Here is a 184920-nt window from a genome sequence, read left to right on the forward strand (position 1 = left end):
GCCCACGAGGTCAGTACCAGGGGGAAGTAGTTGATCTTCTCCATGCTGCGTACCAGTTGTGCAATGGGGGTTCCTTGCGCCCAGACCACCACCGTGTCCACGCCCGCAGACTTCATCTTGCTCAGCTGGGAAGTCATGTCCGTATCGCCAACGCCGAATCGCTCCGTCGCCGCGATCTTGATGCCCTGGGATTTGGCAATCTCTTCCATGTCCTTCAGGCCGCCCTGGCCGTAGCCTGTCGTCTCGGCCATGAAGCCGACGACCTTTGACTTGTCCGTGTTCTTCTTGACGTACGCCATCAGCGCTGCGACCTGCTCGCGGTCCACCATCGAAACGCGGAACATGTAGTTGTCGGCCCCCGGGCTCGTCGGCTTCGTGATGTCAGTGCCCGAGCCCACGTTCCCGATGACTGGAATCTTCTTCTGGTTGGCGATGTGCTTCCAGGCCATGGCATTGCCGGAGTTGGTCGGGCCGAACACGGCGGCGACCTTTTCGTTGTCGACCAGCTCGCTCATGTTCTGAATCGACTTCGGGGGTGCCGAAGTGTCGTCGCGAGTGACGAGAGTCAACTTCTTGCCAATGACACCGCCCGCAGCATTGATGTCGGCGATCGCCGCTTCCATGCCCAACACTGCTGCTTGGCCGCTTTGCGCGGAGGGAGAGGCCGACAAATCGCCGTTGTAGCCCAATTTGATGTCTTGAGCCATTGCGGCCGTTGCAGCAACAAGACTCGCGGCAAGTACGGCCCGCTTCAGGAACTTAGGAATGCTCATAGCTGTCTCCGGATTTATCGAACTCAGTGAGTTCAGGGTTGCGAACAAGGAAGGAATAAGCCTGCGAATCAGGAAGCAAGGAAGCCGCCGTCAACGGGAAGAGTCACGCCTGTCACGTAGGAGGCCATGCGCGATGCCAGGAACACCACGGGGCCGACCAGTTCCTCGGGCTGCCCCACCCGACCCATCGGCGTGCGCAGCATGAACTTTTCGAGGCGATCTGGCGCTTCCCGCGTGAACGATGTCATCGGCGTCTCGATGACACCTGGCGCAATCGCGTTCACACGGACACCGTCTTTCGCCAGTTCGACCGCGAGCGCTTGCGTCATGAGCTTGACCGCGCCCTTGGAGGGGGAGTACCCCACGACGTTCGGAATTCCGGTGCTCGAAGCGATGGACCCGACGTTGATGATCACGCCCTTGGTTTCCTTCAGCGAATCCAACCACGCATGCGTTGGAAGGAAGGTGCCCATCACATTCACAGTCAGCGTGCGCTCGAGGTTCGAAGCCACTCTCGGACTGTCCAGTCCTTCGCGGATGATGATGCCGGCGTTGTTCACCAGGATGTCGATGTTTCCGACTTCGCTTGCCACTGTGATCGCCAGTGCTTGGCAAGCATCTCTCGACGTCACGTCCAGCTTGTATGCGACTGCCTTGCCGCCTGCAGCATCGATCTCGGCAGCAACTGCTGTGGCGGTTTCTTCGTTCAGGTCGGTCACAACGACTTTGGCGCCCGCTTTCGCGAGACCCTTTGCGATCGCCTTGCCATTGCCTTGGCCTGCGCCAGTCACAAGAGCGATGCGCCCGTTCAAAACCTGTGGTGCCATGAGTTCGGAGATTTCCATTTGTGTGTCGTACTTCGTTGGTGGGGATCAGGCAGCGCGGGCACGCTGGCGCGGAGTGGCCAACTGGACGACATCACCGGCCGCAGGTCGCTTCGCTTGGTTGGCAAGCGCGTTACCGACGACGTAGCCAAAGGTCAGTGCCGGGCCCAACGTGATGCCGGCCCCGGGATAGTTGCCACCCATGATGCTGGCGGCGTCATTGCCGACGGCATAGAGACCGTTGACTGGTTCCCGGGCCTGCGTGAGGACTTGGCAAAACTCATTCGTCAGGAGACCGGCGAATGTGCCGATCTCGCCGACAACAATCTTGATCGCGTAGTACGGGCCCTGGCGGATTGGAGCCATGCACGGATTCGGCGTCACCAAAGAGTCGCCCTGGAAGCGGTTGTAGGCTGTGCTGCCCTTGCCAAACTCCGTATCGACACCCTTGGCGGCATCACGGTTGAAGGATTCGACCTCCTCCTGCAGCGCCACATTGGGCACGCCGATCACCTTGGCCAGCTCCTGCAGACTATTGCCCTTCTTGAGATACCCGCTCTTCAGATGCTTGCCGATGGGCAGTGGAAACGGAGCCACCGCGCCCAATCCATATTCCCGCAGGTGCTTGTGATCGCAGATGAGCCAGCAAGTGACCTCGGGCATCCCCTTGCAGGCCTTTACCAGGTCTTGAATGAAATCGTGATAGGACAGCGCCTCGTTCGTGAAGCGCCGCCCATCGGGAGTGACCGCAATCGCGCCTGGTTTGGCGCGGTCGATGAAATGAGGCATGACGCCTTCGGAACCATCCTTGCGCCTGGTCACCGAAGTTGGGCACCATGCAGCAGCATTCGGAATCGTGGGGTCGACCCAGCCTCCAACGGATTCACCCAGGCGCAAGCCGTCGCCGGTATTCAGTGCGGGCGACGGGGTGAAGTGCTCGCGGCCGGTCGGCGCATGCGGGAACAGTTGCTTGCGACGCTCCACGTCATACGGGAAGCCACCGCACGCGAGGACCACGCCACGGCGCACTCGGATCCCGAGCGGCTTGCCGTCCTGAACGACGTTCGCTCCGACGACGGCACCACCTTCCACGATGAGCGACTTCACTGTCGAGTTCAGCCAGACCGGGACGTTGAGGTCCATTGCGGCCTTGGCGAGTCGGCCAGCCAAGGCGTTGCCATTGGTCAGCGTCATCCCGCGGCCATACCTCACGACGTCCAGCAAATGGCCGCCGAAGCGCTTGACGACGTACCAGAAGGACTCGAACGATTTGAAGGCACGCAGGAAATGCCACAGCTCCTTCCCGGAGCCAAGCATCATCCCGAACACCGTCAGTTCGGGCACCGGCGGCGCCAGCTTGTCGATGCGGCTGCCCAGTTCTCGCCCGTCGAACGGGCGGGTCACCATGGACCGGCCGCCCGGCTGGCCGCCGGGTGCTTCGGCGTGGTAGTCCGGAAACACCGGCGGCATGTCGAACTGCACGCATGTGTTCTCGGTGAAGAAATCGAAGGCCTTGGGCCCGTTTTCGATAAAGGCGTCAACGCGCGCCGCGTCGAAATGGGTGGTGGCCTCGTGCTGCAGATAAGCACGCGCCGCCCCCGCGGGCTCGTCGATGCCCTGTTCCTTCGCGAGCTTGGTGCCGGGAATCCACAGCCATCCGCCTGAGCGCGCGGTGGTGCCGCCGTAGACCGCCGCCTTGTCGACGACCAGAACCTTGAGGCCTTGGTGAGCCGCGGTGACCGCTGCCGACATGCCAGATGCGCCAGTGCCGACCACCAGTACGTCGTACTCAGTTTCCTGCTTGCTCATTGAGCATCACTCCTTGAGGTAAGGGGCCTCATCTGTCGACCCGAGGGCGTTAGTATTGTGCTAACGCATATTACCTGTGCTAATCGTTTACCCTGATCTAATCCAGTAGGTAGAATCAGATTGTTAGGAGACGCTATGGCCACCAGCGAAAACGAAGGCGGTTCCGAGAAGGAACGTAGAGGCATCCAATCCATCGAGGCTGGAGGCCAATTGCTGCTTGCACTCGGCGCCCAGGGTCGCCCGATGCCTTTGAGGGAACTCGCGAAGGCTGCAGACATGGCCCCTGGAAAAGCTCACCCCTATCTGGTGAGCTTTGCCAAGCTGGGGTTGGTCACCCAAGAGGCTTCCACGGGCTACTACTGGTTAGGTCCGACTGCCATGCAACTTGGCCTGGTCACTCTTCGAATGCTCAATCCTGTCCGCGAGGCCACGCCGTTCGCGGAGAATTTGGCACGGGAGACGGGGCACAGCGTGGCTCTTTCGGTCTGGGGCAATCAAGGTCCGACCATCGTGTATCTCTTCGACGCGATCTATCCGCTTCACACGAACATTCGCACCGGAACCGTCATGTCGCTGGCGGGCACCGCTACAGGCCGTCTGTTCGCTGCCTATCTGCCCCCCAAGCTCATCGAGGAATCGCTGCTCGAGGATGAGCGGCGGCTCGGGCCGGACATTGCAAAGCCTGTAGACGCGGAAGATTTGCAAGGCATGCTGAACGATGTGCGCAAACACGGTGTGTCTCGCTCCATCAACAACCCCACGCCCGGCGTCTGCTCCTTTGCGGCACCCGTCTTCGACTACTCCGGAAACATCGTGCTGGGGATCACGCTCATGGGACGCTCGCGATCTTTCGATACGGAGTGGACCGGTACCCAGGCGAAAGCGGTGAGAGCTTGCGGCGTCGAAGTTTCTAAACGCCTCGGTCGTTGAGCTACGCCTTGGCGGCCCTCATCCGCTGCCTCGCAACTCCCCAGCGAGCAAAGGGCGTCACGCCACTAGCCTTTCTGTGATTCGACTTGGTGTCGAGGCTGAGTCCGCTTGCCACTGCAAAGCCAACGTTTGGGGGCGAAGTTGAAAGTCGCTGAAGAGCCCGTTGCAGTCTTTCAGTTCTCTAGGAAGCCGTCGGTCGATTCGACCGCCCACCATCTACCTCGAGAGCCTGACCAAGAGACCGGGTGCGGGCTTGGGCAGTACGCCTTCGGCGTCCGTGCTCCTAGAGCGCATCGCAGCGCGATGGCCGCCGGTATATTGTTCGCGCGCGAACTCGAAGCTCATCGTGATGAAAGCCAACTCCGTACCGCCAGACAGGCGCAGCCGTTGCCGGGTTGCTGGACTCATCTCAGAACTCCTTGACTGGTTGGATCACCCGCAGGATTCACACCATTTCTAGTGCCTCTGCAGGATCACCTCAGGCCTTCTCGAAAGCCGGCCTGAAGACCGTGGCCGCGAAATCCTCGAGCGTCGTCGGGTTGATCTCGGTCGGGCCCTTGTCGTACTCGCCATCGAGGCGTCCCGTGGAGAAGGCCGCGCTCATTTCCGCGAGCTGCGCGGCGGCGTTCGCGGAGAAGCCCTGCTGCATCAGCGCTGCCCTGCCCTGTTCCGGATCGGCTTGGACATACGCGAGATCCGGCTTGCCGATGGCCGCGCCGAGGAGCGCCGTGGCTTTCTTCATCGTGTAGAGGCTTGGCGCGCGCAGATGGAGCACGCGCTTGTCCTTGCCTGAAGGCGCACGCAACTCGCGCGCCACGACTTGCGCGATGTCGGCAGTTGCCACCATCGGTAGCAGTGAATCGGGCGCCGTCATGTCCGCATATGAGCCAGGGCGCAGGCATCTCCTTCTTTCCCAGCACGGCAGATCTGCGCGCCAAGGTGGAAGCCGGGCGCCTCGTCCGTCTTTTTCCTGGCTGGGCGTCGGGGCGCATGTTTCTCTACGCGCCGTATCCGGGCAACATCGCTCCTCCTGCGAAGACGCGCGCGTTCATCGACCTCGCGAAGGAAGCCGTGCGATCTGCGGGTTCCTAGGATTCACCCGATCGAATCCGTTGGCTCGCACATCAGAATGCTGTCACATTCCATTCGTAGTCCATCGCGACTTCACTGAGCAGGCGTAAGCGGCCTGCCGGCTCGCATGCCAGTGCGGACAGAATCTTCTCGTTCATGCGACGCATCGTAGCCTTGGCTTCGTCAATGAATTCGGGGGAAAGTCCCTGGTCCTCATATCGCATCACAAATGCGCGTGCGGCGGTGCCGACGACGAAGTAGAGGCTTGCGTTTTCTGCATCCGCCTTCATGAGATCGATCGCTGACCTGTGGAGCGCCTTGAAGGCGTCGGTGCCCAGACTGGAGTCGTTGAATTGATCGCTGATTTGCCTGAAGTTCATGACATTTCCTTTATGAGTGGCTCATTGGCGCCCACCCCACCGCGCGCTTGTGACCACGCCGAAGGGCCCGATAGAAATTCATCCAGTTCGCCCAATGCGGCGGCGCCGAAGTCGTTGCGCGTCCGAGCAACGGCCAGGATGTCGCGCCAAGTGGCCAGCGCATGCACCTCGACGCCCAGCGTTGCAAGAAGCGCCCTGGCACCGAAGGTGCCGTAGTCGAAGATGACGAAGGCGTCCTGCACCTTGGCACCGGCGCTGCGCAATGCGCCGATGAACGCGACTTTCGATGCGCCCGCGGCCATCATGTCGTCCACCAGCAGCACCTTGGCGCCTCTGCGGATCACGCCCTCGACCTGGTTCGTTCCAGCCGCCCGCTTGCGGACATACTGCAAAGGCAGCTCGCGCGCCTGCGCAATCCAGGCGGCGAAGGCAATACCGCTGGCCTCGCAGCCCGCAATCGACGCAACGTCCCGCATGGCCTCGCTGGTCTGCAGTCGGTCGATGGCGCGGGCGACGAGGTCTGTGCGAACAACCGGAAATGAAATGAGCCGCCGGCAATCCATGTAGACAGGGCTGACCCAGCCGGACGGCAGGCGAAAAGGCTCGTCGGCACGAACCGTCACGCAGCCCGAGTCGATCAAGCAGGCAGCAACCGCCTGTGCTGGGTCTGGGGAAGCATGCGATGAGCTCATCCGTGGATTCCGATCTATTGAAGACGTTCGAGCAGCTTTCGCAGGTGCTGCGCACCCGCTTTGCCCTTGTAGGCAGACTTCCAGAGCTTGGCGATCATGGCCTCGTACATGCGCACCGCCTCGGGAGATGCGGTGACGGTGGCGATTCCATTCCTGACATTGGGCAATTCGCCGAGGCGGAACGGGCTGACAGCGAGCACGCTGCTTTCACGGCCAGAAAACACCTGGAAGGTCGATGCCGGCATGGCATCGTCGATCAGTCCGATCTGCACGTCGATGGGCTCGCTTTCCATCAGGTCGGCGATTCGATCTACCTCACGCCTTGCCGCGAGCCTGCGCACGGCCCGGGTCTTTTCTGGCAAGTCGACCCTGCCCACCAGGCCGGTCTGCACAAAGCGTTCGAGTTCGCGCAAACCGATCAGGCTGACGATGTGGGGCCTGCGCTTCTGGAAGAACGCGCGCCGCTCCGCCATGATCTGCAGCATCTTGTCGATGTCTGCCGCGCTGGGCGCCTTGGCTTGGCTCCCGGGGGAAGCTTCGACCAGCATCTCGCGCAAGAGCGGCAAGTAGCCGTCAGAGGTGAGCAGCAAGGAGATTGGCTCGAAGTGCGCCAGGATGCGATCGGCGGACTCTTCCAGCTGGCGCATTCGTTCGAACAGGCCAAGAGCGGTCGGGTAGTACTCGACTTCGACGCCGAGCAGGGACGCCATGGAGGTGTTCAGCAGCGCGGCCAGACGCTCCAGGGTTTCGATCTTGACGATCTCGCCCTTCTCCAGCCGATAGACCACCGCCCTGGAAATGCCCAGTTGTTCCGCGACATCCTCGGCAAGCAAGGACGCACCCACGCGATACGCCCTCAACCTGTTGCCCAGGGCCGCATAGTCGATGGACGACTTGTAGTCTCGGTCGGCAGCTTTCATCTCGTTTTTCACTCCCGGAGTCGAAAAAGAGACTATAGAGGATTGCGCACCGAAGGTCATCAGGAGGCGCTCCATGCGAGCTTGGTGCCGCCCAGGAACGGATGAATCGTGGCACCGCCTGGCACCGGGATGTCTTCAGGCACCAGGTAATCGGTGCAGGTCCACGTCACCCTGTCTTCATTCGGTGGCAAGCCGTAGAAGCGCGGACCATTGAGGCTGGAGAAGGCTTCGAGACGGTCGAGCGCCTTCTCCTCGTCGAACACGGTGCAATAGCTGTGCATTGCAGCGGGCGCGTTGAAGATGCCAGCGCAGCCGCATCCCGCTTCCTTGAGCGCGCGAAAGTGAGGCGCCGAATCCGTGCCAAGAAAGAACCTCGGATCTCCCGAGGTGGCGGCCTTCCGCAGCGCCAGGCGATGGCGCTCCCGCTTGAGGACGGGAAGGCAATAGAAATGCGGCCGCAGCCCGCCAGTGAACATCGCGTTGCGGTTGAACATCAGGTGCTGCGGGGTGATCGTCGCGCCCAGGCGGCCGCTCGTATCGGCCAGCACGAAATCGGTGGCCGACTCGGTCGTGATGTGCTCCAGCACGACCTTGAGGGCAGGGAAGTCTTTCAGCAAGGGGCGAAGGACGGTCTCGATGAACACAGCCTCGCGGTCGAACACGTCGACCGCAGGATCGGTGCTTTCCCCGTGCACGAGAAGCGGCATTCCGATTTCCTGCATCGCCTCGAGAGACCCGGCAATCTTGGCGATCGAGCTGACGCCGAACTCCGAATGCGTTGTCGCGCCCGCAGGATAGAGCTTGGCCGCGGTGAAGACCTGCTCCTCGAAACCACATCGAAGCTCCTCGGCGGGCGTGTTGTCGCACAGGTACGCCGTCATGAGGGGCGAGAACTGCACGCCGGGGTCCAGCGCCGCGAGAATCCGCTCGCGGTAGTCCCGTGCCAGCGCAACCGTAGTGATCGGCGGCTTCAGGTTGGGCATGACGATGGCGCGAGCGAACTGCTTCGTCGTGTGCCGCAGCACGGCTTTCAGGACCTCGCCATCGCGCAGGTGCAGGTGCCAGTCGTCGGGTCGGCGCAAGGTGATGGATCGCGTCATCGGGCGCCTCATGCAAGCTGGGCGAATGCACTGTGCATGGCCCGCATGCCGAGCATGAAGTCGCCCATGTCCATGGCCTCATGCGGGTTGTGCGACCCGTTCTGGTTGCGCACAAATAGCATGCCGCTTGGAATGCCGGCATTGGCAAACAGCGATGCGTCGTGCCCTGCGCCGCTGGGAATCACCTCAAAGCGTGTGCCCTGCGCCGAGCAGGCTTTCGAAAGAACGTCGCAGATGGACGTGTCCATGGTGGCGGGATCGCTCAGAAGGCGACGGTCGAACTCGAAGCGAACGCCGCGCTCGCGCTCGATGGCCGTGCATTCGGTGCGCATCAGCTGGTAGAAGGCCTCCAGCGTGTCGATGTTCTTGCTGCGTGCCTCCAGGCTGAAGCTGACGTGCCCCGGGATGCGCGAGACCGAGTGCTCAGCCGGATCGGTGGTCACGATGCCCGTCGTCACGACCAGGTCGGTCCCACGTTCGAGGAGGACGCGCCAATGTTCGTCAATGCGCATGATCAGGTCGGCCACTGCAAACATGGCGTCGTGGCGTAGCCAGCGCGGCACCACGCCGGAATGCTGCGCGTCACCGTGGCACACGACCCGGTTGTGGCGCACGTTGCCCCGGATGCCGGATACGACGGCCAGTGGCAACTGGCGCGCGACCATCACCGGCCCCTGCTCGATGTGCAGTTCGAGATAGGCCTTGACCCTGGATTTGTCGATGAGGACCTGCTGCGTGCGGATCGCCTCGATGTCGGCCCCGCAGGCCAGCATGCAGTCGGCCATCGTCTGGCCGGTCGTGCGCTGCTTGAGATCGAGGTCGGCCGTACTGATCTTGCCGAACAGCGCGCCCGATCCCATGTAGGCCTTGCCGAACCATGCACTTTCCTCGCCACGGAATGCAACCACCTCGAGCGGCCGCCGATAGCGCGTGCCACTGCGCTTCTGCTCCAGCAAGCACAGCAGTCCGGCGACAACGCCGGCATAGCCATCGAAATTCCCGCCTTGCGGCACAGAGTCGATGTGGGATCCGGTCCACGAGACCGCCGGCGAGGCGCCGGACCCGGGCAAGCGAAACACCAGATTGGCCGCCCGATCGGCATGCACGTCGAGCCCCTGCTGCTTCGCGAACTCGCGCAGGTACTCGGCTGTTGCCGATTCGCCGCGTCCGTAGCTCTCGCGTGTGACGCCGATGCCATCGAAGGACAGATCGCGCACGTCCGAAAAAAGCGTTTCAGCAATGGACTGGAGGCATGGAACATTCATGGACGCGGCCTTCAACCCGATTGCTGCGCAAAGCGCAGCCAGCGATCCGACAACTGCCGGTCAAGCTCGACCTGGCCGGTCAGCTCGCGAATGTTCTCGACGCCGACCTCCTGGCAAAGGGACTCGAGCCCGTCGATGATCTTCTGCATGGCGCCGGGATCGATGAACGAAGCGGTGCCGACCTGGACCGCGCTCGCGCCGGCCAGCATGAACTCGAACGCATCCTCCGCGGACGAGATGCCGCCACAACCGATGATCGGTATGCGCACACTGCGGTAGCACTGGTGCACCATCCGCAGCGCGATCGGTTTGATCGCCGGTCCCGACAAGCCCCCCATGACGTTGCCGAGCTTGGGCTTGCGCGTGCGGACATCGATCGACATGCCAAGCACCGTGTTACCCATCACCAGGGCGTCGGCGCCGGCCTCCTCGGCCGCCTTGGCGACGGCAGCGATGTGCGAGGCGTTCGGCGTGAGTTTGGCCCAGAACGGGTGGCTGGTGCGCCGGCGGATCGCGCCGACCACCTTGTAGGTGGTCTCGGGCGTCATGGCGAAGGCCATGCCATCGGCCTCCAGGTTCGGGCAGGAGATGTTGGCTTCGATCACCGCGACCTCCGGCAACGACATCTCGGCCACCGCATCTGCAAATGCGTCGACCGTATCAGCGGAGATCGAGACGACGACCGGCGTGTCGTAGCGTGTGTAGGCGGGGAGCACCGACTCGCGGTAGTAGGCCAGCCCTTTGCTCGGGATGCCGATCGAGTTGAGCATGCCGCTGCAGGTCTCGGCCACGCGCGGCGTCGGGTTTCCCGCGCGGCATTTCGGGGACACGCTCTTGATCACGAGCGCGCCAAGATTGTTGAGATCGAGCGCTTCGGCGTATTCGATGGCGAAGCAGCCCGAAGCGGGCATCACCGGGTTGCGAAGGCCAAGCTCTCCGACCCTGACAGACAGATCAGCCAAACTCCACCTCCCCGACGACGTCGCTGATGGGAAACACGGGGCCTTCGCGGCAGACACGAAGGAATTGCTTGTCGCCGTCCTTGTCAAACAAGCGCACGCACGATAGGCACACGCCCATTCCGCACGCCATTCGTTGCTCCATGGCGACCTCGCCGCGCGTACCTGGAAAGTCTTTCAGCAGCTGCTGCAGGCATATGAGGATGCGATGCGAGCCGCACGTGTAGACCACGTCGTGGTGCTCGGCGCCCAGCAGGCGCCGCACCAGTTGTTCCATGGCCTCGACCGAGGAGCTTCCGTCGCTGTCGAATACGCAGTGGACATCGGCATCGACGCCGCGCAGGAACTCGTCGCGCATCAGGTCCTTCGGTGCGCGGGCCGACATGACGGCGGTGATCCGGATGCCTGCCCTTGCCGCATGCTGCAGCAGCGGCGCCATCGTTGCCAGGCCTACGCCGCGCGCCACGACCATGATCCGCTGGAAACCCGGCTCCAGCCCAAAGGTGTTGCCGAGCGGCCCCACGATGTCCATCTGGCCGCCGACTTCGAGATGCGACAGCGCATGGGTGCCCGCACCGGTGACGTTGTAGAGAAACTCGACGGTTCCGGCCTCGGGTCCAACGCCGTAGACGCTCATGGGCCGCAGCAGGAACGGACTCAGGTCATTGGTGCTCGGGCACTTCAACTGGTAGAACTGGCCAGGCTTGGTGGCGGCGGCGAGGTCCGCTTTCGCGGTCAGCTTGAGGTATTTGTAGCGGTCGTTGACCCAGCGGTGTTCGCGGACTTCGCAGCGATGCGAGGCGACGCTGTCTGCATTGCGCTGGAAGCAGGCCTGTGCCGTTGAAGAGCATTTCAACGCGACCGGCGCAAAGGCCGGCGATTGTTTTTCAATGGAGGCTTGCATCACTCGAGCTCCTTGCCTTTGAGCTCCGGAATGAGGAAGAGCGTTGCAACCATGTCCAGCACGTAGATGGCGGCAAGCAGGGCAATCGCCATCTGGAAGGAGTACGCCGACGCCAGTGCCCCGACGACTACCGGGCCGAATCCACCGACGCCGCGCCCGATGTTGAAGAGCACGTTCTGGGCCGTGGCACGCGCCTCGGTCGGGTAGGCCTCGGACATCAGCGCACCGTAGCCGCCCAGCATCCCGTTCACGAACATGCCCAGCACCGCGCCCGCCCACAGCATCGTGATTGGATCGCTCAGTTGCGAGTAGGTCAGCACCATCGCGACGGCGCCAGCCTGGAACAAGAGGAAACTGGGTTTGCGGCCGATGCGGTCTGCGATCTGGCCGAACACGAAGATGCCAGCCATCATCCCGAGGATGGTCACCGAGGTCCACATCGCCGACTTGGTGAGATTGAAGCCGAGCTTGTTGGCCAGGAAGCTGGGCATCCAGATCATGATGCCGTAGTAGCCGAAGTTCTGGACGGCGCAAAGGATCACGATGCCGAGGCTGGTACGCATCGTGCGCCTGTCCTTGACCAGCAGCTGGAACGCCTTCAGCTTGGCGTCCTTGACCTTCGCCTTGCGAACGAAGACCTCGGGTTCGTGCAGGCGATTGCGAATGACCCAGGCCACGACGGCCGGAAGGATGCCAACCATGAACATGCCGCGCCATCCGATGTGCGGAAGCAGGAGCGGCGTCAGCAAGGCGGCTCCAAGCACGCCGAGTTGCCATCCCAATGCCACGTACGAGGACACCCGCGCCCGCTTGTTGGCCGGCCACGCTTCGGCAGCCAGCGCCATGCCGATGCCGAACTCGCCTCCGAGGCCAATTCCAGCGATCGTGCGATACGCGAGCAGATCCCAGTAGCCCTGTGCGAAGGCGCACAGGCCGGTGAAGACGGCAAACAGCATGATGGTCCAAGTCATCACGCGAATGCGGCCGAAATGGTCGCTCAGCGAGCCGAACACGATGCCGCCGACGACAGCACCGATGAGCGTCCAGGTCACCAACGAGCCGGCCTGGCCGGCGCTCAGGTGCAGGTCGGCAGAGATGGCCGGGAGCATGAAGCCCAGGATGAGCAGGTCGAACCCATCCATCGCATAGCCGATCGCCGAGCCTGCAAGCGCCTTCCATGCATAGCCACTGACCTTGTCGCAGTCCTGCGGGATTGCCGCTGATTTGAGAGTCGTATCCACGTACATCGCTCCAGCAAAGGCGCCATTCGCACCCAGAGGTTGTTCGGCCGACGGATGACTCCCATTGGTTGGGGCCTGAGCCGGTTCGTATTTCGATATTAGTATCAAAAATGAGATTTGCAAAGGGTTTGGCACTGGGGTAAACCCCCCGGCGGCTCCTTGCACACTCTTGCGCGGCTACCGTGAACTTGAGGACCTCCAGTGCATCGGCTTTTTGGCGAGTGCCGCGGCATCGTCGCGCCAGCGCGTGGATAGCCACCCATGACAAAGCGCCTAGGCAGAAATAGGACAAAGCGCCCATGCGCGGTTCAGAACCGATCGCTACCGTGGTGCCATGTCTACTTCGACATGAACGCCAAGCCTGGGAGCCAGCCAATGAAGAATCGCATGAGTCCACATGCTGCTCCGACGGCTCACCTGATTCGCCGCGTCGCGCGCACCAGCGCCATGTTGGCCCTCCTCCTGTCCTCAGCCTTGGCTGGGGCGCAAACAGGCAGCAGCCAGAAGGCGAGCAAGGGCGAGATCCAGCGTGGCCGCTACCTGGTGATGATCGCGGGCTGCAATGATTGCCACACGCCCGGCTACGCCGCAAAGAACGGTGAGGTCGATGAAAAGCTGTGGTTGACGGGCGACGCCCTGGGCTGGTCCGGCCCTTGGGGCACGACGTATCCGGTCAACCTGCGCTTGTTCATGGCCGACATGAGCAAGCAGCAGTGGGTGAAGCATGCCCGCACCATGACACCCCGCCCGCCCATGCCATGGTTCAACGTGCGCCCGATGACCGACGCGGACTTGAAGGCCATCTACGTCTACACCCGCTCGCTGGGTCGCGGCGGCGACCCGGCACCCGCCTTTGTACCGCCGGGTACCAAGCCTGGCGGCCCGGTGGTGCAGTTCCCCGGCTGATCATGCAACGCGGTTCGCAGTGGCGTGCGCAGGACCCCCTCAGGTCTTCTCGAAAGCCGGCCTGAAGACCGTGGCCGCGAAATCCTCGAGCGTCGTCGAGGTGATCTCGGTCGGGCCTTTGTCGTACTCGCCATCGAGGCGTCCCGTGGAGAAGGCCACGCTCATTTCCGCGAGCTGCGCGGCGGCGTTCGCGGAGAAGCCCTGCTGCATCAGCGCTGCCCTGCCCTGTTCCGGATCGGCTTGGACATACGCGAGATCCGGCTTGCCGATGGCCGCGCCGAGGAGCGCCGTGGCTTCCTTCATCGTGTAGAGGCTTGGCGCGCGCAGATGGAGCACGCGCTTGCCCTTGCCTGAAGGCGCACGCAACTCGCGCGCCACGACTTTCGCGATGTCGGCGGTTGCCACCATCGGCAGCGGTGCATCGGGCGCAGTCATGTCCGCATACGCGCCGATGGTCCGGATCATCTCGATCGCGATCAGGTGGTTCTCGAAGAAGTAACCGGGCCGCAGGTGCAGCACGTCCACACCGGCGAGTTCATCCAGGCGCCGCTCCTGCCGATGCAGGCCCGCGATCGGGCCGTTCCCCGAGCCCAGGTGCGCGCCGACGCTGCTCAGATTCACGACGCGTTTCAGGCCAGCCGCAGCGATGGCGCGCGTGATTGCATTGCCCAGCCGATCCTGCTCGGCCGCCATGTCGTGCGCTGCGTAGTCGGTAGGGATCATCGTGTAGGCAGCCGTGGCGCCGGCGAATGCCTGGGCCAGGAAGCCCGCATCGCCGATGTCGCCAGCCGCGATGTCCGCACCCGCAGTCTTGACGGAGGCGAGCGATCCCGCATTGCGACCGACAACGCGTACCGGTGTCCCTTGTCCGAGCAGCAGTGCCGCGGCTTTGGATGTGACGTTGCCGTTGGAGCCGAGGAGCACGTACATGGCAGTTCCCTTCAAGGGTGATGTTGCGATGGGTGCCATGGTGCGCGTCGCGGTTGTTTTCAGAAAGCGCCTGCGGGAGAATTCATTGTCCAGTTCTGGAGAACAATCGCATGAAGGCTCCTGCCATCTCCTTTGCCCGCCTGGAGGCCTTCGTTGCAGTCGCCGAGGCTGGAACCTTCACTGCGGCTGCCGAACGCCTGAACACGACCAAGTCCGCAGTCAGCCAGGCGGTAGCGGTGCTCGAGCGGGAGTTGGGCACGCAGCTGCTGCAGCGATCCACGCGCAAGCTCGCGATCACCGAAGTCGGCGAGGCATTTCTCTCCGACTGCCGTCAGCTGCTGGCCGGCGCCGAGGCTGCGATGGAGCGGGCGCGCACCGGGCATGCGCAGCCTTCGGGGACGTTGCGGCTCACCAGCCCCCAGGGATCGGCCGGCATGGTCGCCAGCTGGATCGCGACCTACAGCGAACGCTATCCCGCAATGCGCGTGGACTATGTGCCCACGGACCGCAAGCTCGACCTGATCGCCGAGCACTTCGATCTTGCGATCCGCGTCGGACCAATGGCTGATTCGGGCCTTCGTGCGGTCGTGCTCGAGGAACTCGGGCTTTGGACTGTCGCGGCGGCCAGCTACCTTGCCCGGCACGGCACGCCGCGCAAGCCCGCGGAGCTTGCGAACCACGAGTGGATCGCGCTGTCGCTGCTGCCCGCCCCGTGGTCCATCGATTTCGAGCGCGGCGGCCGCAAGGTGCGCGTGAAGCTGCGCGGCTCGATATCGGCGGCGAGCACGGACGCCGTGCTGCAACTGGTGAGCCAGGGCGCAGGCATCTCCTTTTTCCCCAGTACGGCAGATCTGCGCGCCGAGGTGGAAGCCGGACGCCTCGTTCGTCTTTTTCCCGGCTGGGCGTCGGGACGCATGTTTCTCTACGCGGCGTATCCGGGCAACATCGCTCCTCCCGCGAAGACGCGCGCGTTCATCGATCTTGCGAAGGAAGCGGTGCGATCTGCGGGTTCGTAAGGTGCGGCAGGCCGAAGACGACTGGCTTCGCAGCACAATGGCCCCGATGAACACGCACCATCGAGCTCATCACTGGCCGCAACCGACTGGAGCTGACGCTTGGCGTCCTATCCACAACAAGAGGCATGCATGGATTCACCACTAGGAACCGTCGTCATCTACGCCAGAGACATGCAGAAGTCTGCTGCTTTCTATGCCCGGCATTTCGGCTTCCTTACCAATGGCGAGGTCATCGAGGGCCTGATCGAGTTGAAGCATCCGGGTGGCGGTGCTGGCATGCTCATCCATCAGGCAGCCAAGTCCGTGAAGCTTGGACAAGTAGGCGTGAAGCTGAGCTTTCATGTGAGCGACGTGGCAGCCTTTGCCGCACAAGCCAAGCTTCAAGGTCTCGTATTCGGTACAGTGCACGAAGCCAACGGGTATGCGTTCGCGAATGCCAAGGACCTCGACAAGAACTCCATCAGCATCTCGAGCCGAGCGCATCGTGCTATCGGGGCTTGATGGCAATTGGCGGCCAGGAGCGTTCCTTCGAGAGTGGCCATGAACATCGAACACTTGAACCTTGAGTTGCCCTCTTGGGCCCTGCCTCCCTCGCTCTCGCTCGTCGAGGAGTACGAAAGAGAGTTTGATCTCAATCTCCCCGCGGACTATCGCGGCTTTCTTGCAGCCCATGGAGGCGCACTGGTGAATGCAACCTGTCCATTCATGGAGCCTACACCGCTTGGAGATCTGACCCCTGTTGATCAGTTCTACGGATTCATGCAACCAGGTCGGTCCGATGATGTCCGACAAGCTACGAGGATGATTGATGGAGCACCAGATGTTGTTGCGGTTGCTTCTGATCTGATGGGTGGCATGCTGTGGATGAAATGCACAGGGGACGATACCGGCTGCATCTATTTTCATGACCCACAGCAGCGCTGGACTTGGCCCGATGAACAATTTCGTCGGACTTTCCAGCTGGCGCCGTCCATTGAGCGTTATCTGGAGTTGCGTGCGGCGGGCTCCTTGCCGAAGAAGAGGCGTGGCTACGAGAACGTTTACCTTGTTGCCAGGTCATTTAGCGACCTCATCGAAAAATTGGTGCAAGTCGAAGACGTCGACTAACCAGCTTCGGGGCACCAGACCAACGAGCAAGGTTTCTTGGTTCTAGCAAGGGAGCTTCTATGGATTTCGAGTCGCTGCTGGGGCGGCAGTTGAAGGATGACGCGGTTGTTGAAGTCCTGGATGCACACGACATGCAGGTCGTCTACGATTTCGACCGGTCGCACGAGAACCTTGAGGATGTTTATTGGGCTGCAGCACAAGCCTCCGGTTTTCAGTTCCGATTCGATCAAGACCAGAAGCTGGACGTCGTGTATGAATCACCAATTTGACGAGTTGAAGATTGCTCTGCTGTCAGCGACGGAGGCGCACTACAGCCGGCTCCATGCGCAGTGCAACAGTCAGGATCTGTATGGATACAGCCTCTACACTGATGATTCAGTGACGAGCATCGGTCCGGTGGCAAATTCCAACGAGAAGATTCCCGTCAGAGTTGACGATCCACTGCACAACTACTACCGGTATGGACCACAGGAGTGGTTGATATGGGATGACTTCGGCCTGTTCGGGGAAGTAAATCGGATCATTGCGAGCATCCATGATCGCGGAGGCTTGTCGTTCGACGCCAAACGCGATGGAATCCTCGAGGCCGCATTTGAGGCGCTTGTCATTCTTGAGGGGCGCAATGTTTTTGGCCCCAGAACGGATCGTCGGTTTGTAGTGCTTTGGCTCGCCGATTCGGCGGATCCAGTGATGAACAGGTCGGCCAGAGAACTAAACAGCGACGCGGTCTTTTTGGCCTACTCGTCCGAGTACGCAGAATGAGGCCTTGTTGATCGATTCAACTGCCTTGCCTTCACAATGCGCTGATGTCCTCGGAAGCCGACCTCCATCTTGCCGAAATTCCCTACGAGTCGGGGAGCCTGCAGTTCCGCTACACGCGCTACATGGCACCTGACGGCTCCCGCTGGATTCGACATGGCCTGTTCGTGGCCTACCACGAGAACGGCGTCATGAGTTCCGAAGGCAGCTACTTCGAAGGAAAGGAACATGGCGCCTGGCGCGACTTCCATGCGAACGGCCAGCTGGCGTCCGAAGGCAACTACCACCACGGCCAGGAGGTCGGGACGTGGCGCTTCTGGGGCTCCGACGGAAGTGAACAGCCTCCGACGAAGCACGACGACGGTCCCAGTTTCTGACATCGCTCGGTAAGACACCGCCGGGAACCAGTCATTCGCCCAAGCAAGGAGGACAGTTGTGTATTTCGAACTCGATGATGGGGAGGCCCTGCACAAGGAAGCGCCAGAGACCTTCTACATCCCTCCTCGGGAGCAGCGAGCCAGCCTCCAGCCTGGTCAGCTCGTCAAGCTGGTGTTTCGCATCGAGCATGACGAGACAGTTGACGTTGAACGGATGTGGGTGATCGTCGAGGAAGTCACCGCTACCGGCTACGTCGGTTCGCTGAATAATCAGCCGGTGTCCACGGACGAACTGCAGATCGGCGCTTTGGTCCCATTCGGCCCAGAGCACATCATTCAGATCTACGAAGACGAGTGACGGGTGTTGCTGCTGCCGGCCAGCATCGTCATTTGAACGGATGTCGATCTCAGGTTTCTCCCGGCTTCCAGTCTGGGCTGAAGCCACCCAGTGTGGGGTGGTACATCTCGTCGCCATCGTGCTGAGTGAACTCGACGTTCAATCGGTCCTCACGCAGGCCCATCAGTTCGATGCAATGAGCGCACAACGCTTTGGCTAGCGCCATCCGAAGCTCGGCTGGCCGGCCCCGGCGGATGTCCAGCATCAGCAAGGAAACGGGAACAGGAACCGTGCCCACTTCGGCGATGCGCCAGATACCGCCTGTGCCCAATTCGCGAATCGCTACGGATATCCGCCGAATATCGACGCTCATCATCGAAGCATAGGTCTCGCACATCCGAGCCGCGAGCTGTTGCTTCAAGTCCTCTGGATAGCTGTCGTTGACGTCGAGTTGCAGGTAAGGCACAGGATTTCCTTGAAAAATCTGACGCTCGCATTCCGCCAGGGACCATCAAAAATGATGATAGCCCTCGCGCATTTCACCCGCCTGGTTCGCGAGAATGGCAGCCTCATGCCTCAGCCGATTCAACACGCGCCCTCCGGAAACTCACGCCAATCCCTCGACAAGAAGTCCGCAAAGCGAGCCTGCTCCGGGCCGGCATGGCAACTGTGCCGCGCATGTGTCGTCACGCTGTTTCTGCCCTTCGGATGCGCCACCGCAACGCCTGCTGCGCCAGCGGTCTTCCCGGGCGCATCTTGGTTGGCAGAGTCCGAGGCTGAACCAGGCAGCGCCTGCCGCCGTGACCTTGACGCCGCCCGCAACTACGTGCGCACGCTGGATACGACCGCTCTCATGGCGGTGCAGGACGGCCGCGTGCTGTTCAGCGAGGGCCCGGTCCAGGCCGTCAGCATCGTGTTCTCCGTGCGCAAGAGCGTGCTCTCGATGATGTACGGCAAGTACGTGGCCAACGGCACCATCGACCTCGACCGCACGCTGGCCGACCTGGGCATCGACGATGTGGACGGCCTGCTGCCCATCGAGCGGCAGGCCAGGCTGCGCGACCTGCTCGCGGCGCGTTCGGGCGTCTATCACGCGGCCGCCAACGGCGGCGACGACGCGGCGGCAGCGCCCCCACGTGGCTCGCACATGCCTGGCAGCTACTTTCTGTACAACAACTGGGACTTCAACGCCGCGGGCACCATCTTCGAACGCCTGACCGGGCGAGACATCTACCAGGCGTTCGCGGACGATCTGGCCACGCCTCTACAGCTGGAAGATTTCGACCTGGCCCGCCACGCACGCAGTGGCGACGCGCGGCGCTCGCAGCATCTGGCCTACCCCTTCTACTTGTCCGCGCGCGACATGGCTCGTCTTGGCTATCTGATGCTGCGCCAGGGCAACTGGCGCGGCCAGCAACTGGTGCCGGCCGACTGGATCAAACAAATGACGAGCCAGACAACCCCCGCTGCACAGATGCATCCGCCGCACACGGCACGGCGCGGCTTCGGATATGGCTATCTGTGGTGGCTGCTCGAAGAGCCAGAAGGTTCGCCGCTGAGCGGCGCGTACATGGCGTGGGGTGTGCATGGCCAGTACATCCTCGTGGTGCCAAAACGGGAGATGGTTATCGCGCACAAGCGCCAAGTGCCGGTCGCGGGCAACTGGAATGTCAGCTGGGTTGGTCCGGCGGCATTCCTGCGCGCAGCGCGGATGTTGGCCGCAGCACCCTGTCGGACGGGGGAGCGGTGAGCTTGCTGCGCATAGCCAGGCAACGGCAGATCCCTTTTTCGGCGGCAAGCCATGCGCCTGCGGCCGGTCATGACCGGCCGTTCAGCCGTGCGACAGAATTCGTGCACCTGCACCTCCCCTTGAATGCACCGATGACCCACGAGGAACAATTTCCAATGCTGACGCAGACACTGCAAGACGGGGATGATTCATTCGAGGTCTCAGTCGTCGAATTACTTCGACGTTGAGACAGGCGAGCACTACTGGATCTCCGGCCCCCGAAGAGACGGCAAGGATGCTCTGTACGCCACGTACAGTACATCTGCATGAAGGCCAGGCGGCTGTGGTCGCCCAACCGTAGAGCCTCACCACTTCACCCGAACACCCAGCGATCCATTGATCGAGCTCTTCATCCTGGCGTTGCCGCCGCTCGCCCAGAGCTTGCCGACTTCGCCGTAGAAGCTGGTCGACTGGCCCAGTGCGAGCGTGAAACCGCCCGCGAGTTCGGTGCTCGTGCCGCCGGTCGGCGCGGAGATGTCGGTGGTGGTCGCGCCGTTCACGAAGCGGGCGATGTCCGCGCCGCTGGACGTCCGGTAGACGTTGAAGCGGCCGTAGGGCTGCAGCATGCCGACGCCCGTGGCGATCTCGCCCTTGACCCGCACGCCCGCGCGGGCGATCCAGCCGCTGTCGGCCTGAGGCTGGACGACGGCGCCGACGATGGCGGAGTTGTTCAGATCCATGTGCTGATGGATCAGCTGCAGCTGCGGCTCGATGCGCCAGCCGCTGCCGCCCAGCGCGAAGGACTGCCCCACCTCAATGGAGCCCAGCAGGCTGTTGCCCTTGCCGCTCACGCCCAGGCTCGCCAGAGGCTCGACCGTGTAGCGATGGCGGCCCGACTGCACCACGACATCGGCGTAGAAACCGCTGTCGCTGGTGTAGGTGCCGTAGACGCCCAGGTACTGGCTGCGCAGGTCGTTGCGGCCCACGGCCAGGTTCAGGATGCCGCTGGCGAAGCCGCGCACGCTGGCGTCGCCATCGAGCTGGCCGACGTAGAGGCCCGCGCGCCAGTTGGGCATGGCCAGCAGGTCGGTGCCGGCCTGGAAGCCGGTGAGGCGGCCCTTGCTGGTGGGCGATACCGCACCGCCTTGCTGGATGTCGACGTCGGTGGACAGAACGCGGCCCCAGGCGCGGCGATCGGAGCCGGCCGGGGTGGTCGTGGTGCCCTTCACATCGTCGTCGCCCACGCGCTTGCGCAGGTCGCCGAGCATCGCGAGGCTGCCCTGGCGCAGCTGGCCGGGGAGCGCGGAATAGAGCGAGGCTTCGGCGCGGTAGGTGATCACCGGCGTGGGAGCCGCGGGTGATGCGATCGCGCTCGACCGCAGGTACCAGTTCTCGCCGGCACCGTTCGCGTCGGCCGCGTAGAGGCGGTATTCGTAGGCGCCGGCATCCACGTGGCCGTTGGCCAGGCTGAACGCGTCCTTGGTGGTCTGGGCCGTGGTGGTGGCACCGTTGCTCGCGGTGACCACCTCGATGCCGTTGCCGCTGGTGAGCGCCCCCAGGCCGCCGAGGTTGGCGATCTGCACCGTGGTCCGGCCGCTTGCGGATGCCGTAGCGCCGTCGAGCACCAGGCGGTCGGACGGTCCCGTGCCGTTGAGCACGGTGCCGAGCCTGAGCACGCCGTTGTTGCCGACGTACGCGCCCGTGACCGTGAGCGTGGTGCCCGCGGTTGCGCCCACGAGCGAGACGGTACCGCTGTTGGCCAGCGAGGCCACTGTCTGGCTGAAGCCTGCGAGGTCCAGCGTGGCGCCCGAGGCCACGCTGTGGGCGGAGGCCGCGCTGAAGGTGTTGGCGGCGCCCGCCCTGAGCGTGCCCTGCGCGACGTTGGTGGCGCCGGTGTAGTTGTTGGCGCCGGACAGCGTCAGCGTGCCCGTGCCTTCCTTGGTGATGAAGCCGCCGCCGCTGATCGCCCCGCTCAGGGTCGCGTTGAAGGCGCCGGTGTCGATGACCGGATCGTTGTTGCCCGTGAGCTGGATCGCGTTGGCGATCGTCAGCCCGTCGGCGCTGAAGCCCAGGGTGGTGCCGTCGTCCATCGCGAGCGCGCCGGTGCCCAGCGCCTGGCTATGGCCGAGGTTGAGCCGGCCCTGCTTGAGCGCGGTGCCGCCCGTGTAGGTGTTCGCGCCCGAGAGCGTGAGCGTGCCTGTGCCCACCTTCACCAGCGAGCCGCCGGTGCCCGAGATCACGCCCGAGACTTCGGTGTCGCCGTTGAGTCCGCCCGTGCTCAGCGTCTTGGCGCCGAGGATCACATCCCCCGCGCCGGACAGCGAGCCGATGGAGATTCCCGCCGCCGTCAGCGAACGGATGCGCAGGCGTCCGCCCGCGGTGTTGACCACGGTGGCCTGGTCGGCGGTCGCGCGGTCGAAGATGTCGATCAGGCCGCCGCTTTCGTTGATGAATGTCGCCTGGCCCGCACTGGCGTCGTCCAGCAGATTGATCTGACCGCCGGAGAAGTTGGTGATGCGCGCGCTGCCGGCCGTGGCGTTGGACACGATGTTCGTCAGTCCGCCGCGGTTCTCGATGACGGCGTTGCCGGCGGAGGCGTTGTCCCTGAACTCGGCCGACGCATCCCTGTTCATCACGAGGCGGGCATTCCCCGCCGAGCTGCTGCCGCCGAACTGCACGAAGCCGGCGTTGTCCGTCGGCAGGGGGCCGCGCTCGGCGGCAGTGATCGTCAATCCGCCCGCGTCGGCATTGCCGCCGAAAAGCAGCGAGGCGTTGCCGGCCACCGACACCGGCCCGGTACCGAGCGCGCCGGTCGCCAGCGCCTGCAGGCTGCCCGCTGCCACCGAGGTGCCGCCCGTGTACGAATTGGCCGCGCCCAGCACCAGCGTGCCTCGGCCGGTCTTCAGGAGCGCTCCGTCGCCCGAGACTTCGCCGTTCAGCATCAGCGTGCGAACCAGGTTCACATCGAAGGTGCCGCCTCCCGGGCCCAGTGCAACCGTGCGGGTGGCGGTGGTGTCGCCAGTGACGTTCAGCGCGCCGCCGTCGAGCGTGAGCCCACCGCTCGAATTGCCGAGCGCGCCATCGTCGGCGATGGAGAGCGCGCCGCCCCGAACGAACCAGGGCGTCAGGCCGGTGTTGATGCCGGTCAGCGTCCAGGTGCTGGCACCGGTCTTTTCGTAGCGCGCGAAGCCGCTGTAGGTGGCGGCGTCGAGCGAAGTGGTCCCGTCGGTCGTGTCGCCCGCCAGCCCCAGCACGTTGCCGGTGCCGGAAACCACCCTCAGCAGCCCGGTGATCGAGGAGCCGGCACGCAGTTCGAGCCGGTTGTCGTTGCCGGTGATCCGTACCGCGTCGCCGCGCGTGGCACCGTCGCCGCCCATGCCGGCCATCAGCGTCCCCGTGTTGACGATGGTGTTCGAGTCGCCCCGAACGCGCAGCGCCGCACCACCCACGCCGAAACGCACGGCGATGCCGCCGGCACCGCCCGCGCCCCCCGTCAGCGAGCCGGTGTTGGAAACCGAGTTGTTGCTGGACTCCAGCGCGAGGCCCGCGCCGCCCTCGCCGCCGAATGACGACGTCCCGGTGAACCCGCCGCTGACGGTGCCGATGCCTCCGGCACCGCCGACGGACGCGCCGCTGTTGGCGACGGTCGCGCCGCCGCCTTGCAGCACGATGCCGTCGCCGCCACCACCGCCGCCGCCGGCCCATTGGCCAACACCACCCGCGCCGCCGTTGCCGCCGATCGTCTGCCCCACATTGTTCAGGTTGACGCCGGCCGCCGTGGACTGCAGGCCCGCGCCGCCACCGCCACCGCCGCCGGCCAGCCGCGCGACGCTGCCGGCACCGCCATTGCCGCCCCGCAGGGTGGTGCTGCCCGACACGGTGATGCCCGTGTCGGATGTGTACACGGCCGCACCGCCGCCACCGCCGGCGCCACCGCCGTAGACCGGATCCCCATCGGGCGTGCCGCCGGTTCCCGAGCCCCCCGTGACCGAGCCGGCCACGCTGGTCGCCCCCACGGCACCGCCCGTTCCGCCAAGCCCGCCGCCGCCGATGCCGCCAGCGCCCCCCGTGCCGCCCGACGGAGCCAGGCCGTTGGTCTCGGGGAACTCACCGAGGCGGCCGCCGCCGCCGCCGCTGCCGTTGCCCGCGCCGCCCCGGCCGCCTGTGCCGCCAAGGCCGACGAAGGTCTCGCCGCCCGCAGCCTGAGCCCAGGCACCGCCGGACACGGCGACCAGCGTGAGCAGGCACGCGGCCGCCGCGAGCCGCTTCGCTTTGCGGCTTCCTTCGACTGTCGAGCGCCGCGCAGGCGATGCAGCAAGCTCCGACACGGCCTGCCAGACACCCAGCACGCCGTTCCACACAACGCGATAAGTACGGTTCATTCCGACGATCCTCAACAAAAGGGCAAAAACGGGCGCAATGTAACATTTGCAACAGACGATTCAACTACCCGAAAGTAGTAATGGACATCGCCACCGCTTCTGCTGAGGGAGATCGTTCGCCCCTAAGACGCCAAGGCCAACCTGCTGACCCTGCCGAAACTCCTCTTCAAAGCAAGGGCGTCGCCTGCCCGGCGGACTTCGACGTGGTCGGCGCTGCCAGCTATACCTGCGCCTGATGCCTTGTCGCAGCGTGCACTTCCGCGCTCGGCACCAGCAGGTACCGAGCGGCTGCTATCCGCCGATGTCTATGTCTGCAAAGGGCCCAACTGCTGCCTTACGGGGCCTCCGCGACGGACGTCCGCAATGCAGCACAAAGAGGTCTACATCGTGGATTCGTCCAACTGCCCGCGATCACACTCCAATCGCGGCATTCCAGAACGCGTTCGCAGCCTTTCCCAAAAGCTCGCTGTCGCGATAGAGCCGTATTTCCAAGGGAACTTCCCAATCGTTGCTCGCCGCGGCGACAAGCCGGCCCTGGTCGATATCGTCCTGCACCAGTGTCAGGGGCAACCACGCGATCCCCCTGCCGTCCAGCACCATTGTTCTGAGGACAGAGGCGAGATGGGCGGTGAAGACGGCCTGCGCCGGAACCGACTCCAGCCTGCGACCGATCACGGCGCGCATGATGCGTCCCAGTCCTGATTCTTCCGTGTACTGGAGCATGGGTACTGCAGGTCCGCCTTGGCGCGCGAGCTGATAGCGCGCGTTGCCCTCCTCGTCCGGCGCCGACACCGCGATCAGCAGATCCTCACCGATCCGGGCCGACCTGTACGGCTCTGCATCCAGCGCCCCTTGCGCCTTGCTGTGCGCGTGGCTCAACACAAACTGGACCTTGCTTTGCAGCATCAGTGCTTCGCAACGCTGGAGCACGTCGGACATCAGTTGCACCGGCCCAAGCGTCGTATTCGATTCGAGGCCTCGCAACCATCGCGGCAGAAAAGTGAACGACAGCGCATGCGTGGACGCGATGCGCAAGGTGACCGAACTGGCCTCGGCGACCTTCTTGGCGTCGCCCGGCACCCGCGCGACTCTGGCGATCAATTCCTGTGCCACACCGATGAACCATTCGCCGACTTCGGTCAGCTTGGCGGGTTGCGAACTCCTGTCGAAAAGCTCGGCGCCGATCCACTCTTCCAGCGCGCGAATGCGCCGGCTGAACGCGGGTTGGGAGCTGTGGCGGTCCTCCGCGGCGCGCGAAAAATTTCCCGTGGCAGCCAGGGCCACGAAGTCTTCAAGCCAGATCAGATTCATGTGCGGTTCGTCCAGTGCATGGAAGCAGCGAAAAGGAGCATTGGCCCAAAAATCCCGTGCGGCGGACCATGGAGGCTCTCAGCCAAACACCCCCTGGAGCCAACCATGAAGATCGTCGAAATCCGCGAGAAAACCATTCCCATCAGCTCGCCCATCCGCAACGCCTACATCGACTTTAGCAAGATGACACTGAGTCTTGTCGCGGTGATCACCGACGTGATCCAGGGCGGCAAGCCGGTCGTCGGCTACGGTTTCAATTCGAACGGCCGCTATGGCCAGGGCAAGCTGATGCGCGAGCGGTTCATCCCGCGCATCCTCGAAGCGGATCCGGCTTCGCTCGTCGACGACACGGGCGACAACCTCGACCCGCACAAGATCTGGAACACGATGTTCACCAACGAGAAGCCGGGCGGCCATGGTGAACGTTCCGTGGCGATCGGCACGATCGACATGGCGGTGTGGGACGCCGTGGCCAAGATCGAAGGCAAGCCCCTTTTCCAGTTGCTGGCGGACCGCTACGGAGACGGCAAGCCCAACCGCAAGATCTTCGTCTACGCGGCGGGCGGCTACTACTACCCTGGACAGGATCACAGGAAGCTCCAGGACGAGATGCGCAGCTACATCGACCGCGGCTACACAGTCGTCAAGAAAAAAATCGGCGGCGCCTCGCTCGACGAAGACCTTCGCCGCATCGATTCGATCATGGAAGTGCTGCAGGACGGCCAGAAGCTCTGCGTCGACGCGAACGGGCGCTTCGACCTCGAGACCGCCATCGCCTATGCCAAGGCGCTGTCTCAATACGACCTCTTCTGGTACGAGGAGCCGGGCGACCCGCTGGACTTCGAATTGCAAGCAGCCTTGCGCAACTTCTACAAGAACCCGATGGCCACGGGCGAAGATCTCTTCTCGATGCAGGATGCGCGCAACCTGATCCGCTACGGCGGCATGCGCCCCGACCGCGACTGGCTGCAGTTCGACTGCGCGCTGAGCTACGGCCTGGTGGAGTACCTGCGCACGCTCGAGATGCTCAAGGAGCATGGCTGGTCGGCGAGCCGCTGCATCCCGCACGGCGGGCACCAGATGTCGCTGAATATCGCGGCCGGGCTCGGCCTCGGCGGCAACGAGTCGTACCCCGACCTGTTCCAGCCGTTCGGCGGATTCCCGGATGGCGTGAAGGTCGAGAACAGCTTCGTGACCCTGCCCGATCTGCCGGGGATCGGCTTCGAGGGCAAGGCCGATCTGTACCGCGAGATGCAGGCGCTTTCAGCCTGAAGCAGATGGCCCACCAAGGAGACAACACCATGAAAAGCATTTGGCGCTACAGCGCTGGCATCGTCCTTCTCGCTTCGGCCACGCTGGCCTCTGCAGACTTCCCGGACAAGCCCGTCACGCTGGTTGTCCCGTTCACGGCCGGCGGCCCGAGCGACAAGATCGCCCGGGACCTGGCCGAGGCGCTTCGCAAGCCTCTCGGCCAGACCGTCGTCGTCGACAACGCCGCCGGCGCGGGCGGCACGATCGGCTCGGCCAAGGTGGCCCGTGCCGCGCCGGACGGCTACACGCTGCTGGTGCACCACATCGGCATGGCCACCGCACCGGCCCTGTACCGCAAGCTCAGCTACAAGGTGCCGGAAGATTTTGAAACCCTGGGTCTTGTCAACGAAGCGCCCTCGGTACTGATAGGCAAGCCGAGCCTCGCTGCCGGCAGCTTCGCGGAATTGCGCCAGTGGATCGCGTCGAATGGCGGCAAGGTGAACCTCGCCAATGCGGGGATCGGTTCCGCATCGCACCTGTGCGGCCTGATGCTCCAGGGCGCGCTGAAGACGAGCATGACGCCCGTGCCTTACAAGGGGACCGCGCCGGCGATGACGGACCTCATCGCCGGCCAGGTCGATGTGATGTGCGAACAGGCGACCAACGCGGTGCCGCAGATCGAGGGCAAGAAGGTCAAGGTCTACGGCATCACCAGCTTGCAGCGGCTGCCGCTCGCGGCGCTGAAGGACACGCCGACCCTGTCTGAAGCCGGACTGAAGGACTTCAACGTCCAGGTCTGGCACGGCTTGTACGCACCGCGCGGCACGCCCCCCGCAGTGCTCGCCAAGCTCAACGCCGCACTGCGCACCGCGTTGAAGGATCCTGACCTGATCAAGCGGGAGGAAGCGCTCGGCCTCACGGTCGTCAATGACGACCGCCTCGACCCTGCCGGCCACAGGAAATACCTTGAGGCCGAAAAAGCGCGGTGGTCGAAGGTGATCAAGGACGCCGGCGAATACGCCGACTGATGCGGCGAGGGCAGCAGGCCGACCGACCGCTCAGGGCTGGAAGCCCGAGCGCCGCACCACCGGCTCCCACTGCTGGCGGAAGGCCTTGAGCATCTGCACGGTCTCGGCCTGCGTGCTCACGATGGGCGTGATGTAGGCGGCATTGGCGGCCTTCTGCAGCGCCGGGTCCTGCATGACCTCGCGGATCCTGGTGGACAGCAGCTGCACCTTGGCCGGGGGCATCGAGGCGGGCGCGAAGAAGGTGTTCCAGCCGTCGGCATCGATCTTCATGCCGGCCTCGCGGAAGGTGGGAATGTTCGGTGCGAAGCTCACGCGCTTCTTGCCCGACACGGCCAGGATGCGGATCTTGCCGGCCACGTGCTGTCCGTAGAGCGAGTCGAGCGTGTCGATGGCGATCGGCAGGCTGCCGCCGCTCAGGTCGGCCGACAGCGGCGCCGAGCCGCCGTAGCCCTTGATCTGCGGCTGCACGCTCAGCGCGTCGCCCACCATCAAGCCGAAGAAGTGCGGCAGGCTGCCGGTGGCCGGCACGCCGAAGACGGCCTCTTCCGGATGCGCCCAGAGCCGGCCGACCAGGAACATCGCGCGGTCGAGCTGCAGCTTGTTGCCGACGGCCAGCGCGAAGTCGTAGCTGCTGACCTGCGACACCGGCACGAAGTCTTTCTCGGCGTCGTAGCCCGCGTCCTTGAAGACGAGCGGCGCCACCACCATCACCGCGGGGTTGCCGAGCATCAGCACGTTCTGCGTCGCGGGCGCGCGCCTGACCTCCTTGGCCGCGAGCCGGCCGCCTTCGCCGGGGCGGTTCTCCACCGTGACGGCCACGCCGAGCTTGGGGCCCAGTCGCTCGGCGACCAGGCGCGCGATGCGGTCGGTGCTGCCGCCGGCGGTGTAGCCGACCACGAGCGTGAGCGCGCCATCGAGCGCGGGCGCCTGGGCATGGGCCAGGGGAGCGGCGGCACCGGCGGCGAGCGCCAGGCACCATGCCGTGAGCTTGCGCCGGGAAAGGAATGCGGTCATCGGATCTTCCTGCTTGCAGTGGTGGCGACCGGGCGCGCGCAGGACTTCACGGCGACAATCGCCGGCCCACATTCGTTTCTTCCCGTGTCATTTGTTACATGGTTATACGCACGCAACAAACAGTTGATCTAATCCATCATTTCCGCGCGCGGCGCGCGAACGACACCGCCTTGACGGGCCCGACCTGATGCACGACACGCAAGGCATGCAAGCCTTTCCCGACGCCAGCGCCCTGTGCGCGCCCCGCTCCCTGGACGAGCTGCTGCTGTACCGGCTTTCGCGCGCGGTGCGCACCGCCAGCGGCATGGCCACGCGCCTGGTCGAGGGCGGCTTCGGCATCACGCGGCGCGAGTGGGGAATGATCGGCACGCTCGCGCAGCACGGCGAGATGACGTCCTCGGCGCTGGCCGCGCACCTGCAGCTGGACCGCGTGCGCACCTCGCGCGGCCTGCGCAGCCTGGTCGAGAAGAAGCTGGTGTCGCGCCGGCAGGACGAGGAAGACCGCCGCGGCGTGCACGTGCGGCTGAGCCCCTCGGGCCGGGAGCTCTTCGAGCGCGTGTTCCCGCGCATCGCGGCGCTCAACACCGATCTGCTCGCGGGCATCGCGCCCGCGCAGCTCGACGTGTTCCTGCAGTGCCTGCAGCACCTCGAACAGCGCGCCGGCGCGCTGAGCGCACAGGGCGTGGTGGCGGAGAAGGCCGACCGGCGCGCGGGCGGCACCCGGCACCGCTGGCCGGAGGCGGGCTGAACCTGCAGATGCGGCCGCAGCACAGGCCGCGCGCTGGCACGCATCGTGCAAAACGATGGCAATGCCTTTTCTTTTCTCCCTCGATCTTTTCCACCAGCGCCTTCGCTGGATGGCGGGCCGCGCCCAGCCGCTGCGGGTGTTGCTCACGCTCGGCAGCCTGATGGCGATCGGCAGCCTCAGCGGGCATGCCGAAGCCATGACGCCGCTGTTCCTGGGTGCCATTGCAAGCGCACTGGCCGAGACCGACGACAGCGGCCGGGGCCGGCTGCGCGCGCAGGCCGTCACGCTGCTGTGCTTCGCGGCGGCGGCGTTCGCGGTCGTAGCGTGGATCGACCACCCCGTGCTCTTCGTCCCGGGGCTGGCGCTGGCCGCGTTCTCGCTGACGATGCTGGGTGCGATCGAGCCGCGCTACAAGGCCGTCGGCTTCGCCACGCTCATTCTGGCGGTCTACGCCATGCTGGGTATCGACGGCAGCGTGGCCGCGCCCGGCGGCGCCGGCCGGCTCCACGAGGCCCTGCTGCTGCTGGCGGGCGCCGCATGGTATGGCGTGTTCTCGGTGGCGTGGTGCACGCTCTTCCCGGCGCAGCCGGTGCAGGCGCAGCTGGCGGGGCTGTTCCGCGTGCTGGGCGACTACGTGTGTTTCAAGGCTTCGCTCTTCGAGCCGCTGCGCGGCATCGACATGGAGCGAAAGCGACTGTCGCTCGCGCAGCTCAACACGCAGGTGGTGGCCGGGCTCAATGCCGCCAAGGAAGGCATCTTCCGGCGCATCGGCAGCACGCGCGCGCCCACGGGCCGCATCGCGCGCTACCGCGGCCTCTACCTGATAGCGCAGGACGTGCACGAGCGCGCCACCTCTTCGCACGACGACTACAACGCGCTGGCCGATGCCTTCTTCCACAGCGACCTGCTCTACCGCTGCCAGCGCGTGCTGACGCTGCAGGGCGAGGCCTGCCGGCGGCTCGCCCTGTCGATCGAGCGGCGCGAACCCTTTGCCGCCGATCCCGCCACCGGCCATGCGCTCGCGGAGCTGCACAGCGCCATCGACCACGAGCGCGCACAGCAGTTGCGCGAACCGCGCCGGGCGGCGCTGCTCGCGTCCGTCGAGGCCATGGCGTGGAACCTGGCGCAGCTCGAGCGGCAGCTCGCCGGCGCCACCGAGCCCTCGGCCCGCGCCGGGCGCGCCGACATGGGGTTGTTCGACCGCTCGCCGCGTTCAGCGCGCGAGATGGTGGAACGCGTACGGCGCCAGTTCACGCCGCGCTCGGCGCTGTTCCGCCATGCGCTGCGGCTGGCGGTGGCGCTGGTGGCCGGCTACGGCGTGATGCTGCTGATTCATCCGGTGCGCGGCTACTGGATCCTGCTGACCACGCTGTTCGTCTGCCAGCAGGCCTGGGGCGACACGGTGTCGCGCGTCGGCCAGCGCATCGCGGGCACGGCGATCGGCGTGGTGGCGGGCTGGGCGCTGCTGGTGCTTTTTCCGCAGCCCTGGGCGCAGTCGCTGCTGGCGGTGGCCGCGGGCGTGTTCTTCTTCGCCACGCGCGCGACCCGCTACCTGCTGGCGACCGCGGCCGTCACGGTGCTGGTGCTGATGTGCTTCAACCAGGTGGGCGACAGCGACATGCTGATGGTGCCGCGGCTGATCGACACCGCCATCGGCAGCCTGATTGCCGCGCTCGCGATGGTGCTGGTGCTGCCGCACTGGCAGGCGCGGCGTTTCAGCGACCTGGCAGCGGCGGCGCTGCGCAACCATGCGCACTACCTGCGGCAGATCGCTGGCCAGTACCGCTCGGGCGCGCGCGACGACCTGGCCTACCGGCTCGCCCGGCGCAACGCCCACAACGCCGATGCGACGCTGTCCACCGCCGTGTTCGAGATGTTCCGCGAACCCGGCTTCGTGCGGCCGCGCGCGGGCACGGCGCTGCGCTTCCTGATCCAGTCGCACACGCTGCTGAGCTACCTCTCGGCGCTCGGCGCGCACCGCGTGGCGCTGCCTGCGCCGCAGCAGTTGGAGACGCTGCGCGCGGAAGCCGAGGGCGCCGCGGCGGCGCTCGATGCGCTGGCGTCGTACATGGAAGGTGGCCCACCGGAAGCCGTAGCTGAGCCCGTGGATCTTGCGCCGCCGGAAGCAGCGCCCCAGTGGAGCGATGCCGGCGATCATGCAGCGAAGCTTTTCCGGACCGAGCTCGCGCTGGTCCGCCAGCAGATCGAGACGCTGCGCGAGCAGGCCGCCCAATGGCTGCAGCCGCTGCCCGAAGGCACCGCCGGCAACTGAGCGGCCGAACGCTCAGCGCAGGTCGAACAGCGCGGCCGCGTTGCTCCAGGCAATGCGCCGCGCCACGTCGGGCGGCAGGTCGCCGAGCCAGGTGCGGTAGCCGCGCATGATCTCGTCGTAGGCGCTCCAGCGCTGGTTCACCCAGGTGTCGGAGCCGACCATGAAGCGCTCCGGGTACTTGAGGATCAACGCGCGCCACTCGGGGCAGAGCCTGCCGCCCTCGCAGGTCAGGCCCGGCCGGTACGAGAGTTCGCCCATCAGCAGCGGATAGCGCTCCAGCAGCGCCTGCACCCGCTCGATGGGCGCGCCGCCGATGCCCGTGTGGGCCCAGATCAGCCGAAGGTCCCGGCCCTTCGACGGCGCGTTGGCCATCAACAGGTCGATCGCCACGTCGTCGACGTGCGCGAGCACCGCGAGCTTCTGCCGCTCCGCCAGCGCGATCAGCTTTTTGGCCACCGGACCGTTGGCATTGGCGCTGTCGTACAGGTGGAACTCGCCGATCCCGCGGTAGGGCCCGCTCGCGGTGCCGCGCGCGAGCTCGGCCTGCACCATGTCGTGGATCGTCTCGTCGCGGAACCAGTTGCTGTAGTCGTCGCGGTTGCGGTACAGCCGCACGAAAGGCACCACGGTCACGCCCGCGGCGCGGGTTTCGCGCGCGGCGGCCAGCGTTTGCGTACCGGCGTTGGGCCGCGAGTTGGCAATGATGGCCGTCACGTTGTTGCGCTGCATGCGCGCGAGCGCCTCGGCGGGCGGATAGGGCCCTGTGTTGCCGTCCCAGGCTTCCTGGTTGTAGTGCAGGTGCGTGTCGAACAGCGGACCGGCGTAGGGCGGGCTCTGGGCGGCCTGGCCGTAGGCCTGGGGCGCCACGGCAAGGCAGGTGGACAGGACAAGGGCCGCGAGGGGCGGGATGGCTCTCATGTGTGTCGTGAGGGTGGAACCCTGCCTATTCTGAAGCTGCCGAGCCGTGCGGCGAGAGGAAGCCGAACAGCCCGGATGTCAATTCCGAATCGCCACGTGAGTTGCCTACATGGTCCGCCCGAGAGGAGCAACAACAGGCGTTTGCGCTGCGAGATTTAGGAAGGCGTGCGACCTTACAGTTGGACTAGTGTTGCAGTGATCCGCTGCCCGATAGCTATATGCGGCTAGTCGAAACCGGAAGCTCAGACGGCTCTTCAACAGTCTTCTGGGTCCGTCGGCCCATTGAGAAGCCAAGGCACGCCCCGAATGATCCGCAAGTCGGTGCGAAGGGCCCAACCAAAGCCGAACATCACTATCGTATTAGCGCCCAAAAGGCAGGCCTCAAAAAGAGTCGCGTGATTCGCCCAGCCAGGAAGCACGAAGTATGCAAGTAGACAGCCATACCAGATGCTGGCCGTCGACCAAAGGATCACTCGGTAGAGCCTTCGCTCCCGGCGGGTTAGTGGCGCGGACATTCTGGTCAGCACTGACGAGGGGGCGCGCACGATTGCGATTGCATTACCAACGGCTTAACGAAATCGATTGAGTAAATCAGCATGGCATCAAAGTACGGAAGTCGCGAAGGGGGCGCGAGGGCAGTGACCGAATCGTAAATGATCTCCTTGTTGATTGCCGCCGAAAATTGACCCTCTAAACGCAGTAATTTCCGTCTAAGACTGACCCACGTAAAACTCTACCCTGCTCATTTTTAAAGCAGGGGATCCTAGGAGTGATAGACGTGGCGACATTGAGTGTCATCAGACGTTGGGCCCTGCGCGAGCAGATGTCCATCCGCGAGATAGCCAGGCGTACAGGCCTGTCTCGCAACACCGTCAAGAAGTACCTGCGAGCGGGCGAAGAAGCGCCGCGCTACGCCAAGCGGGCGAGCTCGAGCAAGCTCGATCCCTATGCCGAGAAGCTCGCGACCTGGCTCGCGATCGAGGCCACCAAATCGCGGAAACAGCGGCGCAATCTGCGGCAGATCCACACACCCAACCTAAAAAGGAGAACACCAAGCACTTATCCACATCGTGAGGCCTTCGGGCTCACAAAGCGGGTGGGTCAGTATTAAATGGAAATCTAGGGTCAGAGATCGGCGGAATCAAACAATCGAGGGATCACGTAATTCACCCGGGTCAAATGAGCCTCGCAAGATTGAGTTGGCCCAAGTTTCAAGTTAACGAGACCGCCCTCGATTCTGGTTCGCTCTCCGCAGGGCAAATCCCGAGAAGCCGGCGGGCTACGCCTTCCGCGGGCAATGCTAGTATGTGTTTTCAAATGTATATCGGGGCAAGAAGGGTGACTTTTTGCTCGGCGCGGAGAGACGAGAAGACACCATGAAGCAATCTCAAGACGTCATGTTTGCAAAGCTGGCCGACTTCAAGATCGACGCCGAAGCACTGCGGGCCCATTTCCTGGAGCACGTCAAGAAACTGCCGTCCACGCCCTACCGTGACAACCGGGTCGATTACATCGGCTGGGCCGTCACAAGCCGCGACGGCACCCTGGAAGACGGGATCCGGCGAATTTCGGGCGCCCAGCCGAATGTGCGCGGCGTGCAGCCGACGGATGCCTGTTCAGGCTACCTGGCCGAAGTGATGGATGCATTGCGCACCTCGGGACTCAAACCCTATCGTGTCCGCATCATGCAACTCGAAAGCGAGGGCGCGGAGATGCCGCTGCACAACGACGCCGCCAAGGAAACCTGGCGCCTTCATATTCCCATCATCACCAATCCCAACTGCTTCTTCGAGTGGCAGCGCGCCGATGGCAGCATGGAAAGCGTGCATCTCCCCGCCGATGGCTCGGCCTGGCTGGTACGCGTGGACGTGAACCACAGGGCAGTCAATCGCAGCGATGAGCCGTCCAATCGGGTTCATCTTCTGATGGGGCTGGGCACCAATCCGGCCTTCGAGAGACTCACGCAGCCGTGGCTGCCGGTAATCCGGCCAGATACCTCCTCCGAATTCGAAGCCTTTCCTGCGGCAAGCCGACAGCCGTCCGGACAGCCGACGGACGTCCAATGAGCGCGAATGCGCAACCGGCCCCGGGGAGCTCCGCCCCCGATGCCGGATGGACGGCGGCAGAACTTGCCGATGTGACGGACGGCAGCTGGCTCGTTGCGCCCGCAGACCATGCCTGGCGTGCCCTGGGCATATGTGCCGAGTCGTCGCAATTCAAGCCAGGCCAGATGGTTTTGGCGCAGGCCGGCGCTGCCGGGCTGGATCCTGCCGTAGTGGGGCGCCTCCTTCCATATGCGGCCGGCGTCATCGCCCAGTCGGAAAAGGCGCAGTCGTACGCCCACCAAGGCCGGCCGGTGCTGGCGGTGAAGGATCTGCGCGAGACCGTGGCGGCACTGGGAGCCGATGCACGCCGCCGTTTCGCCGGTACGGTGGTCGCGGTGACGGGTAGCGTTGGAAAGACTTCGACCGTCGCGATGGCAGCGCATACATTGGCCAGCGCGGGCGAGAGCGACCGCAGCCGTACCAGCGCCAATTCGCCCTATGGCATTGCCTGGAACTTCGCATCCATGAACCGCGAGGCCGCCTTCTGGGTACAGGAGGTGGCTGCCACGCGCATGGAAATCTGCAGCGAGCTGATGCAAGCACACGCTGCCATCGTGACGGCCATCGCGCCAGCCCACGTCGCGCGCTTCGGCAGCGTCGAAGCTATCGCCAGGCAGAAGGCGAAGATCTACGGGAGCATGACACCGGGTGGTATCGCCGTCATCAACGCCGACATGCCGGAGTTCGCGATTTTCGAAGCCGCAGCGCTGGCGGCCCGATTGCGGGTGGTGCGGTTTGGCAGTCTTCCCGGGGTCGACGCACGGCTGCTGGACGTGGAAGGATCGATGGTTCGCGTGGATATCCTGGGTCTGGAGCTCGCGTTCGAGCTGGGTGCCGCGGGACGCCACATGGCGATGAATGCCACCGCAGTTCTGGCCGCGGTCGCTGCATTGGGGCTGCCCGTGCACGCGGCGGCTCAGCGGCTCGGGAGCTTCGAGCCACTGCGCGGTCGGGGGCAACGAAGCGACGTGGTCCACGCGGGCAAGCGGATACAGGTCTGGGACGAGTCCTACAACGCCAATCCGGCGTCGATGCGCGCCGCGCTGCATGTGATGCGCGATGCCGGCAATGCAGTGCCGAATGCATCGCGCCTGCTGGTGCTGGGCGACATGCTCGAACTGGGCGAAGACGCGCAGACCATGCACCTCGAACTCGAGAGCGAGATCCGGTCCCTCCATCCGGACCGGGTGCTGCTGTGCGGTCCGCAGATGCGCGCCTTGTGGGAGCGACTGAGCGCGGACGTGCCGGGCGCCTGGTACGCGGACATCAAGGCACTGTTGCCGGCCGTCGGGACATGGCTGCGCGACGGAGATGTGGTGCTGGTCAAGAGCTCCAATGGCACCGGGCTGACCAACGTCGTGAGGCTGCTGTCGGGACAGTTGCCCCAACCTCCCGTTCACCGGGACCAAGTGTCGGTATGAAACCGTCAGTGGCCGTGAGAACCGCATGATCGCGGCTCGAGGCGCACGGAGGCTGGCGGCCTGCGCCCTGGCACTCGCAATCTCAGTTTCCGTTGCGGCGCAGGAGGCTGCGCTTGCCGCTTGCCGTATCGAGCGCAACGCGACGCTTTCCAGCCTGGGGCACAGTTACGTACGCGGCGAGTTCCGCGTCGTCTATACGCTCGACGGCCCCCATGCACTGCCGGATGCCCGAGACCTCAACGGCAACGGAGTGCCCGACAAGGTGGAGGACGTGGCGACACAACTGGTGGTGGGGCGGCGCTTGTTCTCCGAGGTGATGGGAATGACTCATCCGCTGCGCCAGCCGCGCTATGCGCGCGCGGCCTCGATCGATGTGTTCCTGCTGAAGATGGAGAAGGGCAACGGGCTCTCCTATGACGAGGTGATGAACTATCGGCTGGACAGCAGCGAGCCCGCTGGTCACTGCGCAACGCGGATCGATCTGCTGAACAGCCACTCGAACCAGAACGTGACACCGCTCCACGAGCTTTTTCATCAGTACCAGTACGGGTACACCATGTTCAAGCCGCGTTGGTTGCTGGAAGGTACCGCCCGTTGGGCTGAGTACGCGCTGCGTAGCGGAGAGCCGCCGCAGCAATCGCTGCCCGCCACCTTGCCGGCCTTGCAGGCGCAGGTGTTTTCGCAGACCTATGCGACCAGCACCTTGTGGAACCGGCTGGCAGACATCCTGGACCCCAAAGGCCGGCTCGAACTGCCGGCCGATCTGGCGCAAACCAGGTATGTGGACGGCAGCCTCGTCATTCACGGCGACCAACTGCACGGTACTGCTTTCGTCAAGGCGCTGTTCGAAGCGCTCGGGCCGCTCGACCACGACGTGGCGGCGCGCAATGGCTGGCGCGTCTTTGGCTGGAAGGAAGGCGACCAACGCTCATCCATGCACGATGGCGAGATTTTCCAGCGCGTGATTCAGGTGGTGCGCCAGCAGGCCGAGCGTTCGAGGACTCCGGCGTCCGTGGAATTGGAAACCTTTCTCGCACTGGAAACCTCTTTGCGGCAGGAGGGCGTGGTGCCTGGAGTTGTCGTCAAAAGGAACGCGCAATGACCCTGGGTGAACTTCTGGCCTCGGCCAAGCCGGCGCTTGCCGCCACATGGGCCGAGTGCATGGAGGCTTCCGCTGCGGGCGTGCTCTTCATGTCGGTGTGCCATGGAAAAGAGCGCGCCCATGTCGTGACGGCCCGCGGCAAGAACTTCGAAGAGGTGTGGCGCCGTGGTGCGCAGCTGCTGCAGGCGTGGCTGCGCAAGCAGGGCAGTGCGCCCATCTGGCTGCGCGTGGACGTGGTGCATACCGTGCACGCCATGACCTGGCAGGCGCTGAAGCAGGCGTTCGCAACAACCAAGCGCAACTACTTTCGCCACGGCATCGCATTCGACCCCGAGCTGTCGGTGGCCATGCTCGAGGAAGAGATCGGCGCGCATGCCGTGCTCTACGACGGCAATTTTTCCGAAGCGACGCCGAACGCCGCCAACCTCGCGCTGTTTGGCAAGCAGCGCCACGGGCGGGAACTGCATTGGCCCACGGAGGCGCAGCAGCCGGTCTGGATCTTCGACACGCGGGCCGTGTTCATCGACGGCAAGGGTCTTCACGCCATCGAACACCAGGGACGCAACCGCGGCTACCGGCGCCTGCCGGCGTGGGATGCGGACCGGGTCCGCGACATCGCCGCAACCAGCACCGCCTACCTGGCGCGCCAGGTCAAACCGTCCGGGGCGTATCACTACGGCTGGTTTCCCTGCTTCGATCGCGCCATTCCCACCTATAACGCGCTGCGCCACGCCAGTTCGACCTATGCGCTGCTCGAAGGCTGGGAGCTCACGCGCCAGCCCGAACACAAGGCCGCGATCGAGCGGGCGCTGGACCACCTGACCGGCAAGCTGATCCAGCGCATCACCCTGCCGGGCGGCGAGCAAGCCGCCTTCCTCGTCGACATCGACGACGAGATCAAGCTGGGCGGCAATGCCGTGTGCCTGCTGGCCATGGTCAAGTACACCGAACTCACCGGCGACACGCAGTACCTGCCGCTGCTCGAGCAGCTGGCGCTCGGCATCGTCCACATGCAGGACCCGGCAACGGGCCGCTTCGTCCATGTGCTCAACCACCCCGACCTCAGCGTGAAGGAAGAGAACCGCATCATCTACTACGACGGCGAAGCCGCCTTCGGCCTGATGCGGCTGTACGGGCTGACGCGCGACCCGCGCTGGCTGCGGACGGTCGAGAAGGCCTTCGAGCATTTCATTGCGGCCCGGCATTGGGAAGCGCATGACCACTGGCTGAGCTACTGCGTCAACGAGCTCACGCTCTACCGGCCCGAGGAGCGCTACCTGCGCTTCGGCCTGGACAACGTGCGCGGCCACCTCGACTTCGTGCTCGACCGCATCACCACCTTTCCGACGCTGCTCGAACTGATGATGGCCGCGCAGAAGATGATCGCCCGCCTGCAGGCCGATGCCGCACATGCGCACCTGCTGGAAGGCTTCGACATCGAGAAGTTCTACCGTGCGCTGGAGCAGCGTGCGCGCTACCTGCTGACGGGGCACTTCTGGCCGGAGCTCGCGATGTTCTTCAGGAACCCGTCACGCATCGCCGGCAGCTCGTTCATCCGCCACCACAGCTTCCGCGTGCGCATCGACGACGTGGAGCATTACCTGTCGGGCTACGTGGCGTACTGGAAGTACCTCGAAGGCGGCGGCCGGCTTGCGCCCCTTACGACGCGGCAACCGCTTCCTTGACGAAGTCGGCGTACCTGCGCAGAGGACGGCCGAGCATGGCCTGCAGGCGATCCGCTGCGCCCTCCGCACCGTGCATGCCGAACTTCTGGATCCCGGCCATCATCAGGCGCATGTCGTAGGCCAGCCAGGACGGCCCCTGCGCGGCCATCTGGCCTTCGAAGGCCGCCACGTCGTCGCCGCCATAAGCCACTTCGCGGCCAAGCGCGGCACTCCAGGCCTTGGCCACCGACGCGCCGGTCAACAGCTCGGGCCCGACCAGTTCCAGCGTGAGGCGCGGTGAGGGCGCAGGCGCGCGGTCGCGGCGCAGCAGTTCGGCGACGGCGGCGTCCGCGATGTCCCGCGCATCGATCATCGCGACGCCGGTGGAGCCGATCGGCATCGGGTAGACGCCGTAGCCCTGGATCACCTGCTGCACCATGCGCTCGTTCTGCATGAAGTAGGCCGGCCGAAGAATGGTCGCCGGAATGTCGAGGCTCTCGATCATTCGCTCGACCGTGTGCTTGCCGGTGAAGTGCGGCACATCGGTGAACTTGTCGGCATGAATGACCGACAGGTAGACGATGCGCTCGATGCCCGCCTCGCGCGCCAGGTTCAGCGCGACGAGGGCTTGCGTCACTTCGTCGGGCGTGACGGCGTTCAGCAAGAACAGCGTGCGCACCGGCGACAGCGCCGCGCGCAGCGAGGGCACGTCGGTCAGGTCGCCGACGACCTCCTTGACGCCCGCCGGAAAGGCTTGCTTTCCGGGTGTGCGAACGAAGGCGCTGACTTCGGCGCCGGCAGCGGCCAGGCCTTGGACGACGAGGGAACCGATGGTGCCGGTGGCACCGGTGACGAGAATGCTCATGAAAATCTCCTGAGAAGTTGAAGAGGGATAAAAAAGATCGATCAGCGCGAGAAGTCCGCGACCACCTTGCCGATGCGCGGGTCGGTGCGATTGCGTTCGATGGCCGCGGGGATGTCGCCAAAGCCCACGACCTCGCCGAGCTTCGAAACCAGCGTGCCTTGGGCGATCTCTGCCACCAGCCGTTCCAGCAGGGCGGCGTCCGGCCTGTTCATGAACCACAGTCCGCGGCGGCCGGACGGCGTGCGTGCCAGGATGTCGGGCGACGACGTGCCGACGATCGCGCCGTCCTTCGACAGCACCTGCCACGAGCGATCGAGCACTTCGCCGCCGACGTAGTCGAGCACCAGGTCGATGTCCTGTGCGACCGATTCGAAGCGCTGGGTCCGGTAGTCGATGACGTGGTCTGCGCCCAGGCTGCGCACGTATGCGAGGTGCGCGGTCGACGCCGTCGCGAAGACTTCGGCGCCTGCCCGCTTGGCGTACTGCACGGCATAGCCGCCCAGGCCTCCCGCGGCGCCGTGGATCAGGATCCGCTGGCCTGCGGCGACCGGACCCGCGTGGTGCAGGCTTTGCCAGGCGGCCACGGCCGCCACCGGGACGCCGGCCGCAAGGACGTCGTCCAGGCCTTGCGGCGTGCGCACCAGGTTCGCCTCGTCGACGGCCACGAAATCCGCATAGGCGCCGAGCCCGCCCAGCGGCCCCATGACCCGATCGCCCACGCGAAAGCGCGAAGCGCCGGGGCCGAGCGCCTCGACGGTGCCCGCAAGCTCGATCCCCAGCACGGCGGGCAGTTGCAGCGGGAAAGCCTTCTGGACAAAGCCTTCGCGAACCTTCCAGTCGATGCCGTTCACGCCGGCGGCCCGAACGCGGACCAGGACCTGGCCCTCTGCGGCTGCGGGCCGCGCGATCTCGGCGATCTCGGCGGCGGCAGCACCGCCATAGGCCCGGATCAGCACGGCGCGTTGCGTAGTGGTGTTGGTCATTTCAATTTCCTCATCTCGAAGTTGCGATGAGGAGAAGATAGGCCGTTGCATTCGTAAAACGAAGACCCGAAAATGAAGACACCTCGTCTCAAATCCGGAACACATGGACCTGAACGCATTGACCGACTTCGCGCTCGTCGCGGCGAATGGAGGCCTCGGAAAGGCAAGCCGCGCGAGCGGAAGATCGAAGGCCACCCTGTCCCGGCGCATCGCGGACCTGGAAGAGCAGCTCGGCGTGCGGCTCATCGAGCGCAGCGCCCGCGGGCTCAAGCTCACGGAGGCCGGCCAGATGCTGATGGACCGCACCGAAGGGCCGATGCACGAGGTAGCCGATGCCATGACCTCCGCGCGCGAGGGCCTGTCGCTACCGCGCGGGCGCTTGCGCATCGCCTCGCCGGTGCTGTTCTCACAGCTGGCGATGGGCCGCATCGGCGCCGAGTTCTGTGCGGCCTACCCCGAAGTCAGCTGCGAGGTGGTGGCGGACGATCGCCTGGTCGACCTTGTCGAGGAGCAGTTCGACGCCGCGATCCGGATCAATCCGAGCCCTGACAGCAGCCTCGTGGGCCGGTGCTTCGCCAAGGACCGGCTGGTGGTCGTGGCAGCGCCCTCGGTGCCCATGCCAAAGCCGGGCAAGGGCAAGGTCAGCGCTGTTCCAGGCGTCGTTGCAACAACTTTTCAAGGCGGCAACTGGACGCTCGACGACGGACGCCTGGTCGTGGAGCCGGTCCCGCGGCTCAGGCTTTCATCGTTCCTGATGATTCGCGACGCCGCGGTCGCCGGTGCCGGCGCCGCCTTGATACCGCAGTCCATCGCGTGGAACCAGCTGACGCGCGGAGAACTGGTTCAGTGGGGCATGGTTTCGGGCGTGGAGGTTGCGCTCTGGGTCCTGCATACCTCCAGGCGACTTCCTGCGCCGAAAGTCCGGGCGTTCGTCGAGTTCATGTGCGAGCAATATCCGCAGGGGTCGCTCGTGCTGAACGGCTAGAAGACCTTGCCGTCCGCCACCCCGAAGGCAGCGGTGCCCGCCAGCTAATCCAGCGGCTCGAACCCCGGCGCCTGCTCCATCTCGGAAGGCTTGTAGATCTTGTGCTGCGCCGCGCTGCCGATGGCATCGGCAACCACCAGCAGCCGCCAGAGCGGCTCGCGTGCCGAGCATGCGTGTTCTTCGCTCGTGAGCCGGAAACTGGGCACTCCCGTGGACGTGCCCTTCACCACCACCCTCAGAAGCTTGGCCCCTTTTGCGTTCGACACCTCGAGGTCGTAGCCGAGCTTCTGGCTGCTGACGTCCTCGGCGTTGTAGCCGTAGCCCTTGAAGTGGCGCATCACGTAGTCCAAGGCGGCGGCCTGGACCTCCTCCCGCGAGGCCGACCGCTCGGCAGCCGCCGCGGCCGGATCGCCGGCAGCAGCGACCGGCACGCTGCCTCGCGCCTTGGCTGCCTGCATCTCCGCTTCGCTGGGCACCCAGCCGCGCGCACCGCGCACCAGGATCGCGAGCTGCTGGTCGGAGTCCCAGCTTGCAACATGCCATTCGGCGTCGTCGCGCACCCGCGTGGAGACCTTCGCGCTTTTGTTGCTCTCGAGTTCGGCAATGGCAACGCGGTTGGTCTGCAGCACGGCGCGAAAGCCCTGGCCCGCATCGACGGTGCGCTTGAGCAGCGCACGGCGGTCCTTGGCGCGCTGGATCTGCTGGGGGCTGCGCACGCCGCCGCCGACCCGGTGCTGCGTGTCGAGCGACTCGAGGCAGAACCAGTGTCCGCCGTCGCCGATGTTCACGAATTCGGCCCAGATGGTGGCAATGACGTTGTCGCCCGTTGCGAGCCAGGCGTGATCGAACGGCTTTTCCCGCGCGTCGAAGACACCCATCTTCGCGACGATCTCGACCGGCGTGAGCCGTGGTCCGGAAAGCCGCATCTCATCGATGACGGCGAGCACTTTGGGGTCGACTTCCTTGTCCATTCAGCGGGGTCTCTGGCGAGTTGGGGGGTGGGAGTATGCCGCATCCGGCGCGGGCCGGTGCTGCGGCATCTGCCCACTCAGCGCACCACGTAGCCCACGAAGCGCCAGACCTTGTCCTCGTCCTGCCGCAGCGAGACGAGTTCGCGCTGCGTCTTGCCTTCGGCGAAGGTGGTCACGAAATCGATGTTGATGTAGGCGCCGGGCGGCAGCTTGTCGCCGGCGCCGACGAACTGGCGCGACAGGCCGAGCCAGGTGCGCGAGGCCACCGCGCCGAGCGCCGCGCGGCTTCGCTGCAGGCTTGCGACAAAGGCTTCGCGCGTCACCACCCTCTTGGCCGCCGGCGAAGCACCGTCCCACAGCACCGCGGCCTGGTTGCGGTCCACGGCCTGCGCGATCTGCACGCCGGCCGCCTGCAGGGCGTTGAGGTCCAGCTGTTCCTGGGCGGGCTGGGCCGAAGCCAGCGCGAGCCAGCCCGAGAAAGCCGCGGCCGCGATGATGCGAGAGATGTGTTTCATGGTGTTCCTGTGTATTGAAGTTGTTCAGTCCTTTCGCCGCACCGCGCCGGGCGGAACGCCGTAGCGGGCGCGAAAGCGCCTGGAGAAATGAGCCGGGGAGCTGAAGCCGCAGCGCGCCGAAATCTCGATGACCGTCGCGGTGCCGTGCGGCCCGCCGCGCAGCATCGCGTGGGCGCGCTGGAGCCTGCGCGCCATCAGCTCGGCGCCAAAGCTCGTTCCGTCCTGCGCAAGCCGCGCGTGCAAGGTGCGCACCGAGATCCCCATCTGATGCGCCACGCTGGCGGGGCACAGGGCGGGGTCGGCGTACTGCTGGTCGATGATCTGCTGCACCCTGCGCCGGAAGAAACACCTGTGCTTCGTGGCGGCCAGCGACTCGTCGCCGGTGCCCTGCAGCACGGCCTGCAATGTGCCCACGAGTACGTCCGCCACATGGCTGGCTTCGTCGGGCTCCAGGTCATGGGGCCATGCGCTGAGCGTGCGCATCTGGCCGGCCAGCAGCTGAAGCGATGCCCGGTGGGGAAGATGCTGCGCAATCAAACCCTCCACCGCCGGCGCACGGCTGCCCAGCGCCGTATAGGGCACGGCCAGGGCAAGCATGCTCACCGGATCCGGATGGTCGAGCCGATAGTTCCGGCGCCCGTCGATCAGGAACGGTTCGCCCGGCCTGGCGATGATCTCGCGGCCCTGCTGCGATGCCTGAACATGGCCCGACAGGTACAGGTCCACGAACACGAAGGGCATCTCGCTGCGCGACAGGTCGAGGTCGGTGCACTCCACGTCGTGGCTGGTTGCCACCTGCACCTGGTTGAGTATCAGGTTGTCCATGCTGCGGGTCGTCAGCGTGGCGTCGAAGCTCTCGACCTTGGGAATGCGCGGCGTGATCGGCGTCAGCGCATCCTGGCTCGCCGCGCGCCAGAACTCGGCGCGCTGGGGCGCGGCAATATGGGAAGTGGACCAGCGGTTGTACATCGGCGTTCAGCCCGTCGCGCATGCCACGTGCTCAGGCCAGGAAGCGCTGCGCCAGCAGGGCCCAGTAGGCCGCCCCGATCGGCAGGTTGCGATCGTTGAAGTCGTAGCCGGGGTTGTGCACCATGCAGGCGCCGTGGCCGTCGTTGATGCCATCGGCTGTGCCGTCGCCATTGCCGATCAGCACGTAGCTGCCCGGCACCTGCTCCAGCATGAAGGCGAAATCCTCGCTGCCGGTGAGCGCGCGCGCCTGCGGCTCGACACGGTCCGCGCCCACCAGTTCCAGTGCCACCTGCCGCGCAAATTCCGTTTCCGCGGGCGTGTTGACCAGCACCGGATAGCTGCGCTGGTAGTCGACGTTCGCCGCGACGCCGTAGCTCTGCGCCTGTCCGTGCGCCAGTTCGGTGATGCGGCGCTCCAGCGTGTCGCGCACGCCGCGGTCCAGCGCCCGCACGCTCAGCTTGAGCGTGGCGCTCTGCGGAATCACGTTGTTGGCCGCGCCGGCGTTGAATGCGCCGACCGTGATCACCGCCATGTGCAGCGGATCGATGTTGCGCGCCACGATGCTTTGCAGCCCCATGACGATGGCCGATCCGGCCACCACCGGGTCCGCCGCGCGGTGCGGCATGGCGCCGTGGCCGCCCGTGCCTTCGAGCCTGATCGTCACGTGGTCCGACGAGGCCATGGCCGCGCCCTCGCGCAGCAGCAGCTTGCCTTGCGGATGGCCGGGCATGTTGTGCATGGCAAAGATCGCGTCGCACGGGTACTTGGCGAACAGACCGTCTTCCATCATCTTCCTGGCGCCGCCCTGCCCCTCCTCGGCGGGCTGGAAGATCAGGTTGAGGGTGCCGTCGAACTGCCCCTGCGTGGCCAGGTGGTGCGCCGCCGCGAGCAGCATGGCCGTGTGGCCGTCGTGGCCGCAGGCGTGCATCACGCCGTGGCGGGTGCTGGCATGCGCCAGGCCCGTGGCCTCGACGATCGGCAGCGCATCCATGTCGGCGCGCAGGCCCAGGCGCTTGCCGCCCGTGCCGCGCCTGAGCTGGCCCACCACACCGGTGCCGCCAAGGCCGCGCTCCACGGCGTAGCCCCATTGGGCGAGACGCTCGGCCACCAGGTCGCTGGTACGGAATTCCTCGAATGCGAGTTCAGGGTGGCGATGGATGTCGCGCCGCATGGCGACGAATTCATCGGCATGGGCCTGCAGGGCCTCCAACATGGCGCTCATGGATCAGCCCCTCGCCTACTGCGGCTGCAGGTTGATCGCCTTGGCGATCGCCCGGAAGCGGGCGGTCTCGGCCGCAAAGGCCTTGTTGGCCTCCGCGAGGCTCATCGGCTGGGCCAGCAGCATGTTCTGCGCTTCCAACTGGGTGCGCACCGCCGGCTCCGACAGCACCGCGCCCAGTGCCTTGTTCAGCTGCAGCACCACCTCGTCGGGCGTGTCCTTGCGGACGAAATAGCCGGTCCAGGTCGAGAAGTTGAAGCCCTTGAGCAGGGTGCCTTCGTTGACCGTGGGAATGTTCTTGAGCGCGGGCAGCTCGGCGCGCGTTGCGCTGATGCTGGCAATGATCTTGATGCGCCCCTGCTCGGCCAGCGCGATCTGCTGCAGGGACACCGGCAGCATGACGAAGTCGAGCTGGCCGCCGCCCAGGTCCTGCAGCAGCGGTGCGCCGCCCTTGTAGGGCACGTGGACCATCGTCGCGCCAAGGGTCTGCGCCATGTGCTCGCCCAGCACGTGGTAGAGCGAGCCGATGCCCACGCTGCCATAGGTCAGCGGCCGGGTCCTGGAGACGCTGCGCGCGAGCGTGGCCAGTTCATCGGCCGTGTTGGCGGGAAGGTCCTTGCGGGCCAGGATCACCATTGGCGCCACGCCGATCATCTGCACCAGGCGGAACTCCTCGCTCTTGAACCGCACGGCGGCATTGGCCAGCGGCGAAAGAATCAGCTCGTTGGGCGAGCCCTGGAACAGGTAGTGGCCGTCCGCCGGCGCCCCCGCCACCTTCTGCGCCGCGATGGCGCCGCTCACGCCGCCCAGGTTTTCGACCGGCACCGGCTGGCCCAGGTGCTTCGAAAGCGGGTTGTTCACCAGGCGCGCGATGGTGTCGGAGAGGCCGCCCGCCGGGTAGGGCACCATCATCACGACCGGCTTCGCGGGAAAGGGGTCCGCCGCAACGGCGGCACCCGCCAGCAGCAGCAACAGGCCGGCCAGCAGAGCTTTCTTCAGCAATTCAGAGAGGAGGATCACGGCGTTCTTGTGGGACAGTGGATGGGACGGAAGGCAGGGCGCAAATGTAGGAATGCGCCTACTATTTGTCTAATGCATAATTTTTCTTGATATAAGAAAAAAGACTCATGCATGGGAGACGGGGCCATGAACCTCAGACAGCTGGAACACTTGCTGGCCGTTGCCGAAACCGGCTCGTTCAGCCGCGCCGCGGAGCAACTGCATCTCACGCAGTCGGCCCTGAGCCGCAGCATCCGCATGCTCGAAGACGATCTGGACGCCCGCCTGATCGATCGCATGGGCAAGCGCAACGAGCTCACACCCCTGGGCGAGGCCGTGGCCACGCGCGCCAGGCGCCTGGTGTTCGAGGCCGCGGAACTGCGCCGCAACGCGGAGCTGCTCAAGAAGGGCAACGCCGGCGACATCCGCGTCGGCCTGGGTTCGGGCCCGGGCGTCATGCTCATGACGCCGTTCCTCATTCACATCGCGCAGCGGCACCCCGAGGTCCGCGTGCACCTCGCGCGCGGCTCCATCGAAGTGCAGCTGCTCCAGCTGCGCCAGCGCACGCTCGACGCGCTGGTGATCGACACGCGCGGCCTGGTGCCCGCGCCCGACCTGCGCATCGAGCGCGTGAGCGAAATGCGGGCGGGCTTTGTCTGCAGGCGCGGCCATCCGCTGCTTGCCATGGCAAGGAAGAATTCGAAAAAAGGCGTGTCGTTCGACGACGTGCTTCGCTACCCGCTGGCTTCGACGCCGCTGGCCGAGGAAGTCACGCAGATCCTGATCGAGCATTTCGGCCCGCGGGCCAATCCGCAGCAGGCGGTCAGCCTGCGCTGCGAAGAAATCGCGAGCCTGATCGAGACCGTGCGGGTATCCGACGCCATTTTTCTCGGCATCGTGACGGCTGCGCGCAGCGGCATCGAGGCCGGCGAACTGGTCGAACTGGTGACCACGCCGCCGCTGCTGAGCGGCACGCGCTTTGCCATCGTGACCCTCGTCGGCCGCACCGAGGCGCCTTCGATGGCCTTGCTGCGCGAGTTTGTGGCGGAGCGGTTGCACGATTGAGGCGCTTTCTTCCTACTGGCCGGGGCAGCTTGCCGGCTGCCAGTGGAACGACTGCGCCTTGTGCCTGCTGTCGAAGATCACCTTGTACTGGCAAGTGATGAACGCGGGCCCCTGGCCGGTACGCAGGTTGAAGACGTAGTCCCACTCGCGCACATCCACCAGGCCTTCATTGAAGTGCGGCTTGCCGAGCAGGTCCTGCAGCTGGTCCTTGCTCATGCCGGATGCCACCTGATGCAGGTTGGACACGTTGGGAAAGGTGCCGTCCTTCAGCCAGGCGTCCTTCTGGATATCCGGAAAGACCGGCTCGCTCACGCGGCCGTCGTCCGTCAAACCCTTGCTCACCCAGGCGGTGCCGCAGCCCTGCAGCCCCACCAGCGCCGCGCCGGCAAGTGCAAGAGCCGCTATCCGTTTTTGTATTTTGTTCATGGATCTCTTTGGCTTGTTGCGGCTTACCAATGGAACCCTGCGCCCACCGCCATGCCGACCTTGCCGCGCGAATTGGCCGAACCATTGAACTTGACCACCCAGCGGCCGTTGTCCGACAGCTTGGAGACGCCGATGGCAATGGCCGTCTGCCCCTGGTAGCTCGCGACGCCAGCGGACATCATGCTTTTGCCGGGAATCGACGCCTGCGGCATGCTGGCCATGGCCATCGCGCCCGCGGAGCCTGCATTCGCATCCTTCTCGACGTTGTCGACGCGCTGGTTCACTGCGTTGAACGCCTTGTTGACGTTGGCCATCGCGCCGTTCAGTTGGTTGACGTTGACCGCATCCGTGCCGGCACTGCCCGCTGCCACGTTGGTGAGTTGGCGTTCGCTGCCTTCGCTGCCCACGGACACTTCACCCGCGGAGTTCTGCGGCACGCTCAGGCCGGCGGCGGCGTAGCCCGTCTGGGGACCGCGCACCGCCACCGAGCCCGCGCCCAGCGCCACGCTGTTGGAAGCGCTCACGGTGGCCCCCTGTCCCAGCGCCGTGGCCGAGAGGCCAGTGGACACTGCACCGTTGCCCACCGCAACCGCATTGGCACCGCTGGCAATGGCCTCGTTGCCGCTGGCCATCGAGTTCGCGCCCGATGCACTGGCACCCGAGCCGGTGGCCAGCGACTCGCTGCCCGAGGCCTGCGGCGCCACATAGTGGGCGGTGTTGCCCGTGCTCCACCTGTTCGACGCAGCCGACGCAACCCCCTGGAGCTGCGCCACGTTGACGGCGTCGCTGTCCTGGGTACCGGCGGCCACGCCCGTGATCTGGCGGAACTGGCCGTTGGCCGCATCGCCCACACTCACCGCGCCGCTGGTGCTGGTGGTCGCCTCGATCGCCCGCGCCTGCTCGGTGGTGGCCGAACCCGGCACATAGCCCTTGATCCCCGCCGCGGTGGAGGCCACCGAGCCCTCGCCCAGCGCGACACCGCCCTCGACCCTGACGCTGGTGTTGGAACCCAGCGCCGTGCCGTTGGCGGCCGCCACTTCGGCGTTGATGCCCATGGCGACGCCCTGAGTGGCGGCCGCTGTCGTCCTGGCACCTGACCCCACCGCGAGGGAAGCCTTGCCGTCGGCCGTGGCGTCCGGCATGGACGCGTCGCCCACGTTGTGGCGGAAGTAGCGGATGCCGCCGCCGTTGTTGATGGTGTTGACCGTGTTCTCGACGTTGGCCACCCGGCCATCGAGCGCCGACACGTCGTCCCTGATCGTCGTGATGTCGCCTTGCATCGCCGTCACGCTGTCCGCGATATTGTTCACGCGGCCGTCCAGGTTGGCCACGTTCTGGTTGGTCGCGTTCAACTGGCTCCTGTTCACCGCGTCTCCAGGGTTCGTGCCCGCGCCCACGTTGGTGATGACGTTGCCGCCCATGTTCACCGTCGTGTTGGCGGTGAGGGTCAGGCCGCCGCTGATGGTGGTGCCGCCGCTGAGCACGGTCGGCCCCATCACGTTCAGGCTGCCGCCGATCGTGGCGTTGTTGTTCACCGTCAGGTCGTTGGTGGTCACGCTGCTGAAAGTGGGGGCCTCCACCACGCCCACCTTGAGCCGGTTGGTCGTCGGGTCGTACTCGACCGTGGTGTTGCTGCCGTTGACCACATTCATCGTGTCGCCGGGTGCGATGTTGTCGACCGCACCGCCGTTGGCCTGCATGTTCCAGCCCTTGCCTGCCACCGTGCCCACCTGGTTGAGCTGGTTCAGGTTCACGGCATCGGTGCCCGTGACCGCATTGCCGACGTTGGTGATGGTGTTGCCGCCCATGTTGACCGTGGTGCCGCCTGCCACCGTCAGGCTGTTGCTGATGGTGGTGCCACCGCTCAAGGCGGTGGGGCCGCCGAGGGCCGTGGCGCCAGAGACGTTGAGCGTGTTCAGCGTGGTCGCACCCGCCACGTTCAGATCGCCGCCGATGGTGGCGCCGCCGGTGGTGCTCAGGCTCGCGAACACCGGCGCTTCGGCCATCTGCAGGTTGATCGCACCCGTTGCCGGGTCGGTCACCGTCTTGAGGTTGGCGCCCGAGTAGCTGCCTGGCGTCGTCGCTGCGCCATTAATGGCCAGTGTCTGGCCCAGGTCGCGATGAACGTTGCCGGCGCTGTTGTCGTTGCCGGTGAAGTTCAGGCCGCTCGTGTTCAGGCCAGACACGGCAGTGTTCACCTGGTTCAGGTTCACGGCATCGGTGCCGTTGACCGCATTGCCCACATTGGTGATGGTGTTGCCCGCCATGCTCAGGCCGCCGCTGAGGGTGGTCTGCCCGCTCACGGCCAGCGTGTTCAGGGTCGTTGCACCCGTGGCCGTCAGGTTGTTGGTGGTGGTCGTTCCCGCCACACTCAGGTTGCCGCCGATGCTGGCGCCGCCGGTGGTGCTGATGCTGCTGAAAGTGGGCGCCTCCACTACGCCGACCTTGAGCCGGTTGGTCGTGGGGTCGTACTCGACCGTGGTGTTGCTGCCGTTGACCACGTTCATCGTGTCGCCGGGTGCGATGTTGTCGACCGCACCGCCGTTGGCCTGCATGTTCCAACCCCTGCCTGCCACCGTGCCCACCTGGTTGAGCTGGTTCAGGTTCACAGCGTCGGTGCCGCTGACCGCATTGCCGATGTTGGTGATGGTGTTGCCGCCCATGTTGACCGTGGTGCCGCCTGCCACCGTCAGGCTGTTGCCGATGACGGTTCCACCGCTCAGGTTGGTGGGGCCGGAGACATCGAGCGTGTTCAGGCTGGTGGCGCCCGCCACGTTCAGATTGCCGCCGATGGCGGCGCCACCCGTTGTGCTCAAGCTCGAGAACACCGGCGCGTCGGCCATCTGCAGGTTGATCGCGCCCGTTGTGGGGTCGGTCACGGTCTTGAGGTTGGCGCCCGAGTAGCTACCCGCCGTGGTCGCTGCGCCGTTGATCGCCAACGTCTCGCCCAGGTTGCGGTGGACATTACCGGCCGTGGCGTCGTTGCCGGTAAAGTTCAAGCCGCTGGCGGCCACACCGGACACCGCGGTGTTCACCTGGCCCACATTGGCTGCATCGGTGGCCGCGGTACCTGTGCCCACATTGGTGATGGTGTTGCCGCCCATGTTCACCGTGGTGCCCGGATTCAGCGTCAGGCTGTGGCCGATGGTGGTGCCGCCGCTGAGCGTCGTCGTGCCAGTGGCCGTGAGATTGTTCGTGGTGGTCGTACCCGCCACGCTCAGGTTGCCGCCAATGGTGGCACCGCCGGTGGTGCTGATGCTGCTGAACGTCGGCGCCTCCACCACGCCCACTTTGAGCTGGTTGGTCGTGGGGTCGTATTCGACCGTGGTGTTGCTGCCGTTGACCACGTTCATCGTGTCACCAGGCGCGATGTTGTCGCTCGTCCCACCGTTGGCCTGCATGTTCCAGCCCTTGCCTGCCACGGTGCTCACCTGATTGAGCTGGTTCAGGTTCACAGCGTCGGTGCCGCTGACCGCATTTCCGACGTTGGTGATCGCGTTGCCGCCCATGTTCACGGTGGTGCCACTGCCTACGTTCAAGCTGTTGCTGATGGTGGTGCCGCCGCTGAGCACGGTCGGGCCATTGAGGGTGGTCGTACCCACCACGTTCAGATCACCGCCGATGCTGGCGCCGCCTGTCGTGCTCAGGCTCGAGAACACCGGAGCGTCAGCCATCTGCAGGTTGATCGCACCCGTTGCCGGGTCGGTCACGGTCTTGAGGTTGGCGCCGGAGTAGCTGCCCGCCGTGGTCGCAGTGCCGTTGATCGCTAGCGTCTGGCCCAAATCGCGATGGACGTTGCCGGCCGTGGCGTCGTTGCCCGTGAAGTTCAGGCCACTCGTGCTCACACCGGATACGGCCGTGTTCACCTGATTCAGGTTCACGGCATCGGTGCCGTTGACGGCGGTGCCCACATTGGTGATGGTGCTGCCGGCCATGCTCAAGCCGCCGCTGAGGGTGGTCTGGCCCGCCACGCTCAGGTTGCCGCCGATGGTGGCGCCACCTGTCGTGCTCAGGCTGTTGAACACCGGCGCTTCGGCCATCTGCAGCTTGATCGCGCCTGTTGCAGGATCGGTCACCGTCTTGAGATTGGCACCCGAATAGCTGCCAGTCGTGGTCGCGGTGCCATTGATGGCCAGCGTCTCACCGAGGTTGCGGTGCACATTGCCGGCTGTGGCGTCGTTGCCGGTGAAATTCAGGCCGCTGGCGGTCGCACCGGCCACAGCGGTGTTCATCTGGCCCACGTTGGCCGCGTCGGTGTCGGCCGTGCCGGTCGCGACGTTGGTGAGAACGTTGCTGCCCATGTTCACCGTGGTGCCCGGATTCACCGTCAGGCTGCTGCTGATGGTGGTGCCGCCGCTCAAGACGGTGGGACCGCTGAGTGTTGCCGTCCCGGTGGCGGTGAGATTGTTGGTAGTGGTCGTGCCCGCCACGTTCAGATTGCCGCCAATGCTGGCGCCACCTGTGGTGCTCAGGCTTGCGAACACCGGTGCGTCGGCCATCTTGATCTGCACCTCGTTGCCCACGATCTCGGTCTTGAGGTTGGCACCCGAGTAGCTGCCCGCAGTCCCGGCCGCGCCGGTGATCTGCAGCGTCTCGCCCAGCTTGCGGTCCACCGTGCCCGCGTTGCCGGTGAAGGTCAGGGGCGTGTCTCCCAGCGTTCCGATGGCCTGATTGGTAGCGTACAGCTGGCTGCCGTTGATGGCATCGGTACTGGTACCGCTAACGCGGCCCGCAGCTACATTGGTGATGGTGCGTTCGGCACCCACCGCGCCCACGCTGACTGTAGAGACCGGGGCCGCTCCAGCGTATTCGTAAGGTTTGCCGTTGATGACGCCACCGGGCGTGGCGACCACAGCCGCCGTGATCGAACCGGAACCGAGCGCCACGTCGCCCTCCTGCGCGCCGGCGTTCGCCCTGGCGCCGATGGCAATACCACCATTGACGGCCACTTTCGCCTCGGCTCCCATCGCGATGAAATTGGCGATGCCGTCCTGCAGGCTGATATCGGAACCGATCGCAATGCCACGGCTGAGTGCCTCGCCGCCGATGTTGCGTCCCATGGCCACCACATCGAAGGAGTCACCCTCGATCTCCATATTGCGGCCGATACCTACGACGTCATGAATATTTCCATCGTCGACCTCCACGTTGGAGCCGATCGCGATCGTTCCGAGGCCGCTTGCCGTCGTACCGCTGCCGAGGGCAACCGCGGCACCATCTCTCGCGGTTGAAGATGCTCCTATCGCCACGGACCTGTCGCTGGTTGCATTGCTATTCCAACCCAGCGCAACAGCACCCGTGTCGGCTGCCTTCGCTCCCACGCCGCCCGCCAAGGCGTTCAGTCCCGTAGCACCGTCATTGCTGTAGTTGCCGCCGCTCACTCCGCCGTCGTTGACGCTGTAGTAATGCGTAGTTGCTGCAGCCTGTGCATCCTGCAACTGCAAGTAGTTCACCGCATCGGTCGGGGCACTGCCGGCTGCGACATTGGTGATTGTGTTGCCGCTGGCATCGAAGCCGTTGGCCTTCACCGCGCCACCAAACACCGGCGCATCAGCCACCTGCAGCCTGATTGCGCCGGAGATTGGATCGGTCACTGTCTTGAGGTTGGCACCCGAGTAGCTGCCCAACGTGGTCGCACCGCCATTGATCGCCAGCGTCTGGCCCAGGTTGCGATGGACGTTGCCCGCCGTGGCGTCATTGCCGGTGAAGTTCAAGCCGCTCGCGGTCGCGCCCGCCACGGCGGTGTTCATTTGGCCCACGTTGGCCGCGTCAGTGTCGGCAGTACCAGTCGCAACGTTGGTGAGGACGTTATTGCCCATGTTCACCGTCTGCCCCGCACCCACAGTCAGGCCGCCGTTCGCTGTGACCGTGCCGGCGAAAGTCGGATTGGCCACCACGCCGTACGTGATGGTGTTGCCGCTTCGACTCACTGTGGAGTTGCTGCCGGCAGCGAAGTTGGCTGTGTCGCCCGGGCCGATGTTTTCGCTGGACGCACCGCCATCGGCACTCATGTTCCAGCCTCCACCGGCTGCCGTGATGGCGCTGCCGACGTTGTTGTACGTGTTGCCGTTGACCGTATAGCTCGGCGCGCTGACCGCCCCGGTCACCGGGTCGTAGACCGAACTCCCACCCAGGTTGGTCGCGGTGCTGGCACCCAGCGTATCCACGCGCCCATCCAATGCCGTCAATGCCTGGTTGGTTCCATAGAGTTGGCTGCCGTTGATCGCATCGGTGCTGGTGCCGCTGATGCGGCCCGCAGCCACGTTCTGGATCTGGCGCGGCGCCGTAGCAGAGCCCACGCTCACCACGTCTCCATCGGCCGGTGCACCGCCGGCAAAGTTGTAGGTGGTGCCGTTGATGGCTGTATTGGACGTATCCGCGGCTGCCGCTACCGTTGAGGCGTTGCCCAGCACGACGGCACCGTCCAGGCCCGTGCCCACCGTGACGTTGTTGCCCACCACGAAGGCGTTGTTGGCGCTGATGGTGTTGTTGTTTCCCAGCGCGTACGAACCGCTGCCGCTGATGGTATTGGGATCGCCAATGGCGCCCGAACGATCGCCGCTGACCACGTTGCCGGTGCCAATGCTGATGGACTGCAGGCCCGTTGCCCGCGCGCCAGTACCGATGGCGATAGCGTCGGTCTTGCCTACGGCGCCAGCCAGCGCGCCCTTGCCCAGTGCGATCGACCTATCGGCATCCGTGATGGCCTGGTTGCCAATGGCAACGGTGTCGTTCAAGGCAACGGAGGGCATGCTCGAAGGCGAGGAAACATCGACCGCGTTTCCGTTCCGGTCAATCACGGTTTCTGCGATGACGTCCACGAAATATCCGGTACCCGCCGATGCACCGAACGCAATGTTGTTGTTGCCCGTCGTAAAAGTGCCTGCCGACGATCCCGAGAGAATGTTGTTGTTCCCGGTTACGGCGAAGCCACTACCAGTACCCTGGGCGATGTTGGCATTCCCCGAACCCCAAAAGCCTGCGCCAGTTCCGCTCGCTATGTTGTCGTTACCCTGTCTCCCCATGCCAGCGCGGTCTCCGAGCGCTGTATTTCGATCACCCATCACGGATTGCCCAGCGCCGGAACCGACTGCGAGATTGCTGCCTCCCTGGACCCCCGAACCCGCCTCGGTTCCAAGCGCGGTGTTTAGCTCACCCCTCGTGAAATCTCCCGCTCCCGCGCCAAACGCGCTGTTGTGGCTTCCAGTTACGAAAGAGCCGGCCCCCGCGCCGAACGCCGAATTCGAGCTCCCCGCCGACAAGACGCCCGCGCCATCGCCCACCATGGCGTTCGAATCACCGGTGGCCTGTTGGCCTGCCGCAGTTCCTACGTAGACACTCCTGTCGCCGGACGATCTCCCGCCGGCCTGAATGCCGACAGCAACGTTCGCATGGCCGGAGGAACTCTCTCCGGCACTCACGCCGACGAATGTGCTTGATATGGATGTTGAACCGGTTCCCGCACGATCGCCAATGGCAATCGTGTAATCGCCAGCAGCGCTTGCCTGGTAACCGATTGCCACGCCAGCTATCCCCCCGGCGCTGGCCTGATTGCCCTGGGCAATCGCCCACCATTCGCTGGCGTTTGCACCATCACCTACAGCCACACTGCTTCCGCCTGCGGCCGAGGCGCCTACCCCCGCTGCCAGCGCATTCACGCCCGTGGCGCCGTCGTTGTTGTAATTGCTGCCGGCCGCCGTATTCGTCGAATTGACGCTGTAGTAGTGCGTCGTGCTGGCCGCCAGCGCGCTGCCGACATTGTTGTAGGTCGCGCCGTTGACGGTGTAGCTCGGCGCGCTGACCGCTCCGGTCACGGGATCGTAGACCGAGCTACCGCCCAGATTGGTCGCAGTGCTGGCGCCCAGCGTGTCCACGCGGCCATCCAATGCCGTCACCGCTTGGTTAGTGCCATGAAGTTGGCTGCCGTTGATGGCATCGGTGCTGGTGCCGCTGATGCGGCCAGCGGCCACATTGGTGATGGTGCGCTCTGCACCCGCGGCACCTACACTGACTGTGCTGGTCGGCGTCGTACCAGCAAAGTTGTAGGTCGTGCCGTTGACGGTGGTGCTGGCAGTACCCACCGCAGCCGCCGTCACCGAACGCGAACCCAGCGCCACATCGTCATCGTTGTTGGCGTAGGCCTCCATGCCGAGTGCGGTCGAATTGGCGCCAGTGGCTACCGAGGACGCTCCAACCGCAGTACCGTGGGTACCGTAGGCGACGGCAAAGTCACCAAGCACCGTGCTGTAGTTGCCGAGCGCTCGGGCACGGAAGCCAAACGAATTGCTATGTGCGCCATCGGCCGTGGCATTGTTGCCGAATGCGCCGGAATAGTCGCCGTTGGCCTGCGCACTGGCGCCAATGGCGACGGCGCCGTCCATGGATGCCAGCGCTGCATTGCCAATGGCGACAGTGTCGCTGGCAACGATGCCACCGGAAGCGGAAATGATGTTGCCGAAGGCATCGGTCTGCACGGCGAACGTGCCGGCCGTGCCAGCGCCATTGCCGATGGACACGTTGTTGCTGCCGATGATGCCGTTGCCGGCCTTCACGCCGGAAGCGACGTTGCCGTCGCCTTCCACCCAGTAGCCGGCGGTCGCACCCGTGGCCACGTTGTTGCTGCCGTTGGCATGCGCGCCAGCGTAGAAGCCGTTGTAGGCGTTGTAGCTGCCGGTGCTGTTGTTGCCGGCGTAGCTGCCGGTGCCGGTGTTCCAACTGCCCTGCGTGCGGTAGTTGGCCGCTTGGCCGAGCGAGACGTTGCCGTTGCCCACGACCTGTGCACCTGCATTTTGCGGACCTATCGCCACGTTCCAGTGCCCGTTGGCATTGCTGCCCGCACCACTGCCAATCGAAACGCTGCTGCCCCCATCGATCGCTGCCCGGCCCGCGTTGCTGCCGATGGATACGCCATCGTTGCCGATGGCTTCGGCCGCATTGCCGGCTGCCAGCGCGTTGTCTCCGGTGGCCCACGCATTGCTGCCAATGGCCACGCCACGGGCTCCGACGGCTCTCGCATTCACGCCTGCCGCAAGCGCCCTGTTGCCGGTGGCGCCGTCGTTCTGGTAGTTGCCGGAAGTCGCGCCACCGTCGTTGACGCTGTAGTAGTGCGTGGTGGCTGCAGCGAGTGCGGAACCGACGTTGTTGTAGGTACTGCCATTGACCGTGTAGCTCGGCGCGCTGACCGCCCCGGTCACCGGATCGTAGGCCGAGCTGCCACCCAGGTTGGTCGCGGTACTGGCACCCAGCGTGTCCACGCGGCCATCCAGCGCTGTCACCGCCTGGTTGGTGCGATAAAGCTGGCTGCCGTTTATGGCATCGGTGCTGGCGTCGCTGATGCGGCCGGCAGCCACATTCTGAATCTGGCGAGGTGCAGCAGTTGAACCTACGCTCACCACGTCGCCATCGGCCGGAGCGCCGCCAGCAAAGGTGTAGGTGGTGCCGTTGATCGTGGTTCCGGGCGTATCGACCGCTGCAGAAACAGTGCTGTTGTTGCCGAGCGCGACGGCACCATCCAACCCCGTGCCCACGGTCACGTTGTTGCCCACCACGAAGGTGTTATTGGCGCTGATGGTGTTGTTGTTGCCTACCGCATACGAGCCCGAGCCGTTGACGGTATTCGGGTCGCCGAAGGCGCCGGAGTTCGCGCCGTTGACGATGTTGCCGGTGCCGACGCTGATCGACTGCACGCCGTTGGCCTGCGCGCCGGTGCCGATGGCGATGGCATCGGCCGCGTTCGCCTTGGCCGCGTTGCCGATCGACACCGTATTGGACGCCGTGACCGTCCTGCCTGCGTCCGTACCTATGGCGACGTTGTTGCTGCCGATCACGCTGCCGCCGGCATTGGCGCCAATGGCCGTATTGCTGTCGCCCTCGACATCGCGACCTGTTCTGTATCCAAGGGCCGCATTGCGGGAGCCGGTGACGTTCGAACCGGCACCATCCGCCATTCCGATGTTACTGTCGCCCTGGATGTTGCGGCCCGCGACGATTCCGCTGGTTACATTGCGGGAGCCGGTGACGTTCTGGCCGGCACTCGTTCCGCTGGCGAGGTTGTAGTTGCCGGCCACGCTTCTGCCAGCGCCCGATCCACTCGCATTGTTGTAGTCGCCGGTCACGCTGTTGCCAGAATCGTAGCCCGTGGCTATGTTGCCGATGCCCGTGACGATGCGGCCCGCCCAGTGTCCAATGGCTACCTGCGAGGTACTGAAGGCGGCAGTGCCGGTGCCCGCCTCGTGGCCGATGATCACGTCGGACGCCGCGGCCGCATAGGCGCCGGTGCCCATGGCGATGGCGTTGTTGCCCGTCGAGGCGACCCTGGCGTTTCTGCCGAAGGCGATGGCGTTCTGGGCGTTGACCACCTGGCTCAAGCTACCGATGGCGATGGAATAGGCGGAGGTGTTGTCCACTGCCACCCACTGCGCGCCCGAGGCGAGACCCGCCGCCACAAGGTCGGCGTTCGAGTTGTTCTGAAAGACGAGCGACTGCGCGCCCCGGGCCTGGACCTGTCCGCCGATGGCGGCAGAATTGACGCCGGACGCCGTCGATGACTGACCGATCGCGATCGCGTTGGTGTTGCTGGCGGTTGCACCCACGCCTGCTGCCAGCGCCTTCGCACCGGTGGCGCCGTTGTTGTTGTAGTTGCCGCCTTGCGTGCCGCCATCGTTGACGCTGTAGTAGTGCGTGGTGGCTGCCGAAAGCGCAGAACCGACGTTGTAGTAGTTGGCGCCGTTGACGCTGTAGCTCGGCGCGCTGACCGCCCCGGTCGCCGGATCGTAGACCGAGCCGCCGCCCAGGTTGGTCGCGGTGCTGGCGCCCAGCGTATCGGCGCGCCCATCCAATGCCGTCACCGCCTGGTTGGTCGCAAACAACTGCGAACCGTTGATCGCATCGGTGCTGCTGCCGCTGATGCGGCCGGCGGCCACATTCTGGATCTGGCGCGGCGCCGTAGCTGAGCCAACACTCAGTACGTCACCATCGGCCGGCGCGCCGCCCGCAAAGTTGTAGGTGGTGCCATTGATGGCAGTGCTCGGCGTATCGACCGCCGCAGACACGGTGCTGTTGTTGCCCAGCACCACCGCGCCATCCAGCCCCGTGCCGATGGTCACGTTGTTGCCCACGATCATCGTGTTGGCCGAACCGGTGCTGTTGCCGTTGCCGACGATGCGGCTGTTGTCTGCCGCCGCGCTCATCAGGTTGCTGTTGCCGAACGCGCCCGCGTTGTCCGCCGCAATCGGATTGGCGAGCGTGCCGTTGTCGTTGCCGATGGTGTAGGTGCCCGCGCCGGTCACGTAGCTCGGATCGCCCAAGGCACCCGAGTTGTTGCCGGACACGACGTTGCCGGTGCCGATGGAGATCGACTGCACGCCGCTGGCTTGCGCGTTGTTGCCAATGGCGATCGTTGAGGATCCCAGTGCCTTTGCATTGGTACCTTGCGCAACCGCATCGCTTTCCGCTGTCGCGCCGTTGCCAGCCGCAAAGCCATTGGCGCCGTTGACCGTCGCACCCCGGCCAACAGCAATGCCCGAAGTAGCGGTGGCCACCACAGTCGACTGCCCGCCAACGGCGATGCTGTCGTCCGCCAGCGCCTGGGCACCTCGAATGTCGTTGCTGCCTACGGCGATCGCGCCTTTACCGGAAGCCGTGGTGGAGTTGGCAACCGTCAGCGGCGTCGTGCCATCACCGCCGGCTCCACCAATGGCGACTGCGTTGCGATTCGTCGCGTTACTACCAAAACCGAGCGCCGTCGCCGCAATTCCGGTCGCTTTGGACTCGAGCCCCAAGGCTGAGCCCCACTTGCCCGCCAGACTCAGGAAGCCGATGGCCGTTCCACCGGTGCCCGTCACCTGAGAGAAAGCGCCATACACGGTGGCCGCAGTCTGAAGATTTCCGCTGGATTGACAGCCGGCAATCACCGAGTAAGTGCCACTTCCATCGCCCGGATTGCTGTTGGTCGTGCCAGGATTGGTGCGCCCGACCGTACCGCTGCTACCTGTAACGCAGGTCTGAGCGGTGATCAACGTATTGGCGAACGCCCCCGGTGCCGCAACAGCGCCGAGCAGAGAAAAGAGCGCCGCGGCCACCTTGCGGCTGCTCGACTTCTTGCCCCGCGCCTTGGTGGTTTCAGACGCCGCCACCCAGGCGCCGAGAGATTCGTTCCAGATTGACCGGTATGACTTGTTCATAAAAAGAGGACCTGAGCGGTGGCTACTGGCGCGACAGCAGCCAGGATGAAAATTGGGGAAAGCGGCTCGCGCCGGCGATGCGGATCGCTGCCTGGAGCAATCGGCGGAATTCGATCTAGGAGATCGAAGGAGGCAAGTGCGGCGTGAAGAACGCTGTGGACTGGCGCCTGTTGCCGCGCTCCGAGTCAGCGGCACTTTCCAGTGCCGTGCTGCTCGCGATTGCTGTGGTCATGGTCATGAAATCCCTGTTGATCTCTTTGTTCTCAAGCACAAGAAAATCGAGGCCGTGCCGGCGTGTGACAGAACGCATTGGCAGGGCCTCGCGGATCGAGATGGACACAGGGAGCGGCGCGACATGCGCCAAAGAAGAAATACGGTTCTGCGCGCCTGACCATGAGCCACTCTCTTGAAGTGACGGTGCGACGAGGCGGATTTCCGAAACACTCACCGGCCGGCTTTGCCAGCCCTCCCTGCATAGACACGAATCCTGTTACGAGCGTATTCAGATGTGTGCAGCGTTCCTAGGCAACAGAAGCCTCACAGCGCAGCCAAATTGACCACTAGCGCAAGTGCGCTTGCTGATTGGCTCGGAATGGTTCTCAACAACGCTTTTCACAATCGAGCACGCGCCTTTAGTCACGGCCCATGCGCTATCGGGCATCAGCCTTCCGTGAATGGGCTGCATGCATGGTTAGTCTTCTTACCTGACCTTCCGAACTGGAGTTTCAGCCTGGGACGTTCCTGTTTTGCGAACGGGACTCGCGCACGTTGTGCGGCGCTCTTGCCGATATAAAACCGCATTCTGGCCACGTGCCATGAGGGCCGAATTGCACGATCTCTCTCGCTTGCACACACTCAGGAGCCGACAGAAGGTGATGCAAGCGGCCACGATCCTTCGGATGTACCGCAAGGATCCGAAGGCCAACGACTTCCTTCAGCACGAAGCGGAGCGAGTGCTGCGCAAGGTGATTTATCACATGCGCCAGGCAGCCATCATCAAGCGCATGGCCGAGAAAGAAGCCTCGCATTTCTGTCCGAGCAAACATCGTCAGAAATGAGCATCTGCTTTGCTTACAAACGCCACAAGATTGCACTAACCATCATTTACACCGCGCTGCCAGTCATCTTTTGGTCACCACAGAGTCGATTCGTGCGTTTGTGCCTTTGCTACCTTGTATTTGTTGAATAGCCTTTGTGTCCATCCTTAATAGTTAGAGCCACTGCTCTAAGAGAAATAGTGAACAAGCCAGTGAGAGTGGAGCGGCGATGACGACCCAAGATGCAGGCCCTTTGTCAGTCGCGCTCCTGGGCACAACGAATGAACGCATCGATGCCCTGCATGACGAATTGGTCGTGCTGGGATACCAACCTATCCTGTTCACCAACGCTGCCGATTTCTTGATTGCGTTCTGCATGGGGCAGCGATTCAACTTGCTGCTCCTTACGCTGCATGACCCGTCGCAGTACAAGGGCCTTCCCGAGGTATGCAGAAAATTCCGCATACCCACGCTCCTGGTCGTGGAAGAGGAACAGTGGAAGCTTCTCGCGCCCCAGATCCGCGAAGCCTCGTGGGACGACGTCATGGATTTCAACGTGCTGCAGACAAGGATCCAGGAACTGGAATGGCGCATCCAGGTGCTCCTGAAAAGGCAGGATGCTCCGGGCCAGCTCGGCTGGCTCGAGGGCGAGATGACCTGGGAGGACTACAAGTTCTGCCCTGAATCGATCTCGGTCGAGTTCCGCGGCCGCAAGATCCATCTCACGCAGCTCGAATGGACCTTTGCGCTGGAACTGTTCCGCAATGCCGGGCGCGTGCTCTCGCGCGAGTGGCTGCTGACGAGGGTATGGAAAAGCAAGCCCCGGCTCGGCACGCGAACCGTGGACGTGTGCGCGACCAAGGTGCGAAAGAAGCTGGACTTGCGCGACGAGAACGGATTCGTGCTGCGCGGCATCTACCGGCAGGGCTATCAGCTCGCCTACATATCAGGCGAGGCGAGGGCCGCAAAGATCGTGCGGTGAGGATCGGGCTATCCTTCCGGTCCGACCCACTTCGCAGAGAGAAAGAGTCCACCCATGTTCCGCACCCTGCTCAAGTCCAAGATCCACCGCGTTGCCGTCACCGATTGCGAACTGCACTACGAGGGCTCCTGCGCCATCGACGAAGACCTGCTCGATGCCGCCAACCTGGCGGAGAACGAGCAGGTGCACATCTGGAACATCAACAACGGCGAGCGCTTCGTCACCTACGCAATCCGGGGCGAGCGCGGCACCGGCATCATCTCGGTCAACGGCTCGGCCGCACGCCGGGCCTCGGTGGGCGACCTGATCATCATCGCGGCCTTCGGCCTGGTGCCCGAAGACCAGGTGGCAGGCTACAAGCCCAAGCTGGTGTTCGTGGACGGAGCGAACCGCATCAAGGAAGAGCGCGCGCACATTCCGGTGCAGGCGGCTTCTGGCGAGACTGCAATGGCCTGAGCGAGCGATCGACTTACAGTGCATCCAGCGGGTAGATCGGACGCCGCACGCGCTCGAAGCGCAACTTCGAATAGTCCGACGTCGTCACGCCGACGCTGTCGCATTCGATCACGCCTTCCGCCAGGCTGCCGAAGCCGGCTCGCCAATGCACCCGGCTCTTCAGGACCAGGTACCTGACTCGATCAAGATCGATGCCGAGCGACAGCAGATACGCCAGGTCATGCGGCTCGGTCGCCACCGAAGTCACTACGACCTGGACGCCGCCGGCCTGAAGCACGACGGTCTTGCCTGCGCTGATCGCAACCCCGGCCATCATGGGACCGCGCAGCCGGAACGTGCCATCGCTGATGGTGCGCACGCGCGCCGAAAGGGTGAGCGGCGGGTTGGCATCACCGGTGGCGGTCAGCTCGCTCAGGCCGCCGAGTGACAGCGTGACTTCGTTGCCGATGCCTGCGGCAATGGCCTGCTCCACCGCCTGCGGATCGCGAATGGCATAGAACACCGCGTCCTGAAGGTCCTGGCGCAGCACCTCGGCCAGCACGCCCGTGGTGTCCATCGTGCCACCGGACGCGCTGTTGTCGCAGTGATCGAGCAGGACGACCAACCGCCCGGTGGCGGACTTGGCCTGTGCGACCGATTTCTCCAGCGGCTGCCCCTCGTACAGGAAGGCCGAGCGGTTTTCCCATGCCTGATCCAGCAACTCATCGCGCACTCGCCTGGCCTGTTCTTCATTCGCGTCCGTGCACACCACGGCCGAAAGGCCGGCGTTGCGGATGTCCGCATGCGGAAAGCCGGTGAACACGGAGGCGGCGAGCACTGTCCCGGTTTGCTCGAACTCGACGCAACGCGCCTGCAGCGACCGGTTGGGCTGCGCATGCGTGCCCTGGCGCATGACGTGCGGCAGCATGGGCCGGTTGTCCCATGCGAGCACGGGACGGATTTCTCCACGAATCGTGCGCACCAGGAGTTCCGCGGCTCGTCGGCCCGCGGCGGCCATGTCGACGTGCGGATAGGTGTGGTATCCGCTGAGAACCGTCAGGCGCGCGACCATGTCGGGATAGAGATTGGCGTGCATATCGAACGCCGCGCCAATCGGAACTGTCGGCTGCAGTTCGCGAAGCCGGCGCAGGAGTTCGCCTTCGCCATCTTCATGCGCGGGCGTGACCATCGCCCCATGCAGATCGAGCAGGATCCCGTCGAAGACCTTGCCCCGGGCCGCGTCGAGGATCAGTCCCACGATCCGCTCGTAAGCCTCGGTGTCGACCAGCCCGCTCGGGCTCGCCTCGGCGACCACGGCCACCGTGATCTCGCAGCCTTCGCGATCGGTCACTTCAAGGAAGCCGCCCATTCCCGTGCCCGTGCCACGCCGGGCTGTTGCCGCGGCATCGCCGACGAGCGGGATGTCGCCGTCGCGGAAAAACCGCCGCAGCGGCGTCGGCGCGGGCGAGAAGGTGTTCGTTTCATGCTTGAAGCAAGCCAGGAGCAGGCGAAGGGGAGCTTTGTGGTTCATTGATTTCCTCGGAGTCGTCGATGGATGATTCGCAGCGGTCAGGCGTCCACCGCCTGAAGAACCGCATCCCACGCAAGGTCCGATGCGGCTTCGGCAAGAACGAAAGGGTCGACCGTTGCAGTTCCTGTTCCCGTGGAGAGAGCGAAGAGGATGTCGCCGTCGTGCGGCGTGTGGAACGGCTGGATGGCGCGAGCCATCGAGGAGTGGACCTGCCTGCCGAGTTGCCGCAGCAGCAATGAGGGCATGGGCTGATCGGTCACGAGCACGGTGAGCGTGGTGTTCTCGGTGGTGGCAACGGTGCTCATCGGTGCGGCGGGCACGTCGGCAGCGGCCGGGGCGGTGGGCACAAGCACCTCGCGCGGGTGATGGCGCACACCCGTGCGCCGATGACGCAGGCCGCGCACCACTCGGCCTTGGCGGTCGACGATCACGCCCAGCGCATTGACCACGGTGGCAATGAAGACGCGCGTCCCGCCGACCATCGCGAATGCGGCGCCCTGTCCGCCGGGCTCGCGCTCGTAGTCCGGATAGGCCGCGAACTTGCCCACCGCGGCCGAGCGCCCCGCGCCGCGCGCGCCCTGCGGAAAGGCCCCTGCCTGCGCCGACCGGTAGGCTGCCGCGCCGAGCGCCTTGTCCGGATAGATCGAATTGGTGCGCCCGCCGAAGTCGTAGATGATGGCGCCGGAGACCAGCGCGATCTTTCCCCAGCCCACTGCGCCGCCGCGCTCGGCCAGCATGCTCGATGTCACGCCGGTGGCCGCCTCCAGTCCGTACAGGGAGCCGCCCGCAAGGCTGACCGCATCCACGCGCGGGTAACCGCCAAGAAGGCCCGGCGCGCCGCCGCGCACGTCGACTTCGCAGTCGGCGCCTCCCTCGACATGGAGGACCGTGCAACCAGTGGGCCCCTCCTCGTACTCCGCAATGCCGATCCTCAGTTGGGGAAAGTCAAAGGACAGCGTTCGGCCATCCGACGGACCGTGCCACAGCCGCGGGACCAGGTCTTGCGCGGCACTCACATCGTTCTTCATCATTTCTCGACTCTTTCTTGTTCAGGCTGCAGCCTGCCAAAGGGCCTGGCTGTATACGTGGTGCGGTTTCTCGTAGAAGCGCGCGGCGTCGCCGATCTCGACCACTTCTCCCGAGCGCATCACGGCGATCCGGCTGCATACGTAGCGCGTGGCTGCCAGGTCGTGGGAGATGAAGAGGGCAGCAAAACCATGGCGCTGCTGCAGGTCGCGAATCAGATTGAGGATCTGCACCTGCACAGAGACGTCGAGTGCACTGACCGCTTCATCGAACACCAGGAACCGGGGCTGCGTGATCAACGCCCGCGCGATCGCCACCCGCTGGCGCTGGCCACCGGAGAGCTCGTGCGGGAAGCGCTCGGCGAACCCCGGGTCGAGGCCCACCAGCGCAAGCGTCTGCGCGACGCGGTCGCGGCGCTCCTGGAGCGTTCCCGCACCGGCCACCGCAAGCGGCTCCGCCACCGAAACGCCGAGGCGAAGCCGGGGATTGAGCGCCCATTCCGGCTGCTGCAACACCACCGACATGCGCCCTGCGAGCAGGAGTTGCCGGGCTCGACGCGAGGCGGGAACGACATCGCCGAGGAAACGCACCGCGCCCTGCGTGGGAGCCTGCAGCCCGAGCAGAAGCCGGCCCATCGTCGTTTTTCCGGAGCCACTTTCTCCGACCAGGCCGAGCGTTTCACCGGCTCGGATGCACAGGCTCACATCGCGCACCGCATCGACGCGGCGCCGGTTCCAGACCGGGCCGGCCGTGAACGTCACGCCCACGCTCTCGAGCGACACCACAGGCTCCGTCATGCGGCCTCCTTGAATTGAACCAGCTCGCCGGCGTGGTGGCATGCGACCGAACGTCCCTCGATCTCGCGCAGCTCGGGCCGCAGGGAGCGGCAGTCGGAGTTGGCATGGCCGCAGCGGTCGGCAAAGGCGCAATGCTCGCTGCGGCCGCCGAGCGCCGGCGGCGCGCCGGGAATCGATGCCAGGACCTCGCCGAGTCTTTCCCTGCCGGGCGCCACGGCAAGCAGCGCCTGCGTGTAGGGATGCGCAGGCCGTGCGAACACCACCGATGCCGGGCCGTACTCGACCACGCGGCCCGCATACATGACGGCCACGGTGTCGCAATGGCGGGCCACCGCGCGCAGCTCATGGCTCAGCAGCACGACGCCGGTTTTCATTGAATTGCGCAACGACACGAGCAACGCAAAGATCTGCTCGCGCAGGGTGGCGTCCAGGGAGGCCGTGGGCTCGTCGGCCACCAGCAGCATCGGCCCGCGCGCGATGGCCATCGCAATCACGACGCGCTGCGCCATGCCGCCCGACAGCTGGTGCGGAAAACTGCGCTCGACACGCTCGATGTCGCGCAGCCCGACGCGCGCCAGCAGGTCGCGCACCGCCGCCTTGCTGCCAGCCGCCAGCGCGACCTGCTTGCCGACGCGCATGGTCGGATCCAGCGCGACCATCGGGTTCTGGAAAACGAAGCCGAGCGTGCGGCGCCGCAGCTCGCGCATCGCCGCATCATCCAGCTCGAAGACCGGCTGCCCGTTCACCTTCAGTTCGCCGCCGGGCCGGCGGGCGTTGTCCGCCAGCAGCCGCCCCACCGCCAGGCCCAGGGTGCTCTTTCCCGAGCCGCTTTCCCCGACCAGTCCCAATACTTCGCCGGCGCGCACCGAGAGCGTTGCCCCGTCCAGCGCGCGGTGCGTGGCACCGGGTGCATCGCCGAACTCGATGACAAGGTCCGTCACCTCCAGCAACGGGGGTGTTGTTGCTTCATTCATCAAAGCCGCCTTCCGCGCAAAGGTTCAAGAGCGTCGCGCAGGCCATCGCCCAGAAGGTTCACAGCCACGATCGACAGGGCCAGCACCACGCCGGCCGAAAGAGCCAGCCAGGGCGCGATCGTCAGGTACACCGAACCCAGGCGCAGCAAGGCGCCGAGCGAGGATTCCGGCGGCTGGGAGCCGAGCCCCAGAAAACTCAGCCCGCTCTCGATCAGGATGCCGATCGACACCGCGTAGGTGAACTGCACCAGCACCGCGCCCAGCACATTGGGCAGCAGATGGACCAGCATCACGCGCAGGCGCGAGGCGCCCGCCACCTCGGCCGCCGTCACGAAGCCGCGGCCCACCATGCCGAGCGTGACCGAGCGCACCACGCGTACGAAGAGAGGCAGCGTGGCGAACAGGATCACGGCGAGCGCGGAAATGCTCCCGGGACCGACCACGGCGGCAACCAGCAGCCCCAGCATCAGCGCCGGAAAGGCGAACATGATGTCCATGGCCCGGGCGATGACCGTGTCGATCCAGCGCCCCACATAAGCGGCGTACAGCCCGATCAGCGTGCCGAGAATCGCGGTCCCGCAGACCGATGCCAGCGCAAGAACGAAGGTCGCACGGATTCCGCGCACGACGCGCGGCAGCAGGTCGCGGCCCAGTTCATCCGTGCCGAAGGGCATCGCCCACGAGGGCGCGGCGAAGCGCGGGCCGGCGCCGATCTGGTCCGGGTCGCCCAGCGGCAGCCAGGGGCCGAGGGCTCCCAACAACAGCAGCGCGAGCAGGACCAGCCCGCCGGCTGCGGCCAGATGATCGCGGCGCGCGAAGCGCAGGATGGTTTTGGTGAATTGCATCATTCGAAACCTCACCCGTGGCGCCTGGCGTCGATGCGGGGATCGAGCACGGCATAGCCCAGGTCGGCCACCGTATTCACGGCAATGAAAACAGCGGCGGCGAGCAGCACACCGGCCTGCACGACCGCATAGTCGCGGTTGCCCAGCGCGCTGTAGACGTAGAGCCCGATCCCGGGCACGGAGAACAGGATCTCGGCAATCAATGCCCCGCCGAGCAGGTATCCGATGTAGGTGGCCGTCACGGTCAGCACAGGGATCGACGCATTGCGCAGCACATGGTGGCGCACGATCTGCCAACGACTCCGTCCCTGCGAGATGGCGGTGAGCACATGGCCATCGGTCAGCACGCGCTGGACCGAATCCCGCGTGGTGCGAACCAGCAGCGCGATGCCGAAGATGCCGAGGCTCATGCCCGGCAACAGCGTGGCGCGCAGGCTGACGCCCGGGTCTTCGGTGAGCGGCACATAGCCGCCGACCGTCGCACCGAGGCTCCACCTGGAGAATGCGTACACCAGCACACTGCCGAGCACGACCTCGGGCACGCTGGCCCCCAGTGCGCCCACCACGCGGCCGACGGACCGCCATCCGCCGACGCCCAGCCCAGCCAGCAGGCCCAGCGGCAGCCCGACGGCCAGTGCCGTGGCTGTCGCGATCACAGCGACCTGGACCGTCGCGGGCGCGCGGCGCGCCATTTCGTCGGCCACCGGCTTGCTGGTCGCCATCGAAACCCCGAGGTCGCCGATCGCAGCCGCACCCAGCCATTTCACGTACTGCGCCGGACCCGACTGATCGAGCCCGAACTTCGCGACCAGTTCGGCACGCGCCTCCACCGAGGCATCCGGGCCCAGCACCATCTGCTCGAAGCCTCCCGGGAGCAGGCGCAAGCCGGCGAAGACCAGGATCGACACCCCCACGAGGGTCAGCGCAGCGATCGCGAGGCGCAAGGCAAGGTAATAGACGATTCGCATCTTTGGGCCCTGTGACTCAGCGGCGCTTGAAATCGGCCACGTACTTGAAGACGTCGAAGTTGCCTTCGAGCGGGCCGAAGCGCGCATCGAGCTGGTCGCGCCGGAATCCGATGTAGTCCGGCTTGCCGACCAGCGGAATCATGTTGGCCGAGCTCTCGATCAATCCGCATGCACGCGTCATCAGCTTGTCGCGCTCGGGCCCGTTGGGTGTCTGCCGGACCTGCGCCATCAGGTCGCCGTATTCGGCCAGCGGCTCCAGGAACGTCGTGAACACCGGCGAGAAGCCGGAGGTCCACCAGTTCAGGACGATGCCCGGATCCGAGAAGCCCGCGAACCAGGTCAGCGACGCATCGAAGTTCGAGTCCTTCGGATTCGTCGTCAGGACGCGCTTGTACCACTCGGCCACGGGCACTTGCTGCACCTGAACGCTGAAACCGGCTTCCTGCAGCTGAGGCTGCAGCACCTGGGCGATCAACGGATAGGTCACCAGCACCGACGAGGCAATGAGGTTGATGCGCGGATTGGGATGGCCCGCCTCCTTCAGCAGCGCCTTGGCCCTGGCCACCCGCTCCTTGCGCGGCAGCGTGTAGCTCGGCAGCCCGTCGCAGAGCTTCTTGCCGAAAGCGCTGGGCACGGCGTACTCGACCGCCGATTCACCGCCGAAAACCGCGTTCGCAATCGCGGGCCGATCCACGACCAGCGCCGCCGCCTGGCGCACGCGGCGATCCTTGAAAACCGAGTTGCCGTTCAGGCCGCTCAGGTCCAGGTGGAAGTAGTTGGGCGTTTTCTGAACCACCGACTGCACGCTCGGGATGGCACCCAGCAGGCGCGGCGTGTCCGGGTTCTCGAAGGTCGCCACGTCGATGCTGCCGTCGCGCAATCCTGCGAGGCGCGCCGCATCGTCGGGCATGACCCGGATCGTCATCTTGTCCATGAGCGGCTTGCCGCTTTGCCAATAGTGCGGGTTGCGCTCCAGCAGCCAGGCTTCGTCCTGTCGGTGCTGCGCCACCTTGTAGGGACCCGAGCCGAGCATTCCCTTGGCGGGGTCGAAGCTGCCGGCTTCAATCTCCTTCATCGGCAGGATCGAGGTGGTCGCCACCGAAAGGATGGAAAGCAGCGAGGTGTTCGGCTTGGCCAGGTCGATGCGCACGGTGTGCGCATCGATCGCGACCACATCGTTCACGCCGCCGATCTGCTTGCCCCAGCCGCGCGCCTTCTGCGGATCCGTCAGGCGCTTGAGGCTGCCCACCACGTCGGCGGAGGTCAGCGGCCGGCCATTGGAGAACGCCGCGTTCTTGCGCAGCCTGAAGACATAGGACGTGGGCGAGACCTGCTCCCAGGATTCGGCCAGCTTGGGCGTGATGTTGAGCTTGTCATCCGTACTCAGCAACTGGTCGTAAATCAGATAGAAGACCGTCCACGACGAGCCATCGCCCGACGAATGCGGATCGGTGGAAAGCACCTCCGACGGCTTGCCCCAGATGACGGGCTTCTGGCCCTGCGCGAGCGCAAGGCCGGGCAGGACAAGAAGAGATGCAGCCGCAATTGCTGCGGGCAGCCAGGCCCGGCCACGTCTGAACGCACACGAGATTCCAGTCATTTGAACTATCCGTCCTTCCGATTGATGACACACAAATGTTATTTGACTACCATTCAATAGGTCAATGCAATATTAATACCAACACATAGGAGTAATCCCTTGCCCCCTTTCACCGCACAGACGAGAGCGAGAGATCTGGGCTTGCGCTTCCCCGGCAAGACCGGCCCTGCCAACGCCATCACGGACATCCCGGGCGTCGAAGTCGGGCAGACGACGCTCATCCATGGGGACGGCGCGCTGCATGTTGGTGCGGGGCCCGTGCGCACCGGCGTGACGATCGTCCTGCCGCGAGGCCGGTCAGGCGTGCTGCAGCCGGTCAAGGCCGGTGTGCATGCGCTCAACGGCAACGGCGAGATGACCGGGACGCATTGGATCGAAGAGGCCGGCATCTTTCGCGGCCCTATCGGCCTCACGAACACGCACAGCATCGGAATGGTCCATCACGCGCTGGTGCGATGGCTCTGCCGAGTCGATGGCGACCGCGGCGCCTACCCCTGGCTAATGCCGGTGGTCGCGGAGACCTGCGATGCCGTGCTCAACGACATGGATGGGTTGCACATCGAGGAATCCCACGTCCTGGAAGCCATCGCCGCTGCAGCGCCCGGTGCCGTCGCGGAAGGCAACGTCGGCGGCGGCACGGGCATGGTCTGCTATGGCTTCAAGGGCGGCACAGGCACCGCATCGCGCATCGTGAGCGTGGCGGGCCAGGACTACCGCGTGGGCGTGCTGGTCCAGGCCAACATGGGCATCCGCCCATGGCTGAACGTGCTGGGTGTGCCGATCGGCGAATGCATACCGGGTCCGGGCGGCCCACACAACGAGCCGGCCGCGCGCGAGCAAGGCTCGATCATCGTCGTCGTGGGGACCGATGCGCCGCTTCTGTCCAGCCAGCTCAAGCGGCTTGCAAGGCGTGCCGCGCTTGGCGTGGGCAGAACCGGCACGCCGGGAGGGGACGGCTCAGGCGACATCATGCTGGCATTCACCACCCACTCGGACCAAACGCCCGGTGATCATGGCGTCTGCCGGACCGAGTATCTGGCCCAGCACACGCTTGATCCGCTCTTCCTGGGCGTGGTGGAAGCCGTGGAGGAGAGCATCCTGAACGCGCTGGTTGCCGCCCGGACCATGGTGGGCCGGAACAACACGCGCGTGGAGGCGCTGGATCACAGTATGCTGGTCGGCCTGATGCGGCGCCATGGCCGCCTCGCCGAGATCCGATGAAATCCTCTCCATCCCTTTTTGAACGCATCGAAGCGGCGTCCTCCGAGATGACACGCTCGGAGCGGCTTCTGGCCGCCTACCTGACCGCGAACGCGCGCGAGCTGACTCTGGAAAACGCCGCGTCGGTGGCGCGAAAATCCGGCGTGAGCCCGATGACCGTCGGGCGCTTCCTGCGCACGCTCGGCTACGAAAGCTTCGACGAGGTCAGGCGCGAAGCCAGTCGCCTGAGTGCGCCCGCGGAGCTTCGCATCGCCGGCCGCTTCGAGCAGTTCAGTCGCGACCACAGTTCCGTGTCCGGCGTGCGCAGTGCGCAGCTCACCCAGGAAATCGAAGCGATGCTGGGGGCCTACGATCTGGCTGCCGGCGAGCACTGGGAAGCGATGGTGCGGCAGGTCGCGACATCCCAACATGTTTTTGTTGCCGGCTACCAGACCGTGCGCGGCATCGCCTCCGACTTCGCGGCGCGGCTCGAATATGTGCGCGAGGGCGTGAAATTCCTCGATGGCGCCGACGGCACCTACTCCGAACTGCTCGGCTCGTTGAAGAGCCAGACACGCTGCCTGATCCTGGTCGACATTCGCCGCTATGCGAAGCAGGCCGAAGCACTGGCTTCGGCTGCCGCCGAAGCCGGCGTTCCCGTGTTTGTCATCACGGATGCCTACTGCCACTGGGCCCGAATCTGCACCCCGCATGTTTTTCATGTACAGACGGATGTCGGATTTTTCTGGGACTCCACCGTTGCGATCGTGGGCTTCTTCAACCTCCTGATGAACAGCGTGATCCAGCAACTTGGAAAGAAGGTCGGCGAACGCGTCAGCCGGCTCGAGAAGCTGCAGGACCGATTTGGCGCGTTCCTTGATTGACACCTGTTCGAGGCCCATTCCAGCGCGCAATCCGGCAAGAACCCTGAGGACATTGCTTGCCCCACGGCGGGGCGCTGAATAGACTACGTGACATGTCGACCCCCCTCGTCTTCACCCACACCGCCGCAGCGCTGCTTGCTGCCGCAGAGTGCGCGCGTGCACGCGTGGCGTTGAAGTCGGGTCGCAGGCAACCGCCCGCACATTTCTAGGCCCGGCGGTCGCTCTCTTTCTTCCTCTTCAGCGCAACCATCCACCGCCGGGCACAAGTCCCGCGCGTCCGCGGCCATCGTCATCCATCGACGGGGTTGCACGAATGGAGTGCGTCAATGCATGCAACGATCCACGGCGAGCGCACGCTCACCGAACTTGATTTCGCCCGCCTGAACAAGCTGCCCAGGCTCAACCTGCCGCCCAGCCTTGCGGACCTTCTGGACTGCGCCGAGGTGACCAGCTCGAGGGCCGTGCCCGGCAACATCGTGACGATGTGCTCGCGCGTCGAGATCGTCGACACGCACACGCGTCGGCGGCAGACGCTGACCATCTGCTATCCCGAAGAGGCCAAGCCCGCGGCCGGCCTCATCTCGGTGCTGTCGCCGGTGGGAACCGGCCTGCTCGGCCTGAAGGTCGGAGACACCGCCAGGTGGCAAGCCCCGAACGGAGAGACATGCGCCGCGGAAGTCGCGGCGATCCTCTTCCAGCCCGAGGCGACCGGCGACTACACCACGTAGGCGGCTCAGGAGGACGGACGCGACAGCGTCGCCAACTTCTTCTTCGCGCTTTGCAGGAGCCCGACCCGCTCGATGGGCGGCTGGGCCTTGGTGTCTCCGAGCGCGATGATCTCGAGCGCCGAAGCCGCTGCCAGCTTGGACGCGAGCGGGTCGCGCACCGCCAGGCTGTCGAACCTGGTGTTCGAGATGACATGCACCTTCAGATGGCGGTGGATGGTCTTCGACAGCTTCTGGCAGGCGGCTGCCATGGCGGCTTCATCGGGTATCGACTGGCCGTGCACGACCAGGAGCTCCACGGTGCCGTCCTTGTCCTCACCCAGCAGGAAGGCGCGCAGGACCGAGTCCTTGAACTTGCTGCGCAGCATGGAGCGAAGCGGTTCCGCGGCAGCGAACGACTTCAGAGCGATGCTGCGCAGCTCGTCGTGGAAGACAAACGAACGGTCGAGCGTGACGGTGTCGGACTCGTCCGCCTTCGGCTTTTGCCTCTTCAGGATGCCGCTGCCGACGAGGTGCTCCAGCGTGCGCGCCACATCGGCGAGGTCGAGCTTCGAGCGCTGGGCCAGTTCGCCTGGCGTAAACGGTTGGTCGGGAGCCGCGTAGACGACCTTCAAGAGCTTTTGCACCTCAGGGGCGAAAAGAAAATCTGCGGCACTCATTTTTTTCTGGATCCGGATAAGAGGAGCGCATTATCGGGTTGAGACCTTTCCGGGCCCCATCTTTGGCTCCGCCGAAGGTTGCACCTGACAGAATCACCGGCAGCCTCACTCCCTCCACGAATATGCTGCGCTTCGTCCTCATGACTGCGTTGAGCCTCGCCATCGTGAATGGGGCGGCTGCTCAACGCGCTGAACCGCGGCCCGCGGAAGCCGCTGCCGACGCGGCGCCGGTGACCACGTATGCGCGTCTCGCCTCCGTCGGGGAGGAGGCCGACGGCAAGCTGTATGTCCGGCTGAAGCTGCTTCCGAGGGCCAAGCTTCCTTTCACGGTCCAGAGGTTCAGGGTGAGGGACCGGGCGCTGCTGGCCGGCATTGCGGAGGGTTCGTGGGTGAGGTTCACCGCGAAGCACATCGACGGGGAGAACACCCTGACGTCCATCCGCGTCACCGCCGAATGCAAGCGCTTTCAGGAATGCCGCTGAGGCTCCGGCCTGCCGGAAGGTGCATCATTGCGGGCGCGATCCCTCGCACGAAGGAAACCCATGCCCTCTTCCACCGACTACGAATCGATGTTCGAGTTTGCGCCGATGTCGCTCTGGCTGGAGGACTACAGCGGACTGCGCCAGCTGTTTGACGCATGGCGCAGCGCCGGTGTGGTGGACTTGGTAGCGCACCTGAATGCCGAGCCGCAGCATGTGCGCGATTGCATGGCGCAGCTGAAGGTGCTGAGCGTCAACCGGAGCACGCTCACCCTCTTCGGTGCCCAGAGCCAGGCCGAGCTGCTGTCGCGCCTTGACAGCGTCTTTCGTGACGACATGACCGCGCCCGTGATCTACGAGCTGGACCAGCTCTGGCGCGGGAATCTCTCTTTCGGCAACCAGACGGTCAACTATGCGCTCGACGGCCGCAGGCTCGACGTGCATGTGCGCGTGCAGGTGCTGCCCGGACACGAGGCGACATGGGACCGCGTGCTGGTGTCGCTGGACGACATCACCGAACGCGTGCGGGCCGAGCGGCTGCGCCTGGAAAGCGAGCGCTATGCGCGCGAGCTGTTCGAACGTTCGCCGGTGTCGCTCTGGGTGGAAGACTTCAGCGCGGTGAAGATCCTGCTCGACGACATACGCAATCGGGGCATCAGCGACTTCACGACCTTCATCAAGGTGCATCCCGAATTCATCACGCGCTGCATGCGCGAGATCCGCGTGATCGACGTCAACCGCGAGACCCTGCGCATGTTCGGTGCGGCCGACAAGAACGAGCTGCTGGAGAACATCTCGGACATCTTTCGCGACGAGATGCATGACTCCTTCGCCGAGCAGCTGCAGGACCTCTGGAGCGGCAAGATGCTGCAGCAGCGGGAGGTCGTCAACTACGCGCTGACGGGCGACCTGCTGAACATCCACATGCAGTTCGCGGTGCTCGAAGACCGGCTCGCCACCTGGGACCTGGTGCTGGTGTCGCTGATCGACATCACGGCCCGGAAGAAGGCCGAGGCCTACCTCGAATACCTGGGCAAGCACGACGTGCTGACGCAGCTGCGCAACCGCGCCTTCTTCTCGGAAGAACTGAACCGGCTGTCGCGCAAGGGCCCCTGGCCGGTGTCGGTGCTGGTGATCGACATGAACGGCCTGAAGCCCGTCAACGACGAGGAAGGCCACGCCGCCGGCGACGCACTGCTGCGGCGCGTCGGCGAGGTGCTGAGCAAGGCGGTCGACGAGCCCGGCTGGCCCGCGCGCATCGGCGGCGACGAGTTTGCCGTGGTGCTGCCGAAGACGGACGAGCGTGGGGCCGAGGCCATGCGCGACCGCATCGCTTCCATGCTCGAGCTGAACAACCAGTTCTATGCGGGCCAGAGCGGACGTTTGCTGAGCCTGGCGGTCGGCGTGGCGACCTGCGAGGCCGGCGACCTGCTGGACGCGGCGCTGCAGCGCGCAGACCGTGCGATGTACGAGGAAAAGGCCCGCCACTACCGCGACAGCGGCGCCGAGCGCCGGCGCGAGTAAGGCGCGGCTACGCATCCCACGTTCGAGCGCCCTCTCGCTGAAAGCGGCGCCTGTAGGCTGAAGGCGTCGAGCCCGTCACCTGCCGAAAGCGACGCGCAAAGTGCGTCGGCTCGCCGAAGCCGGTGCTTTCCCCGATTTCAGCGGCCGAGGCAGAGGTAAAGGCCAGCAGCGTCTTGGCCCGCTCGATCCGCCGTTCGGTCACCAGCTCCAGGAAAGTCTTGCCGGTTTCGCTCTTCAGGAGATGGGACAGGTGGGTTGCCGACACATGGCTGGCCTGCGCCGCATCGGCCAGGGTCAGTTCCTGCGCGAGGTGCTGGGTGATGTGGCGGATGCAGCGCAGCACGGCCTGCTTGTACGACTGCAGCACCATCCCCTGGGCTTCGCAGAGCCGAAACTCTTCCCCGTAGCGCCGCCACACCATGCCGATCAAGTTGAGAAGATGGCTGCGGATCAGCAGGTGGCTTGCGGTTGCTTCGCCGGGGGGCCGCTGCGCTTCCTGCGCCATGCGTTCGCACAGGTCTTGCAGATGCTGGGTATCGGCGGCGTCAAAACGGAAATCCAGGCAATGCTGGAAGCGGAATGGCGCGAGTTCGGGCGCACGCGAAAGCGGCACCTCCGACAGTTCGAAGACGTCGAGGTCCAGCGACGGCAGCAGATAGTCCTTGCTGATGTTGATGACGTGGAACACGCCATCGGCCGCGTTGGGGATGTAGTGGGCCAGGAACGGCAGCACGAAGCTCACCGTGCCGGGTCCGATGGGCCGCTGGCTGCCGCCGATGTAGTGCCGGGTCTCGCCCCGGGTGTTCACGTAGATCTGGAAGTACTCATGCCGGTGCGGAACCGGGTTCGGCAGGCAGTTGCTCTGGTCGTGGATGCCGAAATAGGCACGCTGTGCCCGCGCTGCCATTGTGTAGTTGCGGATGGCAGCGGCACGGCGAGTGGGCAGCGGATCGTCGGAAAGGGTGGCTGTTTGCATGAGAGGGCCGGATGCAAGATCGCAAGGATTGCACATCTTTGCGCAAGCCTGTGCATTGAGGCTGGTGAACGTAGTTTCTAGACTCTAGTTCCTCCCTTCCCAACCTTCCATAGAGAAGAACCTCATGCCACTCAACACCACGATCGACGTCGCGCAAGCGGCCGAAGCCCTGCAGGTCTCCCCCATCTCCCTCGGCATCGTCGGCAGCGATCGGCGCTTTCCCGTGCGGCGCGTGTATTGCGTGGGACGCAACTACCTGGCCCACATCCGGGAGATGAAGGAGGGCGACGAGCGCGACCCGCCGTTCTTCTTCCAGAAGCCGGCCGACGCCGTGGTGACGGACGGGCGCGTGCCCTACCCGACGCTCACGGACGACTTCCAGTTCGAATTCGAGCTCGTCGTCGCCATTGGCAGCGAGGCTTCGAACGTGGCGCCCGAGACCGCGCTGGACCATGTCTTCGGCTATGCCGCCGGGCTCGACATGACCCGGCGCGACCGCCAGCGCGAGTGCAACAAGCGCGGCCTGCCGTGGGAGCAGGGCAAGTCGTTCGACCATTCGGCGCCCTGCGGCCCCATCCATCCCGTGGCGCAGGTCGGCCACGTCCGTTCGGGGGCTCTGAGCCTCGCGGTGAACGGCGCCGTGCGGCAGGACTCCGTGCTCGAGAAGATGATCTGGAACGTTCACGAGATCGTCAGCGAGCTGTCGAAGCAGTACCGGCTGCTGCCCGGCGACCTGATCTTCACGGGCACCCCCGAAGGCGTCGGCCCGGTTCAGCGCGGCGACCGGCTCACCGGCCGCATCGAAGGACTCGACGCCTTGCAGGTCGAGATTGTCTGAACACCCGAAACCCGCAGGAGCCACCATGAAGCCACTCGAACGCATCTCGTACTCGCCCATTTCGGAGCGTCCCGCGCTCAAGCTGCCGGACGGCAAGCGACTGGCCGTCTGGCTCATCGTCAACGTCGAGGAATGGGACATCAACGAGGCCATGCCCCGCACGGTGCTCACGCCCCCGGCCGGCGGCTCGCCGATGCCCGACATTCCGAACTGGGCCTGGCACGAGTACGGCAACCGCGTCGGCTTCTGGCGCATGCTGGAGGTGATCGACGGGCTGGGGATCGGCGCGACGCTCGCCATCAACGGTTCGGCGATCGCGGCCTACGAGCCCATCGCCAAGGCGGCAATGGCGCGCCAGTGGGAATTCATCGGCCACGGCTTCGGGCAGCGCAACATGCAGAAGGTGCCCGACGAGGTCGAGGACATCGCGAAGACGACCGAAGCCATCCGCGCATACACCGGCAAGCGGCCGCGCGGCTGGCTGGGCCCGGGGCTGACCGAGACGTGGAACACGCCCGACATCCTGGCGGAGCAGGGCTACGAATACGTGTGCGACTGGGTGCTGGACGACCAGCCCGTGCAGCTGAAGACACGCAATGGCGGCGCCATCGTGAACGTGCCCTACACGCAGGAGTGCAACGACGTGGCGATGATGCTGATCCAGCATCACAAGGCCAGCGAGTATCGCGACCGCGCCATCGACCAGTTCGAGCAGCTCCATGCCGACGCCAAGGACTCGGCCCGCGTGATGGCACTGGTGGTGCACCCGTACATCATGGGCGCGCCGCACCGCCTGCGCTACTTCCGCGAGGCGCTGGCACACATCCGGGCGCACGACGACGTCGCTTTCCTCACGGGCGAGCAGATCCTCGACTGGTACCGCGCGGCACGCGCTGCAGCGTAAGTCACCCGCCGCACCGCCGGCGCACCCGAACAAATTTCTCGCCCGACGAGAAGGAGACAAATCGTGCATACCTCAACCTCGGCCATCCCGCTGGCCGGCGATGTGCGCAGCGAAGCGCCCATCACCGCACTGGAGATCGGCATGTTCCTGCTGCTGCTCGCCTCGTATGCGCTCAACGCGATGGACCGGCAGATCTTTCCGCTCATTGCCGCGGACGTTCGCAAGGAGTTCGGATTCGGCCTGGCCGACACCGGCCTGCTGTCGACCATCTTCACGCTCGGCATGGCCGTGGCCGGCGTGCCGACCGGCTACCTGCTGGCCCGCCTGTCGCGCAAGACGGTGCTGCAGATCGGCATCGCGATCTTCTCGCTCGGCACCTTGCTGACCGCCTACTCGCACGGCTTCGCCGACATGATCATCTACCGGGCCACCACCGGCATCGGCGAGGCGATGCAGCTGACGGTGGTGATCGCCATCGCGGCGAGCTATTTCGCGCGGTTCCGCTCGACCGCAGTGGGGGCGATCAACTTCTCCTTCGGCATCGGGGCGATCGTGGGGCCGCTGCTCGGCGGCCACCTGATCGGCATCGAGCGCGATTGGCGCCTGCCGCTCGTGGTGTTCGGCGTGGCGGGTTTCGGTGCCATGGCGCTGATCGCGGTGGCCGTGAGCAAGCGGATGACCGAGAACGCCTCCGCCGCGGATGCGCGCAGCGACCTGAGCGGCGCTGCGACGATGTGGAACCGCAACACGATCCTGCTGACCGCCATGAGTGTCATCGGCGGGCTGTGCATCTATGGCTATCTCGGCATGTACCCGACCTTCCTGCGGGAACATCTGCACTACACGCCCTCGGACACCGGCCGCGTGATGAGCACCTTCGGGTTCGGCGTGTTCGCTTCGATCTTCGGCGGCTGGCTCGGAGACCGCTTCCATCCCAAGCTCGTGCTGTCGCTGAGTTTCGCGGGCACCGGCCTGCTGGGTTTCCTGCTGTTCTCCGGACCGACAAGCATGGTGGTCCAGTCGGCGCTGTCCTTCGCATGGGGCTTCGTGGTGAGCGGCGTGCTGTATGTGAACCTGGCGGGCTACCACATCAAGTCCGTTCGCGCCTCGCTCACGAACCGTGCCACCGGGGTGTTCGTCACCACGCTGTACGGCGCGGGTGCTTTCGCGGGCTTCATCATCGGTGGCATTGCCGCGCGATTCGGCTGGAGCGTTGCCGGGCTGGTGCAGATCACGCTGCTGGCGGCCGTTGGAATGGTGCTCTCGGCGCTGCTGCGCACCGATCGCATGTCGCTGCCCGTGCGCAAGCCGTGACGGCGCTGGACTGGGTGCTGCTCGGCGGCGCGGCGACGTTGGCCGGCGCGCTCAACGCCGTGGCGGGCGGCGGCAGCTTCCTGACCTTGCCTGCGCTGGCGATGGTGGGTGTGCCGCTGGTGTCGGCCAACGCAACCGGGACCGCGGCGCTGCTGCCCGGCTACCTGGCCGGCGCCTGGGCCCTGCGCAAGGAGCTGTCGGGCCCGATGTCGCCTTCGCTCCTGCGGCTGGTCGTGCTGTCGGTGCTCGGTGGCGCGGCCGGTGCGGCGCTGCTGCTGTCGACCTCGAATCATGCATTTGCCCGCATCGTGCCATGGCTGCTGCTGGCCGCGACGCTGCTCTTCGCCATCGGACCCGGCCTGGTGCGCCGCAGGTCCGCGGCCGCCAGGCCCCGGGGCCCGTGGGCCGCCGACCTGTGCATCGTCGCGGTCGCCGTCTATGGCGCCTACTTCAACGGTGGGCTCGGCATCCTGTTGCTCGCCGCACTCGGCGCGCTGGGGCTCACGGACATGGGGCGCATGAACGGCATCAAGAACTTCGTCTCCGCGATCCTGACGCTGATCGCCGTCGCCATCTACGCGGCCAGCGGCGCGATCGTCTGGACGCACGCACTGTGGATGGCCCTTGGCGCCACGGTCGGCGGCTATGCCGGCGGCATGGCGGCGCGGCGGCTGAAGCCCGATGTCGTGCGCGGTTTTGTCGTGTTGACGGGGCTGGCGATGACCGCGGCATTCCTTCTCAAGGCGTATTGACCGGACACCCGCTTCTTCTTTCCATCACTTCAATCACTGGGTCGAAACATGAAAACAACCAAGAGAGACTTCACCCGCCTTGTCGGCGCGCTAATGGTCGCCGCCACCGGCGCGCCGGCGCTCGTCGGCTCGGCGCCGGTGTCGGCCCGGACGACGCCTGCACCGGGATCGCCCGGCATCCGCCGCGGCAGCTACCTGATCCGCAACGGCGCGGTCATCACGGTCGACCGAGCGAAGGGCGTGTTGCTGCGCACCGACGTGCTGGTCCGCGGCGGTGTGATCGAAAAGATCGGGCGAGGCCTGAGCGCACCGGGCGCGGAGATCATCGATGCGACCGACATGATCGTCATGCCGGGCTTCGTCAATTCCCACTATCACATGTGGAGCGCCATCGGCCGCAGCTTCACCGCAAGCGATGGCGGCTTCTCCTACTATCCCGCCAAGAACGCGACCTCGATCCTGTATACGCCCGACGATTTCTACAACAGCGTGATGCTGGGCTGCGCCGAGCTGGCGAACGGCGGCACGACCACCGTGCACAACTGGTCGCACAACACGCGCTCCCCGGCCCATGCCGATGCCGAACTGCGTGCGCACCAGCACGCGCTGCTGCGCGCCCGCTACGCCTACGGCCACGTCGACAAGATGCCCGCCGACGAACTCAACCGCTACGACGACCTGGCGCGCGTGCGGCGCGAATGGTTCGGCGAGCGCTCGCCTTTCGACGGGCTGGTGCACCTGGGGCTGAACCTGCGCGGCCCGCAGCAGAGCACCGACGCCGTGTTCCATGAAGAGATGAAGTTCGCCAAGGCCAGCAGACTGCCCGTCGCGATCCACGCGCCGCAGGAGGCACCGAACAACGTCGATGCAGTCGACTACGAGCGGCGCGGCTACCTGGGGCCGGATTTCATGATCGCCCACTACGTGCCCGCCACCGCGGCCGACCTGGCCGCGATGGCGCGCACGAAGACGCCGCTGTCCTTCGCGACGCACTCGGAGCTTCGGCTCAGCAGCACCGGCGATGCGCGCGCCGCACTGTTCGCGATGCGCGAAGCGGGCCTGACGCTTTCGCTGTCGAGCGACGCCACTTCCATCGCGCCGCCGGACATGTTCGAAATGATGCGCTTCACCTGGAACCTTGGGGTGCCATGGACCGGGACGCCGAGCGAAAAGGCGAAGGCCGTCGGCGTGCAGGAGGTGATCGAGATGGCGACGATCAACGGAGCCATTGCCATGGGGCTTGGCGACGTCACCGGGTCGATCACCGAAGGCAAGCGTGCCGACATCATCCTGGTGCGGACCAGGGATCTGAACATGTGGCCGATCGGCAATATCGAGACCGCGATCGTGCAAGGCGGCAGCGCCAGCAATGTCGATACCGTGCTGGTCGACGGGCGCATCCTGAAAAGGAACGGCCGCCTCCTCGCCTATGACGTCCCGGATATCCTTCGGCGCGCCCATCGATCGGCAACCCGGATTCGCAACGTGGCGGGCGAGGCCTTGACGTTCTGAATTCCGGGCCAGGCGGCGCGCGAGGCAGCGGGTGCGCACGCCGGGACTGCCGTGCACAATCTGCCGCAGCATGCGAATCCACGAACTGAAACAACGACTGCGGGAAGCCGGTGCAGGCCCCAGCCACGAGCAGCGCATCCTGCGGCTGTGGTCCCATGCGCTGCCGCGAAACAGCGGCAGGCGCCTGCCGGCGAGCTTCTTTCCGTCGTCGCTGCTGGCGGCCCTGCCCGCCATCGAAGCCGAGCTTGCGGGGCTGGCGCGCATCCACGCGGTGCATCCCGGCGCCGATGGGTCCGAGCGGCTGCTCGTCGCGCTTGCCGATGGCCAGACGGTGGAGAGCGTGCTGCTGCCGCGCGACGGGCTGTGCGTCTCGTCGCAGGTGGGCTGCGCGGTCGGATGCCAGTTCTGCATGACGGGGCGCGACGGGTTGCTGCGCCAGGTGGGAAGCGCCGAGATCATTGCCCAGGTCGCTCTCGCGCGCACGCGCCGGCCGGTGCGCAAGGTGGTGTTCATGGGCATGGGCGAGCCGGCCCACAACCTGGACAACGTGATGGAGGCGATCGAGCTGCTCGGCACGGTGGGCAACATCGGCCACAAGAACCTGGTGTTCTCCACGGTGGGCGATCCACGTGCGTTCGAGCGGCTGCAGCAGGCACGTGTCAGGCCCGCGCTGGCGCTCTCCTTGCACACCACGAAGGCCGACCTGCGCAAGAAGCTCCTGCCGCGCGCGCCGAACATGACACCCGAGGAGCTGGTCGGCGCCGGCGAGCGCTACGCCCGGGCCACCGGCTATCCGATCCAGTACCAGTGGACGTTGCTGGAAGGCGTCAACGACGGGCCGGAGGAGATCGAAGGCATCGTGAGGCTGCTCTCCGGCAAGTTCGGCGTGCTGAACATGATTCCCTTCAACGCCGTGGAGGGCGTGGCCTTCAGCCGCCCTTCGCTGGAGCGCTGCGAGCAGATGGCGCGCACGCTGCACCAGCGGGGCATCCTGACGAAGCTGCGCTATTCGGCCGGCCAGGATGTCGACGGCGGCTGCGGCCAGCTGCGGGCACGCGCGGCCGAAGCAAGGGTGGTGCCGATTCGCTCGCTCACGTGAGCGAGGCCACCCAATCCCAGACCTGGGCGGGCGCTTCGACCATCACGTTGTGGCCGTGCGGCCCGAGCTCGCGCGCATCGGGGTCGATGCCGCGGGTCTGCTCCATCGTGACCAGCGCGTCGTGGCGCCCGCGGGCGAGATGGACCGGGCAGCGCGCCAGCGCCGCCAGTTCGGACAGCGGCGGCTTGCCCACGGCATGGGCCCGGGGATCCATCGCAAGATGCCAGCCGTCGGCGCCGCGCGCGATGCCCCGCGCAGCGACGGGGGCCGCGGCATCGGCGACTCCGGCAAGGCCGCAGACCTTCAGGTACCTGTCCCACGCCTCTTCTTCCGTGGCGAATGTCCTGCCCGGCTGTGACGCCAGCGTCTCCATGCGGCGCAGCTCTTCGTCGCTCCACGCGATCTTGATGCCGGCCGCGAACACCCGGTGCGGCACGACACCGAACCAGCCCGTGGCCAGCGCGAGGGCGATCACCCCGCCAAGCGAATGCCCGAGCACCACGAGGCGGCCGTCGGGATGGATGTGCGGCAGCGCAGCGCGCGCCACGCTGGCGGCGTACTGGCCAATGGCGTAGGAGTCCTGCCGGTCGGACCGGCCGTGGCCTGGCAGGTCGAGCACGACCCAGCGGCCGCTCCAGCGAGCGCCGGCTTCGGCGCACATGGGCGACCACACCGCGCCCGTTGCGCCCATTCCGTGCAGCATGAGGAGCAGGTCCGGGCCTTCGCCGCCTTGTTCGATGTACATGTCCGTTGCCTCCGTCGCATCTGCGACGGCGCAAGAATACTTGCCTCTGCAGGTTTTGCGTGCGGCTGCGGATACCTTCGGCTACTCGAACGCGATCTCTGCAACAAGTGGCGAGTCGGGTTCCTTGCCCAGCGCATTGGCGAGCGTGCCGCCCTGGCGGAACCAATAGCGGCAGCCGGTTCGGGTGAGCATCGTGACGCACATCAAGCCGTCGGTCCGAACCACCCATGTTCCCGAGGCGCTGCCCGGCCCGCTCTTGTTGACGAACTCGACACGGCCATCGGTCCGAAAGATCCAATGCGACACCATGCCCGTCGACAGGTTCCTCGACTCGATGCCCTTGTCGATGAGCACGCTCTCGATCTCGGCCTTGCCCAGATAGACGCGCTCTTCGGCCGCGATCACGTGGGCGGCCGGCGGGAAGAGCGCGATCGCGCCGAAGAACATCGAGCAGAAGATTCGGACTTGCATGATTTCGCTCCCATCCAGCACATGGGTACCCACGCGATGAACTCCCCGAACCCGTGGCGAATGCCACCCATCCACGATAGGCGAGGCGGGCAGGTTCTTCATGATCGAACTGCGAAGATGTGGCGATGATTTCGTGAAGAGAAAAGTCCTCATGTCCTTCCGGAGCGAAGCAAACAGGAAGAAAATCTCCGGTCGGTTCGCTGCATTCAATGCCACTGCCGGCAATCATCGAGAGATGCGTCCATGTCCGAACGGCAACCACCAGTCAATGAGCGAAATCAGCCCGCACCCGCAAGCTCGCGGGGCCGAGCTGGAATCGCGGCAACGGTCCAGTTCGCGGGCTTCCAGTTCGACTTCGAGCGCGGCCAGTTGCGGCAGGGTGGCACGCTGATACCGCTCAGTCCCAAGCCCGACGCGCTGCTGCGATTCTTCCTCGCCAATCCCCAGCGCCTCATCAGCAAGACGGAGTTGATGGACAGCCTGTGGCCGGACGTGGTGGTCACGCACGACTCGCTCGTGCATTGCATCGGCGAACTGCGCAGCCGCCTGGGCGATCACGGCGCGGCACTGATTGCGACATCACCGCGGCGCGGCTATATGTTCGACGCTGAGGTCCGGCCTGTGCAGCCCGATCGCGCGGATCCACCCGCGCGCCGGCCGGAAACAGCGGCGGCGCCGGTGCAGCGCAACCGGTGGCTCGCAGTCGCCGCGCCGCTCTGCGTCAGTGCGATCGGCATTGCCCTCGCGATCTACATGGCTTCGGGGCGCAGGTCGCCTGGCAGGCTTCCATTGCGCTGATGCCGACGGCCCGACCGGGCGCATAGACTCGGCCCATGCGTTCCGCCTTCACCGCCGACCTCCCTCCAGTTGCCTTCCAGGAGAAGCCAGCTGAAAGCGGCCTCCAAGGCGCAAGCGTTCCATGAAGGCGGGCTGCAAGGGCCAGCGGCGGGCGGGCCGGTGGATCGCAACGCTGTGGCTGGCGCTGCCCCTCGCCTTCCTGCCTTGTGCGGGCGCCGCCGAACCGCCGGCAATGGATGCGGCCGCGCCGCACGGCGATGGCGCTGTCCACATCACGCGGGCCGAACTGCTGTCCATTCCCGGCACCGGCTACTCCGCCCCGCCGCGGCGCATCGAGGACGCCGGGCTGCCGAGCGAGGGCTGGCAGACGGTCAGCCTGCCGCATACGGCCGGCCGAGAGCTGGTGCCCACATCCGGGGGCGGCGTGCACACGGTCACCGACTGGTACCGCATCGATCTGGCCGGGCTCGCGCCGTCGGCAGAGCCGCGCCTTCTCTACCTCCCGCGCTGGAAGACCCTGGGCCACATCGCGGTGTACGGCGATGGCGTGCTGCTCCATCAGTCGCAAGGCAGCGCCGTGCACAACGGCTACAACCATCCGCTGCTGCTGCCGCTGAACGCAGCGGCCCGCACGCCTTCTCCGGCGTCGGTGCTGATTCGCGTCGACCGGCTGCGCAGCAGCGGGAGCGGATTTTCGACGGTGTGGGTGGGCAGCCAGGATGCGCTGGGCTGGCGCTACCATGCCCGCCAACTGCTGCAGGTGCAGCTGCCGTTCATGGGCAGCGCGGCGTTCCTGGCGGTGGGGGCCTTTGCATTCGCGGTATGGCTGGGCAAGCGGCGCGAATCGCTCTACCTGCTGTTCTTTGCCATCTCGGCGATGGCCTTCCTGCGCACGCTGCACTACTTCGTGAGCGGCGACTACCTGCCGATTTCGGACGAGTGGTTCGAATGGATCACGGTGGCCTCGCTGCTCTGGCTGATCATCCTCATCCACCTGTTCCTGCAGCGGCTGCACCAGCAGCCCTCGCGCTGGCTCACGCGCTTGTCGGTAGGGCTGGCGCTGGCCTGCAGCGTTGCGACGCTGCCCCACGTGTCCGAGGCAATACCCAGCCTCTACCTCTTCACCCCGCTGCTCAACCTGGCGGTGCTGCCCGTCACGGTGCTGATCTTCGCGGTGAACCTGCGCAAGGCGCTGCGCTCCAAGTTTCCCGAGGGGCGGCTGGTGGCGGGCTGGGCCGTGCTGGCGCTGGCCTTCACTTCCTATGACGGGCTGCTGCAGAACAACCTGGTGAGCCCGGAGAGCGTGTACACCTCGCCCTACGCCATCATCAGCCTGTTCTTCATCTTCTCGTACATCATGTTCCAGCGCTACACGGGCGCCTTCGCCGAGGTGGCCCGGCTGAACAAGGGCCTGGCCCAGCGGCTGCAGGCGCGCGAGGCCGAGCTGGAGCAAAGCTACCAGCGGCTGCGCGTGATCGAGAACGAGCAGATGCTCGGTGCCGAGCGCCGGCGCCTGATGCAGGACATGCACGACGGGCTCGGCTCGTCGCTGATCAGCGCCATCCGCTCGGTGGAGCAAGGCGCCATGACCGGCACCGAGATCTCGGGCGTGCTCAAGGGCTGCATGGACGACCTGAAGCTGGCCATCGATTCGATGGAGAGCGTGGACGCCGACCTGCTGCTGTTGCTGGCCACCCTGCGCTTTCGCCTAGCGCCGCGCATCGAGAGCGCCGGGCTCGCGCTGCACTGGCAAGTGCAGTCGGTGCCCGCGCTGGCCTGGCTGGACCCGGGCAGCGCGCTGCATATCCTGCGCATCATGCAGGAGTGCGTGGCCAACGTGCTGCGCCACACGCGGGCCACCATCATCCGCTTCAGCACCGCGACCGAGGGACAGGGCGTCTGCGTGGTGATCGAGGACAACGGCGCGGGCTTTGCCGTGGAAGAGGCCCTGCGCCGAAGCGGCCGCGGGCTGCGAAACCAGCAGCGGCGCGCGCTGGCCATCGGCGGCACGGTGCGCTGGGAATCGGGCAGCGGCGGGACGCGCTTCACGCTCTGGCTGCCCCTTCGCCATGGAGAGAGTGCCGACAAGACCATGAGCGCCGCCTGAGATTTCCTGTTGCTAGGATGCCGCCATGTCCGCGATCCCTGCCAGCTACACGGTTCAGCAGCTCTCGGCCGACGACGGGCCGCTGATGACTGCGCTTCTCGGTGTTTTCGGCGAAGCCTTCGACGAGCCGGCCGCCTATGCTGCCAGCCGCCCTCGGCCTGCCTATCTGCGGCAGTTGCTGGGCAGCGGCTATTTCATTGCACTGGCGGCGCGCGAGGAATCGCAGGTCATCGGCGGCCTTGCGGCCTACGAACTGAAAAAGTTCGAGCAGGAGCGCAGCGAGATCTACATCTACGACCTGGCCGTTGCCGCCCACCACAGGCGCAGGGGCGTGGCGACCGCGTTGATCCGCGAGCTCCAGCGCATCGGCGCCGAACGCGGGGCCTACGTGATCTTCGTCCAGGCCGATCCGCCCGATGCGCCGGCCGTGGCCTTGTACTCGAAGCTGGGCGTGCGCGAGGACGTGCTGCATTTCGACATCCCGGTGCCGCCGGTGAAACCGCCGCAGACGTCCTGAAACTCAATGGCGCTCACGCGCGACAACTGGCCGAGCCGCACAGCCGTCCAAGCCTCGCGGGCGCAAGCCTGCTGAACCTCAAGCATCAGCTGGCGTTGCAGCTGCTGGACGACAGCGTCAGCGTTGCCCTGAAGTACGAGCTTGTCCACCGCTTCGAGGCGCTGGGCGCTCGAGTGAAGGTGGTCGAAAGGGTTTGCCAGGACGCTGACGGAGATACATAGCGCTCGCACCGAAGGCCCCCGCGACCTCGCGGAGTCCGAAGACGAACCGAAGCACTTCCGTCTGGAGCCGGAACAGCATCGCCGGGACGCGCCGGTGGATCGGAAACTTGAATCGCTTCAGATGCATCCTGTCCCCGATGGTCGAGGTCATTCCGGTGTCTGCCGGACACGGTGCCGGGGTCACGATGCGCGGCTTCAGCCCGTGAAGCCATGCGCGCTCCAGCGCATGATCGAAAGGCAAGGTCATCGGCCGCAGGCGCTGGCTCAGAATCCTTGCGGCCCGCCTCGAGTAGAGGATGCAGTTGGCATTCATGTGCCGCGACAAGGGAACGGCCAAGGCATAGGGCCCGACCAGCTGCTCGACGTGGATCGGCGTTCCCGAATGGAAACCCGACAACTTGACGACATCCCACAGGTGATCGACCTGGATCAATCGCGCCAACAGGCCAGCGAAATCGGCGGGAAATGCCGCATCGTCCTCCAGCAGCAATCCGTACTCGGCATCGCTGCGGAGAAACTGATCGAGCGCTCGAAGGTGCGACAGGTAGCAGCCCACTTCGGCCGGGTTGAGAGACTTTCCGTGGCGCCATCTGTACCCAGCAGCGTCGACATCCTCGACCGAGGAGCGCTCCAGCCGATGGCCATCGATCGCAGGCACACGATGCCACTGGATCGGCTGGCAACCCAGCCGCCGTTCCATATTGGCCATCCGCTCGGGCGATCGGTCGAGGTTGATGACGAACGCCTGGACGGCCAGGGACATCGTCTTCCTGCCTGGGCGGGCGCCCATGGGCGCAGTGGGGTACTTGATCACGGCTTCCTTGAAGGACGGGGGGACGCGTCCGATGATCAAGCGGCAAGACTTTCTGAACTCTTACCGGCGCCCCCCGCATCCGGAAATCGAGGGATTCGACAGACTGAACCGCAGTCCAGGCTCCGCCCGCTCGGCCGTGAGGCGCCAGCCATGCGCCACGGCAATCTCGTGGCAGATGGCCAGGCCCAGTCCTGCCCCGTGGTCCCGCCGGTGCGCTCCGCGCCAGAAGCGCTCGAACAGCAAGGGAAGCTGCGCGGCATCGACGCCCGGCCCGAGGTCCCTGACGGTCAGTGCGTCGCGCTGGAGCTCGATGTGCACGGACGTCTTCGCGGGCGCATGCTGGATGGCGTTTTCCAACAGGTTCTTCAGCAAGGTGAACAAGGCGCCGCGATCGGCTTCCCACTCCACGCCTTCGACCGCAGCAGACACCATCAGCTGCACGCCGGCCGCTTCGGCCATGCGCTGCAGGTAGGCAGCGGCTTCGTCGGCAATCCCCTGCACGCCGACGATGGCGAGCTTGTAGTTGCGCACCTCGCTGGCTTCGGCCAGCAGCAGGAGCTGCTGCACCTGCCGGGTCATGTATTCGACGTCGCTCAGCAGCGAGTCTTCATCGCCCGCGTCCTCCTCCTTCAGTTCGATCTGCGCGCGGATCAATGCGAGCGGCGTCTTCAGCTCGTGCGCCGCGTTGCCGAGAAACTCCTGCTGCACGCGATAGCCCTGCTCGAGGCGCTCGAGTACCCGATTGAAGCTTTCGACAAGAGGAGCGATCTCGACCGGGATCGCTTCCGTGTTCAGCCGTGCATGCATGGAGCGCGGAGAGATCGCCGCGGCAGACTCCGAGACGTCCCGCAGCGGCTTGAGCGTGTAGCGCAAGGTGATGTACGCACACAGGCCGAAGGCAAGAAGCAGCACCAGGCCGAACACCGTGACGCCCACGCCCACCAGCGGAAGGGCCACACGATGAAGAAGCGCCATGAGCCGCGTGCTGGCCGCGACCTGGAAATACCAGGTCCTGCCCCCATGCTTCACGGGCGCGGTGACGCCGTACAGGGTCACGCCCTCGTGCTCGAATTCGAAGCGTTCGCGCACCAGGTGGGGAAGGCCTTCGCCGGCTGGCCAGATCTTCTCGCCGGCTGGCGACAGGAGTGCCGCGTTGCCGGCATCGTCGAGAACGCGGTAGGCCGCCTCGCGCCGCAGGCTGTCGAACACCCACGCCAGGTCGTCCTCGTCCGCTTCCAGTCCGACGGGCTTGCCGCTGCTGTCGAATCGGAGCATTTCCGCCATGTCCTCGGCACCGCCCGCCAGGTCCATCCGGGCCAGGTCCCGGCTCTGAACCATCACGATGGCGGCGACCACGAGCAGTGCGATGCTGAGCATCGTTCCGGCCAGGTAGGCCAGCAGCACCTTGAAGCTCAGGCTATTGAGGCGGATCGCCTTCACGAAGCGCATACCCCAGGCCTCTCTCGTTGATGATCCGCTGGCGCGACCCGATGGCCAGCAGCTTGCGGCGGATGCGGTGCAGGGCTACGTCCAGCGCGCTCGGCGTGACCGCCTCGCTCAATCCCCAAGCCGCCGCCTCCAGCGCGCTGCGGCGCACGACCTCCTCGTGCTTGCGCAAGAGCAGCACCATGATCTGCACTTCCGCCGGCGCGAGCGTGATCTTCTCGTCCCCGCAGTGCAGGATGCTGGCGCCGGAGTGCAGCGTCAGGTCGCCATGGCTGAGATCGAGCGTCCGGAACTCCACCGGGCGGCGCAGCAGGGCGCGCGCACGGGCCACCAGTTCGTCCATGGCGAATGGCTTGGGAAGATAGTCGTCGGCGCCTGCCTCGAGGCCCTCGACTCGGTCGTGCAGCGCATCGCGCGCCGTCAATACCAGGCAAGGCACGCGAATGCCGGCGCTGCGCAGCCTCTGCAACAAGGCAAGGCCATCGCCGTCCGGCAATCCTCGATCGAGGATCAGGGCCTGGTAGGGCATCTGCCTGATGGCGGCCCAGGCCGAGTCGGCGCGGCCCACCACGTCGACACCGATGCTGGCGGCCAGCAAGCCCTTGCGTATCAACCGAGCCAAGCGGTCATGATCTTCGATCAGCAGTATTCGGCTCATCAGAAGCGGTATGTGTATCCCAGCAGCATGCGGCTCTCGGTCGACCGGTTCACCAGCGGGCTGTCCTTGATGGACTTCGGCAGGCTCGACACGGACACATCGAGGAACACGGAGTTTCGCTGATCGATCATGTAGACACTGCGCAATCCCAGCTCGGCACTGGTGCCCGCTTTCCCGGCATAGGCCGGTCGGCCCGCACGGGCCTCGCTGGCGCGCACGCCGTAATAGTAGTCGACGTACTTCTTGTCGTGCCAGACCGCTTCCACGCGGGGCATGAGCATCACGCTCTGGCCGACACGCCAAGCCTTCTGCAGGCCGATGCTGAACTTCTGGCCCTTGCTCTTGTTCGATGCGTCGGTCATCCATGACACCTGGAGATCGGCGAAGTCGTTCTTCCACTCCATCTCGGCGCCCGCCCAGAAACCGCCCTTGCGTTCGCTCATGCCGGTGAAGATGGGGGCATCCTTGGCCTTGTAGCCGCTCCCGTCGAACTTGCCGATCAGGCTGAAGTTGAGCTTCTGCGAATCGCCGATGTCGACACCTGGCAGCTTGAGCCCGATCTGGGGCCCGAAGATCCGGACGTACCTGTTCTCGAACCGGAGCATGGGCAACACCTTGGTCTCCCGGTCCATGCCGATGTAGGGCTTCTGCATGCTCACGACGGCGGCGCCGAGCGACCAGGACGTCGACTCCGGATCGCCGGGCGGTTGCTGGGCATGGGCCAGGATTCCGTGGGCCAGTGCCGCGGCAAGGATGGAAGTTCGGGCCAGGTCGACGGCGGTGGCCTGGAGGCGAAGCGGGAAGCGTTGGAAAGGGGGCACGAAGAGGGTCCTCGGTGGATGTTGAAGCCCGCATGCTCCAAGCCCCGGACTTACCCAACACTTACCAGGCTTGCATCCTGCACCCCGGCCGCATCCGCGTTTCCCGGTAAGTGTCGGGAAAGCCTCGCGACCGGACAGTCCCGTTCATTGCAGATGAAAGCGACGGCACTCCTGCCTTCGACAGCCCGGTCAATGAACGTCCACTCCAGATTCCAACACGCACCTCTACAGGTTCTTGTGCAGCAGCTGCACAGGAAGATCCGCGGCCTCGCGTGGTGCGCAACCGCCGGCGTGCCGCTCGTGCTCGCGGGCTGTGCTTCGACCGCACCGGCCTGCGCGCCGGACCATGCCGGCGCGCAGGTGGCCGATCAATGGCACGCACTGCTTCCGCACGGCGGACGGGTCGACGAGCTCGGGCACTGGTGGTCGCAGTTCGACGATCCGCTCGTGCCCCGCCTGATCGAGGCGGCCCAGCGCGCGAGCCCCACGCTGGCGCAGGCCGCCGCGGCCATGGCCGATGCGCGGGCGGTGCAGGTGGGCAGCGGCGCGGCCTTGCTGCCCTCGCTGGGCATCTCGGCGAGTGCGTCGAAGGGGCGGCAGGAGCTGTCCGCCCCCGTGGGCAAGCTTTCGTCGGTGGGACTGGAAGCCGCGTGGGAGCTCGATCTCTTCGGCGCCCACCGCGCCGGCCTCGCAGCCGCCAAGGCGCGGTGGTCATCGAGCCAGGCCGGCTGGCACGATGCACGTGTTTCCGTCGCTGCCGAGGTGGTGCGGAACTATGTCGAGCTCAGGGCCTGCGAGGCGCAGGTCGACCAGGCCAGGATCGATGCGGTCTCCCGCGCGCAGACGTCCCGCCTCACCGAGACGGCCGTGGCGGGCGGCATCCGCTCGCCTGCAACCGCGGACCTGGCACGCGCCAGCGCGGCGCAGGGTGACGTGGCACTCGAGGAGCGCAAGGCGCGATGCCAACTGCTGGTCAAGGCGCTGGTGGCGATGGCCGCCCTGGATGAACCGGCCTTGCGCAGCGCGCTTGCCGCGAAGACCGCGCAGCTGCCGGCTCCGGCCGAATTCGGCGTGGCCGCGGTGCCCGCCGAGCTGCTCGCGCAGCGACCCGACATCCATGCGGCCGCGCAGGACGTCATTGCCGCCGGCGCTGCGTCGGCGCAGGCCCGTGCGCAGCGTTGGCCGCGCATCACGCTGGCGGGCAATATCGGCGCCATGCGCACGTCGAGCATCGGCGCCAGCGCAGACGGCACGGTCTGGAGCGTCGGGCCCATTGCCATCACTTTTCCGCTCTTCGACGGCGGCATGCGGCAAGCCAACGCACAGGCCGCCAAGGTCCGCTACGAGGTTGCCACCACGGTCTACGCCGCGCGCCTGCGCACGGCGATCCAGGAAGTGGAAGGCGCGCTCGTCACGCTGGCGGGCACGGCAAATCGCAGCGAAAGCGCCGGCATTGCCGCCGATGGCTTCGAGCGCTCGTACCGGGCCACGGCGGCGGGCTACGGCGCGGGCACGGCGAGCCTGTTCGACCTGGAAGACGCACGCCGCAGCATGGCCGCCGCGCAGAGCGCGCTGGTCGACCTGCGCCGCGAGCGCCTGCTGGCCTGGGTCTCCCTGTACCGGGCGATGGGCGGCGGATGGTCGGCCCCGGCGGCGCAGCAGCTCGCCGGATCGCGGCACCCGGGGCATGAAAGATGAGCCCGCCATTTCGATGGATGCTGACCGCCGCCCGGTCCTCGATCGTCTGGATTGCCCTGGTGCTCTGGGCGGACGCCGTGATCGTCAGGGGCATCCACTGCGGCTTGACGCCGGCGCTCGACGAGTTCTTCGACAGGGTGAGCGAGCTCGCCAACGCGACGGTCCTCGCCGGCATCGCGTTGGCTGCCTGGGGTGCGAGCCACGTCGCATTGGCATGGCCCGCGGCCGGGCGCTGCAGCCGGTTCTGGGAGCAGACAAGGCGCGCAAGCCTGCTCATGCTGCTCACGCTGCTGACAGGCGGCCTGGCCACGCTGGCGCTCAAGCACATCGTCGCGCGGGCGCGGCCTTTCATGTTGCTGGAGCACGGCCGGTATGGCCTCGCCGCACCGTTCTCTGGCGCGCCCTTCAACTCCTTTCCTTCCAGCCACGCCTTTGCGGCTTTTGCCGCGGCGGGCGTGCTGGCGTGCCTACGTCCCGCATGGCGCGTGCCGCTGCTGGCGCTTGCCGTCGCCGCCGCTCTCTGCCGCGTGCTGACGCTCGAGCACTTCCCAAGCGATGTCCTGGCCTCCGCATGCATCGCCGCCTGGTGCGTGCGCTTCTGGGCACCGCGCGTTCAAGGCGCCATCTCCAACAGCCGATCATGAAGACACCGCACCATCTTGCACTTGCCACCCTGGGCCTCGCGCTCGCCGGCGCGGCCCTCACGGTCGCGCTCGCCAGGACCCATCCGGACGCGCGTCCAAAGGAAGCGGCTGCGGCCGACCCGGGGCAGTCGGCCCTGACCGTGGTGGTGTCGCGCCTGCAGCCCGCATTGCTGTCACTTCGCGTGCCCGCCAACGGCAATATCGCGGCGTGGCAGGAGGCCATCATCGGCACCGAGGCCAACGGCCTGCGCCTGGCCGAAGTCAAGGTGAATGTGGGAGACAGGGTGCGCCGCGGGCAACTGCTGGCCACCTTCACCGCCCAGACGGTCGAGGCCGAGCTGGCGCAAAGCCGTGCCGCGGTCGCCGAGGCGGATGCGGCGCTCGCCGAAGCGGCAGCCAATGCCCAACGGGGGCGCGTGCTTCAGGACAGCGGCGCACTGTCGGGCCAGCAGATCCACCAGTACGCAACCGCGGAACGCGCGGCAAAGGCGCGGCTGGATGCGGCCAGGGCCGTCGAAAGAACGAGCTCGTTGCGCCTCGCACAGGCCCGCGTCGTCGCGCCGGACGACGGCATCATTTCCGCGCGGACGGCCACGGTTGGTGCCGTGGTGCCGGCCGGCCAGGAACTGTTCCGCCTGATCCGGGGCGGCCGGCTCGAATGGCGCGCCGAGGTGGCGGCCGCCGACCTGGCCCGGCTCCAGCCCGGGCAGAAGGTCCGGATCGCACCGGCCGGCGGGGAGGCCGTCGAGGGCCGGCTGCGGATGCTGGCACCGTCCATCGACATCCTGTCGCGCAACGGTCTGGCCTACGTGGACCTGCCGCCCGGCGACACGCTGCGCGCCGGGATGTTCGCACGCGGCGAATTCGAACTCGGCGCGAGCGAGGCGATGACGCTGCCGCAAGGCGCGGTGCTGCTGCGCGAAGGCTTCAGCCATGTGATGCGCGTGGGGCCGGATTCACGGATCGTCCAGGCCAGGGTCACGACGGGCCGCCGCGCGGGCGACCGCATCGAGATCACCGGCGGCCTCGATGCAAGGGACCGGGTCGTTGCCGCGGGTGCCGCCTTCCTGGGCGACGGCGATCTGGTGCGCGTGGCCGAAGAGCCGGGGACCTGAGGCATGCCCATGAATCTCTCCGCCTGGTCCATCCGCAATCCGATTCCGGTCGTGCTGCTCTTCGTGCTGCTGACGTTCAGCGGCCTGATGGGCTTCTCGGCGATGAAGATCCAGAACTTTCCCGACATGGACGTGCCCACCGTCACGGTGACGGCCGCTCTGCCCGGTGCATCGCCTTCGCAGCTCGAGACCGAGGTCGCGCGCAGGATCGAGAACGCGCTCGGCACCGTGCAAGGCATCAAGCACATCAAGAGCACGTTGACCGACGGCGCGGCCGACATCACCGTCGAGTTCCACCTCGACAAGAAGACACAGGAGGCACTCGACGATGTGCGCGACGCCGTCTCGCGCGTGCGGGCCGAGCTGCCCGCCGATCTGCGCGACCCGGTGATCAAGAAGGCCGAGCTGACCGGATCGCCGATCCTGACCTACACCGTCGCCTCGGCACGCATGGACGACGAGGCGCTGTCGTGGTTCGTCGATCACAGGGTCGCCAAGGCCCTGCTCGCGGTGCGCGGGGTCGGCGCCGTCACGCGCGTGGGCGGCGCGAGCCGCGAAGTGCGCGTGGACCTCGATCCCGAGCGCCTGCTCGCCTTGCGCGCCACAGCGGCGGACATCTCGCGCCAGTTGCGCGAAGTGCAGCAGGAAGCGCCGGGCGGCCGCGTCGGCTTCGGCGGCACCGAGCAGACGGTGCGCGTGATCGGCACGGTGCAGACCGCGCAGGAGATGGGCGCCGTCGAACTCACGCTCGGCGACGGACGCCGCATCCGGCTCGACCAGGTCGCAACTGTGAGCGACTCGGTCGCCGAACCGCGCTCGGCGGCCTTCCTCGACGGCGCGCCGGTGGTTGGATTCGAGATCGTGCGCGCGCGCGGCTTCGGCGAGATCGACGTGGCCGAAGGCGTGCGACGCGCCTTGGCCGGCCTGAAGGCCAGGCACCCCGAGATCACGGTCACGGAGGCCTTCGACCTGATCGAGCCGGTGGTCGAGAACTACGACGGCTCCATGCGCCTGCTCTACGAAGGCGCCGCGCTCGCGGTGCTGGTGGTCTTTCTGTTCCTGCGCGACGGGCGTGCCACCTTCGTGGCGGCGGTCGCGCTGCCGTTGTCCGTGATCCCGACCTTCGCGCTGATGCATGCGATGGGCTTCACGCTCAACACGGTGACGCTGCTGTCGCTGTCGCTGGTGGTCGGGGTGCTGGTGGACGACGCCATCGTGGAGATCGAGAACATCGAGCGCCACCTGCTGATGGGCAAGACGCCTTTCCAGGCGGCCATGGATGCTACCGGCGAGATCGGGCTGGCGGTGATCGCGACCACGTTCACGCTGGTCGCGGTGTTCCTGCCGACCGCGTTCATGAGCGGCATGGCCGGAAAGTTCTTCGTCCAGTTCGGCTGGACCGCCGCGGTCGCGGTCTTCTTCTCGCTGGTCGTGGCCCGCATGCTGACGCCCATGATGGCGGCCAACATGCTGCGGGCGCCTGACCGGCGCCGAAGCCACGAGCCGGCCTGGATGCGAGGCTATCTGGGCCTGGTGGGCTGGTGCCTGCGCCACCGTGCACTGACGCTGGCCACCACGGCCGCCCTGTTCGCCGGCGGGCTGGGGCTGGCGATGCTGCTGCCGACCGCGTTCGTTCCGCCCGACGACGATGCGCAGACGCAGGTGACCCTCACGCTGGCGCCGGGCAGCGAACTGCGAGACACGGTGGCGCTGGCCGAGCGTGCGCGCCTGCTGCTCAAGCAGAACGCGCATGTGCGCAGCGTCTACACGGCCATCGGCGGCGGCAGCACGGGCGGCAACCCGGCCGAAGCGAAAGGCCCAGCGGCCTCGGACGTGCGCACCGCCATGCTCACGTTGCGCCTCACGCCGCGCGGCGAACGCAAGGGCCTGCGCAAGCAGGAGGTCGAGCAGCAGCTGCGCATCGCGCTGGGGGCGCTGCCCAGCGCGCGGGTTTCGGTCGGCATGGGCGGCTCGGGCGAGAAGTACGCGCTGGTGCTGGCCGGCGAGGACAGCCGCGCCCTCGAGCGGCACGCGCAACAGGTCCAGCGCGAGTTGCGCACCCTCCCGGGCATCGGCGCGGTGACGTCCACCGCCAGCCTGGTGCGGCCGGAACTGACGGTCAGGCCCGACTTCGCGCGCGCCGCGGACCTGGGCGTCACCTCCTCGGCGATCGCCGAGACGCTGCGCGTGGCGACCATCGGCGACCATGAACAGGACCTCGCGAAGCTGAACCTCGGCGAACGGCAGGTGCCGGTGATGGTGCGGCTCAGCGATGTCGGGCGCGACGACCTCCAGACGCTCAGCCGCCTGCCGGTGCCCGGTGCGCGCGGGCCGGTCGCGCTCGGCAACGTCGCCGCGCTCGAGTTCGGCAGCGGCCCCGCGGAGATCACGCGCCATGACCGCCTGCGCAACATCGGCATCGAGGTCGAACTCAACGGCCGCCCGCTGGGCGATGTCGAACAGGCGGTGCTGGCGCTGCCGAGCCTGCGGCAGCTGCCCCCGGGCGTCGTGCGCAGCGCACTCGGCGAGGCCGAGGAGATGAAGGAGCTCGTCGCCGGCTTCGGCCTGGCGATGCTGACCGGCGTGCTGTGCATCTACATGGTCCTGGTGCTGCTGTTCAAGGACTTCGTGCAGCCGGCAACGATCCTGGCCGCGCTCGTGCTGTCGGTGCCGGGCGCCGTGCTGGCGCTGTTCGTGACCGGCTCCGCGCTGTCGATGCCTTCGATGATCGGCCTGATCATGCTGATGGGGATCGCGACGAAGAACTCGATCCTGCTGGTCGACTACATCATCCTCGCGCGCCGCGATCACGGCCTGGGGACCACCGAGGCCATCCTCGACGCCTGCCGCAAGCGGTCGCGGCCCATCGTCATGACCACGATCGCCATGGGCTGCGGCATGCTGCCTGTGGCCCTGGGCCTGGGCGGCGACCCGAGCTTCCGCGTGCCCATGGCCATCGTCGTGATCGGCGGGCTCATCACCTCGACTTTCCTGAGCCTGCTGGTGATACCGGCCGTCTTCAGCTGTGTCGACGATGGCGTGCAGTGGTCCAGGCGGCGCGCAGCATTTCTCCACGCTTGTACATACGAACGGATATTCAAATGAAGGCGATTCCGACCACCTTGCTCATGGCGATGGTGCTGACCCACGGCGCCTGGGCCCACGACGCCGCAGCCCCCACCGCGCCCCCGGTCGAGGGACCATTGCAGATCGAGCCGGATGCGGATTCGATCAACGCCAGGGCGCCGGTGCGCGACCCCTGGGAAAACTTCAACCGGAAGATCCACAGCTTCAACAATGCCGCGGACAGATTCGTTTTGCGTCCTCTGGCCGTCGGCTATGACAAGGCCGTGCCGGACGCGGCAAAGGCGGGCGTCTCGCGCTTCTTCTCCAATCTGGGTACGCCGGTCACGGCAATGAACCAGGCCCTGCAGGGGCGCCCCGGCGACGCGGCACAGTCGGTGGGACGCTTCGTCGCAAACACCACTGTCGGCATCGGCGGCATCTTCGATCCGGCTTCCGGCTTCGGCATGCCCAGGCGCGGCGGCGAAGACTTCGGCCAGACACTCGCGACCTGGGGCTGGAGCGATTCGAATTATCTGGTCGTTCCGCTCCTGGGGCCCCGCACCGTGCGCGATACGCTCGCCATGCTGGGTGACCAGCCGCTGTCGCCCATCAGCCAGATCCAGGACAGCGGCGTCGCCGCGGGGCTGCAGATGCTGGAGATCGTCGATGGGCGAACGCAGATGCTGCCCATCGACAGGTTTCGCCGCGACGCGATCGACGACTACATCTTCGTGCGCGATGCATGGGCCCAGAGACGCAACCGGCAGATCCGGGAGGATCTGCGAGGCGACAGCGATTGAGTGGGCGAGGCTGCGCAAGAAAACGCGCAGGCTATGGCTTCGGTGTGTCGGGCACGGCGATCCTGAATGGCACCTCGAGCACAACGAAGTTCTCGACCGACCTCCCCATGCGCCGCGCCGCGCGGCAGCGCGCCTGCACAACCGCAGCCTTGGCGGCCTTGTCGAACATGCGCGCATTGGCGGGTTCGCGACCGACCACTGTCATGGAGGCGCTGTCAACCCACCCTGTCTCGTCGACCTTGACCAACAGGCCGACCACAGCTTCGGCACCCAATGCGCGCGCCTCGGTGGGATAGTGTGCAGCGGTGTCCACATCGCAGGCGGGGGCATGGTCACCTTCGAAGCCTTGCAGCCTGAAGGCGATCGGCTGCCGCATCGAAGCAGCCATTGGCTTGCCTTCCGCGTCGAGCGCCGGATCGAAGCTTGCGCGCATCACGGCAGCTTGGGCTGGCGCATCGAACAGATCGACGAAACGCGGCGAACGCGACCTGATGATCGTTCTTTGTGGTTTGCCTTGTGCATCGACGAGAACCTCCACGACGACACGACCTTCGAGCCCCGCTCGGCTCGCGATCTGGGGATATTCCACCTCGATGGGTTCACGAAGGTGGGGCAACCCTGGCACCAGGCCAAGCCTGGATGCCTCATGTGCCTGGGCTTCTTCCTGCGGTGCAGCTTCGATCTCCGCGGCAAATGCAGGCGCGTGCAGCATCAGTGCCAACGCCAAACATCCCCATCTCATTTGCGGCCCTTGCATCCATTCCTCCGAAAGAGGATTGATCGTAGCCGACCGCTGACGAACCATGACTCGGGCTCGGCGTGTACCGCAGAATCAAGCGCGTAGCGTCACTTCAGCAGACCATGAATGCGGCCCGGATGCGGTCGAGCCTATCCTTCATCATGAACATCCAGCAAGCGCACACCTCGGATGCGCACGAGATCGCCTCCGTCCTGCAGGAAGCCGCGCAATGGCTCTCCGATGGCGGCAGAGCGCTGTGGTCCGGTGCGGAGATCGGCCACGAGCGCGTTCTGCGTGACACGAACGCCGGGCTTTTCCATGTTGCACGGGAAGGGGAGCAGTTGGCCGGCGTGATGAAATTCGAGCTGGAGGATCCCATCTTCTGGCCCGAGATCGCATCCGGCACCTCGGCCTTCGTTCACAAGCTGGCCGTTCGCCGGGCGTGGGCGAAGAAGGGGGTTTCGACCGAGCTGCTGTCGTTTGCCCGAGCACACGCACGGGCTCTCGGTCGGCCATACCTTCGCCTGGACTGCGTCGCGGACCGACCCGGGCTTCGAGATCTCTATGAGCACTTCGGCTTCGCGCTGCACAGCATCATTCAGAAGGGCGCCGTCTCGTTCGCGCGATACGAACTCCCGACGACACAATAGCCGCCGCGCCACCTCCTGGAGTTTTCGTGTACGTATCAAAGCACCACGCGCTGCCCGAGCCCGCCGAAGCCCAGGCACTGATCGAAGCCCACCCGCTGGGCGCATGGGTCGTGCCCGGCAGCGAAGGCCTGGTCGCCAACCATGTTCCCTTTTTGCTGGACAGGTCGCGCGGCCCGTTCGGAACGCTGATGGGCCACGTGTCGCGTGCCAATCCGGTGTGGAAGCTGCTGCCTGCCTCCGGGCATTCGGTGGTCATGTTCCAGGGCCCGCAGTCCTACATCACGCCCGGCTGGTATCCGGGCAAGCAGGCGCACGGAAAGGTCGTGCCAACCTGGAACTACGCCGTCGCGCATGCACACGGCGTGGCGCGAGCCATCGACGACGAACACTGGCTGCGCGGCATGCTGACGCGCCTCACGGCGGCCCACGAATCCTCGAAGCCGTTGCCTTGGCAGATGACGGACGCGCCGGCGGATTTCATCGACAGGATGTTGCGCGCCGTGGTGGGCATCGAGATTCCGATCGAGCGGCTGGTCGGCAAGCTCAAGGCAAGCCAGGACGAGGACCTGCAGGACCGGTGGGGCACCGTGAGCGGGCTTGCCGCCGAAGGCAGCGAGAACGCGGCGGCGATGGCGCTCCTCGTCGAACGTGCCGCCCGGCAGCAGCGCTGACGGGATTGCCATGCTGCTGTATGTGCTCGATCTCGCCGGCATCGCGGTGTTTGCCGTCAGCGGCGTGCTGGCGGCGGGCCATGCAGGCCTCGACTGGCTGGGCGTGGTGGTGATCGCCTCCGTCACGGCCGTGGGCGGCGGCACGCTGCGCGACCTGCTGCTGGACCGCCATCCGGTGTTCTGGATCCGCGAAGTGCGCTATGTGTACGCGATCCTGGCGGCGACCGCGGCCGCCATCGCGTGGGTCCATTTCTTCCCGCTGCCCGAGCACGCGCTGGCATTGGCCGATGCGCTGGGCCTCGCGCTCTTTGCGATGACCGGCGCGCAGGTGGCCGAAGAGCGGCGCCTGCCGGCGCTCGTCGTGATCCTGATCGGCACCATGACCGGCGCCGCCGGCGGCCTGTTGCGCGATGTGCTCACCGACCGCATTCCGCTGCTGCTGAGCAGCGGCATCTACGGCTCTGCCGCCATCGCGGGCATTGCCGCCTACCTGCTCCTGCAGGCCGCCGGAACGCCGCGCCGCTGGGCCTTTCACGCGGGCCTGCTGCTGGTCGTGGCGCTCCGCCTCGGCGGGATCTACGGCGGCTGGCACCTGCCGGTGCTGCGGCTTTCGGCTTGAGCGTGCGCCGCGCGGCGCAGCCACCCGCCGCGGCTCATCGCTTCGCGTTCTGGCTCTGCTCGCGGAACGCCGCCTCGCCGGCGGTGGAGATCTCGACCCACTTCTTGTCGGGCACGGCCTCTTCGGCGTAGTTGTCGTGCCAGTTCCACCACTTGTAGGTGGGCGTCTGGGGATAGCCCTCGGGCGAGTCTTCCCACACCTCCTGCCGGCCGAGCGGCGTGATGTCGAGGTAGTTCCAGGTGTTGCCCATCTGCTCGTCGCCGCGGTTGTTGATGAAGTAGGTGCGGAACACGCGGTCGCCTGCATCGCGGTAGAACACGTTGGTGCCGTGCCATTCGTCGACGCCGAAGTCGGCGTCGAAGCTGTCGGTGAGCGTGAACCACGGAATCTCCCAGCCCATGCGCGCCTGCAGCCGCGCGATCTCCGCCTGCGGCGCGCGCGAGACGAAGACAAGGGTGGTGTCGCGGGCGTTCAGATGGGCAACGTGGGCAACCTGGTCGGCCACCATGGAGCAGCCGCGGCAGGCGTGGTCGGGCCAGCCGAACACGCCGGGCTCGAAGAAGGCGCGGTAGACGATCAGCTGGCGCCGGCCGTCGAACAGCTCGGGCAGGCTGACCTTGCCCGCGGGCCCTTCGAACGCGTAGGTTTTTTCCACGGCCATCCACGGCATGCGCCGGCGCTCGGCGGCCAGCGCGTCGCGGGCGCGGGTCTGGGCCTTTTCCTTCACCAGCAGCTGCTCGCGGGCCGCCTCCCACGCCTTGGGCGAAACGACCGGTGGCGTGTGCATGGCGGGCGGGCCGCCTTTCTTTCCGTTCTCGATGGAAGTCGTCATGGCTTGGATCTCCTGGTTGGGCGAGAAGAAAAGTTTGGCACCGGGCATCGCGCAGCGGGAGTAACAAGTTTGGCGGGATTGCTGCTTTCCGCGTCGGGCCCGGTTCCTGCTACCCGGTGGTTTCCCCCATCGCCCGCAGAGAACAACGCCATGACCACCACCGACTTCCGCCCCACCCGCCGCACAGCGCTGCACGTCCTGGCGGCAGGCGCCGCCTCGCTCGCCCTCCCCGCCTTCGCGCAATGGCCCGACAAGCCGATCAAGATCATCGTGACCTTTCCGCCGGGTGGCTCCAGCGACGTGCTCGCGCGCCTGCTCGCGGAACAGCTGTCGAAGAAGCTGGGGCAGCCCGTGGTCGTGGACAACAAGCCCGGCGCGGGCGGCACCATCGGCGGCGCGCAGGTGGCCGCGGCCGCGCCCGACGGCTACACGCTGATGCTCTCAAACACCACGCCGATCGCGCTCGGCCCCTTCACGCTCGACAAGCAGCCCTACGATCCGGTGGCGGGCTTCAGCCACATCGCCTACCTGGGCGCCGCGCCGCTGGTCATCATGGCCAGCAAGCCGTCGGGCTTCAGGAGCTATGCGGACTTCGAGGCGGCCGGGCGCAAGGACGGCCGCATGGACTTCGGCTCGGGCGGCCCCGGTTCGATCGGCCACATCCACGGCGAGCTGCTCAGGAAGATCACCGGGATCAACATGGTGCACGTGCCCTACCGCGGTGGCGCACCGATGACCACCGACCTGATCGCCAACACCATTCCGGTGGGCATCGACGTCATCACCGCCTACGTTCCCTTCTTCAAGAGCGGACAGCTGGTGCCCCTGGCCGTGACCGGCGCCCAGCGCTCGCCGCTGATGCCGGACGTACCGAGCATCGCCGAGCTCAAGCAGCCGAAGCTGGTGCTCGAGAACTTCTTCGGCCTGTCCGGCCCGGCCAGGTTGCCGGAAGACGTGGTGGCGCGGCTCAACGCGGCCTGCAACGAGGTGCTGGTGATGCCCGAGATCCAGAAGAAGCTCACCGATCTGGGCATCGTGGCCAAGCCCGAGACCGTCGCCGCGTTCAATGGCTTCGTGAAGGAGCAGGTGAACGTGCTGGGCCCGACGGTCAAGGGCGCGGGGATCAAGCTCTAGCCAGGCACACCCTCAGCGCTTGCGCGGCGCTGCCCAGGCGGCCAGCACCGCGGTGGCTTCATCGGCCAGGTGCTGCTGCGCCGGCATCTTGCGCAGGGCCAGGGGCGCGCCCGCCTCCACGCGGAGATCGTCCACATCGATCGGGTGGCGAGCGGCAGCCGGCAGCCCGTCGAAGGCCTGGCCTGCCTGTTCCATGGAGGCTGCGTAGAAGAGCGCGCGGATGCCGGCGATGCGCATTGCCGCGACGCACAGGGCGCATGGCTCGCACGAGGTGTACAGGTCGCATCCGGCAAGGTCGACGCTGCGCAGCCGCCTGCAGGCATCGCGGATCGCCTCCACCTCCCCGTGCGAGGTCGGATCGAAATTCGCCACCGAGTGGTTGAGCCCCTCGCCGACGACCTGGCCGTCCTTCACGACCACGGCACCGAAGGGCTCGGTGCCGGGCGTTTCGAGGGCCTTGGCCGAAAGCGCCAGCGCCCGCTTCATGAAAGTCTCTTGGTACATCGCTTCTTTCTCCTTGCTCTTGAGAACGTTCCGCCGCAGCAGCCCTGCTGGCGCCATGGCCAGATAAAATGTATGATACGCATCATGCGAAACACAAAGCACAGCGTCAGGGCAGCGGCCAAGGAAGCCTCGCACGAGCGCATCCTGTCCGTGGCTGCCCGGGCGATCCGCCGCAGCGGCTACGACGGCACCGGCGTGGCCGACATCATGAAGGAAGCCGGCCTGACCCATGGCGCCTTCTACGCCCATTTCCCGTCGCGCGAAGCCATGCTGGCCGAAGCCGCGGGCCGGGCCTGCACCGAATCGGCCGCGGCGGCGGCCAAGGTCGCTTCCGAAGAGCCCTCCGGGCAGGCCCTGGCCTCCATGCTGCGCGCCTACCTCTCGCCGGAGCATGTGGCGCACGCGGAGGTGGGATGCCCGCTGGCCGCGCTGGGCTCGGAAACACCGCGCCAGGCCGCCGAAGTGCGGCGCGTGACCACCCGCCACCTCAAGGAAATGATCGATCTCGTCGCCCGCCAGTTGCCCGACTGGGGCCAGCCCGCTGCGCATGAACGCGCCCTCGTGACCGTCGCCACCATGGTCGGCACCCTGCTGCTGGCGCGCGCGGTCGACGAACCGGCGCTGTCGGACAGCCTGCGCGAGGCGGCGCTGAAGCACCTGGCGCCGGCCTGAATCGACCGCAGAACGAATCCCATTTTTTTCGCCTTCAAATATGATGATTATCATGCGAAATAAGCAAAACCTTGCCGGCAAAGCGCGCGCGCTTCCGCTCCTTTTCGCGCTCGCGTTCCAGGGCTTCACCGCGGCCGCAGCGCTCACGGCGTTGCCGGCCCGGGCGGACGAGACATCGCCCGTCGGCCTGTGGAAGAACGTCGACGACGTCAGCGGCAAGCCGCGGGCGCTGATCCGCCTCACCGAATCGAATGGCGTCCTCCAGGGAAAGATCGAGAAGGTGTTCCCGGCCCCGAACGAAGACCCGAATCCGACCTGCGAGAAGTGCGAAGGCGCCAACAAGAATGCACCGGTCGTCGGGCTGGTGATCCTGAATGGCCTGAAGAAGGACGGTGACGAATACGCCGGCGGCCAGATCCTCGATCCCGACAACGGCAAGGTCTACCGCAGCACTGTGCGCCTGACCGACAACGGCAAGAAGCTCAGCGTGCGCGGCTACATCGGTGTGCCCATGCTGGGCCGCTCACAGACCTGGATACGCCAGTAACAAGGAAGACCATGAAAGCATTTGTTCTCGATCGATACGGCAAGAAGGCCGCACTGCGGCCGGCCGACATGCCGACGCCCGAGCTGCGCGATGACGAGGTCCTGGTCGAGGTGCATGCCGCGGGCCTGAACCTGCTGGACGCCAAGATCAGGAATGGCGAGTTCAAGCTCATCCTGCCGTACCGCCTGCCCCTTGTGCTGGGGCACGACGTGGCCGGTGTCGTGGTCAAGGCCGGGGCGCGCGTGCGGCAGTTCAAGCCGGGCGACGAGGTCTATGCGCGGGCGGACGATTTCCGGATCGGCACCTTCGCCGAGTTCGTTGCGGTCAAGGAGGCGTCGCTCGCGTTGAAGCCGCAGGGCCTCACGATGGAAGAAGCCGCTTCCATTCCGCTGGTGGCCCTGACGGCGTGGCAGGCACTGGTCGAGAAGGCCGGGCTCAAGAAGGGGCAGAAGGTCTTCATCCAGGCGGGCTCCGGCGGCGTGGGCACCTTTGCCATCCAACTGGCCAAACAGCTGGGCGCCACCGTTGCCACCACGACGAGCGCGGCCAATGCCGCGCTCGTGAAGAGCCTGGGCGCGGACGTCGTCATCGACTACAGGACGCAGGACTTCGAGGATGTGCTGCGCGACTACGACGTGGTCCTGAACAGCCAGGACGGCAAGACGCTCGAGAAATCCCTGCACGTGCTCAAGCGCGGCGGCAAGCTCATCACCATCTCCGGACCGCCCGACCCCGAGTTCGGCAAGCAAAGCGGCGCGCCCGGCTTCGTGAAGCTGGTCATGCGGCTGCTGAGTTCGGGCATCCGGCGCAGGGCCAAAGGCCGCGGCGTCGGCTTCTCATTCCTCTTCATGAGGGCGAACGGGAGCCAGCTGCGCGAGATCACGCGCCTCATCGAGGCCGGTGCCATCCGGCCCGTGATGGACCGGGTGTTCCCGTTCGAGTCCACCAACGAAGCCCTGGCCTATGTCGAAGCAGGCCGCGCCAAGGGCAAGGTCGTCGTCAAGCTCAAGTGAGCCTTGTTCATTCTTGTTCCCCTCATTTTTTGGAGATTCCCATGAAGATCGAAAATTCCGTTGCCCTTGTCACTGGCGCCAATCGCGGCATCGGCCTGGCGTTCGCGCGCGAGCTGCTGGCCCGCGGCGCCCGCAAGGTTTATGTGGGCGCACGCGACCCTGCGGTGGTCACCCTGGCTGGCGTCCAGGCGCTGCGTCTGGATGTCAACAATCCGCAAGACGTGGCGGCCGCCGCGGCGGCGGCGTCCGACGTGACGCTGGTGGTCAACAACGCCGGCATTGCCCAACCCGGGGGCTTTCTCGCTGCCGACAGCGAAGAGGTCGCCCGGCGCATTTTCGAAACCAACTTCTTTGCCGTGCTGCGCATGAGCAAGGCCTTCGCGCCCATTCTCAAGGCCAACGGCGGCGGCGCGCTGCTCAACGTCCTGTCGATCGCATCGTGGGTGAATGGCGGCGAACTGGCCGCCTATTCGGCGAGCAAGTCGGCTGCGTGGTCGCTCACCAATGCCCTGCGCAGCGAGCTGTCGGCGCAGAAGACGCAGGTGCTGGCGCTGCACATGGGCTATGTCGACACCGACCTCACGCGCGGATTCGATGTGCTGAAGACGAGCCCTGAAGACATCGTGAAGCGTGCGCTCGACGGGCTCGAGTCGGGCCTCGACGAGGTGCTGGCCGACGAGCTCACCCAGCAGGTCAAGCAAGGGATGACGGCGCCCAGGCCCAGCTACCTTCCGCAGGTGGCCTGAGTGCACCGCTGGACGGACGCTCCAACGAAATCCATCTTCGCCGGTGGCGTGGATTTTGCGTACCGGGAACTGGGAACGCACCATGGCGGAACACCGGTGGTGTTTCTGGTTCACCTGGCCGCCGTCCTGGACAACTGGGACCCGCGCATCATGGACGGCATCGCGGCGAAGCACCACGTGGTCGCCTTCGACAACCGCGGCGTCGGCGCATCCAGCGGTTCGCCGTCCGATTCGGTGGAGCAGATGGCGGGCGACGCCATCGCCTTCATCCAGGCGATGGGCTTCGGGCAGGTCGACCTCTTCGGCCTTTCGATGGGCGGAATGATCGCCCAGGAAATCGTGCTGAAGGCGCCGCAACTCGTGCGCAGGATGATCCTCGCAGCCACCGGCCCCGCGGGCGGCGAGGGCATCAGCACGGTGGCGAGGGTCGCGCACTGGGACCTGCTGCGGGGTCTTCTCACCGGCCAGGACCCCAAGCAGTTCCTGTTCTTCACGCGCACGCCGGGCGGCATCGAGGCCGGCAAGGCTTTTCTCGCGCGATTGAAGGAACGCTCGGAGAACCGCGACAAGGAGATCACGATCGCCGCGTACCTGGCGCAGCTGCGGGCGGTGAAGGCCTGGGGCCGCAAACATCCGGCCGATCTTTCGGCGGTCAGGCAGCCCGTGCTCATCGTCAACGGGGACGACGACCGGATGGTCCCGACGGCGAACTCGCGCGAGCTGGCGCGGCGGCTTCCGAACAGCACGCTGATCATCTACCCCGATGCAGGCCACGGCGGCGTGTTCCAGTTCCATGCGGACTTCGTGCCCAGGGCGGTCGAGTTCCTGGGTCGCTAGAGTTTCGAGGACGCTGCCCTGCAAGTCCGTGCGGGACGACCGCGCTTGCAGCCGATTACCCATCTCATGGGTATTCACATAATTACCCATGTGATGAGTTTTTTGACAAATACCCATGTCATAGGTAATATTTGGATACCAACCTCATTGGTATTCATATGCAGCAAGTCCTTTCGGTCCCCTCCCAGCTCGGCGCGCTGCTCAAGGCCGCGCGCAAGGAAGCGGGCATCTCGCAGGTCAGGCTGGCCGAGCGGCTCGGCATCAGCCAGAGCCGGATGTCCCACATGGAGCTCAACCCGGGCTCGCTGAGCCTGGAGCAGCTGCTGGCCATCTTCGGCGTGCTGGGCCTCGAGATGGTGGTGGGCTCCAAGAAGCCTGCGCCCGCCGGCAGCAAGGCCCCTTCCCAGGAGTGGTGAGCGTGGCACGCACACGTGGCCTCCAGGCCCTTTCCATCTGGGCCAACGGTGAACGGGTCGGCAGCTGGCGCATCCCCGTGCACGGGGCGGACGAACTGCGCTATGACGATGCCTGGGCCGATTCGCCCGCGGGGCGCCCGCTCTCGCTTTCATTGCCGCTGGTGCGCGGCTTCACCCACAAGGGCGCTGTCGTCAGTAACTACTTCGACAACCTGCTGCCGGACAGCCTGCCCATCCGCCAGCGCATTGCGAGCCGCTTCGGCACGCAGACGACGCAGGCCTTCGACCTGCTGCAGGCGATCGGCAGGGATTGCGTGGGAGCCATCCAGCTGCTGGGAGAGAACGCCAGCCCGGCCGATGTGGAACGCATCGAAGGCGAGCCGATGAGCGAAGCCGGCGTCGAACGGCTGCTGCAGCAGACGGTCGATCCGGGCAGTTTCGCCACGCAGGCGCTGCCTGGCGACGAGCTGCGCATCTCCCTGGCGGGCGCCCAGGAGAAAACCGCGCTTCTGTGGCACGAGGGCCAGTGGGTGCGTCCGCAGGGCTCGACCCCCACCACGCATATCCTGAAGCTGCCGTTGGGCCTGGTCGGCCATCGCAAGGCCGACTTCACCACCTCGGTGGAGAACGAGTGGCTCTGCCTGAACATCCTCCAGGCGTACGGCGTTCCCGTTCCCCGGACCGCGATGCTCCGGTTCGGTTCGCAGAAGGTGCTGGCGGTCGAGCGTTTCGACCGCCGGCTGCACTCCTCCGGAAACTGGTGGCTGCGCCTGCCGCAGGAAGACTTCTGCCAGGCCCTCGGCAGGCCGTCGCACCTGAAATACGAAGCGGACGGCGGACCGGGAATGACCGACCTCGCCGATGTGCTGCGCAATTCGGTCAACGCGCAGGAAGACCTGGCAACGCTCCTCACCGCACAGCTGCTCTTCTGGATGCTGGGCGCGCCCGACGGGCATGCCAAGAACTTCAGCATTGCCTGGCTCCCGATGGGCCGCTACAGGCTGACGCCCCTCTACGACGTGATGTCCATCTGGCCGCTGGAAGGCAACGGCCCGAACCGGTTCTCCAGGCACGAGGCCAAGCTCGCGATGGCCTTGTCCGGCAAGAACAGGTACTACCACTTCAAGACCATCGAGCGGTGCCACTTCAACGCCATGGCGCAGAAGTGCCACTATGGTCCGGATGCCGAGAACATCATCCAGCGCGTGCTCGCGGCAACGCCAGGCGTGATCGATCGGATCGCTGCGCGCTTGCCCGCGCAGTTTCCGGCGGCGGTGTCGGGCCGGATTCTCGAAGGGCTCGCCCGCTCCGCGAGGGCGCTGGAGGGGATGCCGCCTGTCTAGGGAGGCGGCGCCCGCGCATGCCGGAATGTCCTGCAAAAAAGTTCATCGGAAATTCGCCGCAGCCTTACCGGCCCTTCACATTGCGCCCTCAGCATGGGAACTCCTGAATACAACGACTCGAAGGAGTTGCAATGAAGAAGTTGTCCCTCGCATTGGCTACGGCCGCCCTGCTCTCCCTGGCCGCCCTGAGCGCTCCTGCGCAGGCGCAGCCGCACCATGGAGACCACGGCTATCGCCCGCATGTGGTCGTTGTTCCGCCGCCTCCGCCGCGGCACGTGGTGCGGCACGGCTATGACCACCGCCACGACCGCCATGCCGACTATCGTCATGGCCGCCGCGCCGACTACCGCCATGCGCGCCGGGACAGCGACCGCGACGGCGTGCCTGACCGCTACGACCGCCGTCCCCACAATCCTTATCGGCGCTGAGCGCGAGCGCTTGCCGTTGGCACATACTTTCGCAGCAGCCGCACCTCGTCAAGGAGAACGCCATGTCCATTCGAGCCACCGCAGCACTCCTGCTGCTTTCCGCCATCGCCGCCCCCAGTGCCTTCGCCGACGACGACGATTCGAAGAAGCGCTGGCGACGCGGCGACTGGCAAAGCAACTGGCGCGACGACCGCTGGGCCAAGCCCTGCGAGGTCAAGCAGGAGTCGAAGCGAGGCGAGTTCAAGCGCGAGGTCAAGTGCAAGGACGGCATCGGCGCCACGTGGCAAGGGGAATGGAAGGACGAGTTCCGGGACGGCCCCTGCAAGGTCAAGCTCGAGGCCAGCCGCGAAGTGTTCAAGGAAGAGGTCAAGTGCGAGGGCCGCTGACGGCGGATCGCAACCCGGGAGTCAGCGAAGCGGCAACTCGATGCACCCGGCGAGCGGAACCCGCGGAACGTGGTCGAGGCGCGCGCTGCTCGCAATGACGATCGCATGGCCCGCGCGCCCGGCCCGTGACTCGACGGCCTTCCACAGGCAGCCGATCGACCGCGCGTCGAGCGCACCTTCGGGTTCGTCGAGCAGCACCAGCGCACGGCCCGAAGCCAGTGCGGCCGCCAGCCCCACCTTGCGCTTCGATCCGGTGGAAAGCATGTACATCGGCTTGTCGATGTGCGGCACCAGCGAAAAACCCTCGACCAGCACCTGCCACAACGCCGCATCGAAGCCCGCGTCGCCCTCGCTCAGGGTGGCCGTGCACGCACGCGCGGTGAGCTGGTCGAAAGCTTCGGCGGCCGGGTCGCAGAAGAATACGTTGCGCCTGTAGGCCTCGGGCTCGGCGTCGAGCCGTATTCCCGCGAGCGTCAGCGTTCCGGAGGCAGGCAGCGCGCCCGCGATCACGCGCAGCAGGGTCGACTTTCCGCTGCCCGTATCGCCATGCAGCAGCGTGACGCCCTCGCCCACCGATGCGGACCAGCCGGATGCGAGCGCGGGCTGGCCCGGATAGGAAAAGCTCAGGTCGTGGAGCTGGAGGATGGCGGGTGATGTTGTCGGGGCGTTCATGTGCGCGAGGAAGTCCTTGCCGGATTCTGCCTCGGCCCCAGGGCCTCCACCGCGCCTTCAGCTCAGCTCAGATCAGGAACTTGCGGATGCGCGCCGACGCCAGGTCGATGGCGCTCACGCTCACCACGATGATCAGCATCACCGCGCAGGTCTCGGCGTACTGGAAGCCGCGGATGATTTCCCACAGCACCACGCCGATGCCGCCCGCGCCCACCATGCCTACCACCGAGGCCGAGCGCACGTTCGACTCGAAGCGGTACAGCGCATACGAAATCCACAGCGGCATCACCTGCGGCAGCACGCCGTAGACGATCTCGTGCAGCGCGCTGGCGCCCGTGGAGCGGATGCCTTCCACCGGCTGCGGGTCGATGGCTTCCACGGCTTCGGCGAACAGCTTGGCCAGCACGCCGGTGGTGTGCACCCACAGCGCCAGCACGCCGGCGAAGGGGCCCAGGCCCACGGCCACCACGAACAGCATCGCGAACACCATCTCGTTGATGGCGCGGCAGCTGTCCATGAGGCGGCGCATCGGCTGGTAGATCCACCAGGGCACGATGTTGGCGGAAGCCAGCAGCGCGAGCGGCACGGCGGTGACCACGGCCAGCGCCGTGCCCCACAGCGCGATCTGCAAGGTGACGACCATCTCCTGCAGGTACATGCGCCACTGCGTGAAGTTCGGCGGAAAGAACTCGGCCGCATAGGTGGCCATGTTGCCGGAATCGCGCCAGAGTTCGAACGGGCGCATGTCGGCGCCCTTCCAGGACGCGGCCAGCAAGATCAGCAGGCCCGCCCACGAGAGCTGCCAGGCGAGGCTGCGCTTCGGGGCGGCGGACGCCGCAGGCGCCAGGCTCGGGCGGACGATATGGACCGTGGGTTGCATGGCGGACACAGCAGTGCAGCAGCAAAAAAGTAGCGGGCGCTCAGTTCAGCGCGGCCAGCTTCTTGTCGATGTCGGCCAGCTTGGCCTTCTTGTCGGCGTCGCCGAGCACGGCGTCGGCCTCGATCTTGGTGCGCTGGCCGAACAGGTCGAGCTGGCGGATCGGCAGCAGCTGCTTGTCGCTCGATTCCTTGAAGCCCGAGAGCTTCGAGATCTTCATGACGATCTCCTTCTCGCGCGGATCGGTCTTGGCGTAGTTGTAGAAGAAGTTGCGCAGCTTGGCCTTGGTGGCCTCGGGCAGGTCCTTGCGCATGACGAGCGGGTCGAGCGGAATCAGCGGCGAGGTCCAGACGATCTTGATGTCCTTGAACTTCTCGGGGAAGCGCTCCTTCACCTTCTCGAGGTTCTCGCTGTTGTTGGTGGCCACGTCGACCTGCTTGTTGGCCACGGCCAGCGCGTTGGTCTCGTGGTTGGCGCTGCGCGTCACCTTGAAGATCGACTTGGCATCGAGCTTGTTCTGCGCAAAGACGTAGAAGCCCGGCACCAGGTAGCCCGAAGTCGAGTTGGGATCGCCGTTGCCGAAGCTCAGGTTCTTCGCGTTCTTGAGCACGTCGTCGAGCGTGTTGAGCGGGCTCTCGCGGTTGACGATCAGGTGCGAGTAGTAGCCCTGCGTGCCGTCGGCGTTGACCATCTGCGCGAACACCTCGCCGCTCGCGCGGTCGACCGCTTCCATCGCCGACTTGTTGCCGAACCAGCCGATGTGCACTTTGTTGAAGCGCATGCCTTCGATGATGCCGGCGTAGTCGGGCGCGAAGAAGGCCGTGACCTTGAGGCCCGTCTGCTTGCTCATGTCGTCGATCAGCGGCTGCCAGTCGCCCTTGAGGTTCTGCGTCGCTTCGGTCGAGATGATGCCGAAGTTGATGTCCTGCGCGAGGGATGCGCCGGCCAGGCCGAGGCCCAGCACGGTGGCGGCAATGAGTTTCTTGATCATGGATGGCTCCAGCGAAATTTTTGAATGAAGAGAGAAAGAAAAGGCGCGTTCTTCGCGGCCTATGCGGCTTGCGCAGCCCACGACACGGGAGCAGCAGGGTTCAGCACGTGCACGTTGGCGCCCTCGGGTGCCGCGGCCGGCGCGGCGGGCCGCAGCAGCTCCTCGGCCTGCACGCCGTACAGGTCGCGCAGCAGCGCGGGCGTCAGCGCCGAGGAAGGCCCGTCGAAGACCACCTGGCCCTGGTTCAGCGCCACCACGCGCGGGCAGTACTTCATGGCGATGTCGACCTGGTGCAGCGAGACGATCACGGTGCAGCCGTCTTCGCGGTTGATGCGCGCCAAGATCTCCATCACCTTGCGTGACGACTCGGGGTCGAGCGAAGCAATGGGTTCGTCGGCCAGCACCACCTTGGCGCCCTGCACCAGCGTGCGCGCAATGGCCGCGCGCTGCTGCTGGCCGCCCGACAGGGTGGAGGCGCGCTGCGCATGGCAGTCGGCAATGCCCACGCGCCCGAGGGCCTCGAGCGCCAGCGCGCGCTCCTGCGCCGTGAACATGCGCAGCCAGCTGCGCCACCAGGGCATGCGGTGCAGCGAGCCGACGAGCACGTTCACCAGCACCGGCAGCCGCGCCACCAGGTTGAACTGCTGGAACACGAAGCCGACCTGCGAGCGCACCTTGCGGATGTCGCGGTGGATGCGGCCGCCCTTCTGCACGCAGCAGCCGTCGATCTCGACCAGCGAATCGGTGCCGCCATCGGCGGCCACCAGGCCCGCCACGTGCCGCAGCAGCGTGGACTTGCCGGAGCCCGAGGCACCGATCAACGCCACCATCTCGCCGCGGTTCACGGCCAGGTTGACGTCGCGCAGCGCATGCCGGCCGTTGGCGAAGTGCTTGTTCAATTGATGGATGCGCAGGACACCGGTCATCTTGGATTCCAAAGTCGTCTAGACAAGTGAAGTCTCGCGAGGCGTCGTGACATGCGCGCGACAGCTGCGCGACATTGCGGCGACAGCCGCGGCAACGCCCCCGAAGACGGCCTCAGATCACGCGCCGTCCCTGGCGCCACACGCCGCGCACCACCGGGTGCCTGGCGCCGTCGGCCATCTGGGTGATGCGCACCTGCACCAGGTCGGCGCGCAGCCCCGGCTCCAGGCTGCCGCGGTCGTGCAGGCCGGCCGCGCGCGCGGGTGCGCGGCTCACCATCGCCACCGCTTCGGGCAGCGTGCAGATGCCCTCGTCCACCAGCCGCATCACGGCGCTCATGAGGCTGCCGGGCACGTAGTCGGAAGAAAGGATGTCGAGCAGCCCCTGGCGCGCCAGCTCGGCCGCGGCCACGTTGCCCGAATGCGAGCCGCCCCGCACCACGTTCGGCCCGCCCATGATGTTGGCGAGCCCGCGCTCTCGCGCCGCGCGCGCGGCCGCCAGCGTGGTCGGGAATTCCGACATGCTGGCGCCCTCCGCATGCGCCTGCTCCACATGCGCCACGGTGGTGTCGTCATGGCTCGCCAGGGCAATGCCGTGCAGGCGGCAATGTTCGACGAAGTGCGCGCGGTGCGGCTGCGCGTAGCGCGTCTGCAGCAGCACGGCCTCGGAAACGCGGCGGTCGAACTTGTCGTCGCTCCAGCCCTTCTTGCCGGTGTAGTAGACGCGCGCAACCTCGATGTTCTCCCACTGGCGCTGGCCCGGCGTGTGGTCCATGAGCGAGATCATCGACAGGCGCGGATGCTTGCGGAACGGTTCGAACAGCTCGATGGTGTTGGGCGCCGGCAGCTCGCAGCGCACGTGCAGGTGGTGGTCGGCGCGCAGCAGGTCGCTCTCGATGCAGCCGTCGAGCACGTCGAGCAGCGTGTCCCAGGTGCTGCCGCGCAGGCTCTCGGGGTCGGCCTCGCCGACGCCCAGCGCATCGAACACCGTGGTGATGCCGGCGGCGGCCACCTCGGCGTCGTGCGCGAGCAGTGCGGGCATCTCGGCCCACTGCACCTTGGGACGCGGCATCAGGTGGCGCTCCAGGTTGTCGGTGTGCACCTCGACCAGGCCCGGGAACAGGTAGTCGCCCTCGAGGTCGAGCGTGCCCGCAGCGGTGGCGCCGCTGTCCAGCGCCTCGATGCGCCCGGAGGCCACCGAGAGCGCGCCATGCACCACCTCGCCGGCCAGCACCATGCGCGCGTTGGAAAAGACGATGGGTGCTGCGCTCATGGCCGGGTGCTCCTGAAGTCGCCCACGTTGACGCGGCGGGTGGCCACGGCCGCGCCCACCTCGGCATCGTGGAAGATGCCGACGATGGCCGCGCCGCGTGCCGTGGCCTCGCGGATCAGTTCGATCACGGTGGCGGTGTTGGCGGCATCGAGCGAGGCGGTGGGCTCGTCCAGCAGCAGCAGCGGCTTGGGCTTGATCATGTTGCGCGCGATGTTGATGCGCTGCTGCTCGCCGCCCGAGAAGGTGGCCGGCGGCAGGTGCCACAGGCGCTCGGGAATGCGCAGCCGCGCGAGCCAGCAGCGCGCCTCGGCGCGCGCGGCCTCGATGCCCGCGGGGTCGTCGCCGGCGTCCTCGGCCAGCGGCTCGGCCACCACGTCGAGCGCGGGCACGCGCGGAATCACGCGCAGGAACTGGCTCACGTAGCCGATGGTGTCGCGCCGCAGACGCACCAGCTCGCGCGGCGCCACCTCGGTCAGGTCCACCGGGCCGGCCGGCGCCTGCACCGTGATGCGGCCCGCGCTGGCGCGGTAGTTGGCGTAGATGAGCTTGAGCAGCGTGCTCTTGCCCAGGCCCGAGGCGCCGTCGAGCACCACGCATTCGCCTGCGCTCACGCTGAGGTCGACCGCGTCGAACACCGGCAACTCCAGCTGGTTCTGGTGGTGCAGCGTGAAGCGCTTGGCCACGCCCTGGAGAAGAAGCAAGGGGGTCGTCATGGTTGTAGCACCGAGGAAACGAGAAGCTGTGTGTAGGCGTGCTGCGGGTCGTCCAGCACCTGGTCCGTGAGGCCGGTCTCGACCACGCGGCCCTGCTGCATCACGACCATGCGGTGCGCGAGCAGGCGCGCCACCGCCAGATCGTGCGTGACGACGATGGCCGCAAGCTGCATCTGCCGCGTGAGCTGGCGCAGCAGGTCGAGCAGGCGGGCCTGCACCGACACGTCGAGGCCCGAGGTCGGCTCGTCCATGAACACCAGCCGCGGCTGCGTGACCAGGTTGCGTGCGATCTGCAGGCGCTGGCGCATGCCGCCCGAAAAAGTGCGCGGCGTGTCGTCGATGCGCGCCGGATCGATCTCCACGCGCTGCAGCCAGTCGGCCGCGGTGGCGCGCACGCGGCCGTAATGCCGCTCGCCCAGCCCCATGAGCCGCTCGCCCACGTTGGCGCCGGCCGAGACATCCATGCGCAGGCCGTCGGCCGCGTTCTGGTGCACGAAGCCCCAGTCGGTGCGCGAGAGCAGGCGCTGCTGAGCCTCGGTCATCGCGAACACGTCCTGCAGGCCGCCGCCGCGCACATGGAACTGCACGCTGCCGGCATCGGGGCGGCTGCGCGCGGCAATGGCGTCGAGCAGGGTCGACTTGCCCGAGCCCGATTCGCCGACCACCGCCAGCACCTCGCCGGGCCAGAGGTCGAAGGAGGCGTCGTGCAGCGCCACGCGGTCGCCATAGCGCTTGCTGACGCCGCGCACGCGCAGCAGCGGCAACGAGGAAGCTTGCACGGCGCTCATGCGAGGGCTCCGTCCACGGTGGCCGAATCGGTCGCCGGGTCGGGTACAGCGGCGCTGTCCGACTGCTGGCGCGACTGGCAGTAGTCGGAGTCGGAGCACACGTGCATGCGCGCGCCCTGGTCGTCGGTGATCACTTCGTCGAGGAAGCTGTCGGTCGCGCCGCACAGCGCGCAGGGTGTGTCCCAGCGCTGGATCTCGAAGGGATGGTCCTCGAAGCTCAGGCTTTCGACCGGCGTGTAGGGCGGCACGGCGTAGATGCGCTTCTCGCGGCCGGCGCCGAACAGCTGCAGCGCAGGGTTCATGTGCATCTTGGGGTTGTCGAACTTGGGGATCGGCGAGGGTGACATCACGTAGCGGCCGTTCACCAGCACCGGATAGTCGTAGGTGGTGGCGATATGGCCGTAGCGCGCGATGTCCTCGTAGAGCTTCACGTGCATCAGCCCGTATTCGGCCAGCGCGTGCAATGTGCGCGTGGTGGTCTCGCGCGGCTCCAGCCGCTGCATCGGCTCGGGCACCGGCACCTGGTAGACCAGCACCTGCCCTTCAGCGAGCGCCGCCTCGGGGATGCGGTGGCGCGTCTGGATCAGCGTGGCCTCGGCCGTGCGCGTGGTGGTGTCCACGCCCGTGGTGCGCTCGAAGAAACGGCGGATGTTGACGGCGTTGACGGTGTCATCGGAGCCCTGGTCGATCACCTTGAGCACATCGCGCGGGCCGATGACCGCGGCCGTCACCTGGATGCCGCCGGTGCCCCAGCCGTAGGGCAGCGGCATCTCGCGCGAGCCGAAGGGCACCTGGTAGCCCGGAATGGCCACGGCCTTGAGGATGGCGCGGCGGATCATGCGCTTGGTGCGCTCGTCGAGGTAGGCGAAGTTGTATTCGGTGGTGGTCGTCATTCGTGGTCTCCCGCGCCGGCGGCGGCGCGCATCTTCCGCACGAGCTCGAGCTCGGACTGGAAGTCGACGTAGTGCGGCAGCTTCAGGTGCTGCACGAAACCCGAGGCTTCGAGGCTGTCGCTGTGCGAGAGCACGAACTCCTGCATCTGCGCGGGCGCCTCCACGGGCTCGCCGAGCTCGTCGGCGCGCAGCGCGCGGTCGACCAGGCTCATCGCCATGGCCTTGCGCTCGCAGTGGCCGAAGGCCAGGCCGTAGCCGCGCGTGAACTGCGGCGGCTCGCTCTTGCTGCCCGCGAACTGGTTGACCATCTCGCATTCGGTGATCTCCAGGTCGCCGATGGAGATGGTGAAGTCGAGCTCCTCGGGCGCGAGCTCGAGCTCCACGCTGCCGAAGCGGATCTCGCCCACGAAGGGGTGGCTGTGAGAGTAGCCGCGCTGCGTGGAATAGGCCATGGCCAGCAGAAAGCCCTCGTCGCCGCGCGCAAGGTTCTGCAGCCGCGTGGCGCGGTCGGCCGGAAAGCGCAGCGGCGCGCGCGTGAGGTCGACCGGTGCCGGGTCGCCGGGCGGCACCGGGCGGGTTTCGATCAGCCCCTCCTGGTTCAGCAGATCGACCACGCGCGGCGTGACCGCGGCGGGCGGCTCGGCCGCATCGACCGTGGGCGCCGGCGCGGCCTGCTGCCGTCCCTCGGCCAGCAGCGTGAAGTCGATCAGGCGCTGCGTGTAGTCGTGCGTCGCACCCAGCACCTGGCCGCCGGGCAGGTCCTTGAAGGTGGCGGAGATGCGGCGGTCCAGCGCCATGCGCGAGGTGTCGAGCGCCACGCTGTGGCCGAGGCGCGGCAGCGTCGCTCGATAGGCGCGCAGCAGGAAGATGGCCTCCACCATGTCGCCCGAAGCCTGCTTGATGGCGAGCGCAGCCAGCTCGGGGTCGTAGACCGAGCCCTCGGTCATCACCCGGTCGACCGCGAGCTTCAGCTGCTCGCGGATCTGGCGCACCGACAGCTCCGGCGTGCCGGTGTCGCCGCGGCGCTGTTCGGCCAGCAGCCGGTAGCTTGCGAGGATGGCGGCTTCCCCGCCCTTGACGGCAACGTACATCTCAAGCCTCCTGTTCGATGCGGGTGGTGCGCGGCAGACCGACGACGCGTTGCGGCGCGGCCAGGAACACGTCCACGCCGCGCGGAAACAGCGCGTGGTTCGCGGACCATTGGGCGGTGAAGGCCGGTGCCAAGCCTTCCACTGCGATGGCGCTGCGGTCCTGGATGCCGGGGCCGCGCAGCGTCCAGCGCGCTGCGTTTCCTTCGGCCGGTGCGGACACGTCCATCACGTCGATCACGCAGGTGGCCGACTGGTCCGGATAGGCGTCGCTGCCCTGCGCGAAGGCATCGAGCGGCGGGCATGCATCGCCTTCGCCGATCCACGCGAACTGCGCCTGCGCAGGCTCGTCGACCAGCACGCAGCCGGTGTGAAAGCGCAGCCATGCGGCTGCGTCGCTGCCCGCGAGCGACGGCGACAGCCAGAGGCGGCAGTCCGGGTCGAGCAGCGCCAGCAGCAGCGCGGCCGAGGCGCCGTGCCCCTGCGACGGCACCTGCGCATCGTGCGACAGCTCGACGATCCGGCCCGGATGCGCGAGCGCCTGCAGCGCCGAGCGGAACACCGCCTGGCTGCCGAGCGCGGCATCGGTGAATCCCGCGCCCAGGGTGGAAAGCATGTTCGCGTTCATTCGGAATCGTCCTCGTCCATGTCGGCGCCGCCGGCTTCGCGCGCCACCGTGAAGAACTCGACCTTGCTGGCCTGGGCGCGTGCATGGCGCTGTGCGCGCAGCGCCGAGAGATGCGCACGCACGGGGGCCAGCAGCCGCGCATCGAGCGCGGCCTGCTGCGCCGGGTCTTGCAGCAGCGCGTCGGCCACGGCCGCGAGTTGCGCATGGCGGTGCGAGCGGCCGAGCACATAGGCCACGCCCACCGCGGCGCCCGGCTGCGGCACGGTGCCGCCCAGGCGCAGCGCGCAGCGCGTGACCGTCACCTCGCCCAGGTTGAAGCGCTCGCCGGTGCCGCCGGCGCGGCCCTGCACCATCACCAGGCCGGTCTCCGGTGCACGCAGCCACTGCGGCGGGGTTTCGGCGTGCTGTGCGAGCGCCGGCTCGAGCAGCGAGACGGGTGCGCGCGCCAGCATCGCGAGCCACTGCGCGCGGCGCAGCGGGCGGGCCGCGGGTTCTGTGTCAAAGGCATGAAACATGAGAGTGATACGCTTGAAGTTGTATAGACAAATTCGGCAACTGACGCGAGCTTAGAGAGCGCGCAAGTAGGTTTAATGACAAGCACGACGACGACCCCTTCCTCCGCGCTGGCTCCGCGCCCCGCCACCACCAACACCGAACGCACCGCACGCGACAGCTTCTGGATCCGCATCGCGGCCGACCTGGCCGAGGCCATTGCGCGCGGCGTGTATTCGCCGGGCCAGCGCCTGCCCTCCGAGCACGCGCTGGCCGAGCAGTTCGGCGTCAACCGCCACACCATCCGCCGCTCGCTCGCCAACCTCTGCAGCCAGGGGCTGTTGCGCGTGACGCAGGGCAGCGGCACCTATGTGGAAGAGTTCGCGGTCGACCTCGCGCTGGTCAAGCGCCCGCGCTTCCAGCGCAGCATGGCGCTGGCGGGGCTGCGCGGCGCGCTGCGCGTGACCGGCGCAAGCACCGTGCGCGCCACCGCGGCGCAGGCGCGTTCGCTCGCGGTGCCGGCGCGCAGTTCGCTGCTCTGCCTGCAGGTGATCGGCGAAGCCGAGGGCCAGCCGCTGCATTGCAGCGAACGCTTCTTTCCCCTGCCGCGCTTCGCGGGACTGGAAGCCGTGGTGCGCGAGACCGGCTCCATCACCGCCGGCTTCGAGGCCCACGGCGTGGCCGACTACACGCGCCATCACAGCCGCATCACGGCGCAGATGCCCGAGGCCGCGATTGCCGCGCAGTTGCGCCAGCCGGTCAGCCGGCCGGTGCTGTTCGTGGAGAGCGTGAACGTCGACACCGCGGGCGTGCCGATCGAATACGCGAGGGCCTGGTTCCCGGGCGACCGCACCTCGCTGACGGTGGCGCACGATGACTGAGGCCGCATCCCGCAGGCGCGGCGCGGCGCACCGCTACGCCGCCTATTTCGCGCCGGCCATCGGCACCGCGTGGTGGGAGGCCGGCAGCCACTGGCTCGGACGCTGCGCGGCGCGCGGGCTGCCGCTGCCGCAACCCGCCATCGACGGCCTGCCGCCCGCGCGGCAGCAGGCACTGACCGCCGCGCCGCGGCGCTACGGCTGGCATGCCACGCTGAAGGCGCCCTTCGCCCTGCCGGCGCACCTGGACGCGGCGTCGCTGCGCACGGGCATCCGCCACATCTGCAAGGCCTGGGAGCCGTTCGACATGCCGGCGCTGCAGGTGGTGCGGCTCGACGATTTCCTGGCGCTCGTGCCCGTGGTGCCGAGCCGCGCGCTGAACGCCATGGCCAGCGCCTGCGTGACCGGCCTGCACGCCTTCGCCGCGCCGCTGCCGCCGGCCGAACTGCAGCGCCGCCGCGCGAGCGGGCTCACACCCGAGGAAGACACGCTGCTGCAGCGCTGGGGCTACCCGTTCGTGCTCGACCGCTTCCGCTTTCATTTCTCGCTGACCGGCTCGCTGCGCGAGGCCGACGAGGCCGAAGTGCAGGCGCTGCAGGCTGAAGCGCAACGGCACTTCGGCGCGCTGCCCGCGCAACGCTTCGATGCGATCAGCCTGTTCGCGGAGCCCGAGCCGCGCGCGGACTTCGTGTGCATCGAACAGATGGTGCTGGGTGCATGAGCGCAGCGCCAAGCCGTGCACCAGTGAACGCAGCGCAGACCGGCCGCCTGGTCTACGTGGTCGGCCCCTCGGGCGCGGGCAAGGACAGCGTCATCGACTGGCTCAGGCAGCAGCTGCCGCAGGACGCCCGCGTGCACTTCGCGCGTCGCACCATCACGCGCGCGCTGCAGCCGGGAGGCGAGCAGCACGACAGCGTCGACATGGCCGCCTTCATGCGGCTGCGCGAGTCCGGTGCGTTCGCCATGCACTGGGAAGCCAATACGCTGCACTACGGCATCGCACGCGAAGAACTCGCCCCGCGCTGCGACGGCAATACCGTGATCGTGAACGGCTCGCGCGCTTACCTGCCCCAGGCCGCGCGGCTCTTTCCCGAACTGGTCGTCGCCCACATCACGGCCGACGCCGAGACGCTGCGTCGCCGGCTGCTCGCACGTGAGCGGGAAACGCCGCAAATGGTCGATGCGCGCGTGCGGCGGGCGCTCGACTTCCAGCTGCCGCCGGGCATGGCGGCCATCGAGGTCCGCAACGATGCGGCGCTCGCGGACGCGGGTGTGCAGCTGCAGCAGGCGCTGAAGGCATGGCAGTGCCTGTGAGCGGTCGCGGTAAAACCCGCAGGCAGTAATTCGATCGGCGTAGGTTGCGCATTCGGCACGTCGACTTAGAACTTTCCATTTAAGCAACTCGCGAAAGTAGCGAAAGATCGCGGTCTGCGGCAGGGATGTCCCGCATGGAATCGGTCGACTGCGGCGATTCTTCCAGCGTCTAATGGGCTCACCACGCAAGGAGTCGCCCCATGAAGGACACGGACTACATACGCAAAGCCCACTCCTGCACGGCGGATCCTCGCAAGGCCGCGCAGGAATTCCATGCCATGGTGGCGCAGCCCGACATGGCGCTGGTGATCTTCTACTGCTCCAGCGACTACGACCTCGAAGCGCTGGCCGGCGAGATGAAGCGCCTGTTCGGCGACGTGCCGGTGGTCGGCTGCACCACGGCGGGCGAAATCGGCCCCGCCGGCTTCCGCGACCACAGCCTGGCGGGTGCGAGTTTTCCGGCCAGCCACTTCAGGGTCGCGGCGGGCCAGGTCGAGCAGCTGCAGCAGTTCAAGGTGGAGGCCGGCCAGGACTTCGCCCAGGCGCTGCTGCACAAGCTGCTGGCCGAGGGCCCGGCCGGCGACGCGGACCACAGCTTCGCGCTGCTGCTGATCGACGGCCTGTCGCTGCGCGAGGAGCCCGTCACGCGCGCCTTCCAGACTGCGCTGGGCAGGCTTCCGCTGCTCGGCGGTTCGGCCGGCGACGGCATGAAGTTCGACCGGACCCAGGTCTACTGGGACGGCCGCTTCGGCTCCGACTGCGCGGTGCTGGTGCTCGTGGCATCTCGCATGCCGTTTCGCATCTTCAAGACGCAGCACGTTGTCGCCACCGACGACAGGCTGGTCGTGACCGATGCAGATGCCGCCTCGCGCACCGTCAAGGAGATCAACGGCCTGCCGGCGAGCCAGGAGTACGCGAGGATGCTCGGCATCGACGCCTCCGACCTGGACCCCTCGCGCTTCGCGGCCTGGCCGGTGGTGCTGACGATCGGCGGCACCACCTACGTGCGCTCGATCCAGAAGGCCAACGCGGACGGCAGCCTCACTTTCTTCTGCGCGATCGAGAACGGGCTGGTGCTGCGCGTGGCCAGGGGCGTGGACCTGCTGGAGAACCTCGAGCAGGCCTTTGCCGGCATACGCGCCGAGATCGGGCCGCCGCAGCTGGTGCTGGGCTACGACTGCATCCTGCGCAAGCTGGAGATCGCGCAAAGCAGCGCGAAGGACCGCATCGGCGAACTCCTGCAGCAGAACAACACGGTCGGCTTCCATACCTACGGGGAGCAGTTCCGCGGCGTGCACGTCAACCAGACGCTGGTCGGCATTGCATTCGGCACTAACGGCGTGGAGGCCAGTCATGTCTGAGACGGCAACACTGCAGCGCCCCGCCGCACAGGAGCCGAACCCGAAGGACGAGATCGCGCGGCTCAACAAGATCATCCAGGCCCTGATGGACCGGGCCGAGCGCAGCGCCAATGCACAGGGCTCCGACTTCAACCTCTTCCAGACCACGATCATGCTGGAGGAGCAGGTGCTCAGCCGCACCGCCGAGTTGGAAGCGGCGCTGCGCGAGAACGAGGAGGTCAACCGGGTGCTGCGCAAGACGCAGGCCGACCTGGTGGCTGCGGCGCGCTCGGCCGGCATGGCCGAGATCGCCACCAACGTGCTGCACAACGTGGGCAATGTGCTCAACAGCGTCAATGTGTCGGCCGGGCTGATTCTTTCCAGGGTTCGCGCGTCCAAGGTGGAAGGGCTCGCACGCGCGGTGCAATTGATGAACGAACATGCGGACGACCTGGGCACCTTCCTCGCGTCCGACCCCAAGGGCAAGATGCTCCCGGGCTATCTGGTGCAGCTGGCGCCGCTGCTGGTGGCGGAGCAGCGCGCCGTCGTCGACGAGCTGGTGGCGCTGGGCAAGAGCGTCGACCACATCAAGGAGATCATCGCCGCGCAGCAGGCCCATGCCGGCGCCTCCGGCCTCATCGAAGCGATACGCATCCACGAAGTTGTCGAGGACGCGCTGCGCATGAACGCGGGTGGCCTGGCGCACCACCAGGTGGTGATGCAGGGCGACATGGCCCGCATTCCCGAGTTGCCGCTGGACCGGGGCCGCGTGCTGCAGGTGCTGATGAACCTGGTGCGCAATGCCAGGCAGGCGATGGAAACGGTGGCAGACGACCGCGCGAAGCTCATGCTCGATGCGGAAATCGTCGGGGACCAGATGCTGCGCATCCGCGTGGCGGACACGGGCGTCGGCATCGCCCCGGAAAACCTCACGCGCGTGTTCGTGCACGGGTTCACCACCAAGAAGGACGGCCACGGCTTCGGCCTGCACAGCGCGGCGAACGCGGCGCGCGAGATGGGCGGCACGCTGGCAGTCCACAGCGACGGACCCGGCACCGGCGCCACCTTCACGCTCGAACTTCCGATCCGAAAGGCGGCAGAAACGCCATGAGCAAACCGCAGAACCGCCGCATCCTGCTGGCGGACGACACGCCGGCCATCCACGAGGACTTCCGCAAGATCCTTCTTCCGGTGGCCGCGGACGCGAACCTGGACGACCTGGAGTCGGCGTTGTTCGGAACCTCGGCCAGGAAAAGCGAAGTGGATTTCGTGCTGGACAGCGCCTACCAGGGGCAGGAGGCGCTCGCCAAGCTGCGCGAGGCATTGGCGGCCGAGGCACCCTACGCCCTGGCGTTCATCGACATGCGCATGCCCCCGGGGTGGGACGGCGTCGAGACCATCGAGCAGCTGTGGCTCGAAGACCCGCGCCTGCAGATCGTGATCTGCACGGCCTATGCAGACCAGTCGTGGGTCGAGGTGTTCGAGCGGCTGGACGCGCGCGATCGCCTGCTGGTGCTCAAGAAGCCCTTCGATCCGATCGAGGTGCGCCAGCTGGCCAGCGCGCTCACCATGAAGTGGCAGATGACGGAGGACGCCGCCTTCAAGATGAACCAGCTCGAGCAGGCCGTGGAGGAACGCACGCGCGAGCTGTCGGACGCCAACATCATCGTGCAGAACAGCCCGACCATCCTCTACCGCCTGCGCGGCGAGCCCGCGTTCCCGCTGATCTACATCTCGCACAACATCACCAAGTTCGGCCACGAACCGGCGGCCCTGCTGGCCAACCCGGACTGGGCGGACGTGCTGATCGACCCGGCCGACCAGCCCGGCGTGGCCGCCGCGATGGCGCGCGTGCTCGAGAAGGACGCCGAAGGCGCCTCCATCGAATACCGCCTGTGCACCGGCGACGGCGCGCGGCGCTGGGTCGAGAACCGCTACGTACCGGTGCGCGACAAGGACGGCCGGCTCATCGAGGTCGAGGGCATCGTCATCGACGTCACCGAACGCAAGGCGGCGGAGGAACAGCTGGCGAAGCTGGCGCGCACCGACGGCCTCACGGGCCTGGCCAACCGCGCCACCCTCGTCGAGCGCCTGCACCAGGCCCATGCCGCGGCACGGCGCGGTTCGGTGCCGTTTGCACTCCATTGCCTCGACCTGGACCACTTCAAGCCGGTCAACGACATGTTCGGCCATCCGGGCGGCGACCTGCTGCTGCACGAGGTGGCCTTGCGCCTGAAGAACTGCACGCGCGAGACCGACGTGGTGGCGCGCCTGGGCGGCGACGAGTTTGCCGTGCTGCAAAGCGAAATGGCCGACCCGGCCGCCGCAGGCGCCCTGGCCGCGAAGATCCAGGCCGAGCTGGCGCGCCCGTACATGATCGACGGCAACCAGGTGCATGCCTCGGCCAGCATCGGCATCTGCCCCTACACCCAGGGCAGCGAAAGCCCCGAGGAAATGCTCGCGCAGGCCGACGTGGCGCTCTACCGCTCGAAGGAACAGGGGCGCAACCAGTACCACTTCCACTCGGAGGAACTCGACCGGGAAGTCCGCGACCGGGTGGCGCTCGGTGAAGACCTGAAGAAGGCGATCGAACGCGAGGAGCTGGAGCTCTACTACCAGCCGCAGGTCGAGCTGTCCTCCGGGAAGATCGTTGGCGTGGAAGCGCTGCTGCGCTGGAACCATCCCAGGCGCGGCCTGCTCGACGCGGCCGCGTTCGTACCGATTGCCGAGCGCACCGGCGGCATCGTCGCGCTCGGCCGCTGGGTGCTGGACCAGGCCTGCCGCCAGCTGAGCGCGTGGCGCGAACAGGGGGTGGCGCCGCCGGTGGTGGCCATCAACCTGTCGCTCGGGCAGCTCAGGCAGGGCAGCGAGTTGATCCGCGACGTGACCGAGGGCCTCGCCAAATGGCAGCTCGATCCGTCCGTGCTGGAGTTCGACGTGACGGAGTCGACGCTGGCCCAGATGACATGGACCCACAACGACGTGCTGCCGAAGCTGCGCGCGCTCGGCGTGCGCATTGCGATCGACGACTTCGGCACCGAATACTCGTCGTTCGAATACCTGCGCACCTACCGCGTGAACCACCTGAAGATCGCGCAGTCGATGCTCAAGCGGGCGATCGACGACCCGGACAGCGCGGCCACGGTTCGCGCCATCATGAATCTCGCGCGCGAAGCGCGCATCGGCATCATCGTCGAGGGACTGGAGACGCAGACGCAGCTCGCCTTTCTTCAATCGACCGGCGCCACCACGCTGGCGCAGGGCTACTACTTCAGCGAGGCCGTGATGGCGACCGAGGCCGGCGACCTGCTGCGCTCGGGCACCATGGAGCAGAGCGAGCGCAGCAAGGGCGGAGAGCACGGGGCCGCCGCATGAAAAAGGCACTCCTGATGTTCGCCGCGACGTGGGGCTTCGCTGCTGCCCTGCCACCGGCGGCGCATGCCGATCCCGTGGTGCTGTCGCTGGTGCACGCCGCCACCACCTCGCACCCGGCCCATCTGGCGGCGCTCCAGTTCGCCAAGCGGGTCGAGGAGCGCACCCACGGGCAGGTTCGCACGGAGATCTTTCCCGCGTCCCAGCTCGGCAGCGAGAACGAACTGCTGCAGAAGGTCCGGCTGGGCGCGGTCGACATGGACGTGACCTCGATGAACTACCTCATCAAGTACGAGAAGACGTTCTCCGTCGTCGTCATGCCCTATCTCTTCGACAACTATGCGCATGCCCACCGCGTGCTCGACGGCCCGGCAATGAACTGGCTCGCGCCGCTGGCCGAGAAGCAGGGCTTCGTCATCCTGTCCAACTGGGAATGGGGATTCCGCAACATCACCAACAACCAGCGCCCAATCAACGTGCCCGAAGACGTGCGGGGCCTCAGGATGCGCGTTCCGCCCGTCGCCGAACTCGAGGCCACCATGCAGGCGCTGGGCGCGCAGGTCAGCAAGGTCGGCTTCAAGGAGCTTCCCCAGGCGCTGTCGCAGGGCCTGGTCGACGGCCAGGAGAACCCACTCAACGTCATCTACTACAACAAGCTGTACGAAGTGCAAAAGCACCTCGCCCTGACCCGCCACGTGTACTACAACACGCTCCACCTCATGAGCACCAGGACCTGGGCGAAGCTCACGCCGGCCGAGCAGGCGATCGTGCGTGAAGAGAGCATGGCGGCAGGCGACGGCATGCGCAAGAAGATCATTGCCGAAGAGGAGGAGCTGATCGCAAAGATGGTTGCCGCCGGCGTGAAGGTCACGCGCCCCGACCCGGCGCCGTTCCGCGCGGCCACGCAGGGCGCCCGCGAGGAGATCAGGCGCTTCGCGGGCGACGAGAGCGTGCGCACGTTCCTGAAAATGGTCGACGCCGAGCGAAGGCAGTGACGCATCTCTCCAACAGTGACCTGGGAGCGAGCCGCAATTGATCAAATTCCCGATCGAGCTCTCGTGGGGGAGAAGAATGCGCAGCCTGCGGGTGGAGATCGCGCTTGGATTCGGCGTCGTCATTGTGCTGATGCTCGCATTGGGCGCGTCCTTCTATCTCAGCGAACAGCGTTCCGCGGCCGCGATCGACAAGCTGCTCAGCAGCGACCACCGGATGGCGGACCTGAGCCTGCGCAGTTCGCTGGCGATGTACAAGGCCCGCGACGCCGAGAACGAACTCCTGCTGTCCGCGGACCGGCTCGGCGTGGCCGAGGCGAGCGAGCGCTCCCTGCCGGCCATGCAGAACCATTTGCTGGACATGCGGGAGTACCTTGCCAGCCTTCGGATCCTCTCGACCGATCCGAAATTCAGGGCGCAGGTCGACCGGATCGAGGCCCAGACCCGGCAGTACGAGGACGGCTTCCTCGCGTTCATCGCGCGGCATGGCAAGGAAGGCCTTCCGGAATCGGCCGATGCGCTGCGCCAAAGCTACCTGGCCACGGCCGTGGCCATCGAGTCCTCGATGGAGGCGCTGCACACCGAGGCGACCAAACGCGCGCTCCAGACGCGCAGCGATGTCGAGCGCGCGGCGAAGTTCTCGCGCTGGGCGGTCATCGCGCTGGTCGCCATGGCCATCCTGCTGAGCGTGGCGGCCGCGACGGTCGTCTCACGGCGCATCACCGGCTCCATCGCCCGGCTCGTCGCCTTTTCCGGGCGCGTCGCCGCGGGGGACTTCAGCGCCAGGACGCCGCAGGGCCGCGCGGATGAATTCGGCATCCTTGCGAACGCCATGAACCAGATGGCCGAGTCGATCGAGAATTCCAATGCGCTGCTGGAGAGCAGCGCCGACACCCTGAAGCACCAGGCCACCCACGATCCGCTGACCGGGCTTCCGAACCGCGCACTGCTGGAAGATCGGCTCAGGCAGGCCATCTCGTACGCCGATCGCTACGGCCGGCTGATGACCGTGGTGTTCATCAACCTCGACGGCTTCAAGCGGATCAACGACAGCCTGGGCCGCAGGGCCGGGGACGAATTGCTGAAGGTCATGGCCGAACGCATGCGCCAATGCCTGCGCAGCGTGGACACGGTGGTGCGAACGGGCGGCGACGAATTCGTGATCATCCTGTACGACCAGCCCGGGGACGGGACCGAGATCGCGCCGGCGCTGCAACGGCTGCTCGAGGCCATTGCGCAGCCCGCCCGGATCGATGGCCGGGAGGGCGTCCAGGTCACGGGCAGCCTGGGCGTGGCCACCTATCCCGCGGACGGGGCCGATGCCGACGCCCTGCTCATGAACGCCGATGCCGCGATGTCCCACGCCAAGGTGTCCGGGCGCAACAACTTCCAGCACTATGCGGCCGCGATGAGCGGCACGATGCGCAACGAGCTCGCGCTGCGCGAGGGGCTGCGCCATGCCATCGCGCGCAGCGAGTTCCACCTCCTGTACCAGCCCCAGGTGGAAATGGGATCGGGCCAGGTGACGGGCGCGGAGGCGCTGATCCGCTGGCAGCATTCCGAGCGCGGCCTCATATCTCCGGTGGAGTTCATTCCCCTGGCGGAGGAGACCGGCCTGATCGTTCCCATCGGAGAATGGGTGCTGCGCACCGCCTGCTTCCAGAACAAGGCCTGGCAGGACGCGGGCCTGCCGGCCTTCAGCATTTCGGTCAATGTGTCGGCGCGGCAGTTCCGCGAGCGGACCCTGATCGAGCAGGTCGCGCAGGCGCTCGAGGACAGCGGGCTCGAAGCCCGGTTCCTCGAACTGGAGCTGACCGAGAGCATGGTCATGGAAGACCTCGAGAAAGCCCTGCAGTCGATGAGGGCCCTGCAGGCGATGGGCGTGCAGTTTTCCATCGACGATTTCGGCACCGGCTATTCGAGCCTGAGCGCGCTCAAGCGCTTTCCCATCGCCCGGCTGAAGATCGACCGCGCCTTCGTGCGCGACATTCCCGGCGACGAAGACGACAAGACCATCGCCAAGGCCATCATTTCTCTCGGGCACGAGCTCAATCTCAAGGTCATCGCCGAAGGCGTCGAGACCGAGCAGCAGCTGGAATTCCTGCGCGCCCATGGTTGCGACGAAATGCAGGGCTATCTCTTCAGCCGCCCCGTGCCGCCCGCCGAGCTTGCGGCCCTGGTCAGGACGCGCTCGGGCATCGCGGCTGCAGGCAGCACCTCCGATCTGCGCCCGCGGCGCGTGGCGTCACGCTGAGGCCTACAGCGCCGGATGCCGCCGGTGCCAGTCGGTCGCCTGCTGGAAGGCCCAGCCGGCGCGCACCAGCAGCTCTTCCTCGAAGTGGCGCGCAACGAACTGGAACGCGACCGGCGTGCCCGCATCGGTGAAGCCGCCGGGCAGCGTGATCGTCGGGCTGCCGCTCATGTCCAGCGGACAGGTGTAGCGCAGCATCGCGGACATCAGCTCGGCGTCCTCGCCGAAGCTCAGCATGCGCGCGAGCGTGGGCGAGGCGACGCCCTGCGAGGGCATCAGCAGCAGGTCGATGCCCTCGAACATCTCGCGCACCCTGCCGCTGAAGGCATGGCGGCGCAGCACGATCTTCTGGTAGTCGATGCCGCTTTGCGCACGGCCCAGGTCGAGCAGGCCCGACAGCGCCGGGCCGTACATCTGCTTGCGCGCGGGATAGGTCGGCTCGTGCACCACGGCCGCCTCGATGCCGCACAGCGGGAACCAGTCGGCGATGACCTGCGCCGGGTCGGGGAATGTCACGTGGCGCACTTCGGCGCCGAGTTCGCGCACCGCCGCGAGCGCGCCTTCCATCACCTTCGCGGTGGCCGCATCGACGCCCTCCCCGTTCCAGCGCGCGTCGATGCCCACGCGCAGGCCGCGCAAGCCGCGCTCCATGCCCGCGAGGTAGTTGGGCACGGCTGCGAGGCTCGCGGTCGGGTCCTTCGGATCGGCCCCCGCGATGGCGCCGAGCATCGCACCCGCATCGGCCGCGCTGCGCGTCATCGGGCCGATGTGATCGAGCGTGGCGGCCAGTTCGAAGGCGCCGTGGCGGCTCACGCGGCCCCAGGTCGGCTTCAGGCCGGTCAGGCCGTTGGCGGAGGAAGGAAAGCGGATCGAGCCGCCCGTGTCGGTGCCGAGCGAGCCGTAGCAAAGCCCTGCGGCCGTGGCCACGCCCGAGCCGCTCGACGAGGCACCCGACCAGTGCGCCGCGTTCCACGGATTGACCGGCGGCGTGACGGTGGGGTGGTGGTCGGCATAGGCGCTCTCGGTGAGCTGCAGCTTGCCGAGGATCACGGCACCGGCTTCGCGCAGCTTGCGCACGGCCGTGCCGTCCTCGGTGGGCACGAAGTCCTGGTAGAGCGTCATGCCGGCGGCAGTGGCCACGCCTTTTGTCCAGCACAAGTCCTTCACCGCCACGGGCACGCCGTGCAGCGGCCCGCGGATCTCGCCCCGGGCGATCTCGGCCTCGGCGCGGCGCGCGTCGGCCAGCGCCTGTTCGGCCATCACGATCACATAGCTCTTGAGCGCGCCGTCGACCTGCTCGATGCGCGCGAGCTGCGCTTGCGCGACCTCGACCGGCGAGAGCTCCCTGCGCTGGATGCGCCGGCCGACGTCGACCAGCTCGAGGTAATGCAGTTCGTTGCTCATCCGTGGACTCCTGTGTATTGGCTCATGATTTCGAAATCGCCGAGGTGCTCGCGCGGAATCTCGCCGCCGATCTGGCCGCGCTTGATGACCAGCACGCGCTGCGACACGGCCGCGATGAATTCGAGGTTCTGTTCCACCAGCACGATCGTGAGCTTCATGCGGTCGCGCAGCGCGGCCAGCGTCTCGGCGATCTCCTCGATGATCGAAGGCTGGATGCCTTCGGTCGGCTCGTCGAGCAGCAGCAGCGTGGGCTTGCCGGCCAGCGCGCGCGCCAGCGCCAGCAGCTGCTGCTCGCCGCCCGAGAGCGAACCGCCGGGCCGCTCGAGCAGCGGCTTCAGCCGCGGAAAGTCTTCCAGCAACGCCTCGATGGTGTCCATCGTGCGCTCGCCGGTCTTCACCAGGCCCATGCGCAGGTTGTCCATCGCGCTGAGCGCCGGAAAGATCTCGCGCCCCTGCGGCACATAGGCCATGCCCAGGCGCGCCCGCGCGTGCGGTGCATGGCGCGTGATGTCGGCGCCGTCCAAGCGCACCATGCCTGCGGTGGCGCGCAGCGCGCCGACCAGCGTGCGCAGCAGCGTGGTCTTGCCCATGCCGTTGTGGCCCAGGATGCCCACCGACTCGCCCCGGGCGATGGTGAGCGAAACATCGTGCAGCACCGGAATGGCGCCGTAGCCGGCATGGAGACCCCTGACTTCGAGCATGCGCGCCTTCCGGGTTCAGTGCGGCTTCTTGCCGAGGTAGATCTGCTGGATCAGCGGGTCGCTCATGATGCGGTCCGGCGTGTCCTCCTTGATCACGGCGCCCTGGTGCAGCACCGTCACCTTCTTGGCGATCATGCGGATGAAGTTCATGTCGTGCTCCACCACCACCAGCGCATGCTGGCGGTTGATCTCCAGGATGAGTTCGGCCGTGCGCGCCACCTCGCCATCGCTCATGCCGGCGGCCGGCTCGTCGAGCAGGATCAGCGGCGGGTCGGCCGCGATCACCACGCCGATCTCCACCCACTGCCGCATGCCGTGCGCCAGCAGGCCCGCCGTGACGTCTCGGTACGCGTGCATGCCCACGCGCTCGAGCGTCTCGCGCGTGATGCGGTCGGCCTGCGCGGTGCTGTTCAGGCGCCGCGCCGAGAGCCACACGTTCTCCCACACGCTCAGGCCATTGAACAGGCTCGGCACCTGGGTCTTGATGCCGATGCCCAGGCGGCCCGGGTCGTGCGGCTGCATCTTCGAGATGTCCTGGCTGCGGAACAGGATCTGGCCCGAGGTCGGCTTGACCTGGCCGGTCAGCAGCTTGAAGAAGGTGCTCTTGCCGGCGCCGTTGGGGCCGATCACGCAGCGCAGCTCGGCCTCGGCCAGGGTGAAGTTGACGTCGCGCGTGGCATGCACGCCGCCGAAGCGCACGTTGAGGTTGCGCGTCTCGATCAGGGGCGTGCTCATGGCGCCGTCTCCGTCGCGGCCGCCACGGGTACGACCACTTTCGGGGCGTGGGCCGGCGCCTTGCGCCAGCGCCGCCACGCCATGTCGATCAGGTCGCCGACGGTCGGCACGATGCCGCGCGGCACCAGCAGCACGAAGACCACCAGGATGGCGCCGAGCACCAGGTTCGCGTTGAAGGCCTGCTGCGTGCCGATCTGCGAGGTGAGCCACTGGATGGCGACGCAGCCGATGATCGGCCCGACCAGCGTGCCCAGGCCGCCGACAATGACCCAGATGATGATCTGCGCCGACTGCGCGAGGCCGAAGATGGTCGGGCTCGTGAATGCGCCCCAGTTCGCGAACAGGCAGCCCGCAAGGCCCGCGATCGCGCCGCCCAGCGTGAAGCACAGGAGCTTGTAGGCGCGCGCGTCGTAGCCCAGCAGCAGCACGCGCTGCTCGTTCTCCTTGGCCGCCACGATCACGCGGCCGATCTTGGAGGCGATCAGCACGCGCAGCCCGAGGTACACCAGCAGCAGGCAGGTGAAGGTGACGTAGAACAGGTCCTTCGGCGTCAGCACCTCGTCCTGCTGGCCGGGCCAGTTGAGCGTCGGTATCGCCGGGATGCCGTTGAAGCCGCCCAGCGGCGCGCTGCCGATGCGCCACTCGGGCCCGGCGGTGGAGTTGATCAGGTTGAACAGGATCAGCGTGACCGTGAGCGTGATCACGCCCATGTACACGTCCGACAGCCGGCCGTAGAAGATCACGTAGCCCAGCAGCGCGGCGAACAGCGCGGGCACCACGATCGCGAGCACGAAGGGCACGGTGCTGTCGCCCATGTTCATCACCGCGATCGCGTAGGTGTACGAGCCGAGGCCGAAGAAGGCCGCCTGGCCGAAGCACAGGATGCCGCCGAAGCCCCAGATGAAGGCCAGGCTCACGCCGAGGATCGACATCACCGCGTAGATCGTGACCTCGATCAGCGTGTAGTCGTCCATCACGCCCGGCAGGCCGACGAGCAGCGCGATGCCCACGGCCAGGCTGAGCGCCGCGCTGGCCCAGGACTTGGCAAAACGGTTCACAGGGACCCCTTGAAGAAACGTCCGGTGATGCCCTGCGGCAGCAGCCGCAGCATCACGATGGCGGCGACGAGCAGCGCCACCTCGCCGAGCACCGGCGTGGTCACGAAGGTCGCGAGCTGGTTGATGGCACCGAACAGGCCGGAGGCGCCGAGCAGGCCCGCGAGGATGGCCGGACCGCCGCCGATCACGGTGATGAAGGCCTTGGCCACGAAGGCCGCGCCCATGGTCGGCACCACCCCGGTCAGCGGCGCGAGCAGCCCGCCGGCCAGGCCGGAGAGCGCGGCGCCGACCGCGAAGGTGACCGAGTACACGCGGCTCGGGCTGATGCCCAGCGCATTGGCCATGTCGGGCTTCTGCATGGTGCCGCGCGCGATGAGGCCGAGCTGCGTGCGCGTGAGCACGAAGCGGATCGCGAGCGCGAGCGCCACGGCCACCGCGATGATCACCAGCGTGTAGCCGCTGACCGAGTAGGCACCGATCGAAAAGCTGCCGAGCGGCGCCGAGACGCCCGCCGTGGTGTTGCCCGCCACCGAGGTGACGATGCCCACCAGCAGCAGCGACAGCCCCCAGGTGGCCAGCATGGTGTCGACCATGCGCCCATAGAGGCGCCGGATGACCAGCCGCTCCAAAACCACGCCGACGATGCCCACCGCGATGGGCGCGACGATGAAGATCGCGATCCACAGGTTGATGCCGAGCCCGAGCGCCGCGATGACGGCATAGGCGCCGAGCATCATGAACTCGCCGTGCGCGAGGTTGATGACCTTCATCATCCCGAAGATGACGGCCAGCCCGGCCGAGACGATGACCAGGCTCGCCACGGCGTAGAGCACCTGGATGAGAACGACGAACGCGAGATCCATGCCGGCGCCCTGCCCTCAGGCCTTGATCACGTACTGCTGGTTGTCCTTCGGATTCTTCACGAGGTTGCACACCGCGCTGGTGTCCACCGGCGGCTGCTGCTGGAAGGTCTCGACGATGTTGAGTTGCTTGTTGCGCACCTCCGCGATGCTCACGTTCAGCACGCAGTGGTGGGTGGCCGCGTCGAGCGTGACCTTGCCGCTCGGGCCGTCGATGGCGATGCCGGTCTCCAGCGCCGCGATCATCTTCTCGCGGTCCAGCGAGCCGGCCTTCTTCACGCCCTCGGCCCAGAGCTTGAAGCCCTGGTAGGTGCCCATCGCGAGCTCGGTGATGTTGGGATAGTCGGCGCCGAAGCGCTTGTAGAAGCGCTCCTTGAAGGCCTTGTTCTGCGGCGTGTCGAGGTTCTGGAAGTAGTTGTACGAAATGAGGAAACCGTCGGTCTCGGCCGGTGACAGCACGATGTGCTCGTTGCCGCCCGCGAAGGTGGTGGACGCGAGCGGGATCTTCTTGGTCAGGCCCGCGGCCGCCCACTGGCGGTAGAACGAGATGTGCGCACCGCCGACCAGCGCCGAGACGATCATGTCGGGCTTGGCCGCCTCGATCTTCGAGATGGTCGGGCCGAAGTTGGTCACGTCGAGCGGGAAGAAGTCGATCGAAGCCACCGAGCCGCCGTTGTCCTGCACGAACTTCTTCACCCACTGCGAAGTGATCTGGCCGTAGTTGTAGTCGGCCGCCACCACGTAGACCTTCTTGCCCCACTTCTTCATGGCGTAGGGAATGAGCTTGGCAACGGTCTGCCCGGGCGTGACGCCGGTGCAGAAGGTGTTGCGGTCGCACACGCCGCCCTCGTACTGCGTGTTGTAGAAGTACAGCGTCTTGTTGCGCGTGAGCACCGGCCGGATCACCTCGCGCGAGGCCGAGGTGATGCCGCCCATCACCACCGTCGACTTGTCCTTGAGCGCCGACTGCTGCGCGAACTGCGCGTAGAGCTGCATGTTCGACTGCGGGTCGTAGGTGGCGAGCTTGAGCTTCTTGCCCAAGAGGCCGCCGGCCGCGTTCTGCTCTTCCACCGCGAGCGTCATGCAGTCGGCCATCGGCTTGCCGTAGATGTCCAGCCCGCCCGACATGTCGATGATGCTGCCGACGACGATCTCGTCGGCCGCCATGGCGGCCATCGGGAACAGCGGCACCGCGGTGCCGGCCAGCGCGGCGGCCGACGACTGGATGAAGGAACGACGATCCATGGAACTAACCCCTCGTTGTTCGGCGGACGCAGCCGCCGCTGTGTTCATGAAGAAAAAAACGCCTCAGATGGCTTTCCAGTCGCCGGCCTGCTCGAAGGCATAGGCGGCGCGGTAGATGGTGGCTTCGTCGTGGTGGCGGCCGGTGAGCATCATTCCCACCGGCAGGCCGTCGACGAGCCCGCAGGGCACGCTCATCGACGGGTGGCCCGTGACGTCGAAGGGGCAGGTGTTGGGCAGCACCTCGAAGGCGCGCGTGATCACTTCCTCGATGCTCGCGCCGGGCGGCGGCAGCGGCGTGGCCGTGATCGGCAGCGTGGGCATCAGCAGCAGGTCGAAGTCGGCCAGCGTGCTGTCGTAGGCCGCGGTCAGCTGGCGCGCGAGGTTCTGCGCCTTGGCGTAGTAGTGGCCGCGGTAGTGCTTGATGAAGTACTCGCCCAGCACCATCGTGAGCTTGAGCGTTTCCGAGAGTTCGTCGGCGCGCTGCTTCCAGCCGGCATGGAAGTCGACCATGCTCGTGACGTAGAGGCCCTTCCAGTTGAAGCCGTGGCCGTTGTCCTTCATCATCTGCTGGGTCGCGCCCTCGGCCGCGATCGGCAGCCAGATGGCCGGCCCGACGGCGTGCATCGGCACCGACACCTCGCTGACGATGGCGCCCAGTTTGGTGAACACCTCGGCCGCCTTGCGCACCTTGGCGCCGACGGCGGCATCCGACTGCGGCCAGCCGAAGCCCTCCTTGACGATGCCGATGCGCAGGCCGCGCACGCCGTCCTTCATGAGCTCGCTGTAGGGCTTGGCGGCCTGGCCTGCATGCTGGCGCGGGTCGAGCCCGTCGGGGCCGGCCAGCACCTCGAGCATCAGCGCGTTGTCGGTCACGTTGGCCGTCATCGGGCCCGTGTGGTCGAGGGTGAGCTCGATCGGCATCACGCCGGTGTAGGGCACCAGGCCATGCGTGGCCTTCATGCCGTAGATGCCGCAGTAGGACGCCGGCATGCGGATGGAGCCGCCCTGGTCGCCGCCGATGGCAAGGTCGACCTCGCCCGCCGCCACCAGCGCCGCGCTGCCCGACGAGGAGCCGCCGGCCGAGTAGCCCATGCGGTGCGGGTTGTGCACGGGGCCCGAGGCGCTGGTGTGCGAGCCGCCCGAGAAGCAGAAGTACTCGCAGACCGACTTGCCCACCACCGTGGCGCCGGCGTCGAGCAGCCGCGTGACGACCGTGGCGTCGACGTTCGGCACATAGCCTTCGAGCGTGGAGGCGCCGTTCATCATCGGCACGCCGGCCAGGCAGACGTTGTCCTTGAGCACCACCGTCTTGCCGGCGAGCTTGCCTTCCGGCTTGCCCTTGATGGTGGTCTTGACGTACCAGGCGCCGTACTTGTTCTCCTCGCCCAGCGGGCGGTAGCCGGGCGTGCGCGCGTAGCTCACCACGGGCAGGTAGTCGGGCATCGCGTCGACCGCGTCGTAGGCATCGAAGTTGGGCTGCAGCAGCGCGTGGTAGCTGCTTGCCTGCGCTTCGGACAGGTGGATGCCCAGGCTCAGCGCGACGTCTTGCAGCTGGTCCAGGGTGGGACGCTTGATGGCCATGAACGACTCCGTGTTTCGGGTGGAAGGGCTCGCCTGCTGCCCATCGGGCAGGGGCGCGGCACGGAGGGATTCTGGAATCTGATATTTTCCAAGTCAAGTATTTTATTTTCTTTGGAAAATAAAATGCGTCGTTCCACCACTCACAGCCGCGTGATCACGCGGAACGCATTGCCCTCGGCGCGGGCCAGGTAGATGGGGGTGTGGGTGATGCCGTCGGCGCCGTAGGCCGCGTCGCGCGCGCTGCGGTAGCGCAGCGGCGACCCGCCCAGCCCCTCGTGGCCGGCCGCCGGGCGCCGCTGGCGCTCGAGCAGCGCCGCGAGGAAGTGCATGCCTTCATAGGTCGACTGGCCGAAGGTGTTGAGCGTGGGCGCGCGCTCGCCGAAGTGAGAGCGGTAGCGCTCCTTGAAGGCCAGGTTGGCCTCGGTGTCGAGCGTGGCGAAGTAGCCGCAGGCGACGTAGAGGTCCTCGGCGTTGTCGGCGCCGATGCCCAGCAGCTCGTTCTCACCGATCGCGCACGACAGCCTGAACATCGCGCGCGACAGGCCGGCGGCACCGAAGGCGCGGTTGAACTCGATCGCGTCCTGCCCGACCAGCGACAGCACGACCGCGTCGGCGCGGCCGCGACGCAGCGCGTCGAGCGCCTCGGAAAAGTCGGTGGTGCCGAAGGGCACGTACATCTCGCCGACCAGCTCGCCGCCGGCCTCGGCGATGTAGCCGCGCGCCATGCGGTGCGACACGTGCGGCCACACGTAGTCGTTGCCGATGGCAAACCAGCGCCGCGGGCGCTTGCGCGCACCGAGCCAGCGGATCGCCGGCCCGAGCTGGCGCGCCGTCGTCTCGCCGATGGCAAAGACGCCCGGCGTCGACTCCCCGCCTTCGTAGAGCGGGGTGTAGACGAACGGGATCTGCCCGCCCACGGCCCGCAGGATGCGCTGGCGCACGGCGCTGGTGTGCATGCCGATGATGGCGTCGATGTCGCCCGCCTGCACCAGCTCGATCAGCGTGGCCTCGATGTCGGGCGCATCGTCCGCGGCGTTGACGGTCAGGAGCCGGCAGCCGCGCCCGCCGATGCCGGCCTCGCGGTTGAGCTCGGCGACGGCCAGCTTGGCTGACGACATCGCGGACGGCCCCCAGATGCCGGCCGTGCCGCCCAGCGGCACGCACAGCGCGATCTGCAGTTCCTGCCGCGCGAGCGCCGGCCGCTCGGCCCGTGCGAAGGGCGCGAAGGCAGGCGGGCGAGGCATGACCGGTCCAGGGGATGAAAACATCGGGAGCTCCCGGGCAACGCACCAAGACGGCAACAGGGGCAGACGCTATCGCAAAAATCGCGCCAATACTTTCCTGGGAAAAGGATCGTTGCTAAACTGGCGGCTTCCAACCACGCGACAAAGACCGTTGCCTCGCCCCATGCCCGAGCAAGACATTTCGCAATACCTGGCGTACCTGCTGGCCTCCGCCAACCGGCGCATGCGCATCGGCCTGGCCCAGTCGATCGCGGCGGAAGAGGTCACCGAGGAGCACTGGCGCATCCTCCAGGTGCTGGGCGACGAGCAGGGCCGCTCGATGGGCGAGCTGGCCGAGCTGGTGCTGCTCAACCACCCCGCGCTCACCAAGAACATCGACAAGCTCGTGAGCCGCGGCCTGGTGCAGCGCGCGGCCGACGCGGCCGACAGCCGGCGCGTGCTGGTCTACATCACCGACCTCGGGCTGGAGACCGTGTCTCGGCTCAAGAAGAGCGTGGACGCGCACCACCACCTGATCGAGGAGGCGCTCGGCCCGCGCAAGACCAGCCAGCTCAAGAAGCTGCTGGAGACCTTCATCGACGAGTGCGAGGCCGGCTGAAGCATTCGCTGTCATGCACCTCAATCGATGAGTGTGCGCTCACATAACAGACACCGTCAGAGGCCGGCCACGCCGCGCTGAAGCGCGAAATCCAGCAGCACGCGGTCGGAGGGCTCTTCGGGCCAGGTGTCCTCGGCCAGCCAGCGGAAGAAGGTGGTCGCGGCCACGCGGCTGGCCGGGCCGTCGCGGCGCCAGGCGCGCGCGATGGGGGCCGCCACCTGGTCGAGCCGTTCGGCCTCGAAGCGCGCGCGCACCTCGGCCTGCATGGGCTGCGGCATCTCGGCGAACACGGCGCGCGCCTGCCCCATGCGGTCGTTCTCCCAGAGCTCGCGGATGCGCCGCAGCCGGTCGGCCTCCGACAGCACCGGCGCGGGCGGCGCCAGCGCCGGTGCGGGGCCGCTGCTGGGTGCCGGCTCCATCGCGGTCACGCCGGCATAGCCCTTCTTCAGCGCATCCTTGAAATACGCCGCCGGCGACTTGAGCACCGGCATCGAGGCATTGCGCAGCCGCTGGTCCACATGGTCGAGCGTGGCGCGGATCTGTCCTTCGTCGGTGGTGGCATAGAGATCCTGCGCCTCGTCCTGTTTCAGGCCCAGCGCGATCAGGCGCCCGACCAGCGCCAGGTCGAAAACGTTGCGGTTCGACGCGCTGATGTCGCCCAGGCGCTGCTGGACCTTGGGAACGACCCGGAACTGGATCTCCTCGATCTTGCGGCCGCGCTTGTGCTCGATCAGCTCGAGCCCGAAGTCCTCGCACAGCGCATCGATCTCGGCCAGCGCCTTGCTGATGACGTCGCGCTTGAGGAAGCGGTAGTCGACCTCCTTGATGTCGCTGCGGCCCGTGAGCACCGCGGCCCACCAGACCACGTCCTCGCGCATCGACAGCCGCCCCGGCGAGGTGAGATAGCGCGCGCCGATCTCGTACAGCACCGCGGCGGAATAGCTGCGCATCTGGCTGCTCATCTCGAGCAGCACGCGCGTGTACTGGTGCGGCTTGACCAGCCGCTCCTTGATCTCGTCCGGATAGCGCCAGGTCACCATGCAGGGCCGCCCCCTGCCCTGCTCCTCGATCGTGACCGTGCCGAGCAGCTGCGAGGACACCCAGCGCTTCAGGGAGCTGCTGCTGGTCGACCACTCGATGGTCGTGGCCTGCATGTCGCGCAGGTGCGACTTGAGCAGCTCGGTGTTGTTGGAGTTGAAACGGGCGTCGCCGATCAGTTCGCTCAAGGTCAGCCGGTAGACCGGCTCGTCCACGCCCTGGCGCTGCGAGTGGTAGAGCAGCGCGTTGTAGATGCGCCGCGACAGCAGGGTGAGCCGGCCGCGCTTGGGACGGATGGCGATGGCTTCGTTGGCCTTGGCAACGCTTTGCTCCTCCGCCGTGGGCGGCTGCCGCGGCGGAGACCGGGATTGTGAATTGTCTTCTTCGACCATGGTCCGCTGCGGCAATCAGATGGTTTCACATCATGCCTTCGCATTGTGATTCAGTCAATTCACATTACACCGGCAATGGTGCCTTGGTATGTTTGCAGATAAACACTTGGGGAATTGAAGAATTGGGATTCCGCTTTCCTCCATCGTGACAATCACTTAGCTCCTCTCGTGTGAGATCGGTTGGGATTGAATGTGAGAACGGATGGGATTTGGCGTGAGCCTTGTTGGGAGACAAGCGCCACTTCTGTGAGTCCGGATGGGTTCCAATGTGAGTGGATATGGGTTCCAGCCCCGGGCGGCGCCCCTGTTTGGGGCCGGCGGCGGCAGCGAGGCGCGCAAAAGACCTGCGCAGAGCGCCTTGCCCCCGGTTTTGGGGTCCTGCAGCGGCCGGCATGCGAGGGGCCGGGGTTGGGGTCCCCAATCTTCCTCACAATACTTCGCGGCGCTGCAGCTGAGTTCTCCGCGAAACTTGTTCATTCGACAGATTCTCATAGAATTGCCGTATTCTGTCGAATAAGGTCAAACAAAATGTCCGTTCCCGTCCCTCCTATCGTTGGAAACCTGGTTTCCAACGATGTCCAGGTGCCTCCCCGCCAAACCATCAACATGCAGAAGATCGCGGCGCTGGCGACCCGGGCCGGGTCGATGGTCGAGCAGATCCGGGGCATGCTGCTGGCGCCGGAAGCCCGCAAGATTCCGCCCACCTACTCCACCGCCCAGCTGGCTTCCCTGTGCGGCGTCGACAAGGCGCACGTGGCCTACCGCATCACCAAGGAAGACTTGCCGGCCGGCCGGCTGACCCCCTCGGGCGGCAAGCGCACCTTCGAGCTCGATGAACTGCGCCGCTGGACCCGCACCTACCGTGCGGAAAAGATGCGGCCGGCCGGCCGCAAGGCCATCACCATCGCCGTAGGCAATTTCAAGGGCGGCGTGGCCAAGACGACCACGGCCATGGTGCTGGCGCAGGGGCTCAGCCTGCGCGGGCACCGCGTGCTCGCGATCGACACCGATCCGCAGGGTTCGCTCACCACGCTGCACGGCCTGCTGCCCGAAGCCGAGGTCACCGAGGACATGACCATCGGGCCGCTGTGCGACGGCTCCGAGAACGACATCCGCTACGCCATTCGCTCGACCTACTGGGATGGCATCGACCTGGTCGCCGCCGCGCCCTTCCTGTTCTCGGCCGAGTTCGCCCTCCCCGCGCGCCAGATGCAGCAGCCCGGCGCCAAGTTCTGGGACGTGCTGAACGAAGGCCTGGAATCGGTGCGCGACCTGTACGACGTGATCGTGATCGACACGCCCCCTTCTCTTTCGTATGTCACGATCAATGCGCTGTGGGCGGCCAACGGCATCGTCGTTCCGGTGCCGCCCTCGGGCCTGGACTTCGCCTCGTCGGCGCAGTTCTGGTCGCTGCTCGCCGACCTGGGCGGCAACCTGGACGGCCAGAGCAAGGACCGCGAGGGCAAGGCCTTCGACTTCCTGCACGTGCTGCTGAGCCGCGTCGACGCGGCCGACCCGGCCATGCCCGCGGTGCGGCAGTGGATCCAGGCCACCTATGGCGAATACACGCTGCCGGTCGAAATTCCGAAGACCAGCGTGACCAGCAACAAGGCCGCGGAATTCGCCACGGTCTACGATGTGCAGAAATATGAAGGCGCCGCCAAGACCTACAAGCGCGCAGTGGACGCCTACGATTCGTTCGTCGAGCTCGTCGAGCAGTCGGTGATCGGCGCCTGGACGGCGCAAGGAAAGGCCAAGCAATGAGAAAGCTGGCGATGTTTGGGGAAAGCGCCTCGGGTGGAAACCAGGTTTCCACCGGCGTGCTTTTCTTGTCTGTACCCGCCGCATCACAAGCCGTGGAAACCAGGTTTCCACCGCTGCGGCTTCCCCAGGCCCGATGCGGCGCGGCAGTGTCGCGGTACCTGCCGAAGGTTGCGGGCCGCATCGGCAGGCGGCCCCGTTTCACGGGTTTCACGGCATCGAGCGCGGCGCAAGCCGCGCCAAGGAGTGTCCATCATGGCTAGCACCCGCAAGCGGCTGGAGGCGTTGACCGCCGGCCTGATGCTTCCCGAGGCGGCAAGGGATCCGGTCGATGCGCCGGCCCCGGCGGCGGCTCCCGCAGTGCCCCCGTCGGCATCGAACGCCGTGGAAACCAGGTTTCCACCTGCCGTCGGCGGCTCGCTCGCGCCGCGCACCGGCCCTGGCCAGATGATGGCTTTCCGCGGCCAGATCCAGCAGGTCGAAGGCGAGATGGCGGCGCTGCGCGAAAAGCTCAGCCAGTACGAGGGCTCGCTGCCGACGCGCAAGATGGACCCCAAGACCATCCATCCCAGCCGCTGGGCGAACCGCCACGACGCCTCGTTCACGAGCAGCGCCTTTGCGGGCCTGAAGGCGGACATCGAGCATGCCGGCGGCAACGTCCAGCCGATCCTGGTGCGGCCGCTCAAGGACGAACCCGGCCAGTTCGAGATTGTCTTCGGCCATCGCCGGCATCGGGCCGCGCTGGAACTCGGCATTCCGGTGCTGGCGTCCATCTGGGTCGACGAACTCGGCGACGCGGCGCTCTTCGCCGCCATGGACCGGGAGAACCGCGAGCGCGCGGACCTGTCCAACTACGAGCAGGGCCTGATGTACCAGCGTGCGCTCGAAGAGCAGCTGTTCCCGACGCAGCGCCAGCTGGCCGAAGCGCTGGGCGTGAGCCATACCTGGGTGCGCAAGGCGCTCATGGTGGCGCAGCTGCCGACGGCCGTGGTGGAGTGCTTCCGCAGCCCCCTGGAGATCAGCTTCCGCCATGCCGAGCAGATCAATGCCGCCATGGAAAAGGACCGCCGCGGCGTGCTGAAGCGGGTGGAACGGCTGCGGGGCCACAGTCTCGCGCCGGCCATGGTCGTCGCCAGGCTGCTCGACGCCAAGCCCGGTTTCGAACGCTCGGAAAAGCTCGACATCCTGTCGGCGGGGCAGAAGATCGGCACGCTGGTGCGCGCCAAGAGCGGAGAGATCACGATCACACTCGTTCCGGACGCTGCCACCGAGGCGAGCCAGGACGCGCTCGAAGCCGGCATCGCCGAAGCCCTGCGCAAGGCCCGCACGCTGTAATTCGCCTGCCCGGGGAGGAGGGCAGGGCTAATGTGAGAACCGTTGGGATTTGCTGGGGCGGCTACTTCGGGGCATGCGGCGGCCGCAACGGCCCCGGCCTTGGGGGTCATGGCGACGCCGGGGCAGGGCAGGGCAGGAATCAAAAACCGGCCTGGCCCGCCTCGTGGGACCCGGCCTGGCCAGGGCTTGCGCGCCTAGGGCCGAACCACAATGGCCGGAGGCTGAATGACGATCGCAGGGGGCTGGACCACAACGCCCGGCTGCGGGCCTGCATAGACCGGCGCTTCGTACACGGGGGCGCGCGAGGCGTGGTCCTTGCACTTGCGCTTTTCCTTGTACTCGCCGTTCTTCTCCCATTTGCGCTCGACCTTGCACCGGCCGTCCCAGAACTCTTCCTTGTACTCGCGGCCGCCGTGCCCGCCTTTGCCGCGACCGTGGCCGCTCTCGTCCTTGTACGGGTCCGCGGCGGCGGGTGCAATGGCACCGGCGGCGAGCAGGGCAACCAGGGCCAGGGGGCGCAGAAGCGGATTCATGAAAGACCTCGAATGTGATTTGTTCCCATGGCCGGGCATCGTACTAGAGGCAACGCGGTCAGCGCCCCATGGGCCGAGGGGGACAAGCCACAGATGCTGCCGGACAGGGGTGCCTTGGGAGGATGGATCTCGGGGATCAGCGGCTGTTGCATGGTTCCCACGGCTTCCGGTGGCGACCACCGACACTGAACAACCCGGATAAAATCCAATCAAATCAACAACTTAGGCGAAGGTGCTCGCGGAGATGCTTGGTTGCAACACAAAATGTGTATTGATGATTACTTCAGTTATCATCAGCCAATTCATGACAACGACCACCGTACCAGACGGCCGGCCGGCATCCGCCAAGGCCGTGTTGCATCCCGCCATACCGGCGAGATGCAGCGCCGCATGAGTGCGACAGACATGCCTGCCGTTCCCACACCCTCCCAACTGTCCCACATCGATGACGACGAGCTCGCGCGCCTGGCGTCGAACTGGCGGGCCCTTGCGGGCCGCGGCGACCGCGAGGCCTTCGGCATCGCGCATGCGCTCGAGGTCGAGCAGCGCCGGCGCACGCGGATAAGCCAGCTGCAGCAGTTGCCGGAGGATCCCGGGCCGGCGCCGCGCCCATGGTGGAAGTTCTGGCAGTCGACGGCCGGCGAGCGGAACCCGACATCGGCCTCATGAAGGCCCTGATTCCGCGCAAGCTGCACCGCGGACACTTCGCGTTCATGCGGGCGCTGGCCCAGGGGCTCGACGAACGGGCCAGTTGGGACCGCTACCTGCGGCTCGAAGGCGAACACACCGACCTGCGGACCGTGCGCCGCACCATCGCCTGGATCCGCGACGAATTCGCGGCGGCGGCGCGGCGCGAGCACAAGCCGGGCACCGCCCGGCTGATCCTGCTCGATGCCGACCGCTTTTCCGCGGCGCCGGCGCTGCCGAGCCTGGCCGAGTTCGCCGTGGCGAACGGCCTGGAAGATTTCTCCGAATTCGAACAGGTCGAGGCCTACGAGGCAGCCTACCCGGCCGCGGGCAAGGCAGGGCAGGGCGCCCGGCCCTCGCGGCGGGCGCGCGTGGTCGAGCGCCAGCTCGAAGCGCTGCGCTGGCTCGAGAACCTGGTCGCCCAGGACCCGCGGCCGCTCGACAGCGTGTCGGCATGGCTCAATCCCTCGGTGGCGAGCCGCCTGGAACGCGCCGGCTTGCGCACGCTTCACGCGCTGGTCGAGCACATCAACGGCATCGGCTCGCGCTGGTGGGTGCATGTGCCGGGCGTGGGCGAGCTCAAGGCGGCGCGCATCCTCGACTGGCTGCGCGCCAACGAACAGGTGCTGGGACTGCGCATCGGCGCCCACGCAATGACGCCCCGGGCGCAGCTCGGCCCGCTGGCGCTGGCCGCGGTGGTGCCGGGCGGCACCGCGCTCGTGCCTTATGAAAAGTTCGTGCTCCCCGCCGAGCTCGACGGCAGCGCAGGCACCAACCGCGCGCCGCGCGGGCAGTGCCTCCTGATGGCAACCAACGACCACGAGGCCGTGGGCGCCTGGCTCAGCGCCAAGCGCGCGGGCGATGCCACCGCCGACCTGTCGGCCACCCAGCGCGCCTACCGCAAGGAGGCCGAGCGCCTGTTGCTCTGGGCGGTGCTGGAGCGCGGAAAGGCGCTGTCGTCGCTCACCGTCGAGGACGCGATCGACTACCGCGACTTCCTGCTCGATCCGCCTGCCCACTGGTGCGGCGCGCGCCATCACCAGCGCTGGTCGCCGCTGTGGCGGCCGATGGAAGGGCCGCTGGCGCCCTCGGCGCTGCGCCAGGCCATCGCGATCCTGCGCAGCCTGCATGCCTTCCTGGTGAACCGGAACTACCTGGTGGGCAACCCCTTTGCCACCCTGGCGCCGCCCGCGAGCCTGCAGCAGCCGCTGGACTCCAGCCGCGCGCTGAGCTTCGCGCAGTGGGACCATGTCGATGCGCTGCTTCAGGCGCATGCCGATACCGAAGCCAGGCGCCGGCTGCGGCGCGGCATGCGCTGGCTCTATGCGACCGGCCTGCGGCTGGCCGAGATCACCAGCGCCAAGTGCGAAGACCTCGAGCAGATCGAGTACCGCACGGCCGACGGCGCGCCGGCCACCGGCTGGCAGCTGGTGGTGGCCGGCAAGGGCGGGCGCTGCCGCCGGGTGCCGGTGCCGCCGGCGCTGGTGGCCGAGCTCGAAGACGAACTCGCCCGCCACGGCTTCGAGCGGCAGGTCGGCGCCGTGAGCAACCGCGGCATCCACGTGCTGGCGCGCTTCGATGCTGAACTGCGCCGCCCGGCCGCATGGTCGGCCTCGGGCCTGTACCAGGCGATCAAGGCCTTTGTCGCGCAGGCCGCGGTCGGCCTGCGCGGCGTCGAAGCGCAGCAGCTCAAGAAAGCGAGCACTCACTGGCTGCGACACTCGCATGGATCCCATGCGCTGCGGGGCAGGGAAGGGCAGGTGCCGGTGCCGATCCAGGTCGTGCAGAACAACCTCGGACACGCCTCGGTGGGAACCACGGCCATGTACCTGGCCACCGCGCACGCGCAGAGCCATACCGAATTGCGCTAGCTGCTAGCGCGCCTGGGCGCTCGCTCGCAGGCCGCAATCTGCGCAAGATGCGAGCCATGCAAACACCGGTTCCCCGCCTTTCGGTTCCTGCCGCCACGGAGGCGCGCCATGCCAGCTAGCACCATGGACAAGGACTGGCTGTGCTTTCACCCGAACCCGTCGAAGCCGCGCTTCACGCCGCCGCCCGGCGCGGTGGACGCGCACTGCCACGTCTTCGGCCCGGCGGCCACCTTTCCCTATGCGCCCGAACGCAAGTACACGCCCTGCGACGCATCGAAGGATCAGCTCTTCGCCTTGCGCGACCTGCTGGGCTTCGAGCGCAACGTGATCGTGCAGGCCACCTGCCACGGCAGCGACAACCGCGCGTTGCTCGATGCCCTTGCGCATTCGAACGGGCGCGCGCGCGGCGTGGCCTCGGTCGCGCCGGACGTGAGCGATGCCGAACTGCACCGACTGCACGAGGCCGGCATCCGCGGCGTGCGCTTCAACTTCCTCAAGCGCCTGGCGGACTTCACGCCGCGCGAGGTGCTGATGAACATCGCCGAGCGCATCGCGCCGCTCGGATGGCACGTGGTCGTGTACTTCGAGGCGCAGGACCTGCCCGAGCTCTGGGATTTCTTCACCCGCCTGCCGACGACCGTGGTGGTCGATCACATGGGCCGGCCCGATGTGGCCCAGCCGGTCGACGGGCCGCAGTTCGAGCGCTTCGTGCGGCTGATGCGCGAGCATCCGAACGTGTGGTCGAAGGTGAGCTGCCCCGAGCGCATGTCGGTCTCCGGGCCGCCGGCCTACGATGACGTCGTGCCGTTCGCGCAGCGCCTGGTCGAGACCTTCCCGGACCGCGTGCTGTGGGGCACCGACTGGCCGCATCCCAATCTCAAGACGCACATGCCCGACGACGGCACGCTGGTCGACATGGTTCCGCGCATCGCGCGCACCGCGCAGCTGCAGCAGCAGCTGCTCGTGGACAACCCGATGCGGCTGTACTGGGCCTGAGAGGCGGCAAGCGCTTGCTTCGTGTGGACGGACCCCTAGACTCCAGCCCCATGGACCTCAAGCAGCTGGAGTACTTCGTTCGCGTGGCCGAGCTGGGGAGCTTCACGCGCGCGTCGATCGTGATCGACGTGGCCCAGCCCGCGCTCAGCCGGCAGGTGCGCCAGCTCGAAGTGGAGCTGCGACAGAACCTGCTGACGCGCAACGGCCGCGGCGTCACGCTGACCGATGCGGGCACGCTGCTGCTGGCGCATGCCAGGGGCATCCTGCACCAGATCGAGCGCGCCAAGGAAGACCTTGGCCGCATGCGCGGCGCGCTGGCCGGCCGCGTCACGGTGGGCCTGCCGCCGAGCATCGCCAAGCGCATTGCCGTGCCGCTGACCCGCGCCTTCCGCCAGCAGTTGCCCGATGCGCGCCTTGCCATCACCGAGGCGCTGTCGAGCGCGCTGCAGGAATCGGTGACCGCGGGCCGCATCGACCTCGCGCTGCTCTACAACCCCGCGCCCTCGGCCGACATCGACAGCGTGGTCATCCTCGAAGAAGACCTGTACCTGGTCGGACCCGCCACGCAATTCGGTGGGGAGATCTCGCTGCGCGAGGTGGCGTTGCAGCCGCTCGTGATCCCGACCCAGCCCAACTCCATCCGCATGCTGGTCGAGGCGGAAATGGCCAACATCGGATGCCGCCCATCCATCGCGATGGAGATCGACGGCGTGGCCGCGATCCTCGATCTTGTCATCGATGGCGTGGGCTCGGCGGTGCTGTCCTCGAACGCGGTGCTCACCGCGCCTCGGCCGGAGGCTTTCGGCACTCGGCGGATCGTGGATCCTCCGCTGCGCAGCCGGCTGGCATTGGCCGTCAGTTCGCAGCGGCCGGCCACGCTGACCCAGCAGGCCGTTCTCAAGCTGGTGCGCGAGGTGGTGGACCAGACGATGAACGCTTCGCCGGCACCGGCGCTCACTGCTTCGGAATGCCGGCCAGGCGGATGACTTCCGACCAGCGCTGAATCTCGTCCCGGAGGAGGTCCGCCTGCTGCTGCGGCGTGCTGCCCTGCGCCTCCACGCCGAGCTGGCGCAGGCGCTCCTTGACGTCCGGTGCGGCGAGCGCCGCATTGGCTTCCTTGTTGAGCCTCGCGATGACCGCGGCCGGCGTCTTCGCGGGCACGGCAAGGGCGTTCCATGACGAGACCTTGAAACCGGGCGCGCCGCTCTCCGCCACCGTCGGCGTGTCCGGCAGCGCGAACGAGCGCTCCGCGCCCATGACCGCGATGGCGCGCAGCGACTTGCCGCTGATCTGCCCGAGGATCGGCGCGAGGATCTCGACGCCGGCGTCGACCTGCCCGCCGCGCAGTGCCGTGATCAGCGCGGGCGAGCCGTTGAACGGAATCACCTGCGCGTCGATGCCGGTGCTGCGCTTGAAGAGCTCGGCCGCCAGATGCTGAGTGCTGCCCACGTTGATCGTGCCGATGTTGACGGTGCCGGGATGCGCCTTCGCATGCGCCAGCAGCTCCTGCATCGTCTTGAACCTGGCATCGGCGGCCGTCACCACGGCCATGTCGAAATAGCCGAGCGTCGACACCGGCGCGAAGTCGCGGACCGTGTCGAACGGCAGGCGCTTGAAGAGCCCCGCGCTCACGGCATTGCCGTTGGACATCAGCAGCACCGTGAGCCCGTCCGGCGCCGCCTTGGCCACCGCGTCCGAAGCGACCACGCCGCCGGCGCCCGGCTTGTTGTCCACGATGATGCTCTGGCCCATGGCCTCCGACATCTTCTGCGCGACGGTGCGCGCCGTGAGATCGGCCACGCCGCCGGGGCCGAAGGGCACGACGAGGCGGATGGGCTTGGTCGACGAGGGTGGCTGCTGCTGCGCGTTCGCGCCTGCGCAGAGCAGGGAGAGTGCGGCCAGCGCGAGCGCCGAGCGCCGGGTGGTTTTCAGCAGGATGTTCATCGGGTTCGACTCCAGTGTGGGACAAGCATGCACGGCATCTCAGAAGCGGTGCCGCACGCCGAGCGCGAGGCTGGCCCGCCGCGCATATCCCGTGAGACGGTCCGAGAGATAGACCGCGTAGAGATCGGTGCGCTTCGAAAGGAAGTGGTCGTAGCCGAGCGCCGCCGTGGTCCGGCGCGTGTCGGCCAGCGGCGTGTCGCGCTGCGTGCGGGCGACCGACGCCATCACGCGGCCCGCGCCCACGGGCGCCGCGGCACCGAGCTGGGTGGTGCGGGTCCGGGTGCGGATGTCGGGCGTGTCGGTATGAAAGTGCTGGCCGTAGACCTTCACCATGCCGAAGTCGTACGAGAGCCCGGCCATCTGCGCCTTCTGGCTTGCGATGGGCGCGGCAAGGCCCGGGCCCACCTTGACCTGCTGGGCGGAGACCACCGCGGCGAACGGGCCCTTCGCGTAGTTGACGGTCAGGTTGAGGTTGTGCCGGCCGGGGCGGTCCGCCACCTCGCCCAGCCCATACGCCGCGGACACCCGGAACCCCGCCAGGTCGGGCGAGGCGTACTGGATGGTGTTGTCCCAGACGCTGTCGCCCAGCACCGCGCGGTTGTAGCCGGTGTTCCAGACCTGCAGCATGACCGGGCTCAGGTTGGCGGAGGCAAGGAAGGGATTGAAGTTGCCCGTGGCCGCGTAGAGCGCATTGGTCTGCCGGCCCAGGCTCAGCTGTCCGTAGGCGCCGCCGAGGCCGACATAGGAATTGCGCGAGAAATAGGGATCGGCCGACGTCCTTCCGAACGTGCCGCTGTCGGCCTGGATGAAACTCTCCAGCGCAAAGAACGCCCGCAGGCCGCCGCCCAGGTCCTCGGTGCCCCGCACGCCCCAGAAGGAGGTCGTCATGCCGCCGCTGTTCAGCACCCTGGTGTGGCCGGGCTGGTCGCTGCGGCGCAGCGAACCCACGTATTGGTCGAGCACGCCGTAGATGCTTGCGCCTTCCGCGAACGCGTCCTGTGCAAAGGCCGGGCAGGCGCCGAGCGAAGCTGTCGTGAGGCCCGCCGCGAGGCAGGCGCGAGCGCGCATATCCATTCGTTTGTCTCCGTCTTTTTTGAAGCGCCGGTGGCTGTCCTGGGTCGGGCTCCGGCGTGATGGACTATCGCCACTCGGGCGGCGGCTCGCTATCCGGCGCGGCCACTTTTAGATATGTCGCGGCGGCATGGCTGGCTCGCGCGCCTTCCTCGCTAAGATGCGCGCGGGACCGCATCGCCTTGCCACCGAGGACATCTCTTTGACCATCAACCTGCAAACGCTCAAGTGCGGTGAATGCGGCAGCGGCATGCTCCAGCGCTCGGGGCTCAACCAGTACGCCTGCGCGCATTGCGGCTCGGTGTCGATCGTCGAGGACAACGTCTCCGACCGGCTGGAGCGCGTGCTCGAGCAGGTCAAGGACGAGGCCGGACGCAGGCTGGCGGTCGAGCAGTCGGCGCGCGGCCGCAGCGCGGCCCGGTCGATGGGCCTCGCGGTTGCGGCGGTCGTGGTGTTGATCGCCGGTGTTTTCGGCGTCATGGCCTATGTCGTGGACCGCAACCAGCCGGAGCGCGCCTCGATGGCGCCGCGCACGATCCCGAGCGAGGGCCTCCGGCTCGAGGCACGCCAGGTGCTGGCGGGCAGCGGCAGTCCGGCGCAGCCCTGGCTGCTGGTGACGGCGCGCAACGAGAGCGGTAGCGCGATCGAGCGGCCGAAGGTCCATGCGATCTTCTACGACCGCGACAGCCGCGTCGGCGAGCACAGCGAATCGCTGCCGATCGGCACGCTGATGCCCGGCGAGACGGCGCCGGTGCTGATCAAGCTGCCGAGCGATCAGGCCGTCACGCGCTACGAGCTGCAGGCCGACGCGCTGTCGACGCCCTTCTGGACGACCGAGGGTCCGCCGCTGCAATTCACGCGCGTGCGCCTGGTGCAGCAGGCGGACGAGGTGTGGCTGTTCGGCCGTCTTGCCAATGCGCGCAAGGACGCCCTGGCGCTGACCATCGTCGAAGTGCTGGTCACGCTGTACGACGATGCCGGTGCGGTCATCGGCGTCGGGCGGGGCTTCTCGCAGGCCACCGAACTCAGGCCCGGCGAACGCAGCGCCGCGGAAGTGCGCATCGAGCGCCTGGGCAACCGCAAGGTGCCGATCGCGGCATGGGACTACCGCATCGACTACAGCCTGACCGAAGGCGCGCAGCAGGCCAAGAAGCGGGTGCTGACGAGCAGCAGCCGCGTGATCCGCACGGCCGGCGCGCCCGAAATATTGCGCGCGTCGCAGCGCATGAGCAGCGCGGACCTGCTGGCCGACAGCGGCGCCGAGCAGGTCGACAAGGCGCGCTGAGGTCGCTGCGGGCCGGGCTACTTTCTCCTGCGGCCCGATGAGACCGGCTGCGCCGAGGTCTGCGAAGGCGCCGCGCCGCCATCCACGCCGAGCCGGCCGCCGCCGCCCAGGCCCTGGCCGCGCACCGTCTGCGCCTTGTAGCTGCGAAGCGAACGCACCATCTGGTTGAAGGCGTCCATGAAGGCCGCGGCAATCAGCTTGCCTTGCGGCGTGCGGGTGTAGCCGCCGATGTTGCCGCCACCGCGCAGGCCGCTCAGCTCGCCGAGGCCCGCGAAGTCGGTCTTGGAAGCGCTGCCTTCCGATGCCGCGACCTGCACGCCCGAACGGTTGTCGATGAGCGTCAGCAGGGCTGCGGCTTCCTTGGTCTGGAGACTGGCGCCCAGGCTCGCGATCGCGCGGCCGCGGCCACCGCCGATCAGCCCGCCGATGGTGCCGCCAAGCCCGCCCGCGTCGTTGTTGCTGAACACGATCTCGGGCGACAGGCCGTAGTCGGAAGCCACCATCTGGCCGCGGCCGAAGTTGCTGCCGCCGCGCATTTCACCCGACTGCATCAGTGCGCGCTCGCGCGTCATCGCGTTCATGCCCGAGGCGCCGCGCTCCACCACCACGAAGCAGTTCGACTGCTGTACCAGCAGGCGCAGCAAGTTGGCCGTGGGCGGCAGCTTGTATTCACCGGTGAGCACGGTGTACCAGCCGGCATCGACGTTCTCGATCAGCGAGACGGTGCCCAGCGGCGAATCGCAGCGCTCGAGCGCGCTGCTCTCACCGGAGGTGGCCGAGCCCGCGGCGCTGCCCGTCGCGACGGTCTTGGCCGACTGGCTGCCCATCTGCATGTCGAGCGCGGGCATGTTCTGGCAGCCGGCAAGCGCCAGGAGCATTGCCGCTGCTGCCGCGGCCATGGCCGGTCTCGAAAGCGCGCGCTGCTGGCGTGGCTTGCCTGTGGACTTCTTCATGCGATCCTCCCCCCGTTGGTTGCGAAAGGGCCGGAATGCGGCCCTGCGCAAATTTAGTGGGAAGGCAAGATTGCCCACAGTGTCTAAAGTCACTTCTTGCGCCGCTGCGGGTTGTCCGGCTCGCAGCAGCCGCAGGACCTCACTTGATGTCGAAGACGCTGATCTTGGTGGTCTGTACCACTTGATGGATCGTGGGTGCATTCGGGTACTGGCTCATAGCCTCCGTGCGCAGCGCAAACCCCCGATACGGGCCCTCCGCGGCAACCCAGTAGACCAGGTCGAAGGTCTGTGTCATGGGCGTAGGAGTGGTGACAGTGGTCACCCCATGCGAGGTGAACTTGCAGGCCGCGAAGGTTCCCACAGCACTCTGGAGGGTCTCGCGGCCCACGTAGGTGTAGGACTTCGTCGTCGTGTTTTCTTCGACGTGGTCGGCGTATTCGTTCTTGGCGGTGTAGGTGAACTCGTAGGTCTGTCCGGGCTCCATGGCGATCGGCTGCCGACTCGGCGGGCTCATCGTCTGGCGGACGTTGCTGCTGGTCATGCCGTAGAACAGCAGGAAGCCGTCCTGAATGGCGTTGTAGTCCATGTTGGTCCCTGCATGGCTGCCGTCGTCCCCGTAGAAATCGTACTTCGTCTCCACGGTCGCCGCGCCATTGAACTCCTTGGGTCCCGTGACGGTCCTCACCGTGCGCCGAGGCGGCGTCGCGCCATCCCCGCTGACGGTGTGTTCGAGATCCATGATCGTTCCCGTCCGGAAGAACCCCTCGTTAAAGCAGGCTGCCGAACTGGTGGCCGATGCCACCGCGACGGTGACCGTGATCGTCGCGGCCGAGGACGTGAGCCCGGTGGCATCGGACACGGTGTAGCTGACCACCGTCGGGCTGCCGGTGAAGCCGCTCGCGGGAGCGAAGACTACCGCCCCGTCGCTGCCGACCTGCCAGCTTCCTTCGTTGGGCACCTGCAGGCTGCGCCCGTCGGCGGACAAGGTGGCGCCGGCCGGCGGCTGCACGAAGCGCACCGAATTGCGGTCGAGGTTGCCGTCGGCATCCTGGTCGTTGTCGAGCACGTTGATGGTGACGCTGGCACCGGCCTGGCCGCTGGCGCTGTCATTGGCTGCCACGGGTGCGGTACCGGCGGGGCTGCCCGTGCCGCCACCGGGGGTGCCTGCGCCTGGAGTACCCGCGCCGGGCGTACCCGCACCGGCAGGAAGACCGCCTGCAAAGCCGCCGCCGCCCGAACCGCCCCCGCCGCATGCCACCACCACCGCTGCGACGGCCACGGCCACCGCACCCATTGCCCATGGATTCTTCTTCATACGATTCTCCCTGTTGAGTGTCAAAGGCCGGGATCCGGCCCCGCGTCAATTTAGGAGAAGCGAAGAAGACCCCATAGTGCCTAAAGTCACTTGTCGCGCCGATGCGCGCGCCGGTCGCTTGCAGGCGCGAGTTCGGCCATGGCTTGCAGGAGCGTTGCAGCGCTCACGGGCTTGAACAGCACCGGCACGCCCGAGGCGCGTACGCGCTGCAGCCGCTCGGGCGCAGTCTCGCCGGTGATCAGAAGCAGCGGCGCATCGAGCCGAAAGCGTTCGCGCAGGCGCTGCCCGACATCGAGTCCGTCCACACCGTCGGCCAACCGGTAGTCGCACAGCAGCAGTGCGAAGGGCCTGGCTTGCGCATCAGGGTGCGCCAATGCTTCGACCGCGGCGGCTTCGTTGGCCACGGCCACCACGTCGAGCGAATAGCCTTGCAGCAGCGCCGTCATGGCTTCACGGATCTCGGACTCGTCGTCGATCAGCAGGACGGGCCCGCGCAGATCGGGCATCGTGAAGCGATGCCGCACGGGCGACTCGAGATCCTGAAGCAGAAGATCCGCGGGCGCATCGAGCGATGCCTTGGCCGCCGGAACCACCAGGCGAAAGCAGGTGCCGCGGCCCGGACGCGAGCGCACCTGCACCGGATGCGCGAGAAGACGCGACAAGCGCTGCACGATCGACAACCCGATGCCCAGGCCGCGTGAGCGGTCGCGCCCCGGATTGCCGATCTGGTAGAACTCCTCGAAGATGCGTTCCAGCTGCGCGGGCGCAATGCCGAGGCCGGTGTCGCGCACTTCGATCCACACAAGATCGCCGCGCGCAAGTGCCGTCACGGTCACGCCGCCTTGCTGCGTGTACTTCAACGCGTTGTCGACCAGGTTGGAGAGCATGCGGTACAGGAGCTGCGGGTCGCTGCGCACCCACAGCCCACTGGCACGAATGCGCAGCTGCAGGTTCTTCTGGTCGGCCTGCGCCGAGAAGGTGTGGTTGAGCGGACGGAACAGCGCATCGAGTTCCAGTGCGCATGGATCGGGAACCACCACCCCCGCGTCGAGGCGCGAGATATCGAGCATGGTGTTGAGCGAGGCGCCCAGGGTGTCGACCGCGCGCATCAGGCGCTCGGCATTCTTCACCTCGGGGCGGCCTTCCAGTGCGTTCTCCAGCGCGGCACCGAACAATGCGATGGCGTGCATCGGCTGGCGCAGGTCGTGGCTGGCGGTGGCCAGGAAGCGGGTCTTCTCGGCGCTGGCGCGCTCGGTGGCCGCGATCTGCTCGCTCAGGCGAGCGGCCAGGGCCTCGTTCTCGAAGCGCAGGAGCAGCGATTCGGTCAGGCGCCGGTTCTCCTGCAACCCGGCGCGGAAGGTGAGCACCAGGTTGACGGTTCCGAAGGCGGCGAGAAACCAGTTCAGCGCACTGCCATGCCAGACCAGCGCGGCAATGAGGCCCGTCATCATGGGAATGCCGTATCCGAACATGGCCGGCTTCAGAGGCCATCGCGCCTGCACCGCGCGTGTCCAGCTGCCGATGATGACCACCGTGAAGACGGTGGTCATGACCAGGTCCGTCGTCGACACGAGGAACAGGGGCGCCGGCGCCGTGGCGACGCTGACCATGGTGACCAGGCGAGCGTACTTGCGCGCCCAATAGGGGCTGTCGGCCATCGGCGTGGCCGGGGTCCAGCGCGGTGCGAGCAAGGCGTACAGGTCCACGGCCGCAAGGACGAGCAGCCACAACATCAACCATGGATAGTCGAGACGCGCGTAGCTGAAGATGGCCAGCGCGACGGCAAAGCCGAAATGGGCCAGGATCGCCGTGCTGTGGCCGGCGTAGACCGACGCCACATGCTCGCGCAGTATGCGCAGGCCCAGCGCGGCATCGACGGCCAGATGCTTCGACACGATGTCGCTCATCGAATTGCCTCCCTGCAGGGTGGAATCCCCGCCTGTGTGTTCGCTCCGTACGGGCGGAGCTTAGCGAAAGCTGCTGATCAGCTGCGCACGGGAGCGCACGCCGAACAGCAGGAGGATGGTCGACACGTAGTTCTTCACGGTGCCTTCGCCCAGGCTTGCGGCCTCTGCGATCTCCTTGTTGGTCTTGCCTTCCAATATCCACTGGAGCACCTGCGCCTGCCGCGGTGCAAGCGCCTGCCAGGCCCGGTCGTGAGAGGACTTGATGGGCCGGATCGAGGTGGTTGCCGGACGGGGCGAGCCGTCGATGGCGTGGCTTCCGAGCAGTCCGCAGGCGCGGATGAAGCTCACCACCTCCTTGAGGTTGGCCGACTTCGGGAGGAAGGCGCTGGCGCCCAAGCCGAGCGCCCCCTGCGCGATCGTGCTCTGGGCGAGCGAGGTGGTGCCGGAACCGGAGAGCGCCACGATGCGCGCGGCCGGATAGCGCGCGCGAAATTCCACCAGGCCGCTGAGGCCCTGGGTGTCGGGCAAGGCCAGGTCCAGCAGCACCAGGTCGACGGCATCGCGGACTCTTTCGTACAGGGCCAGGGCGTCGGCGAGGTTGCCGGCCTCGAAGACCTCGACGGTTTCGCCGCCCGAGGGGGAGGACTGTGCTTCCAGCAGCGCACGCACACCCAGGCGCACCAGGTCGTGATCGTCCACCACCAGGATGGCCCGCGGCCGCCGTGCATCGGCAGGAGCACCGTGTCTGGGCGGGCGGTTCGTTTCGTCGGTACTCACGCCACCGAATCTAGCGATTCCGGGCGCCGGGGTAAGTGAAGAAAGTCACGGTGTTCTTCGCGCACCTGTTCGGCGCTTCAAAACTGCCGTGCTGCCGAGTGCGTTTCGTGTTGATTCGACAACGTTGTTGTACAGCATCTACTTGTTTCCGGGTATTTCCGTGCTGCATGGCGCTGACTAAGCTCGCCGCCTGATCCATGTGCGCTGCACCGGCGCGATCGGCACGGAAAAATGAACGATCTCCCCAACATCATGTTTGCCGCTTTCCCGGCCTTTGCGCTGCTGGTGGTGGTCGAGCTCGTGTACTCCCTCAAGGTGCGCGGCGAGCTCTACGACGCCCGCGACACCGCCGCCAACGTGCTGCTGGCGATGGGCAACCTGGCCATCGCGCTGGCCAGCGCGGGCCTCATGCTGGTGTTCCTGAGCTGGCTCTATGCGCACCGCTTCTTCACGATGCCGTCCGCGGCGTGGTGGGCCTGGGTGCTGTGCTTCCTGGCGGACGACTTCAGCTACTACTGGTTCCACCGCTTCAGCCACGAGGTGCGCTGGTTCTGGGCTTCGCATTCGGTGCATCACTCTTCCGAGAAATACAACTTCTCGGTGGCCTTGCGCCAGACCTGGACCGGCACGATCAGCGGCTCGTTCCTGTTCTGGGCCTGGATGCCGCTCTTGGGCTTTCATCCCAAGATGATCCTGTTCATGCAGTCGGCGAGCCTGATCTACCAGTTCTGGATCCACACGCAGGCGATCCAGAAGATGCCCGCCGGCTTCGAGGCCGTGTTCAACACGCCGTCGCACCACCGCGTGCATCACGGCAGCGACTTCGACTACCTCGACAAGAACTACGCCGGCACCTTGATGATCTGGGACCGCCTGTTCGGCTCGTTTGCGCTGGAAACCTTCACGCCGCGGTTCGGGCTGACGAAGAACATCGAGACCTTCAACCCGCTGCGGATCGCCTTCCATGAGTGGGCCGGCATTGCCAGGGACCTGCGCAAGGCCCGCAGCCTGTCCGAGGTTGCCGGCTATCTGCTGCAGCCGCCGGGCTGGAGCCCCGACGGCAGTTCCCAGACCACGCGCCAGGCACGCAAGGCGATGGAATGACCGCTGGCCCACACGCAGATCGCAGTGCCGCGGGCGGTCGTGCGGGCGTGGCGAAGCCGAGGGCTAGCGCCTTCGCATGGGCCGTGTGGACGGGTGCGGCCTGCTGGGGACTTTGCCAACCGGCCTTCGGGCAGACGGGAGCGATCTTCTGGGACCGGCGGGGTGCGGATGGCGGTTGCTGCGAGGCCAGCAACGGCCGTGACGGCGGCGCTGCGACGGACAATTTCATCCTCACGCAGCCGGACTTGAATGTCAGGGCCACCGGTACGGCCATCACGGTCGACGTGAGCGGCGGCAATGGCGGCAACGGCGAGGAGTCCAGCACCAGCCAGAACCATTGGGGCGGCAATGGCGGCTACAGCCGCCTCATCGCCTACACGATCGAAAACAGCACCATCGTGAGCACCGCCGGTGCGGGCATCGTCGCCCTTTCGAAGGGCGGCGATGGCGGCAAGTGGGCGGATGGCGCCAAATATGGAAATGGCGCGGACGGCCACACCGTCTCGCTGAACCTCTCGGGCACGGCCGTCTTCGGCATCGGCTATGGCGTCCTGGCGCAATCCATCGGCGGCAACGGACAGGAGAGCGCGGTGCCGACGCTCGACGGCAGGCGGAATGCCGGAGTCGGCGGCCAGAGCGACGGGGCCAACGTCACGCTGACGAGCGGTGCCACAATTTCGGTGCAAGCCTCGGGCACCGGCGGCTCCCCGAGCGAACTGGGCGCCGGCATCGCCGCTCAATCGCGCGGCGGCCAGGGCGGAACCGGCCTGCACACCGGTAGCTTGGGCGGCCACAGCAATGCGGGCCGGGGCGGGGCCGCAGGCAATGTTTCCGTCACGGCGGACGGCGGGACGATCATCGCCGCCAGCGGCGACAGAACGGCCGGCATCCTCGCGCGAGCGATCGGCGGCGACGCGCACAACTCTCCTCCGGCCGACGACGGCATCGGTCCGATCGACGTGGCGGCTGCGGCCGGCGGCGCGGCCGGCCATGTCACGGTCAGGAGCGGCGCACAGATCTCGACCAGCGGGGCGATGTCGCCGGGCATTCTGGCGGCTAGCATCGGCGGCAACGGCTCGAACGGCGGCAACGGCTCCTGGCGCGATGGCCATCCGGGCGGCGCCGGCGGCACGCCGGATGGGATCACCATCGGCAACTCGGGCGCCATCTCGACCACCGGTGCCGGCTCGAATGGCATCACCGCAACGGTCATCGGCGGCAGCGGTGGCGTCGGTGGCTCCGCCGGCGCCTCGGGGCATGGCGGCAACGGCGGTTCCGGCGGAGGCACCGGCGCGCTCGCCGTGCAGGTCAACCACAGCGGATCGATCGCGACCTGGGGACTGAATTCAACGGGTATCTTTGCCCACGCGGTCGGCGGCGGCGGCGGGGCAGCCGCCACCAGCGGCGGCATCTTCTACGTCGGGGGCGGCAACGGCGGCAATGCCGGCCAAGGCGGCGTGCTGCGCGTCGACAGCAGCGGCAGCATCACGACCGGTGCCGACCACAGCGCCGCGATCCTGCTGCAAAGCATCGGCGGGGGCGGCGGCTCCGGCGGCGAGGCCGACAGCACGGGCGTGATCGGCGCCATGGCGGTTGGCGGCCGCGGCGGCGCGGGCGGCGACGGCGGCAACATCACGCTGACGGTATCCGGCCCGATCGCGACAAGCGGCGCTGCCTCGTCCGGCCTGGTGCTGCAGAGCATCGGCGGCGGCGGCGGCCAGGGCGGCCTGGCCCATGCGGTGTCCGCCGGCGCGCTGTTCGACCTTGCAGTGAGCATGGGCGGCAATGGCGGCAACGGCGGCTCGGCGGGTGGCCTGGGGCTCACGCTGGGCCAGAACGCCAGCGTCAGCACGGCGGGCTCGCTCAGCCACGCGGTGACCGCGCAGGCGATCGGGGGCGGTGGCGGCAATGGCGCCTTCGCCGATTCGACGCAAGCCACGATCGCGCCGGTACTGGGCGATCTGCCGAGCGGCACGGTCAGCATCCAGCACACCGTCGGCGGCGCAGGCGGAACGGGCGGCAACGGCGGCGCGATCACGCTGGACACCAGCGGCCAGCTGACGACGACGGGCGCCAGGGCCTACGGCATCCTGGCGCAGAGCATCGCCGGCGGTGGCGGCAACGGCGGCACCGCGGCGGCGCCGCTGCGTCCGACGACGATCGGGGCCTCCGATTTCTCGCTCAGCTTCGGCCTGACGGTCGGAGGCCGCGGCGCGGGAGCCGGTGCCGGGGCAACGGTCCAACACACGAACCAGGCCATGGCCCGGATCACCACCAGCGGGGACCAGGCGATCGGCGTGCTCGCGCAGAGCATCGGCGGGGGCGGCGGCAGCGGCGGCGCGGTGCGGCAGGAGACTGCGCATTCCTTCTCTCCGGCACTGGGCTCGCCGAGCGCCTTCCTCGAGGCCGTGACGCAGGTGGCGCAATGGCTCGAGAAAGGGCCCACCGGATTCAAGCCGGGCTCCTTCACGATGGCCGTGGATGCGCGGGTCGGCGGCAGCGGCGGTTTCGGCGGCAACGGCGGCGACGTGAGGATCGACAACCACGGCCTCGTCAGCACCGGCGGCGGCAGCGCACCGGCGCTGGTGGCGCAGAGCATCGCCGGTGGCGGCGGCCAGGGCGGCGCGATCCACTCCGCAGGCGTCTCGAGCCTGCTGGCGAGCATCGACAGCATGCTGGCGGCCGCCGCCAGCGGGGTGAGCGGGGCCTTCTCGCTGTCGCCCGACATCGGGGTGAACGTCGCGGTCGGCGGCAGTGGCGGCGGCGGCGGCGATGGCGGGCGCGTGAGCATCGCCAACACGGGCAGGATTGCCACCAGCGGCTTCGCTTCGCCGGGCGTGCTGGCACAGAGCATCGCCGGCGGCGGCGGCGCCGGCACGGTCGCGGACCAGAGCCTGGACGCCGTCGTCCGGCAGCAGGGCGGGGCGGACGCGCCGCAGATCCTCGACAGGATCGCGGCCATCCTCGACCTGTTGGCGAGCCACGGCCTGTCCCTGGGCAAGAACATTTCCGTCAGCGTGGGCCGCGCCGATGGCCCGAGCGGCAAGGGCGGCGGCGTCACGGTCGATGCCTCGGCCGCCAGCAGCAGCATCTCGACCCAGGGCAACAGCTCGCCCGGCATCCTGGCGCAAAGCATCGGCGGAGGCGGCGGCACGGCCGATGTCTCGACCTACTTCGTCGGCGCGGGCGGTTTTTCCGGCGGCCCGCCATCGATCGGACTGGGCGCGACAAAGACCTTCTCGAACGATTTTTCCCAACCCACCGCGGCGATGAGCGGCGGGACGGTCAGCGTCACCACCGGCGGCACCATCGACACGCAAGGCAGCAACTCGATCGGCGTTCTCGCGCAAAGCATCAGCGGCGGCGGCGGGGTGGCTTCGGTCAGCATCGAGAGCAGCGCCGCGACGCGCCTGGGCACCGGCCATCAGGCGCAATCGCCCGGCATTGCGCTCGGCGGGAACCTGAGCATGGGCAGCACGGGCTTCTTCGGATCGACGCCCGACGTCCAGGCCGGCGACGTCACGGTGACCGCGAACGGCGCCCTCACGACCTCGGGCACGCTGTCGCACGGGATCATGGCGCAGAGCGTGGGCGGCGGTGGCGGCATCGCGAGCCTTGCGTTCAGCCCGCAGGTGCAGGCCCTGATCGACACGCCGAGCCTGAGCCTGGGCGCCACCAGCGGGCCGTTCGGCACGCCGGCCAACGGCGGCAACGTCAGCGTCGCGGTGGCTGCCGGCGGCGCGGTCGCGACCGGCGGGAGCCTGGCGTTCGGCGTGCTGGCGCAAAGCGTGGGCAATGGCGGCGGCTACGCGGTGCTGACCAGTGCCGACCAGGCCTACGCCGGAGCGACGGCGCTGACCTTCGGCGGCCGCGGCATGTCCATCGGCGCCGGCGGCGCGGTCGCGGTCAGGCTCGACGGCACGCTGCGAACATCCGGGCAGGATGCACATGGCATCGTGGCGCAAAGCGTGGGCGGCGGCGGCGGCATCGCCGGGCTGGCGACGCGGCCCGGCACGGTCGCCCTGCATGGTGCCCAGTCGGGCGGCACCTCCCAGGTCTATCCGCTCGACACGAGCAATGGGGGCGCCGTCGATGTGCTGGCCAATGGCGTGCTGAAGACAACGGGCGACGGCGCGATCGGTGTGCTGGCGCAGAGCGTTGGCGGTGGCGGCGGCATCGCAGGCGATGCCGCTGCGGCCGACTACGCGTTTGGCATGGTGCAGCGTTCCGGCGCCGCTGCCAGCGTGGGCGCGGGCGGCCAGGTGACGGTGAATGCCGGCTGTGCGCCGGGCGCTTCCTGCGTTCATCGGCCGAGCGCCGTGGTGGCCACCACGGGCGCGAATGCGCCTGCCATCCTTGCCATGAGCCTGGGCGGCGGCGCCGTGTTCAAGGATGGCGGCGTTTTCCTGGGCACCCCGGCGCGCTCGAATACCTCGGCACCCGTCAATGCCGGCGGGCCCGTGGCGGTCAACCTCCACGCCGGCGCGGCAGTGTCGGCAATGGGCGCCAACTCGCCGGCCATCGCGGCGATCAGCATGGGCAGCACGGCCGCAGGCGATGCGCTGCAGGGAAGTGCCGTCGCCATCTCGATCGACAAGGGCGCGAGCGTGGCCGCGAATGCCGATTCAGGCATCGGCATCCTGGCCATCACGACGGATGTCGCCACCATCCGCAACGCCGGCATCGTCGCTGCCAGAACGGCGATCGCGTCCGACCGGCAAACGGTGGTCGACAACGACGGATCGATCGCCGGCAATATCGATATCGGACGAGGATCGGGCCTTGCCAGTACCTTCAACAATCATGCGGGCGCCACCTTCCAGAGCGGCGACAACCTCTACATCAACTGGGGCGTGCTGAACAATGCCGGCACCATCAGCCCCGGCGGTCCCGGCGTTTTCACGACGACCCGGCTGACTTACGGCAAGTTCAACCAGACCTCGACGGGCACCTACGCTGCCGATCTCGACTTCGCCAACAAGAGGAGCGACGTTCTTTCGAGCAGGGAGGCCTCCTACTTCGGCGGGACCGTCACGCCGCTCACCCACAACCCGGTGCGCGGCACCTGGCTGACGGTCATCCATTCGGATCCGGTGTTCCCTGACGGCTCGGTCGCACTGGCCGTGGCCGACCGCTCGCCGGTCTTCTCCTATCCGCTGCGGATGAGCGAAGGCAGGCACGATGTGCAGGTCTCGGTCGACGCCAATTTCACGCCGGCGGGCATCGCGCTGAACGGTGACCAGGCCGCCGTGGCCGGCCACCTGCAAACCTTGTGGAACACGGGCAGCGTCAAGGCGGCGCCGCTGTTCGGCACCTTCACCAGCATTGCCGATGCGCCCTCGTACCTGCGCGCCCTCGGCACCGTGGCTTCCGACGTCTCCCTGGCACGCGCGAGCGGCCGCAGCCAGGAGAACTACGCGTTTCTCAACCGGCTGATGAGCTGCCCTTATTTCAGCGAGACGAGCGGCACCCGGCTGGCCGAAGGCGAGTGCACCTGGGGGCGGGTGCTCGGCGCCCACACCGACCGCGCGACCACGGGCGAGGACGTCGGCTATCGCAGCCGCCAGGTCACCTACCAGGTCGGCACGCAAAAGCGGATCGCGCCCGATTGGTTTTTGGGCGGCTCGCTGAACCATGCGCACACCAACACCACGTCGAGCGACCAGAGCGTGACGGCCGCCAGCGACAGCCTGCAAGGCGGCATCACCTTGAAACGGCAGCTCGGCAACTGGCAATTTGCCGGGGCGCTGTTCGGCGGTGCCGAGCACTCGACGCTGAAGCGCCGCATCGTCCTGCCCGGATACTCCGGCACCGCCACGGGCAAGCCGGACGCCTGGTTCCTGGGAGGCCGTGTCCGCGCCTCCCACCAGATCGCCTTCGGCGACTGGTACATCAAGCCCTTTGCCGACCTCGACGTGGTCTACGACCGCAGCAGGGCCTACCGCGAGACCGGCGCCGGCCTTTTCGACCTGGCCTACAGATCGAGTGGACGCAGCTCGGTGATGGCCACGCTGAGCGCCGAGGTCGGCGGCCGTATCGATCTGGCCGGAGGCGGCAGCTTGCGCCCCTACCTGGCATTGGGCGTCAGCTCCGTGATGAATGGCGATGCCAAGGCACGCATCAGCCTGGCGGAGTTTCCGATGGAGCCGTTCCAGGTCACGACGTCTCTCCCGAAGACCTACGGCGATGCGACCTTCGGCCTCGAGCTTCTGACGCGGGCCGGCTGGGAACTGCGTGCCGAATACCGCCGGCGCGGCGCCAGGGGCTATGTTGATCAAAGCGGGACGCTCCGGCTGGCCCGGCATTTCTGACAACGCGATGGTGCAACGACGTCTGGAGATTCGATGATTGCAAGAGACACGGTCCGCAAGGGATGGTGGACCGCCGCCCTGGGTGCCGTCCTGGCACTGGGCGGCTGCGCCGGCGGCAGCGATGGCCCGGCGGTGTTCGTGCCGGTGGTTGCCGGTTCCGTGCCGGTTGCTGCCGCGTCGCCTTCGGAAACCTACGCAGTGGCCATACCACCGGCGCAGATCGATGCCGCCGTGGCCAAGCTCGACCAGTTGGCGGCCGACATCATGCGCCGCTCCAACATTCCGGGCATGGCCGTGGCCGTGGTGAAGGACGGCCGGACGGTGTACGCCAAGGGCTTCGGGCTGCGAACGGTCGGCGCGCCCGAGCCGGTCGATGCGGACACCGTGTTCCAGCTCGCATCGCTGTCGAAGTCCGTCGGCGCGACCGTGGTGGCGGGGCTCGTGGGCAGGGAGGTGCTGTCCTGGGACACGCCCGTCGCCACGCACTTGCCCGGCTTCAGGCTGTCGGACGACTGGATCACGCAGCAGGTGACGGTGGGCGATTTCTTCGCGCATCGCTCGGGGCTTTCGGCGCACGTCGGCGATCAGCTCGAAGACCTGGGCTACGGACGCCAGGACATGCTGGAGCGCCTGCGCTACGTGCCGCTCGATGGCTTCAGGACCCGCTACGCCTACACGAACTTCGGCCTCACGGCCGGGGCCGAAGCGGCGGCCAGGGCGGCCGGGCTCGACTGGGCGACGCTGTCCGAGCGCACGCTCTACCAGCCGCTGGGCATGGCGTCGACGAGCTCCCGCTTCGCCGATTTCATGCAGCGCGGCAACCGCGCCTCGCCGCATGTGAAGACCGATGCAGGCTACCAGGCACAGTACCAGCGGGACCCCGATGCGCAGTCGCCGGCCGGTGGCGTGAGCGCCAGCGCCAACGACATGGCGCGCTGGATGTCGATGGTCCTGCAGCAGGGCAGCTTCCAGGGCCGCCCGGTGGTCAAGGCCGAGGCCTTGCTGCCCGCGACCAGCGCGCAGATCGTCTCGTCGCCTTCGCGCAACCCGAACGAGCGCGCGGGCTTCTACGGCTATGGCTTCAATGTCGGGACCTCGCCGTCGGGGCGGGTCAAGCTCTCGCATTCGGGGGCCTTCCTGCTGGGAGCGGGCACGGCCTTCTCGATGATTCCGTCGGCCGGTGTCGGCATCGTCACGCTCACCAACGCGGCGCCGGTGGGCGCCGCCGAGGCCATGAACGCCGCCTTCGACGACCTGGTCGAGTTCGGTGCGCTCACGCGGGATTGGTACGAGGCCTATGCGCCGCTGATGCAGGGCCTGTACGCGCCAGAGGGCACGCTGGCCGGGCAGCCGCCGCCAGCGCAACCCGTCGCGCCCCTGGGCAGCAACGCCTACACCGGCATCTACGCCAACAACTACTACGGCAATGCCGTGGTGGAAACCGCCGGCAGCGGCCTGGTCCTGAAGATGGGGCCGGGCGGCGCCAGGCGCTTTGCGCTGCGCCACTGGAGCGGCAACACCTTCGTCATCGACCTGTCGGGCGAGAGCGCCACGCCGGGGTCCATTTCGAGAATCGATTTCAAGCCCGGCGTCTCGGGCCTGTCGGACAGCGTGCAGATGGAGTTCTACGCCGAGGACACCACGCACGGCGTGTTCACGCGGACGGCTCTGCAGCCATGACCTGGTGCGGTGCCGGCGGCTCGAACGCCCGGATCGGCGGCAGCGCGCCGTCGTAGCGTTCGACCTGCACCGTGCTGAGCTGACCCGCGCAGCCTTGCGCAAGCGACGAGGTGCCGATGTCGCGCGTCAGCACGTTGGGGTTGCCGTGCGCGCACATCGGGCGGCCCTGGTCGTCCACTGCCCGGTCGTACCAGGCGCCGGTCGGCAGTTGCACCACGTCTTCGCGCATGTCGGCACTCAGGTGCGCGCTGGCCAGGCAGGCGCCGATCTCGTTGAAGAGCCGCACGATGTCGCCTTCCGCGATGCCGCGCGCCGCGGCGGCCACCGGGTGCAGCGTGCAGACCTCGCGGCCCCGGCGCTTGCTGGCCTGGCTGTGGGCACCGAAGTCGAGCTGGCTGTGCAGCTTGGTGTGCGGCTGGTTGGCGACCAGCCACAGCGGATGCTCGGCGCTGGGCGCGAACTTCGGCGCGAGCCAGGCCGGGTGGCCGGGGCAGTCGGCATAGCCGAAGGCGGCGACCGTCGGCGAACTGACCTGCACCTTGCCGCTCGGCGTGGGCAGCGGCGCGCCGACGGGGTCGTTGCGGAAGGCGCGCAGCATGCCGCCGTCGTCGTCGCGCTGCGGCAGCATGAGTTCGCCGCGCTGCCAGAAGGTCTCGAAGTCCGGTGCTTCCAGGCCCAGCGCCTCGAGCCCGGTGCGGGTGCGTTCGTACAGGTGGGCCAGCCATTCGCGCGTCGTGCGGCCCTCGCTGAAGGCCTCGAGCGCGCCGAGCCGTTCGGCCAGCGCGCAGAAGATGTCGTAGTCGTCGCGCGCCAGGCCGTGCGGCTCGGCGATGCGGTGCATCGCCACCACCATCGGATCGGTGGGCGTGGCGCCGATGTCCTCGCGCTCCAGCGTCATGGTGCTGGGCAGCACGATGTCGGCATGGCGCGCGGTCGCGGTCCAGGCGATCTCGTGCACGACGAAGGTGTCGAGGGTGCGGAAGGCCTCGGCCAGCCGCGCGAGGTCCTGGTGGTGGTGGAACGGGTTGCCGCCTGCCCAGTAGGCCAGGCGGACGTGCGGATAGCTCAGGCGCTGGCCGTTGTAGTCGAAGGGCTGGCCCGGGTTGAGCAGCATGTCGCTGATGCGCGCGACCGGAATGAACTCCTTCACGCCGTTGCTGCCCTGCGGCAGCGCGGCCGCCGGCACCGCGTTGTTGCGCTTGCCGTAGTGCGCGAGCGTGCCCAGCGCGTAGTTGTAGCCGCCGCCGGGCAAGCCCAGCTGGCCCAGCGCCGCGGCCAGCACCGCGCCCATCCAGACCGGCTGCTCGCCGTGCTCGGCGCGCTGCAGCGAGTGCGACACGACCACCAGCGTGCGCCTGCCGACGAGCGAGCGGGCGAGGTCGACGAGCTGCTGCGCGGGCAGGTCGCAGATCGGCGCGGCCCAGGCGCAGCTCTTGGGCACGCCGTCGCTGCGGCCCATCAGGTACTCCTCGAACGCGGCCCAGCCGTCGCAGCAGCGGGCGATGAATTCGCGGTCGTGCGCACCGTCGCTGACGATCTGGTGCACCAGGGCCAGCATCAGCGCCGTGTCGGTGTTGGGCCTGGCGGCGAGCCATTCGAACTGCGCCTCCTCGGGCAGGTCGCTCCTGAGCGGGCTGATGCAGACGAAGCGGCAGCCGCGCGCCGCCGCTTCGCGCATGGCACTGCGCTCGACGTGGCGGCTGATGCCGCCCGAGGCCACGCGCGAGTTCTTCAGCGCCATGCCGCCGAAGGCCAGCACCACGTCGGTGTGCGCGACGATCTGCTCCCAGGTCACGTTGCGGCGCGCCACCTCTTCCATCGAGCCGAGGATGTGCGGCAGCATCGGGCCCGAGGCGCCGGCGCTGTAGCTGTTGACCGAGCGCACGTAGCCGCCGAGCGTGGTGTTGAGGAAGCGGTGCACCTGGCTCTGCGCATGGTGGAAGCGCCCCGCGCTCGACCAGCCGTAGGAGCCGCCGAAGACCGCGCCGGCGCCGTGCCGCTCCTTCACGCGCCGCAGTTCCGCGGCCAGCCGGTCGAGCACCTCGTTCCAGGGCAGGGCCACGTACGCGTCCCGGCCGCGCATCGGATCGGGCCCGGGGCCGCGCTCCAGCCAGCCCTTGCGCACCATGGGCGTGGTCACGCGCGCCCGGTGGCGCAGCGCATCGGGAAAATTGTCGATCAGCGGGTTCGGGTCCGGATCGCCCGGATGCGGCTGCACCGCGAGCGTGCGGCCGTCCCAGGCGGCGCGGAACACGCCCCAGTGGGCGCTGTGCGGATGGAAGATGGGCGTGTCGGTCGGCATGGTGCGGATGCGTGTCCGTAGCCTGTCGTCAGGCCGCGGGGCCGGTGGCGATCGGCGCGCCGGGCTGCGCGCTCCACTCGCTCCAAGATCCGGGGTAGAGCGCCGCGCCCTTCAGGCCCGCGACTTCCATCGCCAGCAGGTTGTGGCAGGCGGTCACGCCCGAGCCGCACTGGTTCACCAGTTCCGCGGCGGGCCGGCCGCCGGTGATGGCATCGAACTCGGCGCGCAGCTGGCGGGCGGGCTTGAAGCGGCCGTCGGCGTCCAGGTTGTCCTTGAACAGGCGGTTCCTCGCGCCGGGAATGTGGCCGCCGACCGGGTCCATCGTTTCGTTCTCGCCGCGGAAGCGGTCGGGCGCGCGGGCGTCGAGCACGAGCCTGTGCCGGCTCTCGATGTTGGCGCGCACCTCTTCGTAGGACAGCGTCGTGACCAGCGGTTCGCGCAGTGAGAAGTTGCCGGTCGGCCGTGCGGGCGACGCCTCGGTCGACACCGCATACCCGGCGGCTTTCCAGGCCGCGATGCCGCCGTCGAGCACGGCCACCGCGCGGTGCCCGGCCCAGCGCAGCATCCACCACAGGCGCGCCGCGTACATGCCTGCTGCGTTGTCGCAGGCCACCACCTGGGTGTCGTTGCTCACGCCGATCGCGGCCATGGTGCGGGCGAAGGCTTCGCGCGTGGGCAGCGGATGACGGCCGTTGCGGCCGGTCTTCTCGGCCGAGAGCGCATGCTCCAGGTGCAGGTAGAACGCACCGGGAATGTGGCCTGCGTTGTAGGCCTGCTGGCCGGCATCGAGATTCGTCAGCTCGAAGCTGCAGTCCAGCACCAATGGTGGATGCGCACTGCGCAGCGCCTCGGCCAGTTGCGCGGCGGAAATCAGGGTGTCGTGGGTCATGGGGTTCATTGGGCGATTTCCTTCATCAGCGCAGGCGTGATCGCCGCCTTGTAGCGCGCGATGTCGTCGACGACGAAGCTGCGAAAGCGCTCCATCGGCTGATCGTGTTCGGTGGCGGCGTCCTTGCGGATGGCCTCGCGCACCTCCGGCGTCGCCAGCGCGCGGCTGAGGTGGTCGGACAGCAGCTTGACCACCGCCTGCGGCGTGCCGGCGGGCGCCACCAGGCCGTACCACTGCGTCACCGGCACGTTCACGCCCAGCTCCTTGAAGGTCGGCACCTCGGGGATCGCCGGGTTGCGCTTTTCACCCGTGATCGCGAGCAGCCGCAGCTGGCCCTGGCGCACCTGGCCGACCAGCGGCGATGCGGTGGCAAAGAAGCTGTCGACCTGGCCGCCCATCATGTCGGTGATGGCCGGGCCAGAGCCCTTGTAGGGCACGTGCAGCATCTCCACGCCGGCCTTCTGCTTGACCATTTCCATGCCGATGTGCGCGGCGCCGCCGGTGCCGGTGGAGGCGAAGCTCAGCTTCTGCGTCTTCGCGGCATCGAGCAGCTCGCGTGCGGTCTTGAAGCGCGAAGCCTGGCTGACGAACAGGCCGTGCGGCGCCTCCAGGATCAGGCCGATGGCGGCGAAGTCCTCGGGCACCTTGTAGGGAAGGCTCTGCGGCTTCATGGCAGGCGAGACCGCCAGGTTGCCGCTCATGGCCAGCAGGATCGTGTAGCCGTCGGGCTTGGACTTGGCCACGATGTCGGCGGCGATGTTGCCGCCGGCGCCGGCGCGGTTGTCGACCACCACGGTCTGCCCGAGCGTCTTGCCCATGGCGTTGGCGATGAGGCGCCCGTACAGGTCGCCGCCACCGCCGGGCGGAAAACCGACCACGAGCTTGACGGGCTGCTCGGGGTAGGCGGCGTGCGCGGCGGGTGCGGCCAGGATCAGCAGGCCGGCGGCCGCTGATGCGAGTGCGGCAAGGGCACGCAGATGGCGACGGATCGGGGCGATGGTGTGCTGCATGTCATGTCTCCTGTCTGTATTTGTTCGTGAAGCGGGAGCTGCCGTGCGGCGCACTCCCGCGGGGCGCAGTTCAGCCGAGCCAGGCCGCCTGTGCGGCCACGACGCGGTCCACCGAAGCGCCGCACTGGCCCAGGTAGGCCGCGGGGTCCGTCATGTCGCGGATCTCGTCGTCGGCGAGCAGCTGGCCGAGGCCCGCGTGCTGGCGCATCGCATCGGCGAAGCTCAGCTTCTGCGTGATGCCGTGCATCGAGGCCTCGTAGATCCATTCGTGCGCGGTCTGCTTGCCGACGCGCTCCGACAGTTCCAGCATCACGCGTTCCGACAGCAGGTAGCCGCGCATGCGGTCGAGGTTGGCGGCCATCACGTCGGCATTCACCTTCAGGCCCGCGAGCAGGTTCCTGGCCTGGAACAGCATGGCACCGGCGATCAGGCAGCACTCGGGCAGGGCCTTCCATTCCATCTTCCAGGCGATGCCGTCGCGCTCGCCCTCCTGCACCATGCCCTCGACCATCATCGCGGCGTTGTAGCGCAGCGGACGCGAGAGGCCGGCCAGGTTCTCGGCCGAGGTCGGGTTGCGCTTGTGCGGCATGGTGGACGAGCCCAGCTTGCCTTCGGAGAAACCTTCCTCGACCTCGCCGAACTCGTTGCGCTGCATGTTGAACAGCTCGTTGCCGATCTTCGACAGTGTGCCGCCCAGCATGGCGAGCAGGCCCGTGTATTCGGTGAAGCGGTCGCGCGCCGGTGCCCAGCTGATCGTGGGCACACCCAGGCCGAGCTTCTTCAGCATCAGCGCCTCGAGCTCGATCGCCTTCGGGCCCAGCGAAGCCTGGCTGCCCACCGCGCCGGCCAGCATGCCGACCAGCACGCGCGGTGCGGCCTGCACCAGGCGTTCGTGGTGGCGGCCGAGCTCGTCGAGCCACACGGCGCACTTGTGGCCGAAGGTGATCGGCAGCGCCTGCACGCCGTGCGTGCGGCCCGCCATGGGCGTGTCGCGGTGGGCCACGGCCAGGCGGGCGAGTTCCTTGGCCACGGCCTGCAGGTCGCGCATTGCCACGGCATGGAATTCCTTGAGCTGCAGCGCCACGCCGGTGTCGACCACGTCCTGCGTGGTGGCGCCGTAGTGCACCCATTCGCCGTTTTCCTTGGAGCAAGCGGCCTGCAATTGCTTCAATGCCGGCACCAGCGAATGCTTGATGCGGCGGATCTCGGCCGACATCGCGGCGATGTCGATGTGCTCGACCTTGGCCTTGCTCGCGATCTCTTTCGCGGCCGCGGCCGGAATGAGGCCCAGCTCGGCCTGCGCGGAAGCCAGTGCGGCTTCGAAGTCGAGCCACTTCTGGATGCGGTTCTCCTCGCCGAAGATGGTGCGCAGTTCATCGGTGCCCCAGAGGTGCTGGAGCGATTGCATGTCGAAGACGGAAACGGGCATGGAGGTCCTGGTGGTGTTAGCGGGAGGGGAGGGCGTCCAGGAACGCGCGCGGCAGCATGCGGCCCGGGTTGAAGGTGTTGGCCGGGTCCAGCGCGTGCTTGATCCGCGCCATGGTGGCCAGCGCGGCCGGGTTCTTGTAGTGCATGAAGGCTGCCTGCTTCTGCCGGCCGATGCCGTGCTCCGCGGAGATGGAGCCGCCCAGCCGCGCGGCGGTGGCATGCACGACGCCGTGCACCGCCTCCTCGCGCGAACGGAAATCGGCATCGGACATGCCGGCGGGCTTGCCCTGGTTGTAGTGCAGGTTGCCGTCGCCCACGTGGCCGAAGCAGACGATGCGGATGCCGGGCATCAGCTGCTGCAGCGCCGCGCCGGCCTCGTCGATGAAGTCGGGAATGCGCGAAATGGCGACGGCGATGTCGTGCTTGATCGACGGGCCTTCGAGCCGCTGGGCCTCGGGGATGTGCTCGCGCAGTGCCCAGAAGGCGTGGGCCTGGCTGTCGGAAGCGGCGAGTGCGGCATCCGGCACCAGGCCGTTTTCCATTGCGACGCCCAGCACCTCTTCCACCGCGGGCCGCAGGTCCAGGCTCGTGGAAACCTCCGACACATCGAGCAGCACCGACCAGGGGCTCGCGCTACCGAGCGGCGCGCGCATGCCGGGCGTGCCATGCCGCAGCACCAGGCCCAGCGGCTCCTCGCCGATCAGCTCGAAGGCGGTCACGCGCTCGCCCACCGCATCGGTCAGGCGCGACAGCAGCGCCACGGCGGCCTGCGGGTCGCGCACCGCGGCCCAGGCCGTGACCACCTGGCGCGGCCTTGAAAAGAGCTTGAAGGTGACGGCCGTCACGATGCCCAGCGTGCCCTCGCCGCCGATGAAGAGCTGCTTCAGGTCGTAGCCGGTGTTGTCCTTGCGCAGCGCGCCCAGCAGGTCGAGCACGCGGCCGTCGGCCAGCACCACCTCCAGGCCCAGCACCAGCTCGCGCGTGTTGCCGTAGCGTAGCACCTGCTCGCCGCCCGCGTTGGTCGAGACCACGCCGCCCACCGTCGCGCTGCCTTCGGAGGCCAGCGAGAGCGGGAACAGGCGGCCCGCCACCTCGGCCGCGGCCTGCGCCTCCAGCACGGTGCAGCCGGCCTCGAGCGTGAGCGTGTTGTCCAGCGGATCCGCGCGGCGCACGGCGCGCATGCGGTCGAGGCTCAGCACCACCTCGGTCCCCGAGTCGTCGGGCGTTGAGCCGCCGACCAGGCCGGTGTTGCCGCCCTGCGGCACGACGGACACGCCTGCGGCCGCACAGGCTGCGACCACGCGCGACACCTCGCCGGTGTTGGCCGGGCGCACCACCGCGCGTGCGCTGCCGGGATAGGTGCGGCGCCACTCGGCCTCGTAGCGGGCCATGTCGGCGGCGGCCGTCAGCACGTGGGCAGCGCCCACGATGCCGGACAGCGTCTGGGCGAGCGCGTCGGTGGCCGGGGCGGCGGGAATGTCGATGGTCACGGTCATGCAGAAGGCGGATGGGCTTCTCGGCAAGCTGGCACGAGGGCAGGAATGTCTCTTTATCGATTTGCAGTATTTCATTCATTGAAATACAGTTCAATAAACAAAATTCTAGGTGGGCGCACACCGCACTGTCAACCGGGCTCGTCCCGATGCGGCAATCGCACACAATCTGCACCCATGAGATCTACCCCAGCTTCGAAGAAGACATCGGACGCGGCCCCGGTTCGCAAGACGGCACGGCGTGCATCGGACGTCGCCTCGCCCGTCAAGGCGGCTGTCCCCGAGGCGCAGGCCAGCGCGCCGCAGCCGCCCTCCGGCGTGCTCGAGCGCGGCCTGTCGATCCTCGAATGCTTCACCGAAGACCGGCTGCGCCTGAAGTTGCGCGAGCTGGCCGACTGCACGGGCCTGGACAAGGCCACGTTGCTGCGGCTGCTCGGCGTGCTGGTGCGCGCCCGCATGGTCCACCGCTTCGACGACGGCGCCTACGCGCCCGGCCCGGCGCTGCTGCACATGGGCATGCTCTACCGGCGCACCTTCGACATCGGCACGCGGCTGCAGCCGGTGCTGCAGGAGGTGATGCGGCAGACCGGCGAGACGGTGGCCTTCTACGTGCGCGACGGCGACGAACGCGTCTGCCTCTACAGGGAGAACAGCAGCAACGAGGTGCGCCACCATGTGGAGGTGGGCGCGCGGCTCAAGCTCTCGGCCGGCGGCTCGTCGGCGCACGTGCTGCGCTATTTCACGGGTGGCAGCACGCCGCATGCGGAGGCCATTGCGCGCGACGGCTTCGCCATCACGCGCGAGGAGCGGGTGCCGCAGATCGCGTCGGTGGCGGTGCCCGTGTTCGACAGCGACGGCGCTTTCCAGGGCGCGCTGGTGGTGATCGGCCTGGCGCAGCGGCAGAGCGCAACGGCCCAGCGCAAGGCCGTGCAGGTGGCCCAGAAGGCGCTGGTGCAGCAGGGCTTCAGCAGCCGTCCGCCGCGGGACTGGCGCCGGTAGCAAGCGCCGGCCGGGTGCAGCTCACAGCCGGTCGATGGGAATCTTCAGGTAGGCGGTGCCGTTGGCATCGGGCGGCGGCATGCGGCCCGCGCGCATGTTGACCTGCACCGCCGGCAGCATCAGCGCCGGCAGCGCCAGCGTGGCGTCGCGCGCTTGGCGGCGCGCGACGAAGTCGGCCTCGGGCACGCCGTCGCGCACGTGGATGTTGCCCGTGCGCTGCGCGGCGACCGTGGTGCTGCAGGCGGCCTCTCGTCCGGCGGGCGGGTAGTCGTGGCACAGATAGAGCAGGGTCTGCGGCGGCAGCGCGAGCAGGCGGCGGATCGAACGGAACAGCGTGGGTGCATCGCCGCCTGGGAAGTCGCAGCGTGCGGTGCCCAGGTCGGGCATGAACAGCGTGTCGCCGACGAACACCGCGTCGGGGCCGTCGGCCGGATCGGCGATGCGGTAGGCCAGGTCCGCCGGCGTGTGGCCGGGCACATGCAGCGCCTGCGCCTGCAACCGGCCGATGGCGAATGACTCGCCATCGGCGAACAGCCGGTTGAACTGCGAACCGTCCACCGCCATGTCGCCCGCATTGAAGATGCCGCGGAATTCACGCTGCACGTCGGTGATGCCCGCACCGATCGCCAGCGTGCCGCCGAAGCGCTGCTGCAGCCAGGGCGCGCCGGACAGGTGGTCCGCATGCGCATGCGTCTCCAGCAGCCATTGCACCCGCAGGCCCTCGGCCTCGATGTGCGCGGCCACGGCCTCGGCCGGGCGCGCATCGGTGCGGCCGGAACGCGCGTCGAAGCCCAGCACCGGGTCGACCACCGCGCAGGCACCGGCGCCGTCGTCGATCACATGGGAGAACGTGGCCGTGGCTGCATCGAAGAAGGAACGGATGGAAAGGCTCATCGGGCAAACTCCTCGCAAGTCGCGCCATTTTATATAATGATATAAATTTCATTCAATAAAATGAGACTGCAGTGAACCCGACGCCCACTTCCACGACCCTGCCCGAATCCGCGCTGGTGGCGCATCTGTTCCATCAGGCGTCGCAGCCACTGGCGGCCGCCACGCGCGCACGGCTCGCGCAGGCGCTGCTGGACTGGTTCACGGCCGGCTGGTCGGCGCAGGACATGCCCGCGGCTACGGTGCTGCGCGATCTGGGGCAGGCGTTGATGCCCGGTGCGGGCGAGGCGGCGATGTTCGGCGGCAACTCTTCGCGCGCGACGCCGCTGGCGGCCGGCTTCGTCAACGCCGGCATCGCGCATCTGCGCGAGATCGACGACGCGCACCGCGCGGCGATGCTGCATCCGGGCGTGGTCGCCATCACGCCGGTGCTCGCACTGGCATCCTCATGCGGGCTGACGCGCGAACGCGCCGCGCGCGCCATCGTGGCCGGCTACGAGGTCGCGCTGCGCCTGGGCGAAGCGCTGGGCGCGCGCCATGCGGGCCTGTTCCACGCCACCGCCACGGCCGGGGCCGTGGGCGCGGCCGCCGCGGCCGGCATGGCGATGGGGCTCGATGCGCCGCGGCTGCACCATGCGCTGGGCATCGCCGCGACGCAGGCGGCCGGGCTCTGGCAGCTGGTGGACGACGGCGCGCACGAATCCAAGTCGCTGCATCCTGCCTTCGCGGTGCGCAACGGCATGACGGCGGCCTATGCGGCACGTGCCGGCCTGCCGGGTGCGCGCGCCTTCTTCACCGGCCGCCGCGGCCTGTACGCCGCGCTGGCCGGCGAAGGACCATTGGCCGCGGTCGATGGTGCGCTGGAGGCGCCCGAGCGGCTGCACACCACCACCATCAAGGCCTGGCCGGCCTGCGCGATGCTGTTCACTCCGCTCGATGCGACGCGGGCATTGATCGAGGAACACCGCATCGGCGCCGCCGACGTGCAGGCGATGGAGATCGAGATCTTCCCGCATGCGCTCAAGATCGCGGGCGTGCAGTGGCCCGCCAAGCCGGCCGAGGCCAGCTTCTGCCTGCGCTACGTGCTGGCGGTGCTGCTGGAGAAAGAAGGCGTGCTCGGCATCGCCGACACGGAAGCCCCCGATCTCGGCAGCCCGAGCCTGCGCGCCCTGGCCGCGCGCATGCAGGTGGTGCCGAACGAGGAGTTCCAGCAAGCCTTTCCGCAACGCCGCCCGAGCCGCGTGACCATCAGGCTGCGCGATGGAAGGCAGATCAGCGCCTACCGCGATCTGCGCCGCGGCGATCCCGAGGACCCGTACACCTGGGAAGGCTTGCAGCAGCGCATGCGCACCTTCGTGCCCGCCATGGACGATGCGCAGGCCGCCGCACTGGCGACGTGGTGCGAGGGGTTCACCGATGCGGCGCAGGATGCCTTGCCGTGTGCGCCGGCTGGCGCGCTGTTCGGCGCATCGCGCCTTGCCAGCCGATCACCTCATCGCAACCCCCAAAGGCCGCCGGCATGTCCTTGAAGTGAGGCAGCTCGTCCTTCACCGCAACGAAGAGGCTCGCGATAGCGCAGCTCCCAGCCAAGCCACCAGGACAGATTTCAGAAGAGGGCGCCGCTCTGAGAGTTCGCGCATGGCTGGCCCCAGCAAGACCTCGCATCCGCCGCGCGTGCCTCCATTAGAGTAGGCGCATGTCCGTTTGCCGATGCGATCTCCTCCCCCTTCCCCTGGTCGTCAGCGCGCTCACCTTCGGGCTCGCCGCGGCGGCCCATGCACAGTCGGCGCCTTCGGGCGATGGCGAAACGCTCCCGGCCGTCACCGTGAATGCCAGAGGCCGTTCGGAAGCCGCCCAGCAAGTGCCGATCCCCCTGACCTCGATCGATGGCGAAGCCCTGGAGACGCAGCAAAGCTGGCGGCTCGAAGACCTGCAGCAATGGTTGCCGAGTACCAGCATCACCTTCGGCGATCCACGGCAATCGGCCATCGCGGTGCGCGGCGTTGGAAGAAATCCATCGAACGACGGGCTCGAAGGCAGCACGGGCGTCTACCTCGACAACGTCTACCTGGGCCGCGCCGGCATGGCGACATTCGACCTGCTCGACATCGAGCGCGTGGACCTGCTGCGCGGGCCGCAAGGGACGCTATTCGGCAAGAACACGACCGCTGGCGTGCTGGCGTTGCACACGCGGCCGCCGAGCCGCGAGACCGAGCGCAGCCTGCAACTCTCGATCGGACAGCGCGGCCTTGCGCAGGGGCAAGCCATCTTCTCGGGCGCCTTGTCGGAAGAGACGGCGGGCCGGCTGCTGGTGTACGGCACCCATGAACGCGGCAACATCGAGAACCTCTACGACGGCGGCAGCGTCAACGGGGGCAATCGATCCGGCATTCGCGGCCAGTGGCTGATGCGCCGTGGCGACGCCTTCAGCCTGCGCCTGATCGCAGATGCGCACCGCGAGCGCTCCACGTATGGCACCCGCGTCATCTACTCGCTGGGAAGCGGACCGGCGCTGGCCCGCGCACGGGCCGGCGGTGCCACCGGCATCGTCACCGACCCGCGGCGCTATGCGGTCAACACCGACGGCGTGGAGCGCGTCGATCTCGACCAGGGTGGCGTGTCGGCCGAGGCGAACTGGAAGCTCGGGTCCGGCGCCACCGTCACGTCCATCACCGCCGGCCGCTCATGGAAGTTCGTGCCGACGGCCAACGACAACCTCAATATCCCCGTGCTGATCGACGGCGGCTCCCGCGTGCGCCAGCAGCAGTTCTCGCAGGAGCTGCGCTACGCCGGGCCCACCGGCGGTGCGGTCGACCATGTGGTGGGCGCGTTCTACATGCGCCAGCGAATGCGCAACGAGATCTTCACCGTGTTCGGTCCGCGGGCGGACATCGTCCTGCAGGGAACGTCCTTGCCCGTGCTCGCCAACGCGAGCACGGTGAGCTTCGGCGCGCTCGACACGGAGAGCTTCGCGCTCTTCTCCCAGGCCACGTGGCACGCCACGTCCAGGCTGGACCTCACGGCCGGCCTGCGCATCACGCATGAACGCAAGGACGCGCGCACCCATCGCGACGACTCGACCGGTGGTGCCCCCGCCACTGCGTTCCTGCGTAATCGTCCGATCGTGCTCGGGACCTATGACACAGGTCCGCTGGCCATCCGAAAAACAAGCCCGTCGGCGCTCCTGGGTGCGAGCTACCGGCTGGATGAGGACACGATCGGCTACGCGAGCTTTTCGCACGGCGAGGGGTCGGGCGGGATCAATCTGGCGGGGCCGGGGGCTGCTCCCGGCCCGCTCGGCGCCTCGTCGCTGATCATCGGGCCCGAACGTGTCGACAGCCTCGACGTCGGCGTCAAGAGCAGCTTGTGGGATGACCGGCTGACACTCAACCTGAACGCCTTCCTGGCGGGCGTCCGCGGCTACCAGACATCGATGTTCGTGCCCGCCGGCGCAGGCGCGGGCAACTACGTCGAGATCTTGACGAACGCGGGCGATCTCCGCAGCCAGGGACTGGAGTTGGATGCCACGGCCCGACCGGCGCGCGGGCTGACCGTGTGGGCCAACGCCGCCTTCAACGACGCACGCTACCGACGCTATGAGGACGCGCCCTGCCCATCAGAACGCGCGTTCGTGCCGCAGGGGCGCTGCAGCCTGAGCGGACGGCAGGTAGCCGGAACGCCGCGCTGGACATTCAACGTGGGCGCCGAATACCGCAGGTCCGTGAGCCCCACCACCCAGCACTTCGTTTCAGCGGCGTACGCGTGGCGGTCCGCACAGGACGGCACGCTCGACGGGTCGGTCCACTCGCGCATCCCGGCCTATGGCCTGCTGAACCTCGCCACCGGTTGGAAGGTCGCACGGGGCAATGAAATCTGGAGCATCTCGCTCTGGTTGCGCAACGCGCTCGACAAGAAGTATTTTCCGACCGTGGCCGCCACCGCGAATGGTGCCTACGTGGCATCGGTCGGGACGCCGCGCACCCTGGGACTGACAGTCCGGCTGGACTACTGACCTGTTGGATTCCGCCGGTCATGTGACTTGTTCGAGCGGCGCAGCCGGAAGCGCGAGGCGGAATGTCGACCCGCTGGTGCCTGTTTCGTGCAGCATCACGTCGCCGCCATGGCGCATCGCGATCTCGCGCGACAGGTAAAGCCCCAGTCCGGTGCCGGCCACCGCGCTCGCGGTTGCGGCACGGAAATATTTCTCGAAGATGCGGGCCTTGTCGGCCACCGCGACTCCGGGTCCGCGGTCGATCACGTCGACCTGCACGATGTCGCCCGTGGGCCGCAGCACGACATGCACCGGTCGATCCGGCGGCGAGTACTTCAATGCGTTCTGCATCAGGTTCTGCAGCGCGATCTCGAGCAGCGCTCGATCGCCGCGCACCTTGGGCAGGGGTTCGCGGACGTCGATGGACAGGCGCGAAGCGCCGGGAAAGTGGAAGCTCTCGCACAGGCCACGCGCGAGCGCCGCGATGTCAAGGACTTCGAGGTGAAGCATCCGGTTCTCGGGCTGGAGGCGGTCGGCCAGCAGGATGTTCTCGATCAGCATGGTCAGGCGCTGCACGGCGCGCCGGATCCGCTCGGTGCGCTGCTTCACCACGGGTTCCGCACCGAGCTTCGAGATGTCGAGCGATTGCGCCGCGCCGTCGATCACTGTCAAGGGCGTCCGGAACTCGTGCGACACCATCGAGACGAACTCGCGCTGCTGCACGATCGCCCGGCGCTCGACTTCGAGCGACTCGCGCAGCCGGGCCTCCAGACGGGCGCGGGCCGCGATCTCCTCATGCAGCGCGGCATTGGTCTGCTGCAGTTCGGCGGTGCGTCGCACGACCGTGCCTTCGAGCGCCTGTTCAGCTTCCAGCCGCACTGCGAGCACGCGCTCGCGCTCGGCGCGGTAATCGCGCTCGGCGCGCCGCGTCCGGTCGGCCACGGCCACGTTCAGCAGGATGAGGTGGCACATGGTGCCGAGCCAATAGATGCGATCGGGCGTCACGCCGGGCACCTGGTCGCCGAGCCAGAGCTTCAACAGCCCATAGAGCCCAAGCACCGTTCCCACCGCGAAAGCCGAGGCAGGCAGCAGGTACTGGAACTGGCGCCGCACGAAGAGCAGGTAGCAGACGAAGACCGCGCCGAACAGCGTGGATGCGGCGCTGCCCGCGCTGACCCAGGGGGCGATGGCGGCGTGATGACCGGCCAGGGCCAGCACGAAGGCAACGAAGTTGTACACCACGACCGCGTTGAAGAAATGTGCCGCGGGCGGCCAATGGCGCCGGAACTGGAAGATCCGCGCCATGAACGCGGTACCCACCATGTTGAAGAAGCAGTTGACGACCAGCAGCGTCTGCGCAACGCGCTCGGGGCGGTCGCCGAGGAACCACTCCGCTGCGAACCCCTGGCGGTTGACGGAGAGCGCTGCGATGCAGAGGACGTAGAGCGCGTAGTGGGCGTAGAGCCCGTCCCGCAGCCAGGCCCCGAAGATCAGGTTCATGCAGACGGCGAGCAGGGCGGCGCCAAGCAGCACACCCATGATGGTGTAGTCGGCCGTGCGGTCGCGCTCGAAGCCAGCGGGCTGCCACAGGTCCAGTTCGGCCCGCAGCGGCGGCCCGTCGTTGCGCAGCCGCAGGAAATAGACCGCCGGCTCGGTCGGCAGGTCGACCGGGAACACGAAGTTGTGGTCGGGGATCTCGCGCGCCGCGAAAGGGCGGGCGTCGCCGAGCGGCGTCTCGACGAAGCCGCCGCGCCCGTCCGGTGCATACAGCGTGGCTTCGTGGATGCGCGGCGGTCGCACACGCAGCAGCCATCGCGCGGGTGCATCGGGCGCGCGCGCCAGCGAGAAGCGCAGCCACACCGCGTCGCGGCTGAAGCCTTCCTCCGCCGGCCCGTCGAGCGGCGCGAAACCGTGCTGCCGCGCGCCGCTCGCGACGTCGGTAATGCGCCACCGGCCCGAGGCGTCGCGCTGGACCTCGAGGCCCCTGGAGAGTTCGACGCCGCGGCCGAGGCCGTCGGACGCCGACACCACCAGCGCCCTGGCGGGCATTGCAAAGCACCACAGCAGCAGGAACAGAAGAACGAGCAGGCGGCCCGGATCTGCCCGGGTGGTTTCGACGTCGAGGCGCATTGGGACGCGACTTTATACTTTCGGCGCCATGCCATCCCCAAGCCCGCGTCCCGGTCTTCGCATCCATGTGATCGAGGACGACGAAGACATTCGTGCAGAAACCGTCTTCGCGCTCGGAGAGCTCGGCTTCGAGGCGGAGGGCTTCGGCGATGCTCCATCGTTCTACAAGGCTTTCGCGGTCCAGCCCTGCGACATCGCAGTGGTGGACATCGGGCTGCCTGGCGAGAACGGATTGGCGATCGTTTCCCACCTGCGCGCGGTGCAGCGGCGGCTCGGACTGGTGCTGGTCACCGCGCGGGGCGAGCTCGAAGACCGGCTGCTGGGGCTGCGCGAAGGTGCCGACGCCTACCTGGTGAAGCCGGTGAACATGATGGAACTGGCCGAAACGCTGAACGCCGTCGGTCGGCGCCTCACGGCCGCACCTCTGGCGAACGCAGCACCCGCGCCTGAGCCCGCCGACTGGCGCCTGCTCGAGGGCGACTGGATCCTTGGCGATCCCGAAGGCCGGCAGATGGCGCTTACCACCAGCGAGCGCGCTTTCCTTGCTTGCCTCTTCCGGCAGCGCGGCACAGCGGCGAGCCGCGACGACCTGATCCGCGCGCTCGGTGGCGATGTGTTCGATTTCGACGAGCACCGCATCGATGCGATCGCCAGCCGGCTGCGGCGCAAGGCCGCGAAGCTCGGCATGCGCCTGCCGCTGCATTCGGTGCGCGGCACAGGGTACGTGCTCGCGAACTGACGCTGCCGGGCTGGCGCTCAGGCGCCAGGCGCATGGTCAGGAAGCGTCAGAAAAGGTCAGGAAGGGCGCATGAAACAAACGATCGGGGCTTGCACCATGCGGTACGCGCAACGCGCCGCATCTTCATGTCCTACTGGTTCCAATCTTCCGAGCGTGCGCACATCATGGTCATCGACGACAGCGTCGAGGAACTCCAGGTGCTGCTTACCGCGCTGCGTGGCGCCGGCCATCGCATCAGCCTTGACTTCGACGCGCTCGGAGGCTATCGCCGCGCCGCGGTGCTGCAGCCGGACTTGATCCTGCTCGACGCGCACTTGGGGGCCACCAGCGGCTTCGAGGCGTGCCGGCTGCTGAAGGCGGACCCCACCACCGCGCACATCCCGGTGATTTTTCTCAGCGCCGGTGCGACGCTCGAGGAGCGGCTGACCGGCCTGCGAGAGGGCGGCGTCGACTACATCCTCAAGCCCTTCGAATCCGAAGAGGTGCTGGTCCGCATCTCGGTCCATCTCGCGCTCGCACGCGCGCAAAAGCCCGACGATGTCGCCGAGGCGCCGCGCAGGCCGCTGGAGTCCGAAGACGAAGCACCCCATGACCTGGACCGCGTGATCGCCAGGGCTGCGCAGCGGCTCATCGAGAGCGACCTTGCGAACATTCCACCGCTGCCGGCGCTCGCCGCACGCGTGGGCACGCACGAGAAGCGGCTGACGCGGGCGTTCCGTGCCCACACGGGGCGCACCGTGCTCGAGTTCGCGCGAGAAGAGCGGCTGTCGCGCGCGCAGCATCTGCTCGCCCAGACGCTGCTCAGCATCGAGGACGTGGCGCATGCGATCGGGTTCTCGGGTGCCGCGAACTTCACGACGGCGTTCAAGGAACGCTTCGGCAGCACGCCTGCGGCGCATCGGCGGCTGTGTCGCGGCTGCGCGTGCGGCGCCTGAAAAAAAGCAGCGTTCCGCTCAGCAGCAAGCCGCTCGCCCTCCGGGGTGTGCATGCGGCGGATGCGTCACGCGTCGGGGGCGCGGCGGCCCACGCCGGCCTGGCGGCAGGCGGACGGCGTGCAGTTGAAGTACTCCCGAAATGCCGTCGCAAAATTTGCGGCGCTCGAGAACCCCACCGCCGCGGCGATCTCCTCGATGCGCATGGCCGATTCGATCAGCAGGCGGTGCGCCTCGTGCAGCCGTGCCTCGCGTACGAACTCGAAGACCGTGCAGTTCGCGAGTTCCTTGAACACGCGCGACAGGCGCTTCTCGTGCGTGCCCACGCGCGCAGCCAGTTCGCGCAGCGGCAATACATGGCTCAGGTCGGCGAGGATCAGTCGCTCCGCCGCCTGCATGAGCATGCGGTCCATGTCCGAGCCTGTCGCGCCGTCACCGTTCGTCGCAGGGCGCTCGGGTGGGGACGCAGATTGTGTGGAAGGGGAAATGCGCGACCTGCGGGATTCGGCCAGTGCCAGATGAATTTCGACGCGGGCCATCACCTCGGCCGGATCGAAGGGCTTCACGATGTAGTCGACCGCGCCGGCCCGCAGGCCCGTCAAACGCTCTTCCAGGCTGGCCGACGAGGTCAGGAAGATCACCGGAATGTCCGCCGTGGCCGGGTCAGCCTTCAGCAGGCGGCAGGCGGCGAACCCGTCGGTGCTGCCCAGACCCACGTCGAGCAGCACCAGGTCCATCTGCAGCGTCGTCGCGCGCCGGTAGCCCTCCATCGCGTCGAAAGCGAGGGTGATGCGGTAGCCGGCGCCCCGTAGCGTTTCCAGCAAGGGCTTGAGTTCGCCGACGCCTTCGTCGACCACCAGAAGATGAACTCTCCGGGGCTCCGGAGGTGACCAATACGACATGGAAAGAACGGGCACGGCAGTGGGACCGCGCTCTTTGGGTGAAGGCGATGAAACCAGGAATTACCTGGCAATCATTCTCACCATTGCCCGCCTGCTCCGGTTTTGCTCACCGGCGAATTCGCAACGCTATCTCGCAATTTGTGTGAAGTATTCGACGTTTGGATACCTTTGTAAACGACTGTACGACACGGCAAAAGCCGCGACCTCTCCGGCAAAAGCCCGGCTCACCCCCCGCACCAAGAATCCCGCCTCGTGCAAGCGCAAGCCGCGTGACCCCGGTCGGGTCTTGCTGGCGAGTCCTCGAGAGCCCCGGCACTCGAGATTTCCCAATGTGCGACCCAGGTTGTTCGTCCAGGACGAAGGCGCCCCGGGGTCTGGAGTCAAGAAGCAAGGACAAATC

Annotated in this window: 161 protein-coding genes and 1 pseudogene (1 of these 162 only partly in view); 81 read left to right on the forward strand and 81 right to left on the reverse strand. The window is 67.0% G+C overall.

The window, feature by feature from the left end; all coding sequences use genetic code 11:
• From RZE77_RS32530 to RZE77_RS32540, 3 genes are all read right to left on the reverse strand, one after another.
• Positions 1-773, reverse strand: partial view of an ABC transporter substrate-binding protein gene (locus tag RZE77_RS32530; protein ID WP_319442795.1) — the 5' portion only. The gene continues 424 nt to the left of window position 1, outside the view; 773 of the gene's 1197 nt are visible here — the first part of the coding sequence; its start codon is at positions 771-773; the stop codon falls past the left edge of the window.
• Positions 774-841: 68 nt separating this feature from the next.
• The gene (locus tag RZE77_RS32535; RefSeq protein WP_319442796.1) at positions 842-1618 is read right to left on the reverse strand and encodes an SDR family NAD(P)-dependent oxidoreductase; all 777 of its coding nucleotides are present in this window, start codon (positions 1616-1618) and stop codon (positions 842-844) included.
• A gap of 27 nt (positions 1619-1645) precedes the next feature.
• On the reverse strand, positions 1646-3406 hold the full coding sequence (locus RZE77_RS32540; protein WP_319442797.1) for an FAD-dependent oxidoreductase: 1761 nt from the start codon (positions 3404-3406) through the stop codon (positions 1646-1648).
• A gap of 135 nt (positions 3407-3541) precedes the next feature.
• Here RZE77_RS32540 and RZE77_RS32545 point away from each other — a divergent pair, with 135 nt between their 5' ends.
• A complete protein-coding gene (locus RZE77_RS32545; protein WP_319442798.1) occupies positions 3542-4336 on the forward strand; it encodes an IclR family transcriptional regulator in 795 nt (264 codons plus the stop codon).
• A gap of 478 nt (positions 4337-4814) precedes the next feature.
• Here RZE77_RS32545 and RZE77_RS32550 read toward each other — a convergent pair whose 3' ends face one another.
• Entirely contained in the window at positions 4815-5183 is a 369-nt protein-coding gene (locus tag RZE77_RS32550; RefSeq protein WP_319442799.1) for a Rossmann-fold NAD(P)-binding domain-containing protein, read from the reverse strand.
• 35 nt (positions 5184-5218) lie between these two features.
• Between RZE77_RS32550 and RZE77_RS32555 the strand changes: the two genes are divergently transcribed.
• Entirely contained in the window at positions 5219-5428 is a 210-nt protein-coding gene (locus RZE77_RS32555; RefSeq protein WP_319442800.1) for a type 2 periplasmic-binding domain-containing protein, read from the forward strand.
• 32 nt (positions 5429-5460) lie between these two features.
• Here RZE77_RS32555 and RZE77_RS32560 read toward each other — a convergent pair whose 3' ends face one another.
• From RZE77_RS32560 to RZE77_RS32595, 8 genes are read right to left on the reverse strand one after another with little or no spacing between them, the layout of a single operon-like run.
• A complete protein-coding gene (locus RZE77_RS32560) occupies positions 5461-5787 on the reverse strand; it encodes a hypothetical protein (RefSeq protein ID WP_319442801.1) in 327 nt (108 codons plus the stop codon).
• On the reverse strand, positions 5784-6479 hold the full coding sequence (locus RZE77_RS32565; RefSeq protein ID WP_319442802.1) for an orotate phosphoribosyltransferase: 696 nt from the start codon (positions 6477-6479) through the stop codon (positions 5784-5786). The genes RZE77_RS32560 and RZE77_RS32565 overlap by 4 nt, the downstream gene beginning before the upstream one ends.
• A 14-nt stretch (positions 6480-6493) precedes the next feature.
• Positions 6494-7399: a helix-turn-helix domain-containing protein gene (locus tag RZE77_RS32570; RefSeq protein WP_319442803.1), complete on the reverse strand. Its 906-nt coding sequence runs from the start codon at positions 7397-7399 to the stop codon at positions 6494-6496.
• Between the two features lie 59 nt (positions 7400-7458).
• Positions 7459-8499: a dihydroorotase gene (gene pyrC / locus RZE77_RS32575; protein WP_319442804.1), complete on the reverse strand. Its 1041-nt coding sequence runs from the start codon at positions 8497-8499 to the stop codon at positions 7459-7461.
• Positions 8500-8507: 8 nt separating this feature from the next.
• Positions 8508-9764: a hydantoinase/carbamoylase family amidase gene (locus RZE77_RS32580; protein ID WP_319442805.1), complete on the reverse strand. Its 1257-nt coding sequence runs from the start codon at positions 9762-9764 to the stop codon at positions 8508-8510.
• 11 nt (positions 9765-9775) lie between these two features.
• Positions 9776-10726 (reverse strand): dihydroorotate dehydrogenase, encoded by a 951-nt coding sequence (locus RZE77_RS32585; RefSeq protein WP_319442806.1) that lies wholly within the window; start codon positions 10724-10726, stop codon positions 9776-9778.
• A complete protein-coding gene (locus RZE77_RS32590) occupies positions 10719-11627 on the reverse strand; it encodes a dihydroorotate dehydrogenase electron transfer subunit (RefSeq protein WP_319442807.1) in 909 nt (302 codons plus the stop codon). Before RZE77_RS32590 ends, RZE77_RS32585 begins: the two co-directional genes overlap by 8 nt.
• The gene (locus RZE77_RS32595; protein ID WP_319443453.1) at positions 11627-12874 is read right to left on the reverse strand and encodes an MFS transporter; all 1248 of its coding nucleotides are present in this window, start codon (positions 12872-12874) and stop codon (positions 11627-11629) included. Before RZE77_RS32595 ends, RZE77_RS32590 begins: the two co-directional genes overlap by 1 nt.
• A gap of 369 nt (positions 12875-13243) precedes the next feature.
• Between RZE77_RS32595 and RZE77_RS32600 the strand changes: the two genes are divergently transcribed.
• Positions 13244-13774 carry a cytochrome c precursor gene (locus tag RZE77_RS32600; protein ID WP_319442808.1) on the forward strand — a complete coding sequence of 177 codons (531 nt, stop codon included), beginning with the start codon at positions 13244-13246 and terminating at the stop codon, positions 13772-13774.
• Positions 13775-13813: 39 nt separating this feature from the next.
• Here RZE77_RS32600 and RZE77_RS32605 read toward each other — a convergent pair whose 3' ends face one another.
• Positions 13814-14704, reverse strand: coding sequence for an NmrA family NAD(P)-binding protein (locus RZE77_RS32605; protein WP_319442809.1), 891 nt, complete (start codon positions 14702-14704; stop codon positions 13814-13816).
• 110 nt (positions 14705-14814) lie between these two features.
• Between RZE77_RS32605 and RZE77_RS32610 the strand changes: the two genes are divergently transcribed.
• From RZE77_RS32610 to RZE77_RS32640, 7 genes are all read left to right on the forward strand, one after another.
• Positions 14815-15720 carry a LysR family transcriptional regulator gene (locus RZE77_RS32610; protein WP_319442810.1) on the forward strand — a complete coding sequence of 302 codons (906 nt, stop codon included), beginning with the start codon at positions 14815-14817 and terminating at the stop codon, positions 15718-15720.
• A 129-nt stretch (positions 15721-15849) separates the two neighbouring features.
• Complete coding sequence (locus RZE77_RS32615; RefSeq protein ID WP_319442811.1) at positions 15850-16221, forward strand: VOC family protein; 372 nt, start codon at positions 15850-15852, stop codon at positions 16219-16221.
• Positions 16222-16260: 39 nt separating this feature from the next.
• Positions 16261-16827, forward strand: coding sequence for an SMI1/KNR4 family protein (locus RZE77_RS32620; RefSeq protein WP_319442812.1), 567 nt, complete (start codon positions 16261-16263; stop codon positions 16825-16827).
• Positions 16828-16886: 59 nt separating this feature from the next.
• Positions 16887-17096, forward strand: coding sequence for a hypothetical protein (locus RZE77_RS32625; protein ID WP_319442813.1), 210 nt, complete (start codon positions 16887-16889; stop codon positions 17094-17096).
• Positions 17080-17589: a DUF4303 domain-containing protein gene (locus tag RZE77_RS32630; RefSeq protein ID WP_319442814.1), complete on the forward strand. Its 510-nt coding sequence runs from the start codon at positions 17080-17082 to the stop codon at positions 17587-17589. Before RZE77_RS32625 ends, RZE77_RS32630 begins: the two co-directional genes overlap by 17 nt.
• Positions 17590-17633: 44 nt before the next feature.
• A complete protein-coding gene (locus tag RZE77_RS32635; protein ID WP_319442815.1) occupies positions 17634-17963 on the forward strand; it encodes a toxin-antitoxin system YwqK family antitoxin in 330 nt (109 codons plus the stop codon).
• Between the two features lie 58 nt (positions 17964-18021).
• Complete coding sequence (locus RZE77_RS32640) at positions 18022-18321, forward strand: DUF2314 domain-containing protein (protein WP_319442816.1); 300 nt, start codon at positions 18022-18024, stop codon at positions 18319-18321.
• Positions 18322-18370: 49 nt separating this feature from the next.
• On the opposite strand, the gene RZE77_RS32645 is transcribed toward RZE77_RS32640, so the two are convergent.
• Entirely contained in the window at positions 18371-18766 is a 396-nt protein-coding gene (locus RZE77_RS32645) for a tautomerase family protein (RefSeq protein ID WP_319442817.1), read from the reverse strand.
• 9 nt (positions 18767-18775) lie between these two features.
• Here RZE77_RS32645 and RZE77_RS32650 point away from each other — a divergent pair, with 9 nt between their 5' ends.
• Positions 18776-20050, forward strand: coding sequence for a serine hydrolase domain-containing protein (locus tag RZE77_RS32650; protein WP_319442818.1), 1275 nt, complete (start codon positions 18776-18778; stop codon positions 20048-20050).
• A gap of 344 nt (positions 20051-20394) precedes the next feature.
• Here RZE77_RS32650 and RZE77_RS32655 read toward each other — a convergent pair whose 3' ends face one another.
• Positions 20395-24411 carry an autotransporter outer membrane beta-barrel domain-containing protein gene (locus RZE77_RS32655; protein ID WP_319442819.1) on the reverse strand — a complete coding sequence of 1339 codons (4017 nt, stop codon included), beginning with the start codon at positions 24409-24411 and terminating at the stop codon, positions 20395-20397.
• 411 nt (positions 24412-24822) lie between these two features.
• Entirely contained in the window at positions 24823-25722 is a 900-nt protein-coding gene (locus tag RZE77_RS32660) for a LysR family transcriptional regulator (RefSeq protein ID WP_319442820.1), read from the reverse strand.
• A gap of 105 nt (positions 25723-25827) precedes the next feature.
• Between RZE77_RS32660 and RZE77_RS32665 the strand changes: the two genes are divergently transcribed.
• Together RZE77_RS32665 and RZE77_RS32670 are read left to right on the forward strand one after the other, a co-directional pair.
• Complete coding sequence (locus RZE77_RS32665; protein WP_319442821.1) at positions 25828-26994, forward strand: mandelate racemase/muconate lactonizing enzyme family protein; 1167 nt, start codon at positions 25828-25830, stop codon at positions 26992-26994.
• Positions 26995-27023: 29 nt separating this feature from the next.
• Positions 27024-28001: a tripartite tricarboxylate transporter substrate-binding protein gene (locus tag RZE77_RS32670; RefSeq protein WP_319442822.1), complete on the forward strand. Its 978-nt coding sequence runs from the start codon at positions 27024-27026 to the stop codon at positions 27999-28001.
• Between the two features lie 30 nt (positions 28002-28031).
• Here RZE77_RS32670 and RZE77_RS32675 read toward each other — a convergent pair whose 3' ends face one another.
• Positions 28032-29015: a tripartite tricarboxylate transporter substrate-binding protein gene (locus tag RZE77_RS32675; protein WP_319442823.1), complete on the reverse strand. Its 984-nt coding sequence runs from the start codon at positions 29013-29015 to the stop codon at positions 28032-28034.
• Between the two features lie 187 nt (positions 29016-29202).
• On the opposite strand from RZE77_RS32675, the gene RZE77_RS32680 reads away from it, so the two are divergent.
• Both RZE77_RS32680 and yccS read left to right on the forward strand, forming a co-directional pair.
• Positions 29203-29763, forward strand: coding sequence for a MarR family winged helix-turn-helix transcriptional regulator (locus tag RZE77_RS32680; RefSeq protein WP_319442824.1), 561 nt, complete (start codon positions 29203-29205; stop codon positions 29761-29763).
• A 109-nt stretch (positions 29764-29872) separates the two neighbouring features.
• Positions 29873-32035 carry a YccS family putative transporter gene (yccS, locus tag RZE77_RS32685; protein WP_405548001.1) on the forward strand — a complete coding sequence of 721 codons (2163 nt, stop codon included), beginning with the start codon at positions 29873-29875 and terminating at the stop codon, positions 32033-32035.
• Positions 32036-32047: 12 nt separating this feature from the next.
• Here the strand turns inward: yccS and RZE77_RS32690 are convergent, their stop codons facing one another.
• The gene (locus RZE77_RS32690; RefSeq protein ID WP_319442826.1) at positions 32048-32953 is read right to left on the reverse strand and encodes an amidohydrolase family protein; all 906 of its coding nucleotides are present in this window, start codon (positions 32951-32953) and stop codon (positions 32048-32050) included.
• Positions 32954-33722: 769 nt separating this feature from the next.
• Here RZE77_RS32690 and RZE77_RS32695 point away from each other — a divergent pair.
• The 5 genes and pseudogenes from RZE77_RS32695 to RZE77_RS32715 form a co-directional block, all read left to right on the forward strand.
• A pseudogene (locus RZE77_RS32695) lies at positions 33723-33980 on the forward strand (helix-turn-helix domain-containing protein); the annotation flags it as partial.
• A 349-nt stretch (positions 33981-34329) separates the two neighbouring features.
• Positions 34330-35019 carry an aspartyl/asparaginyl beta-hydroxylase domain-containing protein gene (locus RZE77_RS32700; protein ID WP_319442827.1) on the forward strand — a complete coding sequence of 230 codons (690 nt, stop codon included), beginning with the start codon at positions 34330-34332 and terminating at the stop codon, positions 35017-35019.
• A complete protein-coding gene (locus RZE77_RS32705) occupies positions 35016-36479 on the forward strand; it encodes a UDP-N-acetylmuramoyl-tripeptide--D-alanyl-D-alanine ligase (RefSeq protein ID WP_319442828.1) in 1464 nt (487 codons plus the stop codon). Before RZE77_RS32700 ends, RZE77_RS32705 begins: the two co-directional genes overlap by 4 nt.
• 25 nt (positions 36480-36504) lie before the next feature.
• Positions 36505-37581, forward strand: a complete 1077-nt coding sequence (locus RZE77_RS32710; protein WP_319442829.1) for a hypothetical protein — start codon at positions 36505-36507, stop codon at positions 37579-37581.
• Positions 37578-39266, forward strand: coding sequence for an AGE family epimerase/isomerase (locus RZE77_RS32715; RefSeq protein ID WP_319442830.1), 1689 nt, complete (start codon positions 37578-37580; stop codon positions 39264-39266). Before RZE77_RS32710 ends, RZE77_RS32715 begins: the two co-directional genes overlap by 4 nt.
• On the opposite strand, the gene RZE77_RS32720 is transcribed toward RZE77_RS32715, so the two are convergent.
• Positions 39241-40110: an SDR family oxidoreductase gene (locus RZE77_RS32720; RefSeq protein ID WP_319442831.1), complete on the reverse strand. Its 870-nt coding sequence runs from the start codon at positions 40108-40110 to the stop codon at positions 39241-39243. The genes RZE77_RS32715 and RZE77_RS32720 overlap by 26 nt on opposite strands.
• A gap of 41 nt (positions 40111-40151) precedes the next feature.
• The gene (locus RZE77_RS32725) at positions 40152-41093 is read right to left on the reverse strand and encodes an NADP-dependent oxidoreductase (RefSeq protein ID WP_319442832.1); all 942 of its coding nucleotides are present in this window, start codon (positions 41091-41093) and stop codon (positions 40152-40154) included.
• 103 nt (positions 41094-41196) lie between these two features.
• Between RZE77_RS32725 and RZE77_RS32730 the strand changes: the two genes are divergently transcribed.
• Positions 41197-42078, forward strand: a complete 882-nt coding sequence (locus tag RZE77_RS32730; protein ID WP_319442833.1) for a LysR family transcriptional regulator — start codon at positions 41197-41199, stop codon at positions 42076-42078.
• Positions 42079-42122: 44 nt separating this feature from the next.
• Here the strand turns inward: RZE77_RS32730 and RZE77_RS32735 are convergent, their stop codons facing one another.
• From RZE77_RS32735 to RZE77_RS32755, 5 genes are all read right to left on the reverse strand, one after another.
• A complete protein-coding gene (locus RZE77_RS32735) occupies positions 42123-43049 on the reverse strand; it encodes a protein NO VEIN domain-containing protein (RefSeq protein ID WP_319442834.1) in 927 nt (308 codons plus the stop codon).
• 77 nt (positions 43050-43126) lie between these two features.
• Positions 43127-43564: a DUF4019 domain-containing protein gene (locus tag RZE77_RS32740; protein WP_319442835.1), complete on the reverse strand. Its 438-nt coding sequence runs from the start codon at positions 43562-43564 to the stop codon at positions 43127-43129.
• 24 nt (positions 43565-43588) lie between these two features.
• The gene (locus RZE77_RS32745; protein WP_319442836.1) at positions 43589-44533 is read right to left on the reverse strand and encodes an AraC family transcriptional regulator; all 945 of its coding nucleotides are present in this window, start codon (positions 44531-44533) and stop codon (positions 43589-43591) included.
• Between the two features lie 31 nt (positions 44534-44564).
• The gene (locus RZE77_RS32750; protein WP_319442837.1) at positions 44565-45755 is read right to left on the reverse strand and encodes a M20 aminoacylase family protein; all 1191 of its coding nucleotides are present in this window, start codon (positions 45753-45755) and stop codon (positions 44565-44567) included.
• Between the two features lie 15 nt (positions 45756-45770).
• Positions 45771-46772, reverse strand: coding sequence for a tripartite tricarboxylate transporter substrate binding protein (locus RZE77_RS32755; RefSeq protein WP_319442838.1), 1002 nt, complete (start codon positions 46770-46772; stop codon positions 45771-45773).
• 126 nt (positions 46773-46898) lie between these two features.
• Between RZE77_RS32755 and RZE77_RS32760 the strand changes: the two genes are divergently transcribed.
• Complete coding sequence (locus RZE77_RS32760) at positions 46899-47816, forward strand: LysR family transcriptional regulator (RefSeq protein WP_319442839.1); 918 nt, start codon at positions 46899-46901, stop codon at positions 47814-47816.
• Positions 47817-47828: 12 nt separating this feature from the next.
• Here the strand turns inward: RZE77_RS32760 and RZE77_RS32765 are convergent, their stop codons facing one another.
• From RZE77_RS32765 to RZE77_RS32775, 3 genes are all read right to left on the reverse strand, one after another.
• The gene (locus RZE77_RS32765) at positions 47829-48242 is read right to left on the reverse strand and encodes an outer membrane protein assembly factor BamE (protein WP_319442840.1); all 414 of its coding nucleotides are present in this window, start codon (positions 48240-48242) and stop codon (positions 47829-47831) included.
• 23 nt (positions 48243-48265) lie between these two features.
• Positions 48266-60424 carry an ESPR-type extended signal peptide-containing protein gene (locus tag RZE77_RS32770; protein ID WP_319442841.1) on the reverse strand — a complete coding sequence of 4053 codons (12159 nt, stop codon included), beginning with the start codon at positions 60422-60424 and terminating at the stop codon, positions 48266-48268.
• 115 nt (positions 60425-60539) lie between these two features.
• Positions 60540-60872: a hypothetical protein gene (locus tag RZE77_RS32775; protein ID WP_319442842.1), complete on the reverse strand. Its 333-nt coding sequence runs from the start codon at positions 60870-60872 to the stop codon at positions 60540-60542.
• Between the two features lie 427 nt (positions 60873-61299).
• Here RZE77_RS32775 and RZE77_RS32780 point away from each other — a divergent pair, with 427 nt between their 5' ends.
• From RZE77_RS32780 to panD, 3 genes are all read left to right on the forward strand, one after another.
• Complete coding sequence (locus tag RZE77_RS32780) at positions 61300-61482, forward strand: hypothetical protein (RefSeq protein WP_319442843.1); 183 nt, start codon at positions 61300-61302, stop codon at positions 61480-61482.
• A 208-nt stretch (positions 61483-61690) separates the two neighbouring features.
• Positions 61691-62443, forward strand: coding sequence for a winged helix-turn-helix domain-containing protein (locus RZE77_RS32785; RefSeq protein ID WP_319442844.1), 753 nt, complete (start codon positions 61691-61693; stop codon positions 62441-62443).
• Between the two features lie 54 nt (positions 62444-62497).
• On the forward strand, positions 62498-62899 hold the full coding sequence (panD, locus tag RZE77_RS32790) for an aspartate 1-decarboxylase (RefSeq protein ID WP_062365117.1): 402 nt from the start codon (positions 62498-62500) through the stop codon (positions 62897-62899).
• A gap of 13 nt (positions 62900-62912) precedes the next feature.
• Here panD and RZE77_RS32795 read toward each other — a convergent pair whose 3' ends face one another.
• From RZE77_RS32795 to RZE77_RS32825, 7 genes are read right to left on the reverse strand one after another with little or no spacing between them, the layout of a single operon-like run.
• A complete protein-coding gene (locus RZE77_RS32795; RefSeq protein WP_319442845.1) occupies positions 62913-64409 on the reverse strand; it encodes a M81 family metallopeptidase in 1497 nt (498 codons plus the stop codon).
• Between the two features lie 38 nt (positions 64410-64447).
• Positions 64448-65440 carry a P1 family peptidase gene (locus tag RZE77_RS32800; protein ID WP_319442846.1) on the reverse strand — a complete coding sequence of 331 codons (993 nt, stop codon included), beginning with the start codon at positions 65438-65440 and terminating at the stop codon, positions 64448-64450.
• A gap of 18 nt (positions 65441-65458) precedes the next feature.
• Positions 65459-66232: an ATP-binding cassette domain-containing protein gene (locus RZE77_RS32805; protein ID WP_319442847.1), complete on the reverse strand. Its 774-nt coding sequence runs from the start codon at positions 66230-66232 to the stop codon at positions 65459-65461.
• Positions 66229-67206: an ABC transporter ATP-binding protein gene (locus RZE77_RS32810; protein ID WP_319442848.1), complete on the reverse strand. Its 978-nt coding sequence runs from the start codon at positions 67204-67206 to the stop codon at positions 66229-66231. The genes RZE77_RS32805 and RZE77_RS32810 overlap by 4 nt, the downstream gene beginning before the upstream one ends.
• Positions 67206-68054 (reverse strand): ABC transporter permease, encoded by an 849-nt coding sequence (locus RZE77_RS32815; protein ID WP_319442849.1) that lies wholly within the window; start codon positions 68052-68054, stop codon positions 67206-67208. Before RZE77_RS32815 ends, RZE77_RS32810 begins: the two co-directional genes overlap by 1 nt.
• An 8-nt stretch (positions 68055-68062) precedes the next feature.
• Positions 68063-69019 (reverse strand): ABC transporter permease, encoded by a 957-nt coding sequence (locus RZE77_RS32820; protein WP_319442850.1) that lies wholly within the window; start codon positions 69017-69019, stop codon positions 68063-68065.
• A gap of 16 nt (positions 69020-69035) precedes the next feature.
• Entirely contained in the window at positions 69036-70619 is a 1584-nt protein-coding gene (locus RZE77_RS32825; protein ID WP_319442851.1) for an ABC transporter substrate-binding protein, read from the reverse strand.
• A gap of 99 nt (positions 70620-70718) precedes the next feature.
• Here RZE77_RS32825 and RZE77_RS32830 point away from each other — a divergent pair, with 99 nt between their 5' ends.
• The 3 genes from RZE77_RS32830 to RZE77_RS32840 all read left to right on the forward strand — a co-directional run bounded on the left by RZE77_RS32830 (position 70719) and on the right by RZE77_RS32840 (position 73431).
• Positions 70719-71840, forward strand: coding sequence for a DmpA family aminopeptidase (locus tag RZE77_RS32830; protein ID WP_319442852.1), 1122 nt, complete (start codon positions 70719-70721; stop codon positions 71838-71840).
• Complete coding sequence (locus RZE77_RS32835) at positions 71837-72703, forward strand: MurR/RpiR family transcriptional regulator (RefSeq protein WP_319442853.1); 867 nt, start codon at positions 71837-71839, stop codon at positions 72701-72703. The genes RZE77_RS32830 and RZE77_RS32835 overlap by 4 nt, the downstream gene beginning before the upstream one ends.
• 326 nt (positions 72704-73029) lie before the next feature.
• Positions 73030-73431, forward strand: coding sequence for a GreA/GreB family elongation factor (locus RZE77_RS32840; RefSeq protein ID WP_319442854.1), 402 nt, complete (start codon positions 73030-73032; stop codon positions 73429-73431).
• Between the two features lie 5 nt (positions 73432-73436).
• Here RZE77_RS32840 and RZE77_RS32845 read toward each other — a convergent pair whose 3' ends face one another.
• The gene (locus RZE77_RS32845; RefSeq protein ID WP_319442855.1) at positions 73437-74087 is read right to left on the reverse strand and encodes a hypothetical protein; all 651 of its coding nucleotides are present in this window, start codon (positions 74085-74087) and stop codon (positions 73437-73439) included.
• Between the two features lie 122 nt (positions 74088-74209).
• Here RZE77_RS32845 and RZE77_RS32850 point away from each other — a divergent pair, with 122 nt between their 5' ends.
• A complete protein-coding gene (locus tag RZE77_RS32850; protein WP_319442856.1) occupies positions 74210-74569 on the forward strand; it encodes a hypothetical protein in 360 nt (119 codons plus the stop codon).
• 60 nt (positions 74570-74629) lie between these two features.
• Positions 74630-76090 carry a sensor domain-containing diguanylate cyclase gene (locus RZE77_RS32855; protein WP_319442857.1) on the forward strand — a complete coding sequence of 487 codons (1461 nt, stop codon included), beginning with the start codon at positions 74630-74632 and terminating at the stop codon, positions 76088-76090.
• Between the two features lie 7 nt (positions 76091-76097).
• Here the strand turns inward: RZE77_RS32855 and RZE77_RS32860 are convergent, their stop codons facing one another.
• Complete coding sequence (locus RZE77_RS32860) at positions 76098-77066, reverse strand: AraC family transcriptional regulator (RefSeq protein ID WP_319442858.1); 969 nt, start codon at positions 77064-77066, stop codon at positions 76098-76100.
• A gap of 124 nt (positions 77067-77190) precedes the next feature.
• Here RZE77_RS32860 and RZE77_RS32865 point away from each other — a divergent pair, with 124 nt between their 5' ends.
• The 6 genes from RZE77_RS32865 (at position 77191) to RZE77_RS32890 (ending at position 83485) form a co-directional block, all read left to right on the forward strand.
• Complete coding sequence (locus tag RZE77_RS32865) at positions 77191-77904, forward strand: fumarylacetoacetate hydrolase family protein (protein WP_319442859.1); 714 nt, start codon at positions 77191-77193, stop codon at positions 77902-77904.
• Positions 77905-77929: 25 nt separating this feature from the next.
• On the forward strand, positions 77930-78808 hold the full coding sequence (locus tag RZE77_RS32870) for a polysaccharide deacetylase family protein (RefSeq protein ID WP_319442860.1): 879 nt from the start codon (positions 77930-77932) through the stop codon (positions 78806-78808).
• 63 nt (positions 78809-78871) lie between these two features.
• Entirely contained in the window at positions 78872-80122 is a 1251-nt protein-coding gene (locus RZE77_RS32875; protein WP_319442861.1) for an MFS transporter, read from the forward strand.
• On the forward strand, positions 80119-80874 hold the full coding sequence (locus RZE77_RS32880; protein ID WP_319442862.1) for a sulfite exporter TauE/SafE family protein: 756 nt from the start codon (positions 80119-80121) through the stop codon (positions 80872-80874). The genes RZE77_RS32875 and RZE77_RS32880 overlap by 4 nt, the downstream gene beginning before the upstream one ends.
• A 48-nt stretch (positions 80875-80922) precedes the next feature.
• Positions 80923-82386: an amidohydrolase family protein gene (locus tag RZE77_RS32885; RefSeq protein ID WP_319442863.1), complete on the forward strand. Its 1464-nt coding sequence runs from the start codon at positions 80923-80925 to the stop codon at positions 82384-82386.
• 70 nt (positions 82387-82456) lie between these two features.
• Entirely contained in the window at positions 82457-83485 is a 1029-nt protein-coding gene (locus tag RZE77_RS32890) for an RNA methyltransferase (protein ID WP_319442864.1), read from the forward strand.
• Here RZE77_RS32890 and RZE77_RS32895 read toward each other — a convergent pair.
• Together RZE77_RS32895 and RZE77_RS32900 are read right to left on the reverse strand one after the other, a co-directional pair.
• Positions 83478-84230 carry an alpha/beta fold hydrolase gene (locus RZE77_RS32895; RefSeq protein ID WP_319442865.1) on the reverse strand — a complete coding sequence of 251 codons (753 nt, stop codon included), beginning with the start codon at positions 84228-84230 and terminating at the stop codon, positions 83478-83480. The two genes, RZE77_RS32890 and RZE77_RS32895, sit on opposite strands and share 8 nt — an antisense overlap.
• An 81-nt stretch (positions 84231-84311) precedes the next feature.
• Positions 84312-84701, reverse strand: a complete 390-nt coding sequence (locus RZE77_RS32900; RefSeq protein ID WP_319442866.1) for a hypothetical protein — start codon at positions 84699-84701, stop codon at positions 84312-84314.
• Between the two features lie 243 nt (positions 84702-84944).
• Between RZE77_RS32900 and RZE77_RS32905 the strand changes: the two genes are divergently transcribed.
• From RZE77_RS32905 to RZE77_RS32915, 3 genes are all read left to right on the forward strand, one after another.
• On the forward strand, positions 84945-85499 hold the full coding sequence (locus RZE77_RS32905) for a winged helix-turn-helix domain-containing protein (protein ID WP_319442867.1): 555 nt from the start codon (positions 84945-84947) through the stop codon (positions 85497-85499).
• A gap of 121 nt (positions 85500-85620) precedes the next feature.
• Positions 85621-87606, forward strand: a complete 1986-nt coding sequence (locus RZE77_RS32910) for a sensor histidine kinase (RefSeq protein ID WP_319442868.1) — start codon at positions 85621-85623, stop codon at positions 87604-87606.
• A 25-nt stretch (positions 87607-87631) separates the two neighbouring features.
• Positions 87632-88123, forward strand: coding sequence for an AAC(3)-I family aminoglycoside N-acetyltransferase (locus RZE77_RS32915; RefSeq protein WP_319442869.1), 492 nt, complete (start codon positions 87632-87634; stop codon positions 88121-88123).
• Between the two features lie 117 nt (positions 88124-88240).
• On the opposite strand, the gene RZE77_RS32920 is transcribed toward RZE77_RS32915, so the two are convergent.
• The 4 genes from RZE77_RS32920 to RZE77_RS32935 form a co-directional block, all read right to left on the reverse strand.
• Positions 88241-89107: a glycosyltransferase family 25 protein gene (locus RZE77_RS32920; RefSeq protein WP_319442870.1), complete on the reverse strand. Its 867-nt coding sequence runs from the start codon at positions 89105-89107 to the stop codon at positions 88241-88243.
• A 111-nt stretch (positions 89108-89218) separates the two neighbouring features.
• Positions 89219-90607 carry an ATP-binding protein gene (locus tag RZE77_RS32925; protein WP_319442871.1) on the reverse strand — a complete coding sequence of 463 codons (1389 nt, stop codon included), beginning with the start codon at positions 90605-90607 and terminating at the stop codon, positions 89219-89221.
• Positions 90576-91262, reverse strand: coding sequence for a response regulator transcription factor (locus tag RZE77_RS32930; protein ID WP_319442872.1), 687 nt, complete (start codon positions 91260-91262; stop codon positions 90576-90578). The genes RZE77_RS32925 and RZE77_RS32930 overlap by 32 nt, the downstream gene beginning before the upstream one ends.
• Positions 91262-92083: a MipA/OmpV family protein gene (locus RZE77_RS32935; RefSeq protein ID WP_319442873.1), complete on the reverse strand. Its 822-nt coding sequence runs from the start codon at positions 92081-92083 to the stop codon at positions 91262-91264. Before RZE77_RS32935 ends, RZE77_RS32930 begins: the two co-directional genes overlap by 1 nt.
• A 237-nt stretch (positions 92084-92320) precedes the next feature.
• Here RZE77_RS32935 and RZE77_RS32940 point away from each other — a divergent pair, with 237 nt between their 5' ends.
• From RZE77_RS32940 to RZE77_RS32960, 5 genes are read left to right on the forward strand one after another with little or no spacing between them, the layout of a single operon-like run.
• Complete coding sequence (locus tag RZE77_RS32940; RefSeq protein WP_319442874.1) at positions 92321-93781, forward strand: efflux transporter outer membrane subunit; 1461 nt, start codon at positions 92321-92323, stop codon at positions 93779-93781.
• A 17-nt stretch (positions 93782-93798) separates the two neighbouring features.
• Complete coding sequence (locus RZE77_RS32945) at positions 93799-94425, forward strand: phosphatase PAP2 family protein (protein WP_319442875.1); 627 nt, start codon at positions 93799-93801, stop codon at positions 94423-94425.
• Positions 94422-95540: an efflux RND transporter periplasmic adaptor subunit gene (locus RZE77_RS32950; protein ID WP_319442876.1), complete on the forward strand. Its 1119-nt coding sequence runs from the start codon at positions 94422-94424 to the stop codon at positions 95538-95540. The genes RZE77_RS32945 and RZE77_RS32950 overlap by 4 nt, the downstream gene beginning before the upstream one ends.
• A 3-nt stretch (positions 95541-95543) precedes the next feature.
• On the forward strand, positions 95544-98645 hold the full coding sequence (locus tag RZE77_RS32955; protein ID WP_319442877.1) for an efflux RND transporter permease subunit: 3102 nt from the start codon (positions 95544-95546) through the stop codon (positions 98643-98645).
• Complete coding sequence (locus RZE77_RS32960; RefSeq protein WP_319442878.1) at positions 98642-99406, forward strand: MlaA family lipoprotein; 765 nt, start codon at positions 98642-98644, stop codon at positions 99404-99406. The genes RZE77_RS32955 and RZE77_RS32960 overlap by 4 nt, the downstream gene beginning before the upstream one ends.
• A gap of 31 nt (positions 99407-99437) precedes the next feature.
• Here RZE77_RS32960 and RZE77_RS32965 read toward each other — a convergent pair whose 3' ends face one another.
• Complete coding sequence (locus tag RZE77_RS32965) at positions 99438-100118, reverse strand: TonB family protein (protein WP_319443454.1); 681 nt, start codon at positions 100116-100118, stop codon at positions 99438-99440.
• Between the two features lie 188 nt (positions 100119-100306).
• Here RZE77_RS32965 and RZE77_RS32970 point away from each other — a divergent pair, with 188 nt between their 5' ends.
• From RZE77_RS32970 to RZE77_RS32980, 3 genes are read left to right on the forward strand one after another with little or no spacing between them, the layout of a single operon-like run.
• Complete coding sequence (locus RZE77_RS32970) at positions 100307-100795, forward strand: GNAT family N-acetyltransferase (protein ID WP_319442879.1); 489 nt, start codon at positions 100307-100309, stop codon at positions 100793-100795.
• A gap of 26 nt (positions 100796-100821) precedes the next feature.
• On the forward strand, positions 100822-101466 hold the full coding sequence (locus RZE77_RS32975; RefSeq protein WP_319442880.1) for an FMN-binding negative transcriptional regulator: 645 nt from the start codon (positions 100822-100824) through the stop codon (positions 101464-101466).
• 10 nt (positions 101467-101476) lie between these two features.
• Positions 101477-102085 (forward strand): trimeric intracellular cation channel family protein, encoded by a 609-nt coding sequence (locus tag RZE77_RS32980; protein ID WP_319442881.1) that lies wholly within the window; start codon positions 101477-101479, stop codon positions 102083-102085.
• Positions 102086-102119: 34 nt separating this feature from the next.
• Here RZE77_RS32980 and RZE77_RS32985 read toward each other — a convergent pair whose 3' ends face one another.
• The gene (locus tag RZE77_RS32985) at positions 102120-102917 is read right to left on the reverse strand and encodes a DUF899 domain-containing protein (protein ID WP_319442882.1); all 798 of its coding nucleotides are present in this window, start codon (positions 102915-102917) and stop codon (positions 102120-102122) included.
• A gap of 150 nt (positions 102918-103067) precedes the next feature.
• On the opposite strand from RZE77_RS32985, the gene RZE77_RS32990 reads away from it, so the two are divergent.
• Positions 103068-104051 carry a Bug family tripartite tricarboxylate transporter substrate binding protein gene (locus tag RZE77_RS32990; protein ID WP_319442883.1) on the forward strand — a complete coding sequence of 328 codons (984 nt, stop codon included), beginning with the start codon at positions 103068-103070 and terminating at the stop codon, positions 104049-104051.
• Between the two features lie 12 nt (positions 104052-104063).
• On the opposite strand, the gene RZE77_RS32995 is transcribed toward RZE77_RS32990, so the two are convergent.
• Positions 104064-104555: a nucleoside deaminase gene (locus RZE77_RS32995; RefSeq protein WP_319442884.1), complete on the reverse strand. Its 492-nt coding sequence runs from the start codon at positions 104553-104555 to the stop codon at positions 104064-104066.
• A 72-nt stretch (positions 104556-104627) separates the two neighbouring features.
• On the opposite strand from RZE77_RS32995, the gene RZE77_RS33000 reads away from it, so the two are divergent.
• From RZE77_RS33000 to RZE77_RS33040, 9 genes are all read left to right on the forward strand, one after another.
• The gene (locus RZE77_RS33000) at positions 104628-105227 is read left to right on the forward strand and encodes a TetR/AcrR family transcriptional regulator (RefSeq protein ID WP_319442885.1); all 600 of its coding nucleotides are present in this window, start codon (positions 104628-104630) and stop codon (positions 105225-105227) included.
• 40 nt (positions 105228-105267) lie between these two features.
• A complete protein-coding gene (locus RZE77_RS33005) occupies positions 105268-105774 on the forward strand; it encodes a DUF2147 domain-containing protein (RefSeq protein WP_319442886.1) in 507 nt (168 codons plus the stop codon).
• An 11-nt stretch (positions 105775-105785) separates the two neighbouring features.
• On the forward strand, positions 105786-106787 hold the full coding sequence (locus RZE77_RS33010; RefSeq protein ID WP_319442887.1) for an NADP-dependent oxidoreductase: 1002 nt from the start codon (positions 105786-105788) through the stop codon (positions 106785-106787).
• Between the two features lie 41 nt (positions 106788-106828).
• A complete protein-coding gene (locus RZE77_RS33015) occupies positions 106829-107533 on the forward strand; it encodes an SDR family oxidoreductase (protein WP_319442888.1) in 705 nt (234 codons plus the stop codon).
• Complete coding sequence (locus RZE77_RS33020; RefSeq protein ID WP_319442889.1) at positions 107534-108370, forward strand: alpha/beta fold hydrolase; 837 nt, start codon at positions 107534-107536, stop codon at positions 108368-108370.
• Positions 108371-108528: 158 nt separating this feature from the next.
• Positions 108529-108786 carry a helix-turn-helix domain-containing protein gene (locus RZE77_RS33025; protein ID WP_319434593.1) on the forward strand — a complete coding sequence of 86 codons (258 nt, stop codon included), beginning with the start codon at positions 108529-108531 and terminating at the stop codon, positions 108784-108786.
• Between the two features lie 2 nt (positions 108787-108788).
• Positions 108789-110129, forward strand: coding sequence for a type II toxin-antitoxin system HipA family toxin (locus RZE77_RS33030; RefSeq protein WP_319442890.1), 1341 nt, complete (start codon positions 108789-108791; stop codon positions 110127-110129).
• A 131-nt stretch (positions 110130-110260) separates the two neighbouring features.
• A complete protein-coding gene (locus RZE77_RS33035) occupies positions 110261-110557 on the forward strand; it encodes a hypothetical protein (protein WP_021004561.1) in 297 nt (98 codons plus the stop codon).
• 62 nt (positions 110558-110619) lie between these two features.
• Positions 110620-110943 carry a hypothetical protein gene (locus tag RZE77_RS33040; protein WP_319442891.1) on the forward strand — a complete coding sequence of 108 codons (324 nt, stop codon included), beginning with the start codon at positions 110620-110622 and terminating at the stop codon, positions 110941-110943.
• A gap of 21 nt (positions 110944-110964) precedes the next feature.
• On the opposite strand, the gene RZE77_RS33045 is transcribed toward RZE77_RS33040, so the two are convergent.
• From RZE77_RS33045 to phnG, 11 genes are all read right to left on the reverse strand, one after another.
• The gene (locus RZE77_RS33045; protein WP_319442892.1) at positions 110965-111615 is read right to left on the reverse strand and encodes an ABC transporter ATP-binding protein; all 651 of its coding nucleotides are present in this window, start codon (positions 111613-111615) and stop codon (positions 110965-110967) included.
• 67 nt (positions 111616-111682) lie between these two features.
• Positions 111683-112495 carry a phosphonate ABC transporter, permease protein PhnE gene (phnE, locus tag RZE77_RS33050; protein WP_021004542.1) on the reverse strand — a complete coding sequence of 271 codons (813 nt, stop codon included), beginning with the start codon at positions 112493-112495 and terminating at the stop codon, positions 111683-111685.
• Between the two features lie 40 nt (positions 112496-112535).
• Positions 112536-113483, reverse strand: a complete 948-nt coding sequence (phnD, locus tag RZE77_RS33055; protein ID WP_319442893.1) for a phosphonate ABC transporter substrate-binding protein — start codon at positions 113481-113483, stop codon at positions 112536-112538.
• A gap of 59 nt (positions 113484-113542) precedes the next feature.
• Positions 113543-114409 carry a phosphonate ABC transporter ATP-binding protein gene (phnC, locus tag RZE77_RS33060; RefSeq protein WP_319442894.1) on the reverse strand — a complete coding sequence of 289 codons (867 nt, stop codon included), beginning with the start codon at positions 114407-114409 and terminating at the stop codon, positions 113543-113545.
• Positions 114410-114521: 112 nt separating this feature from the next.
• A complete protein-coding gene (locus tag RZE77_RS33065) occupies positions 114522-115679 on the reverse strand; it encodes an alpha-D-ribose 1-methylphosphonate 5-triphosphate diphosphatase (RefSeq protein WP_319442895.1) in 1158 nt (385 codons plus the stop codon).
• Entirely contained in the window at positions 115676-116392 is a 717-nt protein-coding gene (gene phnL / locus RZE77_RS33070; RefSeq protein WP_319442896.1) for a phosphonate C-P lyase system protein PhnL, read from the reverse strand. The genes RZE77_RS33065 and phnL overlap by 4 nt, the downstream gene beginning before the upstream one ends.
• Positions 116389-117180, reverse strand: a complete 792-nt coding sequence (phnK, locus tag RZE77_RS33075) for a phosphonate C-P lyase system protein PhnK (RefSeq protein ID WP_319442897.1) — start codon at positions 117178-117180, stop codon at positions 116389-116391. The genes phnL and phnK overlap by 4 nt, the downstream gene beginning before the upstream one ends.
• Positions 117177-118073, reverse strand: coding sequence for an alpha-D-ribose 1-methylphosphonate 5-phosphate C-P-lyase PhnJ (locus RZE77_RS33080; protein WP_319442898.1), 897 nt, complete (start codon positions 118071-118073; stop codon positions 117177-117179). Before RZE77_RS33080 ends, phnK begins: the two co-directional genes overlap by 4 nt.
• Positions 118070-119164: a carbon-phosphorus lyase complex subunit gene (locus tag RZE77_RS33085; protein ID WP_319442899.1), complete on the reverse strand. Its 1095-nt coding sequence runs from the start codon at positions 119162-119164 to the stop codon at positions 118070-118072. Before RZE77_RS33085 ends, RZE77_RS33080 begins: the two co-directional genes overlap by 4 nt.
• Position 119165: 1 nt before the next feature.
• The gene (phnH, locus tag RZE77_RS33090; RefSeq protein WP_319442900.1) at positions 119166-119789 is read right to left on the reverse strand and encodes a phosphonate C-P lyase system protein PhnH; all 624 of its coding nucleotides are present in this window, start codon (positions 119787-119789) and stop codon (positions 119166-119168) included.
• Entirely contained in the window at positions 119786-120304 is a 519-nt protein-coding gene (gene phnG, locus RZE77_RS33095) for a phosphonate C-P lyase system protein PhnG (RefSeq protein ID WP_319442901.1), read from the reverse strand. Before phnG ends, phnH begins: the two co-directional genes overlap by 4 nt.
• Before the next feature lie 75 nt (positions 120305-120379).
• Between phnG and phnF the strand changes: the two genes are divergently transcribed.
• The 8 genes from phnF to RZE77_RS33135 all read left to right on the forward strand — a co-directional run bounded on the left by phnF (position 120380) and on the right by RZE77_RS33135 (position 130431).
• Positions 120380-121162, forward strand: a complete 783-nt coding sequence (gene phnF, locus RZE77_RS33100; protein ID WP_319442902.1) for a phosphonate metabolism transcriptional regulator PhnF — start codon at positions 120380-120382, stop codon at positions 121160-121162.
• Positions 121155-121880 carry a DUF1045 domain-containing protein gene (locus tag RZE77_RS33105; RefSeq protein ID WP_319442903.1) on the forward strand — a complete coding sequence of 242 codons (726 nt, stop codon included), beginning with the start codon at positions 121155-121157 and terminating at the stop codon, positions 121878-121880. Before phnF ends, RZE77_RS33105 begins: the two co-directional genes overlap by 8 nt.
• Entirely contained in the window at positions 121877-122473 is a 597-nt protein-coding gene (gene phnN / locus RZE77_RS33110; protein ID WP_319442904.1) for a phosphonate metabolism protein/1,5-bisphosphokinase (PRPP-forming) PhnN, read from the forward strand. Before RZE77_RS33105 ends, phnN begins: the two co-directional genes overlap by 4 nt.
• 200 nt (positions 122474-122673) lie before the next feature.
• Positions 122674-123834, forward strand: a complete 1161-nt coding sequence (gene nosP, locus RZE77_RS33115; RefSeq protein WP_319442905.1) for a nitric oxide-sensing protein NosP — start codon at positions 122674-122676, stop codon at positions 123832-123834.
• Positions 123827-124924: a sensor histidine kinase gene (locus tag RZE77_RS33120; RefSeq protein WP_319442906.1), complete on the forward strand. Its 1098-nt coding sequence runs from the start codon at positions 123827-123829 to the stop codon at positions 124922-124924. Before nosP ends, RZE77_RS33120 begins: the two co-directional genes overlap by 8 nt.
• A complete protein-coding gene (locus RZE77_RS33125) occupies positions 124921-127188 on the forward strand; it encodes a putative bifunctional diguanylate cyclase/phosphodiesterase (RefSeq protein ID WP_319442907.1) in 2268 nt (755 codons plus the stop codon). The genes RZE77_RS33120 and RZE77_RS33125 overlap by 4 nt, the downstream gene beginning before the upstream one ends.
• Positions 127185-128180, forward strand: a complete 996-nt coding sequence (locus RZE77_RS33130; protein ID WP_319442908.1) for a TRAP transporter substrate-binding protein — start codon at positions 127185-127187, stop codon at positions 128178-128180. Before RZE77_RS33125 ends, RZE77_RS33130 begins: the two co-directional genes overlap by 4 nt.
• 76 nt (positions 128181-128256) lie before the next feature.
• Positions 128257-130431 carry a putative bifunctional diguanylate cyclase/phosphodiesterase gene (locus RZE77_RS33135; protein ID WP_319443455.1) on the forward strand — a complete coding sequence of 725 codons (2175 nt, stop codon included), beginning with the start codon at positions 128257-128259 and terminating at the stop codon, positions 130429-130431.
• Positions 130432-130434: 3 nt separating this feature from the next.
• On the opposite strand, the gene RZE77_RS33140 is transcribed toward RZE77_RS33135, so the two are convergent.
• The 8 genes from RZE77_RS33140 to RZE77_RS33175 form a co-directional block, all read right to left on the reverse strand.
• On the reverse strand, positions 130435-131832 hold the full coding sequence (locus RZE77_RS33140) for an amidase (RefSeq protein WP_319442909.1): 1398 nt from the start codon (positions 131830-131832) through the stop codon (positions 130435-130437).
• Positions 131829-132533: an ABC transporter ATP-binding protein gene (locus tag RZE77_RS33145; RefSeq protein ID WP_319442910.1), complete on the reverse strand. Its 705-nt coding sequence runs from the start codon at positions 132531-132533 to the stop codon at positions 131829-131831. Before RZE77_RS33145 ends, RZE77_RS33140 begins: the two co-directional genes overlap by 4 nt.
• 15 nt (positions 132534-132548) lie before the next feature.
• Positions 132549-133268, reverse strand: coding sequence for an ATP-binding cassette domain-containing protein (locus tag RZE77_RS33150; RefSeq protein ID WP_319442911.1), 720 nt, complete (start codon positions 133266-133268; stop codon positions 132549-132551).
• Positions 133265-134326, reverse strand: coding sequence for a branched-chain amino acid ABC transporter permease (locus tag RZE77_RS33155; RefSeq protein WP_319442912.1), 1062 nt, complete (start codon positions 134324-134326; stop codon positions 133265-133267). Before RZE77_RS33155 ends, RZE77_RS33150 begins: the two co-directional genes overlap by 4 nt.
• Positions 134323-135189: an ABC transporter permease subunit gene (locus RZE77_RS33160; RefSeq protein ID WP_319442913.1), complete on the reverse strand. Its 867-nt coding sequence runs from the start codon at positions 135187-135189 to the stop codon at positions 134323-134325. The genes RZE77_RS33155 and RZE77_RS33160 overlap by 4 nt, the downstream gene beginning before the upstream one ends.
• Positions 135190-135204: 15 nt before the next feature.
• The gene (locus RZE77_RS33165; protein WP_319434651.1) at positions 135205-136431 is read right to left on the reverse strand and encodes an urea ABC transporter substrate-binding protein; all 1227 of its coding nucleotides are present in this window, start codon (positions 136429-136431) and stop codon (positions 135205-135207) included.
• 63 nt (positions 136432-136494) lie between these two features.
• Positions 136495-138012: an amidase gene (locus tag RZE77_RS33170; RefSeq protein ID WP_319434653.1), complete on the reverse strand. Its 1518-nt coding sequence runs from the start codon at positions 138010-138012 to the stop codon at positions 136495-136497.
• 140 nt (positions 138013-138152) lie between these two features.
• Entirely contained in the window at positions 138153-139256 is a 1104-nt protein-coding gene (locus RZE77_RS33175) for a substrate-binding domain-containing protein (RefSeq protein ID WP_319434655.1), read from the reverse strand.
• A gap of 163 nt (positions 139257-139419) precedes the next feature.
• Between RZE77_RS33175 and RZE77_RS33180 the strand changes: the two genes are divergently transcribed.
• The gene (locus tag RZE77_RS33180) at positions 139420-139854 is read left to right on the forward strand and encodes a MarR family winged helix-turn-helix transcriptional regulator (protein ID WP_319442914.1); all 435 of its coding nucleotides are present in this window, start codon (positions 139420-139422) and stop codon (positions 139852-139854) included.
• Between the two features lie 56 nt (positions 139855-139910).
• Here the strand turns inward: RZE77_RS33180 and RZE77_RS33185 are convergent, their stop codons facing one another.
• Positions 139911-141284, reverse strand: coding sequence for a replication initiation protein (locus RZE77_RS33185; protein ID WP_319442915.1), 1374 nt, complete (start codon positions 141282-141284; stop codon positions 139911-139913).
• A gap of 582 nt (positions 141285-141866) precedes the next feature.
• Between RZE77_RS33185 and RZE77_RS33190 the strand changes: the two genes are divergently transcribed.
• Together RZE77_RS33190 and RZE77_RS33195 are read left to right on the forward strand one after the other, a co-directional pair.
• Positions 141867-143048, forward strand: coding sequence for an AAA family ATPase (locus RZE77_RS33190; protein ID WP_319434661.1), 1182 nt, complete (start codon positions 141867-141869; stop codon positions 143046-143048).
• A gap of 252 nt (positions 143049-143300) precedes the next feature.
• Positions 143301-144380 (forward strand): ParB/RepB/Spo0J family partition protein, encoded by a 1080-nt coding sequence (locus tag RZE77_RS33195; protein WP_319442916.1) that lies wholly within the window; start codon positions 143301-143303, stop codon positions 144378-144380.
• A 194-nt stretch (positions 144381-144574) separates the two neighbouring features.
• Here the strand turns inward: RZE77_RS33195 and RZE77_RS33200 are convergent, their stop codons facing one another.
• Positions 144575-144913 (reverse strand): hypothetical protein, encoded by a 339-nt coding sequence (locus RZE77_RS33200; RefSeq protein WP_319442917.1) that lies wholly within the window; start codon positions 144911-144913, stop codon positions 144575-144577.
• Between the two features lie 405 nt (positions 144914-145318).
• Between RZE77_RS33200 and RZE77_RS33205 the strand changes: the two genes are divergently transcribed.
• From RZE77_RS33205 to RZE77_RS33220, 4 genes are all read left to right on the forward strand, one after another.
• Complete coding sequence (locus tag RZE77_RS33205; protein ID WP_319442918.1) at positions 145319-145582, forward strand: hypothetical protein; 264 nt, start codon at positions 145319-145321, stop codon at positions 145580-145582.
• On the forward strand, positions 145579-147471 hold the full coding sequence (locus RZE77_RS33210; RefSeq protein WP_319442919.1) for a phage integrase family protein: 1893 nt from the start codon (positions 145579-145581) through the stop codon (positions 147469-147471). Before RZE77_RS33205 ends, RZE77_RS33210 begins: the two co-directional genes overlap by 4 nt.
• A gap of 108 nt (positions 147472-147579) precedes the next feature.
• The gene (locus RZE77_RS33215) at positions 147580-148467 is read left to right on the forward strand and encodes an amidohydrolase family protein (RefSeq protein WP_319442920.1); all 888 of its coding nucleotides are present in this window, start codon (positions 147580-147582) and stop codon (positions 148465-148467) included.
• A 50-nt stretch (positions 148468-148517) separates the two neighbouring features.
• Positions 148518-149453 carry a LysR substrate-binding domain-containing protein gene (locus RZE77_RS33220; protein ID WP_319442921.1) on the forward strand — a complete coding sequence of 312 codons (936 nt, stop codon included), beginning with the start codon at positions 148518-148520 and terminating at the stop codon, positions 149451-149453.
• Here RZE77_RS33220 and RZE77_RS33225 read toward each other — a convergent pair.
• On the reverse strand, positions 149422-150411 hold the full coding sequence (locus RZE77_RS33225; protein ID WP_319442922.1) for a tripartite tricarboxylate transporter substrate binding protein: 990 nt from the start codon (positions 150409-150411) through the stop codon (positions 149422-149424). The genes RZE77_RS33220 and RZE77_RS33225 overlap by 32 nt on opposite strands.
• 39 nt (positions 150412-150450) lie before the next feature.
• A complete protein-coding gene (locus RZE77_RS33230; protein ID WP_319442923.1) occupies positions 150451-151485 on the reverse strand; it encodes a porin in 1035 nt (344 codons plus the stop codon).
• A 199-nt stretch (positions 151486-151684) separates the two neighbouring features.
• Here RZE77_RS33230 and RZE77_RS33235 point away from each other — a divergent pair, with 199 nt between their 5' ends.
• On the forward strand, positions 151685-152767 hold the full coding sequence (locus RZE77_RS33235; RefSeq protein WP_319442924.1) for a hypothetical protein: 1083 nt from the start codon (positions 151685-151687) through the stop codon (positions 152765-152767).
• A 17-nt stretch (positions 152768-152784) separates the two neighbouring features.
• Here RZE77_RS33235 and RZE77_RS33240 read toward each other — a convergent pair whose 3' ends face one another.
• The 4 genes from RZE77_RS33240 to RZE77_RS33255 all read right to left on the reverse strand — a co-directional run bounded on the left by RZE77_RS33240 (position 152785) and on the right by RZE77_RS33255 (position 157719).
• Complete coding sequence (locus RZE77_RS33240) at positions 152785-153720, reverse strand: peptidoglycan-binding protein (protein ID WP_319442925.1); 936 nt, start codon at positions 153718-153720, stop codon at positions 152785-152787.
• A 139-nt stretch (positions 153721-153859) separates the two neighbouring features.
• The gene (locus RZE77_RS33245) at positions 153860-155035 is read right to left on the reverse strand and encodes an Ig-like domain-containing protein (RefSeq protein ID WP_319442926.1); all 1176 of its coding nucleotides are present in this window, start codon (positions 155033-155035) and stop codon (positions 153860-153862) included.
• Between the two features lie 86 nt (positions 155036-155121).
• On the reverse strand, positions 155122-156942 hold the full coding sequence (locus tag RZE77_RS33250) for an ATP-binding response regulator (protein ID WP_319442927.1): 1821 nt from the start codon (positions 156940-156942) through the stop codon (positions 155122-155124).
• A gap of 60 nt (positions 156943-157002) precedes the next feature.
• Positions 157003-157719: a response regulator transcription factor gene (locus tag RZE77_RS33255; protein ID WP_319434686.1), complete on the reverse strand. Its 717-nt coding sequence runs from the start codon at positions 157717-157719 to the stop codon at positions 157003-157005.
• Positions 157720-157950: 231 nt separating this feature from the next.
• On the opposite strand from RZE77_RS33255, the gene RZE77_RS33260 reads away from it, so the two are divergent.
• The 3 genes from RZE77_RS33260 (at position 157951) to RZE77_RS33270 (ending at position 166814) form a co-directional block, all read left to right on the forward strand.
• Complete coding sequence (locus RZE77_RS33260) at positions 157951-158823, forward strand: sterol desaturase family protein (protein WP_319442928.1); 873 nt, start codon at positions 157951-157953, stop codon at positions 158821-158823.
• A gap of 245 nt (positions 158824-159068) precedes the next feature.
• Positions 159069-165134 (forward strand): autotransporter outer membrane beta-barrel domain-containing protein, encoded by a 6066-nt coding sequence (locus RZE77_RS33265; RefSeq protein ID WP_319442929.1) that lies wholly within the window; start codon positions 159069-159071, stop codon positions 165132-165134.
• Positions 165135-165167: 33 nt separating this feature from the next.
• The gene (locus tag RZE77_RS33270) at positions 165168-166814 is read left to right on the forward strand and encodes a serine hydrolase (RefSeq protein ID WP_319442930.1); all 1647 of its coding nucleotides are present in this window, start codon (positions 165168-165170) and stop codon (positions 166812-166814) included.
• On the opposite strand, the gene RZE77_RS33275 is transcribed toward RZE77_RS33270, so the two are convergent.
• The 5 genes from RZE77_RS33275 to RZE77_RS33295 form a co-directional block, all read right to left on the reverse strand.
• The gene (locus RZE77_RS33275) at positions 166789-169116 is read right to left on the reverse strand and encodes a molybdopterin-dependent oxidoreductase (RefSeq protein ID WP_319442931.1); all 2328 of its coding nucleotides are present in this window, start codon (positions 169114-169116) and stop codon (positions 166789-166791) included. The genes RZE77_RS33270 and RZE77_RS33275 overlap by 26 nt on opposite strands.
• Positions 169117-169144: 28 nt before the next feature.
• Positions 169145-170014, reverse strand: coding sequence for a sulfurtransferase (locus RZE77_RS33280; RefSeq protein ID WP_319442932.1), 870 nt, complete (start codon positions 170012-170014; stop codon positions 169145-169147).
• Positions 170011-171015: a Bug family tripartite tricarboxylate transporter substrate binding protein gene (locus RZE77_RS33285; protein WP_319442933.1), complete on the reverse strand. Its 1005-nt coding sequence runs from the start codon at positions 171013-171015 to the stop codon at positions 170011-170013. The genes RZE77_RS33280 and RZE77_RS33285 overlap by 4 nt, the downstream gene beginning before the upstream one ends.
• A gap of 70 nt (positions 171016-171085) precedes the next feature.
• Positions 171086-172444 carry an adenylosuccinate lyase gene (gene purB, locus RZE77_RS33290; protein WP_319442934.1) on the reverse strand — a complete coding sequence of 453 codons (1359 nt, stop codon included), beginning with the start codon at positions 172442-172444 and terminating at the stop codon, positions 171086-171088.
• Positions 172445-172460: 16 nt separating this feature from the next.
• A complete protein-coding gene (locus tag RZE77_RS33295; protein ID WP_319442935.1) occupies positions 172461-173939 on the reverse strand; it encodes an FAD-binding oxidoreductase in 1479 nt (492 codons plus the stop codon).
• 174 nt (positions 173940-174113) lie between these two features.
• On the opposite strand from RZE77_RS33295, the gene RZE77_RS33300 reads away from it, so the two are divergent.
• A complete protein-coding gene (locus RZE77_RS33300; RefSeq protein WP_319442936.1) occupies positions 174114-174935 on the forward strand; it encodes an IclR family transcriptional regulator in 822 nt (273 codons plus the stop codon).
• A 21-nt stretch (positions 174936-174956) separates the two neighbouring features.
• On the opposite strand, the gene RZE77_RS33305 is transcribed toward RZE77_RS33300, so the two are convergent.
• Complete coding sequence (locus tag RZE77_RS33305; RefSeq protein ID WP_319442937.1) at positions 174957-175829, reverse strand: MBL fold metallo-hydrolase; 873 nt, start codon at positions 175827-175829, stop codon at positions 174957-174959.
• Between the two features lie 71 nt (positions 175830-175900).
• Between RZE77_RS33305 and RZE77_RS33310 the strand changes: the two genes are divergently transcribed.
• Positions 175901-177355 carry an MmgE/PrpD family protein gene (locus tag RZE77_RS33310; RefSeq protein WP_319442938.1) on the forward strand — a complete coding sequence of 485 codons (1455 nt, stop codon included), beginning with the start codon at positions 175901-175903 and terminating at the stop codon, positions 177353-177355.
• Between the two features lie 167 nt (positions 177356-177522).
• Positions 177523-179838, forward strand: coding sequence for a TonB-dependent receptor (locus tag RZE77_RS33315; RefSeq protein WP_319442939.1), 2316 nt, complete (start codon positions 177523-177525; stop codon positions 179836-179838).
• 18 nt (positions 179839-179856) lie between these two features.
• Here the strand turns inward: RZE77_RS33315 and RZE77_RS33320 are convergent, their stop codons facing one another.
• A complete protein-coding gene (locus RZE77_RS33320) occupies positions 179857-181947 on the reverse strand; it encodes a sensor histidine kinase (protein ID WP_319442940.1) in 2091 nt (696 codons plus the stop codon).
• A gap of 28 nt (positions 181948-181975) precedes the next feature.
• On the opposite strand from RZE77_RS33320, the gene RZE77_RS33325 reads away from it, so the two are divergent.
• Positions 181976-182686: a response regulator transcription factor gene (locus tag RZE77_RS33325; protein WP_319442941.1), complete on the forward strand. Its 711-nt coding sequence runs from the start codon at positions 181976-181978 to the stop codon at positions 182684-182686.
• Between the two features lie 125 nt (positions 182687-182811).
• Positions 182812-183621: a DNA-binding response regulator gene (locus RZE77_RS33330; RefSeq protein WP_319442942.1), complete on the forward strand. Its 810-nt coding sequence runs from the start codon at positions 182812-182814 to the stop codon at positions 183619-183621.
• A gap of 65 nt (positions 183622-183686) precedes the next feature.
• Here RZE77_RS33330 and RZE77_RS33335 read toward each other — a convergent pair whose 3' ends face one another.
• A complete protein-coding gene (locus RZE77_RS33335) occupies positions 183687-184520 on the reverse strand; it encodes a response regulator transcription factor (RefSeq protein WP_319443456.1) in 834 nt (277 codons plus the stop codon).
• Positions 184521-184920: the final 400 nt, after the last annotated feature.

It is taken from the genome of Variovorax sp. SPNA7, from assembly GCF_033807855.1.
Classification (GTDB): domain Bacteria; phylum Pseudomonadota; class Gammaproteobacteria; order Burkholderiales; family Burkholderiaceae_C; genus Variovorax; species Variovorax beijingensis.

What these genes read in the sequence shown, in the direction of transcription:
- RZE77_RS32535 (WP_319442796.1), bottom strand. Translation starts at nt 1,618, where the DNA reads ATGGAAATCTCCGAACTCATGGCACCACAGGTTTTGAACGGGCGCATC.
- RZE77_RS32540 (WP_319442797.1), bottom strand. Translation starts at nt 3,406, where the DNA reads ATGAGCAAGCAGGAAACTGAGTACGACGTACTGGTGGTCGGCACTGGC.
- RZE77_RS32545 (WP_319442798.1), top strand. Translation starts at nt 3,542, where the DNA reads ATGGCCACCAGCGAAAACGAAGGCGGTTCCGAGAAGGAACGTAGAGGC.
- RZE77_RS32550 (WP_319442799.1), bottom strand. Translation starts at nt 5,183, where the DNA reads ATGGTGGCAACTGCCGACATCGCGCAAGTCGTGGCGCGCGAGTTGCGT.
- RZE77_RS32555 (WP_319442800.1), top strand. Translation starts at nt 5,219, where the DNA reads ATGAGCCAGGGCGCAGGCATCTCCTTCTTTCCCAGCACGGCAGATCTG.
- RZE77_RS32560 (WP_319442801.1), bottom strand. Translation starts at nt 5,787, where the DNA reads ATGAACTTCAGGCAAATCAGCGATCAATTCAACGACTCCAGTCTGGGC.
- RZE77_RS32565 (WP_319442802.1), bottom strand. Translation starts at nt 6,479, where the DNA reads ATGAGCTCATCGCATGCTTCCCCAGACCCAGCACAGGCGGTTGCTGCC.
- RZE77_RS32570 (WP_319442803.1), bottom strand. Translation starts at nt 7,399, where the DNA reads ATGAAAGCTGCCGACCGAGACTACAAGTCGTCCATCGACTATGCGGCC.
- pyrC (WP_319442804.1), bottom strand. Translation starts at nt 8,499, where the DNA reads ATGACGCGATCCATCACCTTGCGCCGACCCGACGACTGGCACCTGCAC.
- RZE77_RS32580 (WP_319442805.1), bottom strand. Translation starts at nt 9,764, where the DNA reads ATGAATGTTCCATGCCTCCAGTCCATTGCTGAAACGCTTTTTTCGGAC.
- RZE77_RS32590 (WP_319442807.1), bottom strand. Translation starts at nt 11,627, where the DNA reads ATGCAAGCCTCCATTGAAAAACAATCGCCGGCCTTTGCGCCGGTCGCG.
- RZE77_RS32595 (WP_319443453.1), bottom strand. Translation starts at nt 12,874, where the DNA reads ATGTACGTGGATACGACTCTCAAATCAGCGGCAATCCCGCAGGACTGC.
- RZE77_RS32600 (WP_319442808.1), top strand. Translation starts at nt 13,244, where the DNA reads ATGAAGAATCGCATGAGTCCACATGCTGCTCCGACGGCTCACCTGATT.
- RZE77_RS32605 (WP_319442809.1), bottom strand. Translation starts at nt 14,704, where the DNA reads ATGTACGTGCTCCTCGGCTCCAACGGCAACGTCACATCCAAAGCCGCG.
- RZE77_RS32610 (WP_319442810.1), top strand. Translation starts at nt 14,815, where the DNA reads ATGAAGGCTCCTGCCATCTCCTTTGCCCGCCTGGAGGCCTTCGTTGCA.
- RZE77_RS32615 (WP_319442811.1), top strand. Translation starts at nt 15,850, where the DNA reads ATGGATTCACCACTAGGAACCGTCGTCATCTACGCCAGAGACATGCAG.
- RZE77_RS32620 (WP_319442812.1), top strand. Translation starts at nt 16,261, where the DNA reads ATGAACATCGAACACTTGAACCTTGAGTTGCCCTCTTGGGCCCTGCCT.
- RZE77_RS32625 (WP_319442813.1), top strand. Translation starts at nt 16,887, where the DNA reads ATGGATTTCGAGTCGCTGCTGGGGCGGCAGTTGAAGGATGACGCGGTT.
- RZE77_RS32630 (WP_319442814.1), top strand. Translation starts at nt 17,080, where the DNA reads ATGAATCACCAATTTGACGAGTTGAAGATTGCTCTGCTGTCAGCGACG.
- RZE77_RS32635 (WP_319442815.1), top strand. Translation starts at nt 17,634, where the DNA reads ATGTCCTCGGAAGCCGACCTCCATCTTGCCGAAATTCCCTACGAGTCG.
- RZE77_RS32655 (WP_319442819.1), bottom strand. Translation starts at nt 24,411, where the DNA reads ATGAACCGTACTTATCGCGTTGTGTGGAACGGCGTGCTGGGTGTCTGG.
- RZE77_RS32660 (WP_319442820.1), bottom strand. Translation starts at nt 25,722, where the DNA reads ATGAATCTGATCTGGCTTGAAGACTTCGTGGCCCTGGCTGCCACGGGA.
- RZE77_RS32665 (WP_319442821.1), top strand. Translation starts at nt 25,828, where the DNA reads ATGAAGATCGTCGAAATCCGCGAGAAAACCATTCCCATCAGCTCGCCC.
- RZE77_RS32670 (WP_319442822.1), top strand. Translation starts at nt 27,024, where the DNA reads ATGAAAAGCATTTGGCGCTACAGCGCTGGCATCGTCCTTCTCGCTTCG.
- RZE77_RS32675 (WP_319442823.1), bottom strand. Translation starts at nt 29,015, where the DNA reads ATGACCGCATTCCTTTCCCGGCGCAAGCTCACGGCATGGTGCCTGGCG.
- RZE77_RS32680 (WP_319442824.1), top strand. Translation starts at nt 29,203, where the DNA reads ATGCACGACACGCAAGGCATGCAAGCCTTTCCCGACGCCAGCGCCCTG.
- yccS (WP_405548001.1), top strand. Translation starts at nt 29,873, where the DNA reads ATGGCGGGCCGCGCCCAGCCGCTGCGGGTGTTGCTCACGCTCGGCAGC.
- RZE77_RS32690 (WP_319442826.1), bottom strand. Translation starts at nt 32,953, where the DNA reads ATGAGAGCCATCCCGCCCCTCGCGGCCCTTGTCCTGTCCACCTGCCTT.
- RZE77_RS32700 (WP_319442827.1), top strand. Translation starts at nt 34,330, where the DNA reads ATGAAGCAATCTCAAGACGTCATGTTTGCAAAGCTGGCCGACTTCAAG.
- RZE77_RS32705 (WP_319442828.1), top strand. Translation starts at nt 35,016, where the DNA reads ATGAGCGCGAATGCGCAACCGGCCCCGGGGAGCTCCGCCCCCGATGCC.
- RZE77_RS32710 (WP_319442829.1), top strand. Translation starts at nt 36,505, where the DNA reads ATGATCGCGGCTCGAGGCGCACGGAGGCTGGCGGCCTGCGCCCTGGCA.
- RZE77_RS32715 (WP_319442830.1), top strand. Translation starts at nt 37,578, where the DNA reads ATGACCCTGGGTGAACTTCTGGCCTCGGCCAAGCCGGCGCTTGCCGCC.
- RZE77_RS32720 (WP_319442831.1), bottom strand. Translation starts at nt 40,110, where the DNA reads ATGAGCATTCTCGTCACCGGTGCCACCGGCACCATCGGTTCCCTCGTC.
- RZE77_RS32725 (WP_319442832.1), bottom strand. Translation starts at nt 41,093, where the DNA reads ATGACCAACACCACTACGCAACGCGCCGTGCTGATCCGGGCCTATGGC.
- RZE77_RS32730 (WP_319442833.1), top strand. Translation starts at nt 41,197, where the DNA reads ATGGACCTGAACGCATTGACCGACTTCGCGCTCGTCGCGGCGAATGGA.
- RZE77_RS32735 (WP_319442834.1), bottom strand. Translation starts at nt 43,049, where the DNA reads ATGGACAAGGAAGTCGACCCCAAAGTGCTCGCCGTCATCGATGAGATG.
- RZE77_RS32740 (WP_319442835.1), bottom strand. Translation starts at nt 43,564, where the DNA reads ATGAAACACATCTCTCGCATCATCGCGGCCGCGGCTTTCTCGGGCTGG.
- RZE77_RS32745 (WP_319442836.1), bottom strand. Translation starts at nt 44,533, where the DNA reads ATGTACAACCGCTGGTCCACTTCCCATATTGCCGCGCCCCAGCGCGCC.
- RZE77_RS32750 (WP_319442837.1), bottom strand. Translation starts at nt 45,755, where the DNA reads ATGAGCGCCATGTTGGAGGCCCTGCAGGCCCATGCCGATGAATTCGTC.
- RZE77_RS32760 (WP_319442839.1), top strand. Translation starts at nt 46,899, where the DNA reads ATGAACCTCAGACAGCTGGAACACTTGCTGGCCGTTGCCGAAACCGGC.
- RZE77_RS32765 (WP_319442840.1), bottom strand. Translation starts at nt 48,242, where the DNA reads ATGAACAAAATACAAAAACGGATAGCGGCTCTTGCACTTGCCGGCGCG.
- RZE77_RS32770 (WP_319442841.1), bottom strand. Translation starts at nt 60,424, where the DNA reads ATGAACAAGTCATACCGGTCAATCTGGAACGAATCTCTCGGCGCCTGG.
- RZE77_RS32780 (WP_319442843.1), top strand. Translation starts at nt 61,300, where the DNA reads ATGCAAGCGGCCACGATCCTTCGGATGTACCGCAAGGATCCGAAGGCC.
- RZE77_RS32785 (WP_319442844.1), top strand. Translation starts at nt 61,691, where the DNA reads ATGACGACCCAAGATGCAGGCCCTTTGTCAGTCGCGCTCCTGGGCACA.
- panD (WP_062365117.1), top strand. Translation starts at nt 62,498, where the DNA reads ATGTTCCGCACCCTGCTCAAGTCCAAGATCCACCGCGTTGCCGTCACC.
- RZE77_RS32795 (WP_319442845.1), bottom strand. Translation starts at nt 64,409, where the DNA reads ATGAACCACAAAGCTCCCCTTCGCCTGCTCCTGGCTTGCTTCAAGCAT.
- RZE77_RS32800 (WP_319442846.1), bottom strand. Translation starts at nt 65,440, where the DNA reads ATGATGAAGAACGATGTGAGTGCCGCGCAAGACCTGGTCCCGCGGCTG.
- RZE77_RS32805 (WP_319442847.1), bottom strand. Translation starts at nt 66,232, where the DNA reads ATGACGGAGCCTGTGGTGTCGCTCGAGAGCGTGGGCGTGACGTTCACG.
- RZE77_RS32810 (WP_319442848.1), bottom strand. Translation starts at nt 67,206, where the DNA reads ATGAATGAAGCAACAACACCCCCGTTGCTGGAGGTGACGGACCTTGTC.
- RZE77_RS32815 (WP_319442849.1), bottom strand. Translation starts at nt 68,054, where the DNA reads ATGATGCAATTCACCAAAACCATCCTGCGCTTCGCGCGCCGCGATCAT.
- RZE77_RS32820 (WP_319442850.1), bottom strand. Translation starts at nt 69,019, where the DNA reads ATGCGAATCGTCTATTACCTTGCCTTGCGCCTCGCGATCGCTGCGCTG.
- RZE77_RS32825 (WP_319442851.1), bottom strand. Translation starts at nt 70,619, where the DNA reads ATGACTGGAATCTCGTGTGCGTTCAGACGTGGCCGGGCCTGGCTGCCC.
- RZE77_RS32835 (WP_319442853.1), top strand. Translation starts at nt 71,837, where the DNA reads ATGAAATCCTCTCCATCCCTTTTTGAACGCATCGAAGCGGCGTCCTCC.
- RZE77_RS32840 (WP_319442854.1), top strand. Translation starts at nt 73,030, where the DNA reads ATGCATGCAACGATCCACGGCGAGCGCACGCTCACCGAACTTGATTTC.
- RZE77_RS32845 (WP_319442855.1), bottom strand. Translation starts at nt 74,087, where the DNA reads ATGAGTGCCGCAGATTTTCTTTTCGCCCCTGAGGTGCAAAAGCTCTTG.
- RZE77_RS32850 (WP_319442856.1), top strand. Translation starts at nt 74,210, where the DNA reads ATGCTGCGCTTCGTCCTCATGACTGCGTTGAGCCTCGCCATCGTGAAT.
- RZE77_RS32855 (WP_319442857.1), top strand. Translation starts at nt 74,630, where the DNA reads ATGCCCTCTTCCACCGACTACGAATCGATGTTCGAGTTTGCGCCGATG.
- RZE77_RS32860 (WP_319442858.1), bottom strand. Translation starts at nt 77,066, where the DNA reads ATGCAAACAGCCACCCTTTCCGACGATCCGCTGCCCACTCGCCGTGCC.
- RZE77_RS32865 (WP_319442859.1), top strand. Translation starts at nt 77,191, where the DNA reads ATGCCACTCAACACCACGATCGACGTCGCGCAAGCGGCCGAAGCCCTG.
- RZE77_RS32870 (WP_319442860.1), top strand. Translation starts at nt 77,930, where the DNA reads ATGAAGCCACTCGAACGCATCTCGTACTCGCCCATTTCGGAGCGTCCC.
- RZE77_RS32885 (WP_319442863.1), top strand. Translation starts at nt 80,923, where the DNA reads ATGAAAACAACCAAGAGAGACTTCACCCGCCTTGTCGGCGCGCTAATG.
- RZE77_RS32890 (WP_319442864.1), top strand. Translation starts at nt 82,457, where the DNA reads ATGCGAATCCACGAACTGAAACAACGACTGCGGGAAGCCGGTGCAGGC.
- RZE77_RS32895 (WP_319442865.1), bottom strand. Translation starts at nt 84,230, where the DNA reads ATGTACATCGAACAAGGCGGCGAAGGCCCGGACCTGCTCCTCATGCTG.
- RZE77_RS32900 (WP_319442866.1), bottom strand. Translation starts at nt 84,701, where the DNA reads ATGCAAGTCCGAATCTTCTGCTCGATGTTCTTCGGCGCGATCGCGCTC.
- RZE77_RS32905 (WP_319442867.1), top strand. Translation starts at nt 84,945, where the DNA reads ATGTCCGAACGGCAACCACCAGTCAATGAGCGAAATCAGCCCGCACCC.
- RZE77_RS32910 (WP_319442868.1), top strand. Translation starts at nt 85,621, where the DNA reads ATGAAGGCGGGCTGCAAGGGCCAGCGGCGGGCGGGCCGGTGGATCGCA.
- RZE77_RS32915 (WP_319442869.1), top strand. Translation starts at nt 87,632, where the DNA reads ATGTCCGCGATCCCTGCCAGCTACACGGTTCAGCAGCTCTCGGCCGAC.
- RZE77_RS32920 (WP_319442870.1), bottom strand. Translation starts at nt 89,107, where the DNA reads ATGTCCCTGGCCGTCCAGGCGTTCGTCATCAACCTCGACCGATCGCCC.
- RZE77_RS32925 (WP_319442871.1), bottom strand. Translation starts at nt 90,607, where the DNA reads ATGCGCTTCGTGAAGGCGATCCGCCTCAATAGCCTGAGCTTCAAGGTG.
- RZE77_RS32930 (WP_319442872.1), bottom strand. Translation starts at nt 91,262, where the DNA reads ATGAGCCGAATACTGCTGATCGAAGATCATGACCGCTTGGCTCGGTTG.
- RZE77_RS32945 (WP_319442875.1), top strand. Translation starts at nt 93,799, where the DNA reads ATGCTGACCGCCGCCCGGTCCTCGATCGTCTGGATTGCCCTGGTGCTC.
- RZE77_RS32950 (WP_319442876.1), top strand. Translation starts at nt 94,422, where the DNA reads ATGAAGACACCGCACCATCTTGCACTTGCCACCCTGGGCCTCGCGCTC.
- RZE77_RS32955 (WP_319442877.1), top strand. Translation starts at nt 95,544, where the DNA reads ATGCCCATGAATCTCTCCGCCTGGTCCATCCGCAATCCGATTCCGGTC.
- RZE77_RS32960 (WP_319442878.1), top strand. Translation starts at nt 98,642, where the DNA reads ATGAAGGCGATTCCGACCACCTTGCTCATGGCGATGGTGCTGACCCAC.
- RZE77_RS32965 (WP_319443454.1), bottom strand. Translation starts at nt 100,118, where the DNA reads ATGCTGCACGCGCCTGCATTTGCCGCGGAGATCGAAGCTGCACCGCAG.
- RZE77_RS32970 (WP_319442879.1), top strand. Translation starts at nt 100,307, where the DNA reads ATGAACATCCAGCAAGCGCACACCTCGGATGCGCACGAGATCGCCTCC.
- RZE77_RS32980 (WP_319442881.1), top strand. Translation starts at nt 101,477, where the DNA reads ATGCTGCTGTATGTGCTCGATCTCGCCGGCATCGCGGTGTTTGCCGTC.
- RZE77_RS32985 (WP_319442882.1), bottom strand. Translation starts at nt 102,917, where the DNA reads ATGACGACTTCCATCGAGAACGGAAAGAAAGGCGGCCCGCCCGCCATG.
- RZE77_RS32990 (WP_319442883.1), top strand. Translation starts at nt 103,068, where the DNA reads ATGACCACCACCGACTTCCGCCCCACCCGCCGCACAGCGCTGCACGTC.
- RZE77_RS32995 (WP_319442884.1), bottom strand. Translation starts at nt 104,555, where the DNA reads ATGTACCAAGAGACTTTCATGAAGCGGGCGCTGGCGCTTTCGGCCAAG.
- RZE77_RS33000 (WP_319442885.1), top strand. Translation starts at nt 104,628, where the DNA reads ATGATACGCATCATGCGAAACACAAAGCACAGCGTCAGGGCAGCGGCC.
- RZE77_RS33005 (WP_319442886.1), top strand. Translation starts at nt 105,268, where the DNA reads ATGATGATTATCATGCGAAATAAGCAAAACCTTGCCGGCAAAGCGCGC.
- RZE77_RS33010 (WP_319442887.1), top strand. Translation starts at nt 105,786, where the DNA reads ATGAAAGCATTTGTTCTCGATCGATACGGCAAGAAGGCCGCACTGCGG.
- RZE77_RS33015 (WP_319442888.1), top strand. Translation starts at nt 106,829, where the DNA reads ATGAAGATCGAAAATTCCGTTGCCCTTGTCACTGGCGCCAATCGCGGC.
- RZE77_RS33025 (WP_319434593.1), top strand. Translation starts at nt 108,529, where the DNA reads ATGCAGCAAGTCCTTTCGGTCCCCTCCCAGCTCGGCGCGCTGCTCAAG.
- RZE77_RS33035 (WP_021004561.1), top strand. Translation starts at nt 110,261, where the DNA reads ATGAAGAAGTTGTCCCTCGCATTGGCTACGGCCGCCCTGCTCTCCCTG.
- RZE77_RS33040 (WP_319442891.1), top strand. Translation starts at nt 110,620, where the DNA reads ATGTCCATTCGAGCCACCGCAGCACTCCTGCTGCTTTCCGCCATCGCC.
- RZE77_RS33045 (WP_319442892.1), bottom strand. Translation starts at nt 111,615, where the DNA reads ATGAACGCCCCGACAACATCACCCGCCATCCTCCAGCTCCACGACCTG.
- phnE (WP_021004542.1), bottom strand. Translation starts at nt 112,495, where the DNA reads ATGCAACCCACGGTCCATATCGTCCGCCCGAGCCTGGCGCCTGCGGCG.
- phnD (WP_319442893.1), bottom strand. Translation starts at nt 113,483, where the DNA reads ATGATCAAGAAACTCATTGCCGCCACCGTGCTGGGCCTCGGCCTGGCC.
- phnC (WP_319442894.1), bottom strand. Translation starts at nt 114,409, where the DNA reads ATGACCGGTGTCCTGCGCATCCATCAATTGAACAAGCACTTCGCCAAC.
- RZE77_RS33065 (WP_319442895.1), bottom strand. Translation starts at nt 115,679, where the DNA reads ATGAGCGCAGCACCCATCGTCTTTTCCAACGCGCGCATGGTGCTGGCC.
- phnL (WP_319442896.1), bottom strand. Translation starts at nt 116,392, where the DNA reads ATGACGACCCCCTTGCTTCTTCTCCAGGGCGTGGCCAAGCGCTTCACG.
- phnK (WP_319442897.1), bottom strand. Translation starts at nt 117,180, where the DNA reads ATGAGCGCCGTGCAAGCTTCCTCGTTGCCGCTGCTGCGCGTGCGCGGC.
- RZE77_RS33080 (WP_319442898.1), bottom strand. Translation starts at nt 118,073, where the DNA reads ATGACGACCACCACCGAATACAACTTCGCCTACCTCGACGAGCGCACC.
- RZE77_RS33085 (WP_319442899.1), bottom strand. Translation starts at nt 119,164, where the DNA reads ATGTACGTTGCCGTCAAGGGCGGGGAAGCCGCCATCCTCGCAAGCTAC.
- phnH (WP_319442900.1), bottom strand. Translation starts at nt 119,789, where the DNA reads ATGAACGCGAACATGCTTTCCACCCTGGGCGCGGGATTCACCGATGCC.
- phnG (WP_319442901.1), bottom strand. Translation starts at nt 120,304, where the DNA reads ATGTTTCATGCCTTTGACACAGAACCCGCGGCCCGCCCGCTGCGCCGC.
- phnF (WP_319442902.1), top strand. Translation starts at nt 120,380, where the DNA reads ATGACAAGCACGACGACGACCCCTTCCTCCGCGCTGGCTCCGCGCCCC.
- RZE77_RS33105 (WP_319442903.1), top strand. Translation starts at nt 121,155, where the DNA reads ATGACTGAGGCCGCATCCCGCAGGCGCGGCGCGGCGCACCGCTACGCC.
- phnN (WP_319442904.1), top strand. Translation starts at nt 121,877, where the DNA reads ATGAGCGCAGCGCCAAGCCGTGCACCAGTGAACGCAGCGCAGACCGGC.
- nosP (WP_319442905.1), top strand. Translation starts at nt 122,674, where the DNA reads ATGAAGGACACGGACTACATACGCAAAGCCCACTCCTGCACGGCGGAT.
- RZE77_RS33120 (WP_319442906.1), top strand. Translation starts at nt 123,827, where the DNA reads ATGTCTGAGACGGCAACACTGCAGCGCCCCGCCGCACAGGAGCCGAAC.
- RZE77_RS33125 (WP_319442907.1), top strand. Translation starts at nt 124,921, where the DNA reads ATGAGCAAACCGCAGAACCGCCGCATCCTGCTGGCGGACGACACGCCG.
- RZE77_RS33130 (WP_319442908.1), top strand. Translation starts at nt 127,185, where the DNA reads ATGAAAAAGGCACTCCTGATGTTCGCCGCGACGTGGGGCTTCGCTGCT.
- RZE77_RS33135 (WP_319443455.1), top strand. Translation starts at nt 128,257, where the DNA reads ATGCGCAGCCTGCGGGTGGAGATCGCGCTTGGATTCGGCGTCGTCATT.
- RZE77_RS33140 (WP_319442909.1), bottom strand. Translation starts at nt 131,832, where the DNA reads ATGAGCAACGAACTGCATTACCTCGAGCTGGTCGACGTCGGCCGGCGC.
- RZE77_RS33145 (WP_319442910.1), bottom strand. Translation starts at nt 132,533, where the DNA reads ATGCTCGAAGTCAGGGGTCTCCATGCCGGCTACGGCGCCATTCCGGTG.
- RZE77_RS33150 (WP_319442911.1), bottom strand. Translation starts at nt 133,268, where the DNA reads ATGAGCACGCCCCTGATCGAGACGCGCAACCTCAACGTGCGCTTCGGC.
- RZE77_RS33160 (WP_319442913.1), bottom strand. Translation starts at nt 135,189, where the DNA reads ATGGATCTCGCGTTCGTCGTTCTCATCCAGGTGCTCTACGCCGTGGCG.
- RZE77_RS33165 (WP_319434651.1), bottom strand. Translation starts at nt 136,431, where the DNA reads ATGGATCGTCGTTCCTTCATCCAGTCGTCGGCCGCCGCGCTGGCCGGC.
- RZE77_RS33170 (WP_319434653.1), bottom strand. Translation starts at nt 138,012, where the DNA reads ATGGCCATCAAGCGTCCCACCCTGGACCAGCTGCAAGACGTCGCGCTG.
- RZE77_RS33175 (WP_319434655.1), bottom strand. Translation starts at nt 139,256, where the DNA reads ATGCCTCGCCCGCCTGCCTTCGCGCCCTTCGCACGGGCCGAGCGGCCG.
- RZE77_RS33180 (WP_319442914.1), top strand. Translation starts at nt 139,420, where the DNA reads ATGCCCGAGCAAGACATTTCGCAATACCTGGCGTACCTGCTGGCCTCC.
- RZE77_RS33185 (WP_319442915.1), bottom strand. Translation starts at nt 141,284, where the DNA reads ATGGTCGAAGAAGACAATTCACAATCCCGGTCTCCGCCGCGGCAGCCG.
- RZE77_RS33195 (WP_319442916.1), top strand. Translation starts at nt 143,301, where the DNA reads ATGGCTAGCACCCGCAAGCGGCTGGAGGCGTTGACCGCCGGCCTGATG.
- RZE77_RS33200 (WP_319442917.1), bottom strand. Translation starts at nt 144,913, where the DNA reads ATGAATCCGCTTCTGCGCCCCCTGGCCCTGGTTGCCCTGCTCGCCGCC.
- RZE77_RS33205 (WP_319442918.1), top strand. Translation starts at nt 145,319, where the DNA reads ATGCCTGCCGTTCCCACACCCTCCCAACTGTCCCACATCGATGACGAC.
- RZE77_RS33210 (WP_319442919.1), top strand. Translation starts at nt 145,579, where the DNA reads ATGAAGGCCCTGATTCCGCGCAAGCTGCACCGCGGACACTTCGCGTTC.
- RZE77_RS33215 (WP_319442920.1), top strand. Translation starts at nt 147,580, where the DNA reads ATGCCAGCTAGCACCATGGACAAGGACTGGCTGTGCTTTCACCCGAAC.
- RZE77_RS33220 (WP_319442921.1), top strand. Translation starts at nt 148,518, where the DNA reads ATGGACCTCAAGCAGCTGGAGTACTTCGTTCGCGTGGCCGAGCTGGGG.
- RZE77_RS33225 (WP_319442922.1), bottom strand. Translation starts at nt 150,411, where the DNA reads ATGAACATCCTGCTGAAAACCACCCGGCGCTCGGCGCTCGCGCTGGCC.
- RZE77_RS33230 (WP_319442923.1), bottom strand. Translation starts at nt 151,485, where the DNA reads ATGGATATGCGCGCTCGCGCCTGCCTCGCGGCGGGCCTCACGACAGCT.
- RZE77_RS33240 (WP_319442925.1), bottom strand. Translation starts at nt 153,720, where the DNA reads ATGAAGAAGTCCACAGGCAAGCCACGCCAGCAGCGCGCGCTTTCGAGA.
- RZE77_RS33245 (WP_319442926.1), bottom strand. Translation starts at nt 155,035, where the DNA reads ATGAAGAAGAATCCATGGGCAATGGGTGCGGTGGCCGTGGCCGTCGCA.
- RZE77_RS33250 (WP_319442927.1), bottom strand. Translation starts at nt 156,942, where the DNA reads ATGAGCGACATCGTGTCGAAGCATCTGGCCGTCGATGCCGCGCTGGGC.
- RZE77_RS33260 (WP_319442928.1), top strand. Translation starts at nt 157,951, where the DNA reads ATGAACGATCTCCCCAACATCATGTTTGCCGCTTTCCCGGCCTTTGCG.
- RZE77_RS33270 (WP_319442930.1), top strand. Translation starts at nt 165,168, where the DNA reads ATGATTGCAAGAGACACGGTCCGCAAGGGATGGTGGACCGCCGCCCTG.
- RZE77_RS33275 (WP_319442931.1), bottom strand. Translation starts at nt 169,116, where the DNA reads ATGCCGACCGACACGCCCATCTTCCATCCGCACAGCGCCCACTGGGGC.
- RZE77_RS33280 (WP_319442932.1), bottom strand. Translation starts at nt 170,014, where the DNA reads ATGAACCCCATGACCCACGACACCCTGATTTCCGCCGCGCAACTGGCC.
- RZE77_RS33285 (WP_319442933.1), bottom strand. Translation starts at nt 171,015, where the DNA reads ATGCAGCACACCATCGCCCCGATCCGTCGCCATCTGCGTGCCCTTGCC.
- purB (WP_319442934.1), bottom strand. Translation starts at nt 172,444, where the DNA reads ATGCCCGTTTCCGTCTTCGACATGCAATCGCTCCAGCACCTCTGGGGC.
- RZE77_RS33295 (WP_319442935.1), bottom strand. Translation starts at nt 173,939, where the DNA reads ATGACCGTGACCATCGACATTCCCGCCGCCCCGGCCACCGACGCGCTC.
- RZE77_RS33300 (WP_319442936.1), top strand. Translation starts at nt 174,114, where the DNA reads ATGAGATCTACCCCAGCTTCGAAGAAGACATCGGACGCGGCCCCGGTT.
- RZE77_RS33305 (WP_319442937.1), bottom strand. Translation starts at nt 175,829, where the DNA reads ATGAGCCTTTCCATCCGTTCCTTCTTCGATGCAGCCACGGCCACGTTC.
- RZE77_RS33315 (WP_319442939.1), top strand. Translation starts at nt 177,523, where the DNA reads ATGTCCGTTTGCCGATGCGATCTCCTCCCCCTTCCCCTGGTCGTCAGC.
- RZE77_RS33320 (WP_319442940.1), bottom strand. Translation starts at nt 181,947, where the DNA reads ATGCGCCTCGACGTCGAAACCACCCGGGCAGATCCGGGCCGCCTGCTC.
- RZE77_RS33325 (WP_319442941.1), top strand. Translation starts at nt 181,976, where the DNA reads ATGCCATCCCCAAGCCCGCGTCCCGGTCTTCGCATCCATGTGATCGAG.
- RZE77_RS33330 (WP_319442942.1), top strand. Translation starts at nt 182,812, where the DNA reads ATGTCCTACTGGTTCCAATCTTCCGAGCGTGCGCACATCATGGTCATC.
- RZE77_RS33335 (WP_319443456.1), bottom strand. Translation starts at nt 184,520, where the DNA reads ATGTCGTATTGGTCACCTCCGGAGCCCCGGAGAGTTCATCTTCTGGTG.